The organism is Mangrovimonas cancribranchiae, from assembly GCF_037126245.1.
Lineage (GTDB): Bacteria > Bacteroidota > Bacteroidia > Flavobacteriales > Flavobacteriaceae > Mangrovimonas > Mangrovimonas cancribranchiae.
Genome location: NZ_CP136925.1, coordinates 1,472,741 through 1,687,500 on the forward strand (window position 1 = coordinate 1,472,741; position 214,760 = coordinate 1,687,500).

At 33.1% G+C, this 214,760-nt stretch carries 189 protein-coding genes, 3 tRNA genes, 3 other RNA genes and 1 pseudogene (2 of these 196 running past the window's edge); 99 read left to right on the forward strand and 97 right to left on the reverse strand.

Translation table 11 applies throughout. The annotated features are described in order from the left end of the window. Positions 1–137, forward strand: partial view of a THUMP-like domain-containing protein gene (locus R3L15_RS06585; RefSeq protein WP_338734002.1) — the 3' end only. 1,051 nt of this gene lie to the left of the window's left edge; the window shows 137 of its 1,188 coding nt (coding positions 1,052–1,188); the start codon falls outside the window, past its left edge; it ends in the stop codon at positions 135–137. A gap of 49 nt (positions 138–186) precedes the next feature. Further along, complete coding sequence (locus R3L15_RS06590; protein WP_338734003.1) at positions 187–855, forward strand: HAD-IA family hydrolase; 669 nt, start codon at positions 187–189, stop codon at positions 853–855. 297 nt (positions 856–1,152) lie between these two features. Here R3L15_RS06590 and R3L15_RS06595 read toward each other — a convergent pair whose 3' ends face one another. From R3L15_RS06595 to R3L15_RS06610, 4 genes are all read right to left on the reverse strand, one after another. Next, positions 1,153–1,638 (reverse strand): hypothetical protein, encoded by a 486-nt coding sequence (locus R3L15_RS06595; protein ID WP_338734005.1) that lies wholly within the window; start codon positions 1,636–1,638, stop codon positions 1,153–1,155. Beyond that, the gene (locus R3L15_RS06600) at positions 1,631–2,200 is read right to left on the reverse strand and encodes a hypothetical protein (protein WP_338734006.1); all 570 of its coding nucleotides are present in this window, start codon (positions 2,198–2,200) and stop codon (positions 1,631–1,633) included. Before R3L15_RS06600 ends, R3L15_RS06595 begins: the two co-directional genes overlap by 8 nt. A gap of 117 nt (positions 2,201–2,317) precedes the next feature. After that, the gene (locus tag R3L15_RS06605) at positions 2,318–2,650 is read right to left on the reverse strand and encodes a hypothetical protein (protein ID WP_338734008.1); all 333 of its coding nucleotides are present in this window, start codon (positions 2,648–2,650) and stop codon (positions 2,318–2,320) included. 62 nt (positions 2,651–2,712) lie between these two features. After that, complete coding sequence (locus tag R3L15_RS06610) at positions 2,713–3,483, reverse strand: lipocalin family protein (protein ID WP_338734010.1); 771 nt, start codon at positions 3,481–3,483, stop codon at positions 2,713–2,715. Positions 3,484–3,641: 158 nt separating this feature from the next. Here R3L15_RS06610 and R3L15_RS06615 point away from each other — a divergent pair, with 158 nt between their 5' ends. Next, positions 3,642–3,863 carry a helix-turn-helix transcriptional regulator gene (locus R3L15_RS06615; RefSeq protein WP_338734012.1) on the forward strand — a complete coding sequence of 74 codons (222 nt, stop codon included), beginning with the start codon at positions 3,642–3,644 and terminating at the stop codon, positions 3,861–3,863. Here the strand turns inward: R3L15_RS06615 and R3L15_RS06620 are convergent. From R3L15_RS06620 to R3L15_RS06635, 4 genes are all read right to left on the reverse strand, one after another. Continuing rightward, the gene (locus R3L15_RS06620) at positions 3,860–4,645 is read right to left on the reverse strand and encodes a hypothetical protein (protein WP_338734013.1); all 786 of its coding nucleotides are present in this window, start codon (positions 4,643–4,645) and stop codon (positions 3,860–3,862) included. The genes R3L15_RS06615 and R3L15_RS06620 overlap by 4 nt on opposite strands. An 86-nt stretch (positions 4,646–4,731) precedes the next feature. Next, positions 4,732–4,896 carry a hypothetical protein gene (locus tag R3L15_RS06625; RefSeq protein WP_338734014.1) on the reverse strand — a complete coding sequence of 55 codons (165 nt, stop codon included), beginning with the start codon at positions 4,894–4,896 and terminating at the stop codon, positions 4,732–4,734. 156 nt (positions 4,897–5,052) lie between these two features. Continuing rightward, positions 5,053–5,490 carry a JAB domain-containing protein gene (locus R3L15_RS06630; protein WP_338734015.1) on the reverse strand — a complete coding sequence of 146 codons (438 nt, stop codon included), beginning with the start codon at positions 5,488–5,490 and terminating at the stop codon, positions 5,053–5,055. 48 nt (positions 5,491–5,538) lie between these two features. After that, positions 5,539–5,931, reverse strand: coding sequence for a hypothetical protein (locus R3L15_RS06635; RefSeq protein WP_338734016.1), 393 nt, complete (start codon positions 5,929–5,931; stop codon positions 5,539–5,541). Positions 5,932–6,218: 287 nt separating this feature from the next. Here R3L15_RS06635 and R3L15_RS06640 point away from each other — a divergent pair, with 287 nt between their 5' ends. The 6 genes from R3L15_RS06640 to R3L15_RS06665 are packed head-to-tail and all read left to right on the forward strand — an operon-like array spanning position 6,219 to position 16,459. Continuing rightward, on the forward strand, positions 6,219–6,512 hold the full coding sequence (locus tag R3L15_RS06640; RefSeq protein WP_338734017.1) for a helix-turn-helix transcriptional regulator: 294 nt from the start codon (positions 6,219–6,221) through the stop codon (positions 6,510–6,512). A gap of 4 nt (positions 6,513–6,516) precedes the next feature. Continuing rightward, positions 6,517–8,091, forward strand: a complete 1,575-nt coding sequence (locus R3L15_RS06645) for a site-specific DNA-methyltransferase (protein ID WP_338734018.1) — start codon at positions 6,517–6,519, stop codon at positions 8,089–8,091. A 10-nt stretch (positions 8,092–8,101) separates the two neighbouring features. Next, positions 8,102–8,956 (forward strand): hypothetical protein, encoded by an 855-nt coding sequence (locus tag R3L15_RS06650; RefSeq protein ID WP_338734020.1) that lies wholly within the window; start codon positions 8,102–8,104, stop codon positions 8,954–8,956. Beyond that, complete coding sequence (locus tag R3L15_RS06655) at positions 8,956–11,637, forward strand: DEAD/DEAH box helicase family protein (RefSeq protein ID WP_338734022.1); 2,682 nt, start codon at positions 8,956–8,958, stop codon at positions 11,635–11,637. The genes R3L15_RS06650 and R3L15_RS06655 overlap by 1 nt, the downstream gene beginning before the upstream one ends. 1 nt (position 11,638) lies before the next feature. Continuing rightward, complete coding sequence (locus tag R3L15_RS06660; protein WP_338734024.1) at positions 11,639–12,244, forward strand: hypothetical protein; 606 nt, start codon at positions 11,639–11,641, stop codon at positions 12,242–12,244. A gap of 42 nt (positions 12,245–12,286) precedes the next feature. Then, complete coding sequence (locus tag R3L15_RS06665) at positions 12,287–16,459, forward strand: hypothetical protein (RefSeq protein ID WP_338734025.1); 4,173 nt, start codon at positions 12,287–12,289, stop codon at positions 16,457–16,459. 68 nt (positions 16,460–16,527) lie between these two features. Here the strand turns inward: R3L15_RS06665 and R3L15_RS06670 are convergent, their stop codons facing one another. The 11 genes from R3L15_RS06670 to R3L15_RS06720 form a co-directional block, all read right to left on the reverse strand. Continuing rightward, complete coding sequence (locus R3L15_RS06670) at positions 16,528–17,553, reverse strand: DUF3871 family protein (RefSeq protein ID WP_338734026.1); 1,026 nt, start codon at positions 17,551–17,553, stop codon at positions 16,528–16,530. Next, the gene (locus tag R3L15_RS06675) at positions 17,534–18,499 is read right to left on the reverse strand and encodes an AAA family ATPase (RefSeq protein ID WP_338734027.1); all 966 of its coding nucleotides are present in this window, start codon (positions 18,497–18,499) and stop codon (positions 17,534–17,536) included. The genes R3L15_RS06670 and R3L15_RS06675 overlap by 20 nt, the downstream gene beginning before the upstream one ends. 28 nt (positions 18,500–18,527) lie before the next feature. Continuing rightward, on the reverse strand, positions 18,528–19,736 hold the full coding sequence (locus R3L15_RS06680) for a site-specific integrase (protein WP_338734028.1): 1,209 nt from the start codon (positions 19,734–19,736) through the stop codon (positions 18,528–18,530). A gap of 70 nt (positions 19,737–19,806) precedes the next feature. Continuing rightward, positions 19,807–21,084, reverse strand: coding sequence for a DUF3987 domain-containing protein (locus R3L15_RS06685; protein ID WP_338734029.1), 1,278 nt, complete (start codon positions 21,082–21,084; stop codon positions 19,807–19,809). Beyond that, positions 21,077–21,835: a DUF5131 family protein gene (locus R3L15_RS06690; RefSeq protein ID WP_338734031.1), complete on the reverse strand. Its 759-nt coding sequence runs from the start codon at positions 21,833–21,835 to the stop codon at positions 21,077–21,079. Before R3L15_RS06690 ends, R3L15_RS06685 begins: the two co-directional genes overlap by 8 nt. Then, on the reverse strand, positions 21,828–22,115 hold the full coding sequence (locus tag R3L15_RS06695; protein WP_338734033.1) for a helix-turn-helix domain-containing protein: 288 nt from the start codon (positions 22,113–22,115) through the stop codon (positions 21,828–21,830). The genes R3L15_RS06690 and R3L15_RS06695 overlap by 8 nt, the downstream gene beginning before the upstream one ends. 132 nt (positions 22,116–22,247) lie before the next feature. Next, a complete protein-coding gene (locus R3L15_RS06700; protein ID WP_338734035.1) occupies positions 22,248–23,045 on the reverse strand; it encodes a hypothetical protein in 798 nt (265 codons plus the stop codon). Positions 23,046–23,160: 115 nt separating this feature from the next. Further along, a tRNA-Arg gene (locus R3L15_RS06705) sits at positions 23,161–23,234 on the reverse strand. A gap of 23 nt (positions 23,235–23,257) precedes the next feature. Further along, a tRNA-Pro gene (locus R3L15_RS06710) sits at positions 23,258–23,332 on the reverse strand. A gap of 5 nt (positions 23,333–23,337) precedes the next feature. Then, positions 23,338–23,424: transfer RNA gene (locus R3L15_RS06715), tRNA-Ser, on the reverse strand. Between the two features lie 95 nt (positions 23,425–23,519). Then, positions 23,520–25,568 (reverse strand): HDIG domain-containing metalloprotein, encoded by a 2,049-nt coding sequence (locus tag R3L15_RS06720; RefSeq protein WP_338734037.1) that lies wholly within the window; start codon positions 25,566–25,568, stop codon positions 23,520–23,522. A gap of 132 nt (positions 25,569–25,700) precedes the next feature. On the opposite strand from R3L15_RS06720, the gene R3L15_RS06725 reads away from it, so the two are divergent. Together R3L15_RS06725 and R3L15_RS06730 are read left to right on the forward strand one after the other, a co-directional pair. Next, positions 25,701–26,879: an acetyl-CoA C-acyltransferase gene (locus tag R3L15_RS06725; protein WP_338734039.1), complete on the forward strand. Its 1,179-nt coding sequence runs from the start codon at positions 25,701–25,703 to the stop codon at positions 26,877–26,879. 22 nt (positions 26,880–26,901) lie between these two features. Next, positions 26,902–27,651 (forward strand): C40 family peptidase, encoded by a 750-nt coding sequence (locus tag R3L15_RS06730; RefSeq protein ID WP_338734041.1) that lies wholly within the window; start codon positions 26,902–26,904, stop codon positions 27,649–27,651. Positions 27,652–27,706: 55 nt separating this feature from the next. On the opposite strand, the gene R3L15_RS06735 is transcribed toward R3L15_RS06730, so the two are convergent. Both R3L15_RS06735 and gyrA read right to left on the reverse strand, forming a co-directional pair. Next, the gene (locus R3L15_RS06735; protein ID WP_338734042.1) at positions 27,707–28,954 is read right to left on the reverse strand and encodes a tetratricopeptide repeat protein; all 1,248 of its coding nucleotides are present in this window, start codon (positions 28,952–28,954) and stop codon (positions 27,707–27,709) included. 11 nt (positions 28,955–28,965) lie between these two features. Continuing rightward, on the reverse strand, positions 28,966–31,518 hold the full coding sequence (gyrA, locus tag R3L15_RS06740) for a DNA gyrase subunit A (protein WP_338734044.1): 2,553 nt from the start codon (positions 31,516–31,518) through the stop codon (positions 28,966–28,968). A 260-nt stretch (positions 31,519–31,778) separates the two neighbouring features. Between gyrA and R3L15_RS06745 the strand changes: the two genes are divergently transcribed. After that, on the forward strand, positions 31,779–34,322 hold the full coding sequence (locus R3L15_RS06745; protein WP_338734045.1) for an ATP-dependent Clp protease ATP-binding subunit: 2,544 nt from the start codon (positions 31,779–31,781) through the stop codon (positions 34,320–34,322). 86 nt (positions 34,323–34,408) lie between these two features. Then, positions 34,409–34,801 carry a hypothetical protein gene (locus R3L15_RS06750; RefSeq protein ID WP_338734047.1) on the forward strand — a complete coding sequence of 131 codons (393 nt, stop codon included), beginning with the start codon at positions 34,409–34,411 and terminating at the stop codon, positions 34,799–34,801. Here the strand turns inward: R3L15_RS06750 and hutH are convergent. Continuing rightward, on the reverse strand, positions 34,794–36,305 hold the full coding sequence (gene hutH, locus R3L15_RS06755; protein WP_338734048.1) for a histidine ammonia-lyase: 1,512 nt from the start codon (positions 36,303–36,305) through the stop codon (positions 34,794–34,796). The two genes, R3L15_RS06750 and hutH, sit on opposite strands and share 8 nt — an antisense overlap. A 127-nt stretch (positions 36,306–36,432) precedes the next feature. Here hutH and R3L15_RS06760 point away from each other — a divergent pair, with 127 nt between their 5' ends. Beyond that, positions 36,433–37,479: a TlpA disulfide reductase family protein gene (locus R3L15_RS06760; RefSeq protein ID WP_338734050.1), complete on the forward strand. Its 1,047-nt coding sequence runs from the start codon at positions 36,433–36,435 to the stop codon at positions 37,477–37,479. A gap of 52 nt (positions 37,480–37,531) precedes the next feature. Here R3L15_RS06760 and R3L15_RS06765 read toward each other — a convergent pair whose 3' ends face one another. Further along, a complete protein-coding gene (locus R3L15_RS06765; protein WP_338734051.1) occupies positions 37,532–39,082 on the reverse strand; it encodes an NAD(P)H-hydrate dehydratase in 1,551 nt (516 codons plus the stop codon). A gap of 284 nt (positions 39,083–39,366) precedes the next feature. Between R3L15_RS06765 and thrA the strand changes: the two genes are divergently transcribed. The 11 genes from thrA to R3L15_RS06820 all read left to right on the forward strand — a co-directional run bounded on the left by thrA (position 39,367) and on the right by R3L15_RS06820 (position 50,655). Then, positions 39,367–41,811, forward strand: coding sequence for a bifunctional aspartate kinase/homoserine dehydrogenase I (thrA, locus tag R3L15_RS06770; RefSeq protein WP_338734053.1), 2,445 nt, complete (start codon positions 39,367–39,369; stop codon positions 41,809–41,811). Between the two features lies 1 nt (position 41,812). Further along, on the forward strand, positions 41,813–42,736 hold the full coding sequence (locus tag R3L15_RS06775) for a homoserine kinase (RefSeq protein ID WP_338734054.1): 924 nt from the start codon (positions 41,813–41,815) through the stop codon (positions 42,734–42,736). Then, positions 42,733–44,025: a threonine synthase gene (gene thrC / locus R3L15_RS06780; protein ID WP_338734055.1), complete on the forward strand. Its 1,293-nt coding sequence runs from the start codon at positions 42,733–42,735 to the stop codon at positions 44,023–44,025. The genes R3L15_RS06775 and thrC overlap by 4 nt, the downstream gene beginning before the upstream one ends. 10 nt (positions 44,026–44,035) lie before the next feature. Next, on the forward strand, positions 44,036–44,554 hold the full coding sequence (locus tag R3L15_RS06785) for a GNAT family N-acetyltransferase (protein WP_338734056.1): 519 nt from the start codon (positions 44,036–44,038) through the stop codon (positions 44,552–44,554). A 14-nt stretch (positions 44,555–44,568) separates the two neighbouring features. Next, positions 44,569–45,369, forward strand: a complete 801-nt coding sequence (locus R3L15_RS06790; protein ID WP_338734057.1) for a DUF1853 family protein — start codon at positions 44,569–44,571, stop codon at positions 45,367–45,369. A gap of 134 nt (positions 45,370–45,503) precedes the next feature. Further along, positions 45,504–46,574 (forward strand): glycine cleavage system aminomethyltransferase GcvT, encoded by a 1,071-nt coding sequence (gcvT, locus tag R3L15_RS06795; RefSeq protein WP_338734059.1) that lies wholly within the window; start codon positions 45,504–45,506, stop codon positions 46,572–46,574. Positions 46,575–46,593: 19 nt separating this feature from the next. After that, entirely contained in the window at positions 46,594–47,427 is an 834-nt protein-coding gene (locus tag R3L15_RS06800; RefSeq protein ID WP_338734061.1) for a sugar nucleotide-binding protein, read from the forward strand. Between the two features lie 57 nt (positions 47,428–47,484). Further along, complete coding sequence (locus R3L15_RS06805; protein ID WP_338734063.1) at positions 47,485–47,775, forward strand: 4a-hydroxytetrahydrobiopterin dehydratase; 291 nt, start codon at positions 47,485–47,487, stop codon at positions 47,773–47,775. A gap of 64 nt (positions 47,776–47,839) precedes the next feature. Continuing rightward, on the forward strand, positions 47,840–48,586 hold the full coding sequence (locus tag R3L15_RS06810; protein ID WP_338734065.1) for a YebC/PmpR family DNA-binding transcriptional regulator: 747 nt from the start codon (positions 47,840–47,842) through the stop codon (positions 48,584–48,586). A 74-nt stretch (positions 48,587–48,660) separates the two neighbouring features. Continuing rightward, positions 48,661–49,122 (forward strand): nuclear transport factor 2 family protein, encoded by a 462-nt coding sequence (locus tag R3L15_RS06815; protein ID WP_338734067.1) that lies wholly within the window; start codon positions 48,661–48,663, stop codon positions 49,120–49,122. Between the two features lie 54 nt (positions 49,123–49,176). After that, positions 49,177–50,655: a carboxypeptidase-like regulatory domain-containing protein gene (locus R3L15_RS06820; protein ID WP_338734068.1), complete on the forward strand. Its 1,479-nt coding sequence runs from the start codon at positions 49,177–49,179 to the stop codon at positions 50,653–50,655. A gap of 136 nt (positions 50,656–50,791) precedes the next feature. Here R3L15_RS06820 and R3L15_RS06825 read toward each other — a convergent pair whose 3' ends face one another. From R3L15_RS06825 to R3L15_RS06850, 6 genes are read right to left on the reverse strand one after another with little or no spacing between them, the layout of a single operon-like run. Continuing rightward, positions 50,792–51,340, reverse strand: a complete 549-nt coding sequence (locus tag R3L15_RS06825) for a 1-acyl-sn-glycerol-3-phosphate acyltransferase (RefSeq protein WP_338734069.1) — start codon at positions 51,338–51,340, stop codon at positions 50,792–50,794. A gap of 2 nt (positions 51,341–51,342) precedes the next feature. Beyond that, positions 51,343–52,425 (reverse strand): iron-containing alcohol dehydrogenase family protein, encoded by a 1,083-nt coding sequence (locus R3L15_RS06830; protein ID WP_338734070.1) that lies wholly within the window; start codon positions 52,423–52,425, stop codon positions 51,343–51,345. Positions 52,426–52,438: 13 nt separating this feature from the next. Continuing rightward, a complete protein-coding gene (locus R3L15_RS06835; RefSeq protein WP_338734072.1) occupies positions 52,439–53,143 on the reverse strand; it encodes an HAD family hydrolase in 705 nt (234 codons plus the stop codon). Then, positions 53,134–53,862: a 3-deoxy-manno-octulosonate cytidylyltransferase gene (gene kdsB / locus R3L15_RS06840; protein WP_338734074.1), complete on the reverse strand. Its 729-nt coding sequence runs from the start codon at positions 53,860–53,862 to the stop codon at positions 53,134–53,136. Before kdsB ends, R3L15_RS06835 begins: the two co-directional genes overlap by 10 nt. Before the next feature lie 45 nt (positions 53,863–53,907). Next, entirely contained in the window at positions 53,908–54,474 is a 567-nt protein-coding gene (locus R3L15_RS06845) for a DUF4126 domain-containing protein (protein WP_338734075.1), read from the reverse strand. 10 nt (positions 54,475–54,484) lie between these two features. Continuing rightward, on the reverse strand, positions 54,485–55,909 hold the full coding sequence (locus tag R3L15_RS06850; protein ID WP_338734076.1) for an AAA family ATPase: 1,425 nt from the start codon (positions 55,907–55,909) through the stop codon (positions 54,485–54,487). A gap of 122 nt (positions 55,910–56,031) precedes the next feature. Between R3L15_RS06850 and R3L15_RS06855 the strand changes: the two genes are divergently transcribed. Genes R3L15_RS06855 through R3L15_RS06865 form a run of 3 tightly spaced genes read left to right on the forward strand, consistent with a single transcriptional unit; the run spans position 56,032 to position 58,122 of the window. Beyond that, a complete protein-coding gene (locus tag R3L15_RS06855; protein WP_338734077.1) occupies positions 56,032–56,772 on the forward strand; it encodes a hypothetical protein in 741 nt (246 codons plus the stop codon). Next, a complete protein-coding gene (locus R3L15_RS06860; protein WP_338734079.1) occupies positions 56,756–57,577 on the forward strand; it encodes a DUF3822 family protein in 822 nt (273 codons plus the stop codon). Before R3L15_RS06855 ends, R3L15_RS06860 begins: the two co-directional genes overlap by 17 nt. After that, positions 57,574–58,122, forward strand: coding sequence for an RsmD family RNA methyltransferase (locus R3L15_RS06865; protein WP_338734080.1), 549 nt, complete (start codon positions 57,574–57,576; stop codon positions 58,120–58,122). The genes R3L15_RS06860 and R3L15_RS06865 overlap by 4 nt, the downstream gene beginning before the upstream one ends. 137 nt (positions 58,123–58,259) lie before the next feature. Here the strand turns inward: R3L15_RS06865 and rnpB are convergent. Next, positions 58,260–58,564: RNase P RNA component class A (gene rnpB / locus R3L15_RS06870), an RNA gene on the reverse strand. A 103-nt stretch (positions 58,565–58,667) separates the two neighbouring features. Between rnpB and R3L15_RS06875 the strand changes: the two genes are divergently transcribed. The 3 genes from R3L15_RS06875 to R3L15_RS06885 are packed head-to-tail and all read left to right on the forward strand — an operon-like array spanning position 58,668 to position 61,571. Next, positions 58,668–60,419, forward strand: a complete 1,752-nt coding sequence (locus R3L15_RS06875) for a DNA polymerase III subunit gamma/tau (protein ID WP_338734081.1) — start codon at positions 58,668–58,670, stop codon at positions 60,417–60,419. Positions 60,420–60,423: 4 nt separating this feature from the next. Continuing rightward, complete coding sequence (locus tag R3L15_RS06880) at positions 60,424–60,987, forward strand: hypothetical protein (protein ID WP_338734082.1); 564 nt, start codon at positions 60,424–60,426, stop codon at positions 60,985–60,987. A gap of 2 nt (positions 60,988–60,989) precedes the next feature. Next, positions 60,990–61,571 (forward strand): tRNA-(ms[2]io[6]A)-hydroxylase, encoded by a 582-nt coding sequence (locus tag R3L15_RS06885; RefSeq protein WP_338734084.1) that lies wholly within the window; start codon positions 60,990–60,992, stop codon positions 61,569–61,571. Between the two features lie 81 nt (positions 61,572–61,652). On the opposite strand, the gene R3L15_RS06890 is transcribed toward R3L15_RS06885, so the two are convergent. The 3 genes from R3L15_RS06890 to ppk1 all read right to left on the reverse strand — a co-directional run bounded on the left by R3L15_RS06890 (position 61,653) and on the right by ppk1 (position 65,248). Further along, positions 61,653–62,180 (reverse strand): porin family protein, encoded by a 528-nt coding sequence (locus R3L15_RS06890; protein WP_338734086.1) that lies wholly within the window; start codon positions 62,178–62,180, stop codon positions 61,653–61,655. Between the two features lie 95 nt (positions 62,181–62,275). After that, on the reverse strand, positions 62,276–63,181 hold the full coding sequence (locus R3L15_RS06895; RefSeq protein ID WP_338734087.1) for an exopolyphosphatase: 906 nt from the start codon (positions 63,179–63,181) through the stop codon (positions 62,276–62,278). A 3-nt stretch (positions 63,182–63,184) separates the two neighbouring features. Beyond that, positions 63,185–65,248, reverse strand: coding sequence for a polyphosphate kinase 1 (ppk1, locus tag R3L15_RS06900; RefSeq protein ID WP_338734089.1), 2,064 nt, complete (start codon positions 65,246–65,248; stop codon positions 63,185–63,187). Between the two features lie 240 nt (positions 65,249–65,488). Here ppk1 and R3L15_RS06905 point away from each other — a divergent pair, with 240 nt between their 5' ends. From R3L15_RS06905 to R3L15_RS06930, 6 genes are all read left to right on the forward strand, one after another. Further along, entirely contained in the window at positions 65,489–65,941 is a 453-nt protein-coding gene (locus R3L15_RS06905) for a hypothetical protein (protein WP_125468375.1), read from the forward strand. Positions 65,942–66,194: 253 nt separating this feature from the next. After that, on the forward strand, positions 66,195–67,493 hold the full coding sequence (locus R3L15_RS06910) for a hypothetical protein (protein ID WP_338734091.1): 1,299 nt from the start codon (positions 66,195–66,197) through the stop codon (positions 67,491–67,493). A gap of 86 nt (positions 67,494–67,579) precedes the next feature. Further along, entirely contained in the window at positions 67,580–69,040 is a 1,461-nt protein-coding gene (locus R3L15_RS06915) for a gliding motility-associated C-terminal domain-containing protein (RefSeq protein WP_338734093.1), read from the forward strand. 1 nt (position 69,041) lies between these two features. Then, positions 69,042–71,471 carry a PorP/SprF family type IX secretion system membrane protein gene (locus R3L15_RS06920; RefSeq protein WP_338734094.1) on the forward strand — a complete coding sequence of 810 codons (2,430 nt, stop codon included), beginning with the start codon at positions 69,042–69,044 and terminating at the stop codon, positions 71,469–71,471. Positions 71,472–71,541: 70 nt separating this feature from the next. Then, positions 71,542–79,740: a T9SS type B sorting domain-containing protein gene (locus tag R3L15_RS06925; RefSeq protein ID WP_338730771.1), complete on the forward strand. Its 8,199-nt coding sequence runs from the start codon at positions 71,542–71,544 to the stop codon at positions 79,738–79,740. Positions 79,741–79,784: 44 nt separating this feature from the next. Further along, positions 79,785–80,759: a type IX secretion system membrane protein PorP/SprF gene (locus tag R3L15_RS06930; protein WP_338730772.1), complete on the forward strand. Its 975-nt coding sequence runs from the start codon at positions 79,785–79,787 to the stop codon at positions 80,757–80,759. Positions 80,760–80,763: 4 nt separating this feature from the next. Here the strand turns inward: R3L15_RS06930 and R3L15_RS06935 are convergent, their stop codons facing one another. Next, entirely contained in the window at positions 80,764–81,240 is a 477-nt protein-coding gene (locus R3L15_RS06935) for a histidine phosphatase family protein (RefSeq protein WP_338730773.1), read from the reverse strand. A gap of 462 nt (positions 81,241–81,702) precedes the next feature. On the opposite strand from R3L15_RS06935, the gene R3L15_RS06940 reads away from it, so the two are divergent. From R3L15_RS06940 to R3L15_RS06955, 4 genes are read left to right on the forward strand one after another with little or no spacing between them, the layout of a single operon-like run. Continuing rightward, a complete protein-coding gene (locus R3L15_RS06940; protein WP_338730774.1) occupies positions 81,703–82,218 on the forward strand; it encodes a hypothetical protein in 516 nt (171 codons plus the stop codon). A gap of 25 nt (positions 82,219–82,243) precedes the next feature. Next, positions 82,244–92,917 (forward strand): gliding motility-associated C-terminal domain-containing protein, encoded by a 10,674-nt coding sequence (locus R3L15_RS06945; protein WP_338730775.1) that lies wholly within the window; start codon positions 82,244–82,246, stop codon positions 92,915–92,917. A 12-nt stretch (positions 92,918–92,929) separates the two neighbouring features. Beyond that, positions 92,930–93,856, forward strand: coding sequence for a type IX secretion system membrane protein PorP/SprF (locus tag R3L15_RS06950; RefSeq protein ID WP_338730776.1), 927 nt, complete (start codon positions 92,930–92,932; stop codon positions 93,854–93,856). A gap of 12 nt (positions 93,857–93,868) precedes the next feature. After that, entirely contained in the window at positions 93,869–95,779 is a 1,911-nt protein-coding gene (locus R3L15_RS06955) for an OmpA family protein (RefSeq protein WP_338730777.1), read from the forward strand. A gap of 306 nt (positions 95,780–96,085) precedes the next feature. Here R3L15_RS06955 and R3L15_RS06960 read toward each other — a convergent pair whose 3' ends face one another. After that, entirely contained in the window at positions 96,086–96,580 is a 495-nt protein-coding gene (locus R3L15_RS06960; protein ID WP_338730778.1) for a CAP domain-containing protein, read from the reverse strand. Positions 96,581–96,736: 156 nt separating this feature from the next. Then, positions 96,737–97,390: a pyridoxamine 5'-phosphate oxidase gene (gene pdxH, locus R3L15_RS06965; protein ID WP_338730779.1), complete on the reverse strand. Its 654-nt coding sequence runs from the start codon at positions 97,388–97,390 to the stop codon at positions 96,737–96,739. Positions 97,391–97,483: 93 nt separating this feature from the next. Here pdxH and R3L15_RS06970 point away from each other — a divergent pair, with 93 nt between their 5' ends. Continuing rightward, positions 97,484–97,900, forward strand: coding sequence for a hypothetical protein (locus R3L15_RS06970; RefSeq protein WP_338730781.1), 417 nt, complete (start codon positions 97,484–97,486; stop codon positions 97,898–97,900). Here the strand turns inward: R3L15_RS06970 and R3L15_RS06975 are convergent. The 9 genes from R3L15_RS06975 to lon all read right to left on the reverse strand — a co-directional run bounded on the left by R3L15_RS06975 (position 97,893) and on the right by lon (position 108,112). Beyond that, the gene (locus R3L15_RS06975; protein WP_338730783.1) at positions 97,893–98,804 is read right to left on the reverse strand and encodes a ribonuclease Z; all 912 of its coding nucleotides are present in this window, start codon (positions 98,802–98,804) and stop codon (positions 97,893–97,895) included. The genes R3L15_RS06970 and R3L15_RS06975 overlap by 8 nt on opposite strands. A gap of 11 nt (positions 98,805–98,815) precedes the next feature. After that, entirely contained in the window at positions 98,816–99,148 is a 333-nt protein-coding gene (locus R3L15_RS06980) for a ribonuclease Z (RefSeq protein WP_338730784.1), read from the reverse strand. Positions 99,149–99,152: 4 nt separating this feature from the next. Further along, positions 99,153–100,082 carry an aspartate carbamoyltransferase catalytic subunit gene (locus R3L15_RS06985; protein WP_338730785.1) on the reverse strand — a complete coding sequence of 310 codons (930 nt, stop codon included), beginning with the start codon at positions 100,080–100,082 and terminating at the stop codon, positions 99,153–99,155. 9 nt (positions 100,083–100,091) lie between these two features. Continuing rightward, complete coding sequence (pyrR, locus tag R3L15_RS06990) at positions 100,092–100,631, reverse strand: bifunctional pyr operon transcriptional regulator/uracil phosphoribosyltransferase PyrR (RefSeq protein WP_338730786.1); 540 nt, start codon at positions 100,629–100,631, stop codon at positions 100,092–100,094. Positions 100,632–100,768: 137 nt separating this feature from the next. Next, complete coding sequence (locus R3L15_RS06995; RefSeq protein ID WP_338730787.1) at positions 100,769–101,515, reverse strand: T9SS type A sorting domain-containing protein; 747 nt, start codon at positions 101,513–101,515, stop codon at positions 100,769–100,771. Between the two features lie 312 nt (positions 101,516–101,827). Continuing rightward, positions 101,828–103,666 carry a 30S ribosomal protein S1 gene (gene rpsA, locus R3L15_RS07000; RefSeq protein WP_125468626.1) on the reverse strand — a complete coding sequence of 613 codons (1,839 nt, stop codon included), beginning with the start codon at positions 103,664–103,666 and terminating at the stop codon, positions 101,828–101,830. A 178-nt stretch (positions 103,667–103,844) separates the two neighbouring features. Continuing rightward, entirely contained in the window at positions 103,845–104,540 is a 696-nt protein-coding gene (gene cmk, locus R3L15_RS07005) for a (d)CMP kinase (protein ID WP_338730790.1), read from the reverse strand. Then, positions 104,537–105,565 (reverse strand): type IX secretion system protein PorQ, encoded by a 1,029-nt coding sequence (gene porQ, locus R3L15_RS07010; protein WP_338730792.1) that lies wholly within the window; start codon positions 105,563–105,565, stop codon positions 104,537–104,539. The genes cmk and porQ overlap by 4 nt, the downstream gene beginning before the upstream one ends. Before the next feature lie 96 nt (positions 105,566–105,661). Beyond that, the gene (lon, locus tag R3L15_RS07015) at positions 105,662–108,112 is read right to left on the reverse strand and encodes an endopeptidase La (RefSeq protein ID WP_338730793.1); all 2,451 of its coding nucleotides are present in this window, start codon (positions 108,110–108,112) and stop codon (positions 105,662–105,664) included. A gap of 227 nt (positions 108,113–108,339) precedes the next feature. Between lon and R3L15_RS07020 the strand changes: the two genes are divergently transcribed. The 3 genes from R3L15_RS07020 to R3L15_RS07030 are packed head-to-tail and all read left to right on the forward strand — an operon-like array spanning position 108,340 to position 110,519. Next, a complete protein-coding gene (locus tag R3L15_RS07020; RefSeq protein WP_338730794.1) occupies positions 108,340–108,900 on the forward strand; it encodes an RNA polymerase sigma factor in 561 nt (186 codons plus the stop codon). Positions 108,901–108,910: 10 nt separating this feature from the next. Continuing rightward, positions 108,911–109,462 carry a hypothetical protein gene (locus tag R3L15_RS07025; protein WP_338730795.1) on the forward strand — a complete coding sequence of 184 codons (552 nt, stop codon included), beginning with the start codon at positions 108,911–108,913 and terminating at the stop codon, positions 109,460–109,462. After that, entirely contained in the window at positions 109,440–110,519 is a 1,080-nt protein-coding gene (locus R3L15_RS07030; RefSeq protein WP_338730796.1) for a hypothetical protein, read from the forward strand. The genes R3L15_RS07025 and R3L15_RS07030 overlap by 23 nt, the downstream gene beginning before the upstream one ends. Positions 110,520–110,576: 57 nt before the next feature. On the opposite strand, the gene R3L15_RS07035 is transcribed toward R3L15_RS07030, so the two are convergent. From R3L15_RS07035 to R3L15_RS07045, 3 genes are all read right to left on the reverse strand, one after another. Beyond that, complete coding sequence (locus R3L15_RS07035) at positions 110,577–111,185, reverse strand: hypothetical protein (protein ID WP_338730797.1); 609 nt, start codon at positions 111,183–111,185, stop codon at positions 110,577–110,579. A gap of 38 nt (positions 111,186–111,223) precedes the next feature. Beyond that, positions 111,224–112,552, reverse strand: coding sequence for an MFS transporter (locus R3L15_RS07040; RefSeq protein WP_338730798.1), 1,329 nt, complete (start codon positions 112,550–112,552; stop codon positions 111,224–111,226). A gap of 61 nt (positions 112,553–112,613) precedes the next feature. Further along, complete coding sequence (locus R3L15_RS07045) at positions 112,614–113,450, reverse strand: M48 family metallopeptidase (protein ID WP_338730799.1); 837 nt, start codon at positions 113,448–113,450, stop codon at positions 112,614–112,616. Positions 113,451–113,729: 279 nt separating this feature from the next. Between R3L15_RS07045 and msrB the strand changes: the two genes are divergently transcribed. Beyond that, positions 113,730–114,161: a peptide-methionine (R)-S-oxide reductase MsrB gene (gene msrB, locus R3L15_RS07050; protein ID WP_338730800.1), complete on the forward strand. Its 432-nt coding sequence runs from the start codon at positions 113,730–113,732 to the stop codon at positions 114,159–114,161. On the opposite strand, the gene R3L15_RS07055 is transcribed toward msrB, so the two are convergent. Beyond that, positions 114,158–115,444 (reverse strand): NAD(P)/FAD-dependent oxidoreductase, encoded by a 1,287-nt coding sequence (locus R3L15_RS07055; protein WP_338730801.1) that lies wholly within the window; start codon positions 115,442–115,444, stop codon positions 114,158–114,160. The two genes, msrB and R3L15_RS07055, sit on opposite strands and share 4 nt — an antisense overlap. A 108-nt stretch (positions 115,445–115,552) precedes the next feature. Here R3L15_RS07055 and lpdA point away from each other — a divergent pair, with 108 nt between their 5' ends. Both lpdA and R3L15_RS07065 read left to right on the forward strand, forming a co-directional pair. Next, positions 115,553–116,929, forward strand: coding sequence for a dihydrolipoyl dehydrogenase (gene lpdA / locus R3L15_RS07060; protein WP_338730802.1), 1,377 nt, complete (start codon positions 115,553–115,555; stop codon positions 116,927–116,929). 61 nt (positions 116,930–116,990) lie between these two features. After that, positions 116,991–117,674 carry a hypothetical protein gene (locus R3L15_RS07065; RefSeq protein WP_338730803.1) on the forward strand — a complete coding sequence of 228 codons (684 nt, stop codon included), beginning with the start codon at positions 116,991–116,993 and terminating at the stop codon, positions 117,672–117,674. Here the strand turns inward: R3L15_RS07065 and aroQ are convergent. The 3 genes from aroQ to R3L15_RS07080 form a co-directional block, all read right to left on the reverse strand. Further along, entirely contained in the window at positions 117,658–118,074 is a 417-nt protein-coding gene (gene aroQ, locus R3L15_RS07070) for a type II 3-dehydroquinate dehydratase (RefSeq protein WP_338730804.1), read from the reverse strand. The genes R3L15_RS07065 and aroQ overlap by 17 nt on opposite strands. A 67-nt stretch (positions 118,075–118,141) precedes the next feature. After that, positions 118,142–118,693, reverse strand: coding sequence for an outer membrane beta-barrel protein (locus R3L15_RS07075; RefSeq protein ID WP_338730805.1), 552 nt, complete (start codon positions 118,691–118,693; stop codon positions 118,142–118,144). A 153-nt stretch (positions 118,694–118,846) separates the two neighbouring features. Beyond that, complete coding sequence (locus tag R3L15_RS07080; protein ID WP_338730806.1) at positions 118,847–119,506, reverse strand: porin family protein; 660 nt, start codon at positions 119,504–119,506, stop codon at positions 118,847–118,849. A gap of 191 nt (positions 119,507–119,697) precedes the next feature. Here R3L15_RS07080 and xerD point away from each other — a divergent pair, with 191 nt between their 5' ends. After that, positions 119,698–120,594 (forward strand): site-specific tyrosine recombinase XerD, encoded by an 897-nt coding sequence (xerD, locus tag R3L15_RS07085; protein ID WP_338730807.1) that lies wholly within the window; start codon positions 119,698–119,700, stop codon positions 120,592–120,594. An 87-nt stretch (positions 120,595–120,681) separates the two neighbouring features. Here xerD and rny read toward each other — a convergent pair whose 3' ends face one another. From rny to R3L15_RS07105, 4 genes are all read right to left on the reverse strand, one after another. Next, the gene (gene rny, locus R3L15_RS07090) at positions 120,682–122,256 is read right to left on the reverse strand and encodes a ribonuclease Y (protein ID WP_338730808.1); all 1,575 of its coding nucleotides are present in this window, start codon (positions 122,254–122,256) and stop codon (positions 120,682–120,684) included. Positions 122,257–122,315: 59 nt separating this feature from the next. Then, a non-coding RNA gene (gene ssrS / locus R3L15_RS07095) (6S RNA) lies at positions 122,316–122,423 on the reverse strand. Positions 122,424–122,477: 54 nt separating this feature from the next. Beyond that, positions 122,478–122,771 carry a cell division protein ZapA gene (locus tag R3L15_RS07100; RefSeq protein WP_338730809.1) on the reverse strand — a complete coding sequence of 98 codons (294 nt, stop codon included), beginning with the start codon at positions 122,769–122,771 and terminating at the stop codon, positions 122,478–122,480. A 19-nt stretch (positions 122,772–122,790) separates the two neighbouring features. Further along, entirely contained in the window at positions 122,791–123,165 is a 375-nt protein-coding gene (locus R3L15_RS07105; protein WP_338730810.1) for a hypothetical protein, read from the reverse strand. Positions 123,166–123,266: 101 nt separating this feature from the next. Here R3L15_RS07105 and R3L15_RS07110 point away from each other — a divergent pair, with 101 nt between their 5' ends. Further along, entirely contained in the window at positions 123,267–124,961 is a 1,695-nt protein-coding gene (locus R3L15_RS07110; RefSeq protein WP_338730811.1) for a M23 family metallopeptidase, read from the forward strand. Positions 124,962–125,029: 68 nt separating this feature from the next. Beyond that, positions 125,030–127,435: a carboxypeptidase-like regulatory domain-containing protein gene (locus tag R3L15_RS07115; protein WP_338730812.1), complete on the forward strand. Its 2,406-nt coding sequence runs from the start codon at positions 125,030–125,032 to the stop codon at positions 127,433–127,435. Between the two features lie 9 nt (positions 127,436–127,444). Here the strand turns inward: R3L15_RS07115 and R3L15_RS07120 are convergent, their stop codons facing one another. Next, positions 127,445–128,593, reverse strand: coding sequence for a cysteine desulfurase family protein (locus tag R3L15_RS07120; RefSeq protein ID WP_338730813.1), 1,149 nt, complete (start codon positions 128,591–128,593; stop codon positions 127,445–127,447). Between the two features lie 120 nt (positions 128,594–128,713). Here R3L15_RS07120 and R3L15_RS07125 point away from each other — a divergent pair, with 120 nt between their 5' ends. After that, positions 128,714–129,685, forward strand: coding sequence for a hypothetical protein (locus R3L15_RS07125; RefSeq protein ID WP_338730814.1), 972 nt, complete (start codon positions 128,714–128,716; stop codon positions 129,683–129,685). On the opposite strand, the gene R3L15_RS07130 is transcribed toward R3L15_RS07125, so the two are convergent. Continuing rightward, positions 129,682–130,227: a DNA mismatch repair protein MutS gene (locus R3L15_RS07130; protein ID WP_338730815.1), complete on the reverse strand. Its 546-nt coding sequence runs from the start codon at positions 130,225–130,227 to the stop codon at positions 129,682–129,684. The two genes, R3L15_RS07125 and R3L15_RS07130, sit on opposite strands and share 4 nt — an antisense overlap. Then, the gene (locus R3L15_RS07135; RefSeq protein ID WP_338730816.1) at positions 130,220–130,423 is read right to left on the reverse strand and encodes a hypothetical protein; all 204 of its coding nucleotides are present in this window, start codon (positions 130,421–130,423) and stop codon (positions 130,220–130,222) included. Before R3L15_RS07135 ends, R3L15_RS07130 begins: the two co-directional genes overlap by 8 nt. 173 nt (positions 130,424–130,596) lie before the next feature. Here R3L15_RS07135 and R3L15_RS07140 point away from each other — a divergent pair, with 173 nt between their 5' ends. From R3L15_RS07140 to R3L15_RS07155, 4 genes are all read left to right on the forward strand, one after another. Beyond that, positions 130,597–130,863 carry a DUF2752 domain-containing protein gene (locus R3L15_RS07140; RefSeq protein ID WP_338734117.1) on the forward strand — a complete coding sequence of 89 codons (267 nt, stop codon included), beginning with the start codon at positions 130,597–130,599 and terminating at the stop codon, positions 130,861–130,863. A 12-nt stretch (positions 130,864–130,875) separates the two neighbouring features. Next, positions 130,876–131,211, forward strand: coding sequence for a CCC motif membrane protein (locus R3L15_RS07145; RefSeq protein WP_338730817.1), 336 nt, complete (start codon positions 130,876–130,878; stop codon positions 131,209–131,211). 88 nt (positions 131,212–131,299) lie between these two features. Further along, positions 131,300–131,575 carry a CD225/dispanin family protein gene (locus tag R3L15_RS07150; protein WP_125468652.1) on the forward strand — a complete coding sequence of 92 codons (276 nt, stop codon included), beginning with the start codon at positions 131,300–131,302 and terminating at the stop codon, positions 131,573–131,575. After that, entirely contained in the window at positions 131,562–131,978 is a 417-nt protein-coding gene (locus R3L15_RS07155) for a DUF2752 domain-containing protein (protein WP_338730818.1), read from the forward strand. Before R3L15_RS07150 ends, R3L15_RS07155 begins: the two co-directional genes overlap by 14 nt. A 55-nt stretch (positions 131,979–132,033) precedes the next feature. Here the strand turns inward: R3L15_RS07155 and rocD are convergent, their stop codons facing one another. Further along, the gene (rocD, locus tag R3L15_RS07160; RefSeq protein WP_338730819.1) at positions 132,034–133,278 is read right to left on the reverse strand and encodes an ornithine--oxo-acid transaminase; all 1,245 of its coding nucleotides are present in this window, start codon (positions 133,276–133,278) and stop codon (positions 132,034–132,036) included. Between the two features lie 270 nt (positions 133,279–133,548). Here rocD and rlmD point away from each other — a divergent pair, with 270 nt between their 5' ends. From rlmD to R3L15_RS07185, 5 genes are all read left to right on the forward strand, one after another. Beyond that, positions 133,549–135,003 (forward strand): 23S rRNA (uracil(1939)-C(5))-methyltransferase RlmD, encoded by a 1,455-nt coding sequence (rlmD, locus tag R3L15_RS07165; RefSeq protein ID WP_338730820.1) that lies wholly within the window; start codon positions 133,549–133,551, stop codon positions 135,001–135,003. Between the two features lie 7 nt (positions 135,004–135,010). Next, positions 135,011–135,541 carry a DUF6452 family protein gene (locus R3L15_RS07170; protein WP_338730821.1) on the forward strand — a complete coding sequence of 177 codons (531 nt, stop codon included), beginning with the start codon at positions 135,011–135,013 and terminating at the stop codon, positions 135,539–135,541. Beyond that, on the forward strand, positions 135,513–136,241 hold the full coding sequence (locus tag R3L15_RS07175; RefSeq protein ID WP_338730822.1) for a DUF6048 family protein: 729 nt from the start codon (positions 135,513–135,515) through the stop codon (positions 136,239–136,241). Before R3L15_RS07170 ends, R3L15_RS07175 begins: the two co-directional genes overlap by 29 nt. A gap of 96 nt (positions 136,242–136,337) precedes the next feature. Next, on the forward strand, positions 136,338–138,764 hold the full coding sequence (pheT, locus tag R3L15_RS07180) for a phenylalanine--tRNA ligase subunit beta (protein WP_338730823.1): 2,427 nt from the start codon (positions 136,338–136,340) through the stop codon (positions 138,762–138,764). 100 nt (positions 138,765–138,864) lie between these two features. Further along, positions 138,865–139,107: a putative signal transducing protein gene (locus tag R3L15_RS07185; RefSeq protein WP_338730824.1), complete on the forward strand. Its 243-nt coding sequence runs from the start codon at positions 138,865–138,867 to the stop codon at positions 139,105–139,107. Here the strand turns inward: R3L15_RS07185 and R3L15_RS07190 are convergent. Beyond that, positions 139,104–140,729 carry an ABC-F family ATP-binding cassette domain-containing protein gene (locus R3L15_RS07190; protein WP_338730825.1) on the reverse strand — a complete coding sequence of 542 codons (1,626 nt, stop codon included), beginning with the start codon at positions 140,727–140,729 and terminating at the stop codon, positions 139,104–139,106. The two genes, R3L15_RS07185 and R3L15_RS07190, sit on opposite strands and share 4 nt — an antisense overlap. Before the next feature lie 126 nt (positions 140,730–140,855). Between R3L15_RS07190 and R3L15_RS07195 the strand changes: the two genes are divergently transcribed. Next, the gene (locus R3L15_RS07195) at positions 140,856–142,322 is read left to right on the forward strand and encodes a hypothetical protein (protein ID WP_338730827.1); all 1,467 of its coding nucleotides are present in this window, start codon (positions 140,856–140,858) and stop codon (positions 142,320–142,322) included. Positions 142,323–142,370: 48 nt separating this feature from the next. Here the strand turns inward: R3L15_RS07195 and fsa are convergent, their stop codons facing one another. The 3 genes from fsa to ffs all read right to left on the reverse strand — a co-directional run bounded on the left by fsa (position 142,371) and on the right by ffs (position 144,115). Further along, positions 142,371–143,024 carry a fructose-6-phosphate aldolase gene (fsa, locus tag R3L15_RS07200; protein ID WP_125468662.1) on the reverse strand — a complete coding sequence of 218 codons (654 nt, stop codon included), beginning with the start codon at positions 143,022–143,024 and terminating at the stop codon, positions 142,371–142,373. Between the two features lie 132 nt (positions 143,025–143,156). Then, on the reverse strand, positions 143,157–143,960 hold the full coding sequence (locus R3L15_RS07205) for an SDR family oxidoreductase (protein WP_338730829.1): 804 nt from the start codon (positions 143,958–143,960) through the stop codon (positions 143,157–143,159). A gap of 56 nt (positions 143,961–144,016) precedes the next feature. Continuing rightward, an RNA gene (gene ffs, locus R3L15_RS07210) (signal recognition particle sRNA small type) lies at positions 144,017–144,115 on the reverse strand. Between the two features lie 89 nt (positions 144,116–144,204). On the opposite strand from ffs, the gene R3L15_RS07215 reads away from it, so the two are divergent. The 3 genes from R3L15_RS07215 (at position 144,205) to R3L15_RS07225 (ending at position 147,242) form a co-directional block, all read left to right on the forward strand. Further along, positions 144,205–145,236 carry a glutaminyl-peptide cyclotransferase gene (locus R3L15_RS07215; protein ID WP_338730831.1) on the forward strand — a complete coding sequence of 344 codons (1,032 nt, stop codon included), beginning with the start codon at positions 144,205–144,207 and terminating at the stop codon, positions 145,234–145,236. 1 nt (position 145,237) lies between these two features. Then, entirely contained in the window at positions 145,238–145,624 is a 387-nt protein-coding gene (locus tag R3L15_RS07220; protein ID WP_338730833.1) for a thioesterase family protein, read from the forward strand. 64 nt (positions 145,625–145,688) lie between these two features. Next, complete coding sequence (locus R3L15_RS07225) at positions 145,689–147,242, forward strand: hypothetical protein (protein WP_338730835.1); 1,554 nt, start codon at positions 145,689–145,691, stop codon at positions 147,240–147,242. 78 nt (positions 147,243–147,320) lie between these two features. On the opposite strand, the gene glyA is transcribed toward R3L15_RS07225, so the two are convergent. After that, the gene (gene glyA, locus R3L15_RS07230; protein ID WP_338730836.1) at positions 147,321–148,592 is read right to left on the reverse strand and encodes a serine hydroxymethyltransferase; all 1,272 of its coding nucleotides are present in this window, start codon (positions 148,590–148,592) and stop codon (positions 147,321–147,323) included. 109 nt (positions 148,593–148,701) lie between these two features. On the opposite strand from glyA, the gene fahA reads away from it, so the two are divergent. After that, a complete protein-coding gene (gene fahA / locus R3L15_RS07235; RefSeq protein ID WP_338730837.1) occupies positions 148,702–149,994 on the forward strand; it encodes a fumarylacetoacetase in 1,293 nt (430 codons plus the stop codon). 59 nt (positions 149,995–150,053) lie between these two features. Here the strand turns inward: fahA and R3L15_RS07240 are convergent. The 4 genes and pseudogenes from R3L15_RS07240 to ytxJ all read right to left on the reverse strand — a co-directional run bounded on the left by R3L15_RS07240 (position 150,054) and on the right by ytxJ (position 153,371). Continuing rightward, positions 150,054–151,382 (reverse strand): annotated as a pseudogene (locus tag R3L15_RS07240) (DUF5723 family protein). Between the two features lie 141 nt (positions 151,383–151,523). Beyond that, positions 151,524–151,958 carry a VOC family protein gene (locus R3L15_RS07245; RefSeq protein WP_338730838.1) on the reverse strand — a complete coding sequence of 145 codons (435 nt, stop codon included), beginning with the start codon at positions 151,956–151,958 and terminating at the stop codon, positions 151,524–151,526. Next, entirely contained in the window at positions 151,955–152,971 is a 1,017-nt protein-coding gene (locus tag R3L15_RS07250; RefSeq protein WP_338730839.1) for a hypothetical protein, read from the reverse strand. Before R3L15_RS07250 ends, R3L15_RS07245 begins: the two co-directional genes overlap by 4 nt. Positions 152,972–152,984: 13 nt before the next feature. Continuing rightward, positions 152,985–153,371, reverse strand: a complete 387-nt coding sequence (gene ytxJ / locus R3L15_RS07255) for a bacillithiol system redox-active protein YtxJ (RefSeq protein WP_338730841.1) — start codon at positions 153,369–153,371, stop codon at positions 152,985–152,987. A gap of 132 nt (positions 153,372–153,503) precedes the next feature. Here ytxJ and clpB point away from each other — a divergent pair, with 132 nt between their 5' ends. The 7 genes from clpB (at position 153,504) to R3L15_RS07290 (ending at position 160,074) form a co-directional block, all read left to right on the forward strand. Next, entirely contained in the window at positions 153,504–156,113 is a 2,610-nt protein-coding gene (gene clpB, locus R3L15_RS07260; RefSeq protein WP_338730842.1) for an ATP-dependent chaperone ClpB, read from the forward strand. Between the two features lie 273 nt (positions 156,114–156,386). After that, a complete protein-coding gene (deoC, locus tag R3L15_RS07265) occupies positions 156,387–157,049 on the forward strand; it encodes a deoxyribose-phosphate aldolase (protein WP_338730843.1) in 663 nt (220 codons plus the stop codon). 77 nt (positions 157,050–157,126) lie between these two features. Further along, on the forward strand, positions 157,127–157,801 hold the full coding sequence (deoC, locus tag R3L15_RS07270) for a deoxyribose-phosphate aldolase (protein ID WP_338730844.1): 675 nt from the start codon (positions 157,127–157,129) through the stop codon (positions 157,799–157,801). Positions 157,802–157,804: 3 nt separating this feature from the next. Next, positions 157,805–158,503 carry a purine-nucleoside phosphorylase gene (gene deoD / locus R3L15_RS07275; RefSeq protein ID WP_338730845.1) on the forward strand — a complete coding sequence of 233 codons (699 nt, stop codon included), beginning with the start codon at positions 157,805–157,807 and terminating at the stop codon, positions 158,501–158,503. Between the two features lie 54 nt (positions 158,504–158,557). Continuing rightward, the gene (smpB, locus tag R3L15_RS07280) at positions 158,558–159,016 is read left to right on the forward strand and encodes an SsrA-binding protein SmpB (RefSeq protein WP_338730846.1); all 459 of its coding nucleotides are present in this window, start codon (positions 158,558–158,560) and stop codon (positions 159,014–159,016) included. A gap of 6 nt (positions 159,017–159,022) precedes the next feature. Further along, positions 159,023–159,562: a hypothetical protein gene (locus R3L15_RS07285; protein ID WP_338730847.1), complete on the forward strand. Its 540-nt coding sequence runs from the start codon at positions 159,023–159,025 to the stop codon at positions 159,560–159,562. Then, entirely contained in the window at positions 159,562–160,074 is a 513-nt protein-coding gene (locus R3L15_RS07290; protein WP_338730848.1) for a DUF1648 domain-containing protein, read from the forward strand. Before R3L15_RS07285 ends, R3L15_RS07290 begins: the two co-directional genes overlap by 1 nt. On the opposite strand, the gene R3L15_RS07295 is transcribed toward R3L15_RS07290, so the two are convergent. After that, complete coding sequence (locus tag R3L15_RS07295; protein ID WP_338730849.1) at positions 160,071–160,712, reverse strand: protein-L-isoaspartate(D-aspartate) O-methyltransferase; 642 nt, start codon at positions 160,710–160,712, stop codon at positions 160,071–160,073. The genes R3L15_RS07290 and R3L15_RS07295 overlap by 4 nt on opposite strands. Positions 160,713–160,848: 136 nt before the next feature. Between R3L15_RS07295 and R3L15_RS07300 the strand changes: the two genes are divergently transcribed. The 7 genes from R3L15_RS07300 (at position 160,849) to miaA (ending at position 167,998) form a co-directional block, all read left to right on the forward strand. Continuing rightward, positions 160,849–161,808, forward strand: coding sequence for a Gfo/Idh/MocA family oxidoreductase (locus R3L15_RS07300; protein WP_338730850.1), 960 nt, complete (start codon positions 160,849–160,851; stop codon positions 161,806–161,808). A gap of 49 nt (positions 161,809–161,857) precedes the next feature. Continuing rightward, complete coding sequence (locus tag R3L15_RS07305; RefSeq protein ID WP_338730851.1) at positions 161,858–162,745, forward strand: 3-hydroxybutyryl-CoA dehydrogenase; 888 nt, start codon at positions 161,858–161,860, stop codon at positions 162,743–162,745. Positions 162,746–162,839: 94 nt separating this feature from the next. Next, positions 162,840–164,078, forward strand: coding sequence for a DUF1015 domain-containing protein (locus tag R3L15_RS07310; protein WP_338730852.1), 1,239 nt, complete (start codon positions 162,840–162,842; stop codon positions 164,076–164,078). 13 nt (positions 164,079–164,091) lie between these two features. Then, positions 164,092–164,757: a YggS family pyridoxal phosphate-dependent enzyme gene (locus R3L15_RS07315; RefSeq protein ID WP_338730853.1), complete on the forward strand. Its 666-nt coding sequence runs from the start codon at positions 164,092–164,094 to the stop codon at positions 164,755–164,757. A 59-nt stretch (positions 164,758–164,816) separates the two neighbouring features. Continuing rightward, positions 164,817–166,178, forward strand: a complete 1,362-nt coding sequence (locus R3L15_RS07320; RefSeq protein WP_338730854.1) for an exonuclease domain-containing protein — start codon at positions 164,817–164,819, stop codon at positions 166,176–166,178. A gap of 43 nt (positions 166,179–166,221) precedes the next feature. Next, positions 166,222–167,088 (forward strand): ion transporter, encoded by an 867-nt coding sequence (locus R3L15_RS07325; protein WP_338730855.1) that lies wholly within the window; start codon positions 166,222–166,224, stop codon positions 167,086–167,088. After that, on the forward strand, positions 167,039–167,998 hold the full coding sequence (gene miaA, locus R3L15_RS07330; protein ID WP_338730856.1) for a tRNA (adenosine(37)-N6)-dimethylallyltransferase MiaA: 960 nt from the start codon (positions 167,039–167,041) through the stop codon (positions 167,996–167,998). Before R3L15_RS07325 ends, miaA begins: the two co-directional genes overlap by 50 nt. 69 nt (positions 167,999–168,067) lie before the next feature. Here the strand turns inward: miaA and R3L15_RS07335 are convergent, their stop codons facing one another. The 15 genes from R3L15_RS07335 to R3L15_RS07405 all read right to left on the reverse strand — a co-directional run bounded on the left by R3L15_RS07335 (position 168,068) and on the right by R3L15_RS07405 (position 184,958). Beyond that, on the reverse strand, positions 168,068–168,781 hold the full coding sequence (locus R3L15_RS07335) for a response regulator transcription factor (RefSeq protein WP_125468685.1): 714 nt from the start codon (positions 168,779–168,781) through the stop codon (positions 168,068–168,070). A 4-nt stretch (positions 168,782–168,785) separates the two neighbouring features. Continuing rightward, a complete protein-coding gene (locus R3L15_RS07340) occupies positions 168,786–170,333 on the reverse strand; it encodes a HAMP domain-containing sensor histidine kinase (protein ID WP_338730859.1) in 1,548 nt (515 codons plus the stop codon). Between the two features lie 77 nt (positions 170,334–170,410). Continuing rightward, positions 170,411–171,001, reverse strand: a complete 591-nt coding sequence (gene coaE / locus R3L15_RS07345; RefSeq protein ID WP_338730860.1) for a dephospho-CoA kinase — start codon at positions 170,999–171,001, stop codon at positions 170,411–170,413. Then, a complete protein-coding gene (locus tag R3L15_RS07350; protein ID WP_338730861.1) occupies positions 170,998–171,966 on the reverse strand; it encodes a YbbR-like domain-containing protein in 969 nt (322 codons plus the stop codon). Before R3L15_RS07350 ends, coaE begins: the two co-directional genes overlap by 4 nt. Next, positions 171,963–172,970, reverse strand: coding sequence for a glycosyltransferase (locus R3L15_RS07355; protein WP_338730863.1), 1,008 nt, complete (start codon positions 172,968–172,970; stop codon positions 171,963–171,965). The genes R3L15_RS07350 and R3L15_RS07355 overlap by 4 nt, the downstream gene beginning before the upstream one ends. A 108-nt stretch (positions 172,971–173,078) precedes the next feature. Continuing rightward, on the reverse strand, positions 173,079–174,845 hold the full coding sequence (locus R3L15_RS07360) for a T9SS type A sorting domain-containing protein (RefSeq protein WP_338730865.1): 1,767 nt from the start codon (positions 174,843–174,845) through the stop codon (positions 173,079–173,081). A gap of 236 nt (positions 174,846–175,081) precedes the next feature. After that, positions 175,082–177,457: a T9SS type A sorting domain-containing protein gene (locus tag R3L15_RS07365; protein WP_338730866.1), complete on the reverse strand. Its 2,376-nt coding sequence runs from the start codon at positions 177,455–177,457 to the stop codon at positions 175,082–175,084. A 181-nt stretch (positions 177,458–177,638) separates the two neighbouring features. Continuing rightward, positions 177,639–178,457 carry an SDR family oxidoreductase gene (locus R3L15_RS07370; protein ID WP_338730867.1) on the reverse strand — a complete coding sequence of 273 codons (819 nt, stop codon included), beginning with the start codon at positions 178,455–178,457 and terminating at the stop codon, positions 177,639–177,641. A gap of 41 nt (positions 178,458–178,498) precedes the next feature. Beyond that, positions 178,499–180,151, reverse strand: a complete 1,653-nt coding sequence (recN, locus tag R3L15_RS07375; RefSeq protein ID WP_338730868.1) for a DNA repair protein RecN — start codon at positions 180,149–180,151, stop codon at positions 178,499–178,501. 38 nt (positions 180,152–180,189) lie between these two features. Next, positions 180,190–181,077 (reverse strand): DUF4835 family protein, encoded by an 888-nt coding sequence (locus R3L15_RS07380; protein ID WP_338730869.1) that lies wholly within the window; start codon positions 181,075–181,077, stop codon positions 180,190–180,192. Beyond that, positions 181,070–182,281, reverse strand: coding sequence for a bifunctional phosphopantothenoylcysteine decarboxylase/phosphopantothenate--cysteine ligase CoaBC (gene coaBC, locus R3L15_RS07385; RefSeq protein ID WP_338730870.1), 1,212 nt, complete (start codon positions 182,279–182,281; stop codon positions 181,070–181,072). The genes R3L15_RS07380 and coaBC overlap by 8 nt, the downstream gene beginning before the upstream one ends. 9 nt (positions 182,282–182,290) lie before the next feature. Beyond that, positions 182,291–182,620 (reverse strand): DNA-directed RNA polymerase subunit omega, encoded by a 330-nt coding sequence (locus R3L15_RS07390; protein ID WP_338730871.1) that lies wholly within the window; start codon positions 182,618–182,620, stop codon positions 182,291–182,293. Positions 182,621–182,631: 11 nt separating this feature from the next. Next, positions 182,632–183,444: an outer membrane protein assembly factor BamD gene (locus R3L15_RS07395; protein ID WP_338730872.1), complete on the reverse strand. Its 813-nt coding sequence runs from the start codon at positions 183,442–183,444 to the stop codon at positions 182,632–182,634. Between the two features lie 115 nt (positions 183,445–183,559). Then, a complete protein-coding gene (gene dapA, locus R3L15_RS07400; RefSeq protein WP_338730873.1) occupies positions 183,560–184,438 on the reverse strand; it encodes a 4-hydroxy-tetrahydrodipicolinate synthase in 879 nt (292 codons plus the stop codon). After that, on the reverse strand, positions 184,431–184,958 hold the full coding sequence (locus R3L15_RS07405; protein ID WP_338730874.1) for a DUF6913 domain-containing protein: 528 nt from the start codon (positions 184,956–184,958) through the stop codon (positions 184,431–184,433). The genes dapA and R3L15_RS07405 overlap by 8 nt, the downstream gene beginning before the upstream one ends. Before the next feature lie 62 nt (positions 184,959–185,020). Here R3L15_RS07405 and R3L15_RS07410 point away from each other — a divergent pair, with 62 nt between their 5' ends. Further along, positions 185,021–185,782 carry a 5'-nucleotidase C-terminal domain-containing protein gene (locus R3L15_RS07410; protein WP_338730875.1) on the forward strand — a complete coding sequence of 254 codons (762 nt, stop codon included), beginning with the start codon at positions 185,021–185,023 and terminating at the stop codon, positions 185,780–185,782. Positions 185,783–185,785: 3 nt separating this feature from the next. Continuing rightward, the gene (locus tag R3L15_RS07415; RefSeq protein ID WP_338730877.1) at positions 185,786–186,703 is read left to right on the forward strand and encodes a metallophosphatase; all 918 of its coding nucleotides are present in this window, start codon (positions 185,786–185,788) and stop codon (positions 186,701–186,703) included. Here the strand turns inward: R3L15_RS07415 and R3L15_RS07420 are convergent. The 4 genes from R3L15_RS07420 to R3L15_RS07435 form a co-directional block, all read right to left on the reverse strand. After that, a complete protein-coding gene (locus R3L15_RS07420) occupies positions 186,700–187,455 on the reverse strand; it encodes a hypothetical protein (RefSeq protein WP_338730878.1) in 756 nt (251 codons plus the stop codon). The genes R3L15_RS07415 and R3L15_RS07420 overlap by 4 nt on opposite strands. 1,035 nt (positions 187,456–188,490) lie before the next feature. Further along, positions 188,491–190,491: an NAD-dependent DNA ligase LigA gene (gene ligA / locus R3L15_RS07425; protein ID WP_338730879.1), complete on the reverse strand. Its 2,001-nt coding sequence runs from the start codon at positions 190,489–190,491 to the stop codon at positions 188,491–188,493. Positions 190,492–190,505: 14 nt separating this feature from the next. Then, positions 190,506–191,381, reverse strand: coding sequence for a peptide chain release factor N(5)-glutamine methyltransferase (gene prmC, locus R3L15_RS07430; protein ID WP_338730880.1), 876 nt, complete (start codon positions 191,379–191,381; stop codon positions 190,506–190,508). After that, complete coding sequence (locus R3L15_RS07435; protein ID WP_338730881.1) at positions 191,378–191,869, reverse strand: GNAT family N-acetyltransferase; 492 nt, start codon at positions 191,867–191,869, stop codon at positions 191,378–191,380. The genes prmC and R3L15_RS07435 overlap by 4 nt, the downstream gene beginning before the upstream one ends. Positions 191,870–191,892: 23 nt before the next feature. On the opposite strand from R3L15_RS07435, the gene ribD reads away from it, so the two are divergent. From ribD to R3L15_RS07455, 4 genes are read left to right on the forward strand one after another with little or no spacing between them, the layout of a single operon-like run. Then, positions 191,893–192,903, forward strand: a complete 1,011-nt coding sequence (ribD, locus tag R3L15_RS07440) for a bifunctional diaminohydroxyphosphoribosylaminopyrimidine deaminase/5-amino-6-(5-phosphoribosylamino)uracil reductase RibD (RefSeq protein WP_338730883.1) — start codon at positions 191,893–191,895, stop codon at positions 192,901–192,903. Positions 192,904–192,935: 32 nt separating this feature from the next. After that, positions 192,936–193,547, forward strand: coding sequence for an HAD family phosphatase (locus R3L15_RS07445; RefSeq protein WP_338730885.1), 612 nt, complete (start codon positions 192,936–192,938; stop codon positions 193,545–193,547). Between the two features lie 3 nt (positions 193,548–193,550). Then, positions 193,551–194,402 (forward strand): DMT family transporter, encoded by an 852-nt coding sequence (locus R3L15_RS07450; protein WP_338730887.1) that lies wholly within the window; start codon positions 193,551–193,553, stop codon positions 194,400–194,402. Next, positions 194,403–195,017 (forward strand): YigZ family protein, encoded by a 615-nt coding sequence (locus R3L15_RS07455; RefSeq protein ID WP_338730889.1) that lies wholly within the window; start codon positions 194,403–194,405, stop codon positions 195,015–195,017. It begins immediately after the preceding gene. Here R3L15_RS07455 and R3L15_RS07460 read toward each other — a convergent pair. Continuing rightward, positions 195,014–195,412: a thioesterase family protein gene (locus R3L15_RS07460; protein WP_338730890.1), complete on the reverse strand. Its 399-nt coding sequence runs from the start codon at positions 195,410–195,412 to the stop codon at positions 195,014–195,016. The genes R3L15_RS07455 and R3L15_RS07460 overlap by 4 nt on opposite strands. A 184-nt stretch (positions 195,413–195,596) precedes the next feature. On the opposite strand from R3L15_RS07460, the gene dnaA reads away from it, so the two are divergent. The 4 genes from dnaA to R3L15_RS07480 all read left to right on the forward strand — a co-directional run bounded on the left by dnaA (position 195,597) and on the right by R3L15_RS07480 (position 199,662). After that, positions 195,597–197,024: a chromosomal replication initiator protein DnaA gene (gene dnaA / locus R3L15_RS07465; RefSeq protein ID WP_125468712.1), complete on the forward strand. Its 1,428-nt coding sequence runs from the start codon at positions 195,597–195,599 to the stop codon at positions 197,022–197,024. A 1-nt stretch (position 197,025) separates the two neighbouring features. Then, entirely contained in the window at positions 197,026–197,478 is a 453-nt protein-coding gene (locus tag R3L15_RS07470) for a low molecular weight protein-tyrosine-phosphatase (protein WP_338730892.1), read from the forward strand. Positions 197,479–197,548: 70 nt separating this feature from the next. Then, the gene (locus R3L15_RS07475) at positions 197,549–198,946 is read left to right on the forward strand and encodes a PQQ-dependent sugar dehydrogenase (RefSeq protein ID WP_338730893.1); all 1,398 of its coding nucleotides are present in this window, start codon (positions 197,549–197,551) and stop codon (positions 198,944–198,946) included. Continuing rightward, on the forward strand, positions 198,946–199,662 hold the full coding sequence (locus R3L15_RS07480) for an SAM-dependent methyltransferase (protein ID WP_338730894.1): 717 nt from the start codon (positions 198,946–198,948) through the stop codon (positions 199,660–199,662). The genes R3L15_RS07475 and R3L15_RS07480 overlap by 1 nt, the downstream gene beginning before the upstream one ends. Before the next feature lie 6 nt (positions 199,663–199,668). On the opposite strand, the gene R3L15_RS07485 is transcribed toward R3L15_RS07480, so the two are convergent. The 5 genes from R3L15_RS07485 to dapF form a co-directional block, all read right to left on the reverse strand. Continuing rightward, complete coding sequence (locus R3L15_RS07485) at positions 199,669–200,358, reverse strand: peptidoglycan-binding protein LysM (RefSeq protein ID WP_338730895.1); 690 nt, start codon at positions 200,356–200,358, stop codon at positions 199,669–199,671. Positions 200,359–200,466: 108 nt separating this feature from the next. Beyond that, positions 200,467–201,378: a DUF2279 domain-containing protein gene (locus R3L15_RS07490; protein WP_338730896.1), complete on the reverse strand. Its 912-nt coding sequence runs from the start codon at positions 201,376–201,378 to the stop codon at positions 200,467–200,469. Between the two features lie 2 nt (positions 201,379–201,380). Then, on the reverse strand, positions 201,381–202,424 hold the full coding sequence (mltG, locus tag R3L15_RS07495; protein WP_338730897.1) for an endolytic transglycosylase MltG: 1,044 nt from the start codon (positions 202,422–202,424) through the stop codon (positions 201,381–201,383). A 3-nt stretch (positions 202,425–202,427) separates the two neighbouring features. Then, positions 202,428–202,949 carry a GNAT family N-acetyltransferase gene (locus R3L15_RS07500; protein ID WP_338730898.1) on the reverse strand — a complete coding sequence of 174 codons (522 nt, stop codon included), beginning with the start codon at positions 202,947–202,949 and terminating at the stop codon, positions 202,428–202,430. Then, positions 202,943–203,716, reverse strand: coding sequence for a diaminopimelate epimerase (gene dapF, locus R3L15_RS07505; protein ID WP_338730900.1), 774 nt, complete (start codon positions 203,714–203,716; stop codon positions 202,943–202,945). Before dapF ends, R3L15_RS07500 begins: the two co-directional genes overlap by 7 nt. Positions 203,717–203,863: 147 nt before the next feature. On the opposite strand from dapF, the gene R3L15_RS07510 reads away from it, so the two are divergent. The 4 genes from R3L15_RS07510 to trmD all read left to right on the forward strand — a co-directional run bounded on the left by R3L15_RS07510 (position 203,864) and on the right by trmD (position 208,368). Further along, complete coding sequence (locus R3L15_RS07510) at positions 203,864–205,273, forward strand: trypsin-like peptidase domain-containing protein (RefSeq protein WP_338730902.1); 1,410 nt, start codon at positions 203,864–203,866, stop codon at positions 205,271–205,273. 140 nt (positions 205,274–205,413) lie between these two features. Then, the gene (locus R3L15_RS07515; RefSeq protein WP_338730903.1) at positions 205,414–206,862 is read left to right on the forward strand and encodes a glyceraldehyde-3-phosphate dehydrogenase; all 1,449 of its coding nucleotides are present in this window, start codon (positions 205,414–205,416) and stop codon (positions 206,860–206,862) included. 163 nt (positions 206,863–207,025) lie between these two features. After that, positions 207,026–207,616, forward strand: a complete 591-nt coding sequence (locus R3L15_RS07520; protein WP_338730904.1) for a tRNA (guanine-N1)-methyltransferase — start codon at positions 207,026–207,028, stop codon at positions 207,614–207,616. A 74-nt stretch (positions 207,617–207,690) separates the two neighbouring features. Then, entirely contained in the window at positions 207,691–208,368 is a 678-nt protein-coding gene (gene trmD, locus R3L15_RS07525) for a tRNA (guanosine(37)-N1)-methyltransferase TrmD (RefSeq protein ID WP_338730905.1), read from the forward strand. A 9-nt stretch (positions 208,369–208,377) separates the two neighbouring features. Here trmD and R3L15_RS07530 read toward each other — a convergent pair whose 3' ends face one another. Continuing rightward, positions 208,378–209,226: a TPR end-of-group domain-containing protein gene (locus tag R3L15_RS07530; protein ID WP_338730907.1), complete on the reverse strand. Its 849-nt coding sequence runs from the start codon at positions 209,224–209,226 to the stop codon at positions 208,378–208,380. Between the two features lie 338 nt (positions 209,227–209,564). Between R3L15_RS07530 and rplS the strand changes: the two genes are divergently transcribed. From rplS to R3L15_RS07555, 5 genes are all read left to right on the forward strand, one after another. Further along, a complete protein-coding gene (gene rplS / locus R3L15_RS07535; RefSeq protein ID WP_338730908.1) occupies positions 209,565–209,918 on the forward strand; it encodes a 50S ribosomal protein L19 in 354 nt (117 codons plus the stop codon). Between the two features lie 675 nt (positions 209,919–210,593). Then, positions 210,594–211,166, forward strand: a complete 573-nt coding sequence (locus R3L15_RS07540) for a pentapeptide repeat-containing protein (protein WP_338730909.1) — start codon at positions 210,594–210,596, stop codon at positions 211,164–211,166. Between the two features lie 93 nt (positions 211,167–211,259). After that, complete coding sequence (locus tag R3L15_RS07545) at positions 211,260–213,482, forward strand: NADP-dependent isocitrate dehydrogenase (protein WP_338730910.1); 2,223 nt, start codon at positions 211,260–211,262, stop codon at positions 213,480–213,482. A 213-nt stretch (positions 213,483–213,695) separates the two neighbouring features. After that, a complete protein-coding gene (gene murQ / locus R3L15_RS07550) occupies positions 213,696–214,514 on the forward strand; it encodes an N-acetylmuramic acid 6-phosphate etherase (protein WP_338730912.1) in 819 nt (272 codons plus the stop codon). After that, the gene (locus tag R3L15_RS07555) at positions 214,504–214,731 is read left to right on the forward strand and encodes a DUF6095 family protein (RefSeq protein ID WP_338730913.1); all 228 of its coding nucleotides are present in this window, start codon (positions 214,504–214,506) and stop codon (positions 214,729–214,731) included. The genes murQ and R3L15_RS07555 overlap by 11 nt, the downstream gene beginning before the upstream one ends. Here R3L15_RS07555 and R3L15_RS07560 read toward each other — a convergent pair. Next, positions 214,728–214,760: the 3' portion of a hypothetical protein gene (locus R3L15_RS07560; protein ID WP_338730914.1), read on the reverse strand. It continues 462 nt past the right edge of the window; the window shows 33 of its 495 coding nt (coding positions 463–495); its start codon lies off the right edge, out of view; its stop codon occupies positions 214,728–214,730. The genes R3L15_RS07555 and R3L15_RS07560 overlap by 4 nt on opposite strands.

Consider the following 214,760-nt stretch of genomic DNA (forward strand, 5'->3'; position numbering starts at 1 on the left):
GAAACTTTCCTGAGAGCGTACAACAGATTAGAAAAAAATTCAATATTAAAGACGGTGGCGAATTATACCTATTTTTTACAACAAATATAAACAATGAACGTATTGTAGTTATTTGTGAAAAACCAGAAATAACTTAACATTAATATTAAAACACGATAAGCTTCTTATCTTAGCAAAAAATTAGTTATGCTAAAAGCTGCTTTATTCGATATGGATGGTGTAATTGTAAACACCGAACCCTTACACCACAAGGCTTACTACAGTATGTTTAATCAGGTAAATATTAATGTTTCTGATGCTTATTACCGGTCGCATACAGGAAGCTCTACCATAAATATTTGTAAACAAGTAAAAGCCGATTTTAACTTACCACATGCCCCTGAAGAACTTGTTCAATTAAAACGACAAAGTTTTAAAGAACTATTTAAAAACGATCCTGATTTACAATTAATCGATGGTGTTTTAGACTTAATTAAAGATTATCACAACAACGGCCTTAAACTTGTTTTAGCTTCATCGGCACACATGAATACCATAAATAGTGTGTTTGATAGGTTTGAGTTAGATAAATATTTTGATGCAAAATTTAGTGGTGCCGATTTAAAAGCCTCTAAACCACATCCTGAAATTTTTATTAAAGCAGCTAATTCTACAGGTTTTAATAAAGAACATTGTATGGTTATCGAAGACTCTACAAACGGTATAAAAGCAGCAAAAGCAGCAGGGATTTTTTGTGTTGGTTATGATAGTAAAAACTCAAAGGCTCAAGATTATTCACTAGCCGACACAGTTATAGACGATTTCACGCACATTAGTTTTGACAAAATCAAACAAATTCACAAAACCCATAGTTAGATAAACAAAAAAGCCACGTCATTACTGACATGGCTTAATGTGATCGCGACAGGATTCGAACCTGTGACCGTCTGCTTAGAAGTCTGAATCGAATCTTGTCACTTTATTTCAAATAGATTCATTTAACTGATAAACAAACACTTACAAAGCTATTGTTTTCCTTTATTATCACATAAAAGCAATTGGTTCTACAATAATTGAACCTATATTGAACCCGAAAATAGACATTGTTTAGTAGAATTGTAAATATGCAATAATTGCAAAATTTGCAAATTTGTATAAAACGCTAAGTTCAAATTATTCAAATTCGGCGGAACTAATTATTGAATTAAGAATATTACTAAGACTAATTGTATTTTTAAAATCATCTCTATCAATAAATAATTTCATCTCTTTATTAAGTTGAGAAAAAACGTTTAAGTGATATTCCTTACCGTTTCCTAAATAGTCTAAATAATTTACTGAGAAATGTATTAATTCCTCATAGTAAAAACTTTCAATAGTGCTAAACCACTCCTTTAGCTTTAAACCATCATTTTTAATTAAAGCGTAAATCTCTAATTGTTCTTTGCAGTAAGGTTCAAACCTATGGTATCTTGACACTTCATCTAACTGTTCATATAAATCTACAAACTTATCTTCTGCTGTTACATATTCTGACAAAGGTCGCAATTCACCCTCTCTAAGAGATTTAAGATGATTGTATTCGTCTTGGTTTTTGAGTAACCAAAATTCAACTTTATCTATTGAAATTATATTACCATCATATAAAGAGTTATCCATCAATTTCTATTTTATTTTCTAAAGATATTTTACAAAAAAATTCATGTACTAATTGCTCTGGAAAACTACTTTTAAAATAAATGATATAATTGTACGATTGAAAATAAATATAAGTCTCAGAATCTATTACTCGTATAAAAATCTTTTTAATCGGGTATTTTTTAGTTGCTCGAATTATAGTTTTAAAAATAATATTTGTGTCACTAAAGATTAATGATTTTGCAAAATGTAAATCATTTATTACTCCCCACGCAGAACCTATAAAAAAAGATGCAACTATTGCTACTAAGCCAATAATAATATTAATTATAGTTAGTTCATATATTGTAATTAGATAACTCCACAAAAAAATACCAACTATCGCAACTAATAAAATAACATAACCAGATTTTAATTTCTTTTTGTCATCTAAATTCTTAAATATATACTTTCTGTATTCTGAAGATTTTTCTTGTAAAGCGAATTTTACTATTACTTTTTCATTGTCCAAATCCAACAAATCATAATCAATATTTTTTTGAATTTTCAAGAAACCCAATAAGCTCAAATCAAAATTACTCATAGTATATATAATTTGTTATAAAAATAAATATTTATCATATATGATAACTTTTTAAAAATTAACTTTCTTTAAAAAAAATAATATAGATAAATTTGAGAAGTGGGTGTTTGTTTTAGTTTAATTGAATTTTAGATATTTAAAATGAGTTATAGAAGTTGTAATTAAACTATCAGCATAAAGAATAGATATGATATTTACATTTTCTGATAGTACAGAAAACCCCAAGTCATCTCCTTTAGCCAATGTCAACTCAATAATGCCTAATATATCAGCATTAAAATAAAGTGATACTTCCATTGATGGGTGAATACCATACTTCTTAATAGAATATTGGGTTAATTCATATTTTATAAACTCAAAATCATTAACACTTACTACCACTCCTTCATTTAAATCAAATTCATAGTTTTCGTATTGTTCTCCTATTCTAAATGGCAGTTTAATTTCCATAGTATTAGGGTATAAAAAAACCACCTGAATAAAAGGTGGTTTAAGTTTACATTGGTCTTAGCTTATTCTACTGTAAAAGAATCTTCAGAAAAGTTATAAGTAAAGACTTCGTTATCTTCAATACTTAATGAACTATTTGAAAACAGTATAGTATTAGTCTCAACATCTTTTATCTGAACTTCATATATAACACTATCTTCATAGCCAGTAACATCATATTCAAAACCAATGATATTAAAAGATTCTAAATTCAAATTTTGAATTATGTCGGTATTAGTTTGTGAATTTACTGTTTCAGTGAAAACTTGACCATTTTCATCATCTGAATAATATTCAATTACAATAGGATATTGTTGACTAGAAGAACTCTCACCAGATATTCTAATTTCATACTCCTTTACAGTAGGTGGTAAATCATAATTATCTGCACCATCTCTAAAATAATCCCCCTCATAGGCATTATCATTTGGGTTTGAGGTTTGGATAAACTCTACAATATTATCAGTAATAAATTCTACTCGTTGCACAAAGGTTAGTGTAACTCCCTCTGGAAAAACCATAGTCATTATATCTCCATTGAAACTATATGTTCCTGTCTCTGTTAAAAAATCAAAGTCAGCTCCACCACTCCAATAAGAATAAACCACCTCTCCATTTGCATTGAATGTAAAAGAATTATTAGTTTCTAACCCCACTATTAAGGGATTACCAAAATACCATTTTCCTATTATTTGTGAATCGATTTGATTAGCATCACTAGAGTCATCTGATGAGCTACAAGCAACTACTAAAAATGACATTAATATTAGGGTTAGTTTTAAAATTGATTTCATTGTAAAAAATTTATAGTTAATAATTTGTTTGGTGTGTTGATTAAGTTTTGATTGACTTAGATTCTGTACAGTTAAAATTCAAAAATAGCTATTTATCATATATGATAACCATTTAGTTATCATAAACAACAACTTTGTGTGTCAACCTATCTAAAGAAATGACAGACAAAACAAAGTTACAATTAGCTGTTGGTAAACGGATTAAAGAATTAAGAGAGAAAAAGATGATTCAGCAACAAGACATTGCAGCAGCATGTAACATAGAAAAGTCAAACTTTAGTCGTATTGAAGCTGGTAATACTAATCCAACAATTTATACATTGAGTAAAATTGCTGATAAACTTGAGGTTAGTCTTTCTGAATTACTAAAATTTGACTAGTATTCTATTTGAGAGTCCATTTTTTCAATTAACTCCCTAGATAGACTATAAGGAAACTTATCTATAAAACTATAATAAGCTACCTTTTTAATAGATGTTACATCTTTTAAAGTTTTCTTATCTGAATCACATAAAACAGCAATATCTTCTTTAAAATAAGATAAAGGTTGATTTAACCTATTTACATAAATTTCTATATTATTTTCAATATCTAACTTACCTTCTTCTTTAGCTAAAAACAAAGTTTCAAAAATTTTTAAATACTCATTGAAATAGACACCTTGATTTCTTGAAATAGCTTTTGTAAATTCTTTATCAAAAAGCCCTGTTTCATTCAACCATTTGTTGAGTGTTTTCTTTGTAGTACCAAATTCAAGAGCAATATCCTCTTTAGAAATTGAAAACTGTTTAAATAAAGACATCATCAACTCATCATCTGTAATTTCTTCATTTTTCTTTATAAAGATTGTTTTAACAATAATAGATTTTAGACCTGCTTTATCATTTAAAATTGCATCAACTCCTTTTTGATTGGTTATTAATTTTTTAAGTTCAGGAACTTTTTCTTTTATGCTTCTAAAACTTCTAATAAGACCAGAAATATTATTAAAGTTTAGTTCTGAATACAAAGCATTGAAAAAGTCATAATTCACTTCTCTTTTAAAAGCCTCAAGAAATTCTTCTTCTGAATTAGTTTCTTCCTTTAAAGACCGTAGCTTATTAATAGCTTTTTCTTTATCACCATCCCCTAATAAATAAACAAGTGTGCTATTTAATAACACACTTGTTCTTTTTTTAGGTAATGAATTTATTTTTTTTCTAATCTTGTTTAACACATAAGTAAACTTAGATTATAAAAATAAAAAAACTATTTAATTAATGCTTGTAAATAAGCTATTTCATTATTTCCTGCTCCCCATTTATCTCTACATGCATTAACTCCTCCCTGTGGTTTCCAGCCTTTTTCAATGTGCTTATTAACTGCTTCAATTAAGTAACCTAAATGAATCTCTCTTAAAACTAAATATTCCATTTTTAAAATTTAAATTGTTATAAGGGCAAACTTAATACTGTTCTAATTCATCAATCTAAATTCTCCCTGATGGAATTAAAAAATGGCTATTAATATATATCTGAACAATTCTTAATTGTCATATTTATAGCCTTAAAGAGTGGTTTGTAACTTCATTCACATTTGTGATTCATCTGCAAAACTATAATATCCTTCTCTTGATAGTATGATATGGTCAAGGACTTTAACATCTAAATAGTTTCCTGCTTCTTTAAGTTTTTTTGTTAGTCTTAAATCAGCTTCACTAGGTTTTAAATTTCCTGAAGGATGATTGTGAGCTATGACTATACTTGAAGCGTTACACTTTAAAGCTACACTAAAAACCAACTTAGCATCTACTACTGTACCTGACACACCTCCTTTTGATAAAGGATAGATTCCCAAAACTTGATGGTTTCTATTTAGCAGTAACACCTTAAATTCCTCTTGTAACTCAATGATTTTCTGAGACCAACAAGACAAAAGCAGTTCATAACTATCCTTACTGTTAGTAATCTTTACCTTATCTCTATTACCTGAAGTGTAAGAGACTTTTATTTCCTGTATTGTATTCATAATTCAAAAAATAAATGCCCAAAACCATTAGTCTTGGGCATGTTGATTTTAACTAGATAGTAATGGGTGATGTTCCTCACTTGCAGTTTCACTAGGAACAAAATCATCAATTGTGGACTCACTCATATCATTTCTTCCTGATGGTGTTTCAGGAACATATTGATACTTATGAGATAATTGAATAATCTCTCCTGTTTCCTTGATTGTGTAATCATAAGGGTCACATTCAATTTTGGCTATTTCACCAGGAATTTCACTTCCTAATAAGGACTTACAGGTTTCTTCATCAAAAGTTGATGAAATAGATGCTTTTCTTGCTGTAGCATAGAAGTTGTTAGTTTCTCTACTTTGCACTAATTCTACACCACCTTGAATGATTAAAGCAAAGAATACATTGCCTTCATCAGATTCTCTTTGTTGATAGTTAACAATTCGTACCATGATTTTAAAATTTTTGAGTTGAACATTTCTTTTCGTAAAACAACATCTTCAACTATCAGAAAAGGAACAGCTATCACCTTGTTCATTTTTTTCTTGACGACTAAAAAATTTTGTTTTACTCACAGAGGGGTGGGGATTCCCCTTTGCTCAAGTATGGGTGGGGGTGTTGAGCAAGGTGAGTTAGATTCACGATATGACCTCACCAAAAAAATTTTAAAAAAATTTTATATGACATTTAAACTTACTAGATTTAGACAATCTTTGACAAGAACTAATTTGACTAGCAAATGACACTCTCAGAATTATTAAAATCTAAAAGAGAAACTAAAAACCTATTATTAAGAGAAGTAGCCTCTATGATAGATGCAGATACTGCTCTTATAAGTAAAATTGAAAAAGGAGATAGAAAACCCACAAGAGAACAAATAGATAAACTTGCTTTAGCTTTAGATATAGACTACAACAAGCTATTAACCCTATGGCTAAGTGAAAAAGTATATGAAGATGTACAAGGAGAACAAGTGGCTTTAGATGCCATAAAACTAGCGTTAAAAAGAATTAAAACAGAAGTAAAGAACTAACCATATGCCAACACTTAACTGGATAGGAAAAGAAAAAGTAATAAACCACCACCAAGATGTACCTTATAAAATTCTAGAACCCCAATATACTTTTGGTTTAGATAATAAAACTGGCAATGCCAGTGAAAACAAAATTATACATGGCGATAACCTAGAAGCCTTAAAAAGTTTACTACCAGAATATGAGGGTAAAATAAAATGCATCTATATAGACCCACCTTACAATACAGGTGATGAGAAATGGATTTATAATGATAATGTAAATAGTCCTAAAATAAAAAAGTGGTTGGGTAAAATAGTTGGAGCTGAAAGTGATGATTTGTCTAGGCATGACAAATGGCTGTGCATGATGTATCCAAGGTTAGTTTTACTCAATAAACTTCTCGCTAAAGATGGAGTAATATTCATATCAATTAACTTTAAGTATGAACATACTCATCTAAAATGCATATGTAATGAAATTTTTGGTGAAAGAAACTATCTTGGAGAGCTAACTTGGGAATCCACTACACAACCAATTAATTCTGGTTCAGCTAGATTTGGTTTACAACAAAAAGTTGAACCTATTGTTTTTTATGCTAAAAACAAAAATAACATTAATGGCTTTATATTAGAAGAAATTGAAAGTGGACTAAAGTATCCTCATACAGGGGTTTTAGGAAAATGTCGATTTGAAATTATTGAAAAATCTGATGCTGGTGGCTATCAAAGAGACACTATGAAATTTGAAATTTTAGGACAAAAACCTAGAGATGGGAAAAGATGGCAGATAGGTATAGACACAGCTATTGAGCTTGAAAAAAATAATAGATTAGAAATTGTAGATGGCTTGGTCAAAAGAGCTGTTTACCCAGAAGATGAATTAGAAAAAAGAAAATTTATACCATTTTGGTCTCACTTTAGTTCAGAACAGGTAGGTTCAGCTCTTAATGGCAAAGAAATTTTAAATGAGGTAATGGGAGAAGCTGTAGGTTTTGACACTGTAAAACCTCCAAAATTAATTGAGGAATTATTATCACACTTTCCAAAAGATGCAATCATACTAGATTCCTTTGCTGGTTCAGGTACAACTGCTCATGCAGTATTAAACCTTAACAAATATGATGGTGGTAATAGAAAATTCATTTTAGTAGAAATGGAAGACTATGCCAATACCATTACTGCTGAAAGAGTAAAAAGAGTAATAAATGGTTATGGAGAAGACAAAAAAGCTGTAAAGGGTACAGGAGGAGATTTTACTTACTATGAGCTTGGAGAGTCTTTATTTTTAGATAATGGTTTTTTGAATGAAGATATTGCCTTAGATAAAATACTAGAGTATGTTTGGTATAGTGAAGCTAAAACACCATTTACAAAACCTAAAGAAGACTACTTATTAGGCTCTAAAAATGATACAGCTTATTATTTCTATTACCAAAAAGATAGCTTAACCACATTAGATGAAAGTTTTTTAAGGTCTATTAAAACCAAAGCTAGTCAGTACATTATTTATGCAGATAATTGTTTGCTAGACCAAAGCATTATGGACAAGTATAATATTGTGTTTAAAAAGATACCAAGAGATATAACCAGATTTTAATACTAAAAGAATGATTGAAGATTTATATTTTTTAGATGATGGTAAAGTAAAAATTAGTGCCGCAACAGTTGGTATTAGTAAAAAAAGATGGGAGTACATACATGAATCAGAAGATGATGGTATTAATCACATTAAAAAAATGAAAAGTCAAAGATTTGACCATTTACCAATTGTTTCAAAAAATGGTAATATCAATGAATTTTATAAAACCAAAGCACCAGATAATTTTGAACATATAGAAAAACATACCATATCTTTTGAAGACATAATACCCTTAAATACAAATATTGAAACTATAATTGATAAGTTTCATAAAGAAAAGAGAACCTTTTATTTTCTTAGCTTTAATGATGATGTTTCTGGACTAATTACTATAGGTAATTTAAATTGTAAACAGGTTCAAATCTATATATTTAGTTTAATCTGTGAATTAGAAAAAGAACTTGCATTATTTGTTAATTACCATTTATCTCATGAAGAAATACTTGATTGGCTCAATGAAAAGGCTATAGCATTTGAACAGGCTAATATGAAAGATAAGTGTAAAACTAATAAATACCAAAGTATTATTAATCAATATGAAGAACTTGTTGAAAGTGGTCTTGAAAATTATTTAACTGAGCATTTTTTTCTTGTAGATTTATTTAACATCATTCTTAAAAAGAAACTATTTAAAAATCTTTCATATTCAGGAAATAATTGGGAAGATTTGAATAGTATAAACAACATTAGAAACAAGATAGCTCACCCAACAAGAAGTCTTTTAGATAAAAATAACACTATTGATAAACTATGGGAAAGACTACTAAAAATAAAAAAATTACTATTTAAATTAAATAGTTATAAAAAAAATCAGGGATATTAATGGAATTAAAACCATACCAACATAAAGTAATAAAAGATTTAGAGCATTTTTTGTCTTACGTGCAAAAAGAAGCAACACCTGCTAATGCTTTTAATAAATATTGGGAAGATAAATTAGGAATGCCTTATACACCACAATTAGATGGTTCTTTTGAAGGTATGAAGCCCTATAAAGACAATATTCCAAATGCAGTACACATAGCCATAAAAGTGCCTACTGCTGGTGGTAAAACCTTTATAGCTTGTAATGCTTTGCATACCATAAACAAGCATTTTTATCAGGGAAATGCAAAAGCAGTGGTTTGGCTAGTACCTTGGTCTAATTTGTTGCAACAAACTGTAAATAATTTATCAAATCCTAACCATCCTTATAGAGAAAAGTTAAATAGTTTATTTGGTAACAGAGTTGAAGTTTATGAAAAAGACCAGTTACTACAAGGAGCTAATTTTAACCCTACTTCTGTAACAGAACAGCTAAACATTTTTGTATTTAACTTTAGTAGTTTACGCATAAACTCAAGAAAGAAAGATGACAGAAAAGTGTTTCAAGAAAATGGTGCATTAGAGGCTTTTAGAAATACTATTGTAGATAAAGACTTTGTGTTACCAGATACAGATGAAACTGCTTTAATTAATGTTATAAGAAGCCTCAACCCTATTGTTATTGTAGATGAGAGTCATAATGCAGAAAGCGATTTAAGTGTAGAGATGCTAAATAACTTAAATCCCTCTTTAGTACTAGACCTTACTGCTACACCTAAAGAAAATAGTAATATTATCTCTTTTGTAAATGCCTTGGCTCTTAAAAAAGAACATATGGTTAAGCTACCTGTTGTTGTTTATAACCATCATAAAAAAGAAGAGGTTATTACAAGTGCTTTACACCTACAAAGACAATTAGAACTATTAGCTATTGAAGAAGAAAAAGCTACAGGAAAATACATTAGACCAATTATATTATTTCAAGCACAATCTAATATAAAAGGAAAAAACAATACTACGTTTCAAAAAATAAAGGAACAGTTAGTAAAACTTCAAATTCCAGAAGAACAGATAAAAATTAAAACTAGCGGTATTGATGAGCTTAAAGGTATTGACCTAATGGCTAAAGATTGTCCTGTAAAATATATAATTACAGTAAATGCTTTAAAAGAAGGTTGGGATTGCCCTAATGCCTATATACTAGCTTCACTTGCAGATAAATCTTCAGCAGTAGAAGTAGAACAAATTTTAGGAAGAGTTTTAAGACAACCTTATGTAGTTAAACACAAAGAAGCATTATTAAATATGTCTTTTGTATTAACAGCTTCATCAAAGTTTAATGAAACACTAGATAGCATTGTTAAAGGGTTACAAGAATCAGGATTTAGTAAAGATGATTATTATGCAGAAGAAGCTAAAGAAGAAGAATTAACACCTAATGAGGTATTGACCCAAGACTTATTTGCAGATGAACCTAAACCTGATGACTATGTACAATCTGATGAAGATTTTGATGTTGATGCAGTTAAATTCAACCCTAATGAAGAGGTTACACTTGATACTATTAATCAGCAAAACACTTTAGTATCTCATATCACAGAAAAAGCAAAAGTTGAAGGACAAACTTTTGAGCAGAAAGTTAATGATATAGAGATTGATGATACGACTTCTATTTTTACAGATATTATGAAAACTGCACCAAAAGTCTATAAGCTAGACTCTCAATTTAAAGCTATTGCCAACACTATAAAATTACCTCAATTCTTTAAAAAAGTAGAAGAAAGTGAACTGGATGGTGTTAGTTTATTTGAAGAATTAAATTCAGAAGACCTATATCTTAATAAGGTTAGTCTTTTAGATGGTTTTAAACTATCAAATTACAGTACACAAGTAACTTTTGATGATATTTCTAAAGAGATATATGCTGTAGATTTTAATGAGCAAAAAAAAACTGCTACTGCCCAAAAGGTAAGTAAGAGAGCAAAAGACATTCTAGTAGATACTATTTTGTCTAAACCTAAAGAATCACAAATAAATCAAATAAGTAGTATCATAGTTTCCAAATTGGGAGATATGACACCTATTTCTCAACAAGAATTACAAAAATATGTAAGTCGAGTTTTTGACAATTTATCTAGTGAACAAATCAGAGATATAGTAGATAATGACTTTATTTATGTAAAAAAGATTAAAGACAAAATCAATGAATTAACAGACACTTATGCTAAAGAGCGTTTTAAAATTCTTATAGATAGCAACAAGATTGTTGTAAAAGAAAATTTTGAGTTTCCTGAATCATTATCCTTTTTAAACCCTAGTACAACTATAAGCAAATCACTCTATGATAGAGAAGCTAGTATGAACAACTATGAGCAAAAAATGATTATGGAAGTAGCTTCACTAGACAACATAGTGTTCTGGCACAGAAATCTTGAAAGAGGCAAAGGTTTTGCTTTAAATGGTTTTAGCTCTAATCATTATCCAGATTTTATACTTTACACTAAAAAAGGTAACATTATCTTATTAGAAACAAAAGGTGATGTGTATGATAATGATGATAGTAGAAATAAAAATATTTTAGGTAAAACTTGGGCTGAAAAAGCTGGAGATAACTATAAATACTTCATGGTATTTGAATCTAAACAAGTTGAGAATACTTATACAGCACATAGTGTAATTGAAGTAATTAAAGGGTTGTAAAATGACTACTGATTTACATATTATAAGTAACTGTAGGTCTTTTACAAAAAACACTATTAAAGAGAACAAAGATGAGTTTCTGGCTAATTTAAAGGCGTTAAAATTAGACCATATTACTATTATTGGTTCAGGTAAACTAACTGGAGATTGGGAATATGAATTTCCAGAAATTTATTGCGAAAAACAAGATAAGGTTATACCAGATATAGATGCTAAAGAATTAATATGTTATAACAGTCCTTTTGTATTTAACATAAGGGTTTATGAGAACTGTGTTGAATTGATAACTATATATAAGTATCGATTTTTATATGAAGATGAAAAGACAGATTACCTAAATGAATTTAGAAAAAATGTTTATGATATAATATCAATTTTTGGCGGTACTGAAATTATTTATCTAGCCGATAATGGTTGTGATAAATTAGCTGAATATTTAGAATGCCAAGTCTGGGAAGGAATATCATACCATGATATTAAAAAAGACATGATAAATAAAAAGTTGTCTTTTGTTTCTGATTATGACAACTTGAAATTAAACCATCTAACCTACAGAAATATAAAAGAAATAGTTTTTGATGATTTCAGTAATTTAAAAGTTAAATGAGAAATTGTACAAACTAACTCTTGAAATGTTAATAGCTAAATAATGTCTAGAATAAATAATAGTCATAATCAATTTAAAGACTCTATAAATTTAGGAAAGAAAAGTAATTCTTTAATTCCAAAAATAAAAAACTGGTGTTCTAATATAAAAATTGACTCAGAATATGGAGGGATGATGGGTGAAATGGGCTTACCTACAATGAATACCATATCATGTACTCAATTTAGAGGTGGTAGTGCTATGAACCTTGAATGGATTGCTCATGACTTTATTGTTGGCAATTGCCCAAATTGTAAGTTTCATAATGAGTTAAGTAAAAACAATTTTGGAAGAGTTGTACTCATAGAACATGAAAAAAGAAGAAAAAAAAGGGAGAGGGAAAAATCACAAGAGTTAGAAATTATAAGACTATTAGAACAAAAATTAAATGATTTTCTAAAAGACAAAGAAAAATTAAAAACTACAGAAGTATCCATTCTAAAGCTATTGATTTCATTAAAAGAAAGCTCTTCAAATATTAAGAAAAAAGCAAATGAATTATTTGAAGCTAGTAAATTGTCTCCGTCATTCTTCACCTCTTTATCTTTAGATTATTTATCTATTTATTTAAATGATGATGAAATTAATAATCTAATAATTGATTCTTGTCAAAACATAATAGCACATAATGAAAATGTTATCTCAAAATACTTTCAAGAGAAAGTAATTTCACTCATTGAAAATGAAAAGACAGTTAATCTATTTTTAAAAGTTTTGCCTTTTAAAAATCTAAAAAAAGAACAGGTGATTAATATTTCACCTTATCTAATAAAAAATTATGACTTGAGTTCATTTGACAGATATAATCATTTTGAAAATCATTCAACTTCAATAATTTCTTTCTTCAACAATTTGTATATAACATATCGCGAAGATTTTTATTTTCTTTTCAAGAAAAGTTTACAAGAATCAGATTCTAATTTCAGAGCAAATACTGTATTAATTTTAAATCACCTCTTTTCATTAAACTGTAACACAACAATCCCTTTAATCAAAGACTTAGTAAAGTCGTTAGACCTTCAAGACTCAGATTTTCCAAAATCTGCTGATTTTATTATTTCAAATACTTTAGTTAAAATAACAAAATCACATGCTCAAAAAGTTTTTGATACCATTAATAACGAATTTGAAAAAATGACTATTGGAGGTAAAATTGAAGTATTTAGGTTTTATGAGTTGTATATAAATGACTCTAAAAAGAATACTAAAAGCACATACACATTAAATTTAATTAATCAACTTATCAAAATTTGTTTAGATAAAAACCCACCAGAATTAAAGAAAAAAGCAATAAACACATTAGAAAATTTTAGTAGAGAAAATCCAGAAATGATACTAAAAGATTTTGATAGTTTTATTGGGGTTTTAAGTAATTCCGTTATTGCAAAATCCACTTTTGAATGGTATAAAAAAGACTTAGATAAAGACACACTAACTTTTAATCCCTTAAAAGGAAAGAATGTTTATGATATAATTAATGAAGAAAATAAACTTGAACATGAAATTCGTGAACTTAAAGGTATTCTTAAAAACTTATTAAAACATAATCCAACTAAACTTTATGAAAAGTTAATTGAAATTATCAGAAATATTGAAGAAAAGGACAAAAATGGTACACAACTAAAACTATTCTTTATTGAAATTTTAAGGGATGGTGTCAATGATTCTATTTTATTGACTAATATTTTACCAGATTTACATAGTTGGTTGTTAGACTTTAAGAATATTTCATTAAGAGTACAAGCATTAAAGTTTATTGAAAAACTATTATCAAATCATTTTAACATTGTTCCTCAAACCATTTTTAGTTTACTAGAAATTTTCCTCAATGATAGTGACAATCTCATAAAAAAATACACTATTCTTTGCTATAAACAAATTCTGATTAATAAAAAAAGGATAACTAATGAAGATACTAAAACTCTCCTGAACTTGTACAAAGACAAGTATGTGATTGTTCATAAAACTGCAACAGAAATAACTTATAAACTATTTGACTTACTGGATATTAAAGGTAGGCACATTCTTTTAGCATATTTACTTGACCTATTAGAGGTTTATCATAATGAAAATGATAGAGATGTTGAATTTTGTAAAAAATTATTCAAGCAATCAATGTATGTAAGTAAGGGGGTTAATCCAAACCATTTTGATAAAGTTGAGAAAGTATTGATAAAAAAATACTTAATTGAATATTGCAGGAATGGTGATTATTATTCTTGTCTAAACTCTTTAAAAGAACTTAATACCTTTAGGAAAAAGAATAGTTACTACAATGCTCTATGGTTAGAATGTTCCTTATTGTTTCTTAATAAAACTACACCAAATAAATTTCAACCTTTCCTTAATTCTGATAGAGGGAAAATCTATATAGAAATTCTTTCATTAAACTTGATTGACTTATTATCTTTCAAAGAGATTATGAAAGAAAATATCAAAAAGAGAAGTCTTGAAAATATTGATTTATATATTAATGATTTAAACTTCACTCTAATTATTTTTTCCTTTTATGGTTTAAACGAAGATATTTTAGAGATTACTAGTTTCATAAAAGAAAAAATTCCAAGTATTAAAACTCTTGATTATTTCTTTAATAAAATTGATGAGTTCTCAAGGTTTGCAAAACTAGCTTTAATTAAACAAAATAATATATCTAACCTTGAATTAAGTGGATTAATTGATAATCAAGAAATTTCAAAAAATGAGGTTATTGCAATTCAAGAAGCATTAACCAAAAAACAATTTACTCTTTTCTACAATTTTAAAATTAAAAATATAGATATTGTTTTAAATGAGAAAAATGAGTTGTTATCTAACTATAAAAAACTTGAAGACCTTTCGTCTAACTCAAAAGAAGAAGGTTTTTTCTTTAGTTTAAAATCACTGGGAATTGGTATATTGTTTCTAATCGAATGGTCTAAAGATATATTAGAAGGCAATATAAATTCTAACAGTAAATTGATTGCTTCTAAAACTAATATGTCACTTATAAACACTGATTGCTTCAGCCATATTCCATTATTAAAAGAACAAATTCAAAATATTATAGAGTCTATAAAAGTTATTAAAGATTTTAACCCAGAAAAGATCATAGAATTAGTTAATAAGTATGCTGAAATAAAAATTCCCTTTATTTATCATTTAAGGAAAAATGAAAAAAAATTCTATAGTGAAAATATTAATGAAAAAACACATGAGGAAAATGAAGTTAATATAGTTTCATTAGAACTATATATAAGAAATAATCCTTGGGCAAATCCACAAATACTCAAATCGAAAGAAGTATATATTATTAAAGGTATTGTGAAATTGAATAATATTCCTTCTGGTTATAAAATTCTAAAAATTCAGCCATCAACAACAAGTTCAAAAATTTTTGAATTAAATATTGAAGAAATACAACTTGATAATGATAAATTGCAATATGAGGTCAATGGTAGTATTCTTTTTAACTATTCTCAAAATAGTTTAGATGAATTAATTACCATAAAACTAATTCCATTTTTTTCAAACAAGAAAGATAAAATTTGCCCAACAATCATAGGATATGATGAATTAATAACAAAAGTCTTAGATGAAAAAAATGAAATTTTTCAAACAGGTTTTAAAATGATGGATAAAAAGAGTTTTGAACTATATAACGACCCCTTGATAAAACAATTAGATAATGAAGAAAAAAATAATTTCTTTACTTTACTTAATGGAATTGTTAATTATCAAGGCTATTGTTTACAAAGTGGTAAATACAAAGGTGTAAAAAATTATAAAGAAGATAAATTTAGAGATGAGCTTATTCAGCATTTAACGGCAAATCCAAGTATAGGTGAAAATATATCTAAAGAAGCTCACAATGCGGGTGGCAGAGTTGAAATTACTTTTAAAGGCATTCCAACAGAATTAAAAGTAGAAACGAAATTATCTGAAAGAAATAAAATTATTGAAAAATATGGTAATCAACCTCTAGCTTATTCAAGTGGTAATTCTAAATTAGTTTCAATTATTTGTGTTTTAGACTTAACAGAAAAAAAATCACCGCCAAGTCCAGCAATAAATAATATAATTATAAATACAATGAAAACTCATGGCTTTCAAAATAATAATTCCGAATACAAACCCTTTCAAATATTTGTTTTTATAGATGGTAATACCAAAAACCCAAGTGATTACAGTAAATAAAAACAATAATCTAAATTTAAATAATTTAAACCACCCTGCATAAGGCAAGGTGGTTCTTTCAACTCAAATCAATCAAGAAACCATTGGTACTTGGAATCCCCATTGAGAGTTTGTGCCAATCCATTTACAAATTGAAATGCATTTAAGTTTCGATTTAAAAATGTGTCAATATAACTAGACTTAACAGCTCCTGTACATAAATTATAAAGTTTCCATAAGTCTATGCTACCATCTTTACTTCTGCAAAAATTAACATCGTTATAATAATCCTTTGCAATGGTGCTGAACTGGTTATCTGTCAACATTAAATTAGGTAACTCTTGCTTTTCACTTTTCGGTAAATAGTTATAAAGTTTTGCTTTACCTATAAGCTGACCAAACTGTTTTTCACTTAAAGTAAATTGTGATAATCGCTCCATAGTATTTAGATGAAAGTCAGCATCATAATTGGAAACCAATTGTGCTACTTTTTCACCAAGTTCATGGGTACTCATAACCTTAATTTCATCTTTATATCCATCTGTTGAAATACACAGGTTTGTACAGATTTTATTAACATATCCAATAAACATTTTAAAGCGTTGCACGGAATGTTTACTATGCAAATTATCTGTTGAATAGGATTTTACACCACCAACACATAAGGAAACTTCATTTCCATTAATGATTTTGGTTTGTGATGGTATTTTAGAAACCCATGCAACGCGCTCATAGAAAATTGTCTTTTGATGGTCTTGCAAATCCTTTGTTGGAATGTGCAAAGCATCAGGCGTTCTCCCTTTTACCATATGTGAAACCCTTAATTGAGGTCTAGTTATTTCAACATTTCCTAAACTTGCAGATACTGCATTAATTGCAGTTTCTACAAATTCGGTATGGCTAATCGCAACCTCACTATCCTTAAATACTGGCACGATACAATCTTTTTTTAAGTGTTCCATTGTCACTTGCATTGTATTAGCCTCAATAAAAGGGTTAGGCTCTATTTTTTCCTTTTCTGATAGTACTAGACGATTGTTTTGTAATTGCTTATTACTATCAGGAAAGAAAGTATTATTACTTCCCTGATTTTGCTTAACTTTTATTAATTCCATTGCTTGAGAAGTTTGAAGGTTTAACTAAATTTTCTAATTGTTGTTTTTTGCTTTGAAACTGACTATTTAATGTCTGCTGAAACTGTGGAAACTCCTTGTAGAGCTTCATTAACTCACTTATTGATAAACATTCATTAATTCTTGATTCAACTTCATTTTGGCTTATACTACCTTGGTTGCACCAGTCCAAAAGCTGGCGACCTATTTTTGAGGTAATGACAAATTCACTTTTGTTCATATATAGTCCCGTTCGATCCTTTGAAGCTCTAACAAGATGATTGTCATTTATTAACTCAAAGTTTAACGTCAGCTCATACTCATAGCCGTCAGCCGTAATTTCTTTTGTACCATGTTTAACAACTTTTGACTTACCATTGCTACCAATATCTAATGAGTAATCAATTTTTCGCCTTGTAGTTGTAATAATATGGCATTTTGATTGTAGGATACTATCAATAAAGGCTTGATGTCTTTTTTTTACAGGCATCCAGTCCTGAAAACGACCTCCGAGTTGTTCGTGAATTTGTAGGCAACCGCCTGTTCCTGACCACTCAGGGCTGACGGAATCAATAATAATAACTTCCATACCTGCATCCTCGCAGACTTTGATAGCTTTAATATATCTTTCTGGACTAAATGGTGCTGATAAATCCAATGTATTATAGTTTCCTAGGTGGCTGTAAAGTGACCCTGATGAGTTTTCACTGTCTATAAGAGCAATTTTACTCCAATCGTTTGTCATGCCATAGGCTAACAATAAAGCACTATGAGTTTTGCCAAATCCTGATGCGCCAGAAATTCCAATTCGTAGCTTTACTCGTTCTCTCTGACTTTTCTTTAATTCCATAATTTTTGTATTTAAAATAATTAATAATTGTTGTTTATAATTGTTAAGTTTTATCTGAATAAATTCCATGAAAAAAGGATGAATATTTATAATATCCATCCTTTACATATTTTAAGAAGTTTCTTAACTAAAGGTCTAATAGTTTTTCGTTGGCATCATCAATAATGTCATTTTCAAACTCCTTTAGGTAGCTGTTAGTAACATCTAAATTAGCATGTCCCATGGATTCTGAAATTACATCTGTCCTAATGCCTTTATATTTCATTATTGTAGCATATGAGTGACGTGCAACATAACTGGTAATGTTTTTGTTAATACCTTGGATAGATGCAATCTCTTTAAGTTCTCGATTAAATACTTTAAGCATTTTATCTTTTCTATATTCAATTTGCATCGGTTCTAATCCAACTTTACCAAGTATAGGAAACACATAAGGTGTGTCTCTGTTTTGTGCTTTATAATAATCCAAGATTTTCTGTACAGGTTCAAGTATTTTAATGATAAAAATCTTACCTGTTTTAGAACGCTTATAATACACTTTACCATCTTCAATATTTTTCCATTCTAGTTTCATCATATCTACATAATTAATACCTCGTAGATAGAAGCTAAATAAGAACATATACTTAGTATCCGTAAGATGAGGATACTTATTTAGGTCAAGAGCTTCAAACTTTTTAAATTCTGAGACTGTTAATGCTCGTTTTACATTTTTACCTTTGAGTTTTGAAATTTTGTAAGCTCTAAATGGATAATTTTGAGCATTAGCTTCTCCCATTTTAATAGCATAATTATATAATGCTCTAATGGTTCTCATTTTAAGAGAGATACCTCCATCTGTGTTTTTTCTATTTCTTAAATAAACCTCATACTTGTCCAATAGTTTAGGGGTAATATCCCTAAATAGAATATTCTTGTTTTTATTAAACTTGAAAAATGAATTTTTGACATCCTTATATGCACGTGCATTTCCTGTTTTATGGGATTTTTTGAGGTCGTTTATTCTTTCGTTCCAAAATTCCAATACAGTTGTAACGTTTCCTTTCCTCTTATTTCTGAATTTATTCTCAAATTCGGATAAAGTAAAATCAATACCGTTAACAGCAAATTCGTCAATAACTGCATAAGCACGTTCCTTAAACTTGTTAAGCAGTCGATTACGTTTTATATAATTTGGATGATTTCTTTTAAACTCATTACCATCCCATTCATCTTTTAGACAGCTTAAATTCAAGCTAATACGCTTTACCTTTCCATATTTAATAATTTGAAGGTAAATTGGATACTCTCCACTGGACAAGGCTTTAGATTTTTGAATAATCTTAATACTTGCCATATCTTTATATTGTTATAAACAGCCCCAAAATTGAGGCTGTTTTTTTGTTGAAATTGCAGAAATTGCAATCTTATCCTAAAACTCTTTTATACTTACCGTGTTTGATTTTACGGATGACTTTTTTCTTTCTCCATTGTTTTAATTTTTCATCCATGGTTCGCTCAGGAATACCAAATTTTTCTGCTTTCTCAATAGCTTCCTTTCTCATAAAAGTTTCATTCAAGGAAAACAGCAAATCATCTTCTTGCTGATTCAATAAGGTATCATTGAACTCGCTGAAAATTTGTAGTGCATGTCTCAAAAGATTCTTAGTCAATGAAGCCGCTATATCATAATCTACATTATTACAAATTATATCTTGTGATAAATCAAGATTATCATTACTGTAATTTCTGATAACGGTTAGTACCATAGCTATTCTAAATAAAATCAAGCCGTGTCTTCTAACATTAGAAATAAAATCTTCAGAATTATTTTCAACTACAGAATCTGAAATATGAGTCATTAGATTATTAAAATATTCCATTTGTTCAAGTGAAAATTTAAACTCAATTTCAGATGGATTTTGGAATAGCTTTCCATATAAAGGATAGATACAGTCATTACCTATAGATTCAAAATGTTTAGATACATCTTCACTATAGCCAAATACATCTTTCCAACCTGAATAGTTTTTAAATTTAAAGTACATGAACCTACTAAAAAGTCCATTTTCTTTAGACTGAATTAGAGGTTTTACTTGGTCAGGTGTTCCACAAAGGACCATAGAAAGTCTAGGGTTATCAATCTCTAAATTTAAGTTGTCTTTCTTACGTGTTATTGAAAGTTTTTCGTGATGAAATGCTTTACGCAAAACATCACTAAAATTCCCCCAGTCATTCGTCATAGCTCCTGTTATAGAATCAGCTTCAGACTCTAAAATAATACTCCCATAATGTGAGTCTGCTAACGATGAATATATTTGAGATGAACTTGTATTTCCTGCAATAATCTTGTACTTAATACCAGGACAGTCGTCATTGTCAATGTCCTTGTTTTTTTTACAATCTTTTGCTTCTTGTTCACTATCATTTTTAATTTTTTCATGAATAGATTTTACAAGACCGATTGCATATTTTACTGCTCCTTTTCCTGATGCGGCTGGTGCAACGATAAAAAAGTATAGATTTGAGTAAACTTTGCTACCGCCATAAATACCATAAACTTTGGGTAAACATCCACTTAAAACTCCTAAGCAAGACAGCAGTACAATATCTCGTTCTCTGTCTTCAAATAAATCCGTTAATTGTTTTAACGGTTCAGGCAGATTTTGATATATCTGCTCATCTATTTTCATATTTTTATCCATTGTCTTTAATTTTTGGATATTGTCTTATTCTAAAAAACTCATTAAAATTTGGGCAATACTTTTCACCTTTCCAGTCTCTTAAATAGAAATGGTTATGATGATACCATGTACCGAATTGTTTAAAGAAAATAGGTGTTTGCGAATCTCTTAATTGATACATTAATGATAAGAACCAAGATAGCTCTGACTTTCTATAATTTCCATTAGTACCAGATTCACCACCAATTACAGCCCAATCAATTATATCAATCTCATCTTTTGAAAGAAATATTTCCCCTAATAAAGGTTCAAAAGAAACCCACCGTAACTCACATGGAACATCTTTAAGAGTATGAAGCCTATGAAGCTCATTCATGGATTCTATACTTACTCCAAGCCACACATTTGAGTAGTTTTTTTGACACCAATCTTTAGGTAAACATTTCTTGATTCGTTCAGGTCTTTTTGTCAAAATCTGAAAAGTATGATGCTGAGAATTTTTGATTATTTCCCAGACTTGAGGTCTGACTTTATCAGCTTCTTGCAAAAAGAAATCTGACATTGAACATGTAAAAATCAGTTGTGATTTTTTTATTGATAGTGGTTTAAATAATTGAGATGTATTTATAAAAACGTTTTTAGCATCTTGATTTTGATTTTCAAAATTTCGATACAAATAACAGAATTTACATCCTGCTGAAACTTTATGGCAACCCATCCAAGGATTCCAAGTAAAGTTAGTCCATGAAATTGAGCTTTCTTTTTTAGCCATGATTACCACGCTTTAAAAAATTATCAATTTCATCTTCCAACTCATTAGTCCCAGACACTTCATTTCTGAGCATCCAAACATCTAAATCCGAACGTTTAAAATAGATGAGTTTTCCATTCGGCTTGTAATAGGTGATTTCACCTTTAGAAGTCATTTTATATAAAAACGACTTACTCACCTTGAGATAGCTTAATGCTTCCTCAAAGTTTAGAATATCCTTACTTACTATGTTTTGTTTTTCTAGGATATTCTTTATTTCTATAAGAATTTCATTATTCATAATATACTTATTAGGAAGCCCATAAATTTGAAACCGCGGTATGGGATTCGATTATTATGATGCGAAATAACTATATTATAGAAGGAAAGTTTGAAACAGTTAAGTGGTCAAAAAAATGGTTTTTTGTTTCAATTAGATTAAAAAATCTTTTTTACGTGCAATAAATTTTTGACGAAGAGCCTTAATATCTCCATTAGTTAAATTGATGTTGTCTTCTATATTATCATATAGCTCAATGCAATGTGTATTATTGTCATTTGTGTATTTAATTTGAGCTATACGAAGAAAAAAGTCTATAAATTTTAAGGCATTCGTTTGATTAAAATCTCTATTAATAAGAAATTGACATACTGTATTAACAACATAATAAGGTATATATTCTTCGGAATATTTAAAGTCTAAATTATTTTCATCCTGTAAGATAGAATTATAATCTTGTTCAGTGATTCCGTAATAATATATCAAAGCATTAAAAATATCTTTTTTTAAAAACCAATTATCTATTTTGAGTGCCTTTTCTTTTAAAGGGTTAAACTGTATGGAAGTAATATTTTTCTTGTCTGATTGGTAAAGTTTAAGAGCTTTAATAATTTGCTTTTTTTGCTTTATAGCATTTACGAAATCATTTGTAAGTGATTCGTTTAGGTCAGTTTCAAAATATAATAAATGAGTACTTTGGAAACTACATAACAACGAGATAAATTCTTGCTCAAAATCTTGTAATTTATAATGATTTAAAAGTTCCTTTAAATGGTTGATTATAAATTCTGGAATTAACCCTTTATTATAAGTATTACTAAAACTAGAAATCTCTTGAATATCAAATTCAAAAAATTGAAACGAATTTATATTCACTTCAATTAAATCATCTGAGACAAAGTTCTGATATTCGTTATTTTTATACTCTTGAAAGATATACGTTTTACTCATCCAATTTAATTTGAGAAACTAATTTATGAAAAATTGAACCCATATTGAACCCAAGGAAAAAATGAAAAAAGTATTAAAAACAAAAAAGCCACGTCATTACTGACATGGCTCTTTGTGATCGCGACAGGATTCGAACCTGTGACCGTCTGCTTAGAAGGCAGATGCTCTATCCAGCTGAGCTACGCGACCCTTCAAGAATTATAATTCTGAAGTCGGGGTGGCAGGATTCGAACCTGCGACCTCCGCGTCCCAAACGCGGCGCGATAACCGGGCTACGCTACACCCCGAAAACTGGCGGAGAGACGGGGATTCGAACCCCGGCAACACTTACGCGTTGACAGATTAGCAATCTGCTCCATTACCACTCTGGCACCTCTCCAAATTTAATACATTAAAGAACATTCCTCAAATGCGGATGCAAATGTAACGCATCATCTTCAAGAACGCAACTATTTCAAATATTTTTTTATCAATTTATTCAGGATATTCAATTCTTAAATGGTAAATGTTTGCTAATTTGCGTTTTAGCACTTTTTTAATGGCTTGAATTTCTTTAAACGTAATGTTGGCGTTTAAAAATTGTTCTTCAGCCATTTGTTTATTGATAATATTTTCCACAAAACTATCAATCTTAGTCGATGTAGGTTCTTTTAAACTTTTCGAGGCTGCTTCAACACTATCACACATCATTAATATCGCGGTTTCTTTACTAAATGGTTTGGGACCTGGATAAGTAAAATCGGTTTTATCTACTTCTTCGTTTAGTTTTTTCTCTTTAGAATAAAAATAGTACACGACACTTGTTCCGTGATGTGTTCTAATAAAATCTATAACACGATCTGGTAAATTGTTCTTTTTGGCAATTTCAATACCATTAATAACATGGTCTATAATAATACTAGCACTTTCTTTTGAAGATAGCTCATCATGCGGATTAATTCCTGTAGATTGGTTTTCGGTAAAATAAGTAGGGTTTTTCATTTTTCCAATATCGTGATACAGTGCCCCTACTCTAACCAGCATAGCATTGGCACCTATTTCATTTGCCGAAGCTTCTGCTAAATTGGCTACATTTAACGAATGGTGAAACGTACCGGGTGCTTTATTGGATAGCTCTTTTAGTAGTTTAGAATTGGTGTCAGATAATTCCAATAATGACACATCTGATACTAAACCAAATATTTTTTCGTAAACATAAATTAATGGTTGTACAAATAAGGTTGCCAAACCACACAATACAAACAGTCCAAAGGTTTCCCATTTTAAGTTTTCAACACTGCCTTCATGAATTACAAAAAAAGCAAAATAAGCCACAATATAAATCATGGTTATTTGTCCTACCGAAATAAATAAATTAGCCCTTTTATACAGCTCTGAAACTGTTAATATGGTTACTATTCCTGCTATAATTTGCAAAAACATATACTCGTAACTATTCGACACTATAGATCCTAATAATAATACAGTTATTACATGAGAAAATAGCCCTAACCTAGCATCGAAAAAGGCTTTAAGAACTAAAGGCAAAATACATATAGGAACCACGTAAATATATTGCGCATCAAAATTAACAACCAAAGTAGTTAGCAATACCATTAAAAAGATATTGAAAAAGATAAAGGTTACTTTAGTATTATTTTCAAAAACTTCTGGTCTGTATTTTCGTAAAAACAATAATAACATGAGTAAAGCTAAAGCAACTAATAGTGTATAAGCAAACACAATCCAGTTATAATTAGAGTCGCTCCAAACTTGAGATTCATATTCGGCTTCAAGCGATTTTAACTTTTGATATTTATCGCCCTCTACAACTTCACCTTTTGAAATGATTAATGTTTCGCGTTCTACGCTTCCTCGTGTGTATGAAATTTTGCTTAACTCATTTTGAAGTGCTTTCTCTGTAAACACTTTGTTATAGGTTAAATTGGGCTCAACAATATCAAAAAACAATGAAGTGAATTGATTAAAATACTCTTCTAAATTATTTTTAACTAATTCGCTATTTATTATTGTTCTTAAATCACTTTGTTTCGTTAGGTCACTATATATTCCAGAACTTCGCTCGATTCTGTTTTCTAGAATAACCACTTTTTTATTTAAAGGAAAGTCATAATCTTGGTCTAAAACCCCTTTTTTATATAATCTGTCAATAATATTCTCTCCAGCACTTATAATATTGCTTTCTCTATGTCCTTGTAAAGAATCTGAAAGAAGGCTTTTATAATCTTGTAAAAAGGACGTTATCACCTGTTGCTTAACGTCTGCTTCTAGGTTAAAATATAACACAGACTGATTTCTTACCTCATTTTTTTCTGTATTGACCTCAGAGGTTGTTTTCTTTATAGCAAAATCAAAAGGCGCATAAAGATTTTCGGACTGCCATGGCTTACCGCGCTCAAAATTATATTTAAACTTCCCACTTTTAGGAAACAAATAAACAATTAAAAACGTGGCGCTTATGTAGAGTAAAATCTTGTAAACAAGCGAATGATTACGATAAAGCGAATTAATAAAGTCTTTCATCAATGAAGGTTCAATAATTCAAATGTAGTAAATTATAGTCGATATATAAACCGTTTATAATCGCTGTTACATTATCAATTGTGGTAAAAAATGATTAATTTTGTGCATCAACAAAAAAACTAAAAAATACATATGAGTAAAGAAGTCGTTATTGTATCTGCAGCTAGAACTCCTATAGGAAGCTTTTTAGGAGGATTATCAACTATTCCAGCTCCTAAATTAGGTGCTGTCGCCATAAAAGGTGCGTTAGAAAAAATAAATCTAGATCCAAGTCAGGTTCAAGAGGTTATTATGGGAAATGTTGTTCAAGCTGGTACAGGTCAAGCTCCTGCTAGACAAGCGGCTATTTACGCAGGTATTTCAGAAAACGTTCCTTGTACTACAGTTAATAAAGTATGTGCTTCAGGAATGAAAAGTGTTATGCAAGCTGCCCAAGCTATTGCTTTAGGTGATGCTGAGGTTGTTGTGGCAGGTGGTATGGAAAATATGAGTTTAATACCTCACTACTACCATGCAAGAAGTAGCAAGAAATTTGGTCCTGCCGTTATGGAAGATGGTATGCAAAAAGATGGCCTTGTAGATGCTTACGATAATAATGCAATGGGTGTTTGTGCCGATGCTTGTGCTGTAGAATATGATTTTTCTAGAGAAGACCAAGATGCTTTTGCTATGGAGTCTTATAAAAGATCTGCCGCTGCTTGGGATGCAGGAAAGTTTGACAATGAAGTAGTGCCTGTTGAAGTTCCTCAGCGTCGTGGAGAACCAGTAATTGTTTCAAAAGATGAAGAATATACTAACGTAAAATTAGAAAAAATTCCAGCATTACGCCCAGCATTTACAAAAGAAGGAACCGTAACCGCTGCCAATGCTTCTACTATAAACGATGGAGCTGGTGCCATGGTACTTATGAGTAAAGATAAAGCTGAAGAGTTAGGGCTTAAACCTTTAGCTATTATAAAAAGTTATGCCGATGCAGCACAAGACCCAAAATGGTTTACTACTGCTCCTGCAAAAGCGCTACCAATTGCCTTAAATAAAGCTAACATTAGCTTAGACGATGTTGACTTTTTTGAGTTTAACGAAGCCTTCTCTGTTGTTGGATTAGCTAATATGAAAATTTTAGGATTAAACGATAGTAATGTTAATGTTAATGGTGGAGCCGTTTCTTTAGGACATCCATTAGGATGCTCAGGTGTTCGTATTCTTATAACACTATTAAACGTTTTAGAGCAAAATAATGCTAAAATAGGCGCTGCTGCAATATGTAATGGTGGCGGTGGAGCATCTGCTATGATAATAGAACGCGCATAACCCCATAACCGACTCACTATTAATGCTTTACGGAATTTGTAATTTAAGTATCGTACCATTACGATTTGAACCTACTGACAAAAGTGAACTTGTGTCTCAGGTTTTATATGGTGATTACTTTAAAATACTTGAAAAGCGAAAATCATGGAGCAGAATTAGATTAGGTTTTGATAATTATGAAGGCTGGATAGACAATAAACAACTTGTTGAAATTTCGGAAGAACAATACAAGCAACTTCATAACGAAGCTCCAATAATTGCTACAGATTTAGTAGAGTTTATAGAAGATGAAAACCAACAGTTATTCCCAATTCCGCTTGGAGCTACGTTAAACGGTTTACAACTGCTTAAACACAAGCATGACGGAACTACTGAGAATAAAAAACAACCTAAAAGTCATTTTTTAAATACAGCATTTCTATACTTGAACGCTCCTTATCTTTGGGGAGGAAAAACACCTTTTGGCATAGATTGCTCTGGGTTTACGCAAATGGTTTATAAGCTTAATGGGCATAAATTACTTAGAGATGCCTCGCAACAGGCTACTCAAGGAGAATCGTTAAGTTTTATTGAAGAAAGTGAACCTGGAGATTTAGCCTTTTTTGATAATAATGAAGGAGACATTATTCATGTGGGGATAATCATGGAAGATAATTATATTATTCACGCTCATGGTAAAGTAAGAATTGACAGACTTGATCATTCAGGAATTTATAACCATGATAAACGTATGCATACCCATAAACTTCGAGTTATAAAAAAAATAGTTTAAATAAAAAAAGCCGCTAAATAATAGCGGCTTTTTTTATTAATTAACACTTGGGTTATTAATTACCCATAGATTCTACTTTAGCTTTCATTGCTTTATACTTATCTGTTTCGCCTATAGCACTGTAAATATTCATTAATGTTTGTGCAGCTCCTACATTATCTGGATCGTTATTTAGTACTGTTTCTAAATATGGAATAGCACTTTTGAATAATTGAATTCTTTCTTCTTGCAATTCATCATAACGCTTGTTATCTGCAGCCGAACTTCCAAGACCGTTCATTTCTTCAATAATACCTTGCTCTCTTCCTAATAATAATGCAGCCATATTAATTTGAGCACTATTATAACTTGGATCTAAATCAATAGCTTTTTGGTAATATTTTTTAGCAGACTCTACATCACCAGACTCTTGAGCAATAACACCTAAATTAAATTGTAACTCTGCATTATTAGGGTCTCTCTTAGTAGCTTCTTTTAATAAAGCTTGAAACTCTTTTTTATTGCCTAATTGAAGATGTAAATTTGCTTCTGAAATTAATAAGTTTAAATCGTCAGGATTTGATGCTCTTGCATCGCTCATAGCGTCTAAAGCTTTTTCTTTTTCACCTTTCTCAATATAGATTAAGGCTATATTTTTAACAATTTCAGCATTTTTTGGTTCTGTTTGTTTTTCTGTTGGCTTTATGTGGCTTCCTGTTTTTACAGATACATCACGCATATCTTTGCTAGCAAACATTTCCTCTTCACCTGTTTCTTTATTAACCGCAAAATATTGGTTTTGAATACCAACATAACCTAAATCTCTTAGTTCTCCATATAAATCAAGAGCTCTGTCATAATCTTGAACTGTTACTGCCATAATTGCAGAATTATAAAGATATAATGTGTCTTGGGAAGAAACCCTGTAGGCATTTTCAAAATATTTAGAAGCCTCTCTATAATCTTTACCTTCGTAAGCTTTGTTTCCTTTAGTTAGAAAACTCTGTAGCATATTGTTTTTAAGCTCTAAAGACTCTTTTTCGTAATCACCTTCCACATTAGAAAGGCTGGAAAGTGCTGATTGTATATCGGTATTACTTGCAGCTCCATTTGCGTATATAGCAGCTGCCATAAGATAATGATACTTTGCCTTCAAATCCTGATCCATAGATGGTAACATACCGCTTACTTGTTTAAGCAAAGTCTTAGCTTCCGCATAATTATTCCCATCTACAGCTTTTTCTGCCTTTCTTAGCTCTTTCTTCTGAGAAAAAGAAAAACTTGTTATTGCAAGTGCTAAAGCAACTACAATTTGTTTTTTCATTTTTTTAATTTTTAGTTTTCGTTATTGTTTTCTTCTTGATTACTATCAATAGCTGTGCCATCTTCTAAATTGTCATCCATTTCCTCCCCTTCAATAGAATCTTCATCATAGACTACTTTGGCCACGGCTGCTATTGAGTCATCATTTTTTAAGTTAATTAATTTTACTCCTTGAGTAGCTCGTCCCATGGTACGTAAATCGGCTATATCCATTCTAATGGCAATACCAGATTTGTTAATAATCATTAAGCCATCTTTATCAGATACACTTTTAATAGCAACTAAGCTTCCTGTTTTATCTGTTACCGAGATGGTTTTAACTCCTTTCCCGCCACGGTTTGTAATGCGGTAAGTTTCTTCACCTGTTTCAGGGTCATCTATAAAGGTACGTTTTCCGTAACCATTTTCAGAGACGACTAAAACGGTTTCTTCTTGCGGGTTATTTACAGTAATCATGCCAACCACTTCGTCTTTATCGTTAGCTAAAGTAATTCCTCTAACTCCTGAAGCATTTCTCCCCATAGGTCTAGTTTTACTTTCTTCAAAACGAATAGCTTTTCCAGATTTTACAGCTAACATTACTTGGCTATCGCCTGTGGTTAATTTGGCTTCTAATAACTCATCACCTTCTTTTATAGTAATGGCGTTAATACCATTAGTTCTTGGACGTGAATATTGCTCTAAAGATGTTTTCTTAACCTGGCCTTTTTTTGTAGCCATAATCACAAAATGATTATTTATATACTCCTCATCTTTAAGATCTTGCGTACAAATAAAGGCTTTCACCTTATCGTCTTGCTCAATATTGATTAGGTTTTGAATAGCTCTACCTTTAGATGTCTTGGTACCTTCTGGGATTTCGTACACACGCATCCAGAAACATTTTCCTTTTTGCGTAAAGAAAATCATATATTGATGATTTGTTCCTACAAAAATATCTTCAAGGAAATCTTCATTTCTGGTAGTTGATGCCTTTTGGCCAACGCCTCCTCTATTTTGTGTTTTATATTCCGATAATGGTGTTCTTTTTATATAGCCTGCATGAGAAATTGTGATTACCACTTTCTCGTTAGGAATCATATCTTCAATACTTAAATCACCACCCGCATACTCTATTGTAGAACGACGCTCATCACCATATTTATCTTTAACTTCTAAAAGCTCATTTTTAATGATTTCCATACGTCTATCCTTTTTATCTAGGATATCTTTAAGGTCTTCTATAGTTTTTAAAAGTTCGTCGTATTCTGAACGCAGTTTATCTTGTTCTAGACCTGTTAACTGGCGTAAGCGCATTTCTACAATGGCTCTTGCCTGAATTTCGGTTAATTTAAAACGTTCTATTAGCTTCTCTCTAGCCTCCTCTGCATTTGATGACGCTCTTATTAGCGCAATAACTTCATCTATATTATCCGAAGCTATAATTAAGCCTTCAAGAATATGAGCACGCTCTTCAGCTTTACGCAATTCATATTTTGTACGGCGCACAACAACCTCGTGTCTGTGTTCAACAAAATAATGAATTAAATCTTTAAGATTAAGTAATTGCGGTCTTCCATTTACTAAAGCAATATTATTAACGCTAAAAGAAGACTGTAAAGCGGTATACTTATATAGTTTATTTAATACAATGTTTGGTATTGCATCGCGTTTTAAAACATAAACAATACGCATACCATTTCTATCGGATTCATCACGAATAGTAGCAATACCATCTAGTTTTTTATCGTTTACTAAGTCGGCAGTTTTTTTAATCATATCTGCCTTGTTAACTTGGTATGGAATTTCGTTAACAATAATACATTCTCGTCCGTTAACTTCTTCTATATTGGCGCGACCACGCATAACGATTTTTCCACGTCCTGTTTCAAAAGCCTCTTTTACACCGTCATAACCATAAATAATTCCTCCTGTTGGAAAATCTGGCGCTTTAACATGAGTAATAAGTTCTTCAATTTCAATATCGTTATTTTCAATATAAGCAACTGTTCCATCTACCACTTCGGTTAAATTATGTGGTGGCATATTTGTAGCCATACCTACAGCAATACCAGAAGCTCCATTAACTAATAACCCTGGAATACGGGTTGGTAAAACAGTAGGCTCTTCTAAAGTATCATCAAAGTTAAGTCTATGATCAACCGTTTCTTTGTCGATATCGGCAAGCATGTCTTCCGATATTTTTCGCATTCTAGCTTCAGTATAACGCATTGCTGCGGGACTATCGCCATCTATTGAACCAAAGTTACCTTGCCCATCAACAAGCATATATCTTAGACTCCATTCTTGAGCCATACGAACCATAGTATCGTATACCGAAGTATCTCCATGAGGGTGATATTTACCTAATACTTCACCTACAATTCTTGCTGATTTCTTATAAGAACTGTTAGATCTTACACCTAATTCGTGCATACCAAAAAGCACTCTCCTATGAACAGGTTTTAATCCATCACGCACATCTGGTAGAGCACGTGACACAATGACCGACATTGAATAATCAATGTAGGCTGATTTCATTTCATCTTCAATGTTAATAGGAATTAGTTTTTCTCCTTCTGCCATATATAAATCAAATTAGTTTTTTTCATTTTTTCACATCGTGCTAATATAACCAATTCATCAGTAACAGCAGGATGTACAGAAATGTTTTTTAGGTTTTTTTATTAACAACATTTACACATTATGTTTAATAAGTAAGATGTTAAAAATTTTGAAATAATAAGGTTTTTTTTGTCCTTTATCAATTATTGGTTTAAATTAAGGTATAGTATTTGCTTATGCTACTTTAATTATGTTACATTTAATGTTGAAAGGAGATTTTTATGGATGATAATTTTTCACCACGGGTAAAAGATGTTATTGCTTTTAGTAAAGAAGAAGCGTTAAGATTAGGCCATGATTTTATTGGCACAGAACACTTAATGCTTGGACTATTACGAGATGGTAGCGGCAAAGCCATTAATATATTGAATGCACTTGAAATTGATTTAAACCATTTAAGAAGAAAGGTTGAAATACTAAGTCCTGCCAACCCTAATGTTACTGTTACTTCTAACGAAAAGAAGAACTTGCATTTAACACGACAAGCAGAACGCGCTCTAAAAACAACATTTTTAGAAGCTAAGTTATTTCAAAGTAACTCAATTAATACCGCACATTTGTTGTTATGTATTTTAAGAAATGAAAACGACCCAACAACAAAACTACTTAATAAATTAAAGGTAGATTATGATAACGTTAAAGAACAGTTTAAACTTATGATTACAAACGACGACGAATATATAGAACCAAGAGCCGAAACTTTTGGTGATGAAGATGCATCTACCAACGATGACTCTAAAGACAATATATTTAACTCACCATCTTCAAAACCAAATAAAAAGTCTAAAACACCCGTTTTAGATAACTTTGGAAGAGATTTAACAGCTTTAGCAGAAGAAGGTAAACTAGATCCCGTTGTTGGACGTGAGAAAGAAATAGAACGCGTATCACAAGTATTAAGTAGAAGAAAGAAAAACAACCCGCTTTTAATAGGTGAACCAGGTGTTGGTAAAAGTGCCATTGCCGAAGGTTTAGCCAATAGAATTGTTAAACGTAAAGTATCCAGAATTCTATTTGGAAAACGTGTTGTTACTCTAGATTTAGCGAGTTTAGTTGCAGGAACCAAATATCGTGGTCAGTTTGAAGAACGCATGAAAGCCGTAATGAATGAACTAGAAAAGAATGACGACATTATTCTTTTTATAGATGAAATTCATACCATTGTTGGTGCCGGTGGCGCTACAGGTAGCTTAGATGCCTCCAATATGTTTAAACCCGCCTTAGCAAGAGGCGAAATTCAATGTATAGGAGCCACTACTCTAGATGAATACAGACAATACATTGAAAAAGACGGTGCTTTAGAACGTCGTTTTCAAAAAGTCATTGTGGAGCCAACTTCTGTGGACGAAACCATAGAAATACTCAATAATATTAAAGAAAAATACGAAGAACATCATAATGTTGATTATACACCAGAAGCTATTGAAGCTTGTGTAAAATTAACCAATAGATACATGACCGACCGTTTCTTACCAGACAAAGCTATCGATGCTTTAGATGAAGCTGGATCGCGTGTACATATTAAAAATATCGATGTTCCTAAGCAAGTACTTGATCTTGAAAAACAACTAGAAGAAGTTAAAGAAACAAAAACATCGGTTGTTAAAAAGCAAAAGTATGAAGAAGCGGCTAAGCTACGCGACGATGAAAAACGCTTAGAAAAAGAATTAGCTATTGCACAAGAAAAATGGGAAGAAGAAACCAAATTACATCGTGAAATTGTAACCGAAGACAATGTTGCAGACGTTGTTTCAATGATGACAGGTATTCCTGTAAACAGAATTGCCCAAACAGAAAGCAATAAACTTGCTAAACTTCCAGAGCTTATAAAAGGAAGAGTTATTGGTCAAGACGAAGCAGTTTCTAAAGTGGTTAAAGCCATACAGCGTAATCGCGCCGGACTTAAAGACCCTAATAAACCTATTGGATCCTTTATCTTTTTAGGGCAGACAGGTGTTGGTAAAACTCAGTTAGCCAAAGTACTTTCTAAACAATTATTTGACAGTGAAGATTCGCTTATTAGAATAGATATGAGTGAATATATGGAGAAATTCGCCATTTCTAGATTGGTTGGTGCACCTCCGGGATATGTGGGCTACGAAGAAGGTGGACAGCTTACCGAAAAAGTAAGACGCAAACCATACTCTGTTGTGCTTTTAGACGAAATTGAAAAAGCGCATCCAGATGTCTTTAATATGCTCTTACAAGTACTTGATGATGGTTATTTAACCGATAGTCTTGGTAGAAAAATAGATTTTAGAAATACCATTATCATTATGACGTCCAATATTGGAGCACGAAAACTTAAAGATTTTGGTACGGGAGTTGGTTTTGGTACATCAGCACAAAAAGCACAAGCCGATGCTAATGCTAGAAGCGTAATAGAAAACGCTCTTAAAAAAGCATTTGCTCCAGAATTTTTAAATAGAATTGATGATGTTGTTGTGTTTAATGCTCTTGAAAAAGAAGACATTATCAAAATTATAGATATTGAACTCGAAAAACTATTTGTTAGAATTAAAAGCTTAGGCTATGATTTAACTTTAACAAAAAAAGCAAAAGACTATATTGCAGAAAAAGGGTTTGATAAACAATACGGAGCAAGACCTTTAAAAAGAGCTATTCAAAAGTACATTGAAGATCGTTTAGCCGAAGAAATCATCAACTCCAACATTCAAGAAGGTGATAAAATTAGCATGGATTTAAATGAAAAAACCGAAGATTTAAAGGTAACTATTAAAAGTAAAAACAAAACAGAAAGTTAACCATAACTTAAATATCATTTATTCTTAAAAACTCTCGATAATATCGAGGGTTTTTATTTTTGCAAAAAATTGTATAACTTTAATTGATGTCAAATAAAAAAATCATACATGCTTATGGTACTGTAATTATACAAGAATCTTGTATGATTTCTATTCTTAATGAAGGCGTAAATGTCTCAACAGAATCCTATCAAATTCTTACAACAATAGCGCAAAAACAATTTAAAGAAAAAAACTTTGTTTATATTTCTTTAAGAAAAAAGGCCTATTCGGTTAATCCTCTTATTTATCCTAATATGTCTAATATTAAAAACTTAGTTGGTTTTGCTGTAGTTTACAACGACACTACAATTATAGATAATACCGAAGTTGAAAAACTGTTTATTGGGTTACCATTTGAAGTTTTTAACAACTTAAATAACGCTATAAAGTGGGCCAATAAAACGGCATATCTTCCTAAAAGGAAAAATGCTAATTAAATACTTCTTCAGTATCAATTGCTAAATGCTCAATAAAGTTCACACTAGACTGTATATCTTTATAAAGCTCTCTATCGTCAGAAACAAATGCAACAGTTTCTCTGTAAACTAACAATAACGACTCTATTAATGATGAAGATTTTTTTGGCGCTCTAAATTTTATAGCTTGTGAGGCATTAAATAATTCGATAGCTAAAATTTGTTTTAGATTATTAAGCAACTCTAAAGCTTGAACAGCTGCATTGGCTCCCATACTTACATGATCTTCTTGACCGTTACTAGACACAATACTGTCTATTGACGCTGGAGTTGCCAATTGCTTGTTAGCGCTTACAATACTAGCAGCTGTGTATTGCGGTATCATAAATCCTGAATTTAATCCAGGGTTATCTACTAAAAATACGGGTAAATCGCGTAGGCCAGAAACTAATTGAAATGTTCTTCGCTCTGAAATATTTCCTAGTTCAGCCATAGCTACTTTTAAATAATCGAAAGCTAAAGCTAAAGGTTGCCCATGGAAGTTTCCGCCAGAAATAATTTCATCTTCGTTTACAAAAATATTTGGGTTATCTGTAACCGAGTTTATCTCTGTTATAAATGTTTTTTCTACAAAACTTAACGTATCTTTTGTTGCGCCATGAACTTGTGGCATACATCTAAAAGAATAAGGATCTTGCACATGCTGCTTTTCTTGAACAATTAACTCACTATCACTTAAAAATTCACGCACTCTTTCAGCAGTTTTTAATTGTCCATTATGCGGTCTAACCAAATGCACCAATTCGTTAAATGGTTCTATTCTGCCATCAAAAGCATCTAAAGACATACTTCCTATTAAATCTGCAAAGTAAGATAATCTGTAGGCTTCTATTAAAGATTTAATACCATAGGCACTCATAAATTGCGTACCATTTAATAAGGCTAAACCTTCTTTAGATTGTAATTTTATAGGCTTCCAATTAAACTTATTTAAAACATCTGAGGCATTGTATTCCTTGCCTTCAAACATGACTTCTCCTCGACCTATTAAAGGTAATGCCAAATGTGCTAAAGGTGCTAAATCTCCCGAAGCACCTAACGATCCTTTAGTGTAAACAATTGGAAGTACATCGTTGTTGTAAAAATCTACTAAGCGTTTCACCGTATCTAACTGTACGCCACTATGGCCGTAACTTAACGACTGTATTTTAAGTAACAACATTAACTTAACAACCTCACTTGGAACACGATCTCCCGTACCACAAGCATGCGACATCATAAGGTTTTCTTGAAGCTCGGTTAATTTATCTTCAGAAATTTTCACATTATATAACGATCCAAATCCAGTATTAATACCATAAATAGGTGTTTTTTGAGATTTTAACTTGTCGTTTAAATAAGCTCTGCAAGTAGAAATTTTATTTATGGATTCTTCTGATAGTTCTATTAATTTATGTTCAGAAACAATATTATAAATTGTTTTTAAATCAATTGGATTGGATGATATATAGTGTGTATTATTCATGATTTTTTAAAATAGAGTGCAAAATTCAACAATCACATCAAGAAATCCAAGAAATAATAATTATTCCTTAAAAATCTCTAATTATATCAATTTCTCATTATTTTTGGTGAAACCTAAATTTTAATTCATGAAAAGATTACCACTTCTATTGTTAGCTTTAGCTGCAGTTTCTTGCAATAAAGTTGAAGAAAAACCAAAAGACTATGTATCGTTCTCTGGAACAATAACCAATAAAAATTCCGACTCTCTTGTTGTAAGAAGTCGTGCTTATTCTAAAACCATTGCTGTTAACCCAGATGGCACATTTAGCGACACTCTTAAATTAGATACAGGCATTTACAATCTTTTTGATGGCGCAGAAAGCACAAACATCTTCCTAAAAAATGGCTTTGATATTAGCATGACCATCGATACTAAAATGTTTGATGAAACGGTAAAATACACTGGAAATGGCGCCGAACATAGTAACTTCTTAGCTCAAAAAAGCTTAAAAGAAGAAGACCTATTAAATATCGATGAATTAAGTAAACTAGAAGACTCTACTACACTTGTTAACGAACTTAATACCATTAAAAGTGAATTAACTACATTTTACAAATCTAATACTAAAGTAGATTCAACAATTACAGAAAATGCCTTAAAAAATGTTGAACCTATGTTAAAATCGTATCAAGGGTATTTACTTAGTAAAATAACCTTACGAAAAGAACTTCCTAAAGGCAGCCCTTCTCCTGTTTTTGAAAACTACGAAAATCATGCTGGTGGTACCACATCGTTAAGCGACCTAAAAGGAAAATACGTTTATATTGATGTTTGGGCAACTTGGTGCGGTCCTTGTAAAGCTGAAATTCCTTACTTAAAAGAGGTTGAAAAGAAATATCACGATAAAAACATTCAGTTTGTAAGTATTTCTATTGATGATGCTAGACGTTCTGGTGGCGGAAGCATGGAAAAAGCTAAAGAAAAGTGGTATAATATGGTTGAAGAAAAAGAATTAGGTGGCATACAGTTAATTTCTGATAAAAATTGGCAATCAGAGTTTGTTCAAAATTACAAGATTAACGGTATTCCTAGATTTATTTTAATCGATCCTGATGGAAACATTGTATCGCCAGATGCACCAAGACCTTCTAGCGATGCTTTAATTGAGTTATTTAACGAATTAAATATTTAAAAACAGATAAAAAAAATTCTTAAAAAGCCACTTTTAAAAGTGGCTTTTTTTATTACTGTTGCTCTTGAGCTTCTTCTTGTTCAGGCTGTTCGGGTTGCTTAAATAAATCTAAATACGCTAATCCTAAACCTTCAATAACATGTCTTGCAAGCATACTTTGATACGCATAATTTTCAACTTGTAAATCGGCCGACTTCCCATGTAAATACACGCCAAAAATTGCTGCAATAAGCGCATCGTAACCTTGCGCTCTTAATCCTGTTATAACTCCTGTTAAAACATCGCCAGTTCCTGCTGTTGCTAAACCTGGATTTCCTGTTGAATTTACATAGTAGTTTTCACGATAAACCGTAATTGTATTAGCGCCTTTAATTACAATAATAATATCGTATTTTTTTGAGAGTGCCGATACCTTTTTAAGCTTATCAAAATCATCTTTCCAACCACCAATTAAACGTTCCAATTCTTTTGGATGCGGTGTTAAAATAGTTTGTTTTGGTAATAACTCTAGTAAATCATTATTTTTTGAAAGCAAATTAATACCGTCGGCATCAATAATTAAAGGTGCTTTATTACTGTTTAAAAAACTTTCAAATGCTTTTAATGACGTTTCGTGAGTTCCCATACCCATTCCTAAACCTATGATAGTTGGGGTTATATCAAACTTAATATTAGTAATACAATTTTCACCCTCGTCTGTTAACACCATAACTTCTGGTAGTGCAGATTGCAATAGTAAGTAACCACATTTTGGCATATAAGCCGTAACTAAACCAGCGCCAGAAGATAACGCTGCGTGACTCGCTAAATTAACCGCACCTATTTTCCCATAACTTCCTCCAATAAGTAAAGCATGACCAAAACTACCTTTATGCGAAAATTTCTCTCTAGGTTTATACCAAGTTAATACTTCATGTTTTCCTATTAAATTGGCTTGCGTATTAATTTGATAAAGGTATTGCACATCTATACCAATATCTAAGACTTCCCACTGAATGGTGTATTTTGCTGTATCTGGCAAAAAGAAAACCAGTTTTGGCGATTGAAAGCTTAACGTATGTCCTGCCCAAACAACACCTTGTTCATCCTCGGGCACTTTATCTGTATATAATCCTGATGGAATATCTACAGCCAATGTAAACGCTTTAGATTGTTTAAAATGTTGAAAAAGTGCTTTAACCCAGTTAGCTGCCGGTCTATTTAATCCTATTCCAAAAACGGCATCTACTATAATATCTTCCGAAGCGATAGTTGGTAATTCACTTTGCTCATCTAATAAAACTGGCCAATCTTTTGTGCGTTGTTTTATCCTCTCATAATTAATTAAAAAGTCTTTAGAGCGCTTATCGCTGTAATTAACAATGTAGGTTTTAACATGATAACCATGTGTTACAAGATGTCTAGCAACAACTAACCCATCTCCTCCATTATTACCAATACCACAAAACACATGTATAGGAACTTGCGCTCCTTGCATTCTTACATGCAACCAATTAAAAATTTGTGTTCCTGCCCGTTCCATTAAATCGGTGGATGCTATATTTTGGCGTTCGGCTGTTAATTTATCGCCTTCGTAAACTTGTTCTTTTGATAAAATTTTCATTTTTATTAAAAACTTACAGTGTTTTTTGTTAAATCTATAAAAATATACAAACAGTTTTTTTATTTAATTTAAAACAATACATTTGATTTGTATATGCTTACGAAGGTAACAAATAACAGTGTAATAAAGGCTACTATTTTTAGTAACCCAACTGGCTATACAACAATTATTTCTACAGCTATCATTACAACCCGTTAGGGTTGTGTATAATTATATCTCTCCAGCAACATTGTGTTTTTATTAAACACGTTTTCAATAAACAAAACCTTTTAAGTCATTTAAAAATGAACGTATTAAAATTTGGCGGAACATCTGTAGGTTCTGCAAAAAACATCAATAAAGTTATTGATATATTAGAACAATATTCTAAAAAAAGCAAGGTCATTGCTGTCGTTTCTGCCATTGGTGGCGTTACCGATAAACTATTAGCGTGTGGTTACAACGCTCAGTTAAAAGACAATACCTACATATCAGATTTCAATAATATTAAAGACATTCATTTTAATATTCTATCGGAATTAATTCCAAATACGCCACAAGACATTTCAGATAAATTACAAACAAAATTAAACAACCTTAAAAGTTTATTAGATGGCATTTACTTAATAAACGAACTATCTCCTAAAACATCTGATAAACTAGTGAGTTTTGGTGAACTTTTATCGTCTTTTATTATTACCGAAGCCATAAAATCACGTCAATTAAAGGCTAAACGGAAAAACAGTCAAGAATTAATTATAACTAATTCAAACTTCACTAAAGCCGAAGTAAACTATAATATTTCCTACAATAACATACAATTGTACTTTAAAAATACTAAAGAAACTATCACGATTTTACCCGGTTTTATTTCTAAATCTACTCTAGGTGAAATTACAACGCTTGGCCGTGGTGGTTCAGACTTTACAGCAGCTATTGTTGCTGCTGCTCTAGATGTTGAACAACTTGAAATTTGGACCGATGTAAGTGGCATGTACACTGCCAACCCAAAACTTGTTAAACAAGCCTATCCTATTGCACATTTATCCTATCAAGAAGCTATGGAGTTATCTCATTTTGGCGCTAAAGTATTATATCCGCCAACCATACAACCTATTTTAGATAAAAGTATTCCTTTAGTTATTAAAAACACGTTAAAACCCGAAGCAAAAGGTACCCAAATCACTAAAGCCTATACAAGTAATACATTATCGGTACGCGGTATTAGCAATGTTGACAATATAGCATTACTAACCTTAGAAGGCAGCGGCATGGTAGGCATTCCAGGGTTTTCAAAACGCCTTTTTGAGACTCTAGCAAATCATAAAATTAATGTGGTTTTTATTACGCAAGCATCATCAGAGCACTCTATTTGTTTTGGTGTTAATGCGTTTGAAGCCGAATTAGCTAAAACTGTTATCGATGCTAACTTTACATATGAAATCTCTCAGCATAAAATCAACCCTATTTTAATAGAAAACGATTTAGCCATTGTAGCTCTTATTGGTGACAATATGAAAAACCACCAAGGTATTAGCGGAAAAATGTTTAGCGCATTAGGAAAAAATAATATCAATGTAAGAGCGATTGCTCAAGGTGCTTCAGAAAAAAATATTTCTGCAGTAATTGCCAAAAAAGACGTTAAAAAAGCACTTAATACACTACATGAGGCCTTTTTTGAAATTAAAACAAAACAACTCAATGTTTTTATAACCGGTGTTGGAAATGTAGGAGAACGACTTGTTGAACAAATAAAACAACAAAAAAAATACTTAAAAGACACCTTAAAAATTAATCTGCGTATAATTGGCTTATCAAACTCAAGAACCATGGTTTTTGATACCGATGGGCTTCCTCTTAAAAATTGGAAAATGTTACTTAAAAATGGTGATCCAGCTTCATTAGATGGTTTCTTTAACCAAACAAAAGCATTCAATAAACGCAATAGTATTTTTGTAGATATTACAGCCAATAAAGACGTCGCCAATCTATATTCAAAATATTTAAAAGAAAGTATTGCCGTAGTAGCGTGTAATAAAATTGCGTGTTCAGACACCTTTAACACCTATAATGAACTAAAATATTTATCTAGAAAATACAACGCACCGTTTTTATTTGAAACCAATGTTGGCGCTGGATTACCTGTTATAGACACGTTAAATAACCTTATTGCTTCTGGCGATAAAATAACCTCTATTCAAGCGGTACTATCTGGGAGCTTAAATTTTGTGTTTAATAATTTTAACGATACAACAAAGTTTCATGACGTTGTTAAGCAAGCGCAACAAGAAGGATATACAGAACCCGACCCTAGAATTGATTTAAGTGGTGTTGACGTAGCGAGAAAAATATTGATTTTAGCCAGAGAAAGTGGCACTACAATGGAATTGGAGGATATTGCTAACACATCTTTTCTTACAAAAAACAATCTAGAAAGTAATACTGTTGAAGACTTTTACAATACCTTAATCGATGACGAAGCGCACTTTCAAAAATTATTTACTCAAGCTAAAGACAATGGTTGTAAATTGAAATATGTCGCTGAATTTAATAATGGAAAAGCAAGTGTTGGACTTAAAGAAATTCCTCAAAATCATCCTTTTTATAACTTAGAAGGAAAAGATAACATTGTTATGTTTTATACGCAGCGCTATGCAGAACAGCCCATGATTATTAAAGGTGCTGGAGCCGGAGCCGATGTTACTGCTTCAGGGTTATTTGCTGATATTATTAGAATAGGAAACGACTAATATGGATACAATAAAAATATTTTCGCCAGCTACGGTGGCCAACGTTTCTTGTGGCTTTGATGTTCTTGGGTTTTGCCTAGACTCTGTAGGTGATGACATGATTATCAGGAAAACAAAATCAAAAGGCATTACAATAAGTAAAATTGAAGGCTATAGCCTCCCACTAGACCCAGAAGAAAACGTTGCTGGTGTTGCCGGATTGGCCATTTTAAAAGCAGCACAAGTTAATTTTGGATTCGATATAGAAATTCATAAACGCATTAAACCAGGAAGTGGTATTGGAAGTAGCTCTGCAAGCGCTTCCGGAACCGTTTATGCTATTAACAAACTACTTGGGAAACCCTTTAATAAAACACAGCTAACTGCTTTTGCTATGAAAGGAGAAGCTGTTGCAAGCGGCAACGAACATGCTGATAATATTGCTCCTGGACTTTTTGGTGGTTTCACTTTAGTTAAAAGCTTAAACCCATTAGAAATTATAGAATTACCAACACCAAAAGAACTCTATGTAACAATTGTGCATCCACAAATTGAAGTAAAAACCTCAGAAGCAAGAGCTTTATTACCAAAAGATATATCCCTTAAAAAAGGGATGGCACAATGGGCGAATGTTGGAAGTTTAGTTCACGGATTACATACATCGGATTATGGGTTAATTAGTCGTTCGTTGGTAGATAATATTGTAGAACCACATAGAAAACAACTTATTCCGTACTTTGATGAAGCTAAAAGTTTGGCGATACAATCTGGTGCTTTAGGTGTTGGTATTTCTGGTTCTGGCCCATCCATTTTTGCACTTTCTCAAGGAGAAATTAAATCCAAGCAAGTAGCAAAAGCTTTTCAAAACGTTTATAAAAGCACAACTATAGATTTTAAAATCTATACATCTAAAATTAACTCTCAAGGTATAAAAACAATCTCATGACATATTATTCCTTAAATAAACAAGCTCCAAAAACGAGCTTTAAAGACGCAGTAATAAAAGGGTTAGCACCAGATAAAGGTTTGTATTTCCCAGAGAGTATAACACCACTATCCCACTCTTTTTTTAAGAATATTGACTCCTTATCAAATTCAGAAATTGCTTTTGAAACCATAAAACAATTTACATCGCCAGATATTCCAAATGATGTTTTAAAGAATATTATTGACGACACGCTATCATTTAATTTTCCTATTGAAAAAATAACAGATACCGTTTCGAGTCTAGAGCTTTTTCACGGACCTACAATGGCATTTAAAGATGTTGGCGCAAGATTTATGGCAAGATGTTTAGGCTATTTTAATCAAGGAAACAATAATGAAGTTACTGTTTTAGTAGCCACTTCGGGCGATACTGGTGGCGCAGTTGCTAATGGTTTTTTAGGTGTTGAAGGTGTTAACGTGGTTATTCTATACCCTAGCGGAAAAGTAAGCGATATTCAAGAAAAGCAATTAACAACACTTAAAAAAAATATTAAAGCATTAGAAGTTGATGGCACATTTGATGATTGCCAAGCTATGGTAAAACGTGCTTTTTTAGATCAGTCCATCACTAGCAAAATGCAACTCACCTCAGCAAACTCTATAAATGTAGCGCGTTGGTTACCACAAATGTTTTACTTTATGTTTGCTTATAAACAATTGCACAAAAAGTATAATAACCTTGTCTTTTCGGTGCCTAGTGGGAATTTTGGAAATATTTGTGCTGGTATGATGGCACAACGCTTAGGGTTCCCCATTAAACATTTTATAGCTGCTAATAATGCTAATAATATTGTCACGCAATATTTACATACGCAAAATTATACTCCAAAACCATCTATCCAAACAATTAGTAATGCTATGGATGTTGGAGACCCGAGCAATTTTGTACGTATTCAAGAATTACATAATAACAATTTTGAAATATTGTCTAAAAACCTTAGCGGTTATAGTTACTCTGATACAGAAACAATTAGTGCTATAAACGAACTTTATAGTGATTACAATTATATTGCAGATCCACATGGTGCTGTTGGTTTTTTAGCTTGTAAAGATTATCTAAAACAGCACCCTAATAATCATTGTGTGTTTTTAGAAACAGCTCACCCAACTAAATTTTTAGATATTGTAGAAGATACTATTAAGGAAAACATCGAACTCCCTAAGCAAATTTTAAGCGTTATGGACAAAGAAAAGCAAGCTGTTAAAATTTCAACTTACGAGCAATTAAAAGCTCTTCTTTTGAATTAACTTTGCGGCTATGGTTACCATAGAAAAAGCAACAATAAAAGACGCTCAATTACTTTCAAAATTGGGCTCTAAAACATTTTTACAGTCTCATGGATATAGTGCTTCAAAACAAGATATTACACATTATGTAAGGTCACATTTAAATACCGATAAATTTCTTTCGGAAATAAGTGATTATTCAAATCATTTCTGGGTATTATATTATAATAAACAGCCTATTGGATACTATAAAATAGTCCCTAATGCGTCACAAGAGAATATCTCACATAGTTATATTACTAAATTAGAACGCTTATATTTATTAGAAGAATTTCAGCAATTAAAATTAGGGCTAAAGTTCTTTAATCATGCTGTTAAAGAAACCAAACGTTTAAACCAAAATGGTCTCTGGTTATTTACTTGGGTTGAAAACCATAGAGCTATTGCCTTTTACAAAAAAGCTGGGTTTAAAATTGTTGGTGAATATTATTTTAAAATATCCAAAACACATAGCAACCCTAATCATCAAATGTTATTATTATTTGATTAATGTAACTTTAATGCATGACAAAACAGCAACGTTATTTTATTGGTTTTATAAACACGCCTTTGCTTTGGAGCAACAATGTAATAGCTAATTTACAGCAATTTAAAATTGCCACAACTCAAGTTCCTTTTCAAGAGAAAATAGAGAAAAACATACGGCTAGGAAAATGGGTTGAGCGATTAGTATCCCACCAACTAAAGCAAGATAATTCGATAAAGATAATCGACGAAAATATTGTTATCTATCAAAATAAACGTACCATAGGCGAACTTGATTGTCTATTATTAAAAAACAACACGCCTTATCATGTGGAGATTGTTTATAAATTTTATCTGTACGACCCCACTATTAAAGCTGTTGAAATTAACCGTTGGATTGGTCCAAACAGGAACGATAGCTTTGTAGAAAAGCTCGAAAAGTTAAAAACAAAACAACTTCCTCTACTCTATAAAAATGAAACACAAAAGACTTTAAAACAGTTTGATTTAAATATAACTAAGATAAAACAATGTGTACATTTTAAAGCTCAATTATTTATTCCATACCATATAAAAAATTATGACTTTAAACTCATAAATCCCAATAGTATTATGGGGTATTACTATACATTTGAAGACATAAAAGCACTTCAAAACTGTAAGTTTTTTATCCCCAAGAAACTAGATTGGCTCTCTGAAATTGATATTCAAATTGATTGGTTAACGTTTTCAGAATGTAAACCTCAACTAAAATTGTTATTGGAGCAAAAACGTTCGCCTATGGTTTGGATTAAAAATTACAAAGGACAGACTCAAAAATGTTTTGTAGTTTGGTGGTAAAACATTAACCACATAAAATAAAGTCAACTTATTAAACACTGTAAATTAACATTTATTTATGGTGGTTCTTAGCTATACTTTTAAAACTTTCCATATTATTTTAATTACTTTTGCGCAACTAACATAACAATACAATGAAAAACACAGCACTTACCGAAACACATATAGAATTAGGCGCTAAAATGGTGCCGTTTGCAGGATATAACATGCCAGTACAATACGAAGGTGTCAATATAGAACACGAAACCGTAAGACAATCGGTTGGCGTTTTTGATGTTTCCCATATGGGGGAATTCCTAATTGAAGGACCAAATGCATTAGCATTAATTCAAAAAACATGTAGTAACGATGCCTCAAAACTTACCATAGGCAAAGCACAATATAGTTGTATGCCCAACGACGATGGCGGTATTGTAGACGATTTAATTATTTACCGCATAAAAGAAGAAACATATCTTTTAGTTGTTAACGCCAGTAATATTGAAAAGGATTGGGATTGGTTGCAATCTAAAAACGATGTTAATGCCGAGATGAGAGATATTAGTGAAGACTATTCCTTACTTGCCATTCAAGGCCCAAAAGCTGTAGAGGCTATGCAAAGTTTAAGCTCACATGATTTATCCGATATTAAATTCTACAACTTTGTTGTTGGCGATTTTGCAGGAATAGAACACGTGATTATCTCTGCTACTGGATATACCGGAAGCGGCGGTTTTGAAATTTACTGTAAAAACAGCGAAGTAAAACAAATTTGGGGTAAAGTTCTCGAAGCAGGTGCCAAGCCAATAGGTTTAGCAGCACGCGACACGCTACGTTTAGAAATGGGCTTTTGTCTTTACGGAAATGATATTGACGATACCACATCGCCTATAGAAGCTAAATTAGGATGGATTACAAAATTCACCAAAGAATTCACTAATTCTAAAGCATTAGAGGAAGAAAAAAACCGCGGGTCAGAACGCAAGTTAATTGCTTTCGAACTTAACGAACGTGGTATTCCACGACAAGGCTACGATATTGTTAATAATGAAGGTGAAACTATAGGACAAGTAACCTCTGGAACCATGTCGCCAAGTTTAGGAAAAGGCATTGGTTTAGGCTATGTACCAACACCATTATCCAAAGTTGGCACCAACATAAATATACAAGTACGTAAAAAAGCTATTCCTGCAACTATTGTCAAGTTGCCCTTTTATAAAGGATAATAGCTTTGCAGAATGATTAATGAAGGAGAGTAATAGCAAACATAGAATCTTAATATTAGGAGCAAGCGGTTTTTTAGGTCACGCCATTTATAAAGAACTCTGCTCCTATTTTAATACGTTTGGCACTTACAGGATTTCCAATAAAGATTTTGAGAAAAATCAACATTTCTTTCCATATAATGTCGAAGAAGACGATGTTATAGAAATTATTAAAGCCACACAACCAACAATTATTATTTCTGCTTTACGTGGTGATTTTTCGGCTCAGGTTACAGCACATCGCCATATATTCGAGTATTTAAAATCGCATAAAACCATTAAGATTATTTTTCTATCATCGGCTAATGTGTTCGATGCTTACAGTCAGTTCCCTAGCTACGAAAACGACAAAACATTAAGCCATAGTGTTTATGGGCATTTCAAAATAAAAATTGAAGACATGCTTATGCGCTTACCCAAAAAACAATATGTTATTGCAAGATTACCTATGGTTTTTGGGGCACAATCTCCTAGAGTTTTAGAAATAAAACAACTATTGACTGATAATGAGCCTATAGAAATTTTCCCCAACCTAGTCGTTAATGTTACTAGCGATAGAAAAGTTACGCAACAAATACATTACATTATAAACCGAAATAAATCTGGAATCTATCACTTAGGCAGTGACGATTTAGTTCATCACAACGATTTTATTAAAGATATTGTTAATGCTCTTGGTAACTATCATCCTACTTATAAACAAGTTTACACCACAAATGATGATAGGTTTCTAGCTGTTTTACCAAAGGATAATAAACTCCCTAAGCATCTATCTATTAAAAGTAAAGATGTCTTAAAAGAATTATCCCTATAATTGGCATAAAGTGTTTAAATAGTTACCTTTATTATACTAATAAACAAACCCATTATTATGTCAAAACTTTCCGAACAAGATATTGAAAAATACCTTTTGCGATTTCCTGATTGGACATACAGCAATAATGCTATTCATGTAGAATTTGAATTCGACAATTTTAAAGATTGTTTTAGTGCCATGAGTCGTATTGCTTTTGAATGCGAAGCCCTAAACCATCATCCTAATTGGACCAATATTTATAACACTTTAAGCATCTCATTATCTACACACGATGCTGGTGGCGTAACAAAAAAAGACTTTAAATTAGCCGAAGCTATAGAAACCATTGTTGAAGTACAAGAATAACAATTTTTTCTACACAGCATTTTTAGTAAATTTGGAAAAACTAAAAACATAATTAAAATAACATATGGGAAGAGCGTTTGAATTTCGCAAAGCAAGAAAAATGAAGCGTTGGGCAGCAATGAGCAAAGCCTTTACACGCATTGGTAAAGATATTGTAATGGCTGTTAAAGAAGGCGGTCCAGACCCAGACACCAATGCCCGCTTAAGAGCCGTTATTCAAAATGCGAAATCGGTTAACATGCCTAAAGACAATATCGAACGTGCCATAAAACGTGCTAGCGATAAAAGTCAAGGCGACTATAAAGAAGTTCTTTTTGAAGGTTACGCACCCCATGGCATTGCTATTTTAGTAGAAACAGCTACCGACAATAACACAAGAACTGTTGCCAACATAAGAAGCTACTTTAATAAATGTGATGGTAGTTTAGGCACCTCTGGATCGGTCTCGTTTATGTTTGATCATACCTGTAACTTTAAAGTTAAAGGCGAAAACTTAGATTTAGAAGAACTTGAACTTGAGCTGATTGACTTTGGTGTTGAAGAAATTTTTGAAGATACCGATGAAGATGAAGATGGCAACGAAATAAACAGCGTAATGATTTACGCCCCTTTTGAAAGCTTTGGTAAAATACAAGCATATTTAGAAGAAAATAATATTGAAATATTGTCTTCTGGTTTTGAACGTATTCCGCAGGTTACTAAAAAATTAACAGCAGAACAGGCTGAAGACGTTGAAAAACTTTTAGAAAAGATTGAAGAAGATGACGATGTACAAAACGTATATCATACTATGGAAGAAACCACAGACTAGCATTTCGTTAAAACTGTGATAAAAATATAGAGGCTACAATTTTTTGTAGCCTTTTTTTATTTATTTTTAGTGATATGGAAAACACCATCGATGCGTTTTATAAAGCGTTTAATAACCTAGATGCCGAAACCATGGTAAGTTATTATCATGACGATGTTATTTTTAAAGATCCTGCTTTTGGCACTTTAAAAGGACATCAAGCAAAAAACATGTGGCGTATGTTATGCCAGTCGCAACAAGGACAAAACTTTAAAATAACCGCTTATAACATTACAAATAACTCTGCTACTTGGGAAGCTTTTTATACATTCAGCAAAACAAAACGAAAAATACACAATACCGTTAATGCCAAATTTGTATTTAAAGATGGCAAAATAATTGCACATACCGATACATTTAACCTTTATAAATGGTCAAAACAAGCACTAGGTTTTAAAGGGATTTTAATTGGTTGGACGCCTTATTTTAAAGCCCAATTACAACAACAAACCAATAAACTATTACATCAATTTCAACAAAAACAAAAGTTAAACTAGTTAACAACCTCGTAACAAAACCTACTATAAATCGTCTTAAATAAAAACCATCTTATGACATTCTTAAAACACACCTTCTCGCTTTTAGCCTTCTTATGTTCAATCTTTAGTTTTGCCCAAGAAATATCTGGGAAAGTTTTAAGCGACTCCAAAGAACCAATTCCTTTTGCAACTGTTCAAATTGGTGATGGTTATGGTGTAATTACTAATGAAGAAGGAAATTTCTCTATTAATAAAACTAATTTTAAAGAGACAGATTCTGTAAAAATTTCTTGCTTAGGCTATGAAAAACTAGGTATGTTAGTGAAAGACTTCTCATCTTCAAATTACACTTTAAAAGAACAAGTTAACGAATTAAGCGAAGTATATTTAACAAACCGAAACTTAAGTGTCGATTCTATTATGTACTATGTTAACCAAAACATCTCTAAAAACTACAACACAAGTCAGGTAGATTATAATATTTTTAGTCGTAGAACCGAGTTTATTCAAGGTAAAAATATTGATTTCGAGATAGACAAATCTACAGGGTTTTCTAGAAAACAACTAAAAAATATTAATAAAGATATTAATACCTTAGAAACCACCTTACTTAATAACCGCTCTAAACAATATACCGACTTGATTGCCAACTTAAAAATTAAAGACAATAACAACTCTAAACTTAAAATTGATAAAGCGGTTAGATTTCTAGATGAAAGAAACGACCAGTCGCTTGAAAAACTAGCTGAAAGAGGGAAAGATCTCGTCTCTAATCATTTAGATAAAAACAAAATTTACACCGTAAAATCTGGCTGGTTTAAACTCTCTGACTCAGTATCTTTAAAAGAACAAGAGCAAGGCAACAAAATGGAAGACACCATTAATTCGGTTGGTTTGTTAAAAAACCTAATGCTAGAAAAAATAAATAATCATGCCATTTCTAAATCTAGTATGTTAGATTTTATTTATGAAACTAGGAAATATGAATATGAACTAGCCGACATAACCTTTTTAGATAACGAAATGGTTTATATTATTACGTTTAAACCCAAAAGAAGTTCTGTAGATTACGAAGGAACCATGTATATTTCTAATGAGAGTTTTGCTGTTTTAAGAGCCGATTACAAGTTTTATAAAGGGCGCGTTGGTGAGAAATTTAATTTAAGACTGCTGTTAGGTATAAAATACGTTGAAAATGGTAAAAACGGAGCTGTTATGTTTAAAAAAGCAGAAGATGGCTATTATTACCCAAGATATATTAGCGAACATATAGACCGTTACTTTTATGTAAACCGTCCGTTTAAGTTTATAGAAAATGACGACAGAGGTAATAAATTTGCTTTCGACTTTAATGTTGAAGGTACTTTTAAAGAAAAAACCGAGTTGCTATTTATTTCGCAAAAAACATTATCAAATACTGAATACGAAAGCTTAAAAGAAGTAAAAAAAGTAGACTACAAAACAGAAAAACGTTACAGCTCTGAAATATGGAAAGATTACGATGTAATAGAGCCATTACAAGAAATGAAAAGTTTTGATGTAGAAGAATAAAAGAAACTACCTTAAGTTTAGACAGCTTCTTTTATTATTATAAGTTAGCGAATGTTTCTTTTTAGGGACAAATACATTGTTTACTTTATGTTTCATTCACCTGTTTATTAATAAGTTGCAAAACTCATGCCAAGAATTAAGAATATTTAGCACATTTGCCTTTTACGCCTTCAAAAAACTGGTGCATAAAAGCAAAATCGGCATCAATATTGTTTGTTGGGTAAAATGGTTCTGAAATATGGTTTTGCTTGTGTTTAAAATCTAATGTAAACATAATTATTGGCACATTAGCCGATTTAGCAATGTAGTAAAATCCTGTTTTCCACTTAGCGACTTTTTTTCTTGTGCCTTCTGGTGCTAAAGCCAGTCTGAACTCGTCTTTTCCGTTAAAAAGCTTAGCAATAGCTTCAACTTTATTTTGCCCTGAAGTTCTATCTAACGGACTACCACCTACACGTTTTAAGTACCAACCTAAAGGTCCAATAAATAATTCGCGTTTAGCTATAAAACTAACTTTTATAGCGACAATTTTTCTTAAAAGAATTCCAATATAAAAGTCGTGCCAACTAGTATGAGGAACAGCTATTAAAACGGCTTTTTTAACTGTATCCTTAGAAAAATTAGTGTTTCCAGTAATTTTCCAACCTAAGAGTTTAAAATAAATAAATTTAGCTAACCAACGCATCTTTACATTTTTTCGTAAAGTGCTCTAAGCTTTTCACGAGTAATTATTTTTTCCCAGTTTTTTCCAACGGCATTTTCCCATAGCGGTACCATGCCTAAAGAAACATCTATCATGGTATCAAACTCTTTATCTGAAAGGTTTTTACAAAGTCCTTGTGGCAGTTCAATATTATGAGCTTTTTTCATGTCCTTAAACATTCTAACGCCTTCAGGATAAAATTCTTCAAGATGGTCAAACACAATACAGTTTCCAACACCGTGTTTTGTTCCTAATAAATAACCTAATCCATAACTCATGGCGTGCGCCACACCAACTTGAGAATAGGCAATACTCATACCACCATGCCAAGAGGCCATCATAAGTTTATCTTGAGATTCTTTGTCAGACAGCTTATTATCTAAAAATATTTCTTTACATAACTCAAAAGCTTTTTCACCATAACTTTGGCTAAAAGCATTTAGATAAGTCCCTGTAAGCGATTCTATACAGTGAATATAACAATCCATACCTGTATAAAACCATTGTTGTTTAGGAACATCTTTGGTTAACTCGGGATCTAATAAAACTTGATCGAAAGGCGTGTAATCTGAATTAATGCCTAATTTTTTTTCTGGTCCTGTTAAAACGGTCGTTCTAGAAACTTCGGCTCCAGTACCAGATATAGTTGGAACGCCTACATGATAAATTGCTGGGTTTTTAACTAAATCCCAACCTTGGTAATCTTTGGCTGACCCAGGATTGGTAAGCATAATTGAAACAGCTTTTGCTAAATCTAAAATGGTTCCGCCACCAATACCAATTATACCTGAAGGTTTTTCTCTATATTTTAAAATGATTTGTTCAACTAAAATATCAACTTGAGATGTTTTAGGTTCTTCGTCTGCAGAAATATATAGGATTTCATCGTCGTAGGACAGAGGAATTCTCGATGTTACCCAAGCATTTCCTTTAAATACATCATCTACTAAATAAATAAATGGTGCTTTTGCATTTAAACGTTTTGGCTGTAAAACTTCTTGTAATTGACTAAAACTTCCGCGTCCAAAAACGACTCGAGATATCATGGGAAAATTCTTGTAACTCATCAATTTTGTTTAGTTAATTAAAAAACGACAACATCTCATGCAATGTTGTAATCGTTTGATATTGTTTTCCATTTTTGTCTTTCTCTTGAACTGTTTCGTGAGCCCAAGTAGTATGAAACGGAACATGTATTGCTTTTGCTCCTATATTGACTAAAGGTAACACATCTGATTTTAATGAGTTGCCTACCATTAAAAATTCTGATGGGTCTATATCTAAATGCTTTAAAAGCTTTTTATAATTAGATTCCTGCTTATCACTTAAAACTTCTATATGATGGAAGTATTTTAATAAACCTGATTTTTCTAGTTTTCTTTCTTGATCTAATAAGTCGCCTTTAGTAGCTAAAATTAACCGATAATTATTTGATAATTTTTCCAGTACATGTTCTACATCATTTAAAAGCTCGACGGGTTTATTGATCATGTCTTTACCTAAATTGAGAATTTTCTCAATAATATCACTAGATACGTCTCCATTTGATAATTCAATAGCCATTTCTACCATTGATAGCACAAACCCTTTTACACCATAACCATAAACTGGTAAATTTTTCATTTCCATTTTAAATAGCTCTTGGTCTATTTTATTTATGGTTTCGTAAGACGATAACATTTTAGCAAACTGCATTTCGGCATCGCGAAAATAGGTTTCGTTTACCCAAAGGGTATCATCGGCATCAAAGCCTATTACCTTTATGTTAGTATAATCTATTTCCATAGTTTTCTGGCTCGTTCCAAATCTTCTGGTGTATCAACTTCTACGCCTTGTATGGTTGTTTCTACCATTTTTATGCGTTTGCCATATTCTAAATATCTTATGCATTCTATTTTTTCGGTGGCTTCTATAAATTGCATTGGCAAGTTATAAAAATCTAATAAAGCTTGTTTTCTAAAGGCGTATATACCTTTATGCTTAAAATACCTGGCTCCTGCTTCTTTATCGCGTGGATATGGAATAGGACTTCGTGAAAAATATAACGCAAAATTTTCTTGATCTACAATTACCTTAACTGTATTGGGATTGTTTATTTCATCCCAATCTGTAATTTCTACCATTAACGATGCTAAATCAATCTTTTTATTAGGGTCGTCTTTAAAAACCTCAATTACTTTTTTTAGACTTTCTTGCTCTGTAAACGGCTCATCACCTTGAACGTTAACCACAATATCAACATCTAAGTTTTCTACCGCTTCGGCTATTCTATCACTACCTGATTGATGCTCTTTTTGGCTCATGATGGCTTTTCCACCATGATTTACTATTTCATTAAAAATAATATCGCTATCGGTAACAACATATACATCATCAAACAAATTGGTAGCTACGGTTGCTTCGTAGGTTCTTAGAATAACCGACTTCCCTGCTAAATCCTGCATAAGTTTTGCTGGAAAACGAGATGCGCTATATCTAGCCGGAATCATGGATATTATCTTCATAAGACAGTTTTATACTTTTTCAAAAATATAATTTTTAAAGTGATTTTAAGGTTTTGAAAGTTTAATCTTTCTATAAAATTTGAAAATTAAATACAGAACTATTATTGTAAAAATAAATGCTAATATGGGAAGAAATACAGAAATAACAGACATTATTATAGAGGAACCTGTTTCCACAGTAGAAACTACGGGATTACCAAATCCTGCTGTTGAAACAGACGATGTTACTCTTGCCGATCCTGCGGTACTTTTTATGGCTGTGGCTGTTCCTCCTCCTGCTATTATTGCTAAAGTCCAAGTTATAACAGGGCTTAAATCGGCCACTGTTGACACCATTACTACGGTTCCTGCTATTGTTGCTAATGGTATAGCGATAGCATCTAACACATTATCGACAAACGGTATGTAATAAGCAAAAATCTCGACAATTGTAGCAACACCAAGTGTTATAACAGCAGCTAAACTTCCTACCCATTGCCAAGAAGCATTTAATTCCCAAACATTAAAATACGAAGCTAAACTAAGCACAAATAAGGGTACGAACACCCTAAAACCAACCGATGCGGCTAAACCAATACCTAAAAAAATACTTATTAATGTTTCGATATCCATTGTTTTCTAATTAGCTTTCAAAAAAATCGTCTTTAAAGCCAATAAGATACAATTTTTCTTTGGCTCTTGTTACAGCGGTATAAAGCCAACGTAAGTAATCTTTTGTAATTCCATCTGGTAAATAAGGTTGTTCTACAAAAATGGTATTCCATTGTCCACCTTGCGACTTATGGCACGTCATAGCATAAGAAAACTTAACTTGTAAGGCATTGAAATACTTATTGTTTTTTACTTTTAAGAATTTACGGTAATTACTACTTTCGTTTTCATAGTCTTTCATTACTTCTTGATAGAGTCTGTTAGAATCTTCGTATGGTAAAGATGGGGTTTGCGCCTCGATAGTATCTAAGAGTAAGACAGTTTCAAATGGACGCATTCTAGGGTAATCAACCATTTTAACTTTTACTTCGGCAAACCTGAATCCGTAAAGCTCTTTAATATGGAATATTTCTAAAATTTCAATAATATCGCCATTGGCTATAAAACCAGCTTCGGTAGTTGGTTTTATCCAAAAATAATTGTTTTTAACTACCATTAAAAAATCTCCTGCACTCAATTCATTCTCTCGAAATAAAATGCGACTTCTTATTTGCTGATTATACAAATTAGCTCGCTTATTACTGCGTACTATAATAGCGGTTTCTTCATGACCGTTTTCGCTGTAAGACTCATCGATAGCTCCCATTATTTCATGACCATCAACTAGCCTAACAATATCTTTAAAACCATTTAAGTGAAACTTAAAGCTGTCAAAAAAGTCGTCTTGTAGTTCTTCTCTTAAATTTGTGGCATTTTGGAGTATTCCAGAATCTTGTTCTTGACGCACCACTTCATTTAATTCAATTTTTTTAACCTCTTTATTGTAATTCAAGCCTAGGGTATGTTCGTTTAATGCAGGACTTAAATCTAATTTAACAGGTGGTAACTGTGCCACATCACCTATAAGTAATAATTTACAGCGATGCCCAGAATACACATATTGCATTAAATCGTCTAGAAGAGACCCATTTTCAAACAGTTTAGATTCTCCTGGCGTATCGGGAATCATGGAAGCTTCATCTACAATAAAAATGGTGTCTTTATGTTTATTAGGCTGCAAAACAAACTTTACACCACCGCCTTTATCTTTTCTAGGAAAGTATATCTTTTTGTGTATAGTAAATGCTTCTTTTTTTGAGTAATTAGAAATTACTTTAGCGGCTCTTCCTGTTGGCGCCATTAATACTGCACTCTTTTTAGCTTTCCATAAATTGGTTACAATAGTTCCTATTATGGTTGTCTTTCCAGTTCCTGCATATCCTTTTAATAAATAAAGTGATTTTGGGTCGCTACTAAAAATAAACTCCGATAACTGCAAAAGTGCAACATCTTGTGTTTGGGTTGGCGTAAATGGAAACTGCTGTTTTATAAGTGTATAGAATTCAGATGCGTTCATAGAACAATTCTAGGATTTTAATTTTCTCAAATATAGGAATGATTTTTAGGGCTATTGGTTTTTACGATTAAAAAAAAATTGTAGATTTGCCTAATACCTATTTAATATTAATAACACAAATCATGTTAAAATTCATCTTAATAGCTGTTGCTGTAATTTTACTTACTATTGGTTTAGTATGGGTAATTGATAAATTTGTGCCTTCTAAAGCAAAACCAGTTGTACAAATTTTACTTTGGGTCTTAATTATCTTTTTAGGATACCAAACGTACATGTCCATTTACGAGCCTATTCAATTTAACAAAGTTAAAGACAAGCGCTACGCTAAAGTTATTGAAAAGTTAGTGGATATTAGAAATTCTCAACTAGCTCATAAAGAAGTTACTGGAACTTTTGCTAACGACTTTGAAAGTTTAGTGAAGTTTATTGATACCGCAAAATATACCATAACACAACGTAGAGACTCTACCGTTATAGATGAAGAGTTAACGAAACGTTACGGTGGTGTTGAAATGACAAAAGATATTTTAATTATAGATACTCTAGGCTTTGTACCTGTTAGAGACTCATTATTTAAGTCTTCTACAAGATATAAATCTATGATGAATGTACCAGACGCCAAAGAAGGTGCTACATTTAAAATGGAAGCTGGACTACTTGAAGAAAACGATGTTAAAATTCCTGTTTTTGAAGCAAGTGTTAAAAAATCTATTATCTTACACGACCAAAATAAAGACTTATTAGCACAAGAAAACGAAGTCGTTTCTGTAGATGGTGTTAATGGCGATGCACTTAAAGTAGGATCGATGACCGAAGTAAAAACAAACGGGAACTGGCCTAAAACTTATGGCGATAGCGAATAATACAACTAACTTAACTAACCAAGATTTGTCCATTCAAATTAATTTGAATGGACTTTCTTTTTGTATACTAGACCAGGATACACAAACCATTACTTTTTTAAAGCATATTACTTTAGAAAAGAAAACCACTCCTATTCAAATTCTAGATAAGTTAAAACATTGTTTTAATTCCATAGATGAATTAAATAACACCTTTAATAAGGTAACAGTTATCTATATAAACGACTTAGCCACTTTAGTACCTAAGGAATTTTTTAATGAAGAACTCCTCGCTGATTATTTAAAGTTTAATTCAAAAATTTTAAAGTCCGATTTTATTGCTTACGACACCGTTACTGCAAACAATAGCATGAATGTATACGTTCCCTATGTAAACATTAACAATTACATTTATGATAAATTTGGTAGCTTTTCTTACAAACACTATGCGACCATACTCCTAGAACAGATTTTAAAAAACGACACGTTATCTCAAGAAGAAAACATGTATGTAAATGTTGGTGATACCCATTTTGAAATTATTGTAGTCAACTCTGGAAAACTTAAATTTTACAACACTTTTGAATACCACTCTCAAGAAGACTTTATTTATTATATCTTGTTTACAATAGAGCAGCTATCTCTCAATCCAGAGAAGATAAATCTAATCCTTTTAGGTAATATTGTTAAAAACGACGACCTTTATAATATTACCTATAAATACATTAGACATGTGTCTTTTGGGCATAGAAAAGACACTTACAATTATATTGAAACTCCTAAGTCTAACCATTCTCACTTTACCTTAATCCATAGTTTTTCATGAGAATTATTTCTGGACAGTTTAAAGGCAGAAAGTTACAAGCCCCTAAAAATTTACCCGTTCGCCCAACAACCGATATGGCTAAAGAGGCGCTTTTTAACATCTTAAATAACAACTATTACTTTGATGAATTATCTGTTTTAGATCTTTTTGCTGGAACTGGCAATATAAGTTACGAATTTGCCTCAAGAGGAACCAGGCAAATTATGGCTGTAGATGGCCATTACGGCTGTATAAAATACATTAATCAAACAGCATCACAGTTTGATATGCCTATTCAAACCATAAAAAGTGATGTGTTTAAGTTTTTAGAACACTACAAAACTAAACATACCATAATTTTTGCCGATCCACCTTACAATTTTGATTTAGAAGCCTTTTCCAAAATCCCTGAATTAGTTTTTAAAAATAACGTATTAGAACCACACGGATATCTTATTATAGAACACTCCAAACACACTAACTTATCGCTTTTAGAATATTTTAGCCACTCTAAAAGTTATGGCGGTAGTGTTTTTAGTTTTTTTGAACTGCCTAAGGCAGATTAGGTAACATTTTTCGATTAATTATACCAATACATTCTGAAGGAGAGTAAAAAGAGGAATTTCATCATTATGTGGTTTATAACCACCTTCAACACAAACCCATAAATAAAAAAATCACCTCAAAAAAGGTGATTTCTTTATAAAAAAGCAGATCTATAAGCCGAATTCTGTACTCAAAAAAATGAGCCCTTATCATTTATCTTAATGCATTGTTGCCAATACACTCTAGCTGCCTACCCTCCAACAATCGTACGTGCCGCACTCAAGCGTTGGTATACATGGCATTGCACCGCATAGAGTTTACCTGATTTCACTACAGCATTACCTGTACATACTTTCTGTTGCACTTTTCCTAACCTCACGGTTGGTGGCTGTTAACCACTATGCTGCACTATGGTGTTCGGACGTTCCTCTGTAAAATTACAGCGATAAGGCAATCTACTTAGTCGCAAAAGTACACAAATTGTTAATAACTACTTTTAATTTTTAGCAGCATAATTCCAAAAATTAAAGCAAAGTTTTAACTTTGTTATGCTTAACAATTTTCAATGGAACATTTTGTAGTATCGGCTAGAAAGTACAGACCACAAACATTTAAAGATGTTGTTGGTCAACAAGCCATTACCAATACATTAAAAAATGCTATTGAAAACAACCATCTAGCTCAAGCCCTATTATTTACAGGTCCTAGAGGAGTTGGTAAAACCTCTTGTGCGCGTATTTTGGCAAAAATGATAAATAGCGATGGACAAGATCAAGGCGATGAAGATTTTGCTTTCAATATTTTTGAATTGGATGCCGCTTCTAACAACTCTGTAGACGATATTCGTAATCTAACCGATCAAGTTAGGATTCCACCTCAAGTAGGGAAATATAAAGTTTATATTATTGATGAGGTTCACATGTTATCGCAAGCCGCTTTTAATGCGTTTTTAAAAACCTTAGAAGAACCTCCAAAGCACTGCATTTTTATTTTAGCAACAACTGAAAAGCATAAGATTATTCCAACTATTCTTTCGCGTTGCCAGATATTCGATTTTAAACGAATTACCGTTAAAGACGCTAAAGGATATTTAAAATACATTGCTGAAGAGCAAGGTATTGAAGCCGAAGACGATGCTTTACATATTATCGCACAAAAAGCCGATGGCGCTATGCGTGATGCGCTTTCTATTTTTGATCGTGTGGTTAGTTTCTCAGGAAAACATTTAACAAGACAAGCGGTTACAGAAAATCTTAATGTACTTGATTATGAAACCTATTTTAAGAGTACCGATTTTATTTTAGAAAATAATATCCCTGATGTACTAGTACAATTTAATAGCATTTTAGCACAAGGATTTGATGGACATCACTACATTTCAGGTTTAGCCTCTCATTTTAGAGATTTATTAGTTTGTAAAAATCCTAAAACCGTAGATTTATTAGAAGTTGGTGAAGAAACTACCGAGAAGTATAAAATTCAATCACAAAAAAGTTCGCAAGCATTTTTATTAAAAGCCATTGAGTTAGCCAACGAGTGCGATTTAAAGTACAAATCCAGTAAAAATCAACGACTCCTCGTCGAACTTTGTTTAATGCAATTAGCCTCTATCACTTTTGATGGAGAAAAAAAAAATAGCAAACGTTACATAATTCCTCCAAGTTATTTTAAAGCTAAAGGCATTACGCCAATTCCTGTTACCAAACCTTCTGCTAAGCAAAAAGAAGTCAATAAAAACAAGCCTAAGCAAGCAAAAACTGAGTCTAAAACGGCTTATATTGACACCCAAAACCTTACCGAGGTAAAACAGGAAAAACAACAAGTTTCAAAACCTAAAATAGATATTTCCGCTCCTAAAAAGTCAACATCTGGCTTATCGTTAAAAAGTATAAAAGCCAAAAAGGAGCATGAAATTAGACAAATGGATGTTGTTGTTAATGAAGAAGAACTCCCTAAAGAACCTTTTACTCAAGAACAACTACGACAAACTTGGAAAGATTTTGTCGCTATTATTGAGAAAAAAGGGCAATTTAACCTAGCCTCCATTCTTTCTATAGACGAGCCTAAACTAGACGGCACAACAATTCATTTAGAGTTTCCTAACGATACTAATAAAGTTGAAGTAGAGCGCCAACAATACGACTTACTTAACTACCTAAGAAAAACACTTCAAAATTATGATATATCACTTTCTATAACGGTTAATGAGGTTATTGAAAAAAAATACGCCTACACAACCCAAGAAAAATACGAAAAGCTTAAAGAAAAAAACCCTAATATAGATGTGTTACGAAAAACATTTGGTTTAGATATTTAACTTTATGAAATCAACTATCACTTTCTTTATTGCACTAATTGCCACTATTTGCTTTTTTAATTGTGATGGCCGGCATCGTGCACAAAAGTCTTACACAGAAAACTTAATAAAAGAAAACCTTCCTAGCTCATTTTCTGAACAGGTTGCTTTTTCCCCTGAAAGCTATGCTGAACACGTTAATGACACAACGTTAACAAACGGATACCGTGCGCATATTAAGTCGTATTCAGATATGGTTAATCATGTTGTTATTACCGAAGAAAGAAATGAAATAACACATAAAAAATATTATAGAAAAGCCATTGGAGAAATAACGGTTTATAAAGATAACTCTGAAGTGTTTATGACTGTTATTAACGAGCAATTATTTATTAAACATATAGATAATCTGCCCAAAGATTTCAATCAATACATTTTAAAAAGTCTCTGGGTGAATCAATATAAATCACTAAAAGACAATCAATTAATTATTGATGTTTTATTGCAAAAACCAAAATCTAAACATCAAATTAATTATCAACTTATCATCGATCATAAAGGAAAGTTTAACATTATAAAAAACGTGTAATTATGTTAGGATTAAAACTTCCAACAGACCCAAGATGGGTAAACATTGTAGAAAAAAATATTGAGGAAATCCTTACAGATCATGCCTATTGCGAACAGAAAGCGACTAGTACAGCTATTTCTCTTATTGTATCTTTTCCAGAATACACCGAATTAGTTACAGAAATGACAGCCTTGGTAAAAGAAGAAATTAGTCATTTTAAAATGGTTCATGATAAAATAATTGAACGTGGCTGGGTTTTAGGACGAGATAGAAAAGACGAATACGTTGTTGCTTTACATAAATTTTTTCCTAAAGGCGGTAGCAGAACCACACAATTAGTTCACCGCTTGCTTTATGCTGCTTTAATCGAGGCTAGAAGCTGCGAGCGTTTTAGACTACTATCGGAAGAATTAGAAGATAAAGAATTAGCCGAGTTTTACCGTAAACTTATGGTGAGCGAAGCCAATCATTACACCATGTTTTTAGGTTTTGCAAGACAATACGGAAATCGCGAAGATGTAGATAAAAAATGGCAAAACCTTCTTGATTACGAAGCTGAGATTATGAAAGACTTAGGTAAAAAAGAAACCATTCATGGCTAGTTAAACGATACTTAAACTTCTCTTATAAAATAAAACCTCCAACTTACATTGGAGGTTTTATGTTATATTCGCTTAAAACGTCTAAATTTTTATACCAATACCTAATTGAATATTAGTGTTTTTAGCTTCAATATCATTTTCATCGTCTATAATATTCGTTAGCCCATAATGATATCTTGCATCTATAAAAATTTCATCGGTAATCATAAACTCAACGCCACCTATTCCTGAAAAGGCAAAGTTTTTGTAACCATCTTCATATTCATGAATTTTTACACCAACTAATGGTCCAGCACCTACAGAAAGCCTGTCTCCCAGATGAAACTTTAATAAAATAGGTGTTTGAATATAATCTATTCTTAGGTCTCTATCTTTAGCACCTTCAGCAGAAAATTGAATTTCAGGTGCAATAGACATAGACTTAGTTAATAAATACTCGCCAAAAAAACCTATTGCAAAACCATTTCTATGTTGGTTAGAAAAGTTAGCATCTGGATCAAAATCTAAATTGGAAATATTGTAGCCTACTCTAACTCCGTATAAACCATTTTGAGAAAACGAAACCGTAGTATAAGCCAGAACAAACAATAAGAGTATTAATTTTTTCATTGTTTTAAAGTAGTTTGGTTAATAATCTGAATTATAACAGCTAAGATATATTTTTATCTTAAAATGAGGATATTATAAAGACAAACTGCTTTTTTTTACTGTGTATTGCTTGAAACAGTATTATGATATATACTTTTAATAATACCATCTGCTAAACCTATTTTAGGAACATACATATCTTTAGCGCCACTCCATTTCATGGCAGACAGGTAAATTCTTGTTGCTGGAATAATAACATCTGCCCTATCTTGATTTAAGTCTAACTCTGTAATTCTCTCCTCGTAAGAATAAGTTTGTAACGTTTTATAATATGATGATAAATAAAAATAGGTTAATGGTTTTCCTAATTTCTTTCCAGATATTTTAAAAATTTTATTAATATTTCCTCCAGAACCTATCAGGTCTATTTTTTCGTATTCTGCGGTATGTTTAATAACCCATGTTTCGGCTTCGGCCCATGTTTCATTCTTAACAATATCATTTAACAATCTTACAGTTCCTATTCTAAAAGAACGCGATGCTATTTTTTTTCCATTATGAATAACTGAAAATTCCGTACTTCCACCTCCTACATCGACATAAAGATAGGTTTTAGAATCGTCTATAAAAGCATGCAAATCGGTTGCGGCAATAATAGCTGCTTCTTCTTCGCCGTCAATAATATCAATTTTTATGTTTGAATGTTTTAAAATAGCCTCCGATACTTGCTGCCCGTTATCGGCTTCACGCATGGCCGAAGTTGCACAAGCTTTATATTTAACCACTTTATGAGATTTCATGAGAAGTTTAAAGGCCTTCATGGTATCTAACATACGTTGTTGGTTATATTTAGAAATATTTTGTTCTAAAAATACATCGGCCCCTAAACGAATAGGAACCCTTACTAACGAGCTTTTTTTAAATCTAACTTCTTTACCTTTTTCTTCTATTATGTTTGCAATAAGTAATCTAACGGCATTAGAACCTATATCGATAGCGGCATATTTTTTTATTGAAAGCATAAATTAATTTTCAAGTTTTTTTTGGTAGTAATCGTAAAGCGCAAATTGCGATCTTACTTTGGGCTTATTATTACGTTTATAATCGTTTTTCTGTGAATTATTTAATATTCTAGCTTTTACATTATCGCTCCAACATATATTAAAGGTATCGATTAGTTCGTTTTTAATACTTTCGTCGTAAATAGGGCAACTTACCTCTACTCTATTTTCAATGTTTCTTGTCATCCAATCTGCTGAAGAGATATAAATTTTTGGGTCGTTATTGTTACAAAATATGTATAATCTTGTATGTTCCAAAAATTTATCGACAATACTTATTACTTCAATATTTTCGCTCATGCCTTTAATACCTGGAATTAAGCAACATATCCCTCTAACAATCATTTGAATTTTTACGCCTGCTCTACTGGCTTCGTATAGTTTATCAACCATTTTAAAGCTTGATATACTATTCATTTTTAAGCGAATGTAAGCAGGCTTCCCAGCTTTTACATTACTTATTTCTTGATCTATAAGTTTAAATAAGGCCTTTTTGGTGTAATGTGGCGATGTGATAATGTGTTTATACCTATAAATTCTATAGTTAACCTCGAAAAAACTAAACACTTTGTTTACATCTTTTAGTATTTTTTGGTCGGCTGTAAATAGTGTATAATCAGTATAAATTTTTGCTGTCGATTCATTAAAATTACCTGTACTTATAAACCCATAGCGCTTTGTTTTATTATTTTCTTCACGTTCTATAACACACATTTTGCTATGTACTTTTAATCCTTGAACACCAAAAATTAAGTTAACGCCTTCGTTTTTCATTTGTTCAGCATATTCAATATTTGCTTGCTCATCAAAACGTGCTTGAATTTCTATTGAAACCGTTACTTTTTTACCGTTTTTAGCCGCATTTATTAAAGAACTTGCTACATGCGAAATTTGTGCTAAACGGTAAATGGTAATTTTAATTGTTTGGACCTTAGGGTCTAAAGCGGCTTCACGAAGAAACTTTACAACATAGGAGAATGTATGGTATGGTGTGTGTAATAAATAATCTTTGTTTTCTATGCTTTTAAAAATACTCTCCTGTAAACTTAATCCTTTTACTGGTAATGCTTCTATTTTTTTGTAAAGCAAGTCTGCTCTTCCTAAACTTGGAAAACTCATATAATCGCGACGGTTATGATATCGTCCTCCTGGTATAATACTATCGTGCGAATCGATTCCCATTTTTGTCATTAAATAGTTTAATGTTTCAGGGTCAATGGTTTTATCGTACACAAACCTAACAGGCTCGCCAACTTGTCTATGTTTAACACTTTCGGAAATTTTTTCCATAAAGCTCTTACTTAAATCGCTATCTAAGTCTAGCTCTCCATCTCGTGTTATTTTAATCATGTGAGCTGTAGCTTCGGTATAATCGAAAATGTTAAAAATATCATCTAGACAAAATCGTAACAAATCATCTACCATAATAATGTAGCTTTTTCCATTTTTTTCTGGAAGCACTACAAACCTATCCATAGATTTAGAAATTTCAACAAGTGCGTATTGTTTCTCACCTGATTTAAGCACCATTTTTACTGCTAAATAAGCGGCACTATCTTTTAAATTAGGTAGTTTAACTACATCACTTAAAATTATAGTTACTAAAGCTGGACTTACATTTCTTAAAAAATAATCCTTTATAAATAATTGTTGGTTTTTATCTAATTGGTTTTCTGTAACTAAAAAAATATGTTCTTTTTCTAGCGATTTTTTAATATTACTTAAAACTTCTAGACTATGGCTTTGTTGGTTAATAACAATTTGTGTTATTTCTTCTAGCAATTCTGCTGCTTTTATACCTCCAAGTTCACTCTTTCCTCCTTTCCCAGCCTCTACAATACGCTTAACAGTTGCATAACGTACTTTAAAAAACTCATCTAAGTTATTTGAGAAAATCCCTAAAAACCTTAATCTATCAATTAATGGTACTTCTTCATCTTCAGCTTCTTGTAGTACTCTTGCATTAAATTGCAACCAACTAATTTCTCTATTTATATAACTGTTTTGTACTGTTTTTGCGTTTGGCATTTAATGTTCTTTTTTACAAATATATTCTATAAAAGATTAATTAAGCATTAAATAAGTTTAGGATATAAATAAGTTGAAGACAGTAAACTTTAAAAAACTTATTTTTTTAAGTTTTTTCTTACAAATTATGTTTTTTATCGTGCTTTTTATACAGTTTATTGATTAAAAAACTAAAAAAACGATTGTATTTTTTAATTATTTGTATAGATTTGTCTTCTATGGAATAATAAAACCCTGGATATGAAAACTAAACTTACTCTACTTATTACTATTTTGTTTTTAACAACTGGTACCATAATTGCCCAAAACAATGGTGCTTCGCAAAGTATTATTGATAATAACGTTTCTATTGGAAAATATCATGATAGAGACGAATTACAACGAATGAATAAAGGAAAACTATTAGACTTATATATTGAACGTATTGAAGTTATTGTTAAGGTACTTCCCAATATTGCTTTTACAAATAAACCTGGTGTAACCATTGCGTCATTAGGAATTCCAGATACTAAAGATCACAGAAAAGCTCTTGAAGATAATATTGATGCAGCTGATGAGTATTTTGAAAATACCATTGAATTTCAAAGAAAGATCTTACCATATTCTGATAAATCTAATTTAATAGCGGCTGTATTGTTTTACGAACAAACATTAAAATCATTACACACATACAATGAATTTAACCAATATTAGCTCCAATACACCAAACTAATTAAACTTAGCTTAAAATGCCACTTTAAAAGTGGCATTTATTTTTTTATAGAAAATAAATATTTTAACAATACAATAAATTTTTATTAAATAATGCGCTTAAACCATTAATAATATAGTACTTTTCTTACATATTTAAAACATTTTATGTTTTTCGTCGATATTTTTTGTATTTCATAGGTAAACTTTATATGTTTGGTATATAGAGTTAAAAACCCAAAAAACAAACCTACTTATGAAAAACTTTACTCTAACCCTATGTGCATTTTTAATAACCTTGGGAGGGCTTTTTGCTCAACAAGAAAAAGGTATTATCGGCCGTAACAATTGGCTAAACTCTTGGAGTGAATTTCAACCTAATACCGTTGAGTACAGCGAAGCTACAGAAATATTAAGTGGTGATATTACCCAAGATACTAAGCTAAATAAAAAAAATGTCTACCTTCTTCTTGGTAGTGTTTTTGTAACAGACAGTACAACATTAACTATAGAGCCAGGTACAGTTATTATAGGTGATGCAAAAACAAATGGTTCTTTAACCATTAGTAAAGGGGCTAAAATTATTGCAGAAGGAACAGAAACCGACCCCATTGTATTTACATCAAATAAGAGTGTGAAAAAACAAGGCGATTGGGGTGGCGTTTTTATACTAGGCGATGCACCTATCAATAAATTTGGTGAGGAGTCTTTAATAGATTATGGGTTAAATCCTTCGTCTTCAAAAAACATTAGCTACGGTGGTAATAATACAGAAAGCTATTCTGGGATATTAAAATATGTTAGAATTGAATATGCTGGTAAACGAACAGTTAACCATGGGTATTTTAATGCCTTAACACTTGCTGGAGTTGGTTATAATACCATTATTGAAAATATTATGGTTAGTTATAGTAACGGTAATTCATTTAATGTAATTGGTGGTGAAGTTATTCTAGACAAACTTGTTTCTTACAAATCTCACGGTAATGATTACGAGTTTAATTATGGCACACAAGCCATTATAACAAATTCATTAGCTATACGCTCTCCTTATGTTTCCAACTCAAATAGACCAAAAGCTATGTATGTTGCATCTTATAATAAAAGAGATGAAGTTGATTTTTCTAAAAAACAAACCTTTGTTAGTGCCGAAAACTTAACTTTAGTTAATCTTAGTAACGACTTAAAAGGTGATATAAAAATCGGTCTAGTAAAAGAAGCTATTTACATCGCTCCTGATGCTGCTATAACAATGAATAAAAGTGTTATCTCAGGGTTTAATCCAGCAGTCGTTTTTGATGAAAAAATTAAAATTAATAACGAAAGCTTAAATAAGTTAAAGTTTACAAACATGCTTTTTAATAACTGTAATGGCAACTTATTTACTAGATACAATCCTAACAACGACGATTTAGAAGACTGGTATGGTAATAGTAGCTTCTTTAATGTTTATGCTAAAAGCCCCGATGAAGAAACTTTTATCGATTTAAAAAATCCTAAACGACCAGATTTTAGATTACGAATTAATAAAATTGTGGCATCTAATATGGATTAATAATAATCCAAAACCTTAATCTTGTCTTTTATTCTAGCCCAAAAAAATAAAAGACAAGATATCCCAAATTATCCAACTTAACCTACATGCAAAAAATTACCCTATTAAAACACCTAACCATATTTCTTTGTTCTTTTGTCTTTTTGATTAGCAAAAATGCAAAAGCTCAAATAGTTATTGGTACGCCAAATTTAGGGTTTAGTCAAGCATGTGCTAACAATTCATTTAATACTTACAACACTACTTTTGTATTCTCTCCAGAAGCAGGGTTAGATAGTAGTAACCAATTTATTATTGAATTATCTGATGCTAATGGAGACTTTACATCACCTACAGTATTACACACAACAAATCCTGGAGAAATAACCACATCTCCAGTAACCTTAAGTTTTTCAATACCAACAACAGCCTATGGCGAAAATTATAGAATTAGAATTAAAAGCACAGCTCCTGTAGCAACTAGCTCTCGTTCTGTACCATTTGCAGCATATTACAAGCATCAAGACAGCCCTTTTACCATTAACAATTTAGTTTCTACCGGAGCTTTTTGTAGTGGCGGTAGTTATCTTTTAACTATAGATAATCCTGGAACAGGATCTAACGATTCACCATTAAACTATCCTAATCTTACATTTAATTGGTATCAAGAAACAAGTGCTACAACATCTGTTTTTATTGCTGAAGGAGAAACCCTAGAAGTAACCAATTCTGGAACTTATTTTGTTGAAACAAATTATGGTAGCTGCACTTCTAATTCTTATTCTAACAGAGTAACCATAAGCGAAGTAACCTCTGGTGAAGCTACAGCAACTATTGTATCTAGTTTAGGAAACCCGTTTTGCCCAAACCAAAACGCAACTGTACTAAGTACTATTAACGGTAATAGCTACCAATGGTATAAAGATGGTGCACCAATTATTAATGCAACCAATCAAACTTACGAAACTAGTATTTCAGGAACATATGCTGTAGAAGTAGATTTAGGAAGTTGTCAAGCATCTGGGAGTATCGATTTAGTAAGCGAATTGTTTTCGGCTTCAATTAATGTTTCAGAAGAAAACACATTGGAAGAGGATGAAACTTTAACAGCAACGGTTACAACGACAGCTAATGCCCCAGAATATCAATGGTATTTAAATAATATGATCATTTCTGGAGCTACTCAAAATTCTTATCAAATTACTGAAATTGGTGAATATAGTGTCACTATTACTGAAACATCTGGATGTAATGGCTCTAGAACATTCGATTTTTCGGTTATAGAAGCCTATAACCCATTTCCAGATGTAGATAAAATACCAAATATTGTCAGCCCTAACGGCGATGGTGTTAACGATACATGGGTTATCCCAACAAAATACACTAGCGGATCAAACGCTGAAATCACGATTATGAGTAACCGTGGTGAAATTGTATTAAAAACAACTAATTACTTAAATAATTGGCCTGAAGGCGATTTAAACCTTAGTAGTATAAACAAAGTGTACTACTACATTATTAAAAGCGAGCAAGACACAAAAAAAGGAACCATAACACTAATTAAGTAGCATGAAAGCACTACTTTTTGCTATAATATCATTTTTCTGCATTATGCAGATTGCCTATTCTCAAGAAGATGGTATAGTTGCTCTTGCGTTACCTTTAAGAAACTCATTAACTTACAATCAACATATAAATACACCTACATTTAGTTTTGTTAGGCAACAATACAAATACATTAGTATCACAAATAAAAGAGAATGGATGCAATTTGAAAATGCTCCAGTTTCTTATTTAGTAAGCTATTCTGGTAGATTTAGAGAAAATATTGGTATTGGTATTAGTGCATTTCAACAAAACTACGGGGTTTTAACAACTTTTGGTGGAATTTTAAACTTTGCCTATAACGCAAGACTACAACGTGACAATAACTTAACATTTGGTATTAATGTTGGTGCTTACCAAAGTGGTATTAATGATGGTAATGTCGTTACCAACACCCCAGATCCTTCACTAGAAAATATACCATCTAATTTTTTATTAAGTGTAAGTCCTGGAATTAATTACGGAACGGTGTTTTTAGATTTTGGTGTAACAGTCAACAATCTTGTGCTTTACAATTTTACATCTTCTGAATTACTTAAAGATAATCCCGAACAAAGTATTCAACTCCACGCTATGTATACTGGATATATGAATAGTCGCGGATTTTTTGATGAAACCAAATTTACAGGATTAATAAAATCTGAATTTAAAGATGATAACACTATTTTTTCTGGTGGCATCATGTTAACAGTTCCTAAAGGTATTTGGGCTCAAGCTGGTTATAATACTTTATATGGTGCATACGGTGGCTTAGGATTACACCTTACCGAACAAATATCCATAGAGTACAACTACGAAAAAGCTGTAGGTGACTTAGCTACTTTAGGATCGGCTCACGAAATAACTTTAGCCTACAAATTTAAAAATAGAGAACGATACGATTATAGTCGTGAAGATAGAGTAAGTGCTTTAATTTCTTCTAAGCCTAAAAAGAAACAATACTCTCAAGCAGATAAAGCCAAAGCAGAAGCTAACCGTAAAGCAGCGGCCAAAGCTAAAGAAGAAGCTCGTTTAGCGGCCGAGGTAAAAGCCGAAGAACAAGCACGTCTTGCTGCGGAAGCAAAAGCCAAAGCAGAAGCTGAAGAACAAGTACGTCTTGCAGAGGAAGCAAAAGCCAAAGCAGAAGCTGAAGAACAAGCACGTCTTGCGGCGGAAGCAAAAGCCAAAGCAGAAGCCGAAGAACAAGTACGTCTTGCTGCAGAAGCCGAAGCTAAAGCGGAAGCTGAAGAACAAGCACGTCTTGCTGCGGAAGCAAAAGCTAAAGCAGAAGCCGAAGAACAAGTACGTCTTGCTGCGGAAGCAAAAGCTAAAGCAGAAGCCGAAGAACAAGTACGTCTTGCAGAGGAAGCAAAAGCCAAAGCAGAAGCTGAAGAACAAGCACGTCTTGCGGCGGAAGCAAAAGCCAAAGCAGAAGCCGAAGAACAAGTACGTCTTGCTGCAGAAGCCAAGGCTAAAGCAGAAGCCGAAGAACAAGCAAAATTAGCTTTAGAAGAAGCTAAAATAGATAGTATTCCTGTGGCTAATGATGACCTATCAAAGTCTATGAATGAAATGGCTGAATCTGTTGAAACTGCAAGAAAATCCCAAGTAGAACTATTAAACAAACTTGAAAAAGCTGTTGATATAAAAGATCAAGATTTAAAAGACTTAAAACGAGAAAACGATTTAAGTGAACAAGGTATTTATTTAGATCCTAAGCCATTTAAAAGTACAACTGCTGAAAACAGACGAATAGAAGCTTTAAAAATAGAGTTAGAACAAACAATTGCAGCGAGAAGCCAAGCTATCAAAGAACTTGAATTATTACAAAACCAAAGAGAAGAAGAAATTGGTGTTATTCAGCTAGATGAAGTTTTCTTATTCTATCAAAAGAAATTAAAAACACTTAAAGAACAACAAGCACAGGCCTTGCAGACAAAAGCAGCTTTAGAAGCTAGATTAGAAAAAATTAATATTGCTACAGAGTACGAAAGAAAACGTCGTATAAAACGCGCATTATATAAAAACGAAGAAGATAGATATGTGCAAGACAGCTTAAAACTTGAAGACATAAGAAAAAACACCGCTTTAAGTACTAAACCACTACTTGAAGAAGATTTTGATTTTGGTGAACAACGTACGAGTAGTATTCAAATATTAAAAAATGTTACCAACACAGATAGCGGATATTATATTGTATTAGCTGTACATACTGATGTTGCGAAAAGAGATGATTTCCTTAAAAAAGCTGTTTCGGCAGGCGAAAAGAATATTAACTTTTTCTACGATGTTAATACGAGTAAGTACTACATCTATAACAAAAAGTATAATAATATTGGTGCCGCTAATTCAGCGCTTAAAGAAAAAGGAAATCAACCATATAACAGTAAAATTTCTATAGTGAAAATTGAATAAACACAACTAAAAGATCTCCTTTTTTACGGCGCCCCACAAAGTAAAAAAGGACTCTAAAATGTAATACATCATGAAAAAACCTACTTTTTCAACTATTGCCCTTATTGTATTATTCGCTTTAATTGGCTTATCTGGTCATGCGCAAAATTATGTCCCATTTACACCTAGGTTTGACCAAGACTTAAAAGGAGATATTGTTTTAATTGGAAACAACATCTTAGGCCCAGACAATAATGCTTTTAATAGCAATAATGTCTACAACCATAATGTTGATATGCAATATATTGATATAGATAGCGATCCTTCAACTTTTAGTTCTTCGAGTGCAGATTTAGAAATTCCAAATCCAAATTGTTATCAAATTATTTATGCTGGTCTATATTGGGGAGCCGTAACTGATGGAAACGAACCAATAAATCAAGTAAAATTTAAAGGTCCAACAGGCGGTTATCACGACATTAACGGTACAATAGTATACGACGCAAATGGAAGCGCCACGGGAGATAGTTTTCCATATTCATGCTATGCCGATGTAACCTCTATTGTAACCACAATGGGAACTGACTTAGGAACTTACACCATAGCAAATGTTTCCAGTGCTCAAGGTGAAACTAGCGATTTCAATCCATATAATGGAACTGGGTTTTCAGCAGGTTGGTCTCTTTTTGTGGTGTATGAAGATCCTACTCTACCAGGAAAATCAATCACAAGTTTTGATGGTTTTAGCGCAATAAGCAGCTCGGTTAATTTAGATGTTCCAGTAACTGGATTTAGAACAGTTCCCGCTCCTGCTCCAGTAAGAGCAAACTTTGCCTTTGCTGCTCTTGAAGGTGACAAACCAATTCAAAACGACAGATTAGTACTTAACGGCGTTCCGTTATCTGCTGCAGATAGACCTGCAAATAACTTTTTTAATAGTTCTGTAACACGATTAGATGCCACCCCTGTTAACAATAGAGTCCCTAATAGCACAAATACATTAGGATTTGATACTGGAGTAATGGTTGTACCCAATCCAGGTAATACTGTTATTGCCAACGATGCTACATCAGCAACTGTTCGCCTAGAAAGTAATCAAGATGTTTACTTTCAATACTTTTTTGCATTAGCTGTAGACATTATTGAACCCAATATTGTTTTAACCAAAATTGTTGAAGACGATTTAGGAAACAATATAGGTGGAGAAACCGTAGGCTTAGGGCAGCCCCTAAACTATGTTATTGGTTTTCAAAATACAGGAAATGATAATGCTACAAACTTTCAAATAAGAGATATCCTTCCTATAAATATTGTATTTAATTATCCAGAAGATTTGGTCCTTCCTCCAGGAGTTACTGTTGCTAGTTACGATCCTAATACACGTGAAATCGTTTTTAATATTGAAGACTATTTAGTTGAAGAAAACGACCCTGTATATGAAATACGTATTGAGGTTATGACTGTTGAAACTTGCAGCCAATTAGCAGATTCATGTTCAAACCTTATTCTTAACCAAGCTTTTGCAACATACAATGGATATTACAATCCAGATTTTCAAATTACTGACGACCCAAGCTTTAGTAGCAACACAGGATGTTTAATTACGCCTCAGGCAACCAATTTTTTAGCCGATTTAAATGACTGTACTTTCACACAAAATGAAACCTTATGTGGTGATAGTTTAGAATTAACAGCCGCAAATGGTTACGACACCTATTCATGGTCTACAAGTCCAACAGGAACTCCTGTTATAGGAACAACACAATCGATAACAATAACCGAACCAGGAACATATTACTCTTTTAATACAGCACCAGCACCTTGCCAATCCATTCAACAAGAATTTACTGTTAATTTGTTTGGAGAAGATATTACAAATCCTGTTATACCTTATGCCGACGAAGTAGTCGTTTGCCCAAACGATGGGGAAGAATTACCAAATATATTTTTATGTGGCGCTAACGATTTTGTTGAAATACAAACAAATATCGCTGGAGCGTCTTCTATTATTTGGGAACAATTAGACGAAAGTAGTTGTCCCGAAGTTAGTAATCCAGATTGTGCAAACCAAGATGGTTCTTGTGTCTGGAATGAAGTTGGAACTGGAGAAGACTTTATTGCAAATACAGCTGGACAGTTTAGATTAACTATAAATTTTGATGGTGGTTGTTATGTACAATTTCATTTTAATGTTTATCAAAATATTTTAAATCCAACTGTTAATGCTACCGATATAATTTGTGACACCCCAGGAACCATAACTGTTAATAATGTACCTAGTGGTTATGAGTATAGTATTGATGGTACAAACTATCAAACCAGTAATACATTTTCAGTAGCAACACCAGGAATTTATACCGTTTATATAAGACAAGTAGGTGTGAATTCTAACCCTTGTATTTTTAGCATTCCAGATGTTCAGATAAGAGAACGCCAATTTACCGCCAGTACTAACATAACACAGCCTCTTTGTTTTGATGATAAAGGAAGTATTCATCTAGCAGCTAACGATGCCGATCCACAATATTACTTTTCAATTTACGAAAATGGCACTCTAGTAAATACCGTAGGACCAATTACTGAAAACAATTATACGTTTGAAAACCTAAACCCTGGAACTTATACCGTAAGTTTTGAAACTGATGATGGTTGCACTTACTCGGAAGATGTTGAAATAATTCAGCCTCCACAATTAACAACTACAGCTGCCTTAACCACACCCTTAACATGTGCTGATGGAGAGCTAACCATTTACCCAGAAGGAGGTACACCGCCTTATTTCTACTTTATAAATAGTACTACAGATTTTCAAACGGTACCAGAATACACCGTAACAACTCCAGGGATTTATGATATTATGGTGGTTGATTCTAACAACTGTACCGCTACAACAACACTAACTGTTGAAATAGTTCCTGAACCAGACTTTACAGTTACGCAAACCAATATTGCTTGTGCAGGTAATGATAATGGCTCAATTACTATTAATGTTACCAATGCCAATGGTAATACTTTAGAATATAGTATTGATGGAGGTACGACTTTTACAAACTCATCAGTATTTACAAATTTACCTGAAGGAACATATCAAGTGGTTGTACAATATAGTATAGGAACCTCTGTTTGCGAGACCGCACCACAACCTATAACTATTACTGCGGCACCACCTTTAAATGGTACAGCAGAGCTTTCCGCACCTTACACATGTACTGATACAGGAACTATTTCTGTTACTGGTGTAACCGGAGGCACACCACCTTATTCTTATAGTATTGATGGGGTTAACTTCCAAACAGGTAATACCTTTACTGGATTATCTGCAGGCACATACACTATGACCATTCAAGATGCTAGTGGCTGTACATTTATTGCAAATACTATTGTTATTGATGCGTTAGATCCACCTTCAGACTTAACATTTAATCATACGCCACTATCTTGTCCTTCTAATGTATCTACTATTACAATTACAGGAGTAACTGGTGGAACAGGTGTTATTGAATATCAAATTATTGCACCGGCTTCAGCCGCTACACCTTATCAAGCATCAAATACATTTAGTAATTTACCTCCTGGAACATATACATTTCAAGTTCAAGATGAAAATAACTGTACGTATAGCGAAACCTATACTATAGATCCTTTACCAGAACTTAACCTTAATACTGTTCTTGATTCTGATTTAGATTGTACAGCAACTTCTGATGCGGTTATTTCTGGCACAATTTCAGGTGGTTCAACACCTTATACTTATGCTGTTTCTATTAATGGTGGTGCATATACAACCATAGGTGCCACAGGAAATACGTTTACGTATAACACTTCAAATGCAGGAACCTATCAGTTCCAAATTACAGATGCTAATAACTGTACTATTGAATCGATTATTCATACAGTAGAACCTATTACACCACCAGCTTTAAGTTTGGTTACACAAGGTGAACCTATTCTATGTCATGGTAACAGTAATGCCTCAATTGATATTACCATAGATACAACTGTGGGCACTCCTCCATTTACCATTAATGTTTACAATGATACAACAGGTACCAACTATGGCACACAAACCTCTGGATTACCAGCTGGCGATTATACTATAACTGTTACAGATGCTAAATCTTGTACCGCTACTGATACGATTACGATTACAGAACCTGACGACATTAATGTTAATTACCACACTATTGATATTACTTGTACAGCAAGTGGCGTATCACAAGGTTCTATTATTATTGATAATGTTACTGGAGGTACAGCACCTTATAATTATTTTGTAACAGGAACTAATGGCTATTCTAATTCAGAGTTTAATGCTTCTGGAACAACATCGGTAAGTTTTGATGTTGTTGACTTTGGCCTTTATGAAATTAATGTTGTTGATGCCAATGGCTGTTCGGTACTTATACAAGATGTTTTAGTTGCCTCACCTCCTACCGATTTAGATATTTATATTGAACCGTCTGTAAATTGTGCTACTGGAGGTGAAGCCATTGTAAGTATAGGCTCTTCGTTAAGTAGTTCTGGACCTTTTTATTTTAGTATTTATCAAGGACCTATATCTGTTTATCCTAATCCTGCTGGTTCTTGGATTCCAGAAGATTCTCCTGGTAGTGAATCGGCTACGTTTACCGGATTAACACCAGGCGTTAGCTATACATTTATCGTTTACGATGCCTCTACTAATTGTAGTTATTATGAACCAGCTACAGCTCCAATACCAACAAACTCCACATTAACCGCTACAGCTGTTAGCGAAAGTAATATTACCTGTACAGGTAGTGCAGATGGTAATGTCTCTTTTAATATAAATAGTGTTTACGGATCTTCTGTTGATGTGCATTATGAAATATTCAATTCATTAAGTCAAAGCTCAACAGGTATTTTTGGTGATGATACAGTACCTGCTAACGGAACACTTACGGTTACCAATTTAGGACCTCTTCCTTTTGGGAATTATTATGTGTTAATTGAAGAAACTAGCGGTCCTAATGCAGGATGTAGTATAGTAACAGTCCCTTTTAATATTACAGAATCTGAATTCCCTTTAAACTTAACTGTTTTAGTAGACCAAAATGCGAATTGTAATCCTAATTCAGGAATTATTAGTGCAATTGGGCATGATGGAACAGCACCATATCAATATCAAATAACTACAACAGCTGCTGCTCCTTCTGAAACAGACCCAGCTTGGGCATCAACAAATGTCTTTAATGTAGATGGTGGAGATTATTATGTTCATGTTATAGATACTTATGGATGTATTGTAAGTAGTCCAGTAACAACTGTGCCTACCGATCCTAGCCCTATAATTGATGCGGTTGTAAACAACCAATGTACGGTTAACGAAGGGGAATTTACAATTGATGTTAGTATGCCTACAGCAGGAATGCCTCCTTATAGCTTTAGTATTAATGGTGGTGCTTTCCAAACACAAACAGTACCATTCTCCATTACTAATTTATCGTCTGGCACGCATACTATAGAAGTTAACGATAGTAATGGTTGTGGCAACTTAGTAACTGTTACTATTGAAGTACCTTTAGATCTCACACCTGAATTAACTACGGAACCATCGTGTAATAATGATGATGGAGAAATAACAATTACTGGAATAGGTGGCTCTGGAAACTATAACTATTCAATTAGTCCTAATCCAGCGTCTATCAGTCTAACAGGTAATGTATTTTCTGGAGTTCCTTCTGGAATTTATACCGTGACAATTACCGATGTTAATACATTATGTACTGCAGAAGCGACTATTTCATTACCAGAAGCAACACAGCCTTCAATAACAACAACACCAACCGCAGTAACTTGCTTTGGTGATAATTCAGGAACTTTTGAACTCCTTGTTAATGGCTATTCTGGTGCTTATACGTATGAAATCTTTGATGATATGGGAATCTCTGTTTTAGGCCCTATCGCTACCAATACTTCAACAAACCCGGAAAACGTTTCAGGCTTAACCGCTGGTAATTTTACAGTAACTATTACCGAAACAGAAGTGCCGTTTTGTAGTGCAACTTCAAATGTTATTATAAACTCCCCTACTCAATCTTTAACATTAACTGTTTTAGAAACATCTAATGTTACTTGTAATAACGATAGTGGTACGATTACGGCTACAGCTACTGGTGGTTGGGGTAATTATGAATATGAACTAACTGGCGATGCTACAGTTGCGTATTCTCCTAATGGAACATTCACTGGGTTATCAGCTGGTAATTATACCGTTAATGTTAGAGATGATTCTAACTGTATAGCCTCAGAAAATATTACGTTAGTAGAACCAACACCAATTAATGCAACTTTTACGCCTAGCACTAATATGCTAGCTTGTTTTGGAGATCAAAATGCTTCTATAACAATAACTAATGTTACTGGTGGACAAGGTAGTAACTATACGTACACCTTAAATACTATTTTGCCAACACCTAGCACGTCTGGTCCACAAACATTTAATGTGTTTGATAATCTTGGTCCTGGCACCTACTCAATAACTATTGAAGATGGATACAGTTGCGAAATGACATCGGCAGACATTGTTATAGCAGAACCAACACCTGTTGATGTTAACCTTGTTACGCAATCAACACAAACGTGTTTAAATGATGCGACACTTACATTAACTGCAACAGGAGGAACAGCACCATACACCTATAGTAATGATATTACATTTACAAATGTTTTAGGAGCATTTAATAACTCTACCACATTTGCTGTAACTCCAGGGACTTATAGTTACTACGTACAAGATGCTAATGGTTGTACAGCTACTATTTCTAATGAAATCACTATAGAACCTTTACCTATTTTACAAGTTAACCTTCAAGCTGCTAACCCTACTATAAATTGTACAGGAGATAATACTGGAAGCATTATAGCTTCTGCTCAAGGAGGTCTTGGAAATTATATTTACGAACTACAAGATGGAGCAGGCAATACTATTAATGCGACTCAAAATACGCCTGGTGTATTTACTAATTTAGTTGCTGGCACTTATATGGTTTATGTTGAAAGTGGTGATTGTACAGAAACAACATCTACTATTACGATTACAGAACCAAGTACTGCTCTTGATGCCACGTTTACAGTTAACGATGTAACTTGTTACGGCTCGAATGATGGTATGTTAGAAATTAATGCAACAGGTGGTACAGGTACTATTATGTATGCTATTTCACCACAAATGGATCAATTCTTCGAAACCAATGTATTTGAAAACTTAGAACCTGGAACTTACGATGTTATTGTTCAAGACGAACTTGGTTGTTATATTACTCATAACTTTACAATTAATGAGCCTGCTCCTGTCATGCTAAGTATTGTACCTAATTCTATCTTCCCAGAAGTATGCGAAGGAGATCTAGATGGTGAGTTTAGTATTACTATTTCTGGAGGATCGTTACCATATAGTGTTAGTTTAGATAGTTACGATGGTCCTTATTCTACAGGTGGTGCTACACAAACACAATTCGATTTTACAGGTTTAAGTGGTGGCGATCATATAGTTTTTGTTCGTGATGCTGAAGGTTGTGAATCTGAATGGAATATCACTATGCCAGAATCGGTAACTATTAATCCAACGGTTATCGTGGACTATGGTTGTGTGAATAATATTTCAGGTAATACCGTTACGGTAATTGTAGATGAAAGCATTGATACATCTCTTGTAGATTATTCACTAAATGGTGGACCATACCAAACTAGTAATATTTTTACCAACCTACCTGCGGGTCAAAATCACTATGTTGATGTAAGACACAACAACGGTTGTATTCAATCTACAGAGTTCTTTACTATTGAAGCATACGAACCATTAACGTTAACGTTAACCGAAGGTGAATTAAATGAGATTATTGCTACAGCTAACGGTGGTACTGGCGATTATCAATTCACTTTTAATGGCGATAACTACGGTAGTACAAATACGTTTACAATTACTTATTCTGGCACGCATACTGTAACAGTAACCGATACAAATGGTTGTACAGCAGTTGCTACTATTAATATGGAATTTGTTGATGTATGTGTTCCTAATTACTTTACACCTAACGGCGATGGTGTTTTAGATGAATGGGGACCCGGATGTGCTTTAGCCTATCCTAATCTTGAATTTTCAATTTTTGATAGATACGGAAGAAAAGTGGCAACCCTACGAATAGGTGAAAAGTGGGATGGCAGATATAAAGGAAACGAATTGCCTACCGGAGACTATTGGTATGTTGTAAACTTAAATAGTTCCGATGTAGACAAGAACATTGTCGGTCATTTTACACTATATAGATAACTAAACAAACTAGGCCCCAATTACCTAAATTAAACCTATTAGACATGAAAAAGTTTATCATATATATTCTACTTATAGTTGCAAGTAAAAACTATGCACAAGAGTTAAATTTACCTGTTTGGACACAATATCTGGCCGATAATGACTTTGTCGTCTCTCCTACTTACGCTGGTATTGGCGATAATGTAAGAATTAGAGTTAACGGCTTAACACAATGGGTAGGGATTAAAAATGCACCCGATAACCAAGCTTTGTATGCCGATTTTAGAATTGCTAATCGCGATGGTGTTGGTATTTCATTATATAATGACAAAAATGGAAACACCAGACAAAAAGGCGTGAAAATATCTTATGCGCATCATTTAATTTTAGATTACACTTCCAGACAATTTTTATCGTTAGGATTATCGTATAACTTAAACAGCTTTAGAGTAGATATTGAAAACTTTGAAACCGATTACGAAAATCCTGTTCTAGATCCATATGTTACCGATGATCGCTCAACATCTAACAATAACTTTGATGTTGGTGCCTTATACCGTTACGGTGGGTTTTACTTTAGTTTTAATTTAAACAACCTTTTAGATAAAGATATTGATGATTATACTGGTATAGAGCCTAGTTTACTAAGAAACTATCAAATTTACTCAGGATATGTTATACAAAGTAAAACGAACAAACGTGTAGAATTTGAACCTTCTGTTTTCTATCAATTATTTAGTAGTGACAACCGTTCTAGTACCGATATTAATTTTAAGTATAGAAAATATAATAGAAAAGAAGACTATTACTGGGTTGGTGTTTCTTACCGTTTTCTTAACGACCAATTTTTTAACCCACTAAACATTGGTCCAATGGCAGGAATTATGAAATCTGGGTTTTACTTTGCATATTCCTATCAAATTACTACAAACGATTTAGCCGGTTACAACTCGGGAACCCATATGATAACTTTAGGGTTTGACTTCTTACAAGGCTTAAGTAATTGTTCGTGTACTGATGGTAGAATTTTGTTTTAATTAGTTACCTATACGCTTTTGGAAATAAGGTTAAAACTGTGTTCCCATGTTGTATAGTTTTCCAATCATCTGTCTCAAAAGAAATTACCACCAAACCACTTGTAGGCAAATTATCTATATGTTTATTTCCTAGAGTGTTAATTATTGATGTTAAGCCATAATTATGGCCAAAAATCATTAACGTTTCAATACTGTTGTCGCATGAGCGAATAACCTCTAATGCCTTCTTTCCTGAAAAATCATATAAACAATGATTAAGCTTAAAATCGAAGTTTAAAATATTAGAAAATATCTTGGCAGTCGTTTTTGCTCTAACGGCATCGCTAGATAAAACTAAGTCTGGGCTATAATCTCTCTTTTCTAGCTCTCTAGCAATTACTTGGGCATCGTTTTCCCCTCTTTTCTTTAATGGACGATAAAAATCTTCAACATCATACTTCCATGATGATTTTCCATGTCTAACAATAATAAGAAATTTCATAAAAACACGATTAAATGCTTTTTTTATCGATAAAATGTTGTTTAATTGAGACTAAAAGCATATTTTGGCCCTGTAAATTTATTAAAATGCTATTAATTATTAACATAAATTATAGGAAGATATGATAATAAAAACACCCATAACACTTATGTAAGCATTATTTATCAGTCGTTTATCCTAATAAAAAAACCGATTAAGTGTTTACAGATTTCTCTTTATCGAAAATTTGTGTGATTAATCATTTTTATTTGATTTGGTTCTAAAATCACTATTTATTTGTAGTGTAAGCTATTAATTAATTATGAACCCATTAAAATCTTATTTAATCCATTGCGTGCTAATTAACAGCGCATCTCCCTCAGCAAAAAATATTAAAGTTTTTTTTAGCAAGCTTTAGTAGCATACTATCTATGTTTTACTAATTCTTACTAAAAGTTTAATTATTTTTTTAATTAACACATTATGAAAAAAAACACCAAAGTCTCTACGACATGTATGCTACTACTCTGTGCTATCAGTTTTTTAACAACTAGTATTATAGTTGCACAAGAAAGCTCGATTTATAGAGTATATGATGATAATCAATCTAGTAATATACTTTCACGGTCTTCTGAAACCAGAGATATTCCTAGAGAACTATTAAATGGTTTAAATTCTGCTATTTATGTAGAAAACTCTAGAGTTATTAATACAACAGGCATAGGAAGAGCCAAAGTAATTAAACTATTAGATAGTAATTCTATTCATGCTATTAACTCAATAAATGAAGTAACAAATAACGTAGAGTTACTAACTATTTCTTTACAAAACATGTCTAATCTTTCAATGTCTTTTAACATGGATAGTTTAGACCTTCCATCTCTAAGATATATTTATTTAAAATGTGACTTTGATTGTTCTGAAAGTCAAATCAGACAATTTCTTGTTAATCTAGATCCAGAAGTTACAATATTTTATAAAGTATTAAAACGCTCGTAGCCATTAACGCAAATAGGTTTTTACTATGAAAAATTTAACCGCTAAACAATTTTCCCAACATAATAGTAACTTTTTTAAGCTACTAATGTTGACTTTAATTATTACTATGTGTAGTTACAATAGTTTTGCACAAGTAATGATACCATTTACTCCAAGAGCTTCAGAGTTTACACCATCTAGAACCATTTATAATATAAAGGGTGACTTTACAATGATGGGTAACACCAATTTAACCTTGGTAAATTATGGTAATGGAACAAACAACAGTAATAACGACATGGAATATGTTGATGTAGACAACGTTACCAATACGTTAAACTCATCTTCTGCCAATTTAAATTTCTCTACAGAAAATGGTGCCATTCCAGAATGTTCTAATATTATTTACGCTGGTTTATATTGGACTGGTAGAGCTGGATCAAGTCGTACATTTACTGTTAATAAGGATGTCGCAACAGGAAATATGACTTCTCAAGAAGTAACCGATTCAGATACGGTATATAATAACAACTCCATTAACGACACCTCATACTCCTTAGATATATCAACTTCTGGAAACGATACATATTTCGAGTTTAGTTCTTCACAAGGTGGAGATACAGTAACTTTTAGATACGACACATCAGATAATGAAGTTTATATTAGTGTTAATAATAATCCCGAAACAGTAGCTAACCTAAGTTCATATGATGATAATAATGCCTATTTTAATACACCATACGAAATTTACTCTGATGCTAACTATACACTAGCTGTTACAAGGTTAAGAAGACAAGGTTGGGACAGAGCCTATGTAGAAATAACCACTACAGAAATGGTTCCTGAAGTTGTATCGGTATCTAAAACATTTGATAAACGTCAAGTAAAAATTAAAGGACCTCAATCTTCAACTTACACAGATGTAAATGCCAATGCAAACAACATTTACTACCCTTCTGGTTCCGAAGCAGATATGTACTCCGCTTATGCTGAAATTACCGAATACGTTAGAACAAATGGTTTAGGAGAGTATTTTGTAGCAGATTTAGCCTTACTTGAAGGAGATGGTGGTGGAACTGGTTACTATGGTGGCTGGGGAATGGTTGTTGTTTATGAAAACTCTAAAATGAATTGGAGAGACGTTACTGTTTTCGATGGTCATGCTTACGTACAAGGAAGTACTACAATTAGTCATACTTTAAATGTATCTGGTTTTAATGCTGTACAAAATGGAGATGTAAACATTAAATTAGGTATGATGGCTGGTGAAGGTGATGTTGGAATTTCTGGAGACTATTTCCAAATTCAACGTCAAGACAACTCGCAGTTTGAAAGCTTATCTCATACAGGAAACTCCACAACAAACTTTTTTAACTCATCTGTGGAAACAGGAGGTAATCTTAGAACCCCTAATTTACAAAACAATACCGGCTTAGATATAAGTATGTTTAATGTTGATAATACAAATAATGGTATTATAGACAACAATCAAACATCAACACAATTTAGATATGGCTCCACTCAAGACACATACATTATTTTTAATGTAACATTTGCTGTTGATGCATATATACCCGAAACAGAAGGTATTGTAACAGCTACTTCAATAAATGGAGTATCAAACCCGCCAAATCCATTAACTGTAGAACCTGGGCAAACTATCGATTATTCTATCGATATAAAAAATAAAGGTACAGAAGCTGTTAATAACGCACAAGTAGCCCTTCCTGTTCCTTATACAGCAAGTTATGAAAATTTAAGTATAGCATATAATGTCTATCCGCCTTTAAACCCTGCTAATGTTCCAGCACCATATTACGATCCTAATGTAGGTGCTACCGGATCTATTATTTGGAATATAGGAGAACTACCTGTACCTAACGACCCTAACGACATTCTAGCAGACATATCATTTTCGTTTACTGCCACAACAGATTGTGCGCTTTTAAACAATCCAAACTGTGGTTCAGAGGTTTCATTAACAGGAAGCATTTCTGGAGTTGGAGCTACTTCAGGAACAACATTTAGTCAAGATTTAATTCAAGGATACGAAAGTCAAGGTATCTGTGCAGGAGAACCTATAGCAGTTCCCTTTGTTATAGATATTGATGGAGATCAATACGTACAAGATAATTGTGGAAATTATAATCCTGTAAGAGATTTTACATTTTGTAATACAAATGTAACCTACATTTTACCTTCAGAAATTTCTGAAGAATTTCCTTCCGGAACACTATTTTATAACGAATATCCTATAGATGATAATTCCACTCAATTTACAGACTCTAATCCGTTTCCTGTAAATATAGGTGAAACCATTTATTATGCCATTCCACCTGGATCAACTAATTGTTATTACGAATTTACCATTAATGTAACAGAAATAACTTCTGTTCCAACCGCTAATGATGTTTCTTACTGTATAAACGAAACAGCTAGTCCATTAACAGCGACTCCTACTAATAATAATTATATCCTTTTATACTATACAGATAACGATCCAAACACCATTGGGCAATCGTCAATCACTCCAGATACCAGTACTGCCGGACAAACAACATATTATGTTGCCGAAGGTGAAGACTTAGATTGTATGAGTGAAAATCGTACTCCTATAGTCGTTACTGTTTACGAAGACATTACAATAACATTAGAAGACCTAATTAACAACTCATGTGATAGCGACAACAATGGTAGTATTGATATTACCGTTTCAGGTGGATCAGGAAACTATACTTTTGATTGGGATAATGATGGTGACGAAGATCCTGATAATGATACTGAAGACTTAACTGGTTTAGCAAATAACACATATACAGTTACTGTAAGCGATGAAAACTCAAACTGCTCTGCAACAGAAAGTTTTACAATTATAAGTAACGATGTTACAGCACCAACTATTACGGCTCCTGAAGACGATGTATTTGAGGCTTGTTCTACTACAGATATTACTAACGGAAATGCATCTTTAGCATATAGTGAAACCGAAGTTTCTATCTCCGAAAGCGACTTCATTACTGAAGGAGGTACTTTTACTGAAGATAATGTAAATACTATTACTTATCAAGATGTTGCCTCAGGAACATGTCCTATAATTATTACCAGAACATTTACTATTACAGATAATTGTGGGCAAACAGCTTCTGACACACAAACATTTACTTTAAATACACCAACCTTCTCTATTTCTGAAGCAGATGGAACGCAAACCGTAGACTGCATAGCCGATGCTACTGAAACGTTTACATTACCAACTATAACTGATGGATGCGGAAATACTTTAACTCCTTCTAATGCTGTTATTACAGAGTCTCCAGACCCAATTACCTGTGAAGGAACACGCACATACACATATACTTACACCGATTGTAATAATACTACAGATACTTGGTCTTACTCCTATACTATCGAATTACCAGCATTTACCGTACCTGCTAGTGACTCTCAAACAGTGGATTGTTTAGCCGATGCTGTTCAGCCTACTGCGCCTGTTGTAGCTGATGCTTGTGGTAATGATATCACACCAGTAATCACTGAAAATGCTGATCCAGCTTGTGAAGGTGCTAAAATCTATACTTTTACGTATACTGATTGTGCTAATAACGAAGCCGTATACACTTATACGTATAATATCGAATTACCAACATTTACTGTACCTGCTAGTGACTCTCAAACAGTGGATTGTTTAGCTGATGCTGTACAACCTACTGCGCCTGTCGTAGCCGATGCTTGTGGTAATGATATCACACCGGTAATTACTGAAAATGCTGATCCAGCTTGTGAAGGTGCTAAAATCTATACTTTTACGTATACTGATTGTGCTAATAACGAAGCCGTATACACTTATACGTATAATATCGAATTACCAGCATTTACCGTACCTGCTAGTGAAACGGAAACAGTGGATTGTTTAGCCGATGCTGTACAACCTACCGCGCCTGTCGTAGCTGATGCTTGTGGTAATGATATCACACCGGTAATTACTGAAAATGCTGATCCTACCTGTGAAGGTGCTAAAATCTATACTTTTACGTATACTGATTGTGCTAATAACGAAGCCGTATACACTTATACCTATAATATCGAATTACCAGCATTTACCGTGCCTGCTAGTGACTCTCAAACAGTGGATTGTTTAGCTGATGCTGTTCAGCCTACTGCGCCTGTCGTAGCCGATGCTTGTGGTAATGATATCACACCGGTAATTACTGAAAATGCTGATCCAGCTTGTGAAGGTTCTAAAATCTATACTTTTACGTATACCGATTGTGCTAATAACGAAGCCGTATACACTTATACGTATAATATCGAATTACCAACATTTACTGTACCAGCTAGTGAAACGGAAACAGTGGATTGTTTAGCCGATGCTGTACAACCTACCGCGCCTGTCGTAGCTGATGCTTGTGGTAATGATATCACACCAGTAATCACTGAAAATGCTGATCCAGCTTGTGAAGGTGCTAAAATCTATACTTTTACGTATACCGATTGTGCTAATAACGAAGCCGTATACACTTATACGTATACTATCGAATTACCAGCATTTACCGTGCCTGCTAGTGACTCTCAAACAGTGGATTGTTTAGCTGATGCTGTTCAGCCTACTGCGCCTGTCGTAGCTGATGCTTGTGGTAATGATATCACACCAGTAATCACTGAAAATGCTGATCCAGCTTGTGAAGGTGCTAAAATCTATACTTTTACGTATACTGATTGTGCTAATAACGAAGCCGTATACACTTATACCTATAATATCGAATTACCAGCATTTACCGTGCCTGCTAGTGACTCTCAAACAGTGGATTGTTTAGCTGATGCTGTTCAGCCTACTGCGCCTGTCGTAGCTGATGCTTGTGGTAATGATATCACACCGGTAATCACTGAAAATGCTGATCCAGCTTGTGAAGGTGCTAAAATCTATACTTTTACGTATACCGATTGTGCTAATAACGAAGCCGTATACACTTATACCTATAATATTGAATTACCAACATTTACTGTACCAGCTAGTGAAACGGAAACAGTGGATTGTTTAGCCGATGCTGTACAACCTACCGCGCCTGTCATAGCTGATGCTTGTGGTAATGATATCACACCGGTAATCACTGAAAATGCTGATCCAGCTTGTGAAGGTGCTAAAATCTATACTTTTACGTATACTGATTGTGCTAATAACGAAGCCGTATACACTTATACCTATAATATCGAATTACCAGCATTTACCGTGCCTGCTAGTGACTCTCAAACAGTGGATTGTTTAGCTGATGCTGTTCAGCCTACTGCGCCTGTCGTAGCTGATGCTTGTGGTAATGATATCACACCAGTAATCACTGAAAATGCTGATCCAGCTTGTGAAGGTGCGAAAATCTATACTTTTACGTATACTGATTGTGCTAATAACGAAGCCGTATACACTTATACGTATAATATCGAATTACCAACATTTACTGTACCTGCTAGTGACTCTCAAACAGTGGATTGTTTAGCTGATGCTGTACAACCTACTGCGCCTGTTGTAGCTGATGCTTGTGGTAATGATATCACACCGGTAATCACTGAAAATGCTGATCCTACCTGTGAAGGTGCTAAAATCTATACTTTTACGTATACTGATTGTGCTAATAACGAAGCCGTATATACCTATACCTATACTATCGAATTACCAACATTTACCGTGCCTGCTAGTGACTCTCAAACAGTGGATTGTTTAGCCGATGCTGTACAACCTACTGCGCCTGTCGTAGCCGATGCTTGTGGTAATGATATCACACCGGTAATTACTGAAAATGCTGATCCAGCTTGTGAAGGTGCTAAAATCTATACTTTTACGTATACTGATTGTGCTAATAACGAAGCCGTATACACTTATACGTATAATATCGAATTACCAGCATTTACTGTACCTGCTAGTGAAAGCTCTGCTGTTAGTTGTATTGATGATGCACAAGTTGTCCCTACCCCACCTGAAGTTCAAGATGTTTGTGGTAATATGATAACTCCTACGGGACCAATTGTTAGTGATGATCCTACTTGTAGTGGTGAGAAAACCTATACATGGAATTATACAGATTGTGCAGGAAATTCAAATGATTGGGTTTATACATATAATGTAAATGACAATATCGATCCTACAATTGATATAGCGGCAAGTGACTTAATTGTAGAATGTGATGGAAGTGGAAATAATGGTGCTATTCAAGACTGGTTAGACAACAATGGAGGTGCTCAAGCTACAGACAATTGTGGGGATGTTACTTGGACCAATAATTATAATGGAGTTGATTCAGATTGTTCTTCCCCAATAGAAGTTATTTTTACTGCAACTGATGAATGTGGTAACTTTATAACCACTACCGCTACTTATGCTATTCAAGACACAACTCCTCCAGTAATAATAGAAGGAGCTGCTAAAGAACTACTTGAATGTGATGGAAATGGCAATATAACAGATATAAATAACTGGCTAAATTCTAATGGTGGAGCAATAGCATCTGATGATTGTTCAGCTATAACTTGGACACATGATTTTACCGAACTATCTGATGACTGTGGAGCAACAGGATCTGCTTCTGTAACCTTTACGGCTACTGATGGATGTGGTAATCAATCAACAACAACAGCTCTTCTCATCATTAAAGATAGCCTCTTCCCTACATTCTCAGTACCACAAGATATCACGATTGAATGTGATGAAGATGCAACAGACCTTACTTTAACAGGGGATGTAACGGATGAAGCAGATAACTGTTCTGCTGATATCGAAGCAACATATTCTGATAGTACGGCCGATGGCAACTGTCCGTCTGAAAGTATTATTACGAGAACATGGACCTTAGTTGATGATTGTGGCAACACAACCACGCAAACACAAACTATTAATGTAGTCGATACCACTAATCCAACATTCTCTGTACCACAAGATGTTACGATTGAATGTGATGAAGATCCAACAGACCTTACCTTAACGGGGGATGTAACCGATGAAGCAGATAACTGTTCTGCTGATATCGAAGCAACATATTCTGATAGTACGGTCGATGGCAACTGTCCGTCTGAAAGTATTATTACGAGAACATGGACCTTAGTAGATGATTGTGGCAACACAACTACGCAAACACAAACTATTAATGTAGTCGATACCACTAATCCAACATTCTCTGTACCACAAGATGTTACGATTGAATGTGATGAAGATCCAACAGACCTTACCTTAACGGGGGATGTAACCGATGAAGCAGATAACTGTTCTGCTGATATCGAAGCAACATATTCTGATAGTACGGTCGATGGCAACTGTCCGTCTGAAAGTATTATTACGAGAACATGGACCTTAGTAGATGATTGTGGCAACACAACGACGCAAACACAAACTATTAATGTAGTCGATACCACTAATCCTACATTCTCTGTACCACAAGATGTTACTATTGAATGTGATGAAGATGCAACAGACCTTACCTTAACAGGGGATGTAACGGATGAAGCGGATAACTGTTCTGCTGATATCGAAGCAACATATTCTGATAGTACGGCCGATGGCAACTGTCCGTCTGAAAGTATTATTACGAGAACATGGACGCTTGTTGATGATTGTGGCAACACAACGACGCAAACACAAACTATTAATGTAGTCGATACCACTAATCCTACATTCTCTGTACCACAAGATGTTACTATTGAATGTGATGAAGATGCAACAGACCTTACCTTAACAGGGGATGTAACCGATGAAGCGGATAACTGTTCTGCTGATATCGAAGCAACATACTCGGATAGTGTAGCTGATGGCAACTGTCCTTCTGAAAGTATTATCACCAGAACATGGACCTTAGTAGATGATTGTGGCAACACAACCACGCAAACACAAACTATTAATGTAGTCGATACCACTAATCCTACATTCTCTGTTCCACAAGATGTTACGATTGAATGTGATGAAGATGCAACAGACCTTACTTTAACAGGGGATGTAACGGATGAAGCGGATAACTGTTCTGCTGATATTGAAGCAACATATTCTGATAGTACGGCCGATGGCAACTGTCCGTCTGAAAGTATTATTACGAGAACATGGACGCTTGTTGATGATTGTGGCAACACAACGACGCAAACACAAACTATTAATGTAGTCGATACCACTAATCCTACATTCTCTGTACCACAAGATGTTACTATTGAATGTGATGAAGATGCAACAGACCTTACCTTAACAGGGGATGTAACCGATGAAGCGGATAACTGTTCTGCTGATATCGAAGCAACATACTCGGATAGTGTAGCTGATGGCAACTGTCCTTCTGAAAGTATTATCACCAGAACATGGACCTTAGTAGATGATTGTGGCAACACAACCACGCAAACACAAACTATTAATGTAGTCGATACCACTAATCCTACATTCTCTGTTCCACAAGATGTTACGATTGAATGTGATGAAGATGCAACAGACCTTACTTTAACAGGGGATGTAACGGATGAAGCGGATAACTGTTCTGCTGATATTGAAGCAACATACTCGGATAGTACGGCTGATGGCAACTGTCCTTCTGAAAGTATTATCACCAGAACATGGACCTTAGTAGATGATTGTGGCAACACAACTACGCAAACACAAACTATTAATGTAGTCGATACCACTAATCCTACATTCTCTGTTCCACAAGATGTTACGATTGAATGTGATGAAGATGCAACAGACCTTACTTTAACAGGGGATGTAACGGATGAAGCGGATAACTGTTCTGCTGATATTGAAGCAACATACTCGGATAGTACGGCTGATGGCAACTGTCCTTCTGAAAGTATTATCACCAGAACATGGACCTTAGTAGATGATTGTGGCAACACAACCACGCAAACACAAACTATTAATGTAGTCGATACCACTAATCCTACATTCTCTGTTCCACAAGATGTTACGATTGAATGTGATGAAGATGCAACAGACCTTACTTTAACAGGGGATGTAACGGATGAAGCGGATAACTGTTCTGCTGATATTGAAGCAACATACTCGGATAGTACGGCTGATGGCAACTGTCCTTCTGAAAGTATTATCACCAGAACATGGACCTTAGTAGATGATTGTGGCAACACAACTACGCAAACACAAACTATTAATGTAGTCGATACCACTAATCCTACATTCTCTGTTCCACAAGATGTTACGATTGAATGTGATGAAGATGCAACAGACCTTACTTTAACAGGGGATGTAACGGATGAAGCGGATAACTGTTCTGCTGATATTGAAGCAACATACTCGGATAGTACGGCTGATGGCAACTGTCCTTCTGAAAGTATTATCACCAGAACATGGACCTTAGTAGATGATTGTGGCAACACAACCACGCAAACACAAACTATTAATGTAGTCGATACCACTAATCCTACAATCGATATTACAGCTAACGATTTAACTGTAGAATGTAATGGCGATGGTAACACAGAAGACATCAACCAATGGTTAGAAAACTTTGGCGGTGCTCAAGCAACGGATAATTGTTCGGATATAACTTGGACAAATAACTATACGCAACTTTCTGATGGATGTGGAAATACAGGTTCTGCTACAGTAACCTTTACCGCTACAGATGATTGCGGAAACGAAAGTACTACAACAGCCACATTTAGTATTGTTGATACTACTGCTCCAACAATCGATATTACAGCTAACGATTTAACTGTAGAATGTAATGGTGACGGTAACACAGAAGATATCAACCAATGGTTAGAAAACTTTGGCGGTGCTCAAGCAACGGATGACTGTTCGGATATAACTTGGACAAATAACTATACGCAACTTTCTGATGGATGTGGAAATACAGGTTCTGCTACAGTAACCTTTACCGCTACAGATGATTGTGGAAACGAAAGTACTACAACAGCCACATTTAGTATTGTTGATACTACTGCTCCTGAAGTGTTAAATGACCTATCTGATATCTTTGTAAGTTGCGATGAAATACCTTCGCCTCCTACTCTGGAATTTAGTGATTGCTCTGAAGTAACTGTTGTCGACTTTTCAGAAAACAGTACTTTTGATGGAACTAATAACGATTATGAAATTGTTTGGAGTTGGTCAGTAATAGATGAATGTGGAAATAAAGAAGCTTTTAATCAATCTGTATTTGTATCGGTTTACGAAATGATTACACCATTAAATGAAACGAGATGTATTGACGACGGTGCTATTGATCTTTACAGTTATGTAAGCAATATAAATATTCCATGGCAAGTTCAATCTGGAAACATCTCATTAAGTGATATTGTTGATGGGTATGTTTTACCTTCAACTCTTGAAATTGGTGTCTACACGTTATTTCACACGACTGAAACCGAATATGGTTGTCTTGAAACAACTGAATTAACAATAAACCTTCATGATGATTGTATTGTACTTCCTTCACCCGATTGTGAAAGATCTAACGTAAAAATTTCTAAAGCAATTACACCAAATGGCGACCAGTGGAATGAGTACTTTGAAGTTTTAGGTGTTGAGGAATGTGGTTTCACAGTAGACGTTAAGATTTTTAATCGCTGGGGAGCAATGATTTTTGAATCTAATAACTATCAAAATAATTGGAATGGTCAAGCACATAAAGCCTCTATTGGTGGTGCAGACAAAGTACCAACAGGAACATATTACTACATTGTAAATTTAAGAAATAGTGGATTTGAACCTTTTACAGGACATATCTACGTAGGAACCAAATAAAAGCTATAACCTATGAAACTTGTTAAAAATTATATAGTTGCTATTGCCCTACTGAGTACCACTTTGGGGATATCCCAACAAATGCCTCAATTCACTCAGTACATGTTCAATACAATTTCTATAAACCCTGCATATGCAGGAAGTAGAGAAACACTGAGCATTGTTGGCCTACATAGAAGCCAATGGGTTGGATTTGATGGAGGACCTGTAACACAAACCCTTTCTGTCCACTCACCTTTAAGAAACGAAAAAATAGGTCTTGGCTTATCTTTTATAAATGATAAGTTAGGTGACGAACGTTTTTCCTATATGTATGGAGATTTTTCATATACTATAAATACAGGAGCTAAAACTAAATTAGCCTTTGGTATTAAAGCAGGATTTACTAATTATCGTCTTGACAGGCAAGCACTAGATCCTAATGCACAAGATCCTAACATTTATGGAATAGATGATCGATGGAGTCCCAATATAGGTGCAGGTTTGTATTGGCACACTAATAGATGGTACTTAGGGCTTTCCACTCCTAGAATACTGACAAATGATTATCATGATAGCGATAGTGGTCAAGATTATGCAGCCTTAGAAAGAGTTAGCTATTACTTTACCGGTGGTTATGTATTTGATTTATCAGAAAACACAAAACTAAAACCTGCCTTCTTAATTAAAGCAACTAATGGAGCCCCTTTATCGTATGATATTACAGCTAATTTTCTATTTTATGAAAAGTTTTGGCTTGGTGGTGGTTACAGAATTAACGAAAACACTTCCTCACTTGGTGGCATAGCAGATTTTCAAGTCTCAAAACAGTTTAGAATTGGATATGCCTACGAATACCCACTCTCTGAAATAAATGACTACGTTGGTGGTACCCATGAAATATTAGTCATTTTTGAATTATTTAAAGCTAAAAGAATTAAATCTCCTAGATACTTCTAAAAAACCAACAGCATGAGAACAAAAGTTTTATTTATAATATTAGCACTAAGTACCTCTCTTATCTTTTCGCAAGAAAAAGTTGCTGATAAGTTTTTTGAAAGGTATGCTTACTTAAAAGCCGCAGAACTTTATCAAGATGCCTATAATGATGGCAATGATTCTGAACACGTATTAACTAGGCTTGGTGATTGTTATTACAACAACTCCAAACCAGAAAAAGCAGCCAAATGGTACAAAATGGCTTTAAATAAATACGCTAAATTAAGTCCAGACTATCTCTATAAATATATACAAACACAACGTAGTTTAGGTAATTATGAAGAAGCTGATAATTGGTCTTTAAAACTTAAAGAAATTCAATCTGACGATAGTCGGCTTGATGAACTAAATAAAAGCAATCTTCACTTATACAACAAATTAGCATCAAAAAAAGGAATTAATGTTAATATTTCCAACCTATCTATTAATTCTAAATATGCAGATTTTGGCTCGTATATTAAAGATAATACATTATATTTTTCGTCTTCAAGAAACACAGAAAACGACATTTATAAATGGAATAACGAACCTTTTTTAGACATCTATAAAAGTACCCTAAACAATAAAGATGGTAAAAGAGAATTTACTGAAGCTAAACCTATACCTTTTCAAGGTATTGCCAGAAAGGACATTCACGAAGCAAATCCAGTATTAACTAATGATGGTAAAACTATGTATTTTACCAGAGATAATGTTAATAAAAGAAATAGACCTGTTTACGACAGAAAAGGAACAACACATTTAAAAATTTATAAAGCACAATTAATAGACACGACTTGGTCTAATATTGAAGAGTTACCTTTTAACGATGATATTTATTCAACCGGCCACCCTACCTTAAGTCCAGATAACAAAACCTTATTTTTTGTTTCCGATCGTGAAGGTGGGTTTGGACAAACAGATATTTATAAAGTAGCCATTAATAAAGATGGTTCTTACGGCGAAGTAATAAACTTAGGAGAGACTATTAATACCGAAGGGCGAGAGGTTTTTCCATACATTGCCAAAGATAGCACACTATACTACTCTTCAGATGGCTTCTTAAATCTTGGCCTTTTAGACATCTTTAAATCTAATATTATAAAAGACAATACATCTGAAGCCATAAACCTTGGCGCACCATATAATAGTGGCTATGACGACTTTGCTTACTTTGAAGACACTGATGGCAATGGTTATTTTTCATCAAATAGACCAGAAGGAAATGGAAGTGACGACATATATAGTTTTCATACCTATGAATGCAAACAAATAATTAAAGGTGTTGCCAGAAACAGTGCAACTTTACAACCATTAAATTCCGCTACAGTAAAATTAGTTGATGAAGCTGGTAAAATTACAGAAGAAATAGTCACTACTGAAGACGGTTTTTATATGTTTGAAGTTGATTGCAATAAAAAATACTCTATTCTTGGTAGTAAACAAGATTATAAAGATGACCTAAAAGACATTGAAACAACAGACGAACATGAGAAAGAACACGAAGTAGATCTTCACTTAATTCCATTAATAAATGAAAACGAAATAGTTATAAACCCTATTTTCTTTGATTTTGACAAATGGAATATAAGACCCGATGCAGCTTATGAGTTAGAGAACATTGTTTCTGTTATGCGTGCCCACCCTAATATGATTATTAAAATTGAATCACATACCGATAGTCGTGGTAGCGATAGATATAACATGAAACTATCTGATAGAAGAGCAAAGTCTACAAGAGACTATTTATTATCTAGAAATATTGACACAGAGCGAATAGAAAGCGCTATTGGTTATGGCGAAACACAGTTAGTTAATAAATGTTCTAATGGTGTAAAATGCTCTAAAGAAGAGCATCAAGAAAACAGACGATCTAAGTTTATTATTTTATCTGGTAAAAATTAACTCCTAGTAAAATAAGACCACCTTCATTAAAAAAGCTGCTTGAAGTCACATTTAAGCAGCTTTAATAACCCCATTAAAGAACAGGTAATAAGATTCATAGTTAATTATATAGCTTACATATTCTAATTTCCTAAAATTACCTTATTACCTTAAAGCCACTCTTTAAAGAGTGGCTTTTAAATTTTAAAACATAAAAAAAGCCACTTCATTACAAAGTGGCTCACCTCACGCTAAACATGAGAAATCTAAAATTTAACAACCAAAATTGTTAAAAATAATATAGCTTACATATTATTCCTTAGACTTTTATTTCTTTAAGAAGATGTTCGTGAAGTACCATCTCCCTTCACTATCCATCTCAGCAGATATGTCAAAATCAGTAAAATCACCTTCAATATTTTCTTTATGCCCAGGACTATTTAACCAAGCATTAACAACAGATTGTGCCGATGAAAACCCATAGGCTACATTTTCTGATACTTTAGTAGCTCCTGCATTATTTATTAAATAGTTTTTTCTTTGGAAGAAGTTATGATGAGAAACATCACTAGTTTCTACCATATAATCTGTATGGCTAAAAGCTTGCGATTTAATAACATCCATATTATCTAAAGCATTATAACCATTAGTCAGTCTGTATTCATTTATAAGCTCTAGTATTTCAATTTCTATTTGTTTGGCTTCTGGTACAACAAATGTAGATGCTACTTTGTTATCGTTTTCATCTATACTATCTGTTGAACATGAGAAAGTAATTAAGCATAGTAATACCATAATAGGTAATATCGTAGGTCGTTTCATTGTTAGGTTATTTTAGATTTGGTTCTGTAAAATTAGAATCCTATCTAAAACAAACTGTTAATAAAATGTTAAAATCGATAAAAAACATGTATTTCATCGATTTTATATGTTTTTAAACGGGTATTAATTGTGTAGAGTTGCTTTTAATCGATCAAATCAAGGCGATAATCGTTTTTTTAACCAGTTATTAGTGTTATTTTGATCTAAAACATACAAAATCCTATCATGAAGCCGGTTAGGTCTTCCTTGCCAAAATTCTAACTCTAACGGAGTTACCTTGTAACCGCCCCACCAAGCTGGTCGAGACACTTCTTTATCAGCATATTCTTCTGAAAGGTCTACTAATTTCTTATCTAGAACTTCACGGCTTTCTACCTCTTCGCTTTGATTAGAGACTAAAGCACCTATTCTACTCCCTTTAGGTCTAGACTTAAAATAAGTATCACTAATATCGCTACTTGTTTTATTAGCTACACCTTTAATAATAACTTGTCGCTCTAGCTCTGGCCAAAAAAAGGATAAACATACATTAGGGTTTTTAGCAATTGCTTTTGCCTTATTACTATTATAATTAGTAAAGAACACTAAACTATCATGATCCATTTCTTTTAAAAGTACAATTCTACTTTCTGGAAAACCAGACACGCCAATTGTAGATAATGTCATGGCGTTTGCTTCTACTTTTGGAAAATTTTCATCTATTTCATGAAACCATTCCTTAAATAATGTCATGGGATTACTTGGAGTTTCCTCTTTGGTTAAAATATGTTTCTCGTAAGATTTTCTGTAACTACCTAAATTTGTTTTCATTATAAAAGCTATTTTTAATATATTATTCTTTTATAAAGAATAATTTTTAATTCTTAAATTATTTGATATAAATTTAGGCTTTTTCAAGGAAAAATGACATTTGAAAACAGCCCCTTTTACAAACGTCTTGAACACAAAAAAGTAGTATACAGTTTTGGTACTTTTTATTTTTGTGATATGTTTTTTGTATCCGAATTAAATGAAGGCATTCATTTTGATTGGGATAAAATAACTCAAGTCATCTCTACTATTTATGATATTTATGGTAATTATAATATTAAGTTAGCTCATATTTCCAATAGAGTGAACTCCTACTCGACCGAACCACATCTATGGATTCACTTTAACCAAGAGTTTGGTTTTGTAGTTGCAAGCGCTATCGTTTCATATTCTGAAATGAACTACATAAATGCGACCATTGAAAAAAGATTTTCTAAAAATAGTATTAAAAGATGTGCTAGTCTTGAGCAGGCTATAGAATGGGTAAAAAACTTAAGAGAGTTTAATTAAAAGTAAACGTTTTTCCTTCTTTAGATAATTTAACAGTGTTATTAAACACTTCTTCGGCTTCACTTTTAAAGGCGTTTAAATTATCATAACGCGTTGAATAATGTCCTAAAATTAACGTCTTAACATTAGCTTTCTTGGCTATTTTTGCTGCTTGTTTAGCCGTACTATGTTTTGTTGGTTTTGCTAGCTTTTCATGTTTCTCTAAAAAAGTAGACTCATGGTATAACACATCAACATTTTTAATTATTGGTAAGATAGATTCGCTATAAGCTGTATCGCTACAAAACGCATAACTTTTTGGGTTAACTGGAGGTGATGTAACATCGGCATTTTTTATTAAATTGCCATCATTGTTTATAACATCAAAACCTTGCTTTAGTTTTCTATAGTAAGCTTTATCAATATTAGCATCAATTGCAGCGCCTATTCGTAGTTTTCTTTCTCCTGGCTTTTCTTTAAATAAAAAACCATTAGTATAAACTCTATGATCTAATGGAATTGTTGACACTTGCACTTGGTCATCTTCAAAAATAACTTCTGAAGTTTTTGAGGTTAACTCATGAAAAATAAGTCTGTAATTGGTCCAAGAGTCTGATAACTTCATTTGGAGTGTTATAACTTCTTTGATTCCTTTTGGGCCATAAATATGTAAATCGGCTTCCCTTGTAAGTAGTCTAAATGTTGATATTAAACCTACTAAACCAAAATAGTGGTCACCATGCAAGTGTGAAATGAAGATGTGCTTTATGCGATTAAATTTCACCTTATTTTTTCTAAGCTGGACTTGCGTTCCTTCACCGCAATCAATTAAAAATACATGATTTTTTATTTCTAAAACTTGCGAAGTAGGATTGGTGTTTATTCTTGGAGTAGCACTATGGCAGCCTAAAATGGTTAATTTCATGTAAATAAAAATTAAAACCCTAAATCTCGCTCCATTTCTTCCATTTCAATAATATCGTAAGCCTCATGTAATGTTGGCACTACAACTATTTCGTCTGGAATGTCATCAAAATTTACTTTCTCAGAAACTATTACAAAAGAGTTTTTGGCTGCTCTATGATTATTAGATAGTCTTAAAAACTCTACTATTTCTTGTAAAGATATAGGTTTTAGGCTAGTTAAGTTTACGATAATATTATCGTTTTTAAAACGCTCGTACATAACATCTAGCTTCTTGACTAATTCTACAATAGAAGCTTTTTCTTGTGTGATTATGGAAACATTACCATCTTTATCTATAATCATAATCTTATTGTTTTATTTTAGAAGCTAATAGATAAATTACAGCCATTCTAACGGCAACACCGTTTTGAACTTGATCTAGTATAATAGCTTGATCAGAGTCTGCAACATCGCTAGTAATTTCAACACCTCTATTTATTGGTCCTGGGTGCATAATCACTACCTCTTTATTTAAAGAATTTAATAAGGCCTTATTTACACCAAACTGCTGAGAATACTCTCTTGTCGATGGAAAATAATTAATATCCATGCGCTCGTTTTGTACTCTTAACATATTGGCAACATCGCACCATTCTAAGGCTTTTCTAAGATTGGTTTCAACCTTAACGCCTAATTTATCAATGTATTTTGGTAATAATGTTTTTGGTCCACAAACCATAACATTGGCGCCTTGTAATTGTAGCGCATAAATGTTTGATAACGCTACCCTACTATGTAAAATATCGCCAACAATAACCACATTTTTACCTTTAACTTCTCCTAGCTTTTCTCGTATTGAATACGAATCTAATAACGCTTGTGTAGGGTGCTCGTGGGCGCCATCTCCTGCGTTTACAATACTTGCATTAATATGATTAGATAAAAACACACCTGCTCCAGGATTTGGATGGCGCATTACAACCATATCTACTTTCATAGAAAGGATATTGTTAACCGTGTCTATAAGTGTTTCGCCTTTTTTAACTGAAGATTGAGAAGCCGAAAAATTAATCACATCAGCTGACAATCTTTTTTCTGCTAATTCGAAAGATAATTTGGTTCGCGTAGAGTTTTCAAAAAAGAGATTCGCAATCGTAATATCTCTTAATGAAGGGACTTTTTTTATGGGTCTGTTTATAACTTCTTTAAAGTGGTCTGCTGTTTCAAAAATTAAATCAACATCAGATGCTTTTAGATACTTAATTCCCAATAAGTGGTTAACACTTAATTCGCTCATGGTTATTGTTTAGTTCTTAATTAAATATACCGCGTCTTCACCATCATTTTCAATCCATTTTACTTTTACCTTTTCTTCATTTATAGCATCTACTTGTCTTCCTCTATAATTGGGTTGTATGGGTAAATGTCGACTAAATCTTCGGTCTATTAAGGTTAAAAGTTCTATTTCTTTAGGTCTCCCAAAAGATTGAATGGCTGTTAGAGCTGCTCTAATACTTCTTCCGGTGTACAATACGTCGTCAATAAATACAACGTTTTTATCTTCAACTAAAAAGTTAATTTGGGTAGTGTTTGCTTCGAGTATTTTTTCGCCTCTTCTAAAATCATCACGATAAAAAGTAATATCTAAAAACCCTAACTTAATATTTTTAACCTTATAGTCTTGCTCTAAAATTTGAGCTAGTCTTTCTGCTAAAAATGTGCCTCTAGGCTGTAGACCTATTAGAACTGTGTTTTTAAAATCATGATGGTTTTCAATAAGTTGGCAAGCCAATCGATGAAGAATGATGTTTACCTCTTTTGCACTAAGTAAAGCTTTATGACTCATATTGTAACCAAAAGTATCTAAAAAGCAAAGTTAAGGTAAAAAAGTGTAGGTTACAATGAAGTTATACAGTTATGTTGCTTACAAAAAAGAGTCCCTTACTTAGGGACTCTTTTTAAAATGTATTATGTTTTTAACAATCAACTTTTAATGAACTTATATGATTTTGTTTGTCCATTACCTTTAAAATTAATAATGTAAACACCATTGTTTAAATAACTTGTGTTTATTGCTTTTAATGTTTCTATGTTATTTTTTGAAGCAATTAATCTACCAGATAAATCATAAAGTTGATAAGCTGTATAGCTTTTATTATTAATTAATTGCACACTGTTATTACCAACTACCATTTTAAATTTGGTATAATTTTCTTGACTAACAGATAACGTTGCATCAAACTCACTATACATAGTTATGGTTGTAAGGTTTAGCAAATCGGTTAAAAAAGAAAGTGTTCCCGATGGAATATAAACTCTTAAGTAGTAATCATCGTTAGGGTTTACCTCGTCTATAACTACTTCAAAGCTACCACCTAACACAATGATAACGTCGTAAAACGAACAGCTAATTTCTTCTAAATTGTTAGTATCGCCATTAACTGCCTTTAGAATTTGAAAATCTATTTGAGTACCTAAGGAAAGTCCTAAAGTAGCCATCCCAATAGTGATTTTATTATCACCGTTAGAAATATCGTGTTTGTAAAACACGTCGGCCGAAGTGCCACAAGCTGGTGTTAATGCCGATGGTGTAGCCGAACTAAAATCTAATAAATTTAAATTTACACCAGCACCATCAATAACAATGGCATCTTCAATGGTGTTTCCACTTTGTGCAAAAGCACATAAGGTGAATGCATACAATGCAAAGTTAAGTAACATTTTTTTCATAATAATAAGTGTTTAGGGTTAATAAATAATAGACTATTAATCTGTTAGGGGAATTATATTTTAGTCTAATTATAAAGCGCTTTATAATTATTATGAAATTCTAATTTGAGGTCTATAACATATTGTGTGTGTTTTAAATAAATTTGAAAAAATCAAGATATTTTCATTTAAACTAGTTAAAAACATTCAAATAAAATAACTAAATACAATACAAATCTACAAAATGCACAAAATTTTAACATTTACCATGTTTTAGGTATAAAAAAAGCCTTGCAAATGCAAGGCTTTTAGATTTATTAGAATTGTTAAGAATTATTTCTTACCATCCATTTTATCTTTAAGTGCTTGAAGCGTTTCGTTAGCATCGCCTAATGTTGGCTTAGCTTCTGCAGCAGCATTAGCAGCTTTCTTAGCAGCAGCTTTTACTATTTTAGCTTCTTCTTCTCTAAAGATGGCTGTATGAGAAGCAACAACTCTTTTGAATTCTTTATTGAACTCAATAATTTTGAATTCTGCTTCTTCTCCTTTTTTCAGTTTTTTACCATCTTCTTTTTCTAAGTGACGTGCTGGTACAAAAGCAACGATATCTTCGTTAAACTCAATTGTTGCACCTTTGTCTACGATATCAGAAATTTCGGCAGTGTGAGATGTTCCTACTGCAAATTCTGCTTCATATTTGTCCCAAGGGTTCTCTGTTGTTTGTTTGTGTCCTAAACTTAATTTACGACCTTCAACATCTAACTCAAGAACAACTACTTCTAGCTCATCACCTACGTTACAGAACTCAGATGGGTGCTTAATTTTCTTAGTCCAAGATAAATCTGAGATATAAATTAATCCGTCGATACCTTCTTCTAATTCAACAAATACACCAAAGTTTGTAAAGTTACGTACAATACCTTTATGTGTAGATCCTACAGGGTATTTTGTTGTAATATCTGTCCATGGATCTGGCGTTAATTGCTTAATACCAAGAGACATTTTACGTTCTTCTCTATCTAAAGTTAAGATTTGTGCTTCAACTTCGTCTCCTACAGATACGAAATCTTGTGCAGAACGTAAGTGTGTAGACCATGACATTTCAGATACGTGAATTAATCCTTCAACACCTTCGGCTACTTCAATAAATGCACCGTAGTCTGCAATAACAACTACTTTACCTTTTACTTTATCACCTACTTTTACATCTTCACCTAAAGCATCCCATGGGTGCTTGCTTAATTGTTTTAATCCTAATTGGATTCTAGATTTATCCTCATCAAAATCAAGAATTACAACATTAAGTTTTTGATCTAATTCTACGATTTCGTTTGGATGATTAATTCTAGACCAAGATAGGTCTGTAATATGAACTAAACCATCTACACCACCAAGATCGATAAACACACCATAAGATGTAATGTTTTTCACAACACCTTCTAGTACTTGACCTTTTTCTAATTGGCTGATGATTTCTTTCTTTTGTTCTTCTATATCTGCTTCGATAAGTGCTTTATGAGACACCACTACGTTTTTAAACTCGTGATTAATTTTCACCACTTTAAATTCCATAGTTTTGTTTACATACGCATCGTAATCACGGATTGGTTTTACATCGATTTGAGAACCTGGCAAGAATGCTTCGATACCAAATACGTCAACAATCATACCTCCTTTAGTTCTACACTTCACGAAACCTTTAACGATTTCTCCGTTATCGTGAGCTGCATTTACACGATCCCATGCTTTAATTACACGAGCTTTACGGTGAGATAATACTAATTGTCCAGTAGCATCTTCACGTACATCGATTAATACTTCTACTTTATCACCAACTTTTAAATCTGGGTTGTAACGGAATTCATTTAATGAAATAACGCCTTCAGATTTTGCGTTGATATCGATAATAGCATCGCGATCTGTAATGTGGATAACTTCTCCTTCTACAACTTCATCATCTAAAGTATCTACAAAGTTATCGGCTACTAATTTTTCGAACTCTTGTAATTGAGAATCTTCAACCTCATCAATACCTTCTTGGTAATTGTGCCAGTTAAAGTCTTTTAAAAATTGTTCTGGATTTTTTTGAGCTTCAGAAACTTGAATTTCTGGAGTTTCTGTTGTTTTTGCTTCAGTTGCTTCAACTTCAGCTTGTTTTGCTTTTTCAGCCATGTGCTGATTAAAAATTTGTATTCTGTATGATTACGGAAGATTTAAAGCGAAACACACAGAAGTGTTTTTAAAATTTGTTTACTATCCTTTCTCTATTTCCGACTATCCGCTAAAAGGAGTGCAAAAATACTACTTTTTATTAGAATAACCTAATCTTATTTTGCTAAAAACTAAACTATTACCCCATTGATTTTTGGGCATCTTGAATAATGGTAAGAATTTTATGTAATTGCTCTTCTTGGGTAAGTGATGAGTTGTCTATTTCTATAGCATCATTGGCTTTTATTAATGGTGAGTCGGCTCTGTGAGAATCTATATAATCGCGTTCTTTTACATTTTTTAAAACATCTTCAAACACTACTTTATCACCTCGGTTAACTAATTCATCAAATCGCCTTTGTGCTCGAACTTCGGCAGACGCTGTCATGAAAATTTTAACTTCAGCATTGGGGAACACAACGGTTCCTATATCACGTCCGTCCATAACCACACCTTTATCTTCGCCCATTTTGCGCTGTTGCTTCACTAATTGATAGCGGACTTCTGGAACGGCTGCTACTTGACTAACAAAAGCAGAAACATTTAACGTACGTATCTCTTTTTCAATATTTTTGTTGTTTAAATACACTTCAGAAAATCCTAAATCCTTATTAAACTTAAATTGAATATGAATTTTGTGAAGATTTTCTACTAATGTATTTACATTAAAGGCTTCTTTAGTAATAAAATTATTTTGCATTGCAAAAAGTGTCACGGCTCTATACATAGCGCCACTATCTACATAAGTATATCCTAAATGGGATGCTATTTGTTTTGCAACAGTACTTTTGCCTGTTGAAGAATGTCCGTCTATCGCAATTGTAATTTTTTTCATCGGCCACTTAAATCTATTTGCATTCCAAAAAAGTTTGCGTTCGAGGCACTTGTATATCGCGCATGTGTGTAACTAAACCTAAACTTACCAAACTTTAGCCCTACACCTGCCGATATTCCAGAGAAATTTCTTTGGTCTACAATACGCAACTCCTCGCCTCTTCTAAAGTTATATCCTAAGCGAATATTAAACCCACCTTTTGGAAATAATTCTGCACCTATAATAGTATGTCTTAACACATTTCCAAAAAAACTTACCTCATCTTGGGTTTGATTTCCTTCTAAATCGGTTTCAGCACGTGCCGGATTGGCTGCTCCTATGGGCCATTTTTGTAAGTTTTCGAATGTTAAATGCCAGCGTAATGGCACATTTTCTAAGGTTTGCGACATACCAAAGGCAACTTCTAATGGTAACGGTTCGTTTTGCCCCGCATAAGTGGTTATTTGAAAACCGGCATTTCTAACGACCAAGGAGGCTTGAAATTCAATATCTTCATTTATATACAGTAATCCCGCATCTAATGCGGCACCAAATGAATTATATTGTTCTAACTTAGAGGTTATAAATTTTATGTTTCCACCTAAATAAAAGTCTGAATACCCTATTTGACGCGCATACCCAAAAGATAGAGCAGCTTCATTTCCTGTAAATGTATTGGTCGCGTTACCATATTCATCGTATCCATCAAACTTACCGTAGTTTATATAGTTTACACCTATGTGCAATGTTTGTGTACGTCTATCCCAAGTGTAAGCATAGGCAGCTGTACCATAATTTATGTCGCCTAAATAACTCGTGTAGTTTACTGCTAATTGATTATCCATCTCAACATTAATAGTTGACGGATTATAAAGTGCTTGGGTAACATCGTAATCTACGTTAGTTAGCACTTTACCTCCTAAAGCAGCTTGTCGTGGCGACGATACCAAGTTTAAAAACTGGTAAGTAGTTTCTCCACCAACTTGCGCACTAGCTACAAAGTTAAATAGCAATGAAAAAAGTAAAAAGGTAATTTTTCTTGACATAAAGCTGCAAAATAACTAAATCTATCTTAAAACGATAGTATGTTTAATTTATTTTTATGTCATATAAAAAACCCCGAAAAAGTTCGGGGCTTATCTTTATAATTTTTTGGCATTCTTGACCTTGGTATTGGTCAAAGCTATATTTATTACGTCGCTCATATCGGAAACATAATGAAACGTTAATCCTTTAAGATATTCTTCTTTAATTTCATCGATATCTCTTTTATTGTCTTCACAAAGAATAATTTCTTTTATTCTAGCACGTTTAGCGGCTAAAATCTTTTCTTTTATTCCGCCAACAGGTAGTACTTTACCTCGTAATGTTATCTCGCCTGTCATAGCTAAGTTTTTCTTCACTTTGCGTTGTGTAAATAGCGATACTAGCGAAGTTAACATAGTAATTCCTGCACTTGGTCCATCTTTAGGAGTTGCCCCTTCTGGCACATGAATATGAACATTATAATTATCGAATACCTCTGGATTTATACCAAATGTTTTCGCATTAGATTTAATATACTCCATGGCAATAGTAGCAGATTCTTTCATCACCTTGCCAAGGTTTCCGGTAATGCTTAAATTACCTTTTCCTTTTGAAAGTATAGATTCGATAAATAAAATATCACCTCCTACTCTTGTCCAAGCTAAACCTGTTACTACACCAGCAACATTATTATTTTCGTATTTATCACGTTCTAGTTTAGGTGCACCAAGAACCTCAACAACATCATCGTTGGTAACTTTTATGTTGTAATCTTCTTCCATAGCTATATTTTTGGCAGCATAGCGTACCATTTTAGCTACTTGTTTATTTAAACCACGAACACCAGATTCTCTTGTATAGCCTTCTACAATTTTTTCTAATTGTGGTTTACCTATTTTTAGGTTATCGGTATTTAAACCATGTTCTTTTAATTGATCTGGTAACAAATGCCTTTTAGCTATTTCCACTTTTTCTTCAATAGTATAGCCAGTAACATTAATAACTTCCATTCTATCACGTAATGCTGGCTGAATTGTAGACAGTGTGTTACATGTTGCTATAAACATAACTTTAGATAGGTCGTAACCCATTTCTAAAAAATTGTCATGAAACTCGCTATTTTGTTCTGGGTCTAAAACTTCTAACATGGCCGATGAAGGGTCGCCTTGATGTGAACTTGCCAGTTTGTCTATTTCATCCAATACAAATACTGGGTTTGATGTTCCTGCCTTTTTAAGATTTTGAATTATTCTACCTGGCATGGCACCAATATATGTTTTTCTGTGACCGCGTATTTCGGCTTCGTCACGCAAACCACCTAACGACATACGGACGTATTCTCTACCCAAGGCTTCGGCGATAGATTTTCCTAAAGAGGTTTTACCAACTCCTGGAGGTCCGTATAGACAAAGAATTGGCGATTTCATATCGTTACGCAACTTAAGTACGGCTAAATACTCTATAATACGACGTTTCACATCGTCTAATCCATAATGGTCACGATCTAAAATTTTCTTAGCACGTTTTAAATCAAACTTATCTTTACTAAACTCATTCCAAGGAAGTTCTAAAAACAAATCTAGATAATTACGCTGAATAGAGTACTCTGCAACTTGTGGATTCATGCGTTGCATTTTTGCTATTTCTTTTTCAAAATGCTTGGCTACTTTGTCGTCCCAGTTTTTGCTTTTGGCACGCTCTTTCATTTCTTCCAACTCCTGGTCGTGGCTTACGCCTCCCAATTCTTCTTGAATGGTTTTCATTTGCTGATGAAGGAAATATTCGCGTTGCTGTTGACTCATATCGTTTTGAACCTTAAGCTGAATATCATTTTTAAGCTCCAGTTTTTGGAACTCTATATTCATATACTTTAAGGTTTCGAGAGAGCGATCTTTTAAATGATTTATCTCAAGTAACTTTTGCTTATCCTTAACATCTAAATTCATATTAGACGAGACAAAGTTTACCAAAAAGGAGTTACTTTGAATATTTTTGATAGCAAACGATGCTTCTGTTGGAATGTTTGGGCTATCTTTTATAATTTGTAGTGCCAAGTCTTTAATAGAATCGATAATGGCTCCAAACTCCTTACTTGTTGGTTCTGGTTTTTCTTCTTTAACATCGCTTACCGTTGCTGTCATATAAGGTTCTTCTGTTAAAACCTCATCTATTTTAAAGCGCTTTTTTCCTTGTATAATAACAGTTACATTGCCATCTGGCATTTTTAGCACACGTAAAATACGTGCTACAGTTCCTGTTTTATAAATATCGGTTGGCGAAGGGTTTTCTACCTCTTCATCTTTTTGAGCAACAACACCAATTACCTTGCTTCCTGAATTGGCATCATTAATTAACTTTATAGATTTATCTCTACCAGCGGTTATAGGAATAACAACACCAGGGAATAATACTGTATTACGTAACGATAATATAGGTAGGGTTTCGGGTAGATCTTCTTTGTTAATTTCTTCTTCGTCTTCTGGAGTCATTAACGGAATTAACTCGGCATTCTCATCAAACTCTTGTAATGACAAACTGTCAAGACTTAAAAAACTTGTTTTCTTCATAGTAATATTTGAGCCATTCTGTCATAATTAATGTAATATAACAGAAATCAATTGCTTATTTTTAAATTAAAAAATCAAATGTCTCTTTGTGTTTCAAGCATTTAAGCTAATAACCAAGATACATTTGCTACCTATACCGACAATTAATATGCCACGAATTATTTTTTTTCTAGATAACTGTAACAAACAAAACATTGTATTATCTATATAATAGCAAAACGCTTTAATTGACACTAACCCATCAAAATATCGAACAGCTTATTAAGCTTTGCAAAGTAGGTAACCAACTTGCGCAATTGGAAATCTACAACAGGTACCACAAAGCTATGTATAACATAAGCTATAGGATTGTAAAAAACGATTTTGTCGCAGAAGACATTATGCAAGATGCCTTTTTAACGGCATTTACAAAACTTAATAGCCTAAACGATATAAACACATTTGGTGCTTGGTTAAAACGTATTGTAGTAAACAAAAGTATTTATCATTTTAATAAAAATAGTAAATACCAAAACGTTCCTTTTGATGATGTTGCTTTTAAAATTGAAGAAGACTCGAGTATAGATAATAGCTCTGAGAATTTTTCACAACTAAAAGCTAAAGAAATTCTTAAAACAATGAATTCGCTTAAAGAAAACTATAGAATTGCTTTAACCCTACATTTAATTGAAGGATACGATTACGAGGAAATATGTGATATTATGAATTTGTCTTACGCTAATTGCAGAACAACTATTTCTAGAGCTAAAGCTAGTTTAAGACAAAAGTTAGAACCTATGGTTAATTAATTAAGAGCTTATGAAAGATGATTTAGAACAACTATTTAGTAATTTAAAAGGTGATTTTGATATAGAATCCCCTAGAAAAGAACACCAAAAAAGATTCATGAAAAAGCTCCAACACCAAGAGCAAGACAAATCTAAAACACCTTTCTTTTCATGGAAACCTTTAGCAAGCATTGCAGCCATTGTAACCTTAATTTTTACAGTAGCGGTACTTAATAACAATACACAAGAAGCTGTTTCTTTAGCCAATGTGTCTCCAGAAATGGCTCAGGCAGAAAATTTCTTTACGGCAACAATTACGGCTGAATTAAAGAAATTAAACCAGGCCAAAAACCCGGAAACAACATTGATTATTAAAGACGCCATGTTGCAACTTGATAAACTAGAACATGAGTACGAAAAATTAAAAACCGATTTAGCAAAAAGTGGTCAAGATCAACGGGTTATTTACGCCATGATATCCAATTTTCAAAGCAGAATTGACATTTTACAAAACACTCTAAAACAAATAGACTTACAAAATCAATTAAAACACACAGATTATGACACCAATAATACATTTTAAAACATTACTCGTTTTTTTACTTGTTCCTTTATTTTCATTTGCAACAGTAAACGATAAGCACGAAAAGGAAAAAACGATAAAACGTAGCTTTAATGTTAATGCTAATGCCGAGTTACATATAGATAACAGTTACGGAAACCTAAATATCATCACTTGGAATGAAAATAAAATTACTATTGAGGTTACTATAAAAACAAGTGGTAATAATGAAGAAAAAGTTCAAAAGAAATTAGAAAACATCACAGTTGATTTTGAAAGCTCTAACAACCGTGTTTCAGCAAAAACAATTTTCAATAAGCTCAAGAGTAGTTGGTGGAATTGGGGCGGAAATAGCAACATAAACATGCAAGTTAATTACCTAGTAAAAATGCCCATAACAAATGCTGTAAACTTAAGTAACGACTATGGAAACATCAATTTAGATAAACTAGAAGGTCGCGCTGTAATTAACTGCGACTACGGTAAAATAACCACCAAAGAATTACTAGCCGACAACAATAGTTTTAATTTCGATTATACCAAAGGCTGTTATTTCGACTACATAAAAAGCGGTAGTATTAATGCCGATTATAGCGATTTTACCATTTCAAAAGTTGAAAATATTACTATAAATGCCGATTATACAAATACCGAAATTGAACTTGCCGAAAACGTTCATTACAATTGCGATTATGGAACCGTAAAAATTGATCAAGTAAATAATATTGAAGGCAACGGCGACTACCTTACTGTTGTTGTTGGCGATGTTTACAAAAACGCTTCTATTAAAGCTGATTTTGGTTCTATAAAAATAGACAACATGACTAAAAATGCCGGAAACATTACTATAGAATCGGATTACACAGGCATAAAAATAGGGTACGAAGCCGGTTATAACTTTAACTTTGATTTTGATTTATCTTATGCATCTCTAAGTAGTGACAATGCATTACAATTTTCTTTAAAAGATAAAGATGGTAGCGATAAAAAATATAAAGGTTATTACGGCAGTCCAAATTCTGGAAATAGCATAACTATTGCTTCAGATTATGGGAGTGTTACTTTAAAAAGAAAGTAAACAAAAAAGCCTCTCAGTTTTGAGAGGCTTTTTTTTATTATTCATTTAAAAGTTGGTTTACAACCTATTTAAAACTGTTATTGAGTTAACTATAGTTACTGTTTCTGCACCATTAGCTGTTTCCACTTCTTGCGTATCTTGCGTCATGGTAAGTGTTTGCCCACCATTAGAAAATGAATATTCTGCTGTTTGCGAACCTCCAAATTCAGACATATCTACACCTTCAAAACTAAAATCAAAAAAAGTGCCATCAGTCGTCATTGTATTTCCATCTGTTGTATAAGTTCCAGAACCTGTCACATCGGTATATGTTTGCGACATAGTCTGTGTTGGTTGCCCATCCATTAAAATAGTTAATTCCATATTGTAATTACCATTAGCTTCAAAAGTACTTTCGGTAAAAGTTACAATATAGTCCATTTCTACACCTTCAACTTCAAAACCAGAGGAAAAGACTTGTCCCATCATATCTATTTCGTTAGCAGTAGTTGCTTCAAAAGAAACTATTTCCCAATCACCAATTAAATCAGTCGAATTTACTGATCCACCACCGCCGCCAGTTTCTCCAGCGTTATTACTAAAATCTCCATCTAAAGGTTCATTTTCGCAAGCGGTTAATGCTAAAATAGAAAGAAAAAGTAAGGTTATCTGTTTTAAATTTTTCATAATAGATTTAAGTTTATTTAAACAAACATAATAATTTTTTAATCAACCACTTTTTTTTGCGTTTTTAATACACGAAATAACAATATAATACCTAGCAAGAAAAAGATAAATAAAAACACAATAGCATTACGCATACTTCCTGTAACTTGATCAATGGTTCCATAAATAACCATACCTATTACAATACCAACTTTTTCAGATACATCGAAAAAACTAAAATACGACGTTGTGTCTTTTGTTTCAGGCAAAAACTTAGAGTAAGTAGATCGTGATAAGGATTGAATACCTCCCATAACTAAACCTACAAACGATGCTGTTATATAAAACTCTATAGGTTTTGTAACAAAATATGCGGCAAAACACATAGCCATCCAAATAAAGTTAACGGCGATTAACGTTTTTATATTCCCTATTTTTTCTGATACTCGCGATGTTAAAACCGCGCCTAAAATAGCGACTACTTGTATAACTAAAATACTTATAATAAGCCCCATGGTTTTTTCCTGGTCTGTACCCCATTCTATTTCCTGCTCACCAAAATAGGTTGCCACCAACATGATTGTTTGTACAGCCATACTGTACACAAAAAAGGCATACAAATAACGCTTTAGAATAATATTTTGTTTTAAAGCTTGCCAAACTGTATTAAGCTCTTTAAAACCATTCATTAATACATGTTTTGTAACTTTTCTTCCTGTGGAAACCCCTTTGGGTAAAATGTAGAATGTATACTGACTAAATAATACCCACCACAAACCAACAGTTATAAACGAATACCGCATAGCTTTTACGGCAGTTTCTTCTGCTGTTCCTGTTATACCAAACTGTTCAGGATACATAACCATTGCTAAATTAATTAGAAGCAATAATACACTTCCTATATATCCCATTGAAAACCCTTTGGCGCTCACACGATCTTGTTGTTCTGAAAAAGCAATATCTGGCAAATAAGAGTTGTAAAACACCAAACTTCCCCAGTAACCTATTAAGCCAAAAAAGTAAAACAGTAAACTTAAATGTATATAATCTAGACTAAACCAATTTAAACCTATGCAGCCAACTCCACCTAAATAACAGAAAAACTTCATGAAGGCTTTTTTATTACCAAGGTAATCGGCAACCCCCGATAATATTGGAGAAATAAATGCGACTACTAAAAATGTAAAAGCTGTAACAAACGAAATTAGCGCCGTATTTTTAACCTCAAACCCAAAGGCTTGCACTTTATTACCATCAATAAAGTTTAAAGTCCCGTAGAATATTGGGAATATGGTTGATGCTATGGTAAGTGTGTAAACCGAATTTGCCCAATCGTAAAACGCCCATGCGTTAAGAAGTTTTTTACTTCCTTTTTTAAATTTATCCATAAAAAAAAGCTGCTTTTTTTAAGCAGCTTCTAAAGTAAGTATTTATTTTTTATTTCGGTTTTTAAAACTTTGAAATTGGTCTAAATGTATTTATTCCAAACTTTTTTGCTTCCGCTTTTGCTTGTGGTGCTAATGCTTTTAAATTATCTATTCTTGAATCGTTAGACGGGTGTGTACTTAACATTTCTGGTGGCGCTTCTCCTCCACTAGCAGCTTTCATGCGTACCCATAGGTTTGCAGCTTCATCTGGATTATATCCGGCTATAGCCATTAAATACAAGCCTATTTTATCAGCTTCTGTTTCATGCGCTCTACTAAAAGGCAACATACCACCTACCTGAGTTCCTATACCATAAGCTTGGTTGTAAAGTTCTAAATTTTCATCATCCTGTAAAGCTACATTAAGTCCTATAGCACCTACTTGCTGTAACATGCCTGCACTCATACGTTGTTGACCGTGATTTGCTAATGCGTGGGCAACTTCGTGCCCCATAATAGCAGCAACACCTGTTTCGCTTTCGGCAATAGGCAAAATGCCTGTATAGAAGACAATTTTTCCTCCTGGCATACACCAAGCATTTACAGTTTTATCATCAATTAAGTTGTACTCCCATTCGTAATCGCTTAAATACCCTTGATGCCCATTAGCATTTAACCAACGTTCGGCAGCTACAGCAATTCGCTGTCCCACACGTTTAATCATTTCAGCTCTAGCTGTTCCTGTTTCTACATCGCTTTCTGCTAGTACTTGGTTATATTGCTGAAAAGACGCTGGAAATAAGGCACTATTTTCTGTACCTGGCAATGCCATAGTTTGTTTTCCTGTAAATGGATTTGTGGCGCAAGACAAAAATAGTCCTGTAGCCACTACTACAGCTATTTTACTTTTTAATTTCATAAGTTAGTGTTTTATATTATCTCTAATTAAAAATACAAAAATCGTTCCTAATAAAACAACAATCAAAAAAGAATTAATTTATTTTATTTATAAGCTTTCATTTTTATTTATAAGCTTTCATTCAACGTTATTTTAACTTTAACATTGTAATTTGTTATTTAAGCGACTTGTCTTCGACAAAATAAAAAACACAAATTGATTAACATGAAACGTGCTACTTTATTAACTATTTCAATTATATTTCTATCTTTAATAAGCTGTCACAGTCAAAATAAGCCTATGAATTCAAATAAAAAAACAACATACAACGTCAATAAAACAGATGACGAGTGGCGTAACATTTTAACCGATGAAGAATACCGCGTTTTAAGAGAGAAAGGCACCGAGCGCCCGCATACTGGAAAATACAACCTGCATTTTGAAAAAGGAAACTACAATTGTGCTGCTTGTGGACAAACCTTGTTTGATAGTAATACTAAGTTTGATGCGCATTGTGGATGGCCTAGTTTTGACGATGCTATTGAAGGCACCATAACCTATGTAGAAGATCGCTCTTTAGGTATGGTTAGAACCGAAATTTTATGTAGCAATTGTGGAAGCCACTTAGGCCATGTTTTTAAAGATGGCCCAACAAAGACTGGGTTGCGATATTGTGTTAATTCGGTAAGTTTAGATTTTGAAACTAAAAACGAGCAAAACCAAGAAGATTAACGGGTTCTGTTTTTATACTTAAACGGACGAATAATTAATCGTGCTTCACGGTCAAACCTAATATAGTTGTATACCCAGTTTATAAAAACTACAGCTCTATTTCTAAAGCCTATTAAAAAGTATAAGTGCACAAACATCCATACAAACCAAGCAAAACTTCCTTGAAATTTCCAACGTTCTAAATCTACAACAGCTTTATTTCTCCCTACTGTTCCCATAGCGCCTTTATCTTTATATTTAAAAGGAACCATTGTTTTGCCCTCTAATAATCGCACCAGATTTCCCCCTAGTTGCTCGCCTTGCTGTATAGCTGGTTGTGCCATCATAGGAAATCCGTTGGGGTAATTTTTAGTTTCCATGCTAGCAATATCGCCTACTGCAAAAACATTTTCTAAGCCTTTAACGTTATTAAATTCATCTACAACTACTCTATTCCCTCTTGTGGTAAACTTGTCGGCATCTAACCCTTTTATGTTAGTGCCTTTAACACCTGCAGCCCAAATCATGGTAGCGGTTTCAAAAACCACGTCGGTGTTTGTTCTTACTACATTTCCATCATAAGAATTTACTCGTAGGTTTTTCCATATATTCACCCCTAATTCTTCTAAAAAATCTTCCGCTTTTTTAGAGGCTTTTTCACTCATTTGTTTTAATACGCGGTCGCCTGATTGTACTAAATTTATTTGCACACGTCTGGTATCCAAATCTGGATAATCCTTAGGTAAAATACCTTTTTTTATTTCGGCTAGAGCTCCTGCTAGTTCAACACCTGTTGGTCCTGCGCCAACAATAACAAAGTTCATGAGCTTGTCGCGCTCTTTTAAGTCGGAAGTCAACAAAGCATCTTCAAAATTCTCTAAAATTAAGCTACGTAAGTTTAACGACTGTGGTATGGTTTTCATAGCCATAGCGTTTTGTTCAATCTCGGTATTTCCAAAGAAATTGGTTTTAGATCCTGTTGCTAATACTAAATAATCGTATTTAATATCCCCTATATTAGTTATTACAGTATTAGTATCTGTATTAATTTCTTCTACATTAGCTAACCTAAATAATATATTTGGAAAGTTTTTAAGAATTTTTCGCAACGGATACGCAATGGAATCGGGCTCTAAACCTCCAGTTGACACTTGGTATAATAAGGGCTGAAATGTATGATAGTTATGCTTATCTAACAATACAACTTGCGCTTCTTGCTTAGACAATTGTTTCGCTAACGAAACACCTGCAAATCCGCCACCAATAATAACAATACGCGGACAGCTTAAACGAGGTATATTCATAAGTGTATGCTTTCAATACAAAGGTATTATTTTTTTAACAGCTAAATTCATATTTCGGTTTAGGTTTCGTAAATTCGTAGCTTGAAAAATTAGACAAAATAAATTCTCATGAGTAAATACGATATTATTGTTCTAGGAAGTGGTCCAGGAGGCTACGTAACTGCTATTAGAGCATCTCAATTAGGTTTTAAAACGGCTATTGTAGAAAAAGAAAGCCTTGGTGGTGTTTGTTTAAATTGGGGATGTATTCCAACAAAAGCCTTGTTGAAATCTGCTCAAGTTTTTGAATATTTAAAACATGCCGAAGATTATGGCCTTTCTGTAAAAGACGCCGATAAAGACTTTGATGCTGTAGTAAAACGTAGTCGTGGTGTTGCCGAAGGCATGAGCAAAGGTGTGCAATTCCTTATGAAAAAGAACAAAATAGACGTTATTGAAGGCTTTGGAAAACTTAAACCTGGTAAAAAGGTAGAAGTTGATGGTAAAGACTACAGTGCAGACCATATTATTATTGCAACAGGAGCGCGTTCTCGTGAATTACCAAGCTTACCACAAGATGGTGAAAAGGTAATTGGTTACCGCGAAGCCATGACACTAAAAAAGCAACCTAAGAAAATGATTGTAGTTGGTTCTGGTGCTATTGGTGTAGAGTTTGCTTATTTTTATAACTCTATGGGAACCGATGTAACTATTGTTGAGTATTTACCAAATGTTGTTCCTGTTGAAGATGAAGACGTTTCAAAACAATTAGAACGAAGCTTTAAGAAAAACGGTATTAAAATTATGACTTCTGCCGAAGTTACTAACGTAGATACCTCTGGAAATGGTGTAAAAGCAACCGTAAAGACTAAAAAAGGCGAAGAAGTTCTTGAAGCTGATGTGGTTCTTTCTGCTGTTGGTATTAAAACCAATATTGAAAACATAGGATTAGAAGATGTAGGTATTGTAGTTGATCGTGACAAAATTTTAGTAAATGATTATTACCAAACCAACATTCCTGGTTATTACGCCATTGGCGATGTTACTCCAGGACAAGCTTTAGCTCACGTCGCTTCTGCCGAAGGTATTCTTTGTGTTGAAAAAATTGCCAATATGCATGTAGAAGCTTTAGACTATGGTAACATTCCAGGTTGTACGTACTGCTCTCCAGAAATTGCTTCGGTTGGATTAACTGAAAAAGCAGCCAAAGAAGAAGGTTACGATATTAAAGTTGGGAAATTCCCATTCTCAGCATCAGGTAAAGCTAGTGCTGGCGGAAACAAAGATGGTTTTGTAAAAGTTATTTTCGATGCTAAATATGGCGAATGGTTAGGATGCCACATGATTGGAGCTGGTGTTACCGATATGATTGCCGAAGCTGTTTTAGGTAGAAAATTAGAAACTACAGGACACGAAGTGTTAAAAGCTGTGCATCCGCACCCAACAATGAGTGAAGCCGTTATGGAAGCTGTTGCCGATGCTTACGATGAAGTTATTCATTTATAAATTAATTCCTTTAAAAAAGATGACCCCAAAAAGGGTCATCTTTTTTTATTTTAGATAAGATATGAGACTATTTACAATAATTATAATATTTATTTTAGTTTCTTGTGGAGGAGTAAACTCACACCGTCAAACAATTTCTGCAAAAAGTTTAAAAAATAGTGCCTGTCCTAATTTAAAAATTGAATATCACAAAAGCGAAGCTTCAAACAGTAATAATGTAACAAAAATAGATTTACTTCCTATTTTTTTTGATACAAGTTTGAAAAACCCCGACAACATCAAAGAAATAACAAATAAATTAACTTTAAGAAAGAAATTAGAAACTATTGTTTTTAACATTCTTGAAAAACATAATATTGACTATACACCGCATTCATTCAATACTATTAATAGTCAAGATGTTGTTAACTATAAAAAAAGCGTTAGAAAATCTTCTTTTGCATTAGCACATGACGAATACAACGAATACATTTCAAAAGAATATTACTCAAGCGCTATAGATAATATTGGGTCTGAACCATATAAATTAGCATTCTTTTTTCAGTTTTTCCCAAAGCAAGGTAAGACTTACGAAAGAATTTACATTAACATCTTGCTTTACAACACAGAAAAAAATGAAAATGTTTATTATGATTACTTAATCTACGAACAATGTTCAATTAAAAACTTGGATGTTTTTAAAAGTGTTTTGGATGAATTGGTTCTAAATTTTAAGATAAAAAATAGCTCTAAAAACTCTGAATAGCCAATTCGTAGCTTTGCAGCCCAAACCCTACAATAACACCTTTTGCATTAGGCGATACATACGATTTATGCCTAAACTCTTCCCTATCAAACGTATTGGAAATATGTACTTCTACCACAGGTGTTTCTATAGCCGCTACGGCATCGCCAATACCAACCGATGTATGTGTGTAAGCCGCTGCATTTAAAATAATGCCATCGTAAGCTCCAAAACCAGCTTTGTGTAGCTTATTAATCAATTCGCCTTCTACATTTGATTGATAATGCTCTAAAGTGATTTCTGAATACTTACTTTGTATTTGTTCAAAAAACTCATTAAACGTTAAACTGCCATAAATATTAGGTTCGCGTTTCCCTAATAAGTTTAAATTGGGTCCGTTTATAATAATGATTTTCTTCATAATGTAAATGTATAAAAAAAGAGCAGAAAACCTCTGCCCTTTTAAATATGTATTGGTTAAGTATATATTAGAAGCTAAATGTTGCTCCTACACTAAAAATACCAAAAGACCCTGTATATCCATAATCATAATAGTAATTTCCATAATACACTCTATTTGCGTCACCTAAGCTTATTCCTCTATAAGACGCATTTAATTGAATCATATCGTTTATGTTATACCCAAACATTGGGCGGTAGTAAAACCCACCATCATTATCATCGTTAATACCTACGGCATACCCTAAATCTAAGCCAACAGTAAACATTTCGTTTATATTAAATCGACCAGCACCAGCAATAGGAACATATTGGAAGGGATCATCTACGTTATAAGCGCCATTATTATCATAATATATTCTATCATCACCAAAAGAATGAGAAAAACCAGTTGTAGGCCCTACACTAAACTTTTCATTAATTTCAAACAAATAGGTAACATCAGCACCTATAGAAAACGTTGCATAATCGCTTCCTGAAACAGGAACTCCAATAAAAGCTCCAGCACTGAAACCTTCTTGGGCATTCATTCCAAAAGTTAAAGCTAAAACAGCGATAACCGATAAAAACACTTTTTTCATAATAGTTAAGTTTTTAAATTGATTAATACTGAGGTAATTTAGTGAAAATTTTAGACTTCACAATATCAGCTGTTTAAAATAGCTCAAACTATAACACAAAAAAGCCGAAGCAAATGCTTCGGCTTTTTTATAGTATATTATACAATAAATACCTTAGAACATAAATCCTACAGAAACTTGGATTACTCCATTAGAAATTTTGTAATCATCTGAATTAGGTGCATCATTAATATTCATTAAACCTAGGTTATAACGAGCATCGAAAGTAAGTCCCATATCCATTTTGTAACCAACACCAAAGTTAAGTCCAAAATCAATTGACTTTAAATTATCATCGATATCTCTTTCAGCAGATCCTGACTCTGTTTGATTCATTCCACCTCCAGAAACTGATTCTTCATAATCATATTCTTCTTTTGCAGAAGCTAAAATACCTACTTGCGGTCCAGCAGACACATTGAATCCATTAACTATGTAGTATTTAAACATTACAGGAATGTTAACATAGTTTAATTTAACTTTAGATTCTTCTTTTAGTGAATATGTTATACCTCCATTTGTCTCTGACTCTGAATACTCGTCCTTTGCTCCTTGAGTGGAAAATAATAATTCTGCTTGAACACCCATTTTTTCGTTGAACTTGTATTCTGCAGCACCACCAATATGGAAACCTACTTGCATTTCTGCATTTTCTACATCTCCATTTAAGGTTGCAAAGTTAACACCAGCTTTTGGTCCAAAGCTAAATTCTTGTGCCATAACACCAGTAAATCCAAATACTGCAATTGCAGCAGATAAAATTAATTTTTTCATAATTGTTTAAGTTTTTTAAATTGGTGCTGCAAACTAAATACTTTTTTTTTAATTATTAACAATCAAATTTATAAATAATTAACCACCACAACATAAACTACTGAAGGTCAGTGTTTTATTTAATTAAAAATGTTCTTTAAATTGTTAATAACCTAAAAACCAAACACTTAAACATAATTTTACTATTAAATATGACGTGGAACCAAGCCATAAAAGACTATAAACTATATTTAAAAATAGAACGTGGGTTATCTAATAATTCTATCGTTAATTATGGTTTGGATGTTGAAAAGCTAGTCAACTATCTAGACAACAACAATATAACGATATCGCCTATACAAATAGAAACAGAAACCATTCAAGGTTTTATTTATCAATCGGCCAAATCGGTTAATGCAAGATCGCAATCGCGATTAATTTCTGGATTACGGGGCTTTTTTAATTATTTAATATTTGAAGATTACAGAACAACCAACCCGCTTGAACTTATCGAATCACCTAAAATTGGTAGAAAACTACCCAATACGCTCTCTGAAGACGAAATTAACCAATTAATTACTGCTATAGATTTAAGCAAACCCGAAGGCGAACGCAACCGCGCCATGTTAGAAACCTTATATAGTTGTGGCCTACGTGTAAGCGAATTAACTGGTTTAAAGCTATCGGATTTATTTTTTGATGAAGGCTTTATAAAAGTTACTGGAAAAGGCGACAAACAACGTTTTGTACCTATTGTTCCCGCTACGCAAAAATATATTACAATATATAGTAAAGAGGTTAGATCTCATCAAAAAATACAACCTGGCTTTGAAGATACCTTATTTTTAAATCGTCGGGGCAAACAACTTACACGGGCCATGATTTTTACCATTATAAAACAATTAGCAGAAAAAATAGGACTTAAAAAAAGTATTTCTCCACATACCTTTAGACATTCGTTTGCCACACATTTACTGGAAAATGGTGCCGATTTACGAGCTATACAACAAATGTTGGGTCATGAAAGTATTACCACTACCGAAATTTATATGCATATAGAAAAGGGCCATTTACAGGATATTGTAGAAACGTTTCACCCAAGAAAATAGAAACCCGTTTAAAAAGGTCTTTTTGTCAACCTGAAACAAGTTCAGAATGACACACATATTCAACTTTTAAACGGATTTTATATGCTTTTACTTCGCGATATTAATAGCTCTTGTTTCGCGAATTACTGTAATTTTTACTTGTCCCGGATACGTCATATCGGTTTGAATTTTTTGCGATATGTTAAATGATAATTCCGACGCTTTTTGATCGTCTACTTTATCACTTTCTACAATAACACGTAATTCACGTCCTGCTTGAATAGCATAAGCTTTCTTTACGCCGTTAAATCCAAAGGCAATGTCTTCTAAGTCTTTTAAACGCTGAATATAGCTATCCAAAACTTGGCGTCTGGCTCCTGGTCTGGCTCCTGAAATAGCATCGCACACTTGAACTATTGGTGCTAGTAACGATTTCATTTCAATTTCGTCATGATGCGCTCCAATGGCGTTACAAACGTCGGCTTTTTCACCATATTTTTCGGCCCATTGCATACCAAGTATAGCGTGTGGTGTTTCCATATCGGTTTCGGCATCTGGCACTTTTCCAATATCGTGTAACAATCCGGCACGTTTTGCTAGCTTAGGATTCAAGCCAAGTTCGGCTGCCATAACACCACATAGTTTTGCAACTTCTCGTGAGTGTTGTAATAAATTTTGACCGTAAGATGAGCGGTATTTCATACGCCCTACAGTTTTTACTAACTCTGGGTGAAGATTATGAATACCTAAATCTATAATGGTACGTTTACCAACCTCTATAATTTCTTGTTCTATTTGCTTTTTGGTCTTCTTCACCACTTCTTCAATTCTTGCAGGGTGAATTCTACCGTCGGTAACTAATTTATGTAGTGATAATCTAGCAATTTCACGTCTTACAGAGTCGAAACAAGAAAGAATAATCGCTTCTGGGGTATCATCAACAATAATTTCTACACCAGTTGCAGCTTCTATGGCGCGTATGTTACGGCCTTCACGACCAATAATACGTCCTTTTACGTCGTCCGATTCGATATTAAATACAGATACGCAATTATCGATAGCTTCTTCTGTTCCTACACGTTGAATTGTGTTGATGATAACTTTTTTGGCTTCTTGTTGTGCTGTAAGTTTAGCATCTTCTAAAGTAGATTGAATGTATGCCATAGCATCGTTTTTAGCCTCACCCTTAAGCGATTCTATTAATTGTGCTTTGGCTTCATCTGCAGATAAACTAGAAATAACTTCTAATTGTTGTACCTGGCTTTTATGTAACCTATCTATTTCTTCTTGTTTTTTATCAAGGATTTCTAATCTGTGATTATAGTCCTTTATTTTATCTTCAAGACTTTGATTAAGTTTTTTGTTTTTTGAAAGCTCACTAGACACTTGAGATTCTTTATCTCTAGTACGTTTTTCGGCATCGGCCATTTTTTTATCGCGAGACATGATGACTTTTTCATGTTCGGATTTTAGTTCTATAAACTTTTCTTTGGCCTGAAGTATTTTGTCTTTTTTTATCGACTCGCCTTCACTTTTAGCTTCTTTTAAAATGCTAGCCGCAGATTTTTCGGCTTCATTTACAAGTTTTGAAGCATTTTTCTTTTCAATGGCTTTAGCTATTATAAATCCTACGATTAAGCCTAGCAAAGCACCTCCTACAAGTAATATAATTGGGTTATCCATGTTAGTTATTAGTTATTTTATATATAAAAAAAGCCTACATCGATTTTGTGTTTTGAATAAAACTCCTTAAATGCAAGTTTAGGACTAACAAGCTGATCAAGAATCTATTCTAAGATAGCGCGCTTTAACAACTTAGACTCATCCTTTTTAAAGAATTCCTGTTGAGTTTACCAAAAAAAATAATCAATGTAGGCAGTAACCTTTATTTATTTTTAAGAACGTTAAGAGTTTAAATGCTCCTGAAGGATGTTATTTAAAGTTTCTAACTTGTCTTCAACATGCTCACTTGCATTATCTTTATCTATTGTTTTTTGTTCCACTTGAGATGCAAATTGTAAGGCGCACATGGCGAGTACATCTTGTTTATCTCTAACGGAATAACTTTGCTCAAATTGTTTAATCATGGTTTCAATCTTTTTGGCTGCTTTGCGCAAACCTTCTTCTTGACTGGGCTGAATAGTTAAAGGATATACCCTATTCGCTATGGATATTTTAATTTTTAACCTATCAGACATACCTATGTTAAACTTAGCATTATTGAGAGAGTTCTGCTATACAATAGTCAATTTCTCGTATTAATGCATTTATTTTGAGCTTAGTTTCTCTTTTACTGTCGTCACTACCAAGTATTGTGTTTGCAACTTTTAACGCTTCGTATTTTTCTTCCCAATCTGCAGCAAGCTGTTTTTGGTTTTGAAGCTGTTTTTGAGTTAATTGTAGTTCTTGTTGTATGCTTAAATTAGCTTGTTTTAGCTCTTCTATTTTATTAACAGCCTTATTAATTTGGGCTTCAAGAGTATCAACAAGGGTTTCAATTTTACTCATCAGCAATACATAATACTTATCATACAAAGTTATGATTCCTCTCCTAAAATTACAATTGTTTTTAAATAAATTTTGTATTTTCACGTTATTATACCCTCCTTGTACCTTAAAAATTTCTAGCGTTTGATTTGCCTTTGCAAATCTTAATCAAATTAATATTTTAGCAATTCGATATTACAAGCTTTATGCACAAGACCATTTTATTATTTTTATTACTACCAACATTACTTTTTGCTCAAAACTCAAGTCCTTACCCAGAAGATTACTTTATTCATCCATTAGATGTTACCCTTGTGTTATCTGGAACTTTTGCCGAGTTACGCTCTAATCATTTTCACTCTGGACTTGATATAAAAACACAACAAAGAGAAGGCTTAAAAGTATACGCCGCTGCGAGTGGTTATGTAAGCAGAATTAAAATACAACATTATGGTTACGGAAAAGCGTTATACATTACACACCCTAATGGGTACACCACTGTTTATGCCCATTTACAAAAGTTTAGCCCTAAAATTGAAGCTTATATTAAAAAAGCACAGTATGATAAAGAATCGTTTGAAATTGAAGTTTTCCCAAATACTAGCGAGTTATTAGTTGAACAAGGCGATATTATTGCTTATAGTGGCAATACTGGTGGCTCCGGCGGTCCACATTTGCATTTTGAAATTAGAGATAATTTAGAGCGTCCTATTAATCCCCTACTCTTTGGCATGGATGTTAAAGACACCACAAAACCCATGATTAAAAGTTTATTTGTTTACCCTATTGGTGATAATGCGCATGTTAATAATTCTAACGACAAGCAAAAATTACGTCTTAGAGCGCTAGGTAATGGCGATTATACCACCGAGAAAATTGAAGCTTTTGGCAAACTTGGTTTTGCAATTGAAACTAACGACAGACAAGATTTAGCCTACAATAATAATGGGGTTTACAACATTCAATCATTTTTTAACGGATTTAAAAAAATTGATATCGATTTTAGACGGTTTTCATTTTCTGAAACCAGACATCTAAATAGGTTAATAGATTACGAATATTATAAAACCCATAAAGATAGACTTCAAAAACTATTCATTGAAAAAAACAATCCGTTAAGTCTATATAAAGAAGCCGATAATAATGGCTACTTAATTATTGAGGACAGCACAGCATCGGTATATAAAATTCGTGTAAAAGATTACCACGAAAACGATAGTTGGGTTACCATTAATATTAAAGGAAAAAAGGAAGAAGATATAAGAAAAGAGCCAATTAAAGAGACACATTATTATATTTATGCCAATAAACAGAATGAAATCCTCCATAATAACATTTCTATAAATTTTCCACAAGACACCTTTTACGATGACTTTTTCTTAGACTTTTCGGCAAGTAACGATACTATTCAATTACACGACGATATTATTCCTGCTAAAAAATATTTCACTATTACTTACGATACATCTTCCTTAAAGCAAGACGATTTAAACCAACTATACATTGCGCGATTAGTAGGTTATAACGATTACCCTTTATATTCTAAAACATACAAAGAAACCGGAAAAATTTACACGAGAACGAGAACTTTAGGAAAATACGCCTTAGCCATAGATGATGAAAACCCAACCATAAAACCAACAAATTTTACCAATGGCAAATGGTTAAGCAAATACCGTTACTTAAAACTAAAAATTGACGATAAAGGATCAGGAATCTCTAATTACAGAGCTACCGTAAATGGCAAGTGGGTTTTAATGGAGTACGATTATAAAACAGATATGCTAGTTCATGACTTTACAGATGGCATGATAACAGATACTAAAAATAAATTAAAGGTAATTGTAACAGATAATGTGGGAAATAGTTCTACATTTGAAGCTACATTCTATAGAAAATAAAAAACAATCCCTTGAAGGCCTATTTTAAAATTCAGCTTATTTGCCTTTTTTTACTACCTGTGTTAAGCATGGCGCAAACAGGTACTATTAAAGGTGTTATTCTAGATGAAAATAACATTCCTATAAGTAATGTTAATATTAAAGCATCGCAATTTGGAACAACCTCAAACAACAATGGGTTTTATACTCTTAAAGTTCCCGCAAATGAAGATATTTTAGTAACCTTTACTCATATTACCTTTAAAACTATACAGGCTACATTTAATCTTAAAAACGGAGAGTCTTTTGAGTTTAACCCTGTTATGAAAAGTAACGTTGAGCAAATTTCAACCGTTGTTATTTCTAGCGAGAAAAGAAAAGACATTCAAGGTATTGTTACTCTAGAACCCAAAACTATTAGAAAAATTCCTGGCGCCAATGCTGGTGTAGAAAATCTATTAAAAACATTACCTGGCGTTAGTAGTAATAACGAATTAAGTACACAATATTCTGTTCGTGGTGGAAATTACGATGAAAACTTAGTTTACGTTAACGGGTTTGAAGTTTACCGTCCGTTTTTAATTCGCTCAGGACAACAAGAAGGGCTTAGTTTTGTAAATACTGATTTGGTAAGAAATGTTGACTTCTCTGCGGGTGGATTTCAAGCCAAATACGGTGATAAGCTTTCCTCTGTATTAGATATTACCTATCGGCAACCCTACGAATTTGGTGTTAGCCTTGATGCTAGTTTACTTGGCGGAAGCCTTGCTGTTGAAGGCACTAGTAAAGATTCTAAATTTACAGGTATTGTAGGTGTTCGCTATCGTGATAACAGCCTATTAGTCGATGCTAAACAAACCGAAACCAACTACGACCCTACGTTTTTCGATGTTCAATCTTATTTAACTTATAAGTTTAGCGACAAGTTTCAATTAGATTTTCTAGGAAATGCTTCTATTAACAAATACAATTATCAGCCTAAAACTAGGCAAACCAATTTTGGTACATTAGATAATCCGTTAGCCTTATTAGTTTATTACGAAGGGCAAGAAAAAGATAGATATCAAACGCTATTTGGTGCTTTAAAAGGAACTTATACTGTTAACGACAATCTATCGTTACAACTTATTGGTTCGACCTACCACACAACAGAAGAAGAGTATTTCGATATTTTAGCGCAATACCGTTTAGGAGAAGTTAACACCAATATTGGCGATGAAGATTTAGGTGAAGTTGAATATAGCGAAGGTATTGGTGGGCAACTTAACCACGGTAGAAATGATTTAGATGCTTTAATTACTAACATTCAACACAAAGGAAACTACGAGATAAACGATAATAATTTTGAATGGTCTTTAAAGTACACCCACGAAGACATTCGTGATCGTTTAGTTGAATGGGAAGTAATTGATTCGGCAGGGTTTTCAATAAATCCACCAAGCAGCGATGCCTTTAACGAGCAACCTTACGCACCATACGAAGGCCCACTAACAGCATTTCAAAATGTGCGCACAAAAAATGAAACCCAAATAGATAGAATTCAGGCTTATTTACAATGGAGTCGCCGTTTAAATATAAACGACACCGAGGTTTGGCTTAATGCTGGCGGACGTGTTCATAATTGGACTGTAAGTGGAGACAATATTATATCAAAAACACAAACAGTTATTAGTCCAAGAGCGCAAATAGCCGTAAAGCCTAACTGGAAAAGAGATATGTTATTTAGGCTTGGTGGTGGTTTATATTATCAACCGCCATTTTATCGTGAGCTTAGAGACTCATCAGGCATAGTAAATCCAGACGTAAAAGCACAAAAATCAGTACACCTTGTTTTAGGAAACGATTACAGCTTTAAAATGTGGGATAGACCATTTAAATTAACAACCGAGGCTTATTATAAAAAAATAACCGATGTTAATCCTTATACAGTAGAAAATGTACGTATTCGTTATCGTGCTAAAAATAATGCCGAAGCCTATGCGTATGGTTTAGATTTAAGACTTAATGGTGAGTTTGTTCCAGGAACAGAATCTTGGGTAAGTTTTGGCTATTTAAAAACTGAAGAAAATATAGACGACCAAGGCTATATTGCAAGACCTACAGACCAACGCTTAAAATTTGCTGCCTTATTTCAAGACTATGTGCCAATATTACCAAAAATGAAAATGTACCTTAATTTGGTTTATAACACAGGGCTGCCTGGTGGATCTCCTAGCTATGCTAATCCTTATGAGTATCAAAACCGTTTACCAGATTATAAACGCGCCGATCTAGGCTTACAATATGTGGTTGTAGATTATAACGAACGTTTTGACAAAGGATGGCGTAAACCTTTTAAATACTTATCGTTAGGATTTGAGATTTTCAATATTTTTGATGTACAAAACTCCATTACCAATACTTGGGTAAGAGATGTATATAGCCAACGCCAATATGCAATTCCTAATTATTTAACGCCAAGAATTTTTAATATAAGAACAACAATGAAGTTTTAAGAATTTGGATTAATCCTCAACAAATTCTTTTAGAACGTTAACCACATAATCAATCTCATCTTTAGTATTAAACTTACTAAACGAGAAACGAATAGAAGGTTTTTGTTTATCTTCCTCTGAAAGGATTTGCTCTAAAACATGAGAGCCTTTACTACTACCGCTTTGGCAAGCACTTCCTTTAGAACACGCAATACCTTTTAAATCTAGTTGAAACGGTAATGTTAATGCCTTTTCTGGTGGCATAGGTAAACATGCATTTATTAACGTATACGTGCTTTTAACGTTATTATGGCAATTACCGTTAAATTTTACATCTGGAATAGCTTTTTCTAATTGTAAAGTGAAATAATCTTTCAACTCTTGTACATAAGTACGTTCTTCTTCTAAATTTTCATAAGCCAACTTAAAAGCAGTTTCCAAGCCTTTAATATTATGTACAGCTTCGGTACCCGCACGGTAGCCACGTTCTTGCGAGCCACCAAAAATTAAAGGTTTTAAGTTGCTATCTTTTCTTATATAAGCAAATCCAATCCCTTTCGGACCATGAAATTTGTGTGCAGCTGCCGTCATAAAATCAATAGGAACTTGTTGTACATCCCATTCAAAATGCCCAATAGACTGTACGGTATCACTATGAAAAAGTGCTTCATTGTCTTTACACATTTTAGCGACCTTTTCAATGTCAAGAATATTCCCTATTTCGTTATTTACATGCATTAAACTTACTAACGTTTTGTTATTACTCTCTGTTAGTAAATGCTCTAAATTGTCGTAATCTGGCGTGCCACACGCTTGTAGTTTTACATATTTTACTGTAATACCATATTCTTTTTCAAGTTCTTCTACGGTATGTAACACGGCATGATGCTCTATAGCCGATGTAATTATTGTTTTTACACCGCCATCACGAACAGCACAACGTAAAATCATGTTATCGGCTTCGGTGCCACCTGAAGTAAAAATAATTTCTTGTGGCAAGGCATTTAATGTCTTCGCTATAGCTTTTCGTGCAGTTTCAATAATTGTTTTAGAAGAACGCCCAAACGCATGGGTTGACGATGGATTTCCATAATTATTCAACAAAACGTCTTTAATATCGTTAATAACTTCTTCTCTAACTTGTGTGGTTGCTGCACTATCTAAATATACCGATTTCATTGCCCTATTTTATGCCTTTTTTTATTTAGGCCACAAAAATAGGTCAAATAAAATTATTTACAAGATGCAGCGTTCTATATTTAGCAAATCCTGTATTTTTGTTCAAATAAAATTTATGCTATGCAAAAATATTTAGCACTATTCACTATAATTACCTTGTTATTATCTTGCGATGATGGTGATGTGATAACTGTTGAACTAGAGTTTGACGATACTTTTGAATATTGTGGTAACCTTGTGTTTTATAAAACCAAAACAACCCCAAACGAGTCGCTTTCTTTAAAAATAACAAACCCTATAGATGCTATTGAAGATATTTTACAATACGATAATATAAGTCCAGACTCTCCTATAGTAGAACTAGTAAATCCTGAAATTACGGGTAATATTAATGGCTCAACCAATGCTTTTAATTATCGTACTTATAATTCGGCTATTAGCGGTAATATTTTTTGTAACGACATTCCACCATCCAATCTTGGTATTGAAAACGATTACTCAAGTACCGCAGGAAATTTTACTATTTACACCACTTTAATTGAAGATGATAACGATGGTGTTCCTGCAGAAATGGAAGATATAAATGGTAATGGCGATTTATATGATGATGATACTGATGGCGATGGAATACCAAACTTTTTAGATGCCGATGATGATGGTGACAACGTATTAACAATAACCGAACTTAATGATAATGATTTGGTTGATGCCAACAACGATGGCGATTTTGATGATGATGTTGATGGTGATCCGTTAACAAACCCAGTAGATACCGATGGCGATGGTATTCCTAATTATTTAGATAACGACGATGATGGCGATGGTGTTTTAACCATAGATGAAGAAAATGAAATACAAGACAATAATCCTGCTAACGATTTTACCAATCCTAATGTAGCCGACTATTTAAACCCAGATGTTAGTACAACTGTTCCCGCAACAGCATACAGAACTCATAATATTGAACAACTGTTTGTTATTGAAATTCTTGTTGAAAACATCTCTTTTTCAAATCTAAACCAAAGCGAATTTGATTTTGGCACTATGGAAATAAGTCCTTCGGCTGGTAGAACGTTTACACCTGAGTTTTAGTCAGGTGTTGCATTTTGGTAAATATAAACTTCGGTGGCACCTAAACCGTATTTTTTGTAATCGGCATCGTAATATTTTACGTTGTAGCGTCCAAAAAGGTATTCTAATTCCATTTTTAGAACACCTTCGCCTACACCATGAATAAACACAATTTTCTGAAAACGCTTTCTTATAGCAAACTCTAATTGTCGCCTGGCAGTATCTACTTGTAAGTTTAGCATCTCATGGTTTGTCATTCTACCAGACTTATCGGTTAATTGATGAATGTGTAAATCCACTTCCATGGTTGGCGAATATTTATCTTTGGCCTTTTTCTTGCGCGTAGTTTGCCTTTTCTTAGGTTGTGCTTTTTGGTTTATATCCTCCTGATCTGGTGTTATGTATGATTGCCCCAAAGCATCATCTATTAATACTAATTCATCAGCCGAAAACTCTAAATCAAACCCATCGCAAGAAACGGTAATCACATCGCCTTTTACAGCAATAACCTCTCCTGTTAAGTCTTCATCTAATACCGATACAGATTGTCCTACCTTAAACATTCTCAGAGTCGTTTTTTTCTACTTCTTTTTCACGTTTGCTAGGAATTGTTCTTGAAACCCTGTACAAACCAATCATTAAACAAAACATACCTAAAATAAGTATTACGGTATCCTGCTTCTCGCCTGCTTGCGCATAAATTGCTACAATTGCGCCAATAATAATAAGTAAGTAATTTATCGTTTTTTGAATCATCATATATCAACCTTTATAAATACAAGTAACAAAAATACATATTACTGCGTCACTAATTAAATTAAAATCATATAATACGTTTGCAATTAATTTGTACTTTTAGGCAAAATTATTGTAAATAGTTATACCCTAAAACAACGTAAACAGACGTGATGTCTTTTGAACTAGAACATTATATGCTTCCTTGCCTTAATAAGCAATTATTAGGTTTTGATTGTTTGGGGTGTGGTATACAACGTGCATTCTTTTTAATTTTAAAAGGCGAGTTTAGTGCTGCTTTTAAAATGTATCCTGCCATTTATCCTTTAATTGTTTTAACGCTTTTTTTGTGTTTAAATTTTTTCTTTAAATTTAAACACGCTAATAAAATTATTAATATTCTTGCAATAACTTCGGTAACAACGATACTTGTAAGTTTTACTATTAAATTAATTAACCAATAACTTCACTTACTTATGGAACAACAAAAACTTAACCCAACAGTCGTTTATATTTTAGCCATTTTAGGTTTATTATGCTGCTGCTTTGGCGGATTAGGCTTTATCTTATCTGGAATTGCCTTTTTTATTGCAATGAATAAACTAAAAGATGCTAAACTTCATCCAGAAAACTACGATCAAAGTAGTGTTAAATCTATGGATACTGCACGAATTGTAGCTTTAGTTATTCTAATCATCAACTTAGTTTATTTTGCAGCAACTATATACAGAATTGCCACAGTTGGATGGGATGAAATGATGGAGCAATCGCAACAAATGATGGAACAATGGCAACAACAGCAAGGCAACTAATCTTATCGCTTTAACTATTAAAAGTGACCATTTTAATGGTCGCTTTTTTATTACTTTTTATTTAAATTAAAAACTTATACCAAAAAACATGGAAAATAAACCAACTAGACCTAACAGTTATTTAGCCTTGGCTATTATTAGCACTATTTTATGTTGTTTACCAGCAGGAATTGTTAGTATTATTTATTCAACAAAGGTTAATAGCCTTTATGAAGATGGAAACTACGCTGAAGCCGAAAGAGCGTCTAAAAATGCTAAAACATGGGGAATTGTTTCTGTGGCATTAGCACTTTTAATTTATATCGTTATTTTTGCTATTTATGGAATTGCAATTTTTGCCGCAATAGCTAATGGCGACTTCTAGATTAAGACTTTTTTTATACATTATTATAGCGATCCTGCTTATCTCTGCAGTATCGCTATATTTTTTTGTAAACCCTTCTTCCGAAGAAATACAATTATTTCCTAAGTGCCCTTTTTATAGGTTTACAGGACTATATTGCCCTGGTTGTGGGAGTCAAAGAGCTATTCATGATATTTTAAACGGCCATTTTATTGAAGGGTTACGACATAATTATTTATTTATTCTTCTAGGAATTGTTTTAGGTTATGAAGCCTTAACATTTATAAGATTAACATTTTTTAAAAAAGAAACTTATAATCTAATTCACACCTCAAAATTTACAATAACAGTTCTTATTATTGTTCTTGTGTTTTGGTTTTTAAGAAACCTTCCCTTACACCCATTTACCGAACTTGCTCCATAAAAAAAGTGATTGATAAACATCAACCACTTTTAATACTATCATATGTTAGTTTGATCTATTTTTCAAACGCTTTGAGTGTTTTTGTAATAATAGCAACACAATCTAACAACTGCTCTTTGTTCATTACTAATGGTGGTGCAAAACGAATAATATTACCATGAGTTGGCTTTGCCAACAAGCCGTTATCACGTAATGCCATACAAATATTCCAAGCGGTATCACTTTCTTCATCTTCATCAATAACAATAGCATTTAACAAGCCTTTTCCTCTCACAAGTGTTACAATATTACTTTCGGCTATATATTTATTCATTTCACTTCTAAAAAGCTGCCCTAAAGCTTCTGCATTTTCGGCTAAAGACTCTTCTTTAACAACTTCTAACGCAGCAATAGCAACCGCTGCAGCAACAGGGTTACCACCAAAAGTACTTCCGTGACTACCTGGTGTAATCACATTCATAATATCATCATTGGCTAAAACAGCACTTACTGGATAAGCACCGCCACTTAAAGCTTTACCTAAAATTAAAATATTAGGCTTTACATTCTCATGATCGCAAGCTAATAATTGTCCGGTTCTGGCAATACCTGTTTGTACTTCATCGGCAATAAACAAAACATTATACTTTTCACAAAGGGCTTTGGCTTTTTGCAAATACCCTTCAGATGGCACATAAACACCAGCTTCTCCTTGAATAGGCTCTACTAAAAAGCCAGCAACATTAGGGTTGTTTTTTAAAGCTTCTTCTAAAGCGTCTAAATTATCGTAATCTATTTTAATAAAGCCTTTAGTGTAAGGCCCAAAGTTTTTTCTAGCTACAGGATCGTTTGAAAATGAAATAATTGTAGTTGTTCTTCCATGGAAATTGTTTTCACATACAATAATTTCAGCATCATTTTCATCAATTCCTTTTACTTGATAAGCCCAACGTCTACATACTTTTAGTGCCGTTTCTACAGCTTCGGCTCCTGTATTCATTGGTAGCAATTTATCAAATCCAAAATATGCTGTTGCAAATTTTTCAAATCGCCCTAACATATCATTATAAAACGCTCTAGATGTTAGTGTTAAAGTTTGCGCTTGCGATGTCATTGCGCCAACAATTTTTGGATGACAATGCCCTTGATTAACAGCAGAATATGCTGAAAGAAAATCGTAATATTGCTTGCCTTCTACATCCCAAACATGAACGCCTTCACCTTTACTTAATACCACTGGAAGTGGATGATAGTTATGTGCGCCATACTTGTTTTCTAAATCCATCGCTTCTTGCGATGTTAATTGGTCTAAAACAGCCATTTTAATAAATAGTTTAATGTGTGAATAAAATAACCATTCCTTCTCTACCTTTATCCTTCCGAAACCCTCGAAAATTCAGCGTGGGAGAGAAATCATCCCTAAGAGTTCGCAAATTACTAAATATTAACTGCTTCTTAAAATGTTAGTTTAAGATTTTTTGCTAGTATATATTTAAGTTTTAGAAAACAAACAACATTATCAATGTTATAATAAAAGCCATATTAATTCATAAGTTTTGCTAATTTTGCAGACCATTGAATATAAAGAATAATGCCTCGAAGAGAACGAAATAAATTTGTAAAACGCGGACAAATACTAAATTTAAAAATAGAAGACTATGCCTTTGGTGGAAAAGGTATAGCGCGTCTTAAAAACGAACATGGCGAGTTTATTGTATTTGTACCCAATACACTTCCAGGTCAGCTTGTAAAAGCTCAGGTTAAAAAGTCTAGTAAAAAGTATGCTGAATGTAAACTTATTGATGTTTTACAGTCATCACCCGATGAAGTTGAAGTCCCCTACCAAGACATACCTGGCGCACCTTACATAAAGTTGCCTATTGATTTACAACATAAATATAAAAAGGAAAGTACCCTTTCGCTGTTTAAAAAAATTGGTAAAGTAGATAATATTGAGAACTATTTTGATGCGTTTATTAGCTCTCCAAATGTGTTTCATTACAGAAACAAAATGGAATATGGTTTTTCGGCTATTGGATATGACAAAACCAAACAGACCGATGTAGATGAGTTTACCTTAGGATTTAAAAGGCGTGGTACTTGGTGGATGGGTGAAAACCTAGAAAAAGATTCTGGCCTTTTTGACGAAGCGGTAGAAACCCATTTAAAAACCATAAGACATTACTGTGAAAAAACAGGGTTACCACCATGGCATGCACCCAGAAAAACAGGTTTTTTCAGGTATTTTGTTGTAAGAAAATCCCACAAAACCAATGCCTTGTTATTTAATTTAGTGACCACATCTCACGACTTATCAAAATTTGATTTAACTGCTTTTGCAGAGTTTTTAGTCTCTCTATTTGGAGATAGATTAGCAGGCTTATTACATACTATTAACGATGAAATTGGAGATCGTACTATTGCTACTTCAGGGAGTATAAAACTAGTCTATGGAAAAGATAAAATTGTCGAGGAATTATTAGGGTTACAATTTGAAATTAGCATGAAAAGTTTCTTTCAAACTAATCCAAAATCTGCCGAAAAATTATATTCAAAAGTTGTTGATTATGCTCTTGAAGATAGAGAAGCTGTAGATAACAGTGTTGTTTTAGATTTATTTTGTGGTACAGGAACTATAGGTCAAATTATAGCTTCAAAAGCAAATAATACAAAAATAATAGGTGTAGACATTGTTGCATCGGCAATAGAAGATGCCAAAAAAAATGCACAACGTAATGGCATTGAAGGCTTGCAATTTTATGCTGCCGATGTTGGGAAATTTTTAACCGAGCATCCACAGTACAAAAACAATATTAAAACCATTATTTTGGACCCCGCAAGAGCTGGTATTACACCTAAAACGCTTAAAAAAATCATAAACCTAAATGCAAAACGTTTGGTTTATGTATCTTGCAATCCAGCAACCCAAGCTAGAGACATTGAACAACTTGGACACGCCAATTACAAGATAAAAAAACTAAGTTTAGTCGATCAATTTCCACATACAGCGCACATAGAAACTGTTGTACTTTTGGAAAGAAGATAAAATTGTTATGAAAAAAATCACAGCGTCACTTCTACTCGCTTTAGTTTTATTCACGTGTGAACGTGATGATATTTGTTCCGAAAGTATTACAACATCTAGAATTAATATTGCACTTTTAGACATTAATTTCCCAGATGAAGACACCCCTAAAAATGTGTTTAATTTACGTGTTCAAGGTGTTGGCAATGAATCTGTACTCTCAGATTACGATGTTGTTAGAACAAGTAGCTTACTGTTACCGCTAAAAACAACCGATGATGTAACACAGTTTAGGTTACATATAGATTATAATGTTGATGATAACGGCACACCAGAACCAGAAGACGATATTATAGAAGGAAATGAAGATATTATTACCATTAACTATACTAGAGAGCAAGAATACCTCTCAAGAGGCTGTGGTTACAGAACTGTATTTAAAAATGTAACTATAACCGTAGAAGATGATGGCGACAATTGGATTCAAAATATAATACCAGCAAACGATAATTTAATAGTAAATAACGAAGATGAAGTACATTACAAAATTTACCATTAATATGGTTTTTTTACTGTTTTGTGCCCTCTCTTTTGCGCAAAACGATAGCCTCCCAGAAACCAATAATATACCAGATTCCTTAAAGGTGAAACAAAAATACGGTATTCGTCTTGGTGGTGATATAGGAAAATTAATTCGCTCTTTTATTGATGACGATTACACTGGCTTTGAAATAAATGGAGACTACAGATTAACCCGACGATGGTATTTAGCAGGTGAAATTGGTGCCGAAGAAAAGAAAACCAATAACGACCATTTAACCAATACAGCTAAAGGAACCTACTTTAAAGCCGGTGTCGATTATAATGCTTACGATAATTGGTATGGCATGGAAAACATGATTTACGGCGGGTTTCGGGTTGGAGCTAGTACATTTTCTCAAACATTAGAATCATTTAGTGTATACGCTCCTAATCAATATTGGGCACCACAACTTTCAAGTAACGAAAGTCAAGAATTTAGTGGTCTTACTGCAATTTGGGGCGAAGTTATTCTAGGTATAAAAGTAGAGGTCCTTAAAAACTTATATTTAGGCGCCAATGCGCAGTTTAAATATATTATTAGTCAAGACCAACCTAACGGCTACGAAAACTTATATATTCCAGGATATCATAAAACTTACGATAGTGGTAACTTTGGTTTTGGGTATGGCTATAACATATCTTATTTAATCCCATTATTTAAAAAGAATAAAAACTAACTAGTTTCGTTTTATAAACTCTTTAAAAACCTCTTATCTATTTCAAATAACCTAAGAGGTTTATTATCTTTGCACACTTAAACAGAATGACATCTTATGAAGATTTCTTACAATTGGCTTAAGCAATTTATTCAAATAGATTGGGACGCTGAAAAAACAGGTGAATTACTTACAGATTTAGGACTTGAAGTTGAAGGTATAGAAAGCTTTCAATCGGTTAAAGGTGGCCTTGATGGTATTGTTGTTGGCGAAGTGCTAACCTGCGAAAAACACGCAAACGCAGACCGCTTAAAAGTTACTACGGTAAATATAGGCGAATCAGACCCCGTTCAAATTGTTTGTGGCGCCCCTAATGTAGATAAAGGTCAAAAAGTACCTGTGGCTACTGTAGGAACAACATTATACACCCCTGAAGGCGAAGCCTGGAAAATAAAAAAAGGGAAAATTCGTGGTGAAGTTAGCCAAGGAATGATTTGTGCCGAAGACGAATTAGGACTAGGAAACTCCCATGATGGCATCATGGTTTTAGACAACAGTTTAACTCCTGGAACACCTCTAGCGGAAGTTTTCGAGGTTGAAAACGACTATGTTTTCGAAATTGGCCTAACGCCCAACCGAGCCGATGCTATGAGTCATTTTGGCACCGCAAGAGACCTTAAAGCTGGACTGCTTCAAAAAGATATTAACTCAGAATTAATAACACCTTCTGTAAGTGCTTTTCATGTTGAAAACCGCACACTGCGTATTGATGTTGATGTTAAAAATTACGATTTAGCACCAAGATATTGTGGTGTAACCATTTCTGGATTAAAAGTAAGCGAGTCACCAAACTGGTTAAAAAACAGATTATTAGCTATAGGATTAACACCTAAAAATAATGTTGTAGATGCTACAAACTATGTGCTACACGAATTAGGACAACCATTACACGCTTTTGATGCCTCTAAAATTACAGGCAACAAAATTGAAGTAAAAACACTTCCTGCAGGAACCAAATTTACAACCCTTGACGAAGTAGAACGCGAGCTTCATGAAGAAGATTTAATGATATGTAATGCCGAAAAACCTATGTGCATTGCTGGCGTATTTGGAGGATTACATTCAGGTGTTACAGAAACTACCACAGCAATCTTTTTAGAGAGTGCTTATTTCAACCCTGTTTCTGTTAGAAAAACAGCTAAAAGACACGGTTTAAATACTGATGCGTCTTTTAGATTTGAAAGAGGTATCGATCCAAATATTACAGAATACGCTTTAAAACGCGCAGCATTACTAATTCAAGATATAGCGGGAGGTGAAATTACTAGCGATGTATTTGATACTTACCCTAAAAAAATAGAAGATTTTCAAGTACGTTTAAGTTTTGATAATGCTAAAAAACTTATTGGTGAAGAAATCCCCAAAGAAACTATAAAAGAAATTTTAATGTCGTTAGGCATTAAAATTAACAATGTTACCGAAGCCGGTTTAGGTCTTACTATTCCTGCTTACAGAAACGATGTGCAGCGTGAAGCCGATGTTATTGAAGAAGTATTACGCGTTTATGGTTATAATAATATAAAAACCACCGAAAAGCTTAACGCATCTATTTCTAATACTTCGAGATTTGAAGATTATAAACTTCAAAATATTATTGGTAATCAATTAGCATCTCAAGGATTTTACGAAATGCTTTCAAACTCGCTTACCTCTGCAAAATATACAGAACTAAGCGAACAATTAAAAAATGAGCATAATGTTGAAATGTTAAATCCACTTAGTAGCGACTTAAGTGTGTTACGCCAAAGTATGTTGTTTTCTGGTCTTGAAGCCATTAATCATAATATTAATAGAAAACGTAATAACTTAAAGTTATTTGAATTTGGTAAAACATACCACGATTTTAATGGTAAACGCGAAGAGTTTAAACGTTTATCGCTTTTTGTTACAGGAAATAGAGATAACGAGCGCTGGAATTCTACTATAAGAGAAAGTGATTTCTTTTATTTAAAAGGAATTATAAACACCATTTTTAATCGCTTAGGAATACAAGGAACCTCGACCTCTCCTATTTCAACCGATTTGCTTTCCGAAGGTATTTGCATCTCAAAAAAGAAAACAAAATTGGTAGAGTTTGGTGTGATTAAAAAAGCGGTTTTAAAACCCTTCGATATTTCTCAAAACGTCCTTTATGCCGAATTTAATTGGGATAATATTATTGAAACAGCTAAAACCAATAGTATTTCGTATACCGAAATCCCTAAATACCCTGAAGTAAGACGAGATTTTGCTTTATTGATAGATAACCATGTTACTTTTGAAGACATTGATAAAATCGCTTCTCAAACCGAGAAGAAACTATTAAAAGATGTTGATTTATTTGATGTTTATCAAGGTAAAAACCTTCCTGAAGGCAAAAAAAGTTATGCTGTAAGCTTTACATTACAAGACGAAAACAAAACTCTTACAGATAAACAAATAGATAAAATTATGAAAAAGCTCCAAACCAATTTTGAAAAACAACTCGGTGCTGAGTTGAGATAACAAAAAAGCCTGCTTTAAGCAGGCTTTTTTCATATTTAAATCTATTTAAAATCTCAATAAAATTTCGTATCTTTAGTAGGCAACCATAAACGCTATAATTATGGATTCTACTTACAAAAAAATATTTTCTGGCAGCTTTATTGTTGTGCAACTTATTGTAGACAAACTTAAAGCTATTGGCATTAATCCCGTGGTAAAAGATGAAACCGAATCTGGCCGTTTAGCTGGTTTTATGGCTTCTATTCCAGGATTTCAAGATCTTTACGTTAGTGAAGACGAAGTTGAAACAGCACGCCCTGTAATAGAACGTGTTACCAATGAATTGGAAGCCGATACCAATTAAGCCGTTACGGCATACATTTTATCGCGTAGTTCCTTTATTTTAGGATCTTGCATATATTCATCAAACGTCATGTATCTATCGATAACGCCATTTGGTGTTAATTCTACTATTCTATTACCAACGGTTTGCGCAAACTCATGATCGTGTGTGGTTAATAACACCGTACCTTTAAAGTTTTTAAGCGAATTGTTAAACGCTGTAATACTTTCTAAATCTAAGTGGTTTGTTGGCTCGTCTAGCATTAATACATTTGCTCTTACCATCATCATTCTACTTAACATACAACGTACCTTTTCGCCTCCAGAAAGCACATTACATTTTTTTAAGGCTTCTTCTCCACTAAAAATCATTTTTCCTAAGAATCCTCTTATATAAACCTCTTCGCGTTCTTCTTCGGTCTTTGCCCATTGGCGTAACCAATCTACAAGCGATAATTCGCTATTAAAATAGTCACTATTATCTAATGGTAAATACGATTGCGTGGTTGTAATTCCCCAAGCAAACTCTCCTGAATTGGCTTTTTCTTTGTCGTTAATAATTTGATAAAACGCTGTTGTTGCTCTTGAATCTTTTGAAAACACAACCACCTTATCGCCTTTGGCTAAATTAAGATCTATGTTTTTAAATAAAGTTTCGCCTTCTATTGAAGCTGAAAGACCTTCTATATTTAAAATTTGATTGCCCGCTTCACGTTCTCTTTCAAAAATAATAGCAGGATAACGACGACTTGAAGGCTTAATTTCAGAGACGTTCAATTTTTCTATCATCTTTTTTCTAGATGTCGCTTGTTTAGATTTGGCTACGTTAGCAGAAAAACGTCTAATAAATTCTTCAAGTTCTTTCTTCTTCTCTTCGGCCTTTTTATTTTGTTGTGCGCGTTGCTTTGCCGCTAATTGCGACGACTCGTACCAGAATGAATAATTCCCTGAATAATGATTAATTTTTCCAAAATCAATATCAGAAATATGTGTACAAACCGCATCTAAAAAGTGACGGTCGTGAGAAACCACGATAACACAATTTTCGTAGTTTGCTAAAAAGTTTTCTAACCAAGAAATCGTTTCGTAATCTAGGTCGTTGGTAGGCTCATCCATAATTAACACATCTGGATTTCCAAATAACGCTTGTGCCAATAATACACGTACTTTTTGCTTTCCATCAAGGTCGCTCATTAAAGTATAATGCAAATCTTCGGTAATTCCTAAGTTTGATAATAAGGCTGCGGCACTACTTTCGGCATTCCAACCGTCCATTTCTTCAAATTTTACTTGAAGCTCGCCAATTTTTTCTGCATTCTCATCGGAATAATCGGCATACAATTGGTCTATTTCTGTTTTAATTTCAAACAAAGGTTTATTACCGCGTAATACCGTTTCTAGCACAGGATACTCATCATATAAATTATGATTTTGCTCTAAAACCGACATACGTTTTCCTGGCTCTAAATGTACATGTCCAGATGTTGCCTCTTGCTTTCCTGAAAGTATCTTTAAAAATGTAGACTTCCCGGCACCATTGGCACCAATAATTCCGTAACAATTTCCTTGATTAAAGGTGGTGTTTACCTCATCAAACAAAATACGTTTTCCAAATTGTACAGATAAATTAGATACTGATAACATTCCTCTTGCTTTTAATTTTTGCAAAAGTAGAAAAAAGCTATTATATGTAGAAACAAAACCTTACATATTAATATTTAACAACGTATTAACAAGGCATCATGGTTGCATGAGGTATTTTTGTAACGTATGAAAACACCTATTTCTATGCTTTTATTACTTAGCCGTGCATGCATGATTCTATTTTTTGGCATTTTGTTAGTCTCTTGTGAAAAAGATGCTAGCCAAAACAATGATGTTGCTTATTTAGGTGGCGAAATTGTAAACCCTAAAGACGATTTTGTTGTTTTAACAAAATCGGATTCCAAGCTTGTCGATACCTTAAAACTTGATAAAAGAAATAGATTTATTTACAAGTTTGACAGCTTAACTTCTGGTCTTTATTTGTTTAAACTACATGCTGCTGATGGCTTTGAACATCAAATGGTTTTACTAGAACCTAACGATAGTATTATGCTTAGACTTAATACTATGGAATTTGATGAATCGCTGGTTTTTACAGGACATGGTGCTAAAAAGAACAATTATTTAATTGAATTGTTTTTAGAGAGTGAAATTGATGATAAAAAAGTGCTTGGTTTTAGCCAATTACCACCAAAAGAGTTTGAAACTAAAGTAGATTCTATTAAAGAGAGTAAACTAAAAAAGCTTAAAGACTTTTCAGTGAAAAATACTGTTTCAAAAAGATTTGTCGATCTAGTTGAGGCCAACATTAATTACGATTACTATCTAAGTAAAGAGGTATATCCTTTTGTAAATTATTCTACTAACGAACGCAAAATAATAGAATCGCTTCCAGAGGATTTTTACGCTTTTAGAAAAGATATAGACTATAACCATTCTAGTATAAAAGATTATTTTCCTTATTATTCTTTTTTAAGACACCACTTTGAAAACTTAGCCTTAACAAAGCACTTTAAAGAGTCTAACGATAGTATTTTTAATAGAAAGTGTCTCAATTACAACTTAACTAGATTAGATTATATTGATAGCTTGGTAAAAAGTGACAATATTAAAAATTCGTTGCTAATGAATACAGCTATAGAGTTTATAAGTGATAATAAAAATGTAAAAGATTACGATACGTTTTTAAAATCGTTTAACTCTAAATGTTCCAATAAAGATCAAAAAGAATACTTAACAAATACCATAAACGCATTAAAAGGCCTAAAACCAGGAAACACCTTACCTAACATTAAAGTGTTTGATATTAACGGAAATGAAAAAAGACTTGGGCAATTAATGAACCATAAACCAACTGTTATTTATTTTTGGAGACAATCCTACTTAAGACATTTTCAAGAATCGCATGAAAAGGTTAAAGAATTAGAGAAAAAATATCCAGAAATAAACTTTGTTGCTATTAATGCTTATGAAAACCATGTTCCTGCATGGCAGGAGCATTTAAAGCTTTACAAATACGATAAAACAAACGAGTTTTTATTTGAAAACCCAACCGAAGGCAAACAATCTCTCGCTATTTATCCTATTAATAAAGTTATCTTGGTAAATAAGAGAGGGCAAATAATTAATCCGCACACTAATATGTTTTCAATTCATTTTGAAAACCAATTGTTAGAAGCCTTAAACCCATAAAAAAAGCCTCGAAACAATCGAGGCTTTTCATTTATATAACAAGTTTTTTTAATTCCCTTTTTTGTAATCTGCTAAAAACTTTTCTAACCCAATATCGGTTAACGGGTGCTTTAACAAGCCAGAAATAGAACTTAAAGGTCCTGTCATAACATCGGCGCCAATTTTAGCACAATCAATTACGTGCATCGTATGACGTACAGATGCGGCTAATATTTCGGTATCAAACGCATAATTATCATAAATATGGCGAATTTCAGCAATTAGGTTTAATCCATCTGTTGAAATATCGTCTAATCTTCCAATAAATGGTGACACATAGGTCGCTCCTGCTTTTGCAGCTAATAACGCTTGCCCTGCAGAAAACACTAAAGTAACATTGGTTTTAATACCTTTATCGCTAAAGTATTTACAGGCTTTTACACCATCTTTAATCATAGGTAATTTAATAACAATTTGATCATGAAGTTCAGCTAAGGCTTCTCCTTCTTTTACCATACCGTCAAAATCGGTAGATATTACTTCGGCACTTACATCGCCATCTACAATATTGCAGATGTCTACATAATGTTTCATGATATTGTCATGACCCGTAATACCTTCTTTTGCCATTAACGATGGGTTTGTTGTAACACCATCTAAAATTCCCATATCTTGGGCTTCTTTAATTTGCTCTAAGTTAGCAGTATCAATAAAAAATTTCATTTAAATAAATGCGTTTAAGTTGTGTTATTTTCTCGAAAATCGAGATTTAAGTGTTTCTGAACTGTTTTTAAATCAAGTATTTCACTATTAATACTAGGTGAATTTACATTTAATAACGTTTCAGTTGCAAAATTACAATTTATAATGGTTCATTAATAGCCTTTCGTAAACTTTATCTGGTAAAATACGCTTTAAAACAATAGAGAATTTTTGCATAAACTCCCCTACTTTATAATGGGCTTTTGGCTTTTGGGTGTTGATAACTCTTAAAATAGCTTCAGCCATAATTTTAGGGTCTTGACCGCTATCTACATGACTATTCATTAAAGCTAAAGTATTACCATAAGATGTTTTGTACGGCGACTTATCGTTTACAGGCGCATGATACCTTCCTGCGGCAATATTTGTAGCGAAGTCGCCTGGAGCAACGTTGGTCATCTCTATATTAAATGGTTTTAGCTCCATTCTGTAGGCTTCGGTAATTAGCTCTAAAGCCCCTTTACTTGCACTATAAACACCGCGAAAAGGTAATCCCATGTATCCAGCTATAGAAGTCACATTAATAATTAACCCCGATTGTTGTTGGCGCATGTGAGGTAAAACTTCTTTAATTACATTTAAAGGCCCAAAGAAATTTGTTTCAAAATTTCGTTTTATTTCGGCATCTGGAATTTCCTCGATAGGCCCCGTTATACCTGCTCCAGCATTATTAATTAGGATATCTAATCGCCCTGATTTTTCAATAACCTCGGAAACAGCCGATTTTATAGTTGCTACATTAGCAACATCTAAAGCAACTAAAGGGAATTTACTATTAGTGTATTTTTCTGGGTTTCTACTTGTACCATAAATCTGAAATCCTTTTGCTGTTAGAAACTCACCAACCGACTTACCAATACCAGATGAACCACCAGTAATTAAAATAATTTTAGACATAAGTTGTGATATTTTAGCTCAAAAATACAATTAAATAGGAAAGAAAAGCGCATAAAAAAAGGCAAGCTACCTACATCACACCGCTACGACCGCGTACCTTTGCTGCGTTCCCGCCCTGGAGGATTCAGCAGGAGCTGGTTGTGTAGGACTTGCCGACTGCAAAGATACAACCTTTTAATACTTTTACAATGATTTTTTAAACTGAATTTTATTGAATACATTGCTTCAAATTATTTTTAAAGTCATGACATCCGTTAAATTACTTATTGCCATAGCATTATCCACTATTATTGTTTCATGCGGGAACAATATTGCTGAAATGAAAAAGAACATTTTTATTAAAACGAACATTAAAAACAACTCTTTCACCTTAGGAGAAACACTTAAAGTTAGTCTTGAGAACCCTAAAAACTATGATATTGGTAACGTTACATTCTTACTTGATGGCAACAAGATTTCAGACCAAACACCTTTAAATACTATTAAACTTGGTGTGCACACTCTAGAGGCTCAAATTCAACTAAATGACACACCAGAAACAATCGCTACGAACATTACTGTTTTAAATAATAAGACACCTAAAGTGTATCATTTTGAAATTATTAATGAATACCCGCACGATATAACATCGTACACCCAAGGATTAGAGTTTTATAATGGTGAATTATATGAAAGTACTGGACAATACGGCGAATCCAAACTTAGAAAAGTTGACTATAAAACTGGAGAGCCTTTAAAAAGCATAAATCTTGCTAACCAATATTTTGGTGAAGGCCTTACGGTTTTAAATAATAAAGTGTATCAATTAACATGGAAAAGAGGCACTGGATTTATTTATAATGCCGAAACTTTTGAAAAAACAGGATCCTTTAAATATAACAACAGTAAGCAAGGTTGGGGAATTTGTAACGATGGAAAAACACTATATAAAAGTGATGGTACTGAAAAAATCTGGACGTTAGACCCAGAAACTTTAATGGAACAAAATTATATTCAGGCTTACCATAGTAAAGGTAAAGTTGTCGAACTTAACGAACTAGAATGGGTAAACGGAAAAATTTATGCCAATCGCTGGCAAAAAAATGGTGTGGCTATTATTAACCCTAAAAACGGCGCTGTAGAAGGTGTGATAGACTTTTCTCCTTTACATAAAAAAGTAACGCAGCACCCAAAACTAGATGTGTTAAACGGTATTGCCTACAATCCTGAAACCCAAACCTTATTTGTTACAGGAAAACGTTGGGACAAACTTTTTGAGGTAAAAATTATAGAATAACGTGAATACATTCTCCAAAAATATTGTTGTTATCCAAAATAATCTTGATCAACTAAACCACGTTAACAATGTACAATATGTGCAATGGGTACAAGATATTGCAGAGCAACATTGGTATAAAGAAACCACCGAAGCGATAAGAAGCACTTATTTTTGGGTTATGATTAACCATTATATTGAATATAAAAAAGAGGCTAAACTCGGGGAAACGATTATCGTAACTACCTATGTTGAGGAAACCAAAGGCGTAAAATCTACTAGAATTGTAGAATTTTCTAATACCGAAAACACCCTCTTAGCAAAATCAACAACACAATGGTGTTTTATAGATGCAAAAAGTAAACGCCCAACAAGAATCCCTAAAGACATTGCTCAAATATTTTCTTAAGCCCATTTATAATAAATCATATTGTTAAAAGTTTTATTTTAGCATACACTAAGTCAACTCTTTCATGAAACGCATAGCAACATTCATAATTTTTTCACTTATTCTTTTACTTTGGAGTTCTTGCCGGAAAGAATTAGATTTTGAAACAAGATCTGGCGGATTAGCATTCTCCAAAGACACTGTTTATTTGGATACCGTATTCACCAATATAGGGTCTAGCACATATAACCTTAAAGTATACAATCGTAGTGATGATGATATTAGCATTCCATCGGTAAGATTAGCACGTGGCGAAAATTCAGAATACCGCTTAAATGTTGATGGAGTTGCTGGTAAAGAATTTCAAAATGTAGAAATTTTAGCCAACGATAGTATGTATGTTTTTGTTGAAACAACTATAAATATTAATAACTTACCTAACATAAACGGCGAGTTCCTTTATACCGATGAAATTGAATTTGGTATTGGTTCTAATATGCAAACAGTCGATTTGGTTACCCTAGTAAAAGACGCACATTTTATTTACCCAAATAGAGATAACACCACTGGCGTTATTGAAACAATAACATTAAATGTTGGTGGCGAACAAGTTGAAAGCGACATTCAAGGACGCTATTTACTCCAAGAAGAACTCACCTTTACAAACGAAAAACCTTACGTTGTTTATGGCTTTGCGGCAGTTCCCAATGGCGAAACATTAACCATAAATGCAGGAACACGCGTACATTTTCATGCCGATTCTGGTCTGTTAGTATCAGAAGGTGCTTCGCTTCATATTAACGGCGAATTTAGTAATAACGAAGAATTACTAGAAAATGAAGTTTTCTTGGAAGGTGATAGATTAGAACCATCTTTTTCTGAAGTTCCAGGACAATGGGGGACCATTTGGTTATTTGAAGGCAGTGTAAACAACACTATAAATTATACCACTATAAAAAATGCTTCTGTAGGTATTTTAAGTGATGGTAACCCAAATGAAGCTAACGATAAATTAACTATTACTAACTCGCAGATTTACAATTCTAGTAACTATGGTATTTTAGGTAGAAACACATCTATCTTAGCCGAAAATCTAGTCATTAACAATACTGGCTTAACATCGTTTGCAGGAACTCTTGGTGGAAAATATAACTTTACACATTGCACCATCGCAAATTACTGGAGCAATAGCTTTAGGCAATTCCCTGCATTATTATTAAACAATTTTCAAGAAAATAGTGATGGTACATTATTTCTTGCCGATTTAACCGAAGCTAATTTTAATAACTGCATTATTTACGGAAATGATAACCCAGAATTTATTTTAGATGAAATTAGCGACAATGACGTTTCTTTTAATTTCAAATTCACTAACTCTTTATTAAGATTTGAAGACCCAACAAATAGTTTTAATACAGCAAACTACAATTTTAATGACACATTAAAATACGAAGGAAATGTTTTTAATGATGATCCAGCGTTTTTAAATGCTGAAAACAATCAAATGCGTATTGGCGAAAGTTCTGCTGCCATTAACTTAGGTAACACAACATTTGCAGCACAAGTTCCAGAAGATATTTCAAGAGAAAACCGTACGACATCTCCAGATGCGGGAGCTTATCAGCATACAACAGAATAATAAAACATATCGAATATTAAAAAAGCCTATACAATAACGTATAGGCTTTCTTTATATTATTAGATAGTACACGTATAATTAAGAAAATAAAGGCTTATCTCCCATCATAGCATTTACTTTACTTGCTACATCTTTAAGCTTATCTTCATCTTGATGATTTATAATAACCTCATCAATTAAATCAACAATGGCTGCCATATCATCTTCTTTTAAGCCTCTTGTTGTTATAGCTGGCGTACCAACACGAATTCCCGATGTTACAAAAGGTGATTTATCATCAAAAGGCACCATGTTTTTATTCACCGTGATATCGGCTTTTACTAAAGCTTCTTCCGCTTCTTTACCAGAAATATCTTTATTTCTTAAATCGATTAACATCATATGGTTATCGGTTCCGTCAGAAATAATATGATAACCTTTAGCCACAAAAGCTTCGGCCATAGCTTTGGCATTCTTTTTTACTTGCAATGTATAATGCATAAAATCATCTGTTAATGCTTCGCCAAAAGCAATAGCTTTAGCCGCAATAATATGCTCTAATGGGCCACCTTGATTGCCAGGAAATACAGCTGAGTTTAATAAAGTTGACATTTTTTTCAACTTGCCACTCTTAAGCTTTAATCCAAATGGATTTTCAAAATCTTTACCCATCATAATCATACCGCCGCGTGGTCCGCGAAGTGTTTTATGTGTTGTAGTTGTTACAATATGACAATGTGGTAACGGGTCGTTTAAAATACCCTTAGCGATTAATCCTGCTGGGTGAGAAATATCGGCCATTAAAATAGCGCCTACCTCATCTGCTATCTCACGAAAACGTTTAAAATCCATATCTCTAGAATAAGCCGATGCGCCTGCTATAATTAATTTAGGGCGTTCCTTTTTAGCCACTTCTTCTACATGGTTATAATCAATTATCCCTGTTTCTTTTTTTACACCGTAAAATACCGGATTGTAAAGTTTTCCTGAAAAATTAACAGGAGAACCATGCGTTAAATGGCCACCATGAGATAAATCGAAGCCAAGAATAGTATCGCCAGGTTTTAAACATGCGGCAAAAACCGCCGTGTTAGCTTGGCTACCAGAATGAGGTTGTACATTTACATATTCAGCATTAAAAAGTGTTTTAGCTCTATCGATAGCTATTTGCTCAACAACATCAACAACTTCGCAACCGCCATAATATCGTTTTCCAGGATATCCTTCGGCGTATTTATTGGTAAGTACAGATCCTGCAGCCTCCATAACTTGGTTACTTACAAAGTTCTCTGATGCTATTAACTCAAGACCATGTAATTGTCTTTCGTGTTCTTCTTGTATTAATTCAAAAATTTGTTCGTCGCGTTGCATTTTTATGGTATTCGTTAAAAATTCATCAAAAATAGTAAATCCATTAGTTTAATACATCAAAAAACATATATTTGAATATAATTTTTAATTAAAAAACCAGCAATTAGTTATGCAAATTTCAGCTAACAACCCTAATAGAAAATCATGGCTTCATGTAGATAAGAATTCAGATTTTCCCATACAGAATATTCCTTTTGGTGTTTTTTTAACACGTGACGATATTATTACCATAGGTACAAGAATTGGTGACACCGCTATAGATCTTGGTGCTTTACATCAACTAGGATACTTTGAAGGTATTCCTTTAACCGATGATATTTTTTTACAAGATACCTTGAACGATTTTATTGCAGACGGAAGAAAAACATGGCGTTCGGTTAGAAACCGTATTGCCGAAATTTTTGATGAAGACAATGATGCTTTAAAAAATAACAAAAAGCATAAGGAAATTGTACTTTTTAGACTCGATGAAATAGAAATGCAATTACCAGTACAGATTGGTGATTATACCGATTTTTATTCTAGTATAGAACATGCCACCAATGTTGGTACTATGTTCCGTGATCCTGATAATGCTTTATTGCCAAACTGGTTACACATTCCGGTAGGTTACCACGGTAGGAGTAGTTCTATAATTCCATCGGGGATACCAGTACACAGACCACAAGGACAAACTATTCCTGCTGATAGTGATATGCCTGTTTTTGGACCTTCAAAATTAGTAGATTTTGAATTGGAAATGGCATTTATTACTACCGATGCTAACGATTTAGGAGAACCTATTCCAGTTGATGAAGCCGAAGAGTACATATTTGGACTTGTATTATTTAATGATTGGTCCGCTAGAGATATTCAAAAATGGGAATACGTGCCTTTAGGCCCATTTTTAGCTAAGAACTTTGCCTCTTCAATTTCTCCATGGATTGTAACTTTAGATGCTTTAGAACCTTATCGTGTTGAAAGCCCAAAACCATTAAAGCCACAATTACCTTATTTACAATATAAAGGAAAAAAGAGTTTTGACATTAATCTTGAAGTTGCTTTAAAACCAAAAACAGCTAAAGAAACAGTTATTTGTAAGTCTAATTTTAAATATATGTATTGGAATATGTCGCAACAATTAGCGCATCATACTGTTAATGGTTGTCCTGTAAATTCTGGTGATATGATGGGAAGTGGTACCATTTCTGGTTCAACCCCAGACTCTTTTGGGTCTATGCTTGAGCTTACTTGGAAAGGCAGCAAACCCTTAGCCTTAGAAGATGGTACAGAACGTAAGTTTATTAACGATTACGATACGGTAATTATGCGCGGATTTTGTGAAAAAGAAGGTACAAGAATTGGTTTTGGCGAAGTCTCTACACAATTACTTCCTGTTTTTAATCCAAAAAAGAAAAAGTAATAATAAATATATATACATAAAAAAACTCCCGTATTATTTACGGGAGTTTTTTTATTGCTTTATTTTCTATAAAGTGGGATTTTCAATCCTACATAAAGATCTGTTGTTTTAGTTTTGTCTGATATTAAATTAGAGAATATAGATCCTGACCCAATAGTTAACGGCCCTACTCTAAAACCTCCTCCAAATAATACATCTCCATACTGTCTAAAACTTAGCGGCACATAAAAACTAAACCATTTGGTTTCTAATCTAGGTGCTATGGTAACTGTATTTAATACAGAGTTTCTTAATTCTGTGTTTTTCTTTATCAATGATAAGTCTGTTTGGGCACTTACATACCATTTTTTTGCAAGTCTATAGTCTATTAATAAATGTAAAGCGGTTGGTAAATTAATTTTTGTTTTTTCTGTAGTTTTCACACCATTGTAGTTGTTCTCTAAAAAATCTTCTGCATCCTCATCAAAATTTGATGTACTTACTGTATTATTCATATTATAGGAGGTCACTTCGGTATTTTTATAATTTATTGAGCCTATATCGGTTACCGAAACACCAAACTTCAACTTATATGGGTCTTGATATATTCTTACAGTATCATTCTTTCTTTTAGGGTGCTACTCATATGTTACTCCAATATCTAAACCAAATCCTGCTGTTAAATTATCAAAATCTATATCATCGTTATCAAAGTCTTGAGTTGTCCCATATAAAAGTGTTCCTTGTGTTTCTAATGTTTCTGTAGATGCTATAAACTGTCCCTGTAATCCTGGGCTAGACATAAATAAGCTCCCTGCACCCTGTAGATATTTAAGTGTTACACCAGCTTTAATTATATGGTTGGGTTTATCCATAATAATGCGCCCATAGGCGACACCTATTTCTGCCCATGCATGTAATGTTCCGTTAAAATTAGAGGAATTAAAATCAAAATTATTATTCATATCAAAATCATCACTTACACTCTCGTAAAGTTCACCATTAATACTATTTAAGTTGAAAACACCACGAACTCTTGTTATTAAGCCTATGCTGTTTTTATTATTTATATTAAACATAAATGATGGTCCAACAATATCGGCATTAAGAAAAAAGTTATTATCGTTTTCAGGAAAACGTTCAGTATCTTCATCGAAATCAAACCCGCCATCAGAATTGATAATATCACTAAAATTAATACCAAAGTAATCACTTCCGCCAAAAGCACTAACTGAAGCTAAGTTAATATCGGCTTTAAATTTAGATCCAACAATATTGGAAGGATTATAAACCACTCCATGTATACCGGAATAGTTGTCTACAGTATGACCAATATAACTTTGCGAAAATATGGGTAGAGCTGTAAATAATATAAAAACAAGTGTACTACTTTTTAATAAATCTTTCATAAAAGTTTAGTTAGGGTTAGGATAAATAATAGCTCACTAAACTTACAAAAAATTATTACATAGTTTGAACTACATTAATTTTTAAGAAAATTAAACCAATTTTTCTTTCTTATAAACAGTAAGTACTAACTATATGTTTTTTCAGGAAGAAAGCTCACAACTTACCATCCAATTAATTCCAAATTTATCGGTTAACATCCCAAAATAAGCTCCCCAAAAAGTTTTTGCTAATGGCATTGTTATATTACCACCTTCAGAAAGGGCTTTAAAAACACTATCGGCTTCATCTAATGTATCGACATTTACAGATACAGAAAAGTTATTTCCTTGCTTTAATTTTTTAGCCCATTCACCTCCAGCATCACTTCCCATAAGCATGGTTTCTTTACTAATTGGTAAAGAAATATGCATAATTTTATCATTCATTTCTTCTGGTAATGGTGGAATCTCTTTTTGAGGCGGCATTTCGCCAAAAGTACCTATGTACGGATATTCTCCGCCAAAAATAGATTTATAAAAATCGAAGGCCTGTTTACAATTACCATTAAAGGTTAGGTAAATGTTTACTGTTGTCATATCTTATTACTCTTAGTTTTATTATAAATTATCTTTAAAATACTATCTGCTACATGAGGTCTGAAGTGAGAAGCCTCGTAATAGTTATATATATTATCAGTAAAATTATTTTGCCCTGAAAAATTATAAACGTTTGACTTACCAAAAATATTGTTAAGTAAATTGATTTGCTCTTCTTCCAAGGGAATTTTATCAAATATTGGTGAGATGATAATTTTATAATTCGTTCTATGCTTGGTAAACATATGTTTTATATATTGTAGTTGATTAACCTCTGCCTCGCTTACCTTACTCTCTTTTATCTTTTCTAAAGCTACCGTTTTAAAAACTTTATTGCCTATTCTTTCTTTATAATACGTAACAGAATCTATTGCAATTTCTTTATCGAAACCATACCAGATATCACAATTTTTCTTATTAACACTATCTCTAAAAGTTGTATTATAAATCATGGTTCCCATATACTTTCGGTGCTTTTTATTAATTGAAAAATCTGTATGCGCTAATAAAAATTTAGGATGTAATGAGGCTTTTAAAAAAGTGGTATAATATTGTATTTTAGACTTCTTTGACACACATGGCATTGGTATGTTTAAATGCGTTTTATTTAATGCTGTTTTGCTTAAAATAGAACGATCTAGAATTATCAAAGCATGTTTTATGGTATCATTTAAAGTATCTATATATTCTATTTTCTTGGATATTCCCCAAATGCTTTCACTCCAAGCATCAAAATGAAAAGGTTTCGATGTTTTATTTAAGTATTTTTTCCACTCATTACACTTAAAAGCCTGCGACCTAGAGCTACCAAAAATGAATGCATTAAATTTTTCTTCTTCTCTAAAATGATTATAAGTTGTTGTTGTTACCATTTCACGATTTAGAACAACCCATTGTTTTTTGTAGTAGTCTTGATATCCAAAAACTTTAAAAAAGTCTGCAATTATTACATAAATTACCAATAGAAATATGGGACATAAAAAAATAATTACACGTTTTATAAGTTTTTGCATAATCAAATAAATTCTAAACAAAAATCTTTAAATTTAAGTCATTTATTTGTCCATGACTAGCGTGTTTAATCACTTTACCTCCTTTAATAATTAACAATTGGGGAGATTCATGTTTAACGTTAAATTTAGCAGCAACCTGGTTTGAAACCTCTCTATACTTCAATAAATCTAAATAATATAAATCAATATCTAAGTCCAAAGGAAATTGCTTTTCAAATTGCCTTTTAACCATACTACTTATTCCACACCTTGTAGAATGCTTAAATATAACTTGTAATTTATTATTAGACCTTTCTTCAACTACATTAAGCCGTTCTATATCAATTAAATTTTTCCAAGGTAACTTAGAATGCTCCACTCCTTTTTGAGTACTCCCAAACAACTTGTTAAATATTCCCATAATCATTATCTTTTATAAGCAGAAAACAAATACCGTCAAAAAGTCACCTAAAACTCACTTTAAACAGACAAAAAGTCATTTAAATTTAAATGGTAAGATAATTGACTATATGCATTTGTAAATATAAAACTTATGAACTTTAACAATTATACAATAAAATCACAAGAAGCCATACAACAAGCGCAACAGATTGCGCAAGGTTATGGTCATCAACAAATAGAAAATGAGCACCTCTTTAAAGCTATTCTAGAAGTTGATGAAAACGTACTACCATTTATTTTAAAAAAATTAAATGTCAACACATCTATACTAAAACAGACTTTAGATAAACAATTAGAAAGTTTACCAAAAGTCTCTGGTGGCGATATTATGTTGTCTCGCGAAGCCGGAAAAACACTTAACGAAGCTTCTATTGTTGCTAAAAAAATGAAAGACGACTTTGTCTCAATCGAGCACCTCATTCTTGCTATTCTAAAATCTAATAGTAAAATAGCACAGATGTTAAAAGACCAAGGTGTTACCGAAAAAGGTCTTTCTGCTGCTATCGATGAACTTCGTAAAGGTGATCGTGTAACCTCTCAAAGTCAAGAAGACACATATAATGCGTTAAGTAAATACGCCAAAAACCTTAACCAATTAGCAAAAGACGGAAAATTAGATCCTGTTATTGGCCGAGATGAAGAAATAAGACGGATCCTTCAAATTTTATCGCGTAGAACCAAAAACAACCCGATATTAGTTGGTGAGCCCGGAACAGGTAAAACAGCTATTGCCGAAGGTTTAGCACACAGAATTGTAGATGGCGACATTCCAGAAAATTTAAAGGAAAAGCAAATTTTTGCTTTAGATATGGGGGCGTTAATTGCTGGCGCTAAATACAAAGGCGAGTTTGAAGAACGCTTAAAATCTGTCGTTAAAGAAGTAACAACTAGCGAAGGCGACATTGTATTATTTATAGATGAAATTCATACACTTGTTGGTGCAGGAAAAGGTGAAGGCGCTATGGATGCTGCTAACATTTTAAAACCAGCATTAGCACGCGGTGAATTAAGAGCTATTGGAGCCACAACATTAGATGAGTATCAAAAATATTTTGAAAAAGATAAAGCCCTAGAACGACGTTTTCAAAAAGTAATGGTAGACGAACCCGATACAGAAAGTGCCATTTCAATTTTACGTGGTATAAAAGAAAAATACGAAACACACCATAAAGTACGTATTAAAGATGATGCCATAATTGGTGCTGTTGAGTTATCAGAACGTTACATTACCAACCGTTTTTTGCCAGATAAGGCTATCGATTTAATGGATGAAGCAGCGTCTAAACTTCGCATGGAGATTAATTCTAAACCAGAAGAACTAGATGTTTTAGATAGAAAAATCATGCAGCTTGAAATTGAAATTGAAGCTATAAAACGCGAAAAAGACGAAACAAAACTAAAATCATTACGTTCAGAGCTTGCAAATCTTAAAGAGGAGCGAAAAGAGATTTACGCCAAGTGGAAAAGCGAAAAAGAAGTTGTAGACAATATCCAAAACACCAAACAAGATATTGAAAACTACAAGCTAGAAGCCGAACGTGCCGAGCGTGAAGGAAATTACGGTAAAGTAGCCGAAATACGTTACGGTAAAATTAAAGAAGCACAAGAAAATCTTGACAAACTTCAAAAAGAATTACAAAAAAATCAATCGGGTAACTCACTCATAAAAGAAGAAGTTACCTATGATGATATTGCCGAAGTTGTCGCAAAATGGACGGGCATTCCTGTTACCAAAATGCTACAAAGCGAACGTGAAAAACTCTTAAAGTTAGAAGACGAGTTACACAAACGCGTTGTAGGTCAAGACGAAGCCATTGTTGCTGTAAGCGACGCTGTAAGACGAAGTCGCGCTGGTTTACAAAACCCAGACAAACCCATAGGAACCTTTTTATTCCTTGGTACCACTGGAGTTGGTAAAACCGAATTAGCCAAGGCACTTGCCGAATATCTTTTTGATGATGAAAGCGCTATTACCAGAATAGATATGAGCGAATACCAAGAACGCCACTCTGTAAGTCGTTTAGTTGGTGCGCCTCCAGGATATGTTGGTTACGATGAAGGCGGACAACTTACCGAAGCCGTAAGAAGAAAACCATATTCTGTTGTATTGCTTGATGAAATTGAAAAAGCACATCCAGATACCTTCAATATTTTATTACAAGTTTTAGATGAAGGCCGATTAACAGATAACAAAGGGCGTGTTGCCGATTTTAAAAATACAATCATCATTATGACATCTAATATGGGAAGCCATATTATTCAAGAAAAATTTGAAGACACCAAAGATGTCGATGCAGCTATGGAACTAGCTAAAATTGAAGTTCTTGGATTACTTAAAAAATCGGTAAGACCAGAATTTTTAAATAGAATAGACGATACTATTATGTTTACGCCGCTTACAGCCGATAACATAAAAAGCATTGTCGAACTTCAATTAAAAGGCGTTACTAAAATGATTGCTAAACAAGGTATCACATTTGATGCAACACCAGAAGCCGTATCATATCTAGCCCAAAAAGGCTATAATCCGGAATACGGAGCAAGACCTGTTAAACGTGTTATTCAAAAGGAAGTGCTTAACGAATTAAGTAAAGAAATTCTTTCTGGAAAAGTAACAACAGATAGTATTATTCTTTTAGATGCTTTTGATGAAAAACTTGTGTTTAGAAACCAAGACAATCTAGTATCTGAAGAATCTTAAACTTTAGTTAAAGTAACAATATAAATACCTATTATACGTTTTTCATAATAGTTGGTTAGTTAGTTGAAAAAGGCAACACTACATCCTTAACCCTATACAAGGAAAGTGTTGCTTTTTTTTAATAAATAGTTAGCGCAACATCAAAAAAACACATAACAACCTAATAATAAACACAATACATTATTTCTATAAAAAAATAGTTACCGTTCGTCTAAAAAATTTCCAAAAATAAACCGTTTGTCGTATTTTTGAAACACTTTAACCTACACCCCCATGAAAATTAATAGCTACATAGACCACACCCTATTATCCCCTACTGCCTCAAAAAAAGATATTTACACCTTATGTGAAGAAGCCATAGAGCACCGTTTTTTTTCTGTTTGCATAAACAGTAGTTATGTTCCTCTAGCTAAACAGCTCCTATCAAGAAGCAATGTTAAAATTTGTGCAACAGTTGGCTTTCCACTTGGTGCTATGAGTACAGAAGCCAAAGTTTCTGAAGCCAAAAAAGCGATTGAAGATGGCGCAGATGAAGTTGATATGGTTATGAATATTGGTATGATGAAAAGCAATAATTTTGTATCGGTATATAAAGATATTAGAGATATAAAATTGGCCATTAGTAATAAACCTTTAAAGGTTATTATTGAAATTAGTGAGCTTTCTAAAAACGAAATTATAAAAGCCTGTCAAATTTGTATTGATGCCAAAGCCGATTTTATAAAAACATCAACAGGATTTTCAAAAAGTGGCGCAACACTTACAGCTGTTAAAATGATTAAAAAAACAGCCAAAGGAAAAATTAAAATTAAAGCTTCTGGCGGTATTAAAGATTACGAAACAGCTTTAAAGTATATAGAAAGTGGCGCCGATAGAATTGGTACATCATCAGGAATAAATATTATTTCAGAAAGCAGCATTTTAGAAGCAAGTTAACTATAAAAAAACATCCCTATTTTAAGCCTCTTTAAGAGGCTTTTTTTATAACTTTGATATATTAACTTTTTACCATTTTGCCTGAAAAAGCTATAAATCAATATATCGATCATACACAGTTAGCTACAAACACTACATTTAGCGACATTAAACGCATCTGTAATGAAGCTATTACGTACAATTTTTATGCGGTTTGCATCCCTTCGTATTACATAACCGAAGCCAAAAAGCTACTATCAAATAGTCACGTAAAAGTATGCACCGTAATTGGTTTTCCTTTAGGAAACACAACTACGCCAGTTAAAGCTTATGAAGCAAAACAGGCTATTGAAAAAGGTGCCGATGAAATTGATATGGTTTTAAATATCGGACTTTTAAAAAGCGGTAAATTACAAAACGCTACACAAGATGTTAAAGACGTTAAAAATGCTATTGGCAATCACGTTCTTAAAGTCATCATAGAAGTTAGTGAACTTACTAATACCGAAATAATACAAGCTTGTAAAGTCTGCCTTGAAGCAAAAGCCGACTTCATAAAAACCTCTACAGGATTTTCAAAAGGAAATGCGACTATTGAAGCTGTTAAATTGATAAAAGAAACCGTAAACAACAACGCTAAAATAAAAGCTTCAGGAGGTATTAGAGATTACAATACCGCTCTAGAATTTATTAAAGCAGGTGCCAACAGAATAGGAACATCATCAGGTGTTGCTATTGTTACAAAAAAAGAAAACACAAATCATAATTACTAAGCCATGAGTGTACATATTGAAGCAAAACAAGGCGATATAGCCGAAACTATTCTGCTTCCAGGAGATCCTTTACGAGCCAAATGGATTGCAGAAACGTTTTTAGAAAACCCTTATTGCTTTAACAAAATTAGAAACATGTTTGGTTACACCGGTAATTATAGAGGGAAACGTGTCTCTGTAATGGGAACAGGCATGGGTGTTCCTAGTATTTCTATTTACGCTCACGAACTTATAAACGAATACAATGTAAAAAACTTAATTCGTGTGGGAAGCGCAGGATCTTACCAAAAGCATGTTGAAATTAGAGATGTTATTATAGCCATGGCAGCATCGTCAAATTCTGGTGTAAACGAATTACGTTTTGGTGGCGCAGATTATGCTCCTACTGCTAGTTTCGAGCTATTTGACAAAGCGGTTACCTCTGCAAGAAAACAAAATATTCCTTTTAAAGCTGGAAATGTTTTTACCAGTGATGAGTTTTATGCCGATAACTTTGAAGCCTATAAAAAATGGTCAAAATTTGGCGTGCTTTGTGTTGAAATGGAATCGGCTGGCTTATATACCGTTGCCGCCAAACACAATGTTAACGCCTTATCCATACTCACAATTTCAGACTCTCTAGTTACAGGAGAGAGAACTACCTCAGAAGAACGTGAGACCTCTTTTAAAAATATGATAAATATTGCATTAGACTTAGCATAATACTACGTATAATCTTACTTTTATCTCCTATTTAAAAATTGTAATTTTGCCACTATGCAAAAACAAATTCATATAAAAAATAGAAAAGCTAAATTTCAATACGAAATTTTAGACAAATATACTGCGGGTATTGTTTTACGAGGCACAGAAATAAAATCCATAAGAAATGGTAAAGCGTCTATTGCCGAAAGTTTTTGCGAATTTAACGAGCAAGGCGAACTATTTGTTATTAACATGACGATTGAAGAATATCTTTATGGTTCACATTACAATCATAAACCCAAAGCCGAAAGAAAATTACTACTTAACAGAAGAGAATTAAAAAAACTAGAAAAAGAAGTAAAAAATACTGGTCTTACAATTATTCCTTTAAGCCTTTTTATTAATGATAATGGCTTAGCAAAAATGGCTATTGCTTTAGCTAGAGGTAAAAAACTTTACGATAAACGCGAAACCATTAAAGACCGCGAAAGCAAAAGACGTTTAAACCGTATTAACAAAAGTTTTAATTAAAAAAAAATGAAACACTATTTACTCTTATTCATTTTTATATCAAGTACATTATTGAGCTTTCAATCATACGCACAAAATAGCATAGACACGCTTGATTATTCTGAGAATGTTTCCACATTAGATAAAACGATAAACACTTTATACCAGGTTATTTCAGGCGAAAAAGGTGAAGCTCGTAATTGGCCCCTTTTTAAGCACCTTTTTAAACCCAATGCTAAGTTAATTCCTTCAGGAAAACGCAACGATTCTATTTACGGTGTAAGATATCTCTCTCCAGACGATTACATAAACACTTCTGGACAATGGCTTGTTGACAATGGCTTTTTTGAAAAAGAAATTCATAGAAAAAAAGAGCAATTCGGCAATATAACACACATTTTTAGCACCTATGAAGCTTATAAAAGTGATTCAGACGAAACGCCTTTTATGCGTGGCATAAACAGTATTCAGCTATTATTTGATGGTACTCGTTGGTGGATTATAAATATTTACTGGACACAAGAAACACCGGAAAACCCTATACCTAATACATATTTACGTAATTAATGTTTTTTGATGATCGTCCAAAAATTAAGCTTACTAAAACCAAACTAGATATATTTTTAGAATATTTAGCTTTTGGACTTCTTGTTGTTTCTACAATTTATGCGATTTATCATTATGGCAATCTTCCAGAGAAAATTCCCATGCATTTTAATCATAAAGGCGAGGTAAACCGTTATGATAATAAAGACTCTATTTGGGTAATAAACCTAATAGGCTTTGCAGTAGTTTATTTTATGTATTACCTCACCAAGTTTCCGCATACCTTTAATTATCCACAAAAAATCACTCCAGAAAACGCAGAGAAATTTTATAGCGACGCTGTTAAAATGATGCGCTATACCAATGCTGCCATGGGATTACTTTTTGCTTTAATAACTTTTGAAATTGTTCAAATTGCATTAAATAACTCTTTAGCTATGTTGCCTGTTGTAACAGGAGTAATTATTACAATAGTTGTTGCAATAACGGTTGTCCCTATTATCTATTTAATAAAAAACTTTAAAAAACATTAGTTTTTATCTTCAAGCATGGGCACGAATCTAAAGTCGCCAAACTCGTGTTTTTCAAAATCCTTTGGGCCTTTTCGTATAAATAAAGTCATGGTTTGCACATCATCGCCAACAGGAATCACCAATCGTCCACCTATTTCTAACTGTGCTAACAAAGGCTTAGGCACAAAAGGCGCTCCAGCAGTAACAATAATACCTTTAAATGGCGCTTCTTCGGGCAAACCCTTATACCCATCACCAAAAGTGAGTTTTTTAGCCCGGTAGCCTATTTTAGGCAAAAATTTACTCGTTTTTTTAAATAATTCGTGCTGTCGCTCAATACTATATACCTTGGCTCCCATCTTGCACAACACGGCAGTTTGATAACCGCTTCCAGTACCAATTTCCAGAATTTTATCTCCAGGTTGAATTTGTAATAATTCTGTTTGAAAAGCTACAGTATATGGCTGCGAAATAGTTTGGTCGGCGGCAATAGGAAATGCTTTATCTAGGTACGCATAATCTAAAAACCCAGAATCCATAAAAAAATGCCTAGGAATATCTCCAATAGCAGCCAAAACGTGTTCATCTGTAATACCTTTGGCTCTTATCGTTTCAACAAGTTTATTTCTAAGTCCTTGATGTTTAAGTGTATCTTTCAAAAGTTAGCTGATTTATAGTGCAAAAATAATCATAAACTAACGAAGTTGAAAGCATAAAATCAGAAACCATTTCATTTGTTTTTCAACTTCTTTTTTCGCCTTAAAAAGCCTATTTTTGTGGAAAACAAACTAATATATGTTAAAAGCCGGAGTATTAGGTGCTGGACACTTAGGAAAAATACACTTACGATTGCTAAATCAATCAGACAAGTATGAATTGGTAGGGTTTTATGATGCCGATGAAAGCAATGCCAAAAAAGTAGCTGAGGAGTTTGGATACACTTATTTTAACACCATCGACGCCTTAATTGATGCAGTAGACATGGTAGATATTGTTACACCAACCTTGTCACATTACGATTGTGCCAAACAAGCTATTGCCAAAGGCAAACATATTTTTATAGAAAAACCTATCACGAATACTGTTGAAGAAGCCGAACATATTCGCGAGCTTTTAGCACAACATGACATCCGTGGACAAGTCGGGCATGTAGAACGGTTCAATCCAGCATTTATGGCTGTGAAAGACAACATCCAAAACCCTATGTTTATCGAAACACACCGTTTGGCAGAATTTAACCCTCGCGGCACAGATGTTCCTGTAGTTTTAGATTTAATGATTCACGATATCGATATTATTTTAAGCGTGGTTAAATCTAAAGTAAAAAGTGTTTCGGCCAGTGGCGTCTCGGTTATTAGTGAAACACCAGACATAGCAAATGCTCGCATAGAATTCGAAAATGGCTGTGTGGCCAATTTAACCGCGAGTAGAATTTCACTAAAAAATATGCGTAAATCCAGATTTTTTCAAAAGGATGCCTACATTTCGGTTGACTTTTTAGAGAAAAAATGCGAGGTAGTAAAAATGAAAGATGCTCCAGAAAATCCAGGCGATTTTGATATGATCCTCCAAAATGCCGAAGGTGTTAAAAAACAAATATATTTCGACAACCCTGAAATATCTAGCAACAATGCCATTTTAGACGAATTAGAAACATTTGCTCACGCTATAAACACCAATACAAAACCAATTGTAACACTTCATGATGGTACCGAGGCATTACGTGTTGCTACTATGATTGTAGATCAACTTTAACACTAAAAATAATCAACATAAAACCATTTACAATAAAATATAATTTTTAATGAAAAATATAGCAGTAATAGGTGCAGGAACTATGGGTAATGGTATTGCTCATACATTTGCACAAAGCGGATTTAATGTACAATTAATAGATATTAGCGAAGAGGCTCTTAACCGAGGTTTAGCAACCATTACCAAGAATTTGGACAGAATGCTCGCCAAGGAAAAAATTTCCGAAACCGATAAAAATGCAACGCTTGGCAACATTACCACATTCACCAATGTTGAAGATGGTGTGAAAGCATCGGATCTTGTTGTAGAAGCAGCCACGGAAAACGTAGATTTAAAGCTAAAAATCTTCAAGCAATTAGATGAGGTTTGTTCAAAAGATACCATTTTGGCCACAAATACGTCTTCTATCTCCATTACACAAATTGCAGCAGTAACTTCGCGCCCAGATCAAGTGATTGGTATGCACTTTATGAACCCGGTACCAATTATGAAATTGGTAGAAATCATTCGTGGTTACAACACAACAGACGACGTTACCAATACCATTATGGAACTCTCAAAAACCTTAGGCAAAGTTCCTGTAGAAGTAAACGATTATCCTGGTTTTGTAGCTAACCGTATTTTAATGCCCATGCTTAACGAGAGCATTGAAACACTTTACAATGGCGTTGCTGGTGTAAAAGAAATTGACACGGTAATGAAATTAGGAATGGCGCACCCAATGGGACCTTTACAACTAGCCGATTTTATTGGATTGGACGTCTGTCTTTCTATTTTAGAAGTCATGTACGAAGGCTTTAAAAACCCAAAATACGCGCCTTGCCCATTATTGGTTAATATGGTAAGAGCCGGAAAATTAGGCGTAAAATCCGGTGAAGGATTCTACGATTATTCCGAAAGTAGAAAAGCTGAAAATGTTTCTAAGCAGTTTGTATAAAAGGTATTGGTAACTAATTGATAGTAGTTAGTTGTTATCTATAATATATCTACTAACTACTATTTACGGCTACTAAGTACCAATTACTGTAAATATGGCAAAAATAAAACCATTTAAAGCGGTTAGACCAACACGAGACAAAGTTAGTCTTGTAGCAGCACGCTCGTATCAAAGTTATACTAAAGACCAACGTGAAGCTAGACTTAGAGACAACCCTTTTTCATTTTTGCATATTGTTAATCCAGGCTACCGGTTTGACAAAGAAGTTTCTGGAAAAGCCAGATATGGCTTAGTAAAAAACAGATATCTAGAATTTAAAGAAGAGCAAATTTTTATTCAAGATAGCTTACCTTCTTATTATGTATATCGCATTGTAAATCGCGACGGCGATGAGTTTAATGGTATTGTAGCTGCGGCTAGTGCCGAAGATTACGAAAACGATGTGATAAAAAAACATGAAGACACCTTAGCCTTTAAAGAAATTGTTTTCAAAGATTACCTGAAAACAGTTGGCTTTAATGCAGAACCTGTGCTCCTTACCTATCCAGATAATCATATTATTGATACTATAATTTCTAAAGTACAACAAGAACGTGCTGAATTTGAATTTACCACAACCTATCGTGATACGCATTATTTATGGCTAGTTAACGATACCAAAATGGTCAATACCATTCAGCAAGAATTTGAAAACATCCCTACTATTTATATTGCCGATGGGCATCATCGTTCGGCATCGTCTTATTTACTTTATAAAGATTTAAAAGGTAGTAACCCTAATCATACAGGAGAAGAAGGCTATAATTTTTTTATGAGTTATTTAATTCCTGAATCGGATTTAAAAATTTACGAGTTTAACCGTTTGGTGAAAGATTTAAACGGTTTAAGCAAAGAAGAGTTTCTTATTAAACTAGACGAATGTTACCGTATAGAAAACCGTGGTAAAAACCCATATAAACCGTCAAAACCTCATCATTTTAGTATGTATTTGGACGGAGAATTTTATTCCTTATACTTAAGAAAATCGCAATACACATTTGAAACATCTTTAGATGCATTAGATGCGCAATTGTTATACAAAACTATTTTAAAACCTATTTTAAGCATTCACGATTTAAGAAACGACGAGCGTATTTTGTATAGCCACGGCAAAAACGATATTGTTAAAATGGTAAATAAGGTTGATAGTAAGACCTATAAAGTAGGGTTTGGTATGGTTCCTGCAACTGTAGAACAAGTAAAACAAATTGCCACCGATGGTTTAAAAATGCCGCCAAAAAGCACTTACGTATTACCTAAGTTAAGAAGCGGCGTAACCATTTATGAATTTTAAAAAATTGGTTTACATGAACATTCAACAAAACCTAAAACATATTCTCGATAGTATTCCAAAAACAGTGACTTTGGTAGCGGTTAGTAAAACCAAACCCAATAGCGATATTATGGAAGCCTATAATACTGGACAACGCGATTTTGGAGAAAATAAAATCCAAGATATGGTTGATAAAGCCGACGCCTTACCTAAAGACATCCGTTGGCATATGATTGGTCACGTACAACGCAACAAGGTAAAGTATATGGCAGAGTTTGTACATTTAATCCATGGCGTGGATAGCTTAAAACTTTTGAAGGAAATTAACAAACAGGCCAAAAAATATGCCCGCACAATTGATTGCTTATTGCAAATAAAAATCGCCGAAGAAGATAGTAAGTTTGGTATGACAGATTCCGAAGCAAAAAACATTCTACAATCTGATATGTTTTCGGCATTTGAAAATGTTCGCGTGGTTGGTGTTATGGGAATGGCCACATTTACCGATGACGAAAATCAAGTTAAAACTGAATTTAAACGTTTAAAAACCATTTTCGAGGATTTAAAAAGTATTTGCACAAAAAACTGCAACCTAGAAACCATTTCTATGGGTATGAGTGGCGATTACCCTATCGCCATTGAGTCCGGCAGTAATATGATTCGTGTAGGAAGCTCTATTTTTGGCACTAGAAACTACTAGTAAGTCATTAAAAACATTAAACAACAATTTAAAACCAATAATCTTTAGCTTAAACATATTTGTACGCAATTGTAGACATAGAAACCACCGGAGGTAAATATAACGAAGAAGGTATTACAGAAATTGCTATCTATAAATTTGATGGTCATGAAATTGTCGATCAATTTATAAGCCTTGTTAATCCAGAACGCGACATTCAGCCTTTTGTTGTTAACCTTACAGGTATTAATAATAAAATGCTTCGAAACGCCCCTAAGTTTTACGAAGTAGCAAAACGTATTGTTGAAATTACCGAAGATTGTATTATTGTGGCCCACAATGCCAAATTTGATTACCGCATTTTAAAAACCGAATTTAAGCGCCTCGGGTTTGGTTATAAACGAAAAACACTTTGTACCGTAGAACTCTCAAAGCAACTTATTCCAGGACAGAACTCTTACAGCCTAGGAAAGCTTGCCAGATCTTTAGGTATTGCTGTTAGTGACAGACATCGTGCTAGCGGTGATGCTCAAGCCACTGTAAAGCTATTTAAAATGTTACTACATAAAGATTTAGAAAAGTTCATTATTAAAGATGCTATTCGCGTTGAACCAAAATCTCAAATTGAACCCACTTTAAAACGTATTATAAACGATCTGCCAAATAACACCACGGGCATTTACTATATTCATAATAACGATGGCGACATTATTTATATTGGTAAAAGTAAAAACATAAAAAACAGGATTAGTCAGCATTTTACAAATACATCGCCTAAATCAAAGAAAATACAACTTCAAGCAACTACTGTAACTTACGAAAAAACTGGTAGCGAACTTATTGCTTTATTAAAAGAAAGCGAAGAAATAAAACGCAACAAGCCTATGTTTAATAGGGCTTTACGTAGAAATATTTTTACACATGCGCTATATAGTTTTATAGATAACGATGGGTACATTAATTTAAAACTAGACAAAGCCGATAACGAAAACGCTGTAACTACGTTTACAACAAGGCAAAGTGGCAAACAGTTTTTATTTAAAGCTACGGAAGAGTTTAACCTTTGTCAAAAACTTACAGGACTTTACCCCACAACATCTAATTGCTTTAATTATACAATTAAAGAATGTGAAGGCGCTTGTATTAAAGAAGAATCTCCTGAAGCGTATAACAAACGTGTAAATCAGCTTATTTCAAAATATAGTTACTACACTAAAAACATGTTAATTATTGATCGTGGAAGACATGCAGGAGAAAAAAGTGTCGTTTATATTAAAAATGGCATTTTTGTAGGTCTTGGTCATTTTGATCTTAATTACCAAATTACGAACATAGAGGTTTTAGAATCTATTATTACACCAATGGAAAATAATAGAGATTCGCAACATATTATTCAAAACTATTTAAGGAAGAATAAAAAACTAAAAATAGTGTCACTTTAAACATAAATTAAGCTACTTTTATTTTTAGTACTTTTGATTTTATATGAAGAACAAATCTTCACATAACTGGAAAGAAAAACTTCATGAAATTATTTATGAAGCCGATACACCTTCGGGAAAGCTATTTGATATTATTTTATTAATAGCCATTCTTGCTAGTATTCTTTTAGTTATGCTAGAAAGTGTGGAAAGTTTCGACCAAAAGCACCATACGTTTTTAAATATTTCAGAATGGGTTATTACCATTCTTTTTAGTATAGAATATATTTTACGCATTATTACCGTAAAAAAACCTATTAAATATGTTACTAGTTTTTATGGTATTATAGATTTACTATCAACCATACCTAAATACTTATCCTTAATTTTTGCTGGCACACATGCTTTGGTTGCACTACGCGCATTAAGATTATTAAGAGTGTTTAGAATATTAAAACTTGCACGATACCTAGGTGCTTCAAACCAATTAGCCTCTGCAATAAAAGCTAGTCGTGCAAAAATATCGGTGTTTTTATTTGCGGTATTAATCGCATCGGTCATTTTTGGAACGATTATGTATTTAATAGAAGGTGCCGAAAGTGGTTTTACCAACATACCCAAAAGTGTTTATTGGTGTATTGTAACACTTACTACAGTTGGTTTTGGTGATATTGCTCCAGTTACACCTTTAGGTCAATTTATAGCCGCTTGTATTATGATTATGGGGTATGGAATTATTGCCGTTCCTACAGGAATTGTTTCTGCAGAATATACCAAACAAACTAATGATAATAACAAAGCCCCTTATATTCCTGCGCACCCCGTAGAATCTGACGTTAATTCACAATCTTGTCATAACTGTCTATCTGAAAACCATAAAGATGGCGCAAAATATTGTTATAAATGCGGCCATAAATTACATTATGACTAAACAAAAGTACCTCATAGCCATAGTTGGTCCAACTGCTATTGGAAAAACTGCTTTAAGCATAAAATTAGCCAAACATTTTAATACTGAAATCCTTTCGGCAGACTCAAGACAGTTTTTTAAAGAAATGCAAATAGGGACAGCTGCCCCAACTCCAGAAGAGCTTTCTAAAGCAAAACATCACTTTATTCACAATAAGTCTATCACAGATAATTATAGTGTTGGCGCTTTTGAAAAAGATGCTATAAGCTTACTAAACAACTTATTTATAACTAAAGATGTTGTAGTTCTTGTTGGTGGGTCTGGTTTATATGTGGATGCCGTAGTTAATGGTTTAGATGATTTTCCCAAAGTAGACACTAGTATTAGAGAGACCCTAAATAACACCTTAAAAAAAGATGGTTTAGAAAAGCTACAAGAGCAACTTAAGCATGTTGATTTGGAGGCTTATAACACTATTGCTATAGATAACCCACATCGTGTTATTCGTGCCTTAGAAATTTCTTTAGGTACAGGAAAACCGTATTCTTCGTTTTTAAATCAGAAAAATAAAAACCGAAACTTTAATACTATTTATATTGGTTTAACTGCCGACAGAGAGATTATTTACAATCGAATAAACAAACGTGTTGATATTATGGTTGAAGAAGGTTTATTAAATGAAGTTAAAACACTTCACCCGCATAAAACATTAAATGCTTTAAACACGGTTGGATACAAAGAGCTTTTTAAGTTTTTAGAAAGTGAATGGACCTTAGATTTTGCGATATCAGAAATCAAGAAAAATACTCGACGTTTTGCTAAACGACAATTAACGTGGTACCGAAAAAACCCCGAGATCCATTGGTTTGATTTTGAAACTAAGCCAGAAATCATCTTTCAGACGATAGAACATATCTTCTCTAACAAATAACTTATTTGTCGTATACTAAAAAAAGCCCACTTTAAAAGCGAGCTTTATTTTAATTTATTTTTAGGTTTATTAAGCTTCTTGATTTACGACTAATCTAAAACCTTCGCCGTGAATGTTTAAAATTTCAACATTCTCATCTTGCTTTAAATATTTACGCAACTTGGCTATATAAACATCCATACTTCTTGATGTAAAGTAATTATCGTCTCTCCAAATTTTTGTTAACGCAAGTTCTCGTGGCATTAAATCGTTTTCATGTAATGCTAACAGGCGTAACAAATCATTTTCTTTAGGCGATAATTTGGTTTGCTCTCCGCCATCGTAAGTTAAAAACCTTAGTTTAGAATTTAAATGAAACTTACCTATTTGAAATTCGAATTGCTTGCTATCTGCCACCGATTCTGTAGCTTTACGCTGCATAATGGCTTTAATTTTCATTAACAATACTTCGCTATCAAAAGGTTTATTTAAATAATCGTCTGCCCCTACTTTATAACCTTTTAAAACATCTTCTTTCATGGCTTTTGCCGTTAAGAAAATAATAGGTACATCGGTATTTTTTTCTCTAATTTCTTTAGCTAGCGTAAATCCATCTTTATAAGGCATCATAACATCTAAGATGCATAAATCGAAATCATCTTTTTTAAATTTTTCGAAACCTTCCATTCCATTTTTAGCATGGGTTACTTGATAATCGTTCATTAACAAGTAATCCTTTAAAATGGTTCCAAAATTTGGATCGTCTTCTACTAATAAAATTTTCTTTTGTTCTTGTTCATTCATAGCTTTACGATATTAATGGAAGTTTTATAATAAAGGTACTTCCTTTGTCTTTTTCACTTTCTACTGATATATGACCTTGATGGTCATCTACTATTCGTTTTACATAGGCTAATCCTAACCCATGTCCTTTTACATTATGTATATTTCCTGTATGTTCTCTATAAAATTTTTCGAACACACGTTTTTGGGCGGCTTTGCTCATGCCGCTACCTTGATCTTTTATCCTTAAAATAATGTTTGTTCCTACGTTTTCGGTATACACATCTATTTTTGGGGCTTCTGGCGAATATTTTATGGCATTATCTAAAATATTCACAATAACATTAGTAAAATGGGTTTCGTTTGCTAAAACAGACGATTTATCGGCATTTAAATGGGTTTTAATAAACCCTTGTCTATCTTCTACTATTAACTCTACATGCGTTATAGCATCTTCTATTAAGTCGTGTAATTTTACACGTTCCTTACTAATGTTAAGTTCGTTTTTTTCTAGTTTAGATATCCTTAATACATTTTCAACATGTGCATGCATACGTTTATTTTCATCTTTAATCATGTTTAAATAACGCATGACTTTGTCTTTATCATCTATAATTTTAGGATTTTTTATGGCATCTAACGCTAAATTTATGGTTGCTATTGGCGTTTTAAATTCGTGCGTCATATTATTAATGAAATCCGATTTTATTTCGGAAATCTTTCGTTGCTTTAATAATTGCATTAAGGCACTTGTGTAAGCAATAACTATAATTGAGGTAAAGATTATAGATAACAACGTCATTTTTATTATTGATGAATGTAAAAACTTATTCCTATTAGGGAAGTTTACTAATAATTGATAGTTGTTTAAATCGTTTTCATTTTTAAAAATAGGTACGCCAAAGGTTGATGCTTTTTGAAGCTCGAAATCGTTTGTTTGTACTTTTGTTGCTAAATTATTACTGTATATAGCAAATTCGTAATCTAATTTCACCCCATCTTCGGCTAATTTCTTTTTAAGAAACCTGTTTATTTCTGCTTTTGATACGCGTTTATGAATGGGTACTCTGTAGGATAAATCTTTGTAAGCATCGTCGTAAAACACTTCTTTACTACGTGTTAGATTTCCTATATCTAGCATCATGGCATCAATATTATTGCCTCTTATTATATTGGTTTTTCGCTCACTTAATACTTTTATAATATTAATACTATCTAAACCTATGTCAAAGATCGATGATGAGAGTTTATAGTTTTCTTCTAAAACACTATTTCTATAAATTAGTACGTCGTCTGAGCCCGGGTCATCGGTTTTAAAATATAATTCTCTGTAGCCTGTGGTATCAACCACAACACCATCTGAGAACATTTTTTCGAATTTCACCATGTGCTCTCTAAACTCGCGATCCTCTATGGCTTTCGAGGTATAAGTAAGCGCTTTTTTTACATTAAATGTAAACTGCTCTTCCTCGTTTTTTATAGAGTTATTAATATAATAGGCTTGTACAAATATGATGCCTATTAACGATAAACTCATTAATAACACGAGTATGATGAATAACTTTCTGCTCATCAGTCAAAATTAAGATTTTAACATTTAGTCTCTGTAGCATTTAACCTTACATTAACAAAAATGTTAAATTTTGTGGATTACCCTATTAAGTTAAGAATTTTAGAGTGGGTTTCGTGGACTTGTTCTCGTGTTTTTTCAAATGCTTTATTAACAATTACAAAATTGGAAAGCTTTATTTTTTTTTCGTCGCTCCATTGGTTCTCTACAATAGATTGCACTTTTTCTTTGGTGGTATTATCTCGTTTTAACACTCTTTCTACACGCATTGACAGTGGTGCGGTTACTGTTATAACATAATCGCATTGTTTATAGCTTCCAGACTCGAATAAAATAGCAGCTTCTTTTAAAACGTATGGCGCTTGTTGCTTGTCTACCCAATTTTTAAAATGTTGAGCAACTCTAGGGTGCACAATCGCATTCATTTTTTTTAGCTTAGATTTATCATTAAATATTTCTTGTGATAAATATGCTTTATTTAGTTGACCTTCTTTGTACGCCTTTTCTCCAAATAACGCTATTAACTCTTGTTTAATAATTTTGGAATCATTCATTAAACGCTTAGCCTCGTCATCTGCAATATAAACTGGTATACCGTACTTTTCTTGAAAAATTTTAGCTACGGTTGTTTTTCCGCTTCCTATGCCTCCTGTTATTCCTACTATAATCATTGTACTATAATAAAATCTATTTGTGCTTGATCTACCTTAACGTGTCTTACTTGTTTTGGTTTTCTGGTAACTTTGGGGGTTAATATGGTTTGGTTTTCATTAATTTGATTATAGTCGCAAACCACCAAAAAGTCTTTCGGTTTTATATCTTTAAAATGTGTTAAGCTCGTGTAATAAGATATATTCACTTTTTTTGGGAAGTATTTAAGTGTGATGTTTTCTGGAACATTAATAATACTTACGGGTACTTTTAAATGCCCTTCGGTAAACTTATCTACTTCTATATTAATATTTATCGTATTGTTCGAAAAAATTAAGTTTTCATTAGCGTTTTTAGGTAGCTTAAGCTTTACTTTTTTTTGTTGGGTATTTTTAACATCTAATAAAGTTACTGAATCTGTTTCGATGGCGTGTATTTTATCTACTAAAACTTGTGGACCAATAACTTTAATTGAATCTGGATCTAGAACAATAGGTTTAAATAAATCGTATCCAGGACTAAAACTAATATTTGAATTTAGTTTAACAGGAATCTTCTTTACTTCATTTTTATCAAAACGAAATTTTAAAGTGTCTGGTGTTACATTTAACAGCTCTATATCTTTATCAAATTGTTGATTTAATTTTGAAAAAAAAGTTGATTTACTCCAAATATATAAACTATCGGTTTGGGTTATGTCGTTTTTAAAATCTACAGTTACTTTTGGTCTTGACAAATAATATTGTAATAAATTAAAGCCATTAGTTTTTAATGTTATTTCCAGAGCATGTGAACTATCGTTAACAATTACATAGGCTTCCGGAACCTCTTTTTTAGTAATATTAAACGTTATTGTTTTGGTATAGGTATTAGACAACTTTAAAAGTAAAAGCGTAATAAAAGACAAGACTACAAACAGTAAAAACACATTAATGCGTTTACTCTTTATAGCAGAGATTAACTTTGTTCGTATTATTCTTATCATACCTTAAAAAACAAATTAGGAAATATACGTTCTGGCGATTTAGAAAGTATGCCTACTAACCAAGTGGATTTTAAAAATCCTATCCCGTATCCGAAAAATTGAATACATATCGCAAACATAACTAAAATGGCTACCCCAATATGCTTTGTTTTAGCCAAAGCAAGCACAAAAGCGAGTGCAAAATAAAAACCATACGCACTTAACGGAATATAACATTCAAAAAAAGTTAATATTATAGCTAACACCAGTCCTAGCATAAAACATGTAGGCAACCAATAGGTTAATTTGCTTGTTTCAGGATAACGCTTATTTAATATTGGTCTAACAAGGCCAAACTTATTGACTTGCTTATAAAACTTACGCCACGATATACGGCGTTTATGGTATACAAATGCTTCTGGGATTAATTTAGTATCAAAACCTAAACGCCAAAGTCTTATTGTTAAATCGGGATCTTCGCCAGGATGGATGTTTCCAAACCCTTTGGTTTTCAAAAACGCTTCTTTTGAGAGCCCCATATTAAAACTCCTAGGCTGAAATTTATTTACACTTCGTTTACTTCCTCTTATTCCTCCTGTAGTTATAAATGATGTCATTGAAAAATCTATCGCTTTTTGAAGCTTAGAAAACGACTTATGTGCGGCATCTGGCCCACCAAAACAATGTACAAAATGGGTTTTTAAACTCTTATCTACAGCGTTTAAATAGTGATTAGGTAAAATACAATCAGAATCTAAAATAATAAAATAATTCCCTTTAGCTTTTAACATACCATAATTTCTAGAATCGCCAGGACCACTATTTGTCTTGTAATAGTAGGAGATATCTAAATGATTTTCATAAAGCTTAATAACAGAATCACTCTTATTATCAGAACCGTCTTCTACAATAACAATTTCGAAAGGAATTTCAGTTTTAAAAGCGGTAAAACTCTCCAAAAGTTCTTTAATTTCCTCTGGCCTATTATAAACTGGTATAATAAAAGAATATGTGATTTCTGACATAAAAACAAAGGTAATTAAAGTAATAGTAATTTCTTCTACTAAACACTAATAAGCATAAAAAAGCCACTCAGTACTGAGTGGCTTTATAAAACTTATAGTTTCTTAAAATTATTTCTTAATAATTCTAATAGTTTCTGTTGTTCCGTTTACAGTTACCTTTACAAAGTAAGCACCAGCTTGTAGTTCGCTCATGTTTACATCGTTTGTTACTGTATTAGGCGCTGTTCTAATTACTTCCTGTCCTAACATATTATACACAGATACGTTGCTTATATTGCTTTGTGCTTTTAAGCTTAACATATTGTTTACTGGGTTAGGGTAATAGGTAAATAATGTACTTAACCCAAAGTCTTCTATAGACATTGTAGGGTCTGATAACGTTACATCAAATGTACCTTCTTCCGAGCCATTGTTCCATAGTTGTAAATAGTATGTTTCTCCAGCAGTTAAACCTGTTAGAGATAAAGACACTTCATCTGCAGAACTACAATCTTCCTCTCCTAAAGTACCACAAGCACCATTATACACTGCTACATGAGCTGCTGTTGCAGTTCCTAAAGTAGTTGCAATATCAACCTCTCCACTTGCTGGAGCTTCAAAAGTATACCAAATATCTGCAATACTACTAAAAGAATCGCAAGAGGTTTGTTCTGGATTAACAGAAGCACAAGTATTATCTACGGTATTAGCATTACCATCTACAGCCATTGCTATGGCACTAGCACAATCTTGATTGGCTTGAGCTGGTGTACAAGACGCTTCGCAAGTAATTGTCATATCGAAAATCCCTGTACTAGTTGAATTCCAACCTTCAACTGCTATATAGTATGTTTGTGTACCATCGGCAGTAAAAGAACCATAAGATCTTGTTCCGCTTGTACATTCTACATTGTTATCATCATTACCTCCTACTAATGTTAAATTTCCTGATGTCCCTGTGTATACTAAAAATGAGGTGTCATAATCTGAAGGACATAAATTGATTGTCACGTCAGCAGCACCTTCTACACTACTATCGTAACTAAACCATACATTTGGAGCATCCATATCGGCACCAAAACCATCTGGTGCGTCATCTTCATCTAAGGTTGCAAGGTCGGTGCTTCCTGTATAATTACCACCACAAGTTACGGCTTGTGCATTAGCAAAATCATCGTTTGCTGGTGGTGGTGGTGTCGCCTCTGTTGTAAAGCTCCAAACATCGCATCCTGTTGCTTCTGTTGATACATTTACAGGAATAGCTGCCCAATAAATCGTTGTTTCATAAACATTAATAGTAACATCCATAGAAGTAGTTGTAACCGTTCCTATTAACCCAGGATTTGTCCCAAACTCATCATCATATTCATAAATATAATAAGCTGTTGGTGTTGGTCCTGTAGTAGGTGCCATCCAAGATAAGGTTGTATTTCCTACAGTAACATCTGTAGCTCCTACAGCTGGGGTTGGAGTTGTTGCACAGTCAGGCTCTGCACCTGGTGCGCCATCATTATTGGTAACTGAGGTCACGTGGCAACTAAAATCAGTCCCACAAGCAGCATCAGCAGCCCAATGCGCCTCAACATCTGTTGCAGTTGCTGTCCATGTTAATGGTGAAGCACCATTAGCTAATACTGTAGCACCATCTGCTCCATCTATAATCGTAACATAACCACCATCAGCATCAAAAACGTATTCATCACCAATATTTAAGTTTTGTACAACTGAATACTCTCCAAAATAGTTACAACCACTTATTTCCTCTGCTGAACCATCATTGGTTAATATTACTGGATCAGCTGGATATTGATTACCATCAAAATCGCATTGTGCCATACTCTGCCACGAAAAAGCAACACAACATAACACTAAAAAGCAAAACGTAATTTTTCTCATAATTAATTGGTTTTAAGGTTAAAGAATTGATTAATTGATTTTAATTTAACAACAAAAAAAAAGCTATTAATTGTTTTTTAATAAAAATCGATAAGATACGTTTTTTTTCGACTAAAAACACAAATAACTAGTAAACAGAATATTACACACCTCTAACTGACTAGTCACTATACAGCATAATATAAAAAAAGCCACTCAGTACTGAGTGGCTTTATAAAACTTATAGTTTCTTAAAATTATTTCTTAATAATTCTAATAGTTTCTGTTGCTCCGTTTACAGTTACCTTTACAAAGTAAGCACCAGCTTGTAATTCGCTCATGTTTACATCGTTTGATACTGTATTAGGTGCTGTTCTTATTACTTCTTGACCTAACATGTTATAAACAGATACGTTACTTATGTTGCTTTGTGCTTTTAAGCTTAACATATTGTTTACTGGGTTAGGGTAATATGTGAATAATGCGTCTGAGCTAAAGTTATCTACACTCATAGTAGGGTCTGATAACACTACATCAAATGTACCTTCTTCAGAGCCATTATTCCATAGTTGTAAATAGTATGTTTCTCCAGCAGTTAAGCCTGATAACGATACGCTAGCTTCAGCTGTACCATCACTACAAGTTTCACCTACTAAAGCTCCACATGTACCACTATACACTGCTACATGAGCAGCTGTTGCTGTGCCTAATGTTGTTGTAATTTCAACTTCTTGACTAGCAGGTACTTCAAAAGTATACCAAATATCTGCAATAGTTCCAAAAGTATCACAAGAGGTTTGTTCTGCATTTACAGAAGCACAAGTGTTATCTACGGTATTTGTATTACCATCTACAGCCATTGCTATGGCACTAGCACAATCTTGATTGGCTTGAGCTGGTGTACAAGACGCTTCGCAAGTAACATCCATTGTATAACTACCTGTACTTGTAGAACTATATCCATTTATAGTAATATAATATGTTTGGGTTCCATCGGCAGTAAAAGTTGCTTCAGATTGTAGCGAACAAAAATCATCGTTTCCTGCTACAACTGTTAAATTGCCAGAGGTTCCTGTATAAATTAAAACAGCTGTATCGTATCCTGACCCACATAAGCTAACAGTAACATCGGCAGCACCTTCAACACTACTATCATAACTATACCATACATTTGGTCCATCTAAATCTGCACCAAAACCATCTGGAGCATCATCTTCATCTAAGGTTGCTAATTGTGTACTTCCTGTGTAAGTACCACCACAAGTTACTGCTTCTGCATTGGCAAAATCATCGTTTGCTGGTGGGCAATCTGTTTGGGTGACTGCTGAACTAGTTACTGTACAAGACCCATCATCGTTATCATCATCAATAGTAATTACAACATCTGTTCCATTAACATAAGGACCAAACTGTAAAGTTCCTACTGCAGATAAAGGCTGAGATGGGCTTCCTTGATCGTCTGAAACCGTTAAATCTGTAGCACTTCCCATATCTGTCACATCTACTTCTACATAAAAACCACCACTTGTGTCGCAATCGCTAACCACATTAAAATCTGCTGTAACAGCCGTACAAGTATTTTCTGTAATATCTAATGTGTATGCCGTACTCTGAGGTGATGGGTAAGTAGAAATTACAATATAATAAGTTGTTCCTGCAACTAAGCTAACCTCAGGAAGGCTTGGGTTTCCACCACTTTGAGTATCTGAATCAACACAAGTTACAAATGGACATTGTTCATATACAAATAAACCAACCCATGTACCTGTCCCAGATGTTGTCATATTTACTGACATATCTGTTGCTGGAGTAAAACTATACACTACATCATCTCCATTAAGATAAGAGGATGAAGAACAAGCATCGTCTGCAGAACCATAGTCATCACCGTAATTAGAAGTATCATCTGTTGTTGAGTAAGGAAGTGATCCAACAACAATTGAGTTTTCACACACTTCACCAGGAAGAGCACAGCCCGTTTCAAAATCTCCTAAAGGAAAATCGCAAGCTGAATCAGAGTGTTGTACGGTTAAGGTTACAGTATCTCCAATAGTATACGGCCCAGCTGTTACTGTTCCTGCAATAATTGGAAATGTATTAGTTCCATCTGAAACAAAAGTTCCATCTCCAACTGTAGAAACTACAACATCTACTGAAAATTCACTGTTTCCACAATCGTCAGCCACTGTAGAGCTATCTACAACAACTGGGGTACATGTTGGCGTTTCATAAGTAACCTCTACATCTATAGTAATGGTTACATCATCACTCCAAGCATCGTCATCATGAGATGTAATCGTCAATGAGGTAAAACCTGTAATATCTGTGTTATTAATTTCAGCAGCACAAACTGGAATAGCAGCTCCTCCATCAATAGATAGATCAAAGCCATACCAATCTGATGCATCAGTAGAACAATCAGCTGTCAAACTATCCGCTGCATCGACAAGCTGTAAGCTTTGAATTGTCTGTGAGTTATTACAAGTTAAATCAGCAGCATTAATTGTCAGAACTGTAGGACCATCATCTGTACCAGAAGCCGAAAATGTCTGCGTACATGTGGATTGCGCCATTCCCTGCCACGAAAAGGCTAGAGCAAAAAGCGCAAATAAATAAAATGTAATTTTTTTCATTTAGTTTTAGTTTTATCAGTTAATAATTAATTAATAGAGTGTTAAATTATTGATAATTTTAGATAAATTAACAAATACAAACGTCTTATCGATAAAATACATATTTAATCGGTGAAAATACGGTAATAAAAAAAGGGAAACGTGACGTTTCCCTTTTAATTTTTATGTAAAAAATATTTAATTAAGCATCTTTTGTAAAGGCTTCCATAACCTCGTTACTTACACCTACATTAGAGAATCCACCATCGTGATACAAGTTTTGTAAGGTTACCATTTTGGTAAGATCGCTAAACATAGTTACTATGTAATTGGCGCAATCCATTGCACTGGCATTTCCTAGTGGCGACATTTTATCGGCATAACTAATAAACCCATCAAATCCTTTTACACCTTGCCCTGCTGTTGTAGGTGTTGGTGATTGCGAAATAGTGTTTACGCGTACTTGTTTTTCTTTACCAAAAAAGTACCCAAAACTTCTGGCTATACTTTCTAATAGCGCTTTATTATCGGCCATGTCGTTATAATCTGGAAAAACGCGTTGTGCTGCCATATAAGTTAAAGCTATAATGCTTCCCCAGCTGTTCATCGCATCTTTTTTGTATAGGGTTTGCATGACTTTATGAAAAGAGGTTGCCGACACATCGGTTCCTTTTTGGGTCCAGTCGTAATTTTGGTCGGTATAATGTCTGCCTTTTCTAACGTTAATAGACATCCCAATAGAGTGTAGTACAAAGTCTATTTTTCCGCCTAAAATCTCCATAGACTTTTCTACTAAATTCTCTAAGTCCTCTAACGATGTGGCATCGGCAGGAATAACTTGCGCACCTGTTTGTTCTGCTAGTTTGTTTATTTGCCCCATGCGCATGGCTACAGGAGCGTTTGTTAATACAAACTCACCGCCTTCTTCATGTACGCGAAGTGCTGTTTTCCATGCGATAGAGTTTTCATCTAGTGCACCAAAAATGATTCCTTTCTTTCCTTTTAATAAATTATATGACATAGTCTTGTTGTTGATTCGTTGTTTAAATTTCAAAGATAGTATTAATTCAATAATTGTTTAGCATGTGCTAGGGCAGAATTTGAAATTTCTACACCGCCAAGCATTTGTGCTATTTCTACAATACGATCGTCGTGATTTAATTGTATTAAATTCGTGGTTGTTTTATTATTTTTAGTGTCTTTAAACACCTTAAAATGTGTGTGTCCTTTGGCTGCTACTTGCGGTAAATGTGTTATTGAAAACACTTGCATATTCTGGCTCATTTTAAGCATAATTTCGGCTATTTTGTTAGAGACTTCACCAGAAACACCCGTGTCTATTTCATCGAACATAATAGATGGTAATTGTATGTAATTAGACAATACATATTTAATAGATAGCATAATTCTAGATAACTCCCCTCCAGAAGCTGCTTTTTTAAGCTCATTAAACGGCATACCTTTGTTTGCCGTAAACAAAAAGGCTAATTCGTCTTTACCATTTGGTAAAAAGATTTCTGTAGGTTGCACCTGAATTTTAAATTGGGCGTTTGGCATACCTAATTGCTCTAAAAGGGTTTCCAATTGTTTTATTAAACTTGGAATAGCTTTTTCTCTTTTTTGATGAATGTCTTGAGAAATCCTGTTTAAGCTTTTAGCTTTTTGTGCAATGTCTTTCTCTAGAGCTTCGATATGTTCATCTAAACTTTCACCTTCTGATACTTTTTGAGCTAAGCTGTTTTTAACCTTGATAAGGTCATCAACATCCTCAACCAAGTGTTTTTTCATTAGGTCGTTAATAACTTGTAATTTATCGTTTACAAGTTGTAGTCTATTAGGATCTGTTTCTAAATGCTCCTGAAAAGCTTCAACCTCTGAAAAAATATCGTCTACCTCTATAGCAACCGATTGAATACGCTCACCAACATTTTTGTAATTTTCGGAATACTGAGACAAGTCTTGAAAGTTACTTTTTAAATCGTTTAGCATAGCTAAAATACTTGCCTGATCGTTCTCTAAAAGTTGATGCGAATGCAGTAACTTCTCTTGAATTTCCTCTACATTATTTAGTGTTTCATATTCTTCTTCTAAAGCTTGTAATTCACCTGAAACCAAATTAGCTTCTTCTAGCTCATTTAATAAAAACAGGTTATAATCGTGCTCTTTTACAGCTTTAGATTTTTGTACTTTTCTTTCCTCTAATTGTTTTTTAAGCTGTTTGTAATCTTCTAATTGAGTTTGATAAGAGGTTACATTTTTTGTGTTTTTGGCTAAAGCATCGATTACTTGAAACTGAAAATCGTTAGTGACTAATTGTAGCGTTTCGTGTTGCGAATGGATATCGATTAGTTGATTTCCTAAAACTTGAAGACTGCTTAAATTAACGGGAGAATCGTTAACAAAGGCTCTAGATTTGCCTGATGGCAAGATTTCTCGCCTAATAATTGTAAGCGGATCGTAATCTAAATCTTCTGCTTTAAAAAGTGTCTTAAGGTTTAAATGTTCTAAGTTAAACTCAGCTTCGATAATACATTTTTCTTCTGGATTTTTTATGGCGCTTAAATCGGCTCGTTTGCCTAATATTAACGATAACCCACCAAGTAATATAGATTTTCCTGCACCTGTTTCACCTGTAATTATTGTAAATCCTTGCGTAAAATCGACTTGAAGATTTTCAATTAGGGCGTAATTTTTTATGGAAAGTGATGTTAGCATTACACTAATATAATTATAAACCGTAAAACACTAAAAATTTAAAACTTAATATTGCGCCATTTACTAGAATGCATTGGCGCTACTCTATTTAAAGTACTCATAAGTTCCGTAATTTCCACGCTTGGGCCATCGGTAAAAATGTCTTCTATTTCATCGGCTTTAGCATCGAAAAAGGTACGTAACAAATAAGAGTTTGGGCGTCTTTTATGAAGCTCGTCAAACCTATTTAAAGCAGAAACTATGCTCATTTTGGCCTTTTTCACATTGCTTTGCATATTATCCAATCCATCTCTATGATAAGCATACATGACTTCGCGATATTCCTTATACGTTGAGGATCTAATATTATCTATTAAAGCAAATCTAGATTGCAAGCCGTCTTCCAATCGCCAACCTGCCGAGCCTTCTTGTTGCGAATAATTTACAATAGTTTGAGCTTGTTTAAAATATTCATCGCCTCCATTAGGCTTAAACGTATCTGCATCTATACCTAAAACCATATAAATGTGAAATGCTAATACCGAGACTAAGTTGGATTGAAATTGATTAGGATTGTAAATTAAGTTTTGAAATTCTAGGTACTTAAATACAAAGTCTTTGTCGTTTACATTGTAAACAGGCGAGCTATAAGTTGACCCATAAACTGGTCTTGAAGATTGAACTTGTATACTTGCCTTGTAATTATCGTTATTATACTCTGTAATATTTATAAAAATACCACAACTTATGCGCTCTTGTGGGGCAAACGTTTTGTTAGTCCACGCGGTGTTATTTACAAACTCTGTAAGTTGCTTCTCAAGGGTTTTAAAAATTTGAAGGTTTTGATTACCTGTTTGCTGTGCATTAACAACAACACTACAATTAAGCTCTTGAGATGTCGCTGATAAAGACAAAAACAGTAATAAAACGGTAAGTATTTTATTCATTAAGTTGACTTATTATTTCGTTTAAAATATCTACAGCTACGTCTGCTTTAGATTTTAATTCAAACTCAGAAATACGTTCTTTATTATCGATAAGGGTAATTTTATTTGTTTGCGATTTAAAACCAGCACCTTTATCGTTTAACGAATTTAATACAATTAAATTTAAATTTTTCTTTTTAAGCTTTTGTTTTGCGTTTTCTAACTCATTATTGGTTTCTAAAGCAAATCCAACCAAAAACTGTTGTTGTTTTATTTCACCTAACGAAGCCAAAATATCTTTATTCTTAACCAATTCTAACACCAAGTTATTGGTGTTCTTTTTTATCTTTTGGTTAGCAACGTGTTTTGGTCTGTAGTCTGATACGGCTGCAGCAAGAATAGCAATATCGCAATTATCAAAATAATTATGCGCCTCTTGATACATTTGTTCTGCACTAACTACAGGAATGACCTTAATTAGGTTATGAGCAACACTTTGGTTTGTTGGTCCTGTTATTAATACAACATTAGCCCCTGAATTTGCTGCTGTTTTTGCTATTTCAAAGCCCATTTTTCCACTAGAATGATTTCCTATAAACCTAACAGGATCTATAGCTTCGTAAGTTGGGCCAGCTGTAATTAAAACGGTTTTTCCTTTTAAGGGAAGTTTCTCTAAAATATCATTCTCAATAAATGATATAATATGTCCTGGTTCTGCCATTCTACCTTCACCTACTAACCCACTAGCTAATTCGCCACTTTCGGCAGGAATTAGAATATTTCCAAAGTCTTGTAAGGTTTTTAAGGAGTTTTTAGTTGAAGCGTGTTTGTACATATCTAAATCCATAGCAGGCGCAAAATACACAGGGCATTTTGCTGATAAATATGTTGCTAGTAATAAGTTATCGCAAGTACCATTGGCCATTTTAGACATAGTATTGGCTGTTGCTGGGGCAATAACCATAAAATCTGCCCATAGACCTAACTCTACATGGTTATTCCATGTGTCGTTATCATCGTCTTCATTAGTAAACGAAGAGTGTACTGGATTTTTGGATAGTGTAGATAATGTTAATGGCGTAACAAAATCTTTTGCGGAAGGTGTTAAAACAACTTTCACATTGGCTCCAGCTTTAATAAAAAGCCGAACCAATGTAGCTGTTTTGTAAGCGGCAATTCCAGCACTTATGCCTAAAAGAATGTTTTTTCCGCTTAAAATAGACATATATCTAACTTATTCCTTAGTATCGTCTTCTGTATTTCTGTAGTAGATTTTATCATCTAACCACTCTTGTACAGCTAAGGCATGAGGCTTTGGTAATCTCTCGTAAAATCTAGATACCTCTATTTGCTCTTTGTTTTCAAAAATTTCCTCTAGGCTATCATTATACGTAGCAAATTCTTCAAGTTTCTCTATTAACTCTTTTTTAATCTCTGAGTTAATTTGATCTGCTCTTTTAGCAATAACAGAAATAGCCTCATAAATATTATTTGTTGGGGCATCAATTTCATTTCTATTATAGGTAACTGTACTAGCAGGTGCTTTAATTTTCTTTACATCCATTATCTTGAAATTTAGCTTTTGGTATTGTATTTTTTCAATTCGTTATTAATATCAACTATCATTCTATCGGCATCTTCAATATATTCAGATTCTGAATAGCTTTTTTTGAAAGAACTATAGTACGTTTTGGCATTTTCTAAACGCTCTTGTCTTTTGGATTCAACACTATTCATCGCTAAATTATATGCCGAATCTAACTTGTAATACAAGGCGTCTTCTCTTAGGCTTGAACCAGGAAAATCGAAAATAAAATTATCGAAAGCTTTTATAGGTGCTTCGTAATCGCCTGTGTAACCAGCAATTTTATTGTATTGTTTGGCTATCTCAAAAGCTTTAAGTTCTAATTTATAGTCTAATTCTTTTACTAACTTATTGGCTTCTGGCAAATATTCAGATTCTGGATATAAGTTAATAAATTGCTGAAATTTATCAATAGCATCTTTTGTGTCTATTTGTGCTTTTGAATACACAGGAGACAACATATACGTACTTTTGGCACTTAAAAAAGCGGCTTCTTCTACTTTTTCGCTATTAGGATATGCCGATACAAACCTATCAAAATGATAGCCTGCCAAATAATACTCATCCATTTTATGGTAAGCCATAGCATTTAAGTACGTTAACTTTTCTGCTTGGGGTTTCCCTCTATAGCTAGGAATAATTTGCTCGAAAAGCTTATTGGCTTTAGCATACTTCCCTTTATTGTAAAGGGCTTCTCCTACTTTAAATTTCTCTGAAACCTCTTCTGACTTTAATGCCTTTTGGTATTCGCTGCAAGAGGTTAAAATTGTGAACGTTATAAATATGTAAAAAAGTTTCTTCATTGTTAAAAAACAGACTGCAAAGCTAATTTATTATTATGGAATTTAAAAATATTTTTCTTGGGCTAAGGTAAAGTTTAAACACTATGATAACTAGGGTTTAAATTTAATTTAACGTTTAGAAGCTTTTTATATAATCTGCTATTTGCTTTTTTAATGTGTTACTGGCTTGAACTAATGGTAATCTTACATCTGGTTTACATAAGTCTTTTTGTGCTAAAACAGCTTTTATACCAGCAGGGTTATTTTCAGAAAAAATATGTCCCATAATATCCATTAACTTAAAATGTAGCTTGTAGGCTTCATCAACATCACGATTTAATCCTAATTGAATCATGTTAGCAAACTCTTTAGGGAATGCTTGACCTATAACAGAAATAACACCAGCGCCACCTGCTAAAACAACACCTAATGCAAGATCGTCATCACCAGAAATAATAGAAAATCCTTCTGGCTTATTTCTTATTAATTCTAGATATTGTTGTACGTTATTCCCTGCTTCTTTTACCGCAATAATATTTTCAAAATCTCTTGCTAATCTTAAAGTGGTTTCTGGCAGCATGTTTGATGCTGTTCTTCCTGGTACATTATAAAGAATAATAGGCTTAGGTGATGCTTGAGATACTGCTTTAAAATGTTGATAAATTCCCTCTTGAGTTGGTTTGCTGTAGTATGGCGACACCGACAATAAAGCATCAACATCACTTAAATCGGCTGAAGTGATTTCTTCTATAACCGAGGCTGTATTATTACCGCCAATTCCTAAAACAATAGGGACGCGTTTATTGTTTGTTTTTACTACAGCATCTAAAATGGCCTTTTTTTCTTCTCTAGAAATCGTGGCACTTTCTCCCGTTGTTCCACTTACAACTAAGTAGTTTGTGCCGTTTTCAATATTGTAATCAACAAGTTTTGAAAGTGCATCAAAATCCACACTTAAATCTTCTTTAAATGGTGTTATTAAAGCAACACCAGTACCTTCAAATTTGTTAGTCATGTGTTATTTTATTTAGTACTTTTAGGTATTTATATAATTCGGTTTTAAAACTTTCTAATTGGTTTAGATTGGTTTTTATAATTAAATCGTTTAAACGCTCGTCTTGCAGGTAAACGCCAACTTTAAATTTTGCTTTTGAGGCTGCTGTTATATAACGTAATTCTAAAATATCTTGTTTATAAAAGCTAATTAAAATATCAAAATCTGTATCAATAAATGTTTGTAATTCTGAATTAATTACTTTCCCATTCCAAGAAAAATCTTTGGGGTTAAAACAGGTATCCCAAGAGTATGTCATGTCTTTTTTTTGAGGTGTAAATGCAATAACTTTTAATTTGTTTGGCTTAACCCCAATAACATTACTTAGCGATTTTAAACCTTCAAAATCTATTGTTTCATCAGCATTAAAAATAATCCCCATATTTTCAATAGGTGTTTCTTTAAAACTTGTGTTAGGAGATTTTAAAATTAAATTTAACTGCTTTTTAATAGATTTTTCTTTAAAACCCTTTAAAATCATGCTATCTTTATACTTTGTACAAAAGTAGTTAAAACTAATCACAAAAGATTGTTAAATAACCCATGAAATTCACACCAATTTGCTTCTTTCTGCTACTCCTATCTGTATTTAGCTGTAAGCAAGAAAATAAGCACTTAACACGCATTGAAGGAAAACTCCTTCCTATTACAGATAGCTTAAAAAGCCATACTGAAATTGAAGGTATAATTACCCCATATAGAAACCATATTAACAAAGATTTAGATAGCGTAATAGCTTACGCTGTTGATACATATTCAAAATCTGATGGAGAGCTAAATACCGCTATTGGAAATTTATTTGCCGATGCCATTTACGAACAAGCAAACCCTGTGTTTAAACAAAGAACAGCTAAAAATATTGATTTAGTTTTAGTAAATCATGGTGGTATTCGTGCTATCATATCAAAAGGGAATGTTACAAAGCGAACGGCTTTCAATATTATGCCTTTTGAAAACAGCATTGTAGTCGTTGCTTTAAGCGGAAAAAATGTAAAACAACTAATAAATTACTTAACCAAAGCTAAACGAGCACATCCTATTACAGGCTTAAAGCTTACGGTTGATGCCGACTACAATTTAAAAGAAGCTCTTATTAACGGTAAACCTATAGATACTTTACAAACCTATTATGTAGCTACAAACGATTACTTATATAATGGCGGTGATCACATGACATTTTTTAAACCTAACGATTCGCTTTATGTGCTTGATTATAAAATAAGAAATGCCCTTTTAGACTATTTTTATAAAAAAGACACCATAAACCCAACTATTGATGATCGATTTATTAAACTTGACAATTAATTTATGAAGCGTAGAGATTTCATTAACCAAACAGCTGCAGCAACCACGTTAATTTCACTTGGCGGATTAGGATTACAATCTTTCTCTTCGGCAGCAAACACAACTAAAATTACTATTCTACATACCAACGATGTACATAGCCATATTGATCCTTTTGGTCCTGAAGACGGTAGAAACCCTAACAAAGGCGGTGTAGCAAGACGCGCTAGTTTAATACAATCGATAAGGCAAGAAAATCCCAACACCTTACTCTTGGACGCTGGTGATATTTTTCAAGGTACACCATACTTTAATTATTATGGAGGTGAACTTGAGTTTAAACTAATGAGTAAGTTAAAATATGATGCTGCCACAATAGGAAATCATGATTTCGATAATGGGATTGATGGTTTATACGCCCAACTCCCCCACGCCAAATTCGATTTTCTATCTGCCAATTACGACTTCTCAAACACCGTTATGGATACCCATGTTAAACCCTATAAAGTATTTAAAAAAGAGCATTTAAAAATTGGTGTTTTTGGTTTAGGTATTCAACTTAGTGGATTAGTTGATAAAGCCATGTATAAAGAAACAAAGTATCTTGACCCTATTGAAATTGCTCAAGACATGAGCCGTATTTTAAAAACCGAAGAACAATGTGATTTGGTTATATGCTTATCGCATTTAGGGTATTATTACGGTGATGATTCAACAAAAGTAAGCGATTTAATTGTAGCCAAAAAAACAAAGGACATCGACTTAATAATTGGTGGACATACGCATACATTTTTACCTAAACCTACGGTTACCAAAAATAGTGAAGGAAAAAATGTACTGGTTAACCAAGTAGGTTGCTATGGTATAAACTTAGGAAGAGTAGACTTTTTCTTTGATAGCGATAAAAATAAAAGTGCCGACGGTGCTTCTATAATTGTTTAAGTCAATGCATTTTCTCTTAAGGTAATCTCGTTGTAGCTCTCTTGTTTTTGTTTCACCTTTATCCGGTTTTCAGAAACAACATAACCAAATAAGAAAAATATTCCAAATACGTGTAACACACGCTCTAAAACGGCAAAACTCCAATTATAAATATAATAATTTGTAATATAGAACAGCACATCTGAAAACACAAAACATAACGCCATAACTAAAAATATTATGGATTGTTTAGTATCCTTAGTTAAGTAAACCACAAAAGATACTAACGATAAAATGGTAAGCGACACACTTTTTAACACAAACAAATTAACCTCAGCTATATCGGTAATATTAGCCTTTAATATTAAAAATAATTCGTATAAAAAGTAAGAATTTATAAAGAAAACCACAAAAAGATAAACACCTATAATCTTATCAAGTTTTATAGACTTTAATTTTGATAACACAAGAACCATCAAACTTAAATAGCTTATAAAATATGATAGATTTGCATATTTAATAGCCTGACTTCCATTATAAAGAGCAGAGATAGAATCTCCTAAAAAAGAAAACACAAAAAATATAATTAATGCTTTGTTCACATAGTTATTCTTGATAAACAAATACATTAAAAATGCAGGTATTAATAATGGTTTAAAAAAACGTAGTATGGTATCGTTACTATTTAGTAACGCAAAAACATTAAGCAATAATATTGTTACAATAACACATAAAGAAAACGTATTGTAACTTGATTTAAGCCAATTTATCATGGTAGATTAGTATAAGTAGGTAAAACAAATATATGCTTTTATATCGACAGATTAATGCATTTCATCGATAATAATGTTAAAATTTATTATTAATTTGAGTAAATCGGGTTAAATACAAGATTCTAAAATATCTTTCTTAAGCATAAAAGAGAAGAACATCTAAAACAACTCCTGATGTACTATTAAAATAAGAAGCTAATGTTTACACTTGACTAGATAATTTAAATGTATTTTCATTCTTAGTCCTAGAGTATAGGTAATAAAACCAAAAGGCCATAATAAAAAGCAAGCCAGACATTACATTTAATAAATACTTTTCACTTATATAAAAATAAGCGACTTGTATAACTTCAGAAAAAACAATACTTAATGAGCCAAAAAACATAAAAAGAGACTTCTTATTGTCCTTATTAAAATAAGATAGTAACGATATAGTTAATAATGACAACATAACTATATTATACAAAAATTCTATGTAAAAAATATAAGAACCAAATGTGTATGGCTTAACTATTGTTAATAAAACATATATTATATAGGCATTTAATAGCCCCAAAATAATTAAGTGAATTTTGTAATTAGTCAAAATCCTTTTAACATTTATAGTTTTATACACATGATAAATCAAACAACTATAAGCCGCAATGTAAAATAGATTTCCAAAAGTATAATACATATCAAGTTGAAAATCGGTAACTAAAAAATAATCAATAAAATACGTTATCTCTGAAATTGAAAATAAAATTAAAAACCATGTAAAAAACTTTGGTTTTCGAATTACTTTTGTAAAATACAGCAATGTGAAAATCGGGACAATTAAAGACCTAGCCATATTAGACAGCATAAATTCATCATAAAAATCGAGCCAAAAAAATAGTACGACTAGTATTATAATTAGCCCTCCTAATATATTCGATTTATTCATAAATAGCAGTTACTTTATGAAACAAATATACACATATTATTGCTATTTATCGGTAAAAAAATGCTTTTTATCCGATTTTAAAACCCTAAACAATATTGTTTGTAAGAAAATTATTTCAATTTGCCGAAAAAATCTATTTCTGATATAATAGAAACCCCCAATTTTTCGGCCTTAGCTTTCTTACTAGGCCCCATTTTATCACCCGCCACAACAAAAGAGGTTTTGGAAGATATTGAAGATGAGACTTTCCCGCCATTATCTTCAATTAACTTTTTAAGCTCGGTACGCGATACGGTCTCGAAAACACCGGAAACCACAAATGTTTCACCTTCTAGCTTATTGGTTTGATTGGCTAAAGTTTCAGCTGAAAGCTCCAATTGCACACCAAAGCATTTTAAGCGCTCTATAATCAATTGGTTTTGTTCAGAATTAAAAAAGTCCACGACACTTTCGGCTATCTTCTCGCCTATTTCATCAACATTTACAAGATTGTCTTGTGTGGCATTTGATAGCGCATCAATAGATTTATAATGCTTCGCCAATTTTTTGGCCACAGTTTCACCTACATACCTTATTCCCAAAGCATACAATACGCGTTCAAAAGGAATTTGTTTTGATGCTTCAATACCATTAACCAGATTTTCGGCACTTTTTTGCGCCATACGTTCCAACGGCAAAACGTGTTCTACGGTTAACTCGTACAAATCTGAATAGTTATTTATAAGACCAGCATTAACCAATAAGGCCACCGTTTCGCCTCCTAAACCTTCAATATCCATTGCTTTTCTGGAAATATAATGTTGTATGCGCCCAATAATTTGCGGAGGGCATCCATTATAATTAGGGCAGTAATGCTGCGCTTCGCCTTCTTGACGTACTAATCCTGTATCACATTCTGGACACTGTGTAATATATTGTGTAGGTTGCGAATGTTCTGGGCGTTTTGTAAAATCGACAGCAATAATTTTTGGAATAATCTCACCGCCTTTTTCAACAAATACCTCATCGCCTTCTCTTACATCTAACTTAGCAATTTGATCGGCATTATGTAACGAGGCGCGTTTTATGGTTGTTCCCGCCAACTCTACAGGCTCTAAGTTAGCCACTGGTGTGATGGCTCCTGTGCGACCTACTTGATACGTAATTTCATTTAATCGTGTTGAAACTTGCTCTGCCTTAAATTTATAGGCCATTGCCCAGCGCGGTGCTTTGGCTGTATAACCTAGCTCCTCTTGTTGATAAAAACTATTCACCTTAACAACCACGCCATCAATTTCGTAAGGGAGTTCGTGGCGATGCTCGTCCCAATAGTTTATATACTCTAGAACCTCGTCAATGGATTTTACCAAACGGGCTTCACTTGGTACTTTAAATCCCCAATCGCGTGCCTTTTGTAAACTTTCAAACTGTGTATCTACACCTAAATGACGCCCTTTTAAACTATACAACAAACATTCCAACGGACGTTTGGCTACCTCGGCACTGTCTTGAAGTTTTAAACTTCCAGAAGCCGTGTTTCGCGGATTCCGGTATGGTTCTTCGCCTATTTCTATTCTGGCTTCATTCATTTTAAGAAACCCTTCAATAGGCAACACAATTTCACCGCGTATTTCAAATTTATCTGGATAATCACCACGCAACTGTAATGGCACCGATTTAATAGTTTTTACGTTGGCTGTAACATTATCACCTTGAAACCCATCGCCTCGTGTTACCGCTTTTACCAATGTTCCGTTTTCGTAGGTTAGGTTCATTGAAGCGCCATCATATTTCAACTCACAGGTATACATTACGTCACCATCAACCAACTTTTTAATACGTGTTTCCCAATCTTCTAGATCTTCTTTGGAATACGAATTATCCAACGAGTACATTCTGGACTCGTGTACCACAGTTTCAAAGTTTTTGGTCACTTCTCCTCCAACACGCAAACTTGGGGAATTGGCATCGTAAAACTCAGGATATTTGGCTTCCAGTTCCTGAAGTTGCTTCAATTTCATATCGAAATCATAATCACTTATAACCGGATTGTCCAACACATAATAGTTGTAATTATGCTCTCGTAATTCGTCGCGAAGTTGTTGTATTTGTTGTTGTATGTTTTGACTCATTGAAATTGTTGTGGTTATTGTATTTCTGCTTTCAACATTCTGTTGTTACCAAACATATCTTGTCGTAATTCTATGTGTTTAAACGGATATGTTTTGACCATTTGTTGCATTTCTGCGCCAAGATATTGATTTATTTCAAAGAATAATTGCCCGTTAGGTTTCAACTTATCAACAGCCAATTGTGTTATGGTTTCATAAAACACGAGCGGATTGTTATCTTCTACAAATAGTGCCAAATCGGGTTCGTAATCCAGAACGTTTTTTTTCATATCCTTTTTTTCCAATTCACGCACATATGGCGGATTAGATACAATGATATCGAATTTAGATGCATCACCTAATACCGAAAGACTTTCGTCTTTATTTAAAATATTGCCTTGTAAAAACGATATATTTACTTGATTTATTTCAGCGTTTTGTTGCGCAATTTTTAAAGCGTTTTCTGAAACATCCAAACCAAACACCTGGGCATTTGGCAACTGCTTGGCCAAGGAAATAGCAATGCAGCCTGTTCCAGTACCGATGTCTAGGATTTTTAATTGAGATTCTTCACTTCGTTCTGAATGAGATTTAATAATCCATTGTACCAATTCTTCGGTTTCTGGTCGTGGAATTAAGGTGTGTTGGTTTACTTTAAAAGGCAATCCAAAAAACTCGGTTTCACCAATAATATGCTGAATGGGTTCTTGGTTTTTCAATCGACTTAGCGCCTCAAACAACGGCTGTTCTTCTATTTTTGTTAACGCTAATTGAGGCTCCAAAGCCAGAGTTAGTCTATTAAATTGAAAGTAATGCTCAATTAACCAATAGAAAAAACTATCAACTTCATCTGAGCCATAAATAGTATCGAGCTCGTTGTGATATATATGGTGAATTTCTTTAAGAATCATAATGTTTTAATCATCCAAACATTACACGAATAATGACCTGTATTTCCTAGCGGCTTTTCCAGAAGTTTAAACCCTGTTTTGGCATACAGTTTTGTAGCTGATGTCATATAAGGCAAGGTTTCAAGATAACATTGTTTAAACCCTAATGCTTTAGCTTTTTCTAAGCAGGTTTGCATCATTTTGCTGCCTAAACCTGTGCCACGCGCTTCTGGTAAGAAATACATTTTTTGCAACTCACAAACATTGCCTTCAACAGCTTCCAAAGGCGCAATTCCCGCACCACCAATAATTTTCCCGTCGGCATCAATCACAAAATATATGGATTTTGGATTACTATACGTTTCCGTCATACAGTCTAAGGCAGCATCTTCATAAGCTGTCCCTACTTTGGGCGCTCCCAACTCAACAAGAACCTCACGAATTACCGTAGCTATCTGTTTATCATCGGCCTTAGTAATTTCTCTTATAACTATATTATCTTTGCTCACTTTAAAATGGTATTTTTACCGCCGTGAAGATACACGAAAAATACATAAAACGCTGTATAGAGATTGCCAAAAATGGCCTAGGAACCACTAGACCAAACCCAATGGTAGGTTGTGTTATCACGCATAACAATCATATTATTGGTGAAGGTTTCACGAGTCCTTATGGTGGAGCACACGCCGAAGTAAACGCCATTACATCTGTTAAAGACCAATCGCTTTTAAAAACAGCCACGCTTTATGTGACTTTAGAACCTTGTAGCCATTATGGAAAAACACCTCCTTGTAGCGATTTGATTATTGAAAAAGGCATTCCTAACGTAGTAATTGGCACAATAGATACCCATAGTAAAGTTGCGGGAAAAGGCATTGAAAGGTTAAAAAGCGCTGGTTGCAACGTTACTGTTGGTATTCTAGAAGACAAATGCCAGAACCATCACAAACGGTTTTTTACTTTCCATAACAAACAACGTCCTTATATCATATTAAAATGGGCGCAAACTCAAGATAACTTTATCGCTCCAAAAACCAAAACCAAGCAAAGGCCTGTTTGGATTACCAATAAATATTCCCGCCAATTAACACATAAATGGCGGACTGAAGAACACGCCATTCTTGTAGGATACCATACCGTAATGGCAGACAACCCAAGTTTAACAGCTAGAGATTGGGCTGGTCAACATCCTATTCGTGTTGTGGTTGACAAAACTAACACACTACAAAAAGACTTAAATATTTTCAATTCGGATGCCGAAACCATAGTGATTTCAGAAAATGACATCAATTTTAACCAATCTATTGCCAAGCAGATTTGCAATGCACTCTATAAACGTGATATTCAGTCGGTAATTATTGAAGGCGGTAGAAAAACGCTTCAAACATTTATAGATGATAATTTATGGGATGAAGCCCGTATATTTACAGGAAATGTGCAATTTAAAACAGGTGTAAAAACTCCTGAGTTTTCTGGAACTTTGATTTCTGAAACACAACTAGAAGAAGATATTTTACAGATTTACAAAAACGCTATTGTATAACTTAAAAGATTCCTGTCTACACAGAAAATATTATGATTAAAACCCTCATTTTCGATTTTGGCGATGTCTTTATCAATCTAGATAAAAAAGGTGCTATGCAAAATGCGCTTACTATTTTTGAAGTTGACACCTTTCCTGATGAATTAAGCCAAATAAACCAGCGTTATGAAATGGGCTTAATAAGTACACGTGAATTTTTGGACTTTTATACGACTAAGTTTCCAAAATTAGACCAAGCCATTATTTTAAATGCGTGGAATTGTATTTTAAAAGATTTCCCCAAACATAGATTAAGATTTTTAAAACAACTTCGAGATCAAGATAAGTTCAATATCATTCTTTTAAGTAATACTAACGAATTACATATAGATTGGATAAAAAATGAAGTTGATTTTTTTGAAGACTTCAAGCAATGTTTTCATAAGTTTTACTTGTCTCACGAAATCAATTTAAGAAAACCGAATGCTGATATTTATGAGTTTGTTTTAAACAAAAACAAGCTTAACCCCAACGAATGTTTATTTGTTGACGACCTTGAAGAAAACACCAAAAGCGCCGCAGTATTAGGGATCAACACCTGGAACATTAATCCCGAAACCGATGATGTTACCCAACTTTTTGAAGTAAACAACCACTTATTTTAACCTATGTATTTACTCTTTAGCATTTTATGCTCAACACTAATTTTTGTGATTTTTAAATCCTTGAGCAAATACAACATTAACACCTTACAAGTAATTGCCATAAATTATTTTGTGGCGTGTTTTATTGGAATAACTGCGTTTCAAGGTAATATTACTGTAGAAAACACACTCCAATCCGATTGGTTTTTAGGTGCCATTTTTTTGGGTTTTCTCTTTATAAGCATCTTTTTTGTTATGGCCATGACCGCACAAAAAAATGGTGTTTCGGTAGCCTCGGTAGCTTCAAAAATGAGTGTGGTTATCCCTATTATTTTTGGCATTTATGTCTATAACGAAGGGACTGGATTGCAAAAGATAATTGGCATTATTCTGGCATTGCTTGCCGTGTATTTAACATCGGTTAAGTCAGCAGCTGAAATTAATTTTAAGAAAAACTTACTGCTTCCTATTATTCTATTTTTTGGTTCAGGAACGATAGACACATCCATAAAATATATAGAAACCACTTATGTGCCCGACAACGGTATTCCTCTTTTTTCTGCCTCTATTTTTGGTATTGCCGCTATTCTGGGTTTGATAGCCCTAATAACAAAGAAAGCGTTTAAAATAACTAAAAAAGCTGTTATTGGCGGTCTTCTTTTAGGTGTTGTAAACTACGGATCCATTTATTTTTTATTAAAAGCATTGGACCACGAACTTTTTGAAAGTTCAACCTTATTTACTGTTAATCACGTGGCTATCGTGATGTTTTCTACGCTAATTGGCTTATTTGTTTTCAAAGAACATCTTACAAGAAAAAACTGGATTGGCATTGTATTGGCCATAATTGCTATAATTTTAGTAACATTGGCGTAAATGAAAGACACTTACAAAACCATAACCAAGCCATCTGCAGAAGTTTTATTTAAGGACAAAAACAGTAAGTTTTTTGGCTACGCCTTTCCCGTGCATTCTGAAGACGATGTAAAACAATATTTAGAAAGCATAAAAAAACAACATCACTCGGCAAGACACTGGTGCTATGCTTACCAAATTGGCACCGAAGAACACAATTTACTATTTAGAGCCAACGACGATGGCGAACCCAGCAACAGTGCAGGAATGCCTATATATGGACAAATTCAATCGTTTGAAGTTACTAATGTATTAATTATTGTTGTGCGCTATTTTGGCGGCGTAAAGCTAGGTGTTAGTGGGTTGATAAACGCTTACAAAACATCGGCACAAATGGCTATGGAAGTCTCAAGAATTGTAACCAAAACCATTAACAAAACCTTTTTGGTAAATTGCGACTACAAAAACCTAAATACCGTCATGCGGGTTATCAAGGAAAGAAAACTAAATATAGTTGACCAAAAACTAGAATTGGATTGCCAGATTAAACTTTCTGTAAGATTAAAAGAATCACAAGAGGTCTTTGATACTTTTGAACGATTGCATGAAATTTCTATTAAAGAAATCCTTCCTTAAGCTTCTATTTTTTCCAAGATATAATCTGGGCACTTCATAGGACGATTTGTTGTCATGTTAATAAATGCCAGAACCGTATTTCCTGTAGCTAAAATATCGTCGTTTTCATTTAAAATTTCATAATCAAATTCAATTTTTACCGATGGTGTTTTTTTTAGTTGTGTTCTAACTTTAATAACTTGATCGTAAACTATTGATTTCTTAAACTTTACAGTCATTGAAACCACTGGCAACATAACACCATCGTCTTCCATTTGCTTATATGAAACGCCTTTTTTCCTAAGCCATTCCGTTCTGCCTATTTCAAAGTATAATGCATAATTTCCATGGTGAACAACCCCCATTTGGTCTGTTTCACCGTATCTCACTCTTATTGGTATTTCATCGAAAAACATATGTTGTTTTAATTATTTTTTTGTAGTTTAGAAGACGCTCTCAACATGCAAAAAAAATTCTTAAAATTCAATAGCTGGCTATTTTTTTTTTTAGAATTTTGTTCACATATTTGTCGAGCTATAAAATCAACGGGGAATTCTACTTCTCTACAATAACTAACTTAATAAAATTTCTAAAGTAAGAATGAATGTGACTGCGCAATCGGTATGGAGTAACTGTCTAGAATTCATAAAAGATAATATCCAACCTCAAGCATATAAAACTTGGTTTGAACCGATTAAAGCAGTAAAGCTTACCGATAAAGCTTTAAGCATTCAAGTACCTAGTAAATTTTTCTACGAGTGGCTAGAAGAGCATTACGTAAAAGTTTTAAAAGTTGCCCTTACTAAAGAATTAGGAGAAAATGCCAAATTGGTTTACATTATTAAAATGGAAAACACCTATGGTAACAAACAACCTTTTACCGAGAAGATACCTAGCTCTAACAGGAGCGCTGTAAAATCTCAAGATGTTGATATTCCGCTTAACAACAAAAATCCTGAATTAAAAAATCCGTTTATAATTCCTGGGATTAGAAACGTTAAAATAGAATCGCAACTTAACCCAAACTATAATTTTGAAAATTTTCTTGAAGGAGATTCTAACAGATTAGCTAGAAGTGCTGGCTTAGCTGTAGCAGCAAAACCAGGAGGAACCTCGTTTAATCCTTTATTAGTTTTTGGTGGTGTAGGTCTTGGAAAAACACATTTAGCCCACGCTATTGGAGTTGATATAAAAGATAAGTACCCAGAAAAAACAGTACTTTACATTTCTGCTGAAAAATTCACACAGCAATATATTGATTCGGTAAAAAAGAATAATAGAAACGACTTTATTCACTTTTATCAAATTATAGATGTATTAATTATTGACGACGTTCAATTTTTATCTGGAAAAACAGGAACGCAAGATGTGTTCTTCCACATTTTTAATCATTTACATCAAAACGGGAAGCAAGTTATTTTAACAAGTGATAAGGCTCCTGTTGATATGCAAGATATTGAACAACGTTTATTATCGCGTTTTAAATGGGGACTTTCGGCTGAGTTACAAAGTCCAGATTTTGAAACCCGTGTTTCTATCTTAAAAAATAAACTCTATAGAGATGGTGTTGAAATGCCAGAAGATATTGTGGAGTATGTTGCTAAAAACATTAAAACAAATATTCGTGAGCTAGAAGGCGCTATTATTTCACTAATTGCTCAATCCTCTTTCAATAAAAAAGAAGTTAATATTGAATTAGCAAAACAAGTTGTTGAGAAGTTTGTTAAAAACACTAAGCGCGAAGTCTCTATAGATTACATACAAAAAGTTGTTTCAGATTATTTCCAAATGGATATCGATACATTACAATCTAAAACAAGAAAACGCCACATTGTTCAAGCAAGACAATTAGCTATGTTTTTTGCTAAAAAACTAACAAAAGCATCACTAGCTAGTATTGGTTCTCAAATAGGAAAACGTGATCATGCCACGGTTTTACATGCTTGCAAAACAGTAGATAACCTATCCTCTACAGACAAACAATTTAAAAAATACGTGGACGATTTAACCAAAAAACTGACCGTTTAAAATGACAAGAATACTAATGGTTTGTTTGGGTAACATTTGCCGATCGCCATTAGCCGAAGGCATTTTAAAATCTAAATTACCTCAAGATAAATTTATTGTAGATTCTGCAGGAACTTCAAACTATCATATTGGTGATATGCCTGATATTAGATCTATTGAAGTGGCTAAAAAATATGGTTTAGATATTACCTCACAAAAAGGCAGACAATTTTCAGTAAAAGACTTTGATGTTTTTGATTATATCTACGTTATGGATGAGTCGAACTACCACAATGTGATTAACCTTGCACGACACAATAATGATAAAGCTAAAGTTAAAATGATTTTAAACGAGGTTTACAGCAATCAAAATCATTCTGTACCAGATCCTTATTATGGCGGTAAACAAGGATTTGACAATGTTTTTAAAATGCTTGATGAAGCCTGCGATATCATTGCTTCAAAAATATCATAAGCAACCTAATAAGCTAAAATTCAATTTTTAAGTTCTTTTTTCGTAATTTAACAATACAAAATTGTTAATCATGAAAACTTTAACCCTATTAATTACGACATGCTTTTTTGTGTTTAACTTTAGTTTTTCACAAGATATTGAACTTGAGCTTTTTGCTAGTGGACTATCAGACCCTATAGGTATTAAACATGCAGGCGATACTCGTTTATTTGTGTTAGAAAGAAGTGGTACTATTAAAATAATTGACCAGAATGGTACGGTTAACAACACATCTTTTTTAGATATAAGTAACATTATTTCTAGTGGCGGAGAAAGAGGTTTACTTGGCTTAGCCTTCCACCCTAACTATAGTAGTAATGGTTATTTTTATGTTAATTACACCAACAGCAATGGCGATACTGTTATAGCAAGATATACAGTATCTACAAATGACCCAGACATAGCAGATAATAATAGTGGTACAATATTACTTACAATAAGTCAGCCATATTCAAATCATAATGGTGGCGATTTAGCCTTTGGTAATGATGGCTATTTATATATAGCAACTGGCGATGGCGGTTCAGGTGGCGACCCTGGAGACAGAGCTCAAGATTTAAGTACTTTACTTGGTAAACTATTACGTATTGATGTGGATAGTGGCACGCCTTACGGAATTCCAAACGATAACCCTTTTGCAAACGATGGCAATAATAATACACTACCCGAAATATGGGCGTATGGATTAAGAAACCCTTGGCGATTTTCATTTGATAGCTCGACAAACGATTTATGGATTGCCGATGTAGGTCAGAATAATATTGAAGAAATTAACATGGTATCCTTAACCGATGCTGGAGTAAACTATGGATGGCGATGCTATGAAGGTAACGACACTTACAACACAACCGGGAATTGCCCTGATATTTCTACACTAACATTCCCTATTGCACAATATACACACTCTGGAAACGGCCCTTTTAAATGTTCGATAACGGGAGGTTACCGGTACAGAGGTCTTGAACAACCTAGTATGACTGGCTGGTACTTTTTTGCTGATTATTGTAGTAACGAAATTGGTATTTTATCCTACGATGAGACGGATTGGAATATGACATTTACCGAACAGTTTGACGGCAATAACTGGACTGCTTTTGGAGAAGATTCTAGTGGCGAAATCTACGTTGCAGGTATAAGTTCTGGAAATATATATAAAATTATAAATAACGACTTAAGTGTTGAAGAAAATCAGTTTGAAAACATTACGATTTACCCAAACCCCACTTACGACAGTATTACCGTTTCAAGCAATTACAACAAACCTTATCTAGTAAATATTTATTCTATATTAGGAAAAAAAGTATTTACTAAAATCTTTCAAGAAAAGAATAAAAAAATATCGGTTGAAAATTTACAAAGTGGCTTATATTTGATTGAAATTATTTCCAATTCCAACAAAAAACAACTTCAAAAGTTAATTATAAAATAATGTCACAAGACAAAGGAAAACTCTACTTAATACCAACAACTTTAGGTGATAATGCACCTTTAGAAGTTTTACCCATCTCTGTAAAAAAAATTATTGAAATTGTACAAACCTATATTGTTGAAAATGAAAAAACAGCCCGTAGGTTTATAAAAAAAATTAAGCCTGGTAAAAAACAATCTGCTCTTACCATGTTTCAACTTAACAAATTTACAGATCCAATGGATTTACCTTCTTTTTTGGAGCCTTGTTTACAAGGTGAAAACGTAGGTCTACTTTCTGAAGCTGGTTGTCCCGGTGTTGCAGATCCCGGTGCAGATGTTGTAAAAATTGCTCATGAAAAAGGCATACAAGTGGTTCCTTTGGTTGGTCCATCTTCTATCCTTTTGGCAATAATGGCTTCTGGAATGAATGGCCAAAATTTTGCGTTTAACGGATACCTTCCTATTGATAAAAAAGATAGAAAAAAAGAACTTAAACGTCTTGAACAATTAGCTTATAAACACAATCAAGCGCAATTATTTATAGAAACGCCTTATAGAAACAATAAAATGTTGGAAGATATATGCCAATCGCTTAATAATGATACGCGTGTTTGTGTGGCTTGCGATATTACCTTACCTACTGAATATATAAAGACAAAAACTGTAAGTGAATGGAAAAAAAATAGTGTAGACCTACATAAAAGACCTACACTATTTATAATTTACAGAAACTAACTTTCGTTAAGCTGTTTGTTTTTCTAATTTAACTTTTGCCTTTTTATTAGGAGAAATATTTGAGGTGTCGTAACCTGAAAATTTCTTCAAATAATAATCTATCGATGTTCCAAAAGCATCAGAAAACCCATGACGGCCATAACTTCTTAAATACTTCTTTACATTTCCAGGGCCAGCTAAATGCGCTGCTGCCAAAATACCAGATTCGGTTATAAGAATACCATTAATTGTTTTTCCTTTAAAACGCTTAATATCTCTTCTTAACACCCATTTGTTACGAGATGCGTTAGCAATAAAAGCTTTTTCTTGCAACTCTGGCGTATTTAAAAATAGTACTGGGTTATAAATACCGATTAATTTTAAAGTTTCCTTTCCAAACTGATATTTCCCTAAGTAACCAAAATCGTTAATAGTAAAATAATCTCCTCTCGATTCTTTAAAACCTAAAGCCTCTTTAAAAGCAACAAAAGATTTTCCTAATTCTGGCGTGTATACTTTAACGGGCTCGTGAGCAGGCAAAATTTCTAAACCTGTTTCGGGCTCATTATTAACATTATCAATATTTTCTTGAACATTGTGTAATGCTATAGCGTTTGATGTGTTTGAATTTAATTTTTTATTCAAACAAAACGCTCCTACTAACAATAAAGATATTGTAAGTAAAAGGGCAAAATGACTTCCAATATTTTTAATCATAACTTTAAATTTTTAAGGCATAATTGGTAATTAATTGTAGCCTTCAAATTTCAGCGTGCAAAGATACGCATTTTTTTTAAATACTGAAAATTAGTCGATTAAGTGCTTTTAAAAGTAGATTCCGTGTAGCTTCATGCCGTTTTTATCGTTAAACTCCACAGTTGGTAGAGGTACTTTTATCGTATTTAAAATACCGAATATCGATTTTAAAACATGAGATTTTGTTTGTATTCGACTTAAATCTATGTCCAAACTCAACAAATATTGGCGGGTTCTATTTTGGTTAGGAAACTCATTATCTATATTATTTATTCCTGTTAGCATACCATCGCCACTATACCCCAAAGCAATGTTTAACCATTTAGGGATTGTTTTAGACTTAGTAAACGATTGTATATTAAAACTCAGCCAATAGGTTTGCCCGTTATAATCTTTTAAAAACGTTTCTGTAAAGCCATGTCCTAATTTATCAGGATTCATTTTAGCGTATTTTGTTTGATGAAATGAATACTTCATCACAATGCGTTGTTCATCCCATAATAATTCCTGCCCTACATATAATCCTGTTCCTGCAGCATTTGCAGCCATATCCCCCCAAGAAAAACCCCATTCTTTTGAAAAACCATCAAAAACCTCTACGGCTGTTAAAAAAGTAAACCCTAAAGTAGCCCCATAAATTAATTGGTCTTTCTTTGAAACACCACTCCAGTGTAACAAATCTGCACCTAATTGCCCTAATTGATAAGATGAATACACATGTCCTAACTTATCCATTTGCAACCATTGGCTATTATCGTTTGTTGTATGAAATTTAGATCTTGGGTAATCTTTATACCATAATTGATTTAACCCCAGAAAAGTAACCGAGGCCAATGACGCTTCGGTAATAACAACAGCATTTCTTCTAGGAGTATGAAGTGTATCGCTGGGTGTAAAAAACAACTCTAAATTAGACGAGTTTTGCGACCAGCTAGAAACCGACAACAGACATACAAAGAAAACAATCCTAAACTGTGTCAATGTTACTTATTTATACCTTGAGACGATAAATACCTGTGGTATGCTCTTGCATTTGCATTATGCTGACTTAACGTTTTAGCAAATTTATGATATCCTAATCGTTGGGCATCAGCAACAAAATACAGGTAATTGTGTTTTTCATAATTTAAAACAGCATCAATAGCAGTAATATCGGGCATTGCAATTAAACTTGGCGGTAAGCCTAAATATTTATAGGTGTTGTATGGTGATTCTATTTCTTTATGCTTATTTAAAACCCGCTTAATAATTGTATCTTGATATTCTGGTAATTGATAAGCTGCATATTTAAGTGTAGGATCGGCTTGTAATGGCATTCCTATTCGTAAACGATTCATATAAACACCCGCTATGCGAGGTTGCTCACTAGCTTGTTTAGATTCTTCATGAACTATAGAACCTAATGTCATGATCTCTTTGGGCGTTAAACCAATAGCTTTAGCTTTTTTTATCCTATTATCATTCCAAAAACGATTGTACTCTTTTAACATTCTATCTCTGAAAACTTCAGCAGATGTATTCCAAAACAACTCATAGCTATTAGGAATATACATCCCTAAAGCCGATTGTTTATTGAAAGTATTCTTTTTAAGAAACACACTATCTGTCATTGCCTGTAAAAGTGATAGGCTATCGGCTTCTATTTGCTGAGCTATCCTTCCTGCAAGTTTTGGCAAACTTTCTTGATTGTTAAACGATACGCGAACAGGTAGATTTTTACTTCTTATAGAATTTATAATATCGTTGTTATTCATCCCTTTTTTTATAGCATATTTCCCTGCTCTTATATGTGTTGTATATTTCTTTTGCTTGGCAAGAGCATCAAACTTATCAATATCAATAAGCAAGGGTTCTAATTGTTCTCGCACCTGATTATAAGTAGCATCGGTAGATACATAAATGTATGCTTCGTCGTTATTAAATGCTGTGTTTGGTTTTAGCATTACCGAATATACGTAGTATGAAAAAACGGCAATAACAATAAGTCCAATTAAGGCAACAGCCCATAAAATTCTTTTAATATACATCGCTTAAAATAGTAACTGTAATAAGTATTCGTTTTTATATTGATTGTTAACCAAGTTCCAATCTTTTTTTATGCCTACAATGTTAAAATTGTGTTTTTTAAATAAATTTAAACTTGCCGTATTTTCTTCTGAAATATTACAATATACTTGGTGTAATCCTAAATGGATTTTACAATAGTTTAGAAGCAAGGACAAAGCTTCGCTACCGAAACCTTTGTGTCTATCATGACATGATTTTATCAAAATGCCAATACCTGCTTTATTATTTTTAGGATCAAAATCAAACAAATCGATTAACCCAAGAGCTTCATTATCGTAATTTGAAATAAGTAACCTTAGTTGTTTTACTTCATAAATATCTCTATGCGCATTGGCTAAATAATCTTTTATAAGATATTGTGAGTAAGGTGTCTGCGTACTGCTAAGCTCCCAAATAGTTTCATCGTTTTCAATCCCATAAATAAAATCGAGGTCTTCTGGTTCTAAAGCTCTTAAGAAAATATGTTCTCCTTTTAATGTTACCATTTACCCTTAAAAACTTGTTTTGCTGGACCTATTAAACATACATTTTCATAACCATTCCCTATTTTATTAAAAGAGACTTGCACTTGGCCACCTTCAACATTAAGGGTGATTAGGTTTTTCTCGGTTTCACCAATATAATTCATCGCTAAAGCTACTGCTGTAGCTCCAGTTCCACAAGATAACGTTTCGTCTTCTACACCGCGTTCGTAAGTACGTAATCTAAACGTATCATCAGAAACTTTTGAAACAAAATTCACATTGCTACCAGCTTTCCCGTATAAATCGCTATAACGAATTTTAGCGCCTTCTTCTGTAACATTAAAATTTGCTAAATCTTTTACACGAGTTACATGGTGTGGCGAACCGGTATCTAAAAACACAAAATCACCATTTGCTTCTATTTCAGTAACATCTTGCATTTGTAATTTAACCACATCATGTTCTATATGCGCATGATGAGTACCATCAACAGCTTCAAATGTTGTTATGTTTTCTATAATTCCTAAAAACTTTGCAAAAGCCACAATACATCGACCGCCATTACCACACATTGTACTTGGGTTACCATCTGAGTTATAATACACCATTGTAAAATCTGCTGTATCGTGGTTCTCTAATAAAATTAACCCATCGGCACCTATGCCAAAACGTCTGTCGCACAGCTGTGCGACTAATTTGGTATTGTTTTTGTCGAATTGTAACTGACGATTATCAATCATTACAAAATCGTTTCCCGTTCCTTGATATTTATAGAATTCAATTGCCATAGATTTGGCAAATATAGAAATATTAAGCGGTTTTTTATGATGTTAAAACACGTTAAATCGTGCGTTAAAAATCGTTAAACAAAAAACATAAAACTCAATAAATAATTAATTTTAATCGTTAAATAATTAAAATAAAACCTAAAACATATGAAAAAGTTAGCCAGTTTAGTTTTAGTATCGGCTTTAGGTGGTATTATTACCCTTTCTGCCTACAAGTTTTTTATTGAAAAAGAGTCTACAATATCTGTTGCTCAAACCGAAGAAAAACCAAGCTTTTTACCAACAAACAACACAATTACCAACGCCTATAATATTGCGGAATCTCCCGATTTTGTTGAAGCTGCAGAGAAAACAGTTCACGCTGTTGTTCATGTTAAAAATACAGCGACCGTTTCGGGTCCTACAACATTACAAGATTTAATGTTTGGTAGAAGTTCGCAACGTAAGCAAGTAGGAACAGGAAGTGGTGTTATTATTTCTCCAGACGGTTACATAATTACCAATAACCATGTTATTAATGGTGCGTCACAAATATCTATAACCACAAACGATAATAAGATTTATGATGCCGAATTAATTGGTACAGATAAAAAAACCGACATTGCGCTTTTAAAAATTAATAGCGAAGAAGATTTACCTTTTATAAGATTTGGTGACTCCGATCAAGCTAAAATTGGTGAATGGGTATTGGCTGTTGGTAATCCTTTTAATTTAACATCTACTGTTACGGCAGGAATAATTAGTGCAAAATCGCGCGATTTAACAGGGCAAAATTATCAATCTTTTCTTCAAACAGATGCTGCAGTTAACCCAGGAAATTCAGGAGGTGCTTTGGTAAATGCCAATGGCGATTTAGTAGGAATAAACACAGCTATTTCTTCGCAAACAGGCTCATACATTGGGTACTCATTTGCCGTACCAAGTAATATTGCGCGTAAAGTAGTAGAAGACATTATGGAGTTTGGTAATGTTCAAAATGGAATTTTAGGCGTATCGGGAATTTCATTAAATAGTAAGTATGCCGAAGAGTTTGGTGTATCAACTTCTGAAGGGTTTTATGTAAGTGATGTTGAAGAAGATTCTGGAGCCGATGTTGCAGGAATAGCAAAAGGTGATGTTATAAAAAAATTAGACGATATTGAAATCTCAAAATTTGCCGATTTAAAAGGCTATTTAAGTACAAAACGCCCTAACGACATAGTACATGTAACCTTATTAAGAGATAACGAAGATCTTGAAATTGTTCCAGTAACACTTATTAAAAATCAAACGGCCGTTTTACCCATAGTTGGTCGTGTAAAAAATGCTAATGAGAAAGATTTAAAGAAATTTAAAGTAACTAAAGGCATAAAAATATCGGAACTTAACCCAAGATATGCTCGTAATTGGAAATCAAATGGTATAGAAGAAGGTAGCATTATTACAGCAATAAACGACAACGATGTTAATGATGTAGAAACAGCTAAAAAAATTATAGAAAACAAAGCCTATAACGAACCTCTAAAATTTGAAATTATTAATAAACATGGCGATAAAGAAACCGTATATTGGCGATAGGTATTTGCTATGAGAAAGCGATAAAAACCCTTCAAAAGAATGAAGGGTTTTTTATTTGTTAAAAAACTTTACGAAAACGTTTGAAATATATTACTTTTGCACAAAATTTAAAATAAAAACAACACACTAAACTTTTAAAAATGAGTCTTAACGGAACTTATGAAAGCGAATTAGCTTTTCAAGCAGACAGAAGAAGAGCTACGGTAGAATTTATTAAAATTGTAAGCGATCTTTGGTATGATAAATCTATCGAATTAGTACTTTTTAGAAATCAATTAATCGATAGAAACGTAAGTCAAATTTTAAACTTACACGAATATGCTTGCGAATTTGTACAAAAGCCTATTTCAATTTTCGATTCAGTTGAAATTGCGCAAGCTATACAAACGCTAGACTTACCTCCAGCAAAATTAGATATTGGTAAACTTACTTACGAATATCATTTAGAAGAAAAAAAATACAACAACGCTTTAGCGTTTATTGCCGATAAATTAAAAGACGCTAATAAACAAGAGCCTATTCAACCAAAAGATGTTGTGTTATATGGTTTTGGAAGAATTGGACGTTTAGTAGCCAGAGAATTAATGACGCGTACGGGCAAAGGGAGTCAGTTACGATTAAGAGCTATTGTTACACGTGGTGATATAAATGAAACCATTTTAAAGAAAAGAGCCTCTTTATTAAGTAACGATTCTGTACATGGTGAATTTCCAGGAACTGTTGCTGCCGATATAAAAAATAAAGCATTAATCATAAACGGAACTACCGTCAACATGATTACTGCAAACGCTCCAGAAGACATAGATTACACTGCTTACAATATTAACGATGCCCTAGTAATTGATAATACAGGCGCTTTTAGAGACGACGAAGCCTTAGCAAGACATTTAAAAGCTAAAGGCGTAGACAAAGTATTACTTACTGCACCAGGAAAAAATGTTCCTAACATTGTTCATGGGGTAAATCATTTAGAACACAACCCAGATAAGGTAGATATTTTTTCTGCTGCATCTTGTACAACAAATGCAATTACACCTATTTTAAAAGTTATGGAAGATTCATTTGGTGTAAAAAGTGGTCATTTAGAAACTATTCACGCATATACAAACGACCAAAACTTAGTAGATAACTTCCATAAAAAATACCGTCGTGGTCGTGCTGCAGCATTAAATATGGTTATTACCGAAACTGGTGCCGGTAAAGCTGTTTCTAAAGCACTTCCGTCTTTAGAAGGTAAATTAACCTCAAATGCTATTCGTGTTCCAGTTCCAAATGGATCATTAGCTATTTTAAATCTAGAGTTAGAAAATTCAACATCGGTTGAAGGTATTAATACTATTATTAAAAAATATGCTCTAGAAGGCGATTTAGTTGAGCAAATTAAATATGAATTAAGCGACGAATTAGTATCTAGTGATATTGTAGGAAGTTCGGCGCCTTCAATTTATGATAGTAAAGCAACTATTGTAAGAGAAGATGGTAAAAATGCTATTCTTTACATTTGGTATGATAATGAGTATGGCTATAGCCACCAAGTTATCCGATTGGCTAAATACATTGCTAAAGTAAGACGTCACACCTATTATTAATGAGCAAACTTAAACTTTTAACCTTCTTAAAAGTCTAAACTCATAATTTTTACGTATATAAAAAAAGTCCTCCAACGAGGACTTTTTTATTTACTATTAATTACGCATAATATTTAATTTGTTACTTTCGCAAGTAACAGCAAAACAAACAACTATTCCAAACATGAAATCCTTAACATTATCCATTTTATTTACAGTATTTTCTATTGCCTTATATGCACAAGAAGACGATAATCTCTCTTTAAGCAGTGGCACTATAGATAATCAGTTTGAATATGTTATAAGAAAATCTAACAATTACCAACAATATAAAGTGGTAAAGAAAACTTGGCTTTATACTTTAAAAGCGCATACGTTAGACTCTTTAAAAGCATTACATGAAAATTTGGCAAAAACCCAAACTGTAATTGATAATCAATCAAAAGAAATCACAAAACTAAATGCCAATTTAAGTAATACCCAAAATACATTAAATAAAACCAATGAAGAGAAAAATAACATGGCTCTTTTTGGCATGCAAATGAGTAAAAGCAGTTACAATACATTAATGTGGTCTATTATTATCGGGCTTTTAGGATTCTTATTATTCTTTATATACAAATTTAAAAACAGTAATACCATTACTCGTGAGGCAAAAAAATCGCTTTCCGAAGTAGAAGAAGAATTTGAAGAACATAGAAAACGTGCTCTTGAAAGAGAACAAAAAGTGCGTCGCCAATTACAAGACGAAATCAATAAGCAAAAAAACAACTAAAAAAACTTTCTGCTTAAATACCATTAAAAATCTGTAATTTCGCTTACAGATTTTTTTTATTAAATAGCTTATTCATGCGTATTGATATTATAACTGTTTTACCAGAACTTCTAAAAAGCCCTTTTGAAGCCTCCATTTTAAAAAGAGCTATCGAGGCTAACTTAGTTGAAGTTCACTTTCATAACCTAAGAGATTATACAACCGATAAATATAAATCTGTAGACGATTATCAGTTTGGTGGTGGAGCAGGTATGGTTATGATGGTGGAACCTATTGATAAATGCATTACAAAGCTACAATCGCAACGCAATTACGATGAGATTATTTATATGACCCCAGATGGTGAAACACTAAATCAAGGTATTGCCAATAAATTATCATTACATGAAAATATTATTATTTTATGTGGGCATTATAAAGGTGTCGACCAACGCGTTAGAGATAAATTTATAACCAAAGAAATCTCTATTGGCGACTACGTACTCTCTGGTGGCGAGTTAGGAGCTGCTGTACTTTGCGATGCTGTTATACGTTTAATTCCTGGTGTGTTAGGAAATGAAACTTCTGCCCTAACCGATTCGTTTCAAGATAACCTTTTAGCACCTCCAATTTATACCAGACCTAGAGAATACAAAGGCATGAAAGTTCCAGAAATTCTTTTTAGCGGCAACTTTCCTAAAATTGAAAAATGGCGAGAAGAGCAAGCCTACAAAAGAACCCAAGAACGTAGACCAGATTTATTAAAAGATTAAATTGAATATTTAAGTTGATTTAATAAGCGATTGAAATTTTTTGTTATTCCTTAAATTATCAAAGTGTTTTTCGTTAAGTAACTCTTCAGTTAGTGTGTCAGATAATTGTAAGGATATTTCAATATCTCTAACGGCTTCGTCTGGTTTGTCTAATAGTGCATAAGTACAAGCGCGTTGCCAATATGCTAAAGAATAATCACTATCGTTATCTATTGCAGTATTTAGCAAGTTTAATGCCCAACGAATTTCACCAATTTCTAACAAAGCATCAGCCTTATAAGTCATCGCTTCAATATCATTTGGGTTAATGTCTAAAATTTCATCATAAATCGAAATTTTCTCTTCTTCACTTTTTTCTAGTCCTGCACGCATCCATAATGAGTGAATAGAATTGGTATTAGAAATTTCTTGTTGCGTTTCGATAATTATTTTTGAGCGTTCTACTAATTTTTTTTCTATCTGCTGTAGTCGTTTTTCATAATCTCCAGTAAGGGTTTGTATTTTTTTAGCAGTATCTATTTTTATACTCTTTTTTATATCGTTAAGTGATCGCCAACCTAATAATACTAATAAAGAAGCGGCAGCTGTAATAATGTAAAAAATATTGTTTACGGTGCTTGTTGTATAATTTATGGCTCTATCTGACGACTCTAATTTAGCTTCGGCTACTTGCTCTGTAACTTGCGCCCTTAGTTTTTGGTTTTCTTGGCGTAAACTTTTTATTTCATCAAGAATGTAACGTTCTATAAATGGCTTGTATAAAGGCTGCTCTAAACTATCTACTTGTACTTGTTGAATATTTGAAAAAGCAGTAATATATAAATTGAAAAAAACGATTGAAAGTAAGATTTTTGACATAGCTAGAAAGACGTATTTAGTGTCTGTGTTTTTATTACAATACAAAATTTACATAAATATTTGACTGTGCAAATTTTGTTATCTAATTTTTTTAAGTTTGTAGCACTATAACCACACTTATAGTTAATCTTCTTTTTAATAAATATATTAAAGTATTGTAGCTAGCTAACCTCTAGAACAAAAGCTTTAACCTTATGCTTGTGAAATAGAAACGCTAAAAAACTTTCACTTAAAGCTTTTAACTTGTTACTTTTTAATTATCTTTGCACTCAATTTTGGACTAACCTCTGGCGAAAATCGTGCATGTTATTTCGAATTAACAACAAAACATTAAAAACATGGAGTCTTTAGTAAAATACGTACAAGACGAGTTTGTAGCAAAAAAAGATTTTCCAGAATTTTCAGCTGGAGATACAATTACAGTTTATTACGAAATTAGAGAAGGTGACAAAGTTCGTACACAGTTCTTTAGAGGAGTTGTAATCCAAAGAAGAGGAAGCGGTAGTACAGAAACGTTTACCATTAGAAAAATGTCTGGAACAGTAGGTGTTGAGCGTATTATTCCTATCAACATGCCAGCTTTACAAAAAATTGAAGTCAATAAGAGAGGTAAAGTACGTAGAGCTAGAATTTACTACTTTAGAGGTCTTACTGGTAAAAAAGCAAGAATTAAAGAGCAAGTACGCCGCTAATTTCTTGTTGAAAGATTTTCAAAAAAGCCTTGTAAATACAAGGCTTTTTTTATTAACAAAAGTTAACAACTTAAGTTCATAAGAAGTTGATAACTAAACATATAAAAAGTTTTATTTTAAGTAAAGGCAACGTATATTAGTACAACAATTAAACAACAACATTTGTGTTGGTCTTAATTTTAGGTTTATGTTTAATTAAATAAAGTAACGTTCTTTATTATAATTGTTTTTCGAGGTTTTAAGACAGTATGTGTAGGCATATGGGAGTTAAAAAACCATGACGTTTTTAAAAGTAGTACATGCTTCGCAGGTACAAACTAGAAAGACTGAAAGTTTCCAAGGTAACACAAACGAAAGTAAAGGTTAAGATAGGAAACAATGCTTTTAAGTTTAAATAGCACGCAAGTGACATTTAAATAAAAAAGGATCAAGAAAGCAATTACATGAAACATCATACTTCATGTCAATACATTTTGAAAGAAGTAATGTGTTTCAAATTGAAATAGTGAAACTTGAATTGAAAAGAACGATAATTAACGTGAGTTAATATCGGTCGATTTAGTGAAAACTAAATAGGTCACGTAGTAACTGTTTCGAAGAAAGCCATGTCAAGGTAGAGTTTTCTACAATGATATGGCTTTTGTTTTTCCTATCTTTACCATTTTTAAAAAACACATGGATTTACCTTTTATTTCAGAACAACATTTTAAAAGTCAAAACTACTCTACCAACAAAATATCTAAAGCAGAATACGATAATTGCACATTCGAAGACTGTGATTTCTCAAATTCAGATATTAGCAACAATGTTTTTTTAGAATGCACTTTTATTAATTGTAACTTTAGTAATTGTAATGTTACCCATACAAGCTTTAATCACGTTGATTTTATAGACTGCAAATTAACGGGCGTACAGTTTAACACTTGTAATGCATTTCTATTAACGTTTAGTTTTAATAACTGCTATTTAGAGCTAGCATCTTTTCAAGACTTAAAAATACCTAATACACAATTTAATGATTGTATTATGCATCAAACCGATTTTAGCAATACAAACATCTCAAAATCAATACTAAACCATTGTGATTTAAAATCGGCTATCTTCGAAAATACAAATTTAGAAAGCAGCAATTTAAGTACGGCTTACAACTATAAAATTAACCCTGAAAGAAATAAAATAACTAAAGCTAAATTCTCAAAAGAACAAGTCTTAGGATTACTCACACATTATAAGATAATAGTAGAATAAATGCTTTAAAACTACAAGTTCAAACCACTTGATTTTATTATATTTGCAGGACTTAAATTAAATTTTGTTTAACTTCACAAAACATTATATAAAATGGCAAAATCTCCAACTATTTTTTATACCAAAACAGATGAAGCTCCAGCATTGGCAACGCATTCATTTTTACCAATTGTAAGAGCATTTACAAAATCGTCTGGTATTAATATAGAAACCAAAGACATCTCGTTAGCAGGCAGAATCTTAGCTACTTTCCCAGATTTTTTAAATGACGATCAAAAAGTAGAAGACGCCCTTGGTACTCTTGGAGAATTGGTAAAATTACCAGAAACAAATATTATTAAATTACCTAATATTAGTGCTTCAGTTCCTCAGTTAATGGCAGCTATTAAAGAACTTCAAGACAAAGGGTTTAATATTCCTAACTATCCTGAAGAACCACAATCTGATGCCGAAAAAGACATTAAATCACGTTACGATAAAATTAAAGGTAGTGCTGTAAACCCAGTACTTCGCGAAGGAAACTCAGATCGTCGTGCACCAAAAGCAGTAAAAAACTTTGCTAAGAAAAACCCACATAGTATGGGGGCTTGGAGCTCAAACTCCAAATCACATGTAGCAACTATGGAACAAGGCGATTTTGCTCATACTGAAAAATCGTTAACACTACCAGAAGCTACCAATATTAAAATTGTTCATACTGATGACAATGGAAATGAAACCATTTTAAAACAACCATTTCCTATTCAAAAAGGAGAAATCATCGATGGCTCAGTCATGAGTAAATTGGCTTTAATAACCTTCTTAAAAGAACAAGTTAAAGAAGCTAAAGCTAAAGATATTCTTTTTTCATTACATATGAAAGCAACCATGATGAAGGTTTCCGATCCTATCATCTTTGGCCATGCTGTAAAAGTATTTTTTGCCGATGTTTTCAATAAATATGCTGATGTTTTTGAAGAAATTGGTGTAGAAGAAAACAATGGACTAGGAAACGTGCTTTCTAAACTAGAAGAACTTCCTTCAGATAAAAAAGAGGAGATTTTAAAAGCCATTGAAACAACCATTGAAAATGGCCCAGATTTAGCAATGGTGAATTCCGATAAAGGTATTACAAACCTTCACGTCCCTAGTGATGTTATTATTGATGCCTCCATGCCAGCAATGATTCGTAATTCGGGACAAATGTGGAATGCCCAAGGAAACACACAAGACACCATAGCTGTAATACCAGATAGTAGTTATGCTGGCGTTTACACAGCAACTATAGATTTCTGTAAAGAAAATGGTGCTTTCGATCCTACAACAATGGGTACCGTTCCTAACGTGGGACTTATGGCACAAAAAGCTGAAGAATATGGATCTCACGATAAAACTTTTGAAATCGTTTCAAACGGAACCGTAAAAGTTATTGATGATGCTGGAAATACTCTAATCGAGCATACTGTAAAGGCAGGAGACATCTGGCGTATGTGCCAAACAAAAGACGCACCAATTCAAGATTGGGTAAAACTAGCTGTAACAAGAGCGCGTGCATCGCAAACTCCAGCCGTATTTTGGTTAAACGAAAACCGTGCTCACGATGCCGAGCTAATTAAAAAAGTAAATACATACTTACCTAACCACGATACATCAGGATTAGATATTAGAATCCTATCGCCTATCGAAGCAACAAACTTCACTTTAAAACGTATTAAGAAAGGAGAAGACACTATTTCGGTAACAGGAAATGTATTGCGTGATTATTTAACCGACCTATTCCCTATTCTAGAAGTAGGAACTAGTGCCAAAATGCTATCAATAGTTCCATTAATGAATGGTGGTGGCTTATTTGAAACTGGTGCCGGCGGATCTGCTCCTAAACACGTACAACAATTATTAGAAGAAAACCACTTACGCTGGGATTCACTTGGTGAATTTTTAGCATTAGCTGTATCTCTAGAACATTTAAGCGAAACCTTTGGTAATGCTAAAGCAAAAATTTTAGCAGATGCACTAGATGACGCTACCGAGAAGTTATTAGAAAACAAAAAAGGCCCTTCTAGAAAAGCAGGAGAACTTGATAATCGTGGTAGTCACTTCTATTTGGCTATGTATTGGGCAGAAGCCTTGGCAAATCAAGACGAAGACACCGATTTAAAAACCGAGTTTACCCCTATCTATAAAACACTCTCAGAAAATGAAAATGCTATAGTAAATGAATTAAATAAAATTCAAGGCAAACCAACTTCTATTGGAGGTTATTACGAACCTGTCGAAGAATTAACATCACAAGTCATGCGTCCAAGTCAAACACTTAATAATATAATAAACGCATAACAATCAATATAAAGCTCCTTTAATTAGGAGCTTTTTTTTTGGGGCGTTACCCTAACGGGTCATGCTGTTCGCTATATCTCACAATAATATTGTGAGGATGTCGCTACCATCACTAACGCAAAAACGTATTCAAAGTTCATTATTTAAATTCACCATAATAACTTTTTAACGTCCTTGTCGTACTCTTTACTTATTTAACTGTATTTTTAACCTATGGAATTTACAAGAACAACCGAGGCCGATTCTAATTATAATCATCTAGATAAAATGTCAGTAAACGAAATACTGACAAACATTAATAATGAAGATAAAACAGTACCTAACGCTGTAGAAAAAGCCATTCCTCAAATAGAAACCTTAGTCAATCAAGTCGTAAACAAACTTAGCAATGGTGGTAGATTATTCTACATTGGTGCAGGCACAAGTGGTCGTTTAGGTATAGTTGATGCTTCAGAATGCCCACCTACTTTTGGTGTTTCTCACGATTTAGTTATCGGGCTTATGGCTGGTGGAGATCAAGCTATAAGAAAAGCTGTAGAGTTTGCTGAAGATTCAAAAGAACAAGCCTGGAAAGACCTTTCTGCTTATAGTATTTCAGAAAAAGATATTGTTATTGGTATTGCTGCATCTGGAACAACACCCTATGTTATTGGTGGATTAGAAACATGTAACAAAAAAAGTATTATAACCGGATGTATTACTTGTAATAATAACAGTCCTCTAGCATCGGTATCGAAATTTCCCATTGAAGTTATAGTAGGTCCAGAGTTTGTAACAGGTAGCTCTAGGATGAAAGCAGGAACAGCACAAAAATTAGTTCTAAATATGATTACAACAGCAACCATGATACAATTAGGACATGTAAAAGGAAATAAAATGGTCGATATGCAACTTAGTAACAATAAGCTTGTAGATCGAGGAATAAAAATGCTAATGAAAGAGCTAAATATCAATAAAGAAAAAGCAGCATCTCTACTTAAAAAACACAAAAGCGTCCGTTTAGCCATTCAACACTATCACAATGGAAACTAAAAGAACTAACAAAGAATTGCTATTTAAAGGCCTAAAAAAAATGGGGATATCCCTAATTGGTATGTTTTTAGGTCCTACATTACTCTATATTGGTTTTTCTAACCCAGATAAACCATTATATATACCTATTTTAATTGTCGCTTTTATTATTTGTGGACTAGCAATTTTCTTTGCTTTTAAAGGGCTAAAAGTAATTATGGATAGTATGTTTAACTAAGCTCTTTCTTCTATAACTGTTGTAGGATT

What these genes read in the sequence shown, in the direction of transcription:
- R3L15_RS07285 (WP_338730847.1), top strand. Translation starts at nt 159,023, where the DNA reads ATGAAACACTATTTACTCTTATTCATTTTTATATCAAGTACATTATTG.
- R3L15_RS07410 (WP_338730875.1), top strand. Translation starts at nt 185,021, where the DNA reads ATGAAATTCACACCAATTTGCTTCTTTCTGCTACTCCTATCTGTATTT.
- R3L15_RS07175 (WP_338730822.1), top strand. Translation starts at nt 135,513, where the DNA reads ATGAAGTACATTACAAAATTTACCATTAATATGGTTTTTTTACTGTTT.
- R3L15_RS07355 (WP_338730863.1), bottom strand. Translation starts at nt 172,970, where the DNA reads ATGTCAGAAATCACATATTCTTTTATTATACCAGTTTATAATAGGCCA.
- R3L15_RS06700 (WP_338734035.1), bottom strand. Translation starts at nt 23,045, where the DNA reads ATGAGTAAAACGTATATCTTTCAAGAGTATAAAAATAACGAATATCAG.
- R3L15_RS06660 (WP_338734024.1), top strand. Translation starts at nt 11,639, where the DNA reads ATGACTACTGATTTACATATTATAAGTAACTGTAGGTCTTTTACAAAA.
- R3L15_RS06590 (WP_338734003.1), top strand. Translation starts at nt 187, where the DNA reads ATGCTAAAAGCTGCTTTATTCGATATGGATGGTGTAATTGTAAACACC.
- R3L15_RS07480 (WP_338730894.1), top strand. Translation starts at nt 198,946, where the DNA reads ATGTCACAAGACAAAGGAAAACTCTACTTAATACCAACAACTTTAGGT.
- R3L15_RS06805 (WP_338734063.1), top strand. Translation starts at nt 47,485, where the DNA reads ATGTCAAAACTTTCCGAACAAGATATTGAAAAATACCTTTTGCGATTT.
- R3L15_RS06825 (WP_338734069.1), bottom strand. Translation starts at nt 51,340, where the DNA reads ATGCGTTGGTTAGCTAAATTTATTTATTTTAAACTCTTAGGTTGGAAA.
- R3L15_RS07325 (WP_338730855.1), top strand. Translation starts at nt 166,222, where the DNA reads ATGAAGAACAAATCTTCACATAACTGGAAAGAAAAACTTCATGAAATT.
- R3L15_RS06880 (WP_338734082.1), top strand. Translation starts at nt 60,424, where the DNA reads ATGAAATCAACTATCACTTTCTTTATTGCACTAATTGCCACTATTTGC.
- R3L15_RS06815 (WP_338734067.1), top strand. Translation starts at nt 48,661, where the DNA reads ATGGAAAACACCATCGATGCGTTTTATAAAGCGTTTAATAACCTAGAT.
- R3L15_RS06650 (WP_338734020.1), top strand. Translation starts at nt 8,102, where the DNA reads ATGATTGAAGATTTATATTTTTTAGATGATGGTAAAGTAAAAATTAGT.
- R3L15_RS06725 (WP_338734039.1), top strand. Translation starts at nt 25,701, where the DNA reads ATGAGTAAAGAAGTCGTTATTGTATCTGCAGCTAGAACTCCTATAGGA.
- cmk (WP_338730790.1), bottom strand. Translation starts at nt 104,540, where the DNA reads ATGAAAAAAATTACAATTGCGATAGACGGACATTCTTCAACAGGCAAA.
- R3L15_RS06945 (WP_338730775.1), top strand. Translation starts at nt 82,244, where the DNA reads ATGAAAAATTTAACCGCTAAACAATTTTCCCAACATAATAGTAACTTT.
- R3L15_RS06675 (WP_338734027.1), bottom strand. Translation starts at nt 18,499, where the DNA reads ATGGATATTATAAATATTCATCCTTTTTTCATGGAATTTATTCAGATA.
- R3L15_RS06655 (WP_338734022.1), top strand. Translation starts at nt 8,956, where the DNA reads ATGGAATTAAAACCATACCAACATAAAGTAATAAAAGATTTAGAGCAT.
- R3L15_RS07555 (WP_338730913.1), top strand. Translation starts at nt 214,504, where the DNA reads ATGGAAACTAAAAGAACTAACAAAGAATTGCTATTTAAAGGCCTAAAA.
- R3L15_RS06995 (WP_338730787.1), bottom strand. Translation starts at nt 101,515, where the DNA reads ATGAAAAAAATGTTACTTAACTTTGCATTGTATGCATTCACCTTATGT.
- R3L15_RS07035 (WP_338730797.1), bottom strand. Translation starts at nt 111,185, where the DNA reads ATGAAAAATTTAAAACAGATAACCTTACTTTTTCTTTCTATTTTAGCA.
- murQ (WP_338730912.1), top strand. Translation starts at nt 213,696, where the DNA reads ATGGAATTTACAAGAACAACCGAGGCCGATTCTAATTATAATCATCTA.
- R3L15_RS06890 (WP_338734086.1), bottom strand. Translation starts at nt 62,180, where the DNA reads ATGAAAAAATTAATACTCTTATTGTTTGTTCTGGCTTATACTACGGTT.
- R3L15_RS06845 (WP_338734075.1), bottom strand. Translation starts at nt 54,474, where the DNA reads ATGGATATCGAAACATTAATAAGTATTTTTTTAGGTATTGGTTTAGCC.
- fahA (WP_338730837.1), top strand. Translation starts at nt 148,702, where the DNA reads ATGCAAATTTCAGCTAACAACCCTAATAGAAAATCATGGCTTCATGTA.
- R3L15_RS06820 (WP_338734068.1), top strand. Translation starts at nt 49,177, where the DNA reads ATGACATTCTTAAAACACACCTTCTCGCTTTTAGCCTTCTTATGTTCA.
- R3L15_RS07075 (WP_338730805.1), bottom strand. Translation starts at nt 118,693, where the DNA reads ATGAAAAAAGTGTTTTTATCGGTTATCGCTGTTTTAGCTTTAACTTTT.
- R3L15_RS06895 (WP_338734087.1), bottom strand. Translation starts at nt 63,181, where the DNA reads ATGCTTTCAATAAAAAAATATGCCGCTATCGATATAGGTTCTAATGCC.
- R3L15_RS06800 (WP_338734061.1), top strand. Translation starts at nt 46,594, where the DNA reads ATGAAGGAGAGTAATAGCAAACATAGAATCTTAATATTAGGAGCAAGC.
- R3L15_RS06625 (WP_338734014.1), bottom strand. Translation starts at nt 4,896, where the DNA reads ATGGAATATTTAGTTTTAAGAGAGATTCATTTAGGTTACTTAATTGAA.
- R3L15_RS07290 (WP_338730848.1), top strand. Translation starts at nt 159,562, where the DNA reads ATGTTTTTTGATGATCGTCCAAAAATTAAGCTTACTAAAACCAAACTA.
- R3L15_RS07405 (WP_338730874.1), bottom strand. Translation starts at nt 184,958, where the DNA reads ATGATTTTAAAGGGTTTTAAAGAAAAATCTATTAAAAAGCAGTTAAAT.
- deoD (WP_338730845.1), top strand. Translation starts at nt 157,805, where the DNA reads ATGAGTGTACATATTGAAGCAAAACAAGGCGATATAGCCGAAACTATT.
- R3L15_RS07115 (WP_338730812.1), top strand. Translation starts at nt 125,030, where the DNA reads ATGGCGCAAACAGGTACTATTAAAGGTGTTATTCTAGATGAAAATAAC.
- R3L15_RS07500 (WP_338730898.1), bottom strand. Translation starts at nt 202,949, where the DNA reads ATGGTAACATTAAAAGGAGAACATATTTTCTTAAGAGCTTTAGAACCA.
- R3L15_RS06975 (WP_338730783.1), bottom strand. Translation starts at nt 98,804, where the DNA reads ATGAAATTAACCATTTTAGGCTGCCATAGTGCTACTCCAAGAATAAAC.
- prmC (WP_338730880.1), bottom strand. Translation starts at nt 191,381, where the DNA reads ATGATTCTTAAAGAAATTCACCATATATATCACAACGAGCTCGATACT.
- R3L15_RS07485 (WP_338730895.1), bottom strand. Translation starts at nt 200,358, where the DNA reads ATGATTAAAAATATTGGAAGTCATTTTGCCCTTTTACTTACAATATCT.
- R3L15_RS06915 (WP_338734093.1), top strand. Translation starts at nt 67,580, where the DNA reads ATGCAAAAAATTACCCTATTAAAACACCTAACCATATTTCTTTGTTCT.
- R3L15_RS07420 (WP_338730878.1), bottom strand. Translation starts at nt 187,455, where the DNA reads ATGATAAATTGGCTTAAATCAAGTTACAATACGTTTTCTTTATGTGTT.
- R3L15_RS07515 (WP_338730903.1), top strand. Translation starts at nt 205,414, where the DNA reads ATGAGTCTTAACGGAACTTATGAAAGCGAATTAGCTTTTCAAGCAGAC.
- R3L15_RS06925 (WP_338730771.1), top strand. Translation starts at nt 71,542, where the DNA reads ATGAAAAAACCTACTTTTTCAACTATTGCCCTTATTGTATTATTCGCT.
- R3L15_RS06775 (WP_338734054.1), top strand. Translation starts at nt 41,813, where the DNA reads ATGGATACAATAAAAATATTTTCGCCAGCTACGGTGGCCAACGTTTCT.
- dapA (WP_338730873.1), bottom strand. Translation starts at nt 184,438, where the DNA reads ATGACTAACAAATTTGAAGGTACTGGTGTTGCTTTAATAACACCATTT.
- R3L15_RS07395 (WP_338730872.1), bottom strand. Translation starts at nt 183,444, where the DNA reads ATGAAGAAACTTTTTTACATATTTATAACGTTCACAATTTTAACCTCT.
- R3L15_RS07135 (WP_338730816.1), bottom strand. Translation starts at nt 130,423, where the DNA reads ATGATGATTCAAAAAACGATAAATTACTTACTTATTATTATTGGCGCA.
- rpsA (WP_125468626.1), bottom strand. Translation starts at nt 103,666, where the DNA reads ATGGCTGAAAAAGCAAAACAAGCTGAAGTTGAAGCAACTGAAGCAAAA.
- miaA (WP_338730856.1), top strand. Translation starts at nt 167,039, where the DNA reads ATGGCGCAAAATATTGTTATAAATGCGGCCATAAATTACATTATGACT.
- R3L15_RS07540 (WP_338730909.1), top strand. Translation starts at nt 210,594, where the DNA reads ATGGATTTACCTTTTATTTCAGAACAACATTTTAAAAGTCAAAACTAC.
- R3L15_RS07190 (WP_338730825.1), bottom strand. Translation starts at nt 140,729, where the DNA reads ATGTTATCAGTATCTAATTTATCTGTACAATTTGGAAAACGTATTTTG.
- R3L15_RS06950 (WP_338730776.1), top strand. Translation starts at nt 92,930, where the DNA reads ATGAAACTTGTTAAAAATTATATAGTTGCTATTGCCCTACTGAGTACC.
- R3L15_RS06930 (WP_338730772.1), top strand. Translation starts at nt 79,785, where the DNA reads ATGAAAAAGTTTATCATATATATTCTACTTATAGTTGCAAGTAAAAAC.
- dnaA (WP_125468712.1), top strand. Translation starts at nt 195,597, where the DNA reads ATGAATGTGACTGCGCAATCGGTATGGAGTAACTGTCTAGAATTCATA.
- R3L15_RS07055 (WP_338730801.1), bottom strand. Translation starts at nt 115,444, where the DNA reads ATGAATATACCTCGTTTAAGCTGTCCGCGTATTGTTATTATTGGTGGC.
- R3L15_RS07130 (WP_338730815.1), bottom strand. Translation starts at nt 130,227, where the DNA reads ATGTTTAAGGTAGGACAATCTGTATCGGTATTAGATGAAGACTTAACA.
- coaE (WP_338730860.1), bottom strand. Translation starts at nt 171,001, where the DNA reads ATGATTATAGTAGGAATAACAGGAGGCATAGGAAGCGGAAAAACAACC.
- R3L15_RS07195 (WP_338730827.1), top strand. Translation starts at nt 140,856, where the DNA reads ATGAAAACACCTATTTCTATGCTTTTATTACTTAGCCGTGCATGCATG.
- R3L15_RS07215 (WP_338730831.1), top strand. Translation starts at nt 144,205, where the DNA reads ATGACATCCGTTAAATTACTTATTGCCATAGCATTATCCACTATTATT.
- gcvT (WP_338734059.1), top strand. Translation starts at nt 45,504, where the DNA reads ATGAAAAACACAGCACTTACCGAAACACATATAGAATTAGGCGCTAAA.
- R3L15_RS07470 (WP_338730892.1), top strand. Translation starts at nt 197,026, where the DNA reads ATGACAAGAATACTAATGGTTTGTTTGGGTAACATTTGCCGATCGCCA.
- xerD (WP_338730807.1), top strand. Translation starts at nt 119,698, where the DNA reads ATGACGTGGAACCAAGCCATAAAAGACTATAAACTATATTTAAAAATA.
- R3L15_RS06645 (WP_338734018.1), top strand. Translation starts at nt 6,517, where the DNA reads ATGCCAACACTTAACTGGATAGGAAAAGAAAAAGTAATAAACCACCAC.
- R3L15_RS06985 (WP_338730785.1), bottom strand. Translation starts at nt 100,082, where the DNA reads ATGAGCGAATTAAGTGTTAACCACTTATTGGGAATTAAGTATCTAAAA.
- R3L15_RS07205 (WP_338730829.1), bottom strand. Translation starts at nt 143,960, where the DNA reads ATGTCTAAAATTATTTTAATTACTGGTGGTTCATCTGGTATTGGTAAG.
- R3L15_RS07170 (WP_338730821.1), top strand. Translation starts at nt 135,011, where the DNA reads ATGAAAAAAATCACAGCGTCACTTCTACTCGCTTTAGTTTTATTCACG.
- porQ (WP_338730792.1), bottom strand. Translation starts at nt 105,565, where the DNA reads ATGTCAAGAAAAATTACCTTTTTACTTTTTTCATTGCTATTTAACTTT.
- thrC (WP_338734055.1), top strand. Translation starts at nt 42,733, where the DNA reads ATGACATATTATTCCTTAAATAAACAAGCTCCAAAAACGAGCTTTAAA.
- R3L15_RS07185 (WP_338730824.1), top strand. Translation starts at nt 138,865, where the DNA reads ATGGATTCTACTTACAAAAAAATATTTTCTGGCAGCTTTATTGTTGTG.
- R3L15_RS06980 (WP_338730784.1), bottom strand. Translation starts at nt 99,148, where the DNA reads ATGATTATAGATAAAGATGGTAATGTTTCCATAATCACACAAGAAAAA.
- R3L15_RS06615 (WP_338734012.1), top strand. Translation starts at nt 3,642, where the DNA reads ATGACAGACAAAACAAAGTTACAATTAGCTGTTGGTAAACGGATTAAA.
- R3L15_RS06630 (WP_338734015.1), bottom strand. Translation starts at nt 5,490, where the DNA reads ATGAATACAATACAGGAAATAAAAGTCTCTTACACTTCAGGTAATAGA.
- R3L15_RS06635 (WP_338734016.1), bottom strand. Translation starts at nt 5,931, where the DNA reads ATGGTACGAATTGTTAACTATCAACAAAGAGAATCTGATGAAGGCAAT.
- R3L15_RS07360 (WP_338730865.1), bottom strand. Translation starts at nt 174,845, where the DNA reads ATGAGAAAAATTACGTTTTGCTTTTTAGTGTTATGTTGTGTTGCTTTT.
- gyrA (WP_338734044.1), bottom strand. Translation starts at nt 31,518, where the DNA reads ATGGCAGAAGGAGAAAAACTAATTCCTATTAACATTGAAGATGAAATG.
- R3L15_RS06695 (WP_338734033.1), bottom strand. Translation starts at nt 22,115, where the DNA reads ATGAATAATGAAATTCTTATAGAAATAAAGAATATCCTAGAAAAACAA.
- rny (WP_338730808.1), bottom strand. Translation starts at nt 122,256, where the DNA reads ATGGATAACCCAATTATATTACTTGTAGGAGGTGCTTTGCTAGGCTTA.
- R3L15_RS06610 (WP_338734010.1), bottom strand. Translation starts at nt 3,483, where the DNA reads ATGAAATCAATTTTAAAACTAACCCTAATATTAATGTCATTTTTAGTA.
- R3L15_RS07030 (WP_338730796.1), top strand. Translation starts at nt 109,440, where the DNA reads ATGACACCAATAATACATTTTAAAACATTACTCGTTTTTTTACTTGTT.
- clpB (WP_338730842.1), top strand. Translation starts at nt 153,504, where the DNA reads ATGAACTTTAACAATTATACAATAAAATCACAAGAAGCCATACAACAA.
- recN (WP_338730868.1), bottom strand. Translation starts at nt 180,151, where the DNA reads ATGCTAACATCACTTTCCATAAAAAATTACGCCCTAATTGAAAATCTT.
- pyrR (WP_338730786.1), bottom strand. Translation starts at nt 100,631, where the DNA reads ATGAGTCATAAAGCTTTACTTAGTGCAAAAGAGGTAAACATCATTCTT.
- dapF (WP_338730900.1), bottom strand. Translation starts at nt 203,716, where the DNA reads ATGGCAATTGAATTCTATAAATATCAAGGAACGGGAAACGATTTTGTA.
- R3L15_RS07475 (WP_338730893.1), top strand. Translation starts at nt 197,549, where the DNA reads ATGAAAACTTTAACCCTATTAATTACGACATGCTTTTTTGTGTTTAAC.
- R3L15_RS06970 (WP_338730781.1), top strand. Translation starts at nt 97,484, where the DNA reads ATGACATTTGAAAACAGCCCCTTTTACAAACGTCTTGAACACAAAAAA.
- lpdA (WP_338730802.1), top strand. Translation starts at nt 115,553, where the DNA reads ATGAGTAAATACGATATTATTGTTCTAGGAAGTGGTCCAGGAGGCTAC.
- R3L15_RS07310 (WP_338730852.1), top strand. Translation starts at nt 162,840, where the DNA reads ATGGCAAAAATAAAACCATTTAAAGCGGTTAGACCAACACGAGACAAA.
- rlmD (WP_338730820.1), top strand. Translation starts at nt 133,549, where the DNA reads ATGCCTCGAAGAGAACGAAATAAATTTGTAAAACGCGGACAAATACTA.
- R3L15_RS06670 (WP_338734026.1), bottom strand. Translation starts at nt 17,553, where the DNA reads ATGGAATTAATAAAAGTTAAGCAAAATCAGGGAAGTAATAATACTTTC.
- R3L15_RS07520 (WP_338730904.1), top strand. Translation starts at nt 207,026, where the DNA reads ATGAAATCCTTAACATTATCCATTTTATTTACAGTATTTTCTATTGCC.
- R3L15_RS07245 (WP_338730838.1), bottom strand. Translation starts at nt 151,958, where the DNA reads ATGACAACAGTAAACATTTACCTAACCTTTAATGGTAATTGTAAACAG.
- R3L15_RS06885 (WP_338734084.1), top strand. Translation starts at nt 60,990, where the DNA reads ATGTTAGGATTAAAACTTCCAACAGACCCAAGATGGGTAAACATTGTA.
- R3L15_RS07340 (WP_338730859.1), bottom strand. Translation starts at nt 170,333, where the DNA reads ATGAGCAGAAAGTTATTCATCATACTCGTGTTATTAATGAGTTTATCG.
- R3L15_RS06910 (WP_338734091.1), top strand. Translation starts at nt 66,195, where the DNA reads ATGAAAAACTTTACTCTAACCCTATGTGCATTTTTAATAACCTTGGGA.
- R3L15_RS06765 (WP_338734051.1), bottom strand. Translation starts at nt 39,082, where the DNA reads ATGAAAATTTTATCAAAAGAACAAGTTTACGAAGGCGATAAATTAACA.
- R3L15_RS06720 (WP_338734037.1), bottom strand. Translation starts at nt 25,568, where the DNA reads ATGAAAGACTTTATTAATTCGCTTTATCGTAATCATTCGCTTGTTTAC.
- R3L15_RS06935 (WP_338730773.1), bottom strand. Translation starts at nt 81,240, where the DNA reads ATGAAATTTCTTATTATTGTTAGACATGGAAAATCATCATGGAAGTAT.
- R3L15_RS07025 (WP_338730795.1), top strand. Translation starts at nt 108,911, where the DNA reads ATGAAAGATGATTTAGAACAACTATTTAGTAATTTAAAAGGTGATTTT.
- R3L15_RS06690 (WP_338734031.1), bottom strand. Translation starts at nt 21,835, where the DNA reads ATGGCTAAAAAAGAAAGCTCAATTTCATGGACTAACTTTACTTGGAAT.
- R3L15_RS07155 (WP_338730818.1), top strand. Translation starts at nt 131,562, where the DNA reads ATGGCGACTTCTAGATTAAGACTTTTTTTATACATTATTATAGCGATC.
- R3L15_RS06760 (WP_338734050.1), top strand. Translation starts at nt 36,433, where the DNA reads ATGAAAAGATTACCACTTCTATTGTTAGCTTTAGCTGCAGTTTCTTGC.
- R3L15_RS07140 (WP_338734117.1), top strand. Translation starts at nt 130,597, where the DNA reads ATGCTTCCTTGCCTTAATAAGCAATTATTAGGTTTTGATTGTTTGGGG.
- R3L15_RS07225 (WP_338730835.1), top strand. Translation starts at nt 145,689, where the DNA reads ATGAAACGCATAGCAACATTCATAATTTTTTCACTTATTCTTTTACTT.
- R3L15_RS06855 (WP_338734077.1), top strand. Translation starts at nt 56,032, where the DNA reads ATGTTAAAATTCATCTTAATAGCTGTTGCTGTAATTTTACTTACTATT.
- R3L15_RS07125 (WP_338730814.1), top strand. Translation starts at nt 128,714, where the DNA reads ATGCAAAAATATTTAGCACTATTCACTATAATTACCTTGTTATTATCT.
- R3L15_RS06600 (WP_338734006.1), bottom strand. Translation starts at nt 2,200, where the DNA reads ATGAGTAATTTTGATTTGAGCTTATTGGGTTTCTTGAAAATTCAAAAA.
- R3L15_RS06785 (WP_338734056.1), top strand. Translation starts at nt 44,036, where the DNA reads ATGGTTACCATAGAAAAAGCAACAATAAAAGACGCTCAATTACTTTCA.
- R3L15_RS07305 (WP_338730851.1), top strand. Translation starts at nt 161,858, where the DNA reads ATGAAAAATATAGCAGTAATAGGTGCAGGAACTATGGGTAATGGTATT.
- lon (WP_338730793.1), bottom strand. Translation starts at nt 108,112, where the DNA reads ATGAAGAAAACAAGTTTTTTAAGTCTTGACAGTTTGTCATTACAAGAG.
- R3L15_RS06680 (WP_338734028.1), bottom strand. Translation starts at nt 19,736, where the DNA reads ATGGCAAGTATTAAGATTATTCAAAAATCTAAAGCCTTGTCCAGTGGA.
- R3L15_RS07100 (WP_338730809.1), bottom strand. Translation starts at nt 122,771, where the DNA reads ATGTCTGATAGGTTAAAAATTAAAATATCCATAGCGAATAGGGTATAT.
- ppk1 (WP_338734089.1), bottom strand. Translation starts at nt 65,248, where the DNA reads ATGCCAAACGCAAAAACAGTACAAAACAGTTATATAAATAGAGAAATT.
- R3L15_RS07415 (WP_338730877.1), top strand. Translation starts at nt 185,786, where the DNA reads ATGAAGCGTAGAGATTTCATTAACCAAACAGCTGCAGCAACCACGTTA.
- R3L15_RS06665 (WP_338734025.1), top strand. Translation starts at nt 12,287, where the DNA reads ATGTCTAGAATAAATAATAGTCATAATCAATTTAAAGACTCTATAAAT.
- R3L15_RS06905 (WP_125468375.1), top strand. Translation starts at nt 65,489, where the DNA reads ATGAAAACTAAACTTACTCTACTTATTACTATTTTGTTTTTAACAACT.
- R3L15_RS07120 (WP_338730813.1), bottom strand. Translation starts at nt 128,593, where the DNA reads ATGAAATCGGTATATTTAGATAGTGCAGCAACCACACAAGTTAGAGAA.
- R3L15_RS07315 (WP_338730853.1), top strand. Translation starts at nt 164,092, where the DNA reads ATGAACATTCAACAAAACCTAAAACATATTCTCGATAGTATTCCAAAA.
- R3L15_RS06830 (WP_338734070.1), bottom strand. Translation starts at nt 52,425, where the DNA reads ATGAGTTACAAGAATTTTCCCATGATATCTCGAGTCGTTTTTGGACGC.
- R3L15_RS06640 (WP_338734017.1), top strand. Translation starts at nt 6,219, where the DNA reads ATGACACTCTCAGAATTATTAAAATCTAAAAGAGAAACTAAAAACCTA.
- R3L15_RS06730 (WP_338734041.1), top strand. Translation starts at nt 26,902, where the DNA reads ATGCTTTACGGAATTTGTAATTTAAGTATCGTACCATTACGATTTGAA.
- fsa (WP_125468662.1), bottom strand. Translation starts at nt 143,024, where the DNA reads ATGAAATTTTTTATTGATACTGCTAACTTAGAGCAAATTAAAGAAGCC.
- rplS (WP_338730908.1), top strand. Translation starts at nt 209,565, where the DNA reads ATGGAGTCTTTAGTAAAATACGTACAAGACGAGTTTGTAGCAAAAAAA.
- R3L15_RS07110 (WP_338730811.1), top strand. Translation starts at nt 123,267, where the DNA reads ATGCACAAGACCATTTTATTATTTTTATTACTACCAACATTACTTTTT.
- hutH (WP_338734048.1), bottom strand. Translation starts at nt 36,305, where the DNA reads ATGAATAATACACACTATATATCATCCAATCCAATTGATTTAAAAACA.
- R3L15_RS07335 (WP_125468685.1), bottom strand. Translation starts at nt 168,781, where the DNA reads ATGAATGAACAAGAACAAAAGAAAATTTTATTAGTAGAAGACGATCCA.
- ytxJ (WP_338730841.1), bottom strand. Translation starts at nt 153,371, where the DNA reads ATGGGAATATTTAACAAGTTGTTTGGGAGTACTCAAAAAGGAGTGGAG.
- ligA (WP_338730879.1), bottom strand. Translation starts at nt 190,491, where the DNA reads ATGAGTCAAAACATACAACAACAAATACAACAACTTCGCGACGAATTA.
- R3L15_RS06745 (WP_338734045.1), top strand. Translation starts at nt 31,779, where the DNA reads ATGGATGATAATTTTTCACCACGGGTAAAAGATGTTATTGCTTTTAGT.
- R3L15_RS07460 (WP_338730890.1), bottom strand. Translation starts at nt 195,412, where the DNA reads ATGTTTTTCGATGAAATACCAATAAGAGTGAGATACGGTGAAACAGAC.
- R3L15_RS06810 (WP_338734065.1), top strand. Translation starts at nt 47,840, where the DNA reads ATGGGAAGAGCGTTTGAATTTCGCAAAGCAAGAAAAATGAAGCGTTGG.
- aroQ (WP_338730804.1), bottom strand. Translation starts at nt 118,074, where the DNA reads ATGAAGAAAATCATTATTATAAACGGACCCAATTTAAACTTATTAGGG.
- R3L15_RS06955 (WP_338730777.1), top strand. Translation starts at nt 93,869, where the DNA reads ATGAGAACAAAAGTTTTATTTATAATATTAGCACTAAGTACCTCTCTT.
- R3L15_RS07455 (WP_338730889.1), top strand. Translation starts at nt 194,403, where the DNA reads ATGAAAGACACTTACAAAACCATAACCAAGCCATCTGCAGAAGTTTTA.
- R3L15_RS06850 (WP_338734076.1), bottom strand. Translation starts at nt 55,909, where the DNA reads ATGAACGCATCTGAATTCTATACACTTATAAAACAGCAGTTTCCATTT.
- R3L15_RS07145 (WP_338730817.1), top strand. Translation starts at nt 130,876, where the DNA reads ATGGAACAACAAAAACTTAACCCAACAGTCGTTTATATTTTAGCCATT.
- R3L15_RS07065 (WP_338730803.1), top strand. Translation starts at nt 116,991, where the DNA reads ATGAGACTATTTACAATAATTATAATATTTATTTTAGTTTCTTGTGGA.
- coaBC (WP_338730870.1), bottom strand. Translation starts at nt 182,281, where the DNA reads ATGTCTATTTTAAGCGGAAAAAACATTCTTTTAGGCATAAGTGCTGGA.
- R3L15_RS07445 (WP_338730885.1), top strand. Translation starts at nt 192,936, where the DNA reads ATGATTAAAACCCTCATTTTCGATTTTGGCGATGTCTTTATCAATCTA.
- R3L15_RS07250 (WP_338730839.1), bottom strand. Translation starts at nt 152,971, where the DNA reads ATGCAAAAACTTATAAAACGTGTAATTATTTTTTTATGTCCCATATTT.
- R3L15_RS06960 (WP_338730778.1), bottom strand. Translation starts at nt 96,580, where the DNA reads ATGAAACGACCTACGATATTACCTATTATGGTATTACTATGCTTAATT.
- R3L15_RS07365 (WP_338730866.1), bottom strand. Translation starts at nt 177,457, where the DNA reads ATGAAAAAAATTACATTTTATTTATTTGCGCTTTTTGCTCTAGCCTTT.
- R3L15_RS06750 (WP_338734047.1), top strand. Translation starts at nt 34,409, where the DNA reads ATGTCAAATAAAAAAATCATACATGCTTATGGTACTGTAATTATACAA.
- R3L15_RS06860 (WP_338734079.1), top strand. Translation starts at nt 56,756, where the DNA reads ATGGCGATAGCGAATAATACAACTAACTTAACTAACCAAGATTTGTCC.
- R3L15_RS07300 (WP_338730850.1), top strand. Translation starts at nt 160,849, where the DNA reads ATGTTAAAAGCCGGAGTATTAGGTGCTGGACACTTAGGAAAAATACAC.
- R3L15_RS06685 (WP_338734029.1), bottom strand. Translation starts at nt 21,084, where the DNA reads ATGGATAAAAATATGAAAATAGATGAGCAGATATATCAAAATCTGCCT.
- R3L15_RS07530 (WP_338730907.1), bottom strand. Translation starts at nt 209,226, where the DNA reads ATGTCAAAAATCTTACTTTCAATCGTTTTTTTCAATTTATATATTACT.
- glyA (WP_338730836.1), bottom strand. Translation starts at nt 148,592, where the DNA reads ATGCAACGCGACGAACAAATTTTTGAATTAATACAAGAAGAACACGAA.
- thrA (WP_338734053.1), top strand. Translation starts at nt 39,367, where the DNA reads ATGAACGTATTAAAATTTGGCGGAACATCTGTAGGTTCTGCAAAAAAC.
- R3L15_RS07450 (WP_338730887.1), top strand. Translation starts at nt 193,551, where the DNA reads ATGTATTTACTCTTTAGCATTTTATGCTCAACACTAATTTTTGTGATT.
- R3L15_RS06865 (WP_338734080.1), top strand. Translation starts at nt 57,574, where the DNA reads ATGAGAATTATTTCTGGACAGTTTAAAGGCAGAAAGTTACAAGCCCCT.
- R3L15_RS06605 (WP_338734008.1), bottom strand. Translation starts at nt 2,650, where the DNA reads ATGGAAATTAAACTGCCATTTAGAATAGGAGAACAATACGAAAACTAT.
- R3L15_RS07545 (WP_338730910.1), top strand. Translation starts at nt 211,260, where the DNA reads ATGGCAAAATCTCCAACTATTTTTTATACCAAAACAGATGAAGCTCCA.
- R3L15_RS07080 (WP_338730806.1), bottom strand. Translation starts at nt 119,506, where the DNA reads ATGAAAAAATTAATTTTATCTGCTGCAATTGCAGTATTTGGATTTACT.
- R3L15_RS06790 (WP_338734057.1), top strand. Translation starts at nt 44,569, where the DNA reads ATGACAAAACAGCAACGTTATTTTATTGGTTTTATAAACACGCCTTTG.
- deoC (WP_338730843.1), top strand. Translation starts at nt 156,387, where the DNA reads ATGAAAATTAATAGCTACATAGACCACACCCTATTATCCCCTACTGCC.
- R3L15_RS07150 (WP_125468652.1), top strand. Translation starts at nt 131,300, where the DNA reads ATGGAAAATAAACCAACTAGACCTAACAGTTATTTAGCCTTGGCTATT.
- smpB (WP_338730846.1), top strand. Translation starts at nt 158,558, where the DNA reads ATGCAAAAACAAATTCATATAAAAAATAGAAAAGCTAAATTTCAATAC.
- kdsB (WP_338734074.1), bottom strand. Translation starts at nt 53,862, where the DNA reads ATGAAGATAATATCCATGATTCCGGCTAGATATAGCGCATCTCGTTTT.
- R3L15_RS07390 (WP_338730871.1), bottom strand. Translation starts at nt 182,620, where the DNA reads ATGGATGTAAAGAAAATTAAAGCACCTGCTAGTACAGTTACCTATAAT.
- R3L15_RS07040 (WP_338730798.1), bottom strand. Translation starts at nt 112,552, where the DNA reads ATGGATAAATTTAAAAAAGGAAGTAAAAAACTTCTTAACGCATGGGCG.
- R3L15_RS07370 (WP_338730867.1), bottom strand. Translation starts at nt 178,457, where the DNA reads ATGTCATATAATTTATTAAAAGGAAAGAAAGGAATCATTTTTGGTGCA.
- trmD (WP_338730905.1), top strand. Translation starts at nt 207,691, where the DNA reads ATGCGTATTGATATTATAACTGTTTTACCAGAACTTCTAAAAAGCCCT.
- R3L15_RS06595 (WP_338734005.1), bottom strand. Translation starts at nt 1,638, where the DNA reads ATGGATAACTCTTTATATGATGGTAATATAATTTCAATAGATAAAGTT.
- R3L15_RS07350 (WP_338730861.1), bottom strand. Translation starts at nt 171,966, where the DNA reads ATGATAAGAATAATACGAACAAAGTTAATCTCTGCTATAAAGAGTAAA.
- pdxH (WP_338730779.1), bottom strand. Translation starts at nt 97,390, where the DNA reads ATGAAAACAAATTTAGGTAGTTACAGAAAATCTTACGAGAAACATATT.
- R3L15_RS06940 (WP_338730774.1), top strand. Translation starts at nt 81,703, where the DNA reads ATGAAAAAAAACACCAAAGTCTCTACGACATGTATGCTACTACTCTGT.
- R3L15_RS06920 (WP_338734094.1), top strand. Translation starts at nt 69,042, where the DNA reads ATGAAAGCACTACTTTTTGCTATAATATCATTTTTCTGCATTATGCAG.
- msrB (WP_338730800.1), top strand. Translation starts at nt 113,730, where the DNA reads ATGAATTCAAATAAAAAAACAACATACAACGTCAATAAAACAGATGAC.
- mltG (WP_338730897.1), bottom strand. Translation starts at nt 202,424, where the DNA reads ATGTATATTAAAAGAATTTTATGGGCTGTTGCCTTAATTGGACTTATT.
- R3L15_RS06875 (WP_338734081.1), top strand. Translation starts at nt 58,668, where the DNA reads ATGGAACATTTTGTAGTATCGGCTAGAAAGTACAGACCACAAACATTT.
- rocD (WP_338730819.1), bottom strand. Translation starts at nt 133,278, where the DNA reads ATGGCTGTTTTAGACCAATTAACATCGCAAGAAGCGATGGATTTAGAA.
- R3L15_RS07045 (WP_338730799.1), bottom strand. Translation starts at nt 113,450, where the DNA reads ATGAAATTAAAAAGTAAAATAGCTGTAGTAGTGGCTACAGGACTATTT.
- R3L15_RS06835 (WP_338734072.1), bottom strand. Translation starts at nt 53,143, where the DNA reads ATGGAAATAGATTATACTAACATAAAGGTAATAGGCTTTGATGCCGAT.
- R3L15_RS06735 (WP_338734042.1), bottom strand. Translation starts at nt 28,954, where the DNA reads ATGAAAAAACAAATTGTAGTTGCTTTAGCACTTGCAATAACAAGTTTT.
- R3L15_RS07380 (WP_338730869.1), bottom strand. Translation starts at nt 181,077, where the DNA reads ATGAATAAAATACTTACCGTTTTATTACTGTTTTTGTCTTTATCAGCG.
- pheT (WP_338730823.1), top strand. Translation starts at nt 136,338, where the DNA reads ATGAAGATTTCTTACAATTGGCTTAAGCAATTTATTCAAATAGATTGG.
- R3L15_RS07510 (WP_338730902.1), top strand. Translation starts at nt 203,864, where the DNA reads ATGAAAAAGTTAGCCAGTTTAGTTTTAGTATCGGCTTTAGGTGGTATT.